Genomic DNA, 230,686 nt, shown 5'->3' with positions numbered 1-230,686 from the left:
TACCTAACTTTAATTTATCTGTTACTTGAGCATCAACATTGTTTAAGAATGTAAATTTCTCAAATCCAGAATTTACAATAATACCATCTTGAGTAAAATAGTTTACAGAAGAATAGAAGTTTATTTTATCACTACCTCCAGAAAAAGAAGCTTGTGTGTTAGAGATGTTACCAGTTGTGTAAATCTCATCTTGCCAATCCATATCTTCTGTACCTTGAACATATGCAGGGTTAAAAGATTGTTGGTATTGTGCAAATTCGTCTGCGTTTAATAAGTCTAAACGGTTAGCAGTATTTTGAGTAGAATAAGTTGTGTTAATTTCAACATTTAATCTACCTGATTTACCTTTTTTAGTAGTTACTAAAATAACCCCTCCAGAACCTCTAGAACCGTAGATAGCCGTTGCTGACGCATCTTTTAATACTTCCATAGAAGCAATATCGTCTGCTTGTGGCATTGAAGCACCAACAAATCCATCGACAACTACAAGTGGCCCACTACTTGCACCAATAGAAGTATTACCTCTTACCTTAATATTAATAGGAGCACCTGGCTCACCACCATTATTAGATTGAACAACAACCCCTGCAGCACGACCTTGAAGTGCTTGTTCTGCATTTGAAGTTGGATAAGCTGTTAACTCTTCTGTTTTAACTGAAGATACAGATCCTGTAATATCACTCTTTTTACGAGTACCGTAACCTACAACCACTACTTCATCAAGTTCACTAGTGTCTTCTTGCATTACGATATCTAATCGTGTTTGATTTGTTATAGTAACAGATTTAGAAACATATCCTAAATAAGAAAAATTAAGAACATCTCCAGGGCTAACTTCCAATTGGAAATTTCCATCGAAATCTGTAGCAGTACCAGTCGTGGTCTTATCGATAATTACGTTAACACCAGGAACGGGCATATTGCTCCCATCGAATACAGTACCGGATAACTGATATCCGTCCTGTGCAAATAATGATAGATTGAAAATCAATCCTAACATTAAAATTAGTTTAGTTTTTAAATTCATTTGTAATTTGTTTTGGTTAATAAATACATGATTAAAATAATTTATTTTGGTTTACCAAACTGGTCAATTAGACTGGTTTACCAATTTGGTACCGCTAATATATGTTATTTAAATGTTAAAAACACAACATTTTGTGGAAATAATAAAAATTGGCTAAAAAAACATGCGATATAACAATTAAGCCCCCCTACAATTATCATTTTACACAATTGTTAACAGAAAAATTGACACCAACAATCTATAAACGCCCTAAAACACTAGGGTTTTAGTGTTTTCTATAAAACATTATTACACACTTGTAAAATGCAGGTACTTAATCAATTCAAAAAAAATATTAAAAACAAAAGCCTCATTTATCCTAAAAAGCGTATTAGTTAAAAAATTATTAAGAATAACATTTAGTTAATTCAACAACTGCAGGTCAAATAAGATAATTCCTCGTCTACTAAATAAAAAAAGTCGCTTCATCAAATCTGATAAAGCGACTTTAATTTTATAATAAAGACATTAAAAATGAAGCACTGAAAAAAAGAAAGACTTGTCCTTATTATATATAAGGTATACTAACCAAGAAAAAACTAATAATAAATGTATCGTTTTTGATTTTATAGCACACCCAAGATATAAAAATACTGAGAGACCTTTAAAAAATCTAGATAGGATATTGATTCTATAAACTACTCCTCTAAAAAATAGTTCTAAAAAAGAGACTGCCGTTTTAATGACTCTTAAAAAAAATCTATGGACGACATTCTTGATAACTCTTAATGTAAATTAACAAGAGATCAAAAAACCATCTGTAAATAGCTTAATTGAGAAAAAACTGTTACAGATGGTTTTTATATATTAATGGATCTAGTTACTATACTAGTTTAGACAACATTTTAGCAGCAACTTCTGCAGTAATATCTCGTTGTGGTGATCCAAACATTTCGTAGCCAACCATAAATTTCTTAACAGTAGCACTACGTAATAGTGGTGGATAAAAACTCATATGCCAATGCCAATGGTTATTATCTTCTCCATTAGTAGGAGCTTGATGTATACCACTAGAATACGGAAAAGATGTATTGAATAACTTATCGTAAGCCTTGGTGATAGCAGAAATAGCATCGGCAAATAACAAGGTTTCTTTATCTTTTAATTCAAGAATATTTTTTTGATGTCTCTTAGGTACAATCATTGTTTCGAATGGCCAAACTGCCCAAAACGGAACAATTACCACAAAAGCATCATTTTCATATATAATACGTTCTTTTTCTTTAAATTCTTGTGCAAGGTAATCCCCTAAAAGACTATGCTTAGTATTCGTATAATATTCTAGCTGAGCACTATTTTTTTTATCAACTTCGTTAGGTAAGGTCGACTGACTCCAAATCTGACCATGCGGGTGCGGATTACTACAGCCCATAACAGCACCTTTGTTTTCAAAAATTTGCACGTAGTTAATTCCGTCTTTTCCTCCAAGCTCTTTATACTCTTGTTGCCATGCAAAAACTACTTTTTCTATAGATTCCGTAGACATGTCTGCTAAACTCTTAGAGTGGTCTGGACTAAAACAAATGACTTTACAAATTCCTGTTTCACTCTGGGCTTGAAGTAAACCATCGTTAACTTGAAATGATTTTGAATCTTTTTGGAGTGCAGCAAAATCGTTTGTAAACACAAATACATCTTCGTAATTCGGATTTAGTTCTCCGTTAATCCGAGTATTTCCAGCACATAAATAACATGATGGGTCATGAGCAGGCCTTATCTCTTTAGAAATTTCTTCGTTCTGTCCTTGCCAAGGTCTTTTTGCCCGGTGTGGAGATACTAAAACCCATTCACCAGTAAGAATATTAAAACGTTTATGAGAATAATCTTGTAAATCAGTTTTCATTTCTATAGTTTTAATTAGTTTATTATATGTGTTCCATCAGAAAGTTTAACTTCGTAAATAGAGCACGCTTTATTAAATTTGTTTTGATACGCTTCAGAGATATAATCTTTAAAAGTATTTACTTCCGCCTTTGCAATTAAATTAATTGTACAACCACCAAAACCGCCACCCATCATTCTAGCACCAAGAATATTTGCATTCGATTTTGTTTCTGCAACTAAAAAGTCTAGCTCGTCGCAACTTACTTTATACTGTTTTTGCAAACCTTCATGAGATGCATAAATAAGCTGTCCTAAAGCTTGTAAATCATCAGATTTCATTGCTTTTGAAGCCTTAACTGCTCTGGCATTTTCTTGAATAACAAAAAGAGCTTTCTGATAGTTTTCTGGAGTTAATTGATCTTTAATTGTATCTAAATCAAATTCTGAAGCATCTCTTAATGCTTTTATATTAAGTAATTCGGAAACCGATTCGCACACCGAACGACGATCATTATACGCACTGTCTGATAGACTATGTTTTACATTCGTATTAATTAACAGAAGCTCATAATCTTTAAAATCTATTTTAAATGGAGACGCTTTTACAGTTCTACAATCCAGTAATAATGCATGGTCTTCTACCCCAAACATACTAGCATATTGATCCATAATACCGCACTTAACACCAACATAATTATGTTCTGCTTTTTGCGAAATTAAAATCATGTCGTATTTAGAAAGCCCTAAATTAAATAGTTCATTTAAACCAAAAACCACGCTATTCTCTAAAGCCGCAGACGAAGACATGCCTGCTCCTCCTGGGATATCGCCTCCAAAAACGATATCGAAATTTCCAATTATTTTATTTCTATTCTGAATTTCTGAAACCACACCTAAAATATAATTCTCCCAACTGCCTTCTTTAAATGGCTTTAAATTTTCTAACGAAAATTCTACTCGTTCATTTTTATCTATAGCAAAGGCACTAGAAACCTCAGCATCGCTTTTTTGAATAGCTGCGACTATACCTTTATTTACAGCAGCAGGAAACACAAAACCATCATTATAGTCGGTGTGCTCTCCAATAATATTGATTCGTCCTGGTGAAAAAATCAAAATAGGTTCTTTTTTAAACGTGTTTAAAAAACTAATTTTCACGGTATCAATCAGCGTCGTATTCATGTCTATTTACTTAAATTATTATAATGAATTCCTAAGAATTAAAGTGTTTATATTTTCTATTTGCAACTGCTCATTATGTAATATCATTTGAGCTAAGCGTTCTCCCATTTGCTTAAAATCTGTTGAAATAGTCGTTATTCCACCTTCCACGATTTCCTTTAAAAGCGTATCGTTATAAGAAATAATACCAACATCTTTAGATAAGGTTAGTTGTTCTTGCTTCATCCCTTTTATAACTCGCAATAAATTTTTATCGTCTGGAAGTACATATACTTCGCCTTTGGTTATTACTCTATCTTTTAAAGAACTAATTACCTCATAATCCCATGCGTTTTCTTTACAGAATTTAATAAATCCTTTTCGCATCCCTTCAGGTTGACTCGCTTCTGAAAAATGAAGAATAATTTTAGAATATTTCTGTATAAGCGGTAAGGCTTCAGTAAGATTGTTATAAATATCCTTTTCAAAATTTTGAAAAATTGCTGAATATTGAGATAATTCTGGATGAGTTTGATCTAAAACATACACCTTATCTTGTGGTAGATTTTCAATAACTAAATGGGTGTCTTTTAAATTGGCTGGCATTATAACATAGTAATTATACAATCCAACATTTTCGGAAATCAGCTTTCTAAAGATCACCTCATTAAAATGATGAAAATAAATATCTACACGAATTGTACTATCTAGATTATTAATAAACGAGTTGTATAAATCCTCTTTAAATGAATTTAATTCATCAAACAGTAAGAAAATTTTATAATTTACATCTACATTATCATTCAACACATAATACCCTTTCCCCACTACAGCTTGGATAATTCCTCTTGCTTTTAATTCATTAAACGCTGTTAGAACAGTATCTCTAGACACTTTATGCTCATCTCTAATGTTATTTATTGAAGGTAATTGATCGCCCTTTTTTAATTCACCAGAATTTATAGCACCTTCAATAGATTCTATAATCTGTTTATATTTAGGGATACTCTTATTTTTTTTAATCTTAATTACACTCATACTACAAAGATATATAAAACAACTAAAACAAACTAGTGGGTACTAGTAGTATTTTAAATTATTTTCATATATTTGAATAATTAAATACATTTTACAAACTAACATTAACTACAATCTAATAAACCGCAATTATGACTAATGGATTTGAATTTTGGGATTACTTCGTATTTATAGCCTACGCTATACTTATTTTAGGTGTCGGACTATGGGTTTCCAGAGATAAAGATGGACATGAAAAGAATGCAGAAGATTATTTTCTTGCAAGTAAATCATTACCATGGTGGGCCATAGGAACTTCTTTAATTGCTGCCAATATATCTGCTGAACAATTTATAGGTATGTCAGGATCAGGTTTTGCGCTTGGTTTAGCTATAGCATCTTACGAATGGATGGCTGCGATTACATTAATTATAGTAGGTAAATACTTCCTTCCCATATTTATAGAAAAAGGATTATATACCATTCCTGAATTTGTTGAAAAACGTTTTTCTACAAACTTAAAAACCATTCTTGCAGTTTTCTGGATAGCACTTTATGTGTTTGTAAATCTAGCTTCTGTATTATATTTAGGAGGTTTGGCTATTGAAACCATTATGGGTGTGGATATGATGACTGCAATAATCTGTTTAGCTCTTTTTGCTGCTGCTTATTCCATTTACGGTGGTTTATCTGCAGTCGCTTGGACCGATGTAATACAAGTTGTATTTCTAGTTTTAGGAGGTTTAGCCACAACTTATTTGGCCTTAAACACAGTATCTGGAGGAGAAGGTATGATAGCAGGATTCTCTAAAGTTATGGATGCTGCTCCTGAAAAATTCCATATGATATTAGATGAATTTAATTCTGATGGAAGCAGTAATGATAATTATTTGAATCTACCAGGTGTATGGGTCTTAATTGGCGGATTATGGGTCGCAAATTTTTATTATTGGGGCTTTAACCAATATATCATCCAAAGAACATTAGCCGCTAAGTCTTTAGAAGAATCTCAAAAAGGTATTCTATTAGCAGCTGCTTTAAAAATTATAATTCCACTTATTGTAGTTATCCCTGGTATTGCAGCTTACGTTATGGTAAATGACCCAGAAATTATGGCTGGTTTAGGTGAAGCTGGTCAATTAAGCTTACCGTCATCAGGTCAAGCAGATAAGGCTTACCCATGGTTGTTACAGTTTTTACCTACTGGACTTAAAGGTGTTGCTTTTGCAGCGTTAGCAGCAGCGATAGTATCATCGTTAGCATCCATGTTAAATTCAACATCAACCATTTTTACAATGGACATTTACAAACAATATATTAACAAAAATGCGAGTAGTAAAACCACTGTAAATGTAGGTCGTATTTCTGCTGCTGTAGCCTTAATTATAGCAGTAATTATGGCACCACTTTTAGGAGGCATCGACCAAGCCTTTCAATTTATTCAAGAATGGACAGGTATAGTAAGTCCAGGAATATTAGCTGTATTTATGTTAGGTTTATTTTGGAAGAAAACAACTAATAATGCAGCAATTTGGGGAGCACTTTTATCGATTCCTATTGCATTAGCACTAAAATTTATACCTATTCCGGGACTAGAACCTTGGATGCACCAAATGGGATTAACCGCTGTACTTAGTATGTTGGTAATTGTAGTATTAAGCTACCTTCAAAATAAAGGAGCTGACGATGAAAAAGGCATTACATTGTCTAAAGAACTATTTAAAACCACTCCTCTATTTAATATAGGTTCATTTATCGTTTGCATAATAGTAGCAACACTATATTGTATTTTTTGGTAAAACATTTTCAACTCAAATAAATAATTAAACGAGATATGAAACATAAAATTATAGTAACTGGAGGATTAGGATTCATCGGTTCCCATGTCGTAGTAGAACTTCAGAATGAAGGTTTTGAAGTGATTATTATTGACGACCTTTCAAACTCATCGGTAGCTGTATTAAACGGTATCACAGCAATTACTGGTAAAAAACCAGTATTTGAAAAATTAGATTTACGTGACAAACCTAGCGTGATAGACTTCTTTAAACGTCATCACGATATCATAGGTGTAATTCATTTTGCCGCCTCTAAAGCTGTAGGCGAAAGTGTTAATCTGCCATTATTATATTACGAAAACAACTTAAATTCTCTTATTTATATTTTACAAGAACTGTACAAAAAAGATACTGCAAACTTTATTTTCAGTTCGTCTTGCACCGTTTACGGACAAGCAGATACACTTCCTATTACTGAGTCTGAAAGTATTAAAAATGCCGAATCTCCTTATGGAAACACAAAACAAATTGGTGAAGAAATTATTCGTGACACTTGTAAAGTTTCAGAAAATTTAAAAGCGATTGCATTACGCTATTTCAACCCAATTGGAGCACATGAATCTGCCAAAATTGGAGAATTACCTATTGGAACGCCTCAAAATTTAGTTCCATTTATAACACAAACAGGTATAGGTTTACGCGAACAATTATCAGTTTTCGGAGATGATTACCCTACTGAGGATGGCACATGTATACGTGATTATATTCATGTTGTTGATTTAGCCAAAGCTCATGTGGCTGCACTTAAACGTCTTATTGATAATAAAAATGCAGAAAACTATGAAGTATTTAATATAGGAACTGGAAAAGGCTCCTCTGTACTAGATGTTATAAAAAGTTTTGAATCCGTAGCTAACAAAAAATTAAATTATAAAATTGTCGACAGAAGACAAGGCGATGTCATTGCTGCTTATGCAGACACTCACAAAGCAAATACTGTATTAGGCTGGAAAGCTCAATTAAACTTAGAAGACGCACTCGCTTCAGCTTGGAAATGGGAACAAAAAATACGCAATACATAAAAGTAATACACCAATACATTAGCCTCATTCGGTAATTTCAAAAAAAGGTAATACATAAAAGTATTACCTTTTTTGTTTTTAAATACTACGCAGATTAAATTTAAACATCTGTGTAAGAGGCACTACAAAACTTATAATCATCCGAACTCAAATAAAAAACCAGCTCCTTCATATAAACATACAAGAGCTGGCTAAAAAAATGATAAGTCATTTGAAAAAGTCTATTTAATTAGGGTATATAACTTCTGCACTTATCGTGTATCTATAAATCAAATAATCGTGGTAAAAACATTGAAATTTCTGGGATATAACATACCATCATCAATACAATTATCATGATAACTAAAAATGGAATTAGAGGTTTTATTACTTCAGACACCGATATATTGGCGACTCCACTACCTACAAACAATATCGTTCCTACTGGTGGTGTACATAAACCAATACATAAATTAAGAACCATTACAATTCCAAAATGCACAGGATCCATACCCAATTCCATTACCACTGGTAAGAAAATTGGTGTAAATATTAATACAGCCGGCGTAATGTCCATAAACGTTCCCACAATCAATAAAATAATATTAATTATAAAGAAAATTACAAACGGATTACTAAACTGGTTCAGTAAAAAATCACTCATTAAGGCCGGAATACTCTCGAAAGAAAACAACCAAGACATGGCCATAGACGTACAAATTAAGAACATAACAACTGCTGTTGTTTTAGCACTTGCAAGTAGTACATCTGGAAAATCTTTTACGCTAATATTTTTGTAAGCTAAAGCTAATACAGCAGCATATAATACAGCAATAACGGAAGCTTCTGTAGCTGTAAAAATTCCCATTACAATACCGCCCACAACCACAACTAATAAGAGCAAACTAAAAAAGGCCTTTTTAAAATAGTTCCAAATATCTCTTAAGGGAGCACGCTCACCTTTTAAAAAATCTTTCTTAATAGCTACGTACGCTATATATCCCATTAAGGCTAAACCTAATAAAATACCTGGCACATATCCGGCTATAAATAAGGCGGCAACAGAGGCAGAACCTCCACTTGCCAAAGCATACACAATTAAAATATTACTTGGCGGAATTAATAATCCCGTAGTTGAAGACGTAATATTTACAGATGCACTAAACGATCTCGGGTAGCCTTCTTCCTCCATACGGTCGGTCATGATACTTCCAATTGCAGAAGTTGCCGCAATTGCCGATCCTGAAATCGCACCAAATAACATCGAAGCTAAAACATTTACATAAGCCAATCCTCCTGGGAGACTTGCCACTATAGATTTTGCAAAATTTATTAATCTGTTGGCTATACCTCCTCGTTTCATTATTTCTCCAGCGAGTACAAAAAACGGAATGGCCAATAAAGCAAAACTATCAATCCCCGTAATCATACGTTGGGCAATAGTTGTAATACCTGGTAATCTATCTATATTTAAAAGTAGACTTAAAGTTGTCGAAATACCAATACTATATGCTACAGGTACTTTTAACAGTAATAAGGCGAAAAAACTTATAAATAAAACGAGAATACTAATAACTTCTATACTCATAATTAATCGCGAATTTTGTTGGTTAATAATCCTGAAATGTGGTATACCGAGAACATCATAATAATTAAACCACTTATAGGTAAAATCATATAAACGTATCCTAACGGAATTCTTAATGTTCCTGATAATTGATTTAAATGAAGGGTGATATACACTAAATTAAAACCGCCAATAACCATTACAATTGCTGCAAATAAGAAGACTAAAACTTCTATGACTATGGATGCTTTTCTTTGAGTTGTAGTCGACCATTTTCTATATAAAAAGTCCATAGATAAATGTTCGCGTCTTGCATTTAAATAGGCTGCTCCAAGAATAGATAACCATATTAATGAGAATCTTGCAAACTCTTCTGTAAAAGAAAAAGACATTTTTAAAATGTAACGCGAAAACACTTGCCATAACACATCTAAAACTAATAACCCGAAAATAACAACAAGAATCTTTGCCATCCCATTTTCTATCCGTTTAAAAAAGGTATCTATTTTCATATTATTTAACGGCTTTTATACGGTTAACAAGTGGCGATAAATCTGGATAATCGGTTTCGAAATTTTCTAAAACAGATTCTGTTTTCTCTGCAAATAAAGATTTCTCTGGGACGATAATTTCAACACCAGATTCTTTCGCTATTTTCATAGATTCTAAAACCGAAAGTCTCCAATATTCTTTTTGCGCCTCGGCTGAAGCATCTGCAGCTTCTTGCAACCATTGTTGCTCCTCTTCTGTTAAAGTATCCCACCATTTGGTGCTTATAACCAATACATCTGGAATAGACGAATGCTCGTCTAACGTGTAGTATTTACTTACTTCATAATGGTTAGACGACACAAATGATGGGGCATTATTTTCTGCTCCATCTACTACACCTTGCTGAATGGCTGTGTACAATTCGCCATATGCCATTGGGGTTGCCGAACCACCTAAAGCATTAACCATATTAATAGACATTTGATCGTTCATCACACGGATTTTTAATCCTTTTAAATCTTCTGGTGTTCTAATGGCTTTTGTTTTGGTGTAAAAACTTCTACTTCCTGCATCATAATAACACAAGCCTCTTAGCCAAAAATCGCTTCCTTTTTCAAGAATTTCTTTTCCTACGGAACCTTCTAATACACTAAATTTATGAGCCTTGTCCCTGAACACATAGGGAATGGCTAAAACATTATATTCAGGCACAAAATTAGATAAGGTTGCCGCACTAACTTTTGCAATGGCAACACTTCCTATTTGAAGTAATTCTAAAACTTCTCGTTCTGACCCCAATTGGGCATCTGGAAAAATTTTAACAACCAATTTCCCATTAGATTTTTCTTCTAATACTTCCTGTAACTTAACGATGCCTTGGTGTACGGGATGAGATTGTTGCGCATTATGCGATATAAAGAAAGTTTTCACCTCACTTTCTTGCCTACAAGATTGTAAACACACCACGCTTAGTATACATACTAGTAATTTTAGTTTCATATTATTTTTTGAAATTAAAATAGTTTACTGCATTATGGTAACAAATATCTTGTACCATAGCACCTAAAAATTCAATATCGTTTGGCACCAATCCTTTGTTTAAATCGTCCGCTAATACATCGCATAAAATACGTCTGAAATATTCGTGTCTTGGAAACGACAAGAAACTTCTACTATCGGTTAACATCCCAACAAAACGACTTAAGAGTCCCATGTTAGAAAGGGTATTTAACTGCTTTTCCATCCCATCTTTTTGATCTAAGAACCACCAACCAGAACCCCATTGCATTTTACCTGGAGTACCACCTGTTTGGAAATTCCCCATCATAGTAGCAAACACTTCGTTTTGCGACGGATTTAAATTATAGGTTATCGTTTTAGCTAATTGATCGGTTGTATTTAATGTATTAAACAACTTCGACATAAATTCTGCCATCGGGAAATCGCCTATAGAATCGCAACCTGCATCTAAGCCTACTTGCTTTACTAAACGACTATTATTGTTACGAATGGGTCCTAAATGATATTGTTGTGCCCAATCTAACTTATGATATTGTTTCGCTAAATAAATGAATAAAAACGATCTGTATTTATTAATTTCTAACTTAGAAAGTACTTCCGATTGTAATCGTTTTTGAAAAACAATTGATGCTTCTTCTAAGGTACACGCTTCAATAGTTAACGCTTCACCAACACCAAAATCTGATAATCGGCAACCGTTTTCATTAAAATATGTCAACCTAGAGTCTATTGCTGCAATAAATTCTGAAAACTTAGTAATTTCAGTTTTAGAAGCTGTTTCTAATTTTTTTAAATATCCAGAGAATTTATCTTCTGCAATAAAAAATAGCTCATCGGCTCTAAAGGTCGGATATACTTTAGTAAAGAAATCTGATTTAGCAATTTGGTTATGATATGCTAAATCGTCTGTAGGATCGTCTGTTGTACAGACTACCTCTACATTCATTTGTTCTAAAAGTTGTGCCGGTGTTTTATCTTCTAAAATTTTATTTGCTTGCTCATACACAGTTTCAGCCGTACTAGGTTGCAACACCAAATCGATATTGAAATAGCGTTTTAACTCTAGATGCGTCCAATGAAACAACGGATTTCTTAACGTATAAGGCACCGTTTCTGCCCATTTTTTAAATTTATCTGCTTTTGAAGCTGATCCTGTAATAAAATGCTCATCTATACCATTTGCTCTCATACCACGCCATTTGTAGTGGTCGCCTTGCAACCAAGCATCGGTAAGATTCCCTATAGGTTGGTCTTCTGCAATTTGCTTTGCCGATAAGTGATTATGGTAATCGATAATCGGCATTTCTTTAGCGTATTTGTGATATAAAACCTCAGCCGCCTTAGAGTTCAATAAAAAATGATCTGTAATAAATCCTTCAGAATCAATTGGCTTCATTTTAAATGCTTTTTGAGATTCCGAATTCCAAACCGCGTAATTCAGCAAGACCTCTTAAACGTCCAATGCCTGAATACCCTGGATTTGTTTTCTTTTTTAAATCGTCTAACATCTGGTGACCGTGATCTGGGCGCATCGGAATATTCCAATCTGTTTTACCCTCAGCTTTACGCTTACGCTCTTCTAAGACAATGGCTTTTACCACATCGTACATAGGCACATCGCCTTCTAAATGATTGGCTTCATGGAAATTTCCAGCAGCATCACGCTCGGTACTTCTTAAATGAATAAAGTGTGCACGATCTGCAAAGCGCTTAAAAATCTGAACCAAATTGTTAGATGCAATGACACCTAATGATCCAGTACAAAATGTAATTCCGTTAGATCTGTTAGGTACTTGCTCAAATAAATAGGCATAATCCGCTTCTGTACTTACCACACGAGGAAGTCCTAAAATTGGAAATGGTGGATCGTCTGGGTGGATACACATCAACACGTCGTTTTGCGAAGCGACAGGAATAATTTCTTTTAAAAAGGCAACTAAATTCGATTTTAACGCAGTAGCATCAATATCTGAATACGTATCTAAAACGGTTTGAAATTGCTCTAATGTGTAGCCTTCTTCTGCTCCTGGTAATCCTGCAATAATATTATTTACCAACTGTGTTTTGTCGGCTTCTGTCATGGCATCGAAATAACGTTTTGCCGTGTCTTTTTCTGCTTCGGTATACGTCGATTCTGCTCCCGGGCGTTTCAGTAAAAATAATTCGAAAGCTGCAAAAGCGGCGGCATCGAAACGTAAGGCACGTGAACCATCGGCAACCTCGTAACTTAAATCTGTACGCGTCCAATCTAATACAGGCATAAAGTTATAACATACAATGTGAATGCCACAGGCTGCTAAGTTTTCGATACTCTGCTTATAGTTGTCTATATAGTTCTGAAAATCTCCAGAACGTGTTTTTATGGTCTCATGAACGGGAATACTTTCTACCACGCTCCATGTTAATCCAGCCTCTTCAATAGTGTTCTTACGCTCTAAAATATCTTCTGTATTCCAAACAGTACCGTTAGGAATGTGATGTAAAGCCGATACAACTCCTGTTGCACCAGCTTGTTTTATATCTGATAAGGTTACCGGATCTTTTGGTCCGTACCATCTCCATGTTTGTTCCATACTATTAAATATTATTTTTATTAAACCCCACTATATGCACTAAATCCACCATCGATTGGAATAACAACACCCGTTACAAACGACGATGCTTCGTCGCACAAATACAGCGTTGTACTAATTAAATCTTCTGGCACACCATAACGTCCCATTGGCGTTTGGTCTATAATTTGTTGTCCGCGTTGTGTTAAACTTCCGTCGGTATTTGTTAATAGGGTTCTGTTTTGATCGGTTAAGAAAAATCCTGGCGCAAGCGCATTTACACGGATTCCGACTTTAGAAAAATGAACCGAAAGCCATTGCGTGAAATTTGAAACTGCCGCCTTAGCACCACTATATGCAGGTATTTTTGTTAAAGGTGTAAAGGCATTCATTGAAGAAATGTTTAAAACACTACAGCCTTTTTTACCAATCATATCTTTTGCAAAGACTTGAGTTGGTAATAGCGTTCCTATAAAGTTTAAGTTAAAAACAAACTCAATACCCTTACTATCTAAATCGAAAAACGTTTTAAACCCTTCGGTTGTATTTTTTAAATCTTCTTCTTCTAAAAACGGATTAGAAGTTGTTCCAAGGGGATGGTTTCCTCCTGCACCATTTACTAAAATATCGACCGTACCGTAAGCAGCATTAATTTTAGATTTAGCATCTTCTAAAGACGCTTTTTCTAAAACATTGGCCATAACACCCATCGCGGTTCCGCCTGCAGATTCAATCTCTTTTGCAACCTGCTCTGCTGCTTCTAATTTTAAATCTAATACAGCAATTTTATGCCCTTGTTCTGCCAATGCTTTTGCTAATGTACTGCATAAAACACCTCCGGCTCCTGTTAAAACGACTACTTTACTCATATATGGATTCTTTTAATTATTATAATTTCGTGTTCGCACACGCAAATATAATAAATTTTAGTGTGCGCCCACGAGAAAGACCTTTTATTTATAATAAAATGCTTTAATTTGTACTTTCTAATTAATGAACACCAACAACAAGGCATGATAAGAATAAAGGATATTGCAAAAGAAGCGAATGTTTCTGAAGGCACGGTAGACCGCGTTTTACACAACCGAGGTGGTGTTTCATCTAAAACGGAAGCCAAAATACGTAAGATTTTAGAACGCAGAAATTACAGTATAAACCCCGTTGCTAGTGCTTTAGCAATGAAAAACAAACATAATGTTGCCGTTTTAATTCCGGAATATAACGAAACAGATTCTTTTTGGAAATCGCCTTATTTAGGGGTTTTAAAGGCAAGTGATGAAGTTAAAAATATCGGAATAACCGTAAATTATTTTAAGTTCAACCAATACGATCCTGCCTCCTACCTTAAATCTTTTGAAACGCTTTTAGAAACCGAACCGACGGCTGTTGTTTTTGCTCCTATGTTTTTAAATGAAACAAAAAAAATAACTACGCAATTAGAAACTGCTGATATTCCTTATCTTTTTCTAAACATCGATATTGAAGGCTTTAACAACCTTACTTATATTGGACAAGATTCTTATACCTCTGGGTATATTGCGGGAAAATTGATGCATTTAGGTATGGAGAAAGAGTCTAAAATATTAATAATTCAATCGCGAGAACACTCGGGCGATAATAACGCCATTTCTAAACGTATACATGGTTTTAATGATTTTTTTAAAAACCATACTCCAAATATGAATCCTATTAATTTGAAAATTGAAAATTTTAATGATGTCTTAAAAACGCAGCAAAGTATTAAAGACGCTTTAAATTCAAACGATTCTATTCGCGGAATTTTTATTCCATCTAGTCGAACTGCAGTTATTGTTGACTGCCTAAAACAAAGTAAACAAAAAGAATATAAAATTATAGGTTTCGATAATACGCCACAAAACGTAGACTGTCTTAAACAGGATGATATTTCCTTTTTAATTTCTCAAAAACCCTTTGAACAAGGTTACGAATCTATACGATTAATGTCCGATTATTTACTAAAATCGAAAGTACCAATTGATAAGGTTTACCTACCAATCGATATTCTAATTAAAGAAAATGTAGTGTATAACGACATGAATCAATTGATGTTTGAAAATGCGATTTCTGAAGCCTAAAATTTAAATATATTTCAAAAAAAATAATCAAATCACACATGGTTTTTCACCATAAGTCATTTGACTATTTTCTTATATCCTACTAAAATTACGAATTAGAATTTATTTTAAATCTAGATTTCGTTTTCTTGTTAAAGCTTCTAAAAAGTAATAATCTCCATATACTATAGGTTCATCTATTTCATCATTTTTAGGCCAATTTCCTGTACTATGATCTAAAATAAATGGTCCGTTAACCGTATCTTTTAAAAGGTAGGCTTCAGAATTTAATGTATTTAAAATCCGTGTTGCAAAATCAAGATAAGTTTTGTTATTTGTGTACGTATATAATTCAAATAAAGCCGATGTTACTATAGCGGCCGCCGAAGCATCTCGTGGTGCATCCGGAATTGCTGGATCGTTAAAATCCCAATACGGCACCCCATCTTTAGGAAGATTTTCATGTTCCATATAAAACTTCGTTGTAGCTTCTACTTGTGTCAAATACTTCGGGTCTTTAGTATATCTATAGCACATAGTATAGCCATAAATAGCCCAACCTTGGCCACGTGCCCATGTAGAATTTCTATCGAATCCTTGGTGCGTTTCTTTTGTTTTCACAACTCCAGAAATAGTATCGTAATTAATTACATGAAACACGCTGTGGTCTGGTCTAAACTGATGTTTTAAAGTTGTATTTGCATGTTGCACTGCAACATTATGATATATACTATCGCCCGAAATTTTCGTGGCTTCAAATAACAGTTCTAAATTCATCATGTTGTCGATAATCACTGGAAAATCCCAAACATCTTTATTGAAATCCCAAGAGCGAATAGATTTTACAGAATCATTATAGCGTGTAATAAGTGTCTTAGCACTTTCTACAATAACATCTTTGTAATATTGATTATCTGGATCTTGTTTTAAACCTTCTCCAAAACTGCAATATACTTTAAAACCCATATCGTGAGTTTTGTCATTCTCTTTTTGATCTTCCATTAAAACGGTCCAAGCCTGAGCTTTCGCTTTATAGATACTATCTCCGGTAAGCTCATGGATTAACCACAAATTCCCTGGAAAAAATCCGCTCGTCCAATCTTTAGATGGCACCGTATAGACCTCTTCTGGATTAAGCGACATACTTCTAGGAAAATTATTGGCTCCTACAGGATAATCTACCAATTTTTGAAATCTATGTTCTAAAGCCGGATTAAAACTCTCCGCGACTTGTTCTTCACTGATTTTAGCATCAGACTTGCATCCCGTATTAAGGAAAGCAAGTGCTAATACTAAAAATAAATAATACATTCTATTCATAAACTATTGAATTTCATATTTCCAATATAGCGTTAAAAACTTCTTATATTTTTTTTTAATAAGTGTACTATAAAGTTGCATTTGACTTTTCTTTCATAACTTTTTACCACAGCATTGGAGTGGTGTTAAAAGAAAATAAGTCAGTTTTAAATTTAAGGAAAAATTTTAAGAACTCCTACTTTATGGTGTTTAGGCTTTTTGTTATTTACCACATAAAATCAAGGTAGCAATCCTTCAAATATTGAATTATAAAGCGCTAACATTTAATAGACTCAATATTTTATATTAAGTTTATATCTTAAAAAATAGAATCAAAAAATAAATACAATGAGTACAATTTACGAAAGTCGTTATGCATCTAGTCCGCATACGGTAAAAAAATATGACACTCAAGAATTAAGAGATGAATTCCTGATTGACACCTTAATGCAAGCCGATAAAATTAATTTAACCTATACGCATTACGATCGTTATATCGCAGGTTCTGCTGTTCCTGTTTCAGGACCATTGACTTTAGAGACTATTGACCCATTAAAAGCGTCTACTTTTTTAGAGCGAAGAGAATTAGGAATTATTAACGTTGGTGGAAACGGAACTGTAACCGTAGATGGTACAGTTTATGACATGGGCTTAAAAGATGCATTGTACGTAGGAATGGGTATTAAAGATGTGGTTTTTGCAAGTGAAGATGCTAACAATCCTGCTAAATTTTATTTAAACTCTGCTCCTGCACACACCAATTATCCAACCAAAAAAGTAAGTAAAGCAGACGCTAATAAAATTGAATTAGGGTCTCTAGAAACTGCAAATCACCGTACCGTAAATCAAATGATTATTGGTGGTATTGTTACCTCTTGTCAGTTACAAATGGGAATGACAGAACTTAAAACAGGAAGTGTTTGGAACACGATGCCGGCTCACGTTCACGATCGTAGAATGGAAGTATATTATTATTTAGATATTCCTCAAGATCAAGCGGTATGTCACTTTATGGGACAACCACAAGAAACACGTCATATTTGGATGCAAAACGACCAAGCTGTAATTTCTCCACCATGGTCTATTCACTCAGGTTCTGGAACATCAAACTATACATTTATTTGGGGAATGGCCGGAGAAAATTTAGATTATAACGATATGGATGTTGCTAAAATAACAGAATTAAGATAAAAATATGAGCGTAGAATTATTTAATGTAAAAGGCAAAGTTGCCTTAGTTACAGGAAGCACCCACGGTTTAGGTATGGCTATGGCCAAAGGTTTAGGCTTGGCAGGAGCGACAATTATTGTTAACGGAAATTCATCGCAAGAAAAGATTGACAATGCTCTTAAAATTTATAAAGGTGAAGGTATAAACGCTTTCGGTTATAAATTTAATGTCACTATTGAAGCCGATGTTATTGAAGCTATTTCTAAGATTGAAACTGAAGTTGGTCCGATTGATATTTTAATTAACAATGCAGGTATTATAAAACGCACGCCTTTATTAGACATGGAAGTAACCGATTTTAAAGAGGTTATCGATATTGATTTAGTGAGTCCGTTTATCGTGTCTAAGCATGTGGTAAAAAATATGGTAAAACGTCAGCAAGGAAAAGTGATTAACATTTGCTCGATGATGAGTGAACTAGGCCGAAACAATGTAGGTGCGTATGCAGCAGCGAAAGGCGGACTAAAAATGTTAACTCAGAATATGGCTACAGAATGGGCAAAATATAACATTCAGGTGAATGGTATTGGGCCAGGTTATTTTGCTACTTCTCAAACAGAACCCATTCGTGTAGACGGTCATCCGTTTAACGATTTTATTATTAATAGAACACCAGCAGCAAAATGGGGAGATCCTGACGATTTAGCCGGAGCGGCTATCTTTTTAAGCTCGAAAGCTAGTGATTTTGTTAACGGTCATGTATTGTATGTCGATGGTGGAATTTTAGCAACCATCGGGAAACCTACGAACGAAGATTAACAGAATACTCAACTTCATTTTTTTAAGCTTTTTACTCGATTTTCAAGTTGTAACTTGTAAGCTAAAAAAATGACTAAAAGCACTATATAGATTACGTTTGCAATATAAAAAGAGGCTCAGAATTCAATTGAATTTTGAGCCTCTTTATTTTTAGAAAGCATTCATTTTATTTGAACACACAGCATCAAAAAAGTAACTTAAATTATAACCTACTTTTTATTTACAAACTCATTTCAAAAAACTAAACCACTATGGAATTAAGCCCATAAGTTTGTTACACGAGGAACTAAAGTTCCTCTTTGTTTTTACTCTAATACGAAGTTGGAGTTATCCGAATTAGGCTTCCTATGATGCTCTAAATATTCAATCACCATTTCTATCTGTGATATTTCCAGTATTCCAAACACCATAACCTGTTTCCCAAAAATGTTTATCCAATATTTTTTTTATTAATTTTAGAAATTCCTGCTGTAACTTCCTTGAACTTCTTCTCTTTATTTGTTTTGTAAAAAAAACTAATACTCTGTTTTAGTGAGTATTCAATATGCATGTGAGCATGATTAGAACTAACAACTCTTTTTAATGTTTAACTTCCTTTAACTTCAAATGTTTGAATCAGCAAATCCCAGCAACGAGACTGTACATCTCCTTTCAATACTTTATATCTATACTTGGTAGACCATACTATATGACAACCTAAACGAGTTACTGCATGCGATTCTTTGCGTTGATATTTTCCCATTTCATAAAAATAAAAATTTCATTTTACTAAAGTGTTGCAACGAAATTGCAGGGCTTTAAACCCTAATTTGAAACCTATGAAAAAGGTAGCAATTCATATTGCTACCTTTTAATAGATGATTAAAAAACCGACTTAATTATATCCGAAATTTTGTTCAATGCCATCTGTAACATCAATAGTAGATTGTGGGATAGCAAAAACTCTTAAATACGGTTGCGTAGCGGCTTTAGCTGTATACGCTTTGTCGTAAGTATTAAAACGAATCATTTGTTTTCTTCTGTACATTTCCCAATACATTTCAAATCCGATTTCGTTGTATAGAGTAACGTCATCTAAAGTTTCAAGGGCAACACCAGGAGCATTATCAAATAAAGCTTCTCGAGTTCTGCTAGTACGCAATTTATTAATATCGGCTAAAGCAAGACCCGTTTCTCCTTTTCTAAAATAAGCTTCTGCTCTCATACAGTAAATACCTCCTAAACGATATAACGGAATATCAACAGCACTGTTACCGTTTCCATTTTCTGGATCAAATTCCCATTTAAAGTTACGTACACCTGCATTAATTTGATCTTGTGTTAAAATGGCTTCCGACGGATTGTTAAAATTCATTTCTGGCGTATAGTCCATAGGAATAGTCGTGTTCTTTTCCATGTATAATTTGCTAATTGCAATTCTTCCGTCTGCAGTCATATTAAAGCCTCCTTTTCCATCAAGTGTAGGTCCGTATTGTTGCCCAACTTGTAAACCTCTATTAAAATGTACTAAAGGTTTTCCTGTATCTGGTCTAATATCTTCTGCAGGTACACTAGTCGTTGTGCCATCGTTCATAAACCAAGTTCCATCGGCATACTGATAATATCTGTGGAATCGTGGATCATCATGATTACCTTCCCAAGTCTTATAAAATTCAGGTCCCACATTAGAGCCATTAGTTCCTCTGTTGTCTGGAGTTTGTTTTTGGGCACGTCCGGTAGACATATAGGCAAAATCATTATCACTTCTTCTAATATTATCATTCTCCTGAATTACGGCAAAAATAATTTCAGATCCGTTAGAATTACTTAGTGCAAAATTGTCGAAGTAGTTGCTCTCTAAACTAAAGCGATCATTAATTAATAACGTAGAATAGTAAATAACCTTATCCATGTCTGTTCCATTGTTATCGACAGCAGTTTCTGTAAAATTAAAACTAGAAGAGGTATTATAACGATCTTTAAAAACAGCTCTGTTTAAATACATATCTGCTAACAAAGCATAAGCGGCTTGTTTTGTAAAACGGCCATTATAGGTTTGCTGTTCTCCTAAATCGGCAAGATTTGGAATGATAGCTTCTAAATCAGATATTAAATTATCTATTTCTGTATCTGCTTGAAGAAAAACTAAAGATTTATCGTCCGAGAATAAGTCTCTATATGGTGCTTGGTTAAACAAGTCCAAAGTGTTGTATACATATAGAATTAATAAAGCTTTGGCTTCTGCCATGAATAAATCATAATTCGCATAATTTGGGTTTTCTTGTAAAGATTCAATAGCAATTAGCGTTTTAGTGATACCGCTATTTAAAGCATTCCATGTCCCTGTAACTTGTGCATTAGTCGTTCCCCAAGTAAACTCTGTAAGGTCTCTCCATTTTCCACCGTCTCCCCAGTCGCTTCCTCGTGTAGGTAGCATACATTCGTCGGTAGGATATTCTTGTAAACCAAAAACGCTACCATGATCTGTAAACGTACCATCTGCCAATTGTCCGTAAGCTGCAGCAATTGCACTCTCTGGATTAGATGTTTGTCCGCCAATGACTTCGTCTTTAACAACTTCATCTAAATCCGAGCAATTAAAAGCCAGCGTACTTAAGATGAAAGTGAACGTTATTTTTGATATTATATTGATAGTTTTCATAAATTATAATTTTAGTGTTGCACCTAGCATATACGTTTTAGATGATGGGTAAGTCGTGTAATCTATTCCTATAGATTGGTTTCCTCCAGAATTTCGCGGACTATTAATTAACGGGTCGTAACCAGAATAGTTAGTGATTGTAAATAAATTCTGAGCACTTAGATATAGGTTTAAACCTTGTAGCCATTCTAAATTAAGACAATCTGTATCTAAGGAGTATCCTATTCTTGCGTTGTTTAAACGTAGGAAATCTGATTTTTCTAAATATAATGTCGAAAGTTGAGGTGTGTTAGAATAACTAGCTCCAGCATTATAGAATTCTGAAAGGACATTTCTATCAGAAACAATATTGTTAATGTTTAACGCTAAATTGGTATTGTTAACTAGTAAACCACCACTTTGTCCAATTAAAGAAAGACTTAAATCCCAACGTTTATAACTTAAGTTGGTGTTTATCCCGTATGTGAAATTAGGTAGAGCACCTTCAAAAATCTGACGGTCGTCACTATTTATAGCGCCATCGTTGTTAAAATCTTCAAAAATGTCTGCGCCATTCGCATCGAAACCTAAGTGTTTTAACATATAAAACGATCCTGCTTCGTAACCACTTTTATAAATGTTTGCAACTACTCCAGATAAACCTGGCCCTGCAACACTACCTGAATATAATTCTGAAACCGGTAAGTCTACTACCTCATTATCTAACGTTGCTCCGTTTACATCTAGAGACCATGAGAAGTCGTCTGTACTTACAATTTGCGACCCTAAACTTAATTCAAAACCTTTATTTACAATTTCTCCACTTATGTTTTGCCACACTGTTGTTGTTGGGCTTAATGGTTCGGCAGGAATGTTTAGAATGGCATTGGTTGTTGTTTTTGTGTAATAATCTGCAGAACCGTATAATTTGTTATTCCATAAACTAAAATCCGCACCAATATTTAATTGTGATACCACTTCCCATTGTAAATCTGGATTGGCAGTTCTGTTTACTACAATTCCATTTGTTAAGGTCGGATCGTTATATAAGTAATACCCACCTGCAGCCGATTGCGAATAACTAGCCTGAGTGATTTTGTTTTGTACTTCTTGGTTTCCTGTTTGTCCCCAGCTAAGTCTTAGTTTTAATTGGTTAATCACATCAGAATCCATTAAAAACTGTTCGTTGTCTAAATTCCAACCTAATGCAAATGAAGGGAAATATCCATATTTGTTATTCTCACCAAAACGGGTCGAACCATCTGCTCTTACCGATGCAGTAATTAAATATCTGTCATCGAAATTGTAATTTACCCTACTAAAATAAGATTGTAATTCGTTTTCTTGAGCGTATCCACTTAGGCCATTCTGTTGCCCAGAATATCCAGGATCGTATTCTGGTTTAACACCTGTGCCTTTAGGATCTATTCCTGTAACAGAAAATGTTGTTCCAGAGAAATCGAATTTCTGATATGAAAATCCTCCTAAAACTTCAAAGTTGTTTCTATTAAATCCAAAACGATACGTTAAATAGTGCTCCATTAAAGTACTCTGAGACTCTAAATTTGTTTGAACATAAGCACCTTCTGGCGTTCTATCTGTAGCATTTGGGTAAATAGTAGAATTACGTTCTGATACCGAACGGTCTACACCATAATTAAATTTATAGTCTAATCCATCAATTATTCTAAACGATGCTTCAGCATTTCCAAGAATTCGTACTGTATTGGTGTGATCCTCGTAAATGTCTAATAAATACATCGGGTTGTAGTTCTGATTTAAATTAAAGTTGGTGTATTCGCCATCTTCATCAAATACAGGTTGTGTTGGGTTGGCCATTAAAGCATGGATAATTAACTGTCCATCAGAACCTGCATCAGCACCATTAGGAACTCCCGTTTCATTAATCTGGCTGGCAGTTAAATTTACCTTTACCTTTAATCGTTTGTTATCAAAGAAAGATTCTTCAGCATTTAAACGCGCCGTTACTCTGTCGAAACCACTATTATGTACAATCCCTTCCTGATCCATTAACGATAAAGAGGTGTAATAATTTCCGCTTTCTGTTTTAGAGGAAAAGGAGAAATTGTTATTCTGAGTGATACCGCTACGAAGTAATTCGTCTTGCCAATCTGTGTTGCCACCATGATCGTAAGCGTCGTCGTTTATAGCATTTCTGTAGTCGTCTGCTTCTAGGACGTCAATCTTTTTAATTACATTGGAAACACTTAAATAAGAATCAATCGTAATAGCTGCTTTGCCTGTTTTTCCTTGTTTTGTGGTAATAATAACAACACCGTTAGAACCTCTTGCTCCGTATATCGCGGCAGCAGATGCATCTTTTAACACTGTAATAGAAGCAATATCACTAGTGTTAAGGAAGTTTAGTGGATTCTTTGCGCTAGAATTTCCAAGTCCAAAATTAGGACTAGGCGCACTTACATTTGTATTACTTAAAGGAACACCATCTACTACAAATAAAGGTGTGCTACCGCTTCTAATAGAACCTACACCACGAATAGAAACGTCTACACCAGAACCTGGTTCTCCGTTAGAAGGAATTACACGTACACCTGCAACTTTACCTTGTAATAAATTATCTGCAGAAATATTTACACCTTCCTTAAATTCGTTAGACGATAATTGAGTTACGGCACCTGTAAGATCTTTCTTTTTTTGCTGACCATATCCTACAATTAAAACCTCACTTAGCACAGCGCTAGAAGGTTGTAAGGTAATGTTTAGGTAGTCGGCATCTATTACAACTTCCTGGGTTTCGTAACCTATAAATGAAATTTGTAACGTTTGTCCGTAGCTGGCTTCGATAGAAAATTCACCGTCAAAGTTGGCAGAAGCACCTATGGTTGTATCTTTTATTAAAATAGAAGCGCCTAATAAGGGAACGCCAGTTTCGTCTACAATTTTACCTTGTATCGTTTTTTGAATCGCTTTATTAGACGTTTTGTTTATTGAAGCTGTGGCAGTACTTGTGTAACCCGTTTGGTATACAAGCAAGAATAATATTAAAAAAGTTATATTTTTTAATAGAAATAAATTATTTTTATTATACATATTTAAGTTATTGGTATTACAATGCTTAATTAATAGGCCGTAGTTGTTCGTAGCAACTATGGTTTTTTTATTTTGAGGAAAATTTATACGTGTTTTTAATTCATTAAGGGAGTAAAGGTTTTAGAGGTTAATTGGAGGTCGTTAACAAAACTTTATAAGTTTTAATCGTGTCGCAAATTAATGAAATCTTAAGCTCCCAAATTTTAGCTAATAGTTATGCAACTGTTAAATAAACAGTGTGGTGTAAATCATGATGATTAATATTAATACGTTGTTATTTAGTGGTTTAATGGTTTTGTATAGTGCACTTAAACGTGTTAAGTTTTTACATTTTGTTCTTAATTTACTAACATGAACTTAATGGATTAGAGGTAATTTTGGCCACTAATTTTTTTTAGTTATGAAATATTATTTGTCATTATGTTTATTGTGTATTCTATGTTTAAAAGTGAGATCTCAACACGATGCTTTACGCATTAATCAGCTTCAAGTTATTGGGTCTCATAACAGTTATAAAAAAGAAATAGAACCTAAACTATATCGTTTTTTAGAAAAAAAGGATACCACTAATAGTATACAATCTTTACAGTATACACATATACCTATATTAGAGCAGTTAGATATGGGATTACGAAATCTTGAAATAGATGTTTATGCCGATTCTAAAGGAGGGACGTATGCAAATCCAAAAGGATTATCTCTAGCGCAACCAGATGAGGCATTCGATCCTAATAAGGTCATGCAGAAACCGGGATTTAAAATTTTACATGTTATAGATATCGATTTTAGAACGCACTATTATACTCTAGATGCTTGCTTAAAGGATATAAAATTATGGTCTGAGGCGCATCCTAATCACGAACCTATTTTTGTAACATTAGAAGCTAAAGACGGAAAAGCAAATATGTTTGGCACACAGCCAGAAGAATTTACAACATCACTTTTTGCAGAACTCGATAATGCACTAAAAAGCGGTTTAGGAAGTGATAAATTAATAACTCCGGATAAGGTTAAAGGTAAATATGAAACTCTAGAGCAGGCAGTATTAAATAATAACTGGCCAACATTAAAAGACGCTAGAGGGAAGTTCTTATTTATTTTAGATGATTCTGGTAGAAAACGTGATTTATATATTAAAGGGCATCCATCGCTTAATAATCGTGCCATGTTTGCCAATGCCAATCCAGGAACGCCTGAAGCGGCAACTTTATTTAGAAATAACCCAGAAGATAAATCCATAAAAGATTTAGTATCTAAAGGATATATAATAAGAACACGTGCAGATGCAGGTACCAAAGAAGCACGATCTAACGACTATTCTCATTTTAATATGGCAAAGGATTCTGGTGCACAAATTATCACTACAGATTATTATTTGCCTAGTACATTATTTAAAAGCGATTATCATATTTCATTTGAAAACGGGACATATGTTAGAAAGAATCCGGTTACAAAAAAGTAAGTACTAGTTTTCTATAGCTTTTAAAGCTCCTGTATTATAATCTATAACAAAATGATTAGCAGGGGCACCGTTTAAGAATTTTAAAAAGATTGAAGAAAAGGTTAATAATTTCTGTCTGATATCGTCGTTTTTATTCTCAGATAACGTCAACTTATAAGTATCAAATAGCCATTTATAAATGGCTATTTGTTTGTCTCCAATATCGTTAATTGCTAAAACATCGGCATTCCGAATCCGGTAAAAATCAAAAATCATATCAAAGCCAGTCCAGTCTTTAAAATCTTCTACTGTTAAATCGGAGGTTTGTAAAGCCAATACAGCTTTGTTTTCGGCCATTTCCCAATCTAACTTATATTCGGTTTTGTTTAGGCATAAGGTTTCAATTGAGATGTTAGTATCTAAATAAGGTAGCAGAAGTAAATCTTTAGCGGTGATATTTAACATAAAATCCTTAAAACCCGGAGCCCATTCTTTTAGAAACCTTAAGCGTACTAGTTCTTTTAAATGAAACATGGTAAAATCATGATACGACGTACTGTTTAAAATTTCATGATTCCATAAAGGGGTTCCTTGCGAAGTTAAATGCTTATATTCCTTTTCGTAAAGTGGAAATAAATCATCAAAATTAGGAACATGGTTAACTTGTTCTGTCCTCACTTCAATCTCATTATTTGCTTTTATTTTTAATATTTTATAACCTGGAATATATGCGGCAATAGATGGTGTTTGTATATTAATTAAAGACTTTTCGTTTTCAAAGGTTCTCACGCCAGTGTCGTTAATGTGCATATGTCCTGCTACATGGATTTTTATTCCGGCATCAAAAAATATTTTAGAGACCGCTTCCTGAGGTACACGTTCTAATTGCCATTTTTTACCTTCGAAAAAGGATTCTAATTCATTTGATGCATCATCGTTAAAATCAATCATTGGGTAATGGCTAAAAGCAATAAGTGTTTTGTTTAATCGCTTGGCTTCCGAGGCAACCGTTTTCACCCATTGTATAAGGTGTGTTTTATGAGTAATTACATTGTTATATCCTATACTAGCGCCGCTGTAATTTTTCGGGTCTAAAGCATTGCCAGCAATAGAATCTTTTGGTAAATATACATTGGCATCTAAAGCGAGTAACCATACGTTTGGTGTTGGTTCTACAACATAGCTAGCGTCGGGAATGGTGTATCCTGGCGCCATATTATACATCCTATTATCTAATGTGCTTTGCTGTAAAGCTGTTTTATAAGTGTAAGTCTCGGGTGTATAGTTAGAAAAGGGAGTAGCCCAATACAGATGGTTTTCTTGAGGGAAAAAACCAAAAGATTGTAAATGATTAAGAACGCCTGTGTATCCTAATTTTTTAATGTCTTTAGAAAGAATGACAGGGAGGTCGGTTTTTAATGGCTTATAACTATAAATAGCTTGAGCCTGTCCGTTTGTTCCCATAAAATCAGATTTTCCAGAATCTTGAGCAAGAGGTCCAACAGGATCGTGATTACCGGTGGTTATAAAAAATTGCATACCATAGGTTGTTTCGTAAGACTGGAGAATGTGTTGCAAACCTTTTAAATGAATGGCTTGGCCGTCGTCTGTATAATCCCCCGGTAAAGCGACATACTTTATACCTTTGTTTACCATATCGTCTAAGGCAGCAAATAGTGCAAAATAATTCTCGTTAAAGATTCTTGTAGAATGCAATTGCGCATCCATTGTTCTTAAAAGCGTGTGCCTATTGGTCTTGTCATTGTATATTCCTTTATAATCGTTATCCGAAAATTCACCATAAATATCTTGAAAGTGTATATCCGAAATAAAAGCAATTTCTATAGCCTTTGTGGTCGCATTTAGGGTATTAAAATAGTTAGCGCATTCTAGCGGCTGATCTGTGTTTATAAAATCTACGCCCATTCTATAAAAAGTATTCCAGGCTAACGGTGTGTCTGGAGCACCCCAAAAACGAAATGGTTTATTGTTTGCGTGTGCTTGGTTTACAACACGTTTTAAGGTGTTAAAATCTGTTTTCGGAATAGAATCCTGACCTTTCCAAGACGAGAAATTTGCGTAGCTAAGACTTATTAATGCAATTTTATTCAGCGCTTTTTTAGGAATTGGCTTTAAGCTTTGGTAGTCGAATAGGATATAATCAGGATAGTTATTGTAATCTTTTAATTCTGGCCTATGTCCCGAAATAACAAAACTCAGTTTTGGGTTATTTGTAAGCTCAGGATATGTTTTTAATACCGTCTCAATAGCATCAAGTGTGGTATATGCTTCTGATTTTATATCGATTAAAAGTTGGATCTGCTGTTCGGCTCCTAAGTGGGTTTTATAAACTTTACTTAAAGGTGCTAAGTATAAAGATTCTAAGGTGTTTTGTGACTTAATTTCATGGGCTTCGTGCGTAGCGTATAAAGTGTCGTTTTTTAAAAATACATCCACTTCTATAGATTCTAAACCACTATTATAAGCTTTCCAAAAGGGTAAAATCTGACTGTAATCATTGTGAGAATGAATCTTATAAGTTGCTTGAGCAAAGCCAGAGCAGGATAGAAAAATAAAAATGTAAAATAAAGGACGAGATAAAGACATGAACAACCGTTTTACTTGAAAAATTAACTAATAAAATTACAATTAGTCGACGCACTATTCGTACTTCATGTATTATCTATCTATTAAGGATTACTGCTTCAGCATTTATAAATAGTTAAGTAAATTAATGAAACCTATGTAAAGTATAAAATACTATTTTAAAAAGCTTCTTTCTAACCTTAAAAGTAGAATTAGAAGTTACTGTAGTAAAATAATTAATTGGGCAAGACTTTAAACTAATGAATACCTAGATTTCATAAAAAAAGATAGCGTTTTGGGTTAACGCCAAAGCACTATGTGTTTTAAGAGTTCTCTAAATTTTAAACTTATAGAATAATAGGATTTACAATAAAAACAAAATATTTAAATTTGCACGAGTAATAAACAGAAATGACAATGCTCAGCCACCGTCCTTTGTTTTTGGAAAGCATTCATTTTATTTGAACACATAGCATTAAAGAAATAACTTAAATTACGACTTATCTCATAATCATTTAATACTATTTCTTTTTTTGAAATGACTTTAAAAGGTAGGGCAAATACATCTATATTTAGATTATCTCTTCCGCTATCAGGATTGAAATAATAAGTCCCATTAGTTATTGCTTCTTTTCTTTTTTTTGGTGATATTCATATTGTTTTCTGTCGGACAGATTTATATGGCCAATTTCTTTTCCATACATAAGGTGGGAAATTGCATATTCAGAATTATCTTTATCTAAATTAAAAAAAACATCTTCTTTCTCCTGACTGAAAGCAAGCGTTGTGAAAAACAAAAAATAAGGCCTATATTTTTATTGACATTCATTAGTTCCTCTATACTTTCATTATTAATTGAACCAAATTAATTTAGAAGGCGGGTTTAGTACTTCTTAGCTATTCCTTTTTTTTTGTAAAGCACTATGAAACAATAACCTAAATTAAAGTTAGGTAATATTTTTTCGTTTCAATGAAATAGATTGTGACGAAAAAATATTAGTGTTTCTCTATTTCAGGACGGGACAAGTTTTAAATAAAAAAAGAGTCCACATAATTTATGAACTCTTTTCAACAAACACATTAAAAATTAAACGTTTTTCAATTTTCAAAAATGACTTTACTCCCTTCCATTAATAGGGTTTAATTGTAAGGTTTTATTGTTAGGTATTTGCACCCTGTATGAGGTACCGTAATTATTAGTTTCTTCATAATAATCTGTGGAAATTACTTGTGCACCACTTGAAAAAGCTGCATTTGCACGTGACAAATCATTTACTTTAGCTTCATAAGTTTCAATATCTGCCCTAGTACGTACCATATACCCTTTCTTTACTGCTTCTTTAATATCTTCCTGTCTTATTAGCGCATTATCTAATAAAAGGAATCCTGAATGTGGAAGACCTTGATCTGCTTTAACAAACATCGCGCGATCTTTTAAGCTAGGATTGTTTTTAATATAGGCATTCTCACTAGATAAACCCGCTCCTCCAGGTAATAGCAAAAACATAAATTTACCTAATGCAGACTTTAAAGTTGGCCAGTTTTTAGCTAAAACGGCTTCATTTAATGTACTGTAATCCCCACGCACATCGTTTGGTGTAATTATTTTATCACGTCCTAAAACCTCAAGTAATTTGGAATCTAATTCATCATAAATTTCTGAAGTAAAAGGCTCAACCTTAGCTGAATTAGGAAACATAGGAAATGCTTTATCCTTAGCTTCCATCATAATAAATATAGGAGCATGTTCTGGATTTTGGTTAGACCATTCTTTTAAATCGATTAATGCTGCTTCTAAAGTATTATAATGTGATAAAAAATCGATATCAGGAATATGCATAACTTTAAAGCCTGGATTATTCAGACCTGTTGTATCAAAAGGCATGTAATTAGTAATTCCTTTGGCTTTTAAAACATCGTAAATAGCAGGTTTATTAAAACGCCCTCCTTCTGGATCATATACTATATCGATAGCTAAAGACCTCATTCCTGCATCTAATTGAGCTGGGAAATCGGGAAAACTATACGATATCATTTCTTTAAAACTCATTGTATTTGGATGAAACTCTTTCCACTTAGCCTCTTCTTTCACAGACATATTAGCCGTCATGCCAGACATCATTTTAGTAAACATTGGGTCTAAGAAATTCATAATTACAGAGTCCCGTTTCTTAGCATAGCTATTATGAGTACCTACAACCTGAATTTGATTAATCTTTATGTCTTTTGGAACATGTAATTGCCCATTCTGTGATGTAAAAAATTGATTTACATCTGTTTTTGTTTGTCCATTTACGTTATTAATAGCTAGACAGCTTAGCATTATACCAAATACTAGTTTATATGTTTTCATTCTATTCTTTATCATTTTATATTATTTGAATTTACAGGATTTAATCGCATAGGTTTTCCGTTAGGCATTTTCACAAAGTAATCTGTACCATAATTATTTCCTGGTCTAAAAAAATCTGTTGAAATAACCTGAGCACCACTAGTAAATGCAGCATGAGCTCTGGTAGTGTCATTTATCTTCGCCTCATAAGTTTCTATATCTGAACGTGTTCGAACGAGATATCCTTTTTTTACAGCATTTTTAATATCATCTTGTCTTACGATTGCATTATCTAAAAGTAAAAATGCAGCATGTGGTTGACCTATTTGAGATTGAACAAACATTACCCGATTCTCTAATACGGTATGATTTTTTACGTATTCACTCTCTGCAGACATCCCTCCTGCAGATGGCAATAACATAAATACAAATTTACCTTTAGCGTCTTCAAGTAACGGCCAATTGTTAGCTAACACAGCCTCTTCGAGTGTTTTAAATTTACCACGAACATCATCTGGTGTTATGAGTTTATCTTTCCCTAAGATGGAAATTACTTCTTGATCCAGAGCATCGAAAGCAGTTTCATCAAAAGGCATTACCTCTGCTGAATTAGGAAAAAGTGGAATCCCGCTATCTTTAGCCTCTATCATTATAAAAATAGGTGTATGCTTAGGATTTTGATTTGACCATGAATTTAGAGCCTCAAGCGCCTTTTTAAATGTTGGATAATGAGTTCTAAAATCGATATCGGCAACATGCATCACTTTAAACCCAGGCTTACTTAAATCGGTTGTATCAAAATTAGCTAAATCATTTATACCTTGATTTTTTAAAACTTGGTAAGCTGCAGGTGAGTTAAACCTATTTCCTGTTGGATCATTAAACACATCAATTTCAAGAGATCTTAAGCCTGCATTAAGTTGTGTAATAAAATCTGGATGACTATAGTTTAAACCCTGACTAAAAGACATTTCATTAGGATGGTATTCTTTAAACTTTTGTTTAGACACCGAATCCATATTTTGGACATATTGTCCCATCAATTTATTAAAGATAGGATCTACTAAAGCAGTAACGGCACTATCTATAGGTTTAGCGTAACTATTGTGTGTACCTAAAACTTGAATTTGATTCAGTTTTACAGTTTGAGTTATTTCAGGTTTAGGTTGCTGTTGGCTTGTTTTTTCTGGGGTTTCTTTGCATGATGATAATACAAGGGTACTCCCTACCAAAAATGGTATTAATATATGTTTCATGGTATTATTTATTTTAAGTTATAACTTAATCCTAATTGACCTCTAATACCAGACCAATCATCTGATTCTGGTCTATCGGAAGTACCATGATAATATCTGTTAGGCGCATTAGTTATATTACCTATTTCTGCAAACAACCTAAGATTATCGCTAATCGCATAAGACGAAGAAAAGTCTACTGTAAAGTTATTGTCAAACCACTGGTAATGATCTGGACCTGCTACACTTCTGATGGCTGTAACATATTTTCCCTTAAGATTTCCAGCAATACGTGCCATGAACTTATTGTTTTCATAAAACAAGATTACATTTCCTATATTTTTAGCTTGTCCAGGCAATGTTGTTTTATAGCTCCCTGTTTCTTCTCCATTAGTAAATGTTGGAATTTCGACTTCAGAATTAATAAAGGAATAGTTTAACTCGACCCCGAAATTTTTGAAGATATTTTCCATGTTATCGAACCTTTTAATAAAACTTAATTCGATACCATATAACCATGCACTATCTAAGTTATCAGGTCTAGATCTTATATAATTTGTACCATTTAAAGCAACAATACTTTGGTCGTCATAGATATAATCTGATAATCCTTTGTAATAAGCTCCTGCCGAGAATAATCCTAAACCTTCAGGATAGTATTCGAACATCACATCAACATTATTAGAAAATGTAGGTTTTAAATCAGGGTTTCCTTCTGTAATAGTTAATGCAATTTCACTTATTTGAGTACCAGGATTAAGTCTGCTAAAGGTAGGACGTGCATAGGTACGTGTAAACGCTGTTCTTAACAAGGCTTGGTCTGAAATTTTATATTTCAAGTGTAGCATTGGTAAAAAGGCATTATAATTTTGTTTGGTAGTAATTTCTTGTACAACAGTGCCAGTTTCATCAGTAATTACTTTAGAACCTTTTAACTCTACATAATTTGATTCGTTACGAACCCCACCGACAAACTGTATTCTATCGTTAAGTTTATAATCGGCCATAATATATCCAGAAATCACCTCTTCTTCTGCTGAATATGACTGTGGGGCATTACTAGGTGAGTCTTTATCTAATAATGTAATTAAACCATTTTGAGTTGCAAAGTTCTCTGTAAACATTTGGTCGATTTGACCGTTGGTTACTTGAGGCACATCTACATTACTGTAAGTACCATTCATCTCTTCTAGGAAAGAACCATCGAAAGGCTCTGATTCTAAGTTAAGGTCAGACATATAAAGTATACCTGGACTATTGGGTACACCCAATAACGCACCTTGCATTTTTAGCCCTGTATAGCTATTGAAATCGCGAGTTTTTCCGGCATATTTACCACCAAACTTAAATTCAAGCTTTTCATTTTTAGTATATGTTAAATCGAAATTAGCTGTATAATCTGTTTCTTCTTTATTTAAAGCAGACATAATTACTTGATTTAAATATGCTTTACTTGGGTCTAAATCTGAATTGAAATCTGGAGTTACATGATCTTTAGAACCACCTATACCGTTAGGAGAATCCATTGCTAAGTACTTTAACCCATTTGAAGATAATCCACTATAAGTCATTGGCTGAATAAAGTTAACGATTGGATAGCCACGTTCTGATTGAGGGACAGTATTCGGTGAGTCTAATTTAAAATCTGACGAAGCCATTTGTAACGCCCCTTCTAATACTAATTGTTCATTCAACTTAAAATCTCCACCTAATTTTAAGGCATATAAATTAGTTTTATAATCGGCATGACGAGCTTGATATTGAACATTATTTTGATTGTAATTAAAATATGTTTCTCTTACGTTTTGTTGATCGAGATAGTTAGAATATAACCCTTTAAAATACAATTTACTATTTTGGCCTAAATCATAATCCATTGCTAGATTAAAACCAGTTGTTTTTCGTCTTGCTTGGTAATCTCTTAACTGCAATCTATTAATAGCAAAAGCTTGTTCAGCATCAGTATTTGAAAAATCGTAATCTACCATATATCTATCTGTTCCTGCTTTTCTATCCCAAACCACAGCAGAACCAATAAATCCGAACTTTTCTCCAATACGATCTCCATAAACCAAGGATGCATTATATGAGGGATCCTTCGCATTTGTATTATAACCACCAGCTCCAGTAACACTTAACGTACGTTTTAATGGGGAAGATTTTGTAATAAAATTCATACTCCCTCCAATGGCATCACCATCAATATCTGGTGTTAAGGCTTTATTTAATTGCACGTATTGAATAAGTTCTGAAGGAAAGACATCTAATTGAGTATAACGTTCATCACTCGCCCCACCTGCGCTAGGCAATCTATTTCCGTTTAAGGTTATAGATGTCCAATGTGTAGGTGCACCCCTAACGATTACACGGCGTCCTTCCCCCATGTCACGTTCAATAGATACTCCTTGCATACGTTGCACAGCTTCAGCAGCGTTACGGTCTGGTAACTTGCCAATGGCATCGGCAGCTAAAACTTCGGAGATTGTAATCCCTTTACGCTTCATGTTTAGTGCTCGTACTTGAGACGGATAATAATTTCCTTTAATCACAATTTCGGATAAACTTTCGGCATCCTCTTCAATTAGAATAGCTCCTAGATTAACATTATTGCTATTTGAAATGTTTAAAGGGATTTCTTTAGGCTTATAACCAATATAAGATACTACCAAGACTTGGTTACCTTGAGCTGAGTTTAGGATACTAAATACCCCATCAAAATCGGTTGTCACTCCATTAGAGGTACCCTTTAGATAAACTGTAGCACTTGGTAGAGGACCATTCGCATCTGTTACTGTCCCCGTTATGTTCATTTTTTGACCAATTGCCAAGGCAGACATTAATGTAAAAAAAGCATTTAATACTGTTTTAAAAAACTTTTTGGTTTTCATTTTCGTAATTGATTTATTTAATTTTTCAGCAAATAAATAACAATGAGGCGTAAAAAAAGTTCGTACCAAGAAGAACGAACTTGAATTGGTTAACACCAAGCGAACCAAACCTTCAATTGATTAATATTCAGCAAATTAACCAAGGTTAAAGAATTATTAAGTTAACTTTAAGAGAAAGATATACTAGTTAAAACAAGTTAATTCGGGTCTTTATCGCTTAATTTTTTACGATACTCAGATGGCGTTATACCTTCGATTTGTTTAAAATATTTTATGAAGGTTGTTTTAGAGTTATAGCCAGAAAAGTGGGCGATAATATTTAGCTTCTCAGTTGGCCTTATTGCCATTTTGAGTTTAGCTTCCTTTATTCTATATTCATTGATATAAAGGAAAAAGTTTTTATTCAATACTGTATTTAGTACTTCAGTTATATTATGCTTGGAAATTTCAATATCATTAGCCATATCTAGTAATGCAAAATTAGGGTCTAAGTATGGTTTATCGTTAACCATATACGCTTCTAATTTTAGTAAAATTGCATTCAAGTCGTTGTCTTTTAAAGATGACTTTTCGTATTTAGGCTTTTTGGGTAAGGTTGATTCAATGTTAGCCGTATCAGAACTCCTTAATTCTAATAAGTTTTGCTTTAATTTTGATAGCTTAATTAAAAAAATAATAAAGCCAATCATGGCAAATATTATGGAAGTACTTATTAATTGTTGATTATCAATTATTTTACTAAACAACAATAAGGCTACACCACCAATCCATAATATTACTGGCCATTTTAACCATAATAGTTTAGGGTTAGTTATGTTTTTTTTATTTAAAATAATAGATAGGATATAGGAATGATAAGTTAAGTTTACTGTGAAAAATAAAACATCATATACTTTTTTATAAAGGTTAATCCAGCTATAATCTTTATTTATAACAATATTTATCCCTACAATTACAAATGCTATTGTTAGTAATGCCGAAGGCAATAAGTGTTTAATAATTTCTTTTTTTAACACAGGTATTTCACTAAACACACTTTTAACGTATAAGTATAATAAAGGAGGAGTCGCTATGGTGATTGCTGGGGAGTACCGTGCATACAGTACATTTTCTGTTAACATAAGAAAGGCAAATTTCATTAAAAAAATGATTGCCATTATAAGTACTATACACAACAAGAATAACTCTTGTCTGTTCTTTTTAAAATCCTTTCTAAATAGATAGGCAATAGTAAAGGATTGGGATAAAATTGCTATTAACAGGTATGACATTTTGTTTGTTATAGAACTCGCAAAATTACTTGATAAATGAAGTTAATCTAATCTGATAAGCCTCTACAATATAAATTAACCTAAAGTTATAGGCTTGGTAACTTTAATTTTACTTTATAATTATTGTTTATCGTGTATGCTTGCTATGGAAAGAGGTTATTTCTTTTCCATACATAAGTAGGGAAATTGTATATTCAGAATTATCATTATCTAAATTTAAAAAACATCTTCTTTCTTCTGACTAAAAGCAAGCGTTATGAAAAACAAAAAAACAAGGCCTATATTTTTATTGACTTTCATTAGTTCCTCTATACTTTCATTATTAATTGAACCAAATTAATTTAGAAGGTGCTTTTAGTACTTCTTAGCTATTCCACTTTTTGTAAAGTATTATGAAATTAGAACCTAGATTAAAGTTAGGTAATATTTTTTCATTTTAATGAAATAGATTGTGAAGATAAAAAATGTTTTTAGTGCACAAGTTAGACATGCTTAAAACTAATAAAAGCCTTACAGAAACTGTAAAGCTTTTTTATCGTCGGGGTGGCAGGATGATAACCAAATCGCCACTGTATAGTAAAATCAATGGTTTAGATTTAAAACTTCGACACCCCAGTTTTCAACCACATATGATACGCTTCTACATCTGGAATATAACCTACAGGTTCTACTAGTTTCTCTTCGTTATGATTGATGATCACATAAAACGGTTGCGAATTTGATTTGTATTTAATGGTTTGCATCTCACTCCATTTTTGTCCGATGTACTTTAGCTTTTTTCCTGGTTTTAACTGAGAGTCTACAATCTCATCAGCCTCAAGTTTTCGTTTGTCATCTACATATAAGGAGATTAAAACCACATCGTTTTTTAATAGATTTAAAATCTCTGGCTCAGGCCATACATTCTGTTCCATTTTTCTACAATTTACACACGCCCAACCTGTAAAATCTAGCATCACAGGTTTACCTACTTTTTTAGCGTATGCTAAACCTGTATCGTAATCGTTGAAGGCCATGATATCGTGTGGCGCTAATAAATGTGCACCTTCAGGTAAATCGCCATGAGCTGAAGCGCTACCACCTGATTCTAATTTTGAGAAACCTACACCATAAGGCGATTCGCTATAGTCTTGTGGTGGCGGAAATGCACTAATAATAGTTAAAGGTGCGCCCCAAAGGCCTGGAATCATATAAATAGTGAAGGTTAACACGATAAGACCTAAGCTTAATCTCCCCACCGAAATATGCGTTAATGGGGAATCGTGTGGTAATTTAATTTTCCCGAATAAATAAAACGCTAAGGTTCCAAAAATGGCAATCCAAATCGCGATAAAAACTTCACGTTCTAAAATGTGAAGCTGCAAAACTAAATCCGCTTGACTTAAGAATTTAAATGCTAAAGCCAGTTCTAAAAATCCTAAAACAACTTTCACGGTGTTTAGCCAACCTCCTGATTTTGGTAATGAGTTTAACCAACCTGGAAAAGCTGCAAATAATGCAAACGGTAATGCAATGGCTAATGAAAATCCAAACATTCCAATTATTGGTGCGACTCCTCCTTTTGATGCCGCTTCCACTAATAAAGTTCCCACAATTGGACCTGTACATGAAAAGGATACAATAGCCAAGGCTAAGGCCATAAAAAAGATACCCACAAGTCCGCCACGATCTGCTTGAGAATCGACTTTATTTGCCCAAGAATTTGGTAACATGATCTCGAAAGCACCTAAAAAAGACACAGCAAAAACGACTAAAAGCACAAAGAAAATAATGTTAAACCAAACATTCGTGGCTAGTGCATTTAAAGCATCGGCTCCAAAAATTCCGGTTACAGCGATACCCAAGAGTAAATAAATAACGATAATACAAATACCATAAATAATGGCATTCTTAATTCCAGCAGCTTTGTTTTTACTTTGCTTAGTAAAGAAACTCACCGTCATTGGAATCATCGGGAATACGCATGGTGTTAATAAGGCTGCAAACCCTGATAAGAAGGCAATAAAAAAGATTGACCAAAGTCCTTTATTAGAGGCTGAATCATCGGTGGTTTTAATGGTGTTATCTACAGCGACCGCGGGTGTTACAGCTTCAGTCGTTTCTGTAGCTAAGGCTGTTTTTCCGTTAAGCTGAAATTCTAAATCTATTTCTGTAGGTGGTAAACAACGTGTATCGTCGCAGACCATAAACTCCACAAATCCGTTTATTGTAGAGGTTGCTTTTGTGACTTTTACGTTTTGACTAAATTTAGCTTCACCATCAAAATATTTTATTTCCATTTCGAAAATAGAATCATGTACCGTATGCCCTTCTCCTTCTACAGTATTGCCGTTTAAAATGAAATTTTCTTCCGAGTTATCGTAGATAAAGGTCGTCGCTACCGGGCCACCTTCGGGTACGACTTGCGAATATAAATGCCAACCCGCATCGATATGTGCTGTAGCAATCAAGTTATATTCAGTATCTGATATTTTCTCTACAGAAGTCGTCCATTTTACAGGATCTAGGACTTGGCTATTTACAAAACCACATGTTAAAAAAGCGAGTGCTATTAGTATGTTTTTCATTTAATAAATATTTAAATTATTTGTCTGATATAGGACAGTTTATTCATCTTACTATGCTGGAATATTCATCGTGCTATTTATTGTAGATTAATTTAATTGCATGAATTAGATTCGATAAGGATTTTAAATGCACAAGGGGATAAGTTGCATGTCTTTTTGGAACATATGTCCAAAACACTACTTACATTGTTAATGAATCTACCTAAGTTAATCTTAAGAAATTAAAGGACTGCATGTTAAACACAGTCCTTTTTCACTAAATAATATGGACTAATTCAAAAGTGTTTTCAAACAATTATTTAGTAAAAATTAAAAAAAGTTTAATACTTAAATGTAGTATGATTTACATTCAAGATTATTTTTTTAGATATTCATAGATTCGAATTGCTTATGTAAATCTTTGTCTGAAGGTCTAGGCGCATTAGCGTTATAAATTTTCCCTACAGGATCGATAATAATAAAACGAGGTATACCTTTAATAAGATAATCCTGAACAAATTGTGAATTCCATGCATTATCTGCATAAAGTTGAATACCACTCAAGTTCTCTTGGGATACCATTTTTTTCCATTTATCAAAATCTGATTGTTTATCTATTGAAATTGAAATGAACTCAATATTTTTATTTTTATACTGCTGTTCAATTTCTTTTAAAAATGGAATTTCTTTCTTACAAGGTGCACACCATGTTGCCCAAATATCAATATATACATATTTGCCTTGATAATCTGATAATGAATTTTTACCTCCATTAAAATTTATATAATCTATAAATTCTGGAGACACTTGCCCTTTATCTACTTTTTTTAATTTCTGAAACGCTTCAGTTATTTCTAACTTATCATTTTGATTAGTACTCCCATTCATAAAGATTTTATAATAATCATCCAAATTATTAGTGTATGTAATTCCATAGACAGATTCATTATAAAGCATACTATTTCTAATTGTATCATTGTCAATTTCAGCTATTCGACTAAGCAACACTATATCTCTAGGGCTATCTTTGGTTTTAAGAACAGCTTCGGTCGAGTCTTTTAAACTTAAGTTTAAAATTCTTTTGTATGCAGGAGAAAACAAATAATCTTTTCCATTATTAAAATCAAAATTAGATAAATCAGGGAGAAAAGTACTTGAGACTTCAAAAGAATCTACTTTTGTAAAGTAGGCATGGAATTCTTCATAACTTAATAGGTTATTTACAAATTCATATTCAATATTTTTTAATTCTTTAGATTTGAAATTAATTGAAATAGCTTCATATTCTTTTAATAATTTTATATTATTATCTTTTATAGCATAAACTTTAGACTTATATTCACTTTCTGGCAAGCCATAAAATTCAGCTCTATTTTCTATAATATCTAATTCGTTTTGTCTTTTTTTGGTTACATAATTATTAATTTCTGCACCACTACCCTCATATCTTAATGTTTCTGTGAAATTTTCTACATCAAAGTTTACAGAAAAATCTTCTCCCACTTCAAAATAAGGTCTTAAGAATGTTTTACCATGAGATATTAAATAATAACCATTATTTATAAATAGGGTATCTATAAACGTCCCAACTGAATCTATATTAATTGTATCTATATCTTTATTGCTCTTAGTTAAAATCAAATAATCATTTACCTGATTTTTAATAACTCCTGAAAAAACAATATAATTAACATCTTTTTCTTTCTTGCAAGAAAAAATGCTAAGAACAATGAGTAAACTTATAAAAGCTTTCATATTATATTTTTATTTTATTTATTATTAAGCATTCCAATTTATTGCATGTCTTGCAAATTTTTCTCTGCTATTTTTTTTATTTTACTACTGATAGTATCTGCCATTTTTACTGCAAGTTCTCCAGCACGTATAGCTTCTTCTTTATTTCCTATTTTATTTTGAATGTCTGCATATGTTGATACTGTACCATAACTAGGAGATTCTGTTCTATAAGCTTTCGTAATTAGAACTGAAGCTTGCTCCAAAACCTTATGATTTAGAGGTTGAGAATATCTTGTTGCCGATCGCGCTATAAAAGCAATAGTTTCTGGATCATTTTTTAAATCATTATCCACATAATAGTTAGATGTTTTAATAAAATTTTCAGGATCCATATTTCGCAAATAGTAGTCACAATGTAGAATAGGGACAGTTCTAGAGTTTAAAGACACATTTTTTAAAGAATCTAGCTTACTAAAAAATAGTAAGCTATCTTTTTCTTCAAGATTACTATAAATATCATTTAACAAAACTCTTTCATAAATTTTATTTACAGATTCTATTCCTGCCATTTCAGTATAATGTTTCTTATTGTTATTTAGGGTTTTAAAAAGATTTGACTGATTATTATCTGTAAAAGCTTCAATTATTTTCCAACCAGAATAAGTCTGCATATAATTACTATCAACCTCAGAATAAATTTCATTTAAAACTTTCTTACTTTTAGCCCCATCAGCACCTTTTAACATAATAGCATATTGAACTTTATCATCTAAGTTTAAAAAACCTTTTTCATAATTTTTAGCTAATAATCCTATAGCTTTTTTAGGGTTCAATGCATTTCGGCCTTCCTCAATAAATCGTTCTACACTCATTTTAGAGCCAGACTTATGAACTAATTCTCCTTCTGCATTTAAATACAAATATGTTGGAAATGACTTTACACCGTAAGTATCTCTTAGTTTAAGCCCTTCTCCTTTTTCCATATCTAGTTTTACATTAATAAAATTTTTATTGTAATAGCTAGCTACATCTTTATTAATAAACACATATTTATCCATCCATTTACAAGGTGCACACCAAGTTGTATAACAATCAATAAAAATTAACTTATTTTCTTTTTTAGCTAAAGCCAAAATATTCTGAAATGAATCTTCATGAAACATTATTTCCTGATTCTGTTTCTGCTCCTGTTTACCCTCAGATTTACAGGCAATTAATAGAAAGCAAAATAATACAACAAATAGATTTCTCATTAGTAATTTGGATTTTGAACTATTTTACCTTCTGATAATTGAATAGACTGTGTAGGTAGAGGTAAAATAAGTTTTGAGTCGGATGTTAAAGGTTTAAAATCATTTATATTGATATCTCCCTCTATGTGATATCTTACTAAATCAAACCATTCTTCACCACTCTCAGCTCCTAATTCATACATTTTTTCCTCTCTTATTTTATCAAGCAAGGACTCTTTCGTCGTCATTTCAAACAAAACATTTCCACTTCTTTCTCTAATTTTATTTAGAGCAGATAATGCTTCCTCTAAATTATCATCACCTCTTAGCACCGCTTCTGCATAGATTAAATACACCTCATCTAGACGCATAAAATATTCTGTATCTGCAGTTAAAGTTTCTCCATTATAAGTTGAATTATTGAATTTATTATTATTCCCATTAGATGCTATTGCTGCATCATATCGTAAATCATCTTGCATAAATTCTTTATAAGTATCTGACAACGAAAAATAAGATCTAAATATGAAAGCTTTATTATTTCTATCATTAGCATTATCAAAAGGAGTCTGGAATAAGACCTCATTTGTATTACTTATTTTTTTTATAAAAATATCAGCATAAGTATCTTCTAAATTTCTTTCTCCTGAATTGATAACTTCTAAGGCTAATTGAGCCGCATTACTATAATCTTTTTTATAAAGAAGTACTTTACTTTTTAAAGCTTTAGCAAATAAATTAGACGTATAGAATGTGTTAGAAAATTCAGGTCCATGCTCGATAGCAAATTCTAAGTCTTCTAGAATTAAATTATAAGTATCTAATACACTTGATCGTTCCTGGATAACAGCATCACTAATTGGTTGTTGTTTCAATACAATTCCATAACTTGAATTTTCATCATAGAATTGACCCCATAATCTTAACAAGTAAAAATGAGTTAAAGCTCTTAAAGTTTTTGCTTCAGCAATAATTTCATTTTTAGCAGAAGAGTCTCCTTCTAATTCCTGAGTCTTAGTAATTATATGATTTGCATTATTTAGAAGAAAATACATTTTAGTATATATTAATTCTACATAAGTATTACTAGAGTTAACCTCATTATTTACAAATTGATTGAATGAGGACGGACCTCTACTCCCCACCTTCATTGTTAGTCCCATACAAGAAGTTAAACCAGGAGCATATGAAGTAAATTCTAAACCATCTATAAGAATACCATAAGTACCATATAATACAGCCTGAGCTTGTTCTAGATTAGTGATAACATTTTCTTCAGAGACTTGATAAACAGGTTGAACATCTGTAACATCAATAACCTCACAAGATGTAAATAAATTAAAAGACGTAAATAAGAATATGTATATAAGTGTAAATTTTAAAATTTTCATAATATTATAAGTTTAAGTTTAATCCTAAAGTGATTGTTCTAGTTGGAGGATAAGCAGCATTATCGTAACCTTGATTAAAATTACTAGTCCCATTATAATTCACCTCTGGATCTAAACCACTGTATGATGTAATAACAAAAATATTACTAGCTGTAAGTGAAAAACTAGCGCGTTGTATAAATATTTTTTTAAGTAATTCAGGCTTTAAATTATATGTAATATTTAAATTTTTAAGTCTAAAAAATGAAGCATCTTCTATAAAAAAAATCTGAATCTCTATTATTATCATTCGGATCTCCATATGCTAAACGCGGAATACCTGAGTCGGTATTAGTAGGACTCCATGCATCTAAAATTTCTGTAGAATAATTGGAAGTGTAATTTGTAAAAATTGTGAGATCTTTTTTATTGGTATTGTATAAATAATTACCAACGCTAAAATTAAACAATGCAGATATTTCGAAGTTACCGAATCTAACTATGTTATTCCATCCTCCAAAAAAATCTGGTGAGGCGTCACCTATAATAGTAGAATCGTCTTCACCAATATAACCATCATTATTAACATCTACGAATTTAAAATCTCCTGGTGATGTATTTGATGATTGGTAAATACTATTAGGCGAATTACTATTTAAAGCATCTATTTCATTTTGATTTTGAAAAATTCCATCTATTTTATATCCAGAAAAATAGCTAATAGACTCACCTTCAATTAAGTTATTATAATATCCTCCATTCAATTTAAGAACTTTACTATTAATTGTAGAAATATTAAAATCTGTAGTCCATTGTACTTTGTTTGTAGAAATTACATCAACACTCAACTGAAACTCAAAACCTTCATTTAAAAAATCTCCAATATTAGAGAATTGGCTACTTCCTCCAGTTTCTAAAATAACATCTCTTAATAAAATTTGATCGAAGGTTTTCTTATTAAAATAACCTACTGTTCCATTAATCCTTCTATCCCATAAAGAGTAATCTATTGATAAATCTAACTGATTTGTCGTTTCCCATTTAATATTAGGATTTGGAATTGTATTAGAAATTACCCCATTATTATTATTATAAAAACTACCAGCTGCAAAAAATGTATCATATTGGAAATCTGAAAAGTTTGCAGAACCCGTTTTTCCATAAGATGCTCTAAGTTTTAAATCATTTATAAAATTAGAATCTTCTAAAAAGGATTCTTTAGAAATCCTCCAAGCTACTGCACCAGATGGAAAATATCCCCATCTATTTTCTGGACCAAATTTAGTAGACTTATCGGCTCTTCCTGTAAAAGTTAAATAATACTTATCATTATAATTATAGTTAGACCTAAAGAAATAAGATGCTAAACCACTAATAGTTCCTCCGCTTGTTAGTGAAACACTAGAAGCTGCTCCAGGAGTAATTAAATTTTCATCATCAGGAAAATCGGTAGCACTAATACTTAAAAACTCACTTTTGTTTTGTGTATAGGAAGCACCTAATATAGCATTAACACCATGTTTATTATAGTTTTTATTAAAACTCAATACATTATCTAATACCCTTGAAGAAAATTTATTTTCATTTTGATTTAATGTTCCTTTTCTACCATAAGCCTGTTCTAAAGGATCATAACTTGGTGTATATCTAAAGGTATCATTGTCGTTAGTGGTATAAGAATATGTTGTTTTAAATAATAAGTTTTTAGTAATTTCAAATTCTCCGAATAACGATAAAATTAAACTCTTGCTATTTATATCGTTAGAATATGTTGTTTTGGCATATGGGTTAGCTTGAAAAGAATAACTTGGAGCATCATAAGCAAAATCGCCATTGTCATCATAAATAGGGATATCTGGTCTATATTTAGCTGCTTGATAATATGTTAAAGTACCTTTTCCTTCATTATTAGAATCATTATAATTAAAATTAGTTCCTACTCTTAATCTTTCAAATAGTTTTGTTTCTAATTTTGTTCTTAATGTATTTCTTCTAAAATTAGTTCCTATTAAAGCTCCTGCTTGATCTGTAACTCCTGCAGAAAGAGAATAAAGTGAACCTCCATCCAATGAGCCACCATTAGCATTTAAATAATAATTTGCATTAATTGCAGCTTGGTCAGTTTCTTTCTGCCAATTAGTCTCAACATCCTTTCCATAAGGATATAAAGAACTTTCGGCCGGTAACGTTGTTCCAGTATTACTATAAGCTTGTTCTATCACATCATGAAATTTTTCAGAATTAAGCATATCATACTGATTAGTAAAATTAGAAATACTTGTATTTACACTTAAACTGATACTAGGCACTGAAGAATAACTCCCTTTTTTAGTAGTTACAATTACAACACCATTGGCCCCTCGTGAACCATATATCGCTGTAGCTGATGCATCTTTTAATATATCAATACTTTCTATATCTTGTGGATTAATTGAACTTAGAGGTGAAATTGTAGAATAAGAATTTTCGTTATAAAAAGAATTCCCTAATCCCTGCCCCACCTCAATAGGTAGACCATCTATAACATATAATGGCTCGTTATTACCAAAGATGGACGTTATACCACGAATTCTAATAGAAGCTTCAGAACCTGGTGCTCCAGAAGAAGGCACAGTATAGACACCAGAAACCCTACCCACTAAAGCGTTATCGAAGTTTATAGGGTTAGTTTTCTGTAATTCTTGAACATCAACCGAAGCCACAGACCCAGTTAAATCTCTTTTCTTTTGACTTCCATACCCAACTAAAACAACTTCATCTAAAGATTCTGAGTCCATCTTAAGTATTACATTCATATAAGTATCATCAGTTGCTTTTATTTCCTGAGCTTTCATACCAACATAGCTAAAAACTAAAACGCTTCCTTCATTTACAGAAATTTTAAAATTCCCATCAAAGTCGGTGTAAACTCCATTGAGTGTACCTTTTTCAAGTACGTTTACTCCGGCAGCCGGAACTCCATTTTCATCTTTGACTGTACCTTTAATGCTTAATAAGTTTTGATCTCTATTTTGAACTTTATCAATTATAATTGTGTTTTGGCTATTAATAGAGAATACCAAATTATTAGAAGTGATATGATTTTCAAGTATTTCCTCGACCTTAGGATTTCCTTTTTTTAATTTAATATCCGGAACATCTTTGAACAGATTGACTTGATATACAAATATAAAATCGGTTTGTTCCATTATTAAGTCGAACAACCCATCAATAGACACTGTAACATCTTCTTCAATTTTTATATTAACATTTTGAGATGAAATTCTATTTGGTGCTAATGCAAATAAAGATGTGCAAAAGAAGAATATAAAAGTTTTAACCATTAATCTAAAAAGTTTTTTCCTTACACTAAGAAAGGGTGCTATTAGTTTATTTTCCATAAATTTGTAATGATTTTTTAATTTAACATTTGTTGATTATTAATTCTCAAAAGGGAGAAAAGGTTAATACTTTGGACGGTGTGAACTTTAACTCCCTTATTTTTTTATTTCTATTTTATTTCCTTTTATTTCATAAGATTTTAAAAAGTTTGTTTTTTTTATTAATTCTAATATTTGTTCAATAGACTGATTTTTACTTAAGACTCCTTTAAACCCAACAGATTCTAAATTTTCGTCATCAATAGTAATTTCCACATCATACCATCTAGATAAAATAGGCACAATTTCTAAGAGTGTTTTATTTTTAAATGCAAACAACCCCTTTTTCCAAGCTGTAACAAAATATGTTTCAGTAGATTGAACTTGAATAGAATTATCGCTTGTATCTAAAATAGATTGTTCACCTGGCTTTAGTTTTATTTCCTTTTCATTTGTAACAATCGACACACTTCCTTCAACTAATGTTGTATATATTAAAATTTCATTTTGATATGCACTTACATTGAATTCAGTGCCTAAAACCTCAATTTCTTGCCCTTTAGTTAAAACTCTAAAAGAACTTCCGTTATTAACTGCACTTGATGTAACTTCAAAATAAGCTTCACCGTAAATAAGTTCAACTTGACGAACTTGTCCCTCCTCAAATTCTACGGGGTATTTGATTTTAGTTTCAGAATTCAACCATACTTTGGTGTTGTCAGCTAATTTTACAACATACTGCCCACCTCTTGGGATAGTTAAATAATTATAAATAACTTCACTTCTATGTTTTTTCGAACACTTATAAATTAATTCTTTACCATTGGAGGAGGCATTTGTTAATGCTTGGCTATTACCCTCTTTTAATTCTAGTTCTGAACCATCATTCAATGTTAAAATTGCCTTATTAGAACCAATACTTATTTCTGAAATTTTTGAAGATTCTTGAATGAAATTTTCACTATCGTTCTGTTTTACTATAAAATTAGCAGTAACTAATATTCCAATTAAAATAGCCGCAACCATATATTTCCAATTTACTTTAAATCTTGGCTCTTGTGTACTATTTTGAATCTTACTCCATGCCTCATTCATATTAAAATTATCGATTTCAGAGTTAAAATTCACTTTAACCTTATTGAAATATGCACGATGTTCTGGAGACTCATTAAACCAAGCATCAAATATTTCAGATTCTTGTTGGTTTAATGTCTTTTTTATTTTTTTAATAATAAGTTTGAATGTCATATCTTATAAAGAAATCAAGGTTTTGCTCTTAACAGAAAAGTAACCTTTTTTTAATATGACAACAGAAAATTTAAAAAGGGTGACAAAAACATGAATTTTTTTCTGAGTTCAGACAAAAAAAGCAAACATACTCTAACAAAAAAAGAAAAACATTACGAATTACTTATCAGAAGAAGAATTACAACCATGGCCTCATTCAATTTTAATTTTGCTCTCTGTAGTTGAGTTTTAACTGAATTAATAGAAACATCTAACTCCTCTGCAATTTCTGAATACTTATAACCTTGAAGATATTTCAACTTAAAAATTTGTTTCATTCTTTCAGGAAATTGATCAACTACTTTTAACACATGATTATAAATAATTAATTTATCTTGATTATCTAAAATATTTAAATCATAATCGGTCGTGATATAAGTATTTAAATTAATGGTATCTAAATCAACTTCAACTTTTAAAGATTTTAGATAATTTAAACATCGATTTTGAACCGCTTTATATAGGTAAGCACGTATTGATGTTTTAATTTCTATTTTTTCTGAATTTTCCCATAAATAAATATAAACGTCTTGTACTAAGTCCTCACTTGCTTGCTGGTCATACAAAAAGTTATGGGCATATATAACCAACTCCTTATAAAACTTATTAAATGTAGACTTAAACACAGCTTTATTGCCTATATTATTTAAAACGTTATTTTCTTGCAAATTTTCAGAAGAATTATTTGTTAACAAAACTAGATAAAACCTATTAGAAATACACCTATCTACATTAGATGATATAATAATTTCTAAATAAAAACTCGATTTATAATTTTGAATATTCTTTTTTATCAAATTATTAAAAAAATCAAACTTAAATCGTCATAATTTAAATGACAAATATTGAAAAGGGACGAAACACCTCTATAAAGATTAAATTTTAATATTAATACTTTCTCCTCTAAACATCATATTTCTTATAGGTTGATTATTATTTATATTTCACTCAAAGGTTTTACATTCAAATAAGATTAATAATACTCTCCTTAATATTTTACATATATAAATTGATAAGATTTACAAACTGAAGACTTTATACTTGTTCAAAGAATAATATTTTATTTGCTATCGTTTATCCTTTGAACTAGTATCGAATGCTATAAGATTAAACATACTTCGCAATCTTGAACGTACACGGGAACCATAACGGTTTTCGAGTTCTTTGGCGTTGAGGTTGGTCGTTGCATGGGATTTTATTTTATACTTCATAAACAAGTCTAACTCCTTTACGGCATAAATTCTACCTTAATTAGAATTTGGCAGTTACAAATGAGAAATTAGCCTTAATACTATAGAAAACTCTTTAAAGCAATTATTAATGAAAATGGATTACTGCTTGTTACTCTTAAACGAGTTTGGATAAAACCTAAACTGAATAGACTTTTGATTTTGATAAAAGGTATGGATGAATAAGCACTTAACACTGTATTAAAAGCGTCTCGTAAACACTCCAGTTAACTACTACTCTTTACATTAACAAAAACACACTATAATTTCCAACTTATAACTAAGGAAGCTGCTTTTTCTACTTTTAAATGTATAGATAACAGTCTCTACTTTATATAAAACGAAATTGTTATTTTCTTCCCTCTCTAAAAAATACAGGTTTTTAAAATTACGTGTTTCATTTGTTACTATTTTCCAGCTGTTATCCTTAATCCAATTATAATCACCCCCTTTTAAACGACTTATCTCATAATCATTTAATACTATTTCTTTTTTTGAAATGACTTTAAATGGTAAGGCAAATACATCTATATTTAGATTATCTCTTCCGCTATCAGGATTGAAATAATAAGTCCCATTAGTTATTGCTTCTTTTCTTTTTATGATAATTATATAGTGTACAGTCGGACAGATTTATATGATCTATTTCAAAAAATGTTTTAGTATGATACTTATAATTTTAAGCGCCATGACAAAATTAAAATGGTTTTAATGTGTCAGATGATTTCCAAGGATACTAAATTATTTGAATTGTATTAGTTCTCAAAAACACTCATTGATAGGGTTTATCTTTGAAGTATTTTGCTTAAAATAAAAACAACATCCCTGCCACAGTTGCACTAAATACAATGTGAGCTCCAACAAGCTGAACATAAAATGGGAATTTAGGAAATTGTGGCGGATTATCGTGTAAAGCAAACATAAGTCTCCACCCTACTACACCAAGTAGTCCTGCTAAAAAACCAAAAATTAAAGCATATACTAACTCAGGACCGTTGGGAAAAATGTTTCTAAACAGAAAATACACTAACAAAAACACTAAGCCAATACCAAAGTGTAAACACCATCCCACCCATATTCCAAAATCAGATTTTCTTATGATACGTGCACGATTTACTAATTGTTTTAAACGCTTGGGTTCACTGAAATTAATATTATAAGCCTGAGAGATTACATATGAAAATCCAGTCATAAGTGCTACAGCTACTGTATTAATTAATATGAATTTTAATATGGTCATACCCCCTAATTTTCAGTTTTGTTTTAGTCGATGAATTTAAAATTAATCAGCAAAAATCAAGATTGCAAACGCAAATATCTTTATCGTAATCAATTGTTTATAGTTTTTTTTTTACTTTCAAAACCTCAACCCAATCAATTTTTTTGAATTAATAAATGCACTTCAGGCTAAAGTGAAATAATGTGAAATTAATTATTTGTATACAATTATTATGGACAACACAAAGGTGTCTCCTGACTATATGCAAACAGTAAAACAACTCATTCCTAAATAAGAATGTGGTGCAAAAACCGTCACTAGAATATCCTAAGATGGATTTCTATTTTAATAATACGATGTAATCTCATAACTTTACTATCGGAAAAAAGAAAACGATTTTGGTACCGTTAAATTAATCCGTACAGGAGCATCATAGCTCGTTGTAGGCAAAGTATCGTTTCAGTACTACAAAACCTTTTTAGAGGATCTTACTACATGAATGTCTGATAATTTTGGCTCGTTTATTTTATTGGAAATTTTTTCAGGACCAATAAGAAGTGAAACGTTTAAAGTTAGAGGGCCAACGCATTAATCATACATTATACTTTCTATTTTACCACCACCTGCATAGCTGTTACAGGAATCACCTCATTTAATATTACCTATTTTTAAACATTCTAAGTTTAATTTAAAGATACCCTAAATTTTTATATAAAGGTTTAAATTCTTATTTAAACATACCAATATCTAGTAAAATCAGCTTCACTAGTAAAAGTATAAGTAAGCATAAAACATATGTGCTAGAGTGCAGATTTTATTTTTTAGTGATGAGAAACTAATTCGAAATTCATATTCTGTGTTTCAGCTTGTAAAAGCTTTAACTCTTTATAAATATAATCTTATTGGCAGTGTTTTAAGTGTACTCTAATTTACTCTCTGTTTTTTATATATAAATCTTGCACTAATACAATTAGGATTACAATTATTGGAGTAGCTAAAACCAATCCCCATATCCCTGTTAGTGTTCCCATAATAAGCTGTGCGATAATTATAAGCGCTGGAGGCAGGTCTAGTAATTTTTTCTGAACAAGTGTTGTAATAAAATTACTTTCAATAAACTGAATTAGTATATAAAGTCCAACGACTAAAAGCGCCGTTTCAGGACTCTGTAAAAGTCCAATTAATACCGCTGGGATTAATGCTATTAAAGGTCCAAAATTTGGAATAAAACTAATTAAACCAGCTAGAAGAGCTAGAACAAGCCAAAGCGGGATCCCAATAATAGCCAAACCTATTGCCGTTAAAACAAAAACAACAAACATAGAGAAGAAGGTTCCTTTTAACCAGTTAAGTAACTGATTGCTTATATTATTTAGGACCTGCTTACCAGCTTCTTGCCCCTTAATAGGTATGAGTTGTACTAAGCCATTAATATAGATTTTAGGAGATATGGTAAAGAAAATTCCAATGAATAAAACAACATAAAGATCGCCAAAAAATCCGAATGTAGATTGGAAGAATTGCCCAGCAAAACCTTGTGCTTTCTCAATCGAGTCTACAGAAGAGAAATTGTCTACAATATTTCTACCTATCGAACTTTCATTTAATTTCGCCTTTGCATTTTCAACGGTCTTAGGTAAGGTTTCTACGAGTTCAGCCATTTGATCTTGTACCTTTGCACCAATCAACCAGAATAATCCTATGACTATTAAAAAGGTACTTATAATGGAAATAGCGACACATATTCCTTCCTTCCATTTGGTCTTTTTTTGAATAAAACTACTCAATCCTCTAAAAAATATAGCGATAAGTGCACCAGCTAATATTAGTAAAAAAACTCTAAATGTAGCTTTTAAAAGTAATATGGTAATTATTGAAAAAGCAAGTATTCCAACGACTATCCATACTTTTTTTTGAAAAGACGGATTGTTTTTTGAAGTAGATTGAGGTTTGTTTTCTTTCATCTTTATAGCGTAATTACTTAAATCATAAATTTACATTTAAATTATTTGATTTATGTGCTGCATTCCAATAGACTTAGACGCTAAAAATCATAATAAAACTATAAAATTACAGACGTTTAAAGTGCAAAGTCTCACTACTAAATGGAAATGAAATAATGTAACTTACTGTAAGTGTTTGAGTTAGCTGAAGCGGGATTAAAATTATCTATTTGATAATAATTTACGTGAAATTTTATCATATTAGCAAATGTGGTTGCTTTTTAGTACTTTAATTGTGGAATTTTACAAGTGTCCATGTCAGATGCATTTGTGAATTAAAAACAAAAGGATGGAATTTTTTAAAAAAATAAAACAAATTACACACTTAATGAAGCAAGTAGACTTTGCTGAATTAAATGAGATTTCAGAGAAAATAGACTTACCAAAAATTATGAAATCAGTTGGGGAATTGGACGATACTCAGCTTAAGGGATTAACTAAACTACTCACCGAAAAAGCCAAAAAAGGACAACGTCAATTGCCTCCTATAGATGGCGATTTCTACGATTATGATTTAAACCTGACTCAGGAACAGCGAGAAATTCAGATGAAAGTGCGTAATTTCATGGAGACCGAGGTCGAACCTATTGCAAACGACTATTGGAAGCGCGCAGAGTTTCCCATGGAAATTATCCCAAAATTAGCCGAACTAAATATTACAGGTGTGGCCTATGTAGGCTATGGCTGTCCTAATTTATCATTCGTTATGGAAGGTATTATCGCTGAAGAAATTTCTCGAGTCGATGTGTCTATATCTACTTTTTTTGGGGTTCATAGCGGATTGGCAATGGGATCTATTTACCTATGCGGAAGTGAAGAACAAAAACAAGAGTGGTTACCAAAAATGCAAAAAATGGAAAGCATTGGCGCTTTTGCTTTAACAGAACCTAATGTAGGAAGTGGCGTTGCGGGTGGTATGGAAACCACATGTAAGAAAGTGGGTGATGAATGGATTTTAAACGGACAAAAGAAATGGATTGGAAATGCCACTTTTGCCGATGTTATTATAATCTGGGCAAGAGATGTAGATAGTAATCAGGCGAAAGGCTTTTTAGTTAGAAAAGGAAATCCAGGTTATAAAGCGGAGAAGATTGAAGATAAAATGGCCTTAAGAACGGTGCAAAATGCCTTAATTACAATTACAGATTGTAAAGTGCTCGAATCCGATCGGTTACAAAAAGCAAATTCATTTCGAGATACAGCAAAAGTGTTAAGAATGACTAGAGCAGGCGTAGCTTGGCAAGCTTTAGGTTGTGCCAGAGGTGCTTATGAAAGTGCATTAAAATATACCAAGAAACGGGAACAATTTGGGAAACCTATTGCTAAATTTCAGCTGATTCAAAATCATTTGGTGGAAATGTTAGCAAACTTAACTGCAATGAAAGCGATGGTATATCGTCTTTCAGAATTACAAGATCAAGGACTTTTAACAGACGAGCATGCATCGCTTGCAAAAGTGTTTTGTTCTATGCGAACTCGAGATGTAGTAAGTCGTGCGCGAGAAGTGATGGGCGGTAATGGAATATTATTGGAATATGATGTGGCGCGCTTTGTAGCCGATGCAGAAGCTATATATTCTTATGAAGGTACCAAAGAAATAAATACACTAATAGTTGGAAGGGCGATAACAGGTTACAGTGCCTTTGTGTAATGGTTTTTACGATTTATTTCTAAAAAAGATATTTGAACTCATGCTATTCAATTAACATGGGTATCATTTTTAAATTTTAGAAATAGATCTTTTAACAGTTAAACCATGCAGAATAATTGAAATTAAAATGACTAAGGCTATAATAGAAAATAGCTGGTCGGTATTCTCAAATTCACCATTTTTAATGGCATAGGTTAAATAAAAAACAGAGCCTATGCCTCTAATTCCGAAAAAGGATATGGCTAATTTTTTCTTTAAATCTAAACCAGAATGTGTTAGTGAAATATAACCTAATACAGGTCTTGCTACTAAAACTAAACATAAACAAAATAGTACTAATTTAAGATCGAGGAAATTTAAGATACCCCCCATTATAGATCCTCCAAAAAAGACCATCCAAAAAATGATTAGAAATTTTTCAACATTGGTAATGAATTCTAAACTGGGTTCGTAATTATTTCTTTCACTATTTATATGCGCATGATAATGTGCAAAAAGGCCTGTAAAAAATACACTTATAAAACCATAAGAGCTCATAACCTCAGCTAAGCCATAGGACACTAATGTTAGCGAAATGGCGACAAAGGCTTGATGAATTTTGCTTTCTCTTTTTTTAGTCAGTTTAGTGGTAAAATAACTATATAGAAATCCGATAAGTATACCGACTACAACCCCAACTACAATTTTATACAACACATGATAACTTAACCAAGTTGTCCAAACTTCGCTGTTTAAATTATCTTTTTTAGACCATAAAATAGCCAAATAAACAAACGGAAATGCCAAACCATCATTTAAGCCTGCTTCTGCAGTTAAATTATATTCTACCCCAGTATTTCTTTTAGACACATCGGATTGTTTTTCATTAAGTTGAATTTCGGAAGCCAATGCTGGATCTGTCGGCGATAAAACCGCTGCTAATAGCAATGCAAGTGCTCCAGAAAAGTCTAAAATAAAATATGAATATAGGAATACAAAAATCATGAAAAGAGGCATCGTAATACCTAATAATCGTAATGGGTTCAGCCATTCTTTCCACGTATAGTTTAAACCTATTTTTAACCCTGCTACCATTATACTAATAATTACAACCATTTCAGAAAACTTTAAGGTTGAATCAATATCCCAAATCGGATCGGGCCAAGGTAATGGCGCTTTTAAATAATACAATAAGCCACCTAAAACAAGAAAAGGTATGGTGTAACTAATCTTAAAGTACTTTAGAACTATGGGTGAAAAACTAGCTAAAAGTGTGGTTAAACCAATAATTAATAATATTATAAAATAGGATGGCATAAGAGGTTGGAGGTTAGTAAATAATCATAATAATTTATTGGAATAACTAATTTTAAAAAAAATAATAAGGATTATCCCATAACGGAATAATCCTTATTTTAGAATTATCTTCTAGACCCCTGATTACTTTTAAAAGGGTTGTTTTCGAACTCATGTCTGTTGTAAAAATTTTCCTCGTCATACGGGTTATTTTTATGAGTTTTCGATGGTAAATCCGTTTCATCTGTTTCAACTTTAGAGAAATAGGAGGTGCCAATGTTATGAAATTTTCTTATTTCGTCACGCACCAGTTCTCTTATACGTTCTTCTTCAAAAGTTTCTGTTCTTTCAGTTTTAACTGCATCCTGAAGGTTTTGAAGCGCGATATCACGTTTATAAGAATCTAATACTTGTACTTCGTAAGCGCGATCTACATTGTCACCTTTTCTATAACGCTTAGTTTCAGAAAACGTTCTGTAGTTTACAGTGTGGGTATAAACGTGTTTTAAATCGGAATTGATATCTAACAAACCTATGGGAATAATAATATGATTTTCACCATCTTTATTAATAAATTCCCTAACCTCTCGGTTGCTGTCTGTACTATATGGATCATGACTTGCGTCGATTATAGATTTGTCTACCTCTACGTCAATGTAAACGACGCGCTGTGCTTCTTTATTAACTAGTAAATTATCTACTTTTCCAATTACTCGGTTATCTATGTCTTTTACATCCCAACCTCTAATATCGGCATAGCCTTCAGAAATTTTATAATCAGAAAGTTCGTCTAAATCGTATAAGTGCTTTTCGTTTGTGTTCATTTTGTAAGATTTAATAATTAATAGTTGTCAAGATTTCATAAGATGTATTAAGATAATCTTGAATGTTTTTCTGTTGCTTTGTCCAGTCTGTAGAAGAATTTAATTCATTAGAAAGGGTCTTTAAATTAGAAACTTCCTTGTCTAAATTTGGAGCATTTTTATTCTGAATTTCAGAAATAACAGCGGTAATCTCAGAACTTAGCGTTTTTAAATCTATTTTGCTGAAATCTTCTTGCCCCATTTGAGCCGACTTAAATTGATTTAAATCTGATTCTAAACTGCTTAAAGCTGGAGAACTATACAAGTTCATTTCTACTGCTTTAGAAGCAGAGGCATTGGCTAAATTGTAAAAGGCCTTTGCCGTGTATATAGAATCTGTTCCCAGTTTCATAGAATCATTTAAGGACTTCTGTACATTCACCAAGTAAGTTGAGCTGGGTTTATATTCAGTTGTAGTGTTGCTAGACGGTGCATTATTATAAGTCGCATTACTATTATCGGTAATCGTATCGGTCATTACTGGCTGATTTGTATTAGTATCATCCATATAATCGTCGTTATTATTAGTCGCATAAAACAGGAATAATATTATTCCTAAAACAACTAATAATCCTAAAATCCAAGGCCATATTGGCTTTTTCTTTTCTATTTTAATTTCTGCCATATCATTTTAATTTTATTGTATTCAGAATACTACAGGAGTTTCTTTTACATTGTTAGACTATAAAATTATAAATGAAAGCGCGAGTTGGTTTACTCTATCGAGAATTATATTAACCTTAAAAATTAAGGAAGATATTGTATCCTGTTTTTAGACTAAACCTATTTTTATAGGAATGGAATTTCGGTTGTGTTTACTAAAAGAGTTGCTTAAAATTTAAGCAATAGAAAAAAGATTAGTTAAAAATTTAAATGTTACTTGGGATAAATTCATATCCTGATCCTTCTGCTTTGCAAGGAATAACTTAATATATTTTTGAGTAGTGTAATAGTTTATAAACATACCATAAGTGAATGCCCTACTAATTTGAATAGTATGATAGTTAATTAAAGTGAGTAAAGAATACTCCTGTAAATCTTGACCTAAACCCGTGATTTAATAGCCTGAGCATCTATAAAGCATTTTCCAATGGCAAAAGAAACCACGCCAAGACTATTATAAGTTACTTAATAAAATCTTAAAAAACGTTGAGGAAAGTCTTCGCTATTTAAACTGATATCACCGCGTTTCACATTTACTGTAATTCTAGTGTAAATAGATACAAAATTATTCCTTGCTCTGGAAGCAGTAATCTAGAACAAAATACTGAGTGTGGATTGTGTTTGCATAGTGGTTGTTTTAATGTTAAACATGTTCAAGACGAAAGTCAAATCAACTATTACTATACACGTTTTTTAAAGTTAATCGGTTTACATTTTTAAGATTTAAAAACTGTGAACCGAATTGTGAACCGATTAGATTGATATGATATCAATTTAAATAAATGTCCTAAAACAATAAAACCTTGTAAATCATACGATTTACAAGGTTTTGAATCAATTTACAATTGACTATTGTCGGGGTGGCAGGATTCGAACCTGCGGCCTCCACGTCCCAAACGTGGCGCGATAACCGGGCTACGCTACACCCCGAGGTGTATTGTTAAAATCTTTAATTCCCGATATTATATTAAAGATTAATTGCGGAGAGACAGGGACTCGAACCCTGGCGACAGTTACCCGTCGACAGATTAGCAATCTGCTCCATTACCACTCTGGCACCTCTCCTAAATTCATGAACATTGCAATAATTTTGCGGTTGCAAATTTAAGCTATATTATCACAAATCAAAACCTTTTTACGTCTTTTTTATAAAAATTATTCAGGGTATTCAATTCTTAAATGGTAAATGTTTGCTAGCTTGAGTTTTAGCACTTTTTTAATAGATTGAATTTCTTTAAAAGTAATATTAGAATTTAAAAATTGTCCTTCGTCCATCTGCTTATCAATAATATTTTCAACAAACGCATCAATTTTTGTAGAAGTAGGGTCTTTTAAACTTTTTGAAGCAGCTTCCACACTATCGCACATCATTAAAATAGCGGTCTCCTTACTAAATGGCTTCGGCCCTAAATATCTAAAATCATCTATATTAACATCTTCTGGATTCGATTTTTTCTCCATCATATAAAAATAATAAACCACACTGGTTCCGTGATGTGTTCTAATAAAATCGATTACACGATCTGGCAGATTGCGCTTCTTCCCTATTTCGATACCATTTAAAACATGGTCTATAATGATTTTTGCGCTTTCCTTAGGTGCTAACTCATCATGTGGATTTATACCTGTAGATTGATTTTCGGTGAAATATGTTGGGTTTTTCATTTTACCAATATCATGATACAAAGCTCCAACTCGAATTAACATCGCATTTGCGCCAATTTCGTTTGCTGAAGCTTCTGCCAAATTAGCGACATTTAAGGAATGGTGAAATGTACCCGGGGCTTTCTCTGCTAATTCTTTTAATAACTTAGAATTGGTATCTGTAAGCTCCAACAAGGATACGTCTGACACTAACCCGAACATTTTTTCGTAAGCATAAATTAATGGTTGCACAAACAGCGTGGCTAACCCGCATAGAATAAACATTAAAAAAGTTTCCCATTTCAGGTTATCTATACTTCCTTCATGAATTACAAAGAATGCAAAATAAGCAATGATATAAACTATGGTAATTTGTCCTATCGAAATAAATAAATTGGCACGTTTGTATAATTCTGAAACCGTTAAAATTGTTACAATTCCCGCAATAATTTGAAGAAACATATACTCGTAACTATTAGGCACAATAGACCCCAATAGCAACATCGTTACTACATGAGTAAACAAACCTAATCGCGCATCGAAAAAGGCTTTTAAAACCAATGGCAGAATACAAATAGGCACCACATAAATATAGTGCGCATTATAATTTACAACAAACGAGGTGATAAAAACCATGAATAATATGTTGAAAAAAATAAAGGTTACTTTATTATTATTTTCGAACACATCGCGTCTGTATTTTCTTAAAAACAGTAATAACATTAATAAAGCGAGTGAAACCAACACGGTATATGCAAACACAATCCAATTGTAATTGGACGCATTCCAAACTTGCGATTCGTATTCAGATTCTAACGATTTTAAGACTTGAAACTTGTCACCCTCAACAACTTCTCCCTTAGAAATTAGAAGTGTTTCTTTCTCGATACTTCCTCTTGTGTACGAAATTTTACTGAGTTCTTCTTCTAGTGCACGTTCGGTAAACTCTTTATTATACGTTAAGTTAGGCTCTACAACATCATAAAAAATAGATAAGAATAATTTTTCATAACTACTCAATTCATGATTGATTAACGTTTGAATGAGTTGTGGTTTTATATTTCCTTGCTTAACTAAATTGGAATATTCTGCACTTACTTTTTCTACACGGTTTTCTAAAAGAACTACCGTACTTTTTGCATTAAAACTATGATCTTCATGCAGTACACCATAATGATAGAACTCGTTTAGAATTTTTGTTCCTTCAGAAAAGAGCGTTCTATAATCGGATTTAGGGATTGAATCTGGGACGGTTTCTTCAAACGTAATTTTATAATTCTTAAAAACTTGTTCTTTTATACCACTATCGATGTCGAAATACCGAATGGCATTATTAGTAACATCTTGTTTCTCTGTAGAAATTTCTTCATTACTTTTTTTAATGGCAAAATTGAAAGGCGCATATAAGTTTTCGGACTGCCATGGCTTACCTTTTTCAAAATCATATTTAAATCGTCCGCTTTTAGGAAATAAATACACTATTAAAAAAGTGGTACATATAAAAAGCAACACTTTATATAACAACGTATGATTTCTATACAAGGTATTTACAAAATCTTTCATGAATGGAATTAAGTAAATCAAATGTAATAAAAATTAAGGCGTTTTAACAGCTTTATAACTGAGGAATCCTTTATAAATCCTATTAATTTCATTAAATTCGTAACAATTAATTGCAAATAGATTCAAATGAGTAAAGAAGTCGTTATTGTTTCAGCAGCCCGAACACCAATTGGAAGTTTTTTAGGCTCAATTTCTACTATTCCCGCGCCAAAATTAGGTGCTGTCGCCATTAAAGGTGCGCTCGATAAAATACAACTTGACCCGAATTTGGTCGATGAAGTTTTTATGGGACAAGTGGTACAAGCTGGTGCAGGGCAAGCTCCGGCAAAACAAGCGGCTATCTTTGCAGGTATTCCTAATACAGTACCTTGTACAACAGTAAATAAAGTTTGTGCTTCGGGTATGAAAGCCATGATGCTAGCTGCACAGTCTATTGCACTTGGCGATGCTGAAATTATTGTAGCAGGTGGTATGGAAAACATGAGTATGATTCCACATTATATGCATGCTAGAACAGGTACTAAATTTGGTCCTACGACTTTAGTCGACGGACTTCAACAAGATGGGTTATTAGATGCCTACAACCAAAATGCTATGGGAGTTTGTGCAGATGCCTGCGCAACAGAGCATAAATTTACTCGAGAAGCACAAGATGCTTATGCAATACAATCCTATTCACGTTCTGCAAAAGCTTGGGAATCTGGAAAATTCGACAATGAAGTTGTTCCGGTTGAAATACCTCAGCGACGCGGAGAGCCTGTTATCTTTAGGAAAGACGAAGAATTCACAAATGTTAAATTAGATAAAATTCCTTCACTACGCGCCGTATTTACAAAAGACGGTACTGTAACTGCCGCAAATGCCTCTACAATAAATGATGGTGCTGGCGCTGTAATTTTAATGAGTAAAGACAAAGCGGAATCTTTAGGATTAAAACCTTTAGCCGTTATAAAAAGCTATGCAGATGCCTCTCTTGCTCCTGAATGGTTTACAACGGCTCCTGCAAAAGCATTACCAAAAGCATTAGATAAAGCAAATTTGAAAATTGAAGATATAGAGTTTTTCGAATTTAATGAAGCCTTTTCTGTAGTAGGTTTAGCCAATATGAAACTCTTAGGATTAACAGATACCAATGTAAATGTTAACGGAGGTGCCGTTTCTTTAGGGCATCCTTTAGGCTGTTCTGGAGTACGAATTGTTATCACGCTTTTAAATGTTTTAGAACAAAATAATGCTAAACTAGGTGCTGCTGCAATTTGTAATGGAGGTGGTGGAGCTTCTGCAATGGTAATAGAACGTCTTTAAATTGAAAATATCTTTTTTAAAAACACATTAAATTCTATATTTAGACCAAAATCCAATAGTTAATTAATGCAATACGGCGTTTGTAATTTAAGCATTGTCCCTTTAAGAATAGAACCTAGTGATGCTTCTGAACTTATTTCTCAGGTACTCTATGGTGAACATTTTAAGATATTAGAACAGCGAAAAAAATGGAGTAAAATAAGATTGGCTTTCGACACTTATGAAGGTTGGATAGATAATAAACAATATGTTGAAATTTCTGAAGACATATACAACTCACTAAATTCTGAACCTCTAAAATTATCTACAGATTTAGTCGAATTTGTATACGATAATAATCAACAACTTTACCCAATTCCTTTAGGGTCTACATTAAACAGTTTACAACTTTTAAACCATTCTCATGATGGTGAAGTAACAGATACAATTAAACCTAAAAGCAATCTTATAGATACCGCATTTATGTATTTAAATGCTCCGTATTTATGGGGAGGAAAAACACCGTTTGGTATAGACTGTTCTGGGTTTACACAAATGGTTTATAAACTTAACGGCTATAAAATATTTAGAGATGCCTCGCAACAAGCTACTCAAGGCGAAGCCTTAAGTTTTATAGAAGAGAGTGAAGCTGGAGATTTAGCGTTTTTCGATAATAATGAAGGACAGATTGTTCATGTTGGTATTATCATGAACGATAATTATATTATCCATGCACACGGAAAAATTAGAATAGACAGATTAGACCATTCTGGTATTTATAATGCAGATAAAAATATGCACACCCATAAATTACGTGTCATAAAAAAAATCATTTAATAAAAATCAAACCGGTCTAAGTAATACTTTTTCTGTATATTTATTTTCAAATTAACGACTATTAAACAAAAATTTTCATGAAAACCATAACTAGAAATCTGCTTACAGCACTTGTTGTATGCGTATTGAGTATTCAGTTTGTTTCTGCACAAAGAAACATACGCCCACCAGTTCATAATAACAATTATAATAACAGTAGCAAGCCTATTGGCTGGGTTAATCTAGGAACTACGCATGCTAAACACACAGCGGATCACGATAGAATAAATGTTCCTGGACCTTTCGATTATTACAGAAAAATTAAATTTAAAGTAAGAGATGCTCCTGTTAACATACAGCGTATGGTTGTAACTTACGATAACGGTGCTCCAGAAAAAATTGATACCCGATTCGATATTCCTAAAAATGGAGAAAGTAGAGTTATCGATTTAAGAGGAGGAAAACGAAAATTAAGAAGTATCGAGTTTTGGTACGACACTAAAGGTATTTTAAACGGTACTGCAGATGTAACAGTATACGGTTTAAAATAACCAATACTGTACAATAGAAATAAAAAAGCTAGTAATTAAAATTACTAGCTTTTTTATATTAAAAGGATAAAAACTCCCTTGGAATGGCGTTAAATCCTACTTCGTTAACGGCTTCTTCTACAAAACGAACTTCAATCATTTTTGAAACACTTACCTTAAACTGCTTAGGAAAAACAACATCTAAAAATTCAATAGATTCTACACCTTCGAGAGCCATTACAGCTTGTTTTACTTTTATAACATCTTTATGGTCAGATGCGTTTGTAGTAAATGTTCGAGGATGATCTTCTGGTATTACATTATCTAACAAGATTTCCATGTATAGCTTTTTGATTAATTAAAGTATTAATACAATCGCAAATTAACATTTAATTACGAAACACTCCACATATAGACTCGTTTTTTTGTGTTAAAGTATTTAATTATTCTCACTAAATAATCATAAATTCTATCATAACCCAAATTAACAGTCTTTTTTACTATAGTATTTTGTCATTTTCACCACAACCTAACATTGCAGCACCATAATACGGATTCAAGATCTCTTCTGATAAACTTAGCCAATATCCACCTTTGTTTGTATTTGCCATGGGACAAAACTGAACATAAACTTGTATGGGAACACCATATTTTTCAATCAACTGAATTAAATCTAAAGAGATTGTAGAAAATTGTGAACGAAAAGATTTTAAGTTATCTTCATTTTGAATAGTTACTAAATCTGTTTTCATCTGTTCTGAAATTGTTTTCCAATCCTTCATCATTTTTGGATGATTTGAAATAGACTCCGTTGTTATTGTGTTTAACCGCGCTAAAAGCAAATCTGCTTGTAATTTAGCCGATTTTAAATCACTGTCTACCAATTGATCTTTTAAATTTAGATACAAATACAATACCGACTCAAGTTCTTTCTGAAACACTTCTGGTACATCTTTAAATTTTTCTGAAGTCATTGATTTTGTTTCAATAACAGCTGCAGTGGTTTTAGAAGTTTCATTTGTATTCATCATAGATGCTTTACCTTTTAATTGTGCTGCTGCATCTACAGTAAAAGTACCATGAGTAACAATAACATCTCCAACATCTACCCCATCTAATACCTCGTAAGTATCGCCTTGTTTTGTCCCTAAATCTATTTCGCGCATTTCAAAAACAGGTTCATCTACATTAGCTTTTAAATAGACTACAGAACGTTTTCCTGTCCACATGACTGCCGAAGCCGGAATGGTTAATTTATTTGTGTTTATTGTTTGCATGCGTATAATTGCACCCTCTACAAACATACCGGGTTTAAACAAATGATCTGAATTATTTAAAACAGCTCGTACTGTAACCGTTCTTGTCGATGCGTTTAAAATAGGATCGATAAATGTAATTTTAGATGTAATAATGCGATTTGGATACGCTTTTGCTGAAATGGCTACGGTTTGCCCCACTTGTAATGCGGAAATCTGATTTTCGTAAGCATCAAATTCTGCCCATACCGTATTTAAATTAGCGACTTTAAAGATGGCTTTGCCGTCCATTACATGATCACCTTCTTTTGCTGAAATTTCGGAAACAGTTCCCGATACATGCGAATAGATTTGAAATGGGTTAATTACTGTTCCAGATGTTTCGATAGCATTTAATTGTGCATCATGAATCATCCAGTTTTTAAATTTATTACGAACCGCTTTATATAATTCGGGTTGAGACCCCTTCATCTTATACGCCGTAATTAATTCCTGTTGCGCACTAAGTAACGCTGGAGAATATATTTTAGCAACCAATTGACCTTTATTAACCTTTTGACCAACAGAGGTAACATATAGTTTTTCAATACGACCATTAAAATGAGCTGGCTGAATAAATATCTCATCATCATTCACCTGAATTGTTCCTGACAATTGTAATTGGATATCGTCAGAACTAGCTTCACCAATAGTTGTAGTCTCAATATTTGCCAAAGCCATAGCATGTTTAGTCAGCTTAAATTGCTGAGCTGTTAATCCATCGCTATCTATAGCTATAGGAATAAGTGCCATACCACAAATGGGGCAACTTCCGGCTTCATCTCTCACAATTTGAGGATGCATGGAACAAGTCCATTTTTCTGAACTTTCGCCAATTTCATGATTATGAGATTCTGTCAGAATTTGAGATTCTGTATGTCCAAAAAACACGAATCCCAAGCCCAAACCAACCACTAATGCCAATCCGATATAAATTATATTTTTATTCATTTTTCATGTTGTTCTAAACGCTTAATCATAAGCTTCATCTCTTCAATTTCTTTCCTTTGTGCTTCTATAATATCTTCTGCTAATCTCTTCACTTCCGGATCTTTAATATCTGCTCTTTCACTCGTGAGAATTGCTATAGAATGATGCGGAATCATCGCTTTTAACCATAATACATCTCCAACAATTGGAGCTTGAGAACGTACTAACCCGAGTGCTCCAAAAAACAGAACAATGCTTCCCGCTATTATGGCTATATTCTTCTTTTTATTTTGATACATGTTTCGCATCGCCACAAACATGATAATAGCCATGGTTGAAATTCCTAGACACGTCATGTAAAAACGTGTTAAACTAAAATAGACATGATCAATTGTATACGTATTTAAATACATAGTGACATACATGGCTAAAAATGAAGCACCAAGCATAATAAAAAATCGTGTGTAATTATTCTTATTTGAATGATTTTTTGAATGTTTCATAGGGTTTATTTTAATTGATTAATCTATACGCTTTGTTCGTAATCGCAGCGCATTGGCGATTACCGAAACCGAGCTAAAGCTCATGGCTAAAGCCGCAATCATTGGCGATAATAATAATCCGAAAACCGGATATAAAATCCCAGCAGCTATAGGCACACCTACGCTATTATATATTAAAGCGAAGAATAAATTCTGCTTAATATTTTTCATCACATTTTCACTTAATGTTCTCGCTTTTACAATACCATGCAAATCGCCTTTTACTAAGGTGATTTCTGCACTTTCTATAGCCACATCGGTTCCTGTTCCCATGGCAATCCCAACATCACTTTTCGCCAATGCAGGTACATCATTTACACCATCGCCAGCCATAGCTACAATCTTGCCTTCGGCTTGTAAACGTTCTACCTCACTTAATTTATCTTGAGGCAACATACTGCCCTTAAAATGAGACAGACCTAATGCATCTGCAACCGCACGTGCTGTATCCTCATTATCTCCAGACAACATGATAACATCTATCCCTGCATCTTGTAGTGCTTTAATGGCTTGTTTACTTGTTGGTTTTATTTTATCTGAAATAACAACATAACCTACAGCCGCATGATCTACCGATACATACGATACTGTTTTACCTTGTTTTTGAGCCTTTACTACTTCATCTTCTAAAACTTCAGATACAGACGATTTATTTGTTTGCATCAGTTTAGCGTTTCCTAGAGCAATAGATTTACCGTCTATAATTCCAGTAACACCCTGACCAGAAATGGCATTAAAATCGGTGACTTTCAAAAGTTCTACAGATTTCGATTTTGCGTATTTTACAGTGGCTTCTGCTAACGGATGCTCACTAAGCGTATTTAAAGACGCGATATATTGTAATACCTTAGAATCGTCTATCGATTTAGACACACTTGCTACAGATTCCACAGAAGGCTTCCCTTCTGTAATGGTTCCTGTTTTATCTATAATTAATGTATCTACAGTATTTAAACGTTCTAACGCTTCAGCATTCTTAATTAACACACCATTTTGAGCACCTTTACCAATCCCAACCATAACCGACATGGGTGTAGCTAAACCTAAAGCACACGGACATGCAATAATTAACACCGCAATAGCATTAACAAACGCAAATGCATATTTAGGGTCTGGACCAAAAGCTACCCATATAATAAAAGTTAGTATTGAAATCCCCACAACCACAGGTACAAAATACCCCGATATTTTATCGGCTAATTTCTGAATCGGTGCTTGACTGCGGCTGGCTTTATTTACCATCTCGATGATTTGAGACAGTAAAGTATCGTTACCTACTTTTTCGGCAGTCATAATAAATGATTGATTACCATTTATGGTTCCAGAATTCACTTGATCTCCTACCCGTTTTGTAACAGGAATGGGTTCTCCTGTAATCATTGCTTCATCTACAGCACTTTCACCCTCTTGAATTCGTCCATCTACAGGAATTTTTCCACCTGGTTTTACACGTAGTAAATCTCCTAATTTTATTTCATCAATAGCAACAACTTCATCTTTTCCATTTACAACGCGTGTCGCTTCATTGGGAGCTAATTTTAATAATTCTTTTATAGCATCGTTAGTTTTACTATGCGCTCTTGCTTCTAAAACTTGCCCCATTAATACTAAGGTTAATATCACTGTTGCGGCTTCAAAATACACATGAACAGTTCCTGCTTCAGTTTTAAACTGATCCGGAATAACATCAGGAAACAGCATACCAAACACACTAAATAACCAAGCAACCCCAGCTCCTATTCCAATTAGGGTAAACATATTTAAATTCCAGGTTTTTACACTTTTATACGCGCGTTCAAAAAACATCCAAGTAGCATAAAACACCACAGGAATGGATAATGCAAACTGTATCCAATTCCACATTTTTAAAGGTAAAATAGTGTATAATGGATTATTTGGAATCATTTCGGACATCGCTATAATAAAAATAGGAAGTGTAAATGCCGTAGCTAATTTTAGCTTTTTAAGAAGTCTATTATATGTTTGTTCTTCTGCAGAAGCTTCCGGTTCCATAGGCACTAAATCCATACCGCAAATATCACAATCTCCAGGTTTATCGGAGATGACTTCTGGATGCATAGGACACGTATATTGTGTTTTAGACGGCGTTAAACTTTGCTCCTTAACCAAATCCATTCCACAAACAGGGCAATCTCCATGTTGATTATAAGTTTTATCGCCTTCGCAGTGCATCGGACAATAATATGTGCCTGCACCTGTGTCTTTAACTTTTTTAGTTGGCAATTGATGTTGTGGCGTTCCTAACGGATGAATAGTATACGTATCTCCATCGGCTTGTAATGCCTTTTGAAACGTTTCTATTGGAATCAAATCTTCAGATACAATAGTCGCTTCAGATTTCTCTAAATCTACCGATACCTGCTTCACGCCTTCAACTTTATTTAAAATTGTTTCTACATGATCACGACAACCATTACACGTCATCCCGTGAACATAGAATGTTTGAGATTTAGTTTCAGAACCAGGTTTTGAACCACAACATTCTGCCGGTTTAGCTTCGAATTTTTCATCTTCAGAATCTAAATTTTCAGCAGTTGAAGAATCTGGCAAGGATACTATACTATAACGTCCGCCATCGGCTTGTAATGCCTTTTGAAACGTTGCTATCGGAATCAAATCTTCAGATACAATAGTCGCTTCAGATTTCTCTAAATCCACCAACGCCTGCTTCACGCCTTCAACTTTATTTAAAATTGTTTCTACATGACCTCGACAACCATTACACGTCATCCCGTGAACATGGAATGTTTGAGATTTAGTTTCAGAACCAGGTTTTGAACCACAACATCCTGCAGGTATAGCTTCGAATTTTTCATCTTCAGAATCTAAATTTTCAGCAGTTGAAGAATCTGGTAAGGATGCTATACTATAACGTCCGCCATCGACTTGTAATGCCTTTTGAAACGTTGCTATCGGAATCAAATCTTCAGATACAATAATCGCTTCAGATTTCTCTAAATCTACTGACGCCTGCTTCACACCTTCAACTTTAGAAAGCGCTTGTTCTACATGACTACGACAGCCATTACATGTCATTCCCGATATGCTATATATATGTTTCATTGTCTTTTGTCTTGACTATAAAATTACCACTTAAACACCAACTCCAATTACATTATTATGGACAATACTTATATAATTTTGTCGATTGTTTTCCTATTCCATTCCTGTAATGTCTTGTAATCGCTCATTGACATACCGGTGACACTTTTAAACTGATTTGCCAAATGGCTACTACTTGTATATTTTAAATAATCTGCTATTTCCGCAAATTGTAATTGCCCCAATTGCAGTAACTCTTTAACCTTTTCAATTTTTAATTGAATCACATATTTCTCGATAGTAATTCCCATACGTTTACTAAACAACTTGCTTAAAACCGAATACTCCTTTGGAATGTTCTGTGTCAATAACTCTGATGTTTTAATTTGTAATTGCTCTGGAGTGTTTAGACTTTCAATAATTATAGTTTTAATCTGTTCTATAAGTACATCATCTTCGCTCTCTATCAATTCAAAACCTGTCTGTTTAAGTTTTTCTTTTAAAACAGCATAGGTTTCATAATCTACTTGTTCTACAACAACGTCACCCAAATTTAATGTATACACATGTACATTTAAAGATAACAGCAACTGATCGACTGATGCTTTACAGCGATCGCAAACCATATTTTTTATATAAAGATGTTGTTTCATTATGTCTATATTTGTGTATTATTTGTAATTGACCCATGCACTGAATCGACTAAAATTTAGAGTGATTTCAGCTTGATTTTTTCAAGTGAACGGCTTATTGTAAAGTCTCTTGCACCAATCCGCAATGCAACATTTTATCTCCGTAATACGGGTTATTAATTTCTTTCTCTACGGCGAACCAATTTGCTCCATCTTTTAAAGCCATCGGACAGTGTTGCTCGTATATTTCACCAGAAGATAAATTTGCTACCAATACCGGTTTAAGTAAAGTTGTTAAATCTGAAAATTGCTCACGTTGTTTAGCGATATCAGATTCTGAAGCTATCGCTGATGCTAAGGCTTTAATTTCTGAATTTTCGGTAGTGTTAGCAATGAGTTCAGCTCCATTTTTAGCAGCAACAGCATCGGTATTCACCAACGCATCTTTTAATTTTATATAATTTTGAAAAGTGGCAGTAACGTTCGCAGCTTTAAATTTTGGCTTTGCCTGAACTACTTCTACTGTATTTTCTTTTGACGACTCTACTGCAGTCTCTACAGATTTTTCCTTTGTTTCATTTTTACAAGACACAACCGAAATTAAAGCGATTCCTAATACGGTTGCATTGATGATGTGTTTTACGTTTTTCATAATTTAAAAGTGATATAGATTTGATTTATTGTGTTAAATAATTGATTATTGTTTGTTGTTGATAATACGATTTTATTGCAGTAATACGACTTACTTCATACTTCAATTGAAGCTCTTGAATATCTAATACATCATTAAAATCGATGATACCTGTTTCGTAACTTTTTAATAGAATATCCTGAGCGTATTTTGCTTGTTCTAAATTTTTAGTCTGTGTATTAAAACTAATTTTTGCTGCAGTCCTATTTTTTTCTGCTGTATCTAATAAAGCTATCAGATTATTTCTTTTCTCTGCTTTTTGTGCGCGATACGTTTCTTTTTGAATCTTATTTTGAACGCTTTGAGATTTATATTTTGAATTAAAAACAGGAATAGACACCGATAACATAGGCATTAAAACGTCCTTTCCGTTATCGACAACAGGCTCCGGCCGTTTTTCTATAGCAATGTAATCTAACCCAAATCCTATCATTGGTGCACGTGCTTTAGCTAATAATTGGTCGGATTGTTCTACAGATTCATACAGCTTGTCATACTGTAATAATTCTGGATGTAAATCAGTAATTTCTACAGTATCTAAACTTTCATAATCAGGAATTTTCAAGTCGGAAGTCACAGTAACACCTACCGTTTTCTCACGATTTAAATCCATATTAATGTCTGTTTGTATTGCGAGATACTCTTGTTGTAAAATAGAAATCTGTTCTTTAATATCGTTTGCTCGCATCTCCAATTTTAAAACATCTACAGCATTGGCCTGACCAACTTCAATACTAGTTAATGCTAACGTTTTATAATGATCTAAAAGCTCTTTTTGGGATATCATTATCTCTTGGGTTGATTGATTAGCCCACAATTCGTAATAGTTCTGAGAAATAGACATTACCAACTGACGTTGGGCAATGGCAATGCTTTCATATTCCGCATCTGCTAGTGCCGTTGCATAATTCTCGCGTGCTGTAATAGATCCAAACCAAGGCAACATTTGATTTACCGAAACCTTAAACTTTTGAGGCCCTGTTCGCGTTTCTGGTTCACTTACAAAATATCCCAATCCAAATTCTGTATTCGGTAACTCGTTTACTTCATTTACTTGTTCTGAAGCTATTTGATATTGTAAATCGGCTTTATTTATACTTGGATTATCCTGTAACCCCAACTGAATTAACGTCTGTAAATCTTGAGCAACTACCGTTGGAATAATCCCCATAAAACAACACCAAACAATACCGAATGCAACACTATGTTTTATTTTAATTTTCATACGTTTTATTCTATTTTTTTTTGATTTCTCTTCCACATAAATTCTTGTTTCCAACTGTATAACACTGGTACAATAAAATAAGATGTAATATCTATAATCATACCTCCAAAAACGGGAATGGACATGGGGATCATAATATCACTTCCGCGTCCCGTTGACGTTAACACTGGCAACAATGCTAATATTGTGGTGGCTGTAGTCATTAAACACGGACGAATACGTTTCTCTGCTGCCTGTATCGCAGCCTTACGAATGCTTTGAATGTCTTGAGGTTTTTCTTTATTGAATGTCTGAGTTAAATAGGTTGCCATAACAACACCATCATCTGTAGCAATACCAAATAGCGCAATAAAACCAACCCAAACAGCCACACTCAAATTGATGGGATGCATTTGAAATAAATGACGCAGATTTTCGCCAAATACACTAAAGTTAAAAAACCAATCTTGCCCATATAACCACATCATGATAAATCCGCCAGCAAATGCAACCGAAATCCCTGTGAATACCATTAGTGACGTTGAAATCGATTTGAACTGAAAATATAAAATTAGGAGAATGATTGCTAAGGCTAACGGCACCACGACACTTAACGTTTTTTCTGCTCGTAATTGGTTTTCATAAGTTCCTGTAAATTGATACGTAATCCCTTTTGGAATAATTAAATCTCCGCTTTCAACTTTATCTTGTATGTGTTTTTGCGCAGTTTCTACAACATTAACCTCAGCAAAACCATCTTGTTTATCGAACAGAACATAACCAACCAAAAATGTATCTTCACTTTTAATAACTTGTGGCCCTTGCTCGTAACGAATGCTAGCCAATTCACTTAAAGGTACGGGGCTTCCTTGGGCAACAGGAATATAAATATCATTTAAATCGTCTGGACTTGAACGTAATTCTCGTGGATAGCGCACTCGAACGCCGTAACGCTCACGCCCTTCAATAGTTTGAGTCAGTACCATACCACCAACGGCAACCTTTAATTCGTTTTGTACTGTTTCTATAGAAATACCGTATCGCCCTAATTTTTCGCGATCAATATCAATTAACACATATGGTTTTCCAACAATACGATCGGCAAAAACAGCTTCTTGTTTTACACCTTCAGAGGTTTTAAGAATATCTTCAAGAGCTTTTCCAAAAGCTTCAATTTGTTTTAAATCCTGCCCTTTAATTTTAATACCCATTGGTGCTCGCATTCCTGTTTGCAACATCACCAAACGGGTTTCTATAGGTTGTAATTTAGGTGCAGATGTAACTCCTGGAAGATTCGTTTTTGAAATAATTGCTGTCCAAATATCGTCGGCCGATTTAATTTCTGGTCGCCAGTTTCTATAAAATTCACCCTCATCATCAGCTATCAATTGATTTGCTTCAACGCTTAATTGTGTTGATAGTATCGCTCCTGAATCTATTGGTTCTTCAGCTGAGTCTTCATGATTAATATTCTTTATTAAACGACCATCTTTTAGCATAAAATAACCAGATTCATTAACTTGATAACGCTGAAGTTTACCGGCTGTATTCAACATATATTCGGGTTTATATTGAATAATATTTTCATACATCGATAAAGGCGCAGGGTCTAAAGCCGATTCGGTACGACCAGCCTTTCCAACAACGGTTTCAATTTCTGGAATACTTGCCACCGCCATATCTAATTGTTGTAAAACACGTTTATTTTCTGCGACACCTGCATGTGGCATAGACGTTGGCATCAGTAAAAAAGAACCTTCATTTAAAGATGGCATAAACTCTTTCCCGGTATTTCATAATTAAAAATCCAAACACCACAATTGTTGTTGGAATTAATAAAAACATGACTTTATTGCGCAATGCCCAATGTAATATCTGTGTATAATAACGTCTAAACACCGAGAAAAAACCAAGTAATCCGAAACAAATTACAGACACAAAAATTAGGTTGATAAATAAACTCCTAGACACGCCTAAAGGTCGCCAGTATTCGGCTAATAAAAAGACAATCGTGGTGGCTACTACTATACTGTTAATGGTATTTATTCGTGTGTCAGGCCACTTAAATTTCAGTTTTAAAAATCCTATAATTCCAAAAGCTAAAAGTATCAATCCGATTAAGAATCCAGTAAATACGGCCCATAACCCTAACCCGATTAGTATCACATTCAGGACTAAAGTTAATTGCTTTTTAATGTTTCTTTTTCTAAATAAAAATGCAGCGAATGGCGGAATTAAAAACAGAGCTACCATAACAGAAGCAACTAAAGCCATGGTTTTTGTGAATGCTAACGGACGAAACAGTTTCCCTTCCGCACCAATCATTGTAAATACTGGTAAAAAACTAATTATTGTTGTGGCAACTGCCGTAAGCAATGCGCCAGAAATTTCTGAAGTCGCATTATAAACCACTTCATTTATGGGCGTATCATCTGTATCTTCATCAAGATGTCGTATAATATTTTCGGCTAAAATTACCCCAACATCAACCATAGTTCCTATAGCAATTGCGATTCCAGAAAGCGCAACAATATTTGCGCTAACATCAAAATACTTCATCGCTATAAAAACCATTAATACCGCTACAGGAAGTAAACCTGAAATTAAGATAGACGCCCTTAAATTAAACACCATAACAACGATAACTAATATGGTAATCAGAATTTCTAGGGTAAGGGCTTCATCTAGCGTATTTAAAGTTTCTTTAATAAGAATTGTTCTGTCGTAAAATGGCACGACTGTAAGCTGAGAAACAGTACCATCTGCCAATACTTTTGTTGGCAAACCGTTATGCATTTCAGCAATTTTCTGCTTCACATTTGTAATCACTTCCATAGGGTTTGCACCATAACGTGCCACAACTACACCTCCAACCACTTCGGCACCTTCTTTATCTAAAATACCACGCCTCGCTTCTGGGCCTAAAACCACATGCGCGATATCTTTTATGCGAATAGATTTAAAATCTTGAGACGTTACTACGGCATTTTCTATATCTGAAATTGATTTTACATACCCTAAACCACGCACTAAATACTCAGCTTGATTAATTTCTAAAGTCTGAGCACCGATATCTTGATTTGTGCCTTTTATGGCTTTTACTACATTTTGAAGCGAAATATTATATTGCCTCATCAATTCAGGATTTACATCAACCTGATATTCCTGAACATAACCTCCTATAGAAGCTACTTCAGAAACACCACTTGCCGAGGACAATCCATACTTTACAAAGTAATCTTGAATACTTCGTAACTCCTGAAGGTTCCATCCGCCGGTAACGTTTCCATTTTTATCTCGTCCTTCTAAAGTATACCAAAAAATCTGACCTAAACCTGTGGCATCTGGTCCTAAAGCCGGTTTTACATCTGTCGGTAATAAACCGCTTGGCAAAGCATTTAGTTTCTCAAGAATGCGACTTCTACTCCAGTAAAACTCAATGTCTTCTTCAAAAATGATATAAATACTAGACACTCCAAACATAGACGAACTTCTGATGGTTTTAACACCAGGAATACCGAGTAAAGTTGCTGTTAGCGGATAAGTAATTTGGTCTTCAATATCTTGAGGCGAGCGCCCATCCCATTTGGTAAAGATAATTTGTTGATTTTCTCCAATATCAGGAATCGCATCTACTGCCACGGGATTGCTAGGCAGAATGCCGGTATCCCAACCAAAAGGCGAGTTTATAATACCCCAACTTACAAATAGAGCGAGCATTAAAACCGCTACAAATTTATGTTCTATTAAAAATTTTATGCTTTTATTCAGCATGATATCTGTATAAACAATTAAACATAGAAAATTGAACAGCATAAGGCCGTTCTGCTAAAACCATACGTTTTAACGTGTTTAAAGTTTAAAAAAATCAGATTAAGAAGGTCTCGAAATCCACTTGAAAATCGGATACGAGTATGGGTGGACGGTAGTCCTGAAAAGGAATAATTTCCTTAGGTAATGTTTCGAATAATAAGGTTTGATAAACGTAAGCAAATGCAGTTACAAATAACTGATGATCTAATGATAATTGACTAGGTGATAATTTTAATTCATCTTGTCCGCTAACCACCAATTTTTGATATGTACAACAGCCCGACTTCGTGATTGATGATTCTAAAGGCAAGTTCTGCATACTCTCCATGCCACAAGTAGCTGCATCTGTATTTAAAGCCACATCTACCAAAGTATCTCCACAATAATGCATATCTACACTAAAAGACAAGGTAGACATTAAGACCACAAAGGCCATAAAAATTGCTGTTATATTGTGAAAAATGGTTTTCATTCGAATACAAAATTAGTCATTTTAATTTAAACTAAATTTAAGCCGATACTTTTTCTATAGATTATTACAAAAGGTCAACTGATTTTACATATTTTAATGGTGTAGAATATTATCAATACTATTTCCTGCTAACCTAAGCGATTACATGAGTCTCATCTTTATTCTAATTTTAGCCATTCCGAGTTTTTTCATCTCCAAATGGAGTTTAAAAAAGCTAGATATAGGCACGAGTAAAAACCGCAAATACATTGCCTTATTTCCTACTTTTAATTTAAGTCCGTTGTTTTATATAGCTTTTATATTAATTTGGATGGCATCATCGTCCTATTATCCTACGCATGAATTTAACAAATTGCAATGGGAGGCCAATAGCGAAGAACGCTACACCATGTCTCAAAATCTTATTGAGAGTGAGATGCTTATTGGCAAATCTAAATCGGAGGTTTCAGATGTATTAGGTTCAGATTTTTATGTTTATAACGAAAATCATATTTCTTACAACCTCGGTTTTCTTCCAGGTTTATTTAATATAGACCCAGATGTGCTAGACATTTACTTTAAGTATGGAAAGGTGGTTCGCGTGTCTCAGCACGAGAGTTAACTGATTTTCATATGAGTCAAAAATAACGCTCACTTAACACCTCAACGCCATTAATTACTGTATTTTTGGCACTTGAAAAATATGCACTATGGAATTATCTCAAGTTAAATTAGTAGTCACCGATATGGATGGTACCTTACTGAATTCTAAAGGGCAAGTAAGCTCAAGTTTTTATAGTTTATTTCGTGAATTACAAGCCAATAATATTCAATTTATTGCAGCAAGTGGCCGACAATATTTTAGTATGGTTGAAAAATTAGACGCTATTAAAAACGATATTACTATAATAGCTGAAAATGGAGGAATTACCAGACGTGGAGACCAAGAATTGGCAAAGATGCTACTTTCTAAAGATAAAATTGACAGCATATTACCGCTTCTAAGAACAATAGACAAAACGTTTATTGTACTATGCGGAAAAAACAAAGCGTATATTGAAACTGACGATATACATTTTCCTAAACTTTTAAGTGAATATTATACCGAATTTAATACCGTTTCCGACCTTAGTGAAGTGACAGACGATGAATTTCTAAAAATTGCAATTTACCATACAGACAGTTCTGAAGATTATATTTACCCAATAGTGAAACATTTAGAAGATCAACTTCAGATTAAAGTCTCCGGACAAAATTGGTTAGACATTTCTCATCATGACGCCAATAAAGGTTTTGCTCTAAAACAAGTGCAAGAAGAATTTGGGATTTCTGAAAATGAAACCATGGTTTTTGGAGATTATAACAACGATTTAGAAATGCTTAATCGTTCGTATTTTAGTTATGCCATGGCAAATGCTCACCCAAATGTAAAAAAAGCAGCGCGTTTTGCCACAAAAAGCAATGACGAACTTGGTGTTGAAACTATTCTAGAGCAACTTATTGCCGCTAAAAAATAAGATTCAAGCATAGATATTCGGCATCTATTCTATAGCAGATTAAGTCCCAAAAGCAGTCAATACAATACGTCTTGAACCTCCATAATCTCGATGCTCGCATAAATAGATTCCTTGCCAAGTTCCTAAATTTAGGCGACCATTAGTAATTGGAACTTGTACACTTGCACCCATTAATGAGGACTTAATATGTGCTGGCATATCGTCTGCACCTTCATAGGTATGAATATAATACGGTTGATTTTCGGGAACCATCACATTAATATGACTTTCAAAATCGGTACGTACCGATGGGTCTGCATTTTCATTAATAGTTAAACTCGCCGATGTATGTTTTATAAACACCTGAAGCATGCCCACATTTATATGTTTTAACTCTGGGAATTCGGTAACAATAGTGTCGGTAATAATATGAAAACCGCGTTTGTAAGGTTTTAAAGTGATTTCTTTTTGATACGTTTTCATCATTGAAATTTATATTGAAAAATTCACGAGATTTAAAATGAAGAGCTTTTATACGGTTTACTTCTTCCTACTTTTAGTCAGCCCTATATAAACACATTAAACATCAAAAAAAGCTTAAACGACAACAAATTACGTTTTCTGTTTCTTCTTCTTAGCAGCCGGAAATAACACATTATTAAGGATTAACCTGTAACCCGGCGACGTGGGATGTAGCTCTAATTCGGTTTTAGGGTCTCCTACTTTATGCGTATAGTCTTCTGGATCATGCCCGCCATAAAATGTAAAAAAACCTTTTCCTTTTATACCATGAATATATTTTGCTTCACCATTACTTTTATTTTCTCCTAACACCAAAACATTCGATTTAATTTCATCTCGCGTAAACGAAGTGGTTTGCCCCATAAATCCTTTTACCAAAGCCGTATGGTTCTGGCATAACATGGTTGGAACAGGATCCCATTTTGCCGAGAAATCCATTAATGAAAAATAATCTGCTTCTTTAAAAATACGCCGTTTAGGCGTCATATCTATTGATGAAAACTCATATACTTTAGGATTACGCTCTAGGGTAAAATCTGTAAACGCAAAGGTTTTGGAATAATCTATCTGTTTCTGATAATCGGGATCACTAGCATCGCCATCAAACATGGCTTCACATATATCTACACCTTCGGCAGATAGAGCAATATCGAAAGAATCGGTGGCACTACACATGGCAAACATAAAACCACCACCAACAACATAATCTCTAATCTTTAGAGCAACTGCTAACTTCTCTTCAGAGACTTTATTATACCCTAAACGTGCCGCTAAAGCTTCGGCTTCTTTTTTATCTTCTATATACCAGGCAGTAGTTTTAAAACTATTATAAAATTTTCCAAACTGTCCTGTAAAATCCTCATGATGCAAATGCAGCCAATCGTAAAGTAATAAATTATCGTTTAAAACATCTTCGTCGTATACGGTTGTATAAGGAATCTCTGCGTATGTTAACACCATAGTTACCGCATCATCCCAAGGTAATTTACCTTTAGGTGTGTACACTGCTATTTTAGGTGCTTTTTCTAACACGACGGACTCCATATTCTGACTCGGACTTTCCACTAACTCTAGAATGCTTTCAGCTTTTTCATTTGATATCACCTCGAAAGACACACCACGAATCTGACATTCTTTTTGAATAGCATCTGTATCTGGCAACAAGAATGAACCACCACGATAATTTAACAACCACTTTACTTTTAATTGTTTATCGAGCGTCCAAAAGGTAATTCCATATGCTTTTAAATGGTTTTTTTGTCCCTCAGAATCCATAGGAATGAGAACATAAGATGCAAAAGCTTTTGCTGAAAGGCATAGAAATAAGAAAACAAATAGGATGTGTTTCAAAATATTTACAGACTGAAAATTGAATTTGAAAGATACTTAATTTTTGATGTGGTTTAAAACACTTTATAAAAAGATTGGTATTAATGTTTTATTAATCTTAACCTGATTTCTCTATTGCTATTAATCTTAATCCATTTCACATTTATATAAAATTGAGATTACTAACAACTAGTTAAATAGAACATAATCAAAAACAAAAACCACGAAACACCTTTTGCAGAGATTTCGTGGTTTATGTTAACATATTTATTTTTTGAGATTAGAACGGTACGTCGTTATCATCGTCTTCATTCATCGCACTACCAAAGGCATCAGTTGGTGTTGGGAAACTATTTCCTGATGCAAACCCTGAGTCTTCATTTGGATTGGTATTCATTTTACTATGGAATTCGTATGGCGAATCGAAATCGTCTAAGTTGTCGAACTTCCCTAAGTGTCCTAAGAACTTCAGACGGATATTTTCTAAACCACCATTCCTATGTTTCGCAATAATAAATTCGGCTTGTCCTTCGGTTGGAGAACGCTCGTCATCATCCCATTCTTCAATTTTATAGTATTCCGGACGATAAATAAACGATACAATATCGGCATCTTGCTCAATCGCACCAGATTCACGAAGGTCAGAAAGTAACGGCCGTTTAGAACCTCCACGTGTTTCAACCGCACGCGATAACTGAGACAGTGCAATTACAGGCACCATTAATTCTTTTGCTAAAGCCTTTAAGTTTCGAGAAATCATCGAGATCTCTTGTTCACGGTTTCCACCATGGCTTGGTCCACCTGTCATTAACTGCAAGTAGTCAATCATGATTAATTTAATACCGTGTTGCGACGATAAACGTCTGGCTTTTGCACGTAAATCGAATATAGAAAGTGAAGGCGTATCATCTATAAAAAGCGGGGCTTTTTCAAGTCCTTTTACTTTTACATTTAACTGTTCCCACTCGTGTTTTTCTAATTTTCCTGTTCTTAATTTCTCTGAAGATAATCCCGTTTCAGACGAAATTAAACGCATAATTAACTGTACAGATGCCATCTCTAAAGAGAAAAAGGCCACTGGTATATTTTGGTCTACGGCAATGTTACGCGCCATGGATAAGGTTAATGCTGTTTTTCCCATCCCTGGACGAGCAGCCACAATAATTAAATCGGAAGGTTGCCATCCCGAAGTTAATTTATCCAGTTTATCGAATCCGGTAGGAATACCACTTAATCCTTCTTTATTAGATATTTCTTCAATTTTTTTCTTGGCTTGAATTACCAAATCTTGAGCAGTTTCACTCGATTTTTTAATGTTCCCTTGGGTAACTTCGTATAATTTGGTTTCGGCCGCATCTAATAAATCGAAAACATCTTTGGTTTCATCGTAAGCTTCTTCAATAATTTCTGAAGAAATCTTGATTAAACTACGCTGAATAAATTTCTGAAGAATAATACGTGCATGAAACTCGATATGTGCCGAAGACGACACTTTTTGAGTTAATGAAATCAGGTAAAAATCGCCACCTGCTGCATCTAGCTTGCCATTCTTCTTTAATTGTGTAGAAACGGTTAATAAGTCAATCGGTTCACTATTTTCAAACAACTGAAATATAGCGTCAAATATGTGTCTATGCGAATCTTTGTAGAATGCATCGGAGCTTAAGATGTCGATAACTTCATCCACACCTTTTTTATCAATCATCATCGCACCCAACACAACCTCTTCTAAATCAGTAGCTTGTGGCGGAATTTTACCACGTTCTAAATTGATTAAAGTACTTTTATCGACTTTGTAGCCTTGTAATTGATTGGGTTGTTTCATAACTGCGAAAGTAACTAAAATGGTGCTATTATAATATGATTTTTAAGTCTTGATGTTAACCTTTCTTCAACATTCTAACTGTTAACAACTTATAAAAATTGTTAATAACCATAAAAAACCTGAAGTTTTTCAACTTCAGGTTTTATAACATAAGGGTATCAAAGGATTAGTCTTTGTAGACACCCATATTTTCATATTTTGTCATTCGTTTTTTAACTAAATCTTTTGGTGATAAGTTTTTAAGCTCTTTAAAAGATTTTAAAATTGCATCTTTAACAATTATAAAGGTTTGTTGGCGATCTGTGTGTGCCCCACCTAAAGGTTCTTTAACAATTTCGTCTACCAACTTCTGTTTTTTCATGTCGGTAGCAGTTAATTTTAAAGCCTCGGCAGCTTGTTCCTTGTATTCCCAACTACGCCATAAAATAGACGAACATGATTCTGGTGATATTACCGAATACCATGTGTTTTCTAGCATTAATACGCGGTCTCCTACACCAATACCTAGCGCTCCTCCAGAAGCACCTTCACCAATAATTACAGTAATAATTGGCACTTTTAGACGTGTCATTTCCAAGATGTTTCTTGCAATAGCTTCTCCTTGTCCGCGTTCTTCTGCTTCTAAACCAGGGTATGCACCAGGGGTGTCTATTAAAGTAACTACAGGAATTCCAAATTTCTCGGCAGATTTCATTAAGCGTAACGCTTTACGATAGCCTTCTGGATTAGACATTCCAAAGTTTCGTAATTGTCTTGTTTTGGTATTAAACCCTTTTTGTTGACCAATAAACATAAAGCTTTGGTCTCCAATTTTACCTAAACCACCAATCATGGCCTTATCGTCTTTTACATTTCTATCGCCGTGAAGCTCTAAAAACGTATCTCCGCACAGGGCTTTAATATAATCTAATGTATAAGGTCTGTTGGGATGACGCGATAACATAACGCGTTGCCATGGGCTCAGGTTTTTATATATATCTGTCTTAGTCTCAATAAGCTTCTTCTCGATTTGCTTACAAGTTTCTGTTACATCAACGTCACTTTCCTTGCCTATAATTTGGCATTTATCTAATTGCTCTTCAAGCTCTTTTATAGGAAGTTCAAATTCTAAATACTCCATACCAATTAAGGATTTCTATTTTCGTTAGCTTACAAATATAAAAACTTTAGCGTTCAAATATCATTAAGACTGTTTTCTTTTTAAAGCTTTCCAATTTTTCAAGATACCATTTAGCAATACTGCTCCCAAAATAATTGCTGCACCGTAATAAAAATTAGTAGACATTTTTTCTTTTTCTGGGAACAAAATTAGAGCTAAAATAATCCCATAAATAGGCTCTAAATTATAAGTTAGCATCACTGTATACGGACTAATATGCTCCATAACTTTTACCGATGCAATAAAAGCATAAGCAGTACAAACTGAGGCTAAAATAAATAGATACCACAGGTCTGAAGTGCTTACATTAAAAAATTCTTGATTGAATCCCGTACCAAAAAGGGCAATAAATAAAGTGATAAATAAGACACCGCTAATGAATTCATAAATTGAAATCACAGAAGGTCTATATTCTTTAACAAACTTTCCATTTAGTACAGCGAATAAAGCCGATAAAAATGCTGAAACAATACCTAAAATTATACCTTCTATGTACTGAAGTTCGCTTTGAGTGATTAAAAAAACGCCCAAAACCACGACTAAACCGAAGATCATTTCGTAGGCAATAATTTTTCGTTTATGAATAATTGGCTCTAAAATGGAAGCAAAAAAAGCTCCAGAAGATACCATAGATAGCGTAATTGAAATATTTGATGCTTTTATTGCTCCAAAAAAAGTGATCCAATGCAAAGCAATTATAATTCCGGCGAACGATAATCTAGCAATGGCTTTTGGTGGTATTTTAATAGCAATACCTTTAAAACGAATATATGCATACATTAAAACTGTAGCCATAAGCATACGAAACCAAACTAAAGGAATGGCATCTATGGTTATTAACTCTCCTAAAATGGCGGTAAATCCTGCTATAAATACCAATAGATGTACATGCAGGTAATTAAGTAATTTAGCGTCTCGCATTATATAATAGGTAGGCGGCTAGCACCCCAAAAATAATATTAGGAAACCAAACGGCAACAATTGGTGAGAAATCTGACTGTTCGGCCATGACACCAAATATTTTGTCGAAAAAGACAAAAACCATGGCAATACTAATCCCGAAAGCTAAATTTACTCCCATTCCTCCTCGTCGTTTTTGAGACGAAACAGCAACGGCAATAATAGTTAATATATAGACAGAAACAGGTAAACTCCATTTTCTATATTTTACCAATTCGTAACGTCCTATACTTGAAGACCCTCGTTTTTTTTCTTTATCAATAAATTCGTTTAAGTCACGATATGTTAAGGTCTCCGCAATATATTCTAGAGGAGTTAAATCAACTAAGTCGAAACTAAAAACAGTATCTTTTCTTCGTTCTGATTCTAGAATATCGCCATCTACACCTACTGTTCTTTTTACGTAATCGACCATGCGGTACACAGAGTCTTTTTCAATCCAACGAATGTTTCTAGCACTCATTTTATAGACCATTCTATTATCGACAATATGTTCTAAAGAGAAGTTTTGTCCTAATTTATTCTTAGCATCAAAACTACTTACATAAATAAAATCGTTATCGTTAATTTGTCTGTATACACTACCCGTTTCTACAGCTTTTCTATTGTTTTTAAAGTACTTATAATCGAAATCGTTAAACCCTTTACTTGCTTTTGGCGCTAGATACATTCCTAAAACCAAAGCCAATAATGCAACAATAGTTGCTCCAATCATGTAAGGTCTTAAAAACCTTGAAAAGGAAACACCAGAACTTAAAAAGGCAATAACTTCTGTATTATTCGCTAATTTGGAGGTGAAAAATATAACCGACAGGAATAAAAACAACGGAAAAAGTAGGTGCGCAAAATAGATGGTAAAGTCTAAATAAAACAAAGCCACCTCTCCAAAAGGCACTTCTCTTTCTAAAATTTTACCAATTTTTTCTGCTAAATTCACGGTAATCCCTATAGGAATAAAGAGCAACAACATCATTAAAAATGTGAGCAAATACCGCTTTAATATGTACCAGTCTAATATCTTCAAGCCTATAGCCTATTATCCATTTGTTTAACCATCATATCTTTCCAAACTCTAAAGTCTCCGGCTAAGATATGTTTTCTCGCTTCACGAACCAACCACATATAGAATCCTAAATTGTGAATGGTTGCGATTTGCTTTCCTAATAATTCATTTACCGAAAATAAATGTTTTAAATAGGCTTTAGAGTATTCTGTATCTACAAAAGTGATGCCCATGTCATCAATTGGAGAAAAATCGTCTTCCCATTTTTTATTTTTTATGTTGATAGAACCGTAAGCTGTAAACAACATTCCGTTTCTTGCATTACGCGTTGGCATAACACAATCGAACATATCTACACCCAATGCAATATTTTCTAATATATTAATAGGTGTACCTACGCCCATTAAATATCTAGGCTTATCCCATGGTAAAATATCTGTTACCACTTCTGTCATGGCATACATTTCTTCTGCAGGTTCTCCTACCGATAATCCACCAATAGCGTTTCCTTCTGCTCCTACTCCAGCAATATATTCTGCAGATTGCTTACGTAAATCTTTATATGTACTTCCTTGTACAATTGGGAAGAATGTTTGTGCATAATCGTATGTAAACGGTGTTTTGTCTAAATGCGTTAAACAACGTTCTAACCAACGGTGCGTCATATGCATTGAGCGTCTTGCATAGTTATAATCGCAAGGGTAAGGCGTACATTCGTCGAATGCCATAATAATATCGGCACCAATACTACGCTGAATTTCCATTACATTTTCTGGCGTAAACACATGGTAACTGCCATCGATATGCGATTTAAACTTCACACCTTCCTCTTTAATCTTTCTATTAGAAGATAACGAATACACTTGGTATCCTCCAGAATCGGTTAAAATGTTACGATCCCAATTTATAAATTTATGCAAACCACCTGCTTTTTCAAGGATTTTGGTTTTCGGGCGCAAGTATAAATGATAGGTATTCCCAAGAATAATATCGGGATTTATATCATTTTTAAGTTCACGCTGGTGCACCCCTTTTACAGAACCTACAGTCCCTACGGGCATAAAAATTGGCGTTTCTATTTTACCATGGTCTGTAGTAATTACTCCAGCTCTGGCATTACTTTGTGTGTCTTTAGCTTTTAAATCGAATATCATGTACAAAAATTCTTCAGGGCGCAAAGATAATTAACTCATTGTGATATATTGGTATTAAAAAAAATATAAAAAGACATCAACGTAAACCTTTACGTAAATTACTAAAACATTAATTTGTTAAACAGACATAAAGGGTTATTTTTGAGCCTTTAAAAATCAAGTTATAAAACATGGCTAACACAAAAGAATTACAAGATTTAACGACTCAGGTTCGTAGAGATATTCTACGCATGGTACACAAAGTAAATTCTGGTCATCCAGGAGGTTCTTTAGGATGCGCAGAATTTTTAGTTGCCCTATACAATGAAATCATGGACCGTAAAGACGGTTTCGACATGGACGGTATTAACGAAGATTTATTCTTCTTATCTAACGGACATATTTCACCTGTATTTTACAGTGTACTTGCACATGCTGGATATTTTCCAGTTGAAGAATTAAACACGTTTAGATTAATTGATTCTAGGTTACAAGGACACCCAACTACTCACGAAGGTTTACCTGGTGTACGTATTGCATCTGGTTCTTTAGGTCAAGGTATGTCTGTTGCACTTGGTGCAGCTCAAGCAAAAAAATTAAACGGAGATGACTCTTTAGTTTACACTTTACATGGAGATGGTGAATTACAAGAAGGTCAGAACTGGGAAGCGATTATGTATGCTTCAGCAAAGAAAGTAGACAATATAATTTGTACAATCGATTTAAACGGACAGCAAATTGATGGGGCTACAGATACGGTTTTACCAATGGGAAGCATAGAGGCTAAATTTGTGGCTTTTGGTTGGGACGTTATAACTATTGAAGAAGGGAACGATATAGACGCGATATTAAAAGGTATGGCTGAAGCTAAAGCATTAACAGGAAAAGAAAAACCTGTTTGTGTTTTATTAAAAACAGTAATGGGTAATGGTGTAGACTTTATGATGTACACACACGCTTGGCATGGTAAAGCACCTAGCGACGAGCAATTAGAAAACGCATTAGCTCAAAACCCAGCAACTTTAGGCGACTATTAATCTTCACAATTTACAAAGACAATGAAAACATACACATATACAGAGAAAAAAGATACAAGAAGCGGATTTGGAGCAGGGTTAGCCGAACTTGGAAGAACAAACCCTAATGTTGTAGCTTTATGTGCTGATTTAATTGGTTCATTAAAAATGGACGAATTTATTAAAGAAAATCCTGAACGTTTTTTTCAAATTGGTATTGCTGAAGCAAACATGATGGGAATTGCTGCAGGTTTAACTATTGGTGGTAAAATTCCATTTACAGGAACATTTGCTAACTTTTCTACAGGTCGTGTTTACGATCAAATTCGTCAGTCTATTGCGTATTCAGATAAGAATGTAAAAATTTGTGCTTCTCACGCAGGTTTAACTTTAGGTGAAGATGGTGCAACACACCAAATTCTTGAAGATATTGGGTTAATGAAAATGTTACCTGGTATGACGGTTATTAATCCTTGCGATTACAACCAGACTAAAGCGGCAACTATTGCTATTGCAGAACATAAAGGACCTGTTTACTTACGTTTCGGTCGTCCGTCTGTGCCAATTTTCACACCTGCAGATCAGAAATTTGAAATTGGGAAAGCACTTCAATTAACAGAAGGTGCAGATGTTACTATTGTAGCCACTGGACATTTAGTTTGGGAAGCTTTAGAAGCATCAAAAGCATTATACGAAAAAGGGATCACTGCCGAAGTGATAGACATACATACTATTAAGCCTTTAGATGCTAAAGCTATTATAGATTCTGTTTCTAAAACAGGATGTATTGTTACTGCAGAAGAACACAATATAATGGGCGGTTTAGGAGAAAGTGTTGCACGTGTGTTAGCAACTAACAAACCTACACCTCAAGAATTTATAGGAACTAACGATACGTTTGGAGAATCTGGAACACCTGCACAACTAATGGATAAGTACGGTTTAAATGCAGAAGCTATTGTTAAGGCTTGCGAAACCGTAATAAAAAGGAAATAATTTTAGTAGTTTCGCGTTTAAAAAAAAACGCTTGCTATGAAAAAATTAATATTAATACTTAGTGTAGTTGTTGGAGCAATTCAACTAACTTCTGCACAAGCCGGTTCTGGTTTCGGAATTAAAGGCGGATTAAATTATAGTTCTAACGGAAATTATATTTCGTCTATAGGAGAACAAATAAAGCACCCAGACAGAAACGTTGGTTTCCATCTGGGTGTTTTTGGTAAATTTGGTTCAAAAATTTACTTAAAAACCGAGGCGATGTATACGCAAACGAATAGTAGTTATAACCATAAAGACTTTTTAGTACAAAAGGTAGATGCACCTGTATTGGTTGGTTTTAGACTTATTGGTCCGTTAAGTGTTTTTGCAGGACCTGCATTTCAATTAATAATAGATTCTAAACTAGACGACGTAAAAGCGGAAGACCGAAGTGAAGATATTACTATGGGATTAAACTTTGGGTTTGCTGTAAACATTAGACGCATTGGAATTGATTTAAGGTACGAGCGCGGTTTTAATGATTACGAAATGCGTTTCATTACTAACAACGGCTTAGATGTAGCTACAGTAGATGCGAGGTCAGACCAACTTATTTTAAGTGTATCTTTTAAATTATAAACACAACATATCATTCATAAAAAAATCCGCTTTAAGACGATGCTTAAAGCGGATTTTTTTGTATCCAAAAGAATTTGAATTTAGTCTTCGTCTTGAGTCGAAGCTGTTTCAGTTGGGTCTAAATAATTAGGTATTCCATTTGCACCAATATCATTAGTAGGATCACCATCTTCGTCTAAATCTTCCCAAATAGTAAATACACCGTCACCATCATCATCTAAATCTAAAACATCATAAATACCATCTCCATCGGTGTCATCATCATAAACATCACCATTATTATTAATATCTTCTAAATACGAATAAACACCATCATTATCATGATCTAAATACGTTACTCCTGGCGTTCTAAGTGTAAATATAAGAGGAGAATATTGTGGTATTTTTGTAGTTGAAGCACTAAAATAGCCTAAACCAGATGGAAAAATTGTAGCTCCAATTCCATGCTTATGATATGTTACTGTACCATCTCCGTTTTCTGAATTTGATGTAGACGTTTTAAACTCTATAACACCTTCTTTAAATCCATCTACCACACCATATTCACCACCAATAGAAGATAGACTTAATCCTACCGGAGTAATGGTACTATCGAATATTGTGCCATCTAATAATGTTCCTGAATATTGTACATGAGCACGATCTGTAAAATGAATAACTTCACCTTCACCTTCTCGTACCATTAAATAGTACATGGTATAAATTAAATCTTCTTCTTCAGAATCAGCAACTTGTTTACTAATTAACTCTGGACGTTGACTTAAAGGAATTTTATCACTGTTCTCTCCTGCTATTGTATCAAAAACAACCTGAAAACTATCGTTAGCTTCACTGTATGGGTTTTCAAAATCGAATTCGTCGTAATTATAAAAATGCGTATCTAAATAAACATCAATCGCCGCTTTATCTTCCTCATACACTTCTGTTCTATCTCTTACTTCTACGTCTATAATATCATCGCCATCATCGTCGCTTTTACAGGTAAAAACTAATGCTGCCAATAAAATAGTTAAAGTGACTGTTCTTAATTTCATTATTGCTTATTTTTGGGGCGCAAGATACGATTTAAAATAGAATTTTGCACAATTAGTTAATTGATGATTTTCACAAATTAAAGATGCGAATAGATAAATATTTATGGTGCGTGCGCTATTACAAAACAAGGAGTATTGCAACAACAGCATGTAAAAAAGGCCATGTAAAAGTAAATGGAGCTGTAGTGAAACCTAGTCGGGACGTTTATCCTCAAGATAAAATAGAAGTTCGGAAAGATCAAATAAACTACAGTCTAAAGGTTAATGACTTACCTCCAAATCGTGTTGGAGCTAAATTAGTCGATATTTATCGCGTAGATACAACACCTAAAGAAGCTTTTGAAGCTCAAGAACTTTTAAAATACGCTAAAGATTATTACCGTAAAAAAGGAACCGGACGCCCAACTAAAAAGGATCGTAGGGATATAGACGACTATCAAGATGACCAGGAAGAAACTACTGAGAACAATTAATTAATAAGATTGGTCTTACTAATTTTTATTCTTAAAATGATAACGGGATAAAAAAACTCTTTTATCTTTGATTAAATTTCAATACTCAAATGGAAACAACTAAAAACATTATCTTAACTCACGATGAAATCAATCATAAAATTAAGCGTATCGCTTATCAAATTTATGAAAGTAACGTCTACGAAGAAGAGGTAATTTTAGCTGGAATTGATAGTAATGGGTATGTATTAGCTAAAAAATTAAAGGCCGTTTTAAGCAAAATCTCACCTATAAAACCCGTGCTTTGCAAGGTGAGTATTGACAAAAAAAATCCGAGAAACGAGATTAAAACGTCTTTAGCTGTAAAGGATTATAAAGACAAATCTATTATTTTAATTGATGACGTTTTAAACTCTGGAACCGCTTTAATTTATGGTGTACGTTTCTTTTTAGATGTGCCCTTAAAGCAATTTAAAACGGCTGTTCTGGTAAATAGAAATCATAAAAAATATCCAGTAAAAGCAGATTTTAAAGGAATTTCCTTGTCGACTTCTTTAAACAACCACGTAACGGTTGATTTTGATGGTAAACAATATGAAGCGTATTTAGACTAATTGAGTCATTAACTCGTCTAAAATTTCAAATTGCGACTTTTTATCTACACTTAAAACAATATCGGCTTGGTTGTAATATGCAGCACGCTCAAACAAATGCTTTCCTATAAACTCTATTAATTCTTCATCAGAATTAAAACGACTTAATAATGGACGCTTAGCGCGTTCATGTTTTAAACGTCCAACCAATTCATTAATTCCTGCTTTAAAGTAAATTGAAGTGCTTGATTTATCTGCGGCAATTAATTCCATATTATTGGCATAACAAGGTGTTCCTCCTCCTAGCGCTAATACCACATCACTTTGCTCCTCTAGTATCTCCTTTAAATACTCATGTTCTTTTTTACGGAAATAAATTTCACCACGTACTTTAAAAAGTTCTGAAATAGACAACTGTTCTTTTTCTTCAATATAATCGTCTAAATCTATAAATGAATGATTTAGTGTTTTGGCCAACTTTTTACCTAAAGTTGATTTTCCAGAGCCCATATATCCTATTAAAATTAAATTCATTTCAGGTGCTTTTTATTGATACTTAAAAACATACGTATTTAGACAACAAAAAAACGAAAAAAAATAAGAAACAGGCTTGGTTTTTTAAATAAAGGTGATATATTTGCACCCGCAATACGCAAACAAAAACAATGACCTGGTAGCTCAGTTGGTAGAGCATCTCCCTTTTAAGGAGAGGGTCCTGGGTTCGAGCCCCAGCCCGGTCACAACAAAGAAAAGGTTAAACATATTCGTTTAACCTTTTTTAGTTTTATACCTTATTTAATGCGCACGTGGCGGAATTGGTAGACGCGTTGGCTTGAGGGGCCAGTGTCCGTTAAGGACGTGGAAGTTCGAATCTTCTCGTGCGCACTTTATCTTCTTTAACTTCTCTTTTAATTTATTTTCAGTTTTTTTTATTTTTATTTTTAGAAAAACACGAATCACAACTTACTCATTATCAATAAATTTACTCCTATTTTTATTATAATGCTGTATTTAAAATGATTAAAATCGACACTTATTTTACGATTTTATTGAAAATAGGTTGTTACTTTAATAAAAGATAGTATCTTTGCACCCGCAATACGCAAACAAAAACAATGACCTGGTAGCTCAGTTGGTAGAGCATCTCCCTTTTAAGGAGAGGGTCCTGGGTTCGAGCCCCAGCCCGGTCACAACAAAAAAGGTTAAACATTTCGTTTAACCTTTTTTTATGCCTAATAATTACATACTTTGTAATTACTCTTGTAATAAAACTTCTATGGTTTCACGTACCGTATCGCTATTCCAATTAGACGCTCCTGTTTTATCTATAACGATTTTACCAGCTTTACTTATTAATAGTGTTCGTGGAATTGTTGACGTGCTTAAAATCTCTGGAACAGATGAAATAGGCTGATATACTTTAATCTTAAAATCACGTTTCTTTAAAAACCCTTCTACAACGTCCTTATCTTCGTTAGAAACAAATAAAAATTCGATTTTACCTTTATAGTCATTGTGTAGACCAACTAAACTTGGCATTTCTGCAATACAAGGCGGACACCACGTAGCCCAAAAATTAATAAGTACAACTTTACCTTCTGCCGACTTAAAATCGTACGGTACGCCGTTTAAATCGGTTAATTTCCATTGGTACGACTCTAATTGTTTCTGATCAGCTTTCGCTTCAACCGACGGGCTAAACATTGCTAATCCTTTTTGGAGAAACACTTGTATAGGTTGCCGTGTTTGCGGAATAATTAACAACACTATAAATATTCCGAAAAAGAGATTTGAAAGCTTATTTTTTTTTGATTTCAACATGGTATACGAAGTCTTTTAAACTAAAGAAACGCATCTATCTTAACGATGATGCGTTTCAAATTTAGTGACAAAATTCTAATTACATTAAGAATTTCGATTTCAATTATAATTATTAGTTTGCTGTAATTGTTACTTTAAGAAGCGTGTTTACTGCCGGATAAGTAAATCCATCGTTTGTATTATTTAAAAGTATTACTGTACCATTTTCTTCAATTCCTGTATTGCTATCTAATTGATTTGTTACCGTATTTGGTCCTATTGCAGGCTCTTCATTAACCTCTGTTCCTACATCCCATAAATAAATACTATTTGTTAGATCGCCACTAATGGCATTTCCATTTGCATCAAAAAGCGCAATTCCTTCGTCTGATGTTCCAAAAAAGACATCGTTAGTTGCTGCTAACATATTTACAAAAGATAAATGGTCGCCTACTTGAGCATCGAATGTAAATGCATAAGAACTCCCTGGTAAAATTGGACCTGGACTACTACTTCCTACTGGTGTATTAAAAATGGCACCTTTTGTAACACCTTCTAAACTTAAAACATTTGCACCTAACAAAGCTGTATTTCCATCTTCGGCTATGGCCTCTACACCATTACCATAATCTACTGCACCTTCAGTAAACAACGGTTTAGTTCCATCATTATGTACAACCCAAACTCCAGGAGAAGCTGGATAAGTAACACCTGTATTATCTGCCGTATAATTTCCTAAATTAGTAACATCTCCATCTTCCGCAATATTTTCAACCCCTTGTCCTAAATCGGGTTCACCTTCAGTAAATAAAGGATTTGTTCCGCCATGAACAACGTAAACCCCTGGAGATAATGGCGCGACTCTATCACCTAGACTTGTAGATAATGTAGCATTGGCTAAATCCTCAATACTAATTAAAAATTGAGTCCCCTCTATATAAGTTACACTTACATTAATTATGTCGTTAACCTCTGGAAAATCGAAAGCCTCACCGTTTGTAACATTACTCATTAATAATACATTTCCATTTTCTACAACACCAGTATTAGGTCCCGATTGATTTGTAACCGTATTAGGACCTACGGCAGGCTCTTCATTAACTTCTGTTCCTGCATCCCAAAGATACACTTGGTCAGTAACATCGTCAGAAATAGGATTTCCGTTATCGTCGTACAATGCAATACCATCATTCCCTGGCCCGAAAAACGCATCGTTAGTAGCAGCTAACATGGTTATAAAAGAAAGTTTTTGACTTCTCCCTGCATCTATAGTAAATTCATATTTTTTCCCTGGTGTTGCAGGTCCTGGGTTGGCATCTCCGGCTGGCGTGTTAAAGACACCCGACTTTAAAAAGGCATTTACTGGTGCTATATTTTCAATAGTTACTGTAAATGATCCATCTGCTGTTGTGTTTTCGTTTGAATTGTCGTCATCACTTGAACACGACATGCCTAATAAACCTAAAAAGGCTATTCCTAATACTAATCTCTTCATAATTTATATTTTAATTTCAGTTATTAAATATTTATGAAGCAAATCTATAGGATAACAAGAACTTGTTTTGTTAGCTATCTAACACAAATGAAAATAGTTTGAAAAATTATGCTGCTTTTTTTAGTATTCTGATTTCTTTACGATGAAATTCTAGATAATTTTCCTCTTTAAGTTCGTTAAGAAGAATATTTAAAGTTGGTCTTGAAGTCCCAATTAGTGAAGCAATATCACTTTGTGTATAATGATGACATATAATTGTATCTCCTGTATTAGGACAGCTATATCCTGAGTCTGCACACAACTCGTCAATAAATTCTTTTAATCGTGTTTTAGAATCTTTAAACAATAACAATTGCAATCTGCGTTCTAGTTTTTTAAATTTTAGTCCGATAAACTTATAGACTTTAAAACTAAACGATTGATTATTTCGCATTAAATCGTACATGGTCTCCACGCCTATAGGACAAATTGATGTAGTATTATCTAGAGACTGTGCAAATTCTTCGCGTTTAGCTTCACCTAAGATGGCTTTTTCTCCAAAAAGTTCGCCTTTAGCTAAAATGGCTTTGACAATTTCCTCGCCATCTTCATTATAATATCCGATTTTCACTTTGCCTTGTTCAATCAAAAAGATTTTATTAGAAGCATCTTCTTCAAAATAGATATAATCTTTTTTCTTGTATGCTTTAAATGCATGATCTTTTTTATAAGCTTTAAACTTATGAGGGCACAACATTTTAAATAAATTGACATCTTCAAAAAACCAGACTGTGCTCATATGTGCTTATGTAATAAATTAATATAACTAAACGGTCGGTATCGTGTTGATTTGCTTACATCTGAAACTAAAAAAGCTCCTGAGAACAGGAGCTTTTTAGATATAAAATTTTAAAAATTAATTATGCTGAAGCATTTTCCTTTTTAATTAAGTTTAATGCAGAACCTTCATTATACCATGCAATTTGAGCTGCATTATAAGTGTGATTCGCTAAAATGACATCTTTAGTTCCATCTGCATGTACAAATTCTATAGAAAGAGGTTTATCTGGAGCAAATTCATTTAAATCTAAGAAATTGATTACATCGTCTTCCTGAATTAAATCGTAATCTTCTTCGTTTGCAAACGTTAATCCTAGCATCCCTTGTTTCTTAAGGTTTGTTTCATGAATACGCGCAAAAGATTTTACCAATACAGCAGCTACCCCTAAATGACGAGGCTCCATAGCCGCATGTTCACGAGATGATCCTTCTCCATAGTTATGATCTCCAACTACTATAGATTTAATACCTGCCGCTTTATATTCACGAGCTGTGTCTGGAACTCCTGCATAATCTCCTGTAAATTGATTTTTAACAAAATTGGTCTTTTTATTATATGCATTTACAGCACCAATTAAACAGTTATTAGAAATATTATCTAAATGTCCACGGAAACGCAACCATGGTCCTGCCATAGAAATATGGTCTGTGGTACATTTTCCGAAAGCTTTAATTAATAATTTAGCGCCAGTAATAGAATCTCCTATTGGAGTAAAAGGCTCTAGCAATTGTAAACGCTCTGAATCTGGATCTACAGATACCACAACATTGCTACCATCTTCGTCTGGAGCTAAATATCCGTTGTCTTTTACTTCGAAACCTTTAGGTGGTAATTCCCATCCTGTTGGTTCATCGAACATCACTTCTTCTCCATCCTCATTAATTAACTTATCTGTTAACGGATTAAAGTCTAAACGTCCCGCAATCGCAATGGCAGCAACCATTTCTGGAGAGGCTACAAAGGCGTGTGTATTTGGATTTCCATCGGCACGCTTAGCAAAGTTTCTGTTAAACGAGTGAATGATACTGTTTTTGGGTGCGTTTTTAGGATCGCTATATCTTGCCCACTGTCCAATACATGGTCCGCAAGCATTCGTAAATATTGTAGCATCTAATTTCTCGAAAATTTCAAGAATCCCGTCACGCTCTGTGGTATATCTTACTTTTTCTGAACCTGGATTGATACCAAATTCTGCTTTTGTTTTTAATTTTTTATCTAAAGCTTGTTGCGCTATAGAAGAAGCACGAGATAAATCTTCGTAAGACGAGTTCGTACACGACCCGATTAATCCCCATTCTACTTTTATTGGCCAATCGTTAGCTTTGGCTTTTTCAGTCATTGCAGCACCTACGGTAGTCGATAAATCCGGTGTAAATGGCCCGTTTAATAATGGTCCTAATTCAGATAAATTAATTTCAATAACTTCATCAAAATATTGTTCTGGGTTAGCATACACTTCTGGATCTGCAGTTAGATACTCTTTTACTTCATTTGCAGCATCTGCAACATCGGCACGTTCTGTAGCACGTAAATAACGCTCCATAGACTCGTCGTAACCAAAAGTAGAAGTTGTTGCTCCAATTTCGGCACCCATATTACAAATGGTTCCTTTTCCAGTACACGACATAGACGTTGCACCTTCACCAAAATATTCTACAATAGCACCTGTTCCTCCTTTAACGGTAAGAATTTCTGCCACTTTTAAAATAACATCTTTAGGCGCAGTCCAACCTGTAAGTTTTCCGGTTAACTTCACACCTATTAATTTAGGGAATTTTAATTCCCAAGCCATACCTGCCATAACATCTACAGCATCGGCACCACCTACTCCAATGGCTACCATTCCTAATCCACCGGCATTTACAGTGTGAGAATCGGTACCAATCATCATTCCTCCTGGGAATGCATAATTTTCTAAAACAACTTGATGAATAATACCTGCTCCTGGTTTCCAGAATCCGATACCATATTTATTAGACACCGATTCTAAAAATTTAAATACTTCGCTACTTACATCGTTTGCGTGTTTTAAATCTGTTGAAGCGCCTTCTTTAGCTTGAATTAGGTGATCGCAATGTACAGTTGTTGGTACAGCTACGTTATCTTTTCCGGCTTGCATAAATTGCAATAATGCCATTTGTGCCGTAGCATCCTGACAAGCGATACGATCTGGTGCGAAATCTACGTAGTCCTTCCCCCTAACAAATGCTTTATTAGAAACCCCATCCCAGAGGTGAGAATATAAAATCTTTTCAGATAGTGTTAATGGTGTTCCTACTACCTCTCTTGCTTTGTCTACACGTTCAGAAATCTGACTGTAAACGCTCTTAATCATATCAATATCGAATGCCATATTTTTTATTGTTTTATTAAACTATTTTAGATTCTAATATACGAAATGTAAGATGACTATAAAAAAGTTTATATTATATAGAATGATTATAGGAAACATTTTAACTGTTAGAGCTAAAAACCAGAGTGATTTAGTCTTTTTACCAAAGAAATTAAGGCCTTTTGATAAAAATACACTTAAATTGAAACGACACTCTTTTAAATGAAAACATTTAAAATGAAACACAAAAAAAGCCTGAATCTTAGATTCAGGCTTTTAATATATAATTAGTGTATGCTGTAAATTATACAGACAATAACTTACTTGAAGGTTTAAACTTCGTTAAATTGATACCTTCTACAGCTTCTTGGTATTCTGCTAAATTAGGTGTTCTACCTAAAATTGTAGATAATACAACTACTGGAGTTGAAGATAATAAAGACTCTCCTTTTTTCTCTCCAGAATCCTTAACCACACGTCCTTGGAATAAACGCGTAGATGTTGCCATTACTGTATCGCCTGGTTCTGCCTTTTCTTGGTTACCCATACAAAGGTTACACCCTGGACGCTCTAAATATAGCATGTTTTCGTATCCTGTACGCGCTACTGCTTTTGGATCATTATCATCGAATTCGAAACCAGAATATTTTTGTAATACTTCCCAGTCTCCTTCTGCTTTTAACTCGTCTACAATATTGTAAGTTGGAGGCGCCACTACTAGAGGTGCTTTAAACTCTACTTTTCCTTTTTGCTTCTCAATGTTTTTTAACATCTGAGCTAATATTTTCATATCACCTTTATGTACCATACAAGATCCAACGAATCCTAAATCTACCTGCTTAGTTCCGCCGTAGAAAGATAATGGTCTAATAACATCGTGAGTATAACGTTTAGAAACATCGTCGTTATTTACATCTGGATCAGCGATCATTGGTTCAACGATTTGATCTAAATCAATTACAACTTCTGCTTCATATTTTGCATTAGCATCTGGTCTTAACGCTGGTTTAATTCCAGTTTTAAGCTCAGTGATTCTAGTTTCTGCTTTTTCAACAAGCCCTTTAAGTACTTGTTTTGCGTTGTCCATTCCTTTATCAATCATGATTTGGATACGACCTTTTGCTATCTCTAAAGATTCGATTAAAGTATCGTCTTCAGAAATACAGATAGACGCCTTAGCTTTCATTTCTGCAGTCCAATCTGTAAATGTAAAAGCTTGATCGGCAGTTAATGTTCCAATATGAACCTCGATGATTCGTCCTTGGAATACGTTTTCACCACCAAATTGCTTCAACATTTGTTGTTGCGTTGCGTGTACCACATCACGGAAATCCATATACGATTTCATTTCACCTTTAAAGGTTACTTTAACCGACTGTGGAATTGGCATAGAAGCCTCACCTGTAGCTAATGCTAAAGCCACCGTTCCTGAATCTGCTCCGAAAGCCACACCTTTAGACATACGTGTATGAGAATCTCCACCAATAATGATGTCCCAATCCCCTACTGTAATATCGTTAAGTACTTTATGAATAACATCTGTCATTGGGAAATATTTCCCTTTAGGATCACGACCAGTAATTAAACCAAAGTCGTTCATAAAGCTCATTAATCTTGGTATGTTCGCTTTAGATTTATTATCCCATACAGATGCTGTATGACATCCTGATTGGTAAGCTCCATCTACAATTGGAGAAATTACTGTAGCAGCCATCATCTCTAATTCTTGAGAAGTCATTAATCCTGTAGTATCTTGAGACCCTACAATATTAACTTCTACACGAACGTCTGAACCTGCATGTAATACTTTCCCTGGCGTTGTTCCTACTGCATTTTTGTTGAATATTTTCTCAACAGCTGTAAGCCCTTGTCCTTCTATAGAAATTTCTTTTGATGTTGCATATACTGGTACAATATCTATACCTAATATTTTAGAAGCAATGGTTTGTAATTTCTTACCGAATACCACAGCGTAAGATCCACCTGCTTTCATAAACTCCATTTTTTGTGGTGTAAATGCTGCAGAAATATCTTTTAAAACGGTATCGCCGTTATATAATTTTTTCTCTTTTGTATTAATAGTAAGTACCGTTCCTGTTGCAACAGAGTACTCTTCTTTTAAGATAGGTTCTCCTTCTTCGTCACGGATCGTGTTTCCGTCTGCATCTTTTTGTTGCACCCAGTTTTTAAGATCTAAACCAATACCTCCTGTAACACCAACTGTAGTTAAGAAAATTGGTGAAATTCCGTTTGTTCCAGCAATTACTGGTGCTATATTGATAAATGGTACATACGGGCTAGCTTTAATACCAGTCCATAACGCCACGTTGTTAACACCTGACATTCTAGAAGATCCAACACCCATTGTTCCTTTTTCGGCAATTAACATCACACGTTTATCTGGATGTTGTGCTTGTAAGGCTTTTAATTCAGCTTGTTGTTCTTTATTGTGTTCGAATAAACACTGACCGTGTAATTCTCTATCTGAACGCGAGTGTGCATCACCACCTGGAGATAATAAATCTGTTGAGATATCACCAACTCCTGCGATAAATGTTACCACGTCTATTTTTTCGTCTATTTCTGGAAGCTTAGTAAAAAACTCTGCTTTCGCGTAGCTTTCTAATAAATCTTTCGCAATTGCGCTTCCTTCATTATATGCTTTTTCAATACGTGCTGTATCTGCTTCGTAAAGGAATACTTGCGTTTTTAAAACAGCTGCTGCATCTTTTGCGATAGCTTCATCTGAACCTAAAGCTAAATCTAACAACACTTCAATAGAAGGTCCACCCTTCATGTGCGATAATTGCTCTAATGCAAAAGCAGGTGTAATTTCCTTAACTGCTGTTTCTCCTAAAATAATTTCTTTTAAAAACTTTGCTTTAACACCAGCGGCACTTGTTGTACCCGGTAAAACATTGTAGATAAAAAAGTTAAGAGAATCTTCTCTATACTCATTATCTAAATCTTTAATTTGCGCAATGATTTCGCTTAATAATTCAGCGCCATCAATTGGTTTAGGATGAAGTCCTTGCGCCTTACGCTCTTCAATTTCTTTGATGTAATCGTTATATGTGTTCATATATACTTAGAATTCTTTTTCAGTGTTAAATGCAAATATTAAATAAGTAACTGGTTCACCAATTTGTTTTTCAGCTCCGCAAAATACAAAATTTAGGACAAATTACTTAAAAGAAACCTTGTAATACAATGCTGTACTATACTAAATTATTATACTATCATAATTTTTTAATATCGCTGAGATTATCATAACATATTAAAACATTTACTGAATATTCTTTAACGAAAAAACACTCATACCTCATTGATTTATATTAAAAATACTCACTAATTCATTGATATTTTATCAATAATACCATAAAATAAACATGAAATCGAGAATAAAAGCCAAGAAAATGCAATTATCTCTAAATAGAATAATACATTTTAGAAGTTGAAATTTTAAAACGATTTATATCGATACAATTGAATTAAAATTTTATGACGTTAGAATTAAATTCAGGTAGTAATAAAAAGGCTTTTAAAATGTGTGAAATATGATAACTGATAAGAAAATACGGTAGCCTATTTAAAATAAACTTTTAATAATATCTGATTCTGATACACCTTCTGCTTCTGCTTTATAGTTCTTAATAATGCGATGTCTTAAAACACCTAAAGCAACGGCTTGAACATCTTCAATATCTGGAGAAAACTTACCTCGAATTACCGCATGTGTTTTTGCAGCGAGAATAAGATTTTGAGATGCTCTTGGTCCTGCGCCCCAATCGAGATAATTTTTAACTAAATCTGTCACAGATTCGGCATCTGGTCTGGTTTTTCCAACCATACGTACAGCATACTCAATCACATTATCTGCAACAGGAACACGGCGAATTAGTTTCTGAAAATCGACAATTTCACTGGCATTAAATAATGGATTGACTGTAATAGATTGATCTGTAGTTGTAGCTTTAACCACATCTACTTCTTCTTGAAATGATGGATAACCTAAATGAATAGCAAACATAAAACGGTCTAATTGTGCTTCTGGTAACGGATAGGTTCCTTCCTGCTCAATAGGGTTTTGTGTAGCTAACACAAAATAAGGCAAACTTAATTTATAATGCTGTCCTGCAACTGTTACAGAACGTTCCTGCATGGCCTCTAATAAGGCTGCCTGTGTTTTTGGAGGTGTTCTATTTATTTCGTCGGCTAATACAATGTTCGAAAAAATAGGGCCTTTAATGAATTTAAAATTTCTGCTTTCGTCTAGAATTTCGCTTCCTAAAATATCGCTGGGCATTAAATCTGGTGTAAACTGTATTCGTTTAAAATCTAGACCTAATGCTTGAGAAATGGTATTTACCATTAACGTTTTTGCTAAACCAGGCACACCTATTAGTAAGGCGTGACCTCCAGAAAAAATTGAAATCAATATTTGCTCGACCACTTGATCTTGGCCAATTATAACCTTAGATATTTCGGATTTTAAAGCAGCAAATTTCTTAACAAATTGTTCTACAGCAGCAACGTCTGACATCCCTTATTTTTTTAACCAGTTACTAGCAAAATCACAATCTCTATAATCACCACTTATTTTAATATAAGTATCTCCAATAGTTTCTTCTTGCCATTTTTCGATAGCGTTTAAACGTTTTTCATCTAAAGCTAATTCTTTAATTTTAAGATAATCTTGAGCATAGTTTGCAACGTGCTCATCTACACGATCTGTAACAGTAAGCACTTTAAATTTAATACGTCCAGTACGATCTTCGTCTTTTAAAACCAAGCTAATTTCGTTGTCTTTTAAACTCTGAATTTGTGCGTATAATTCTGGATCCATTTTTGTTAATTCAAAATTATAATCTTGAGTCGCTGGATTAATCAATTGTCCGCCATCAAATTTAGTTTCTTTCTCGTCACTATATTTTTTAGCCGCTTCTTCGAAAGTAATTTCTTCGTCTACTAGTTCTTGTCTTACTTTATCAATTTTCTCTTTAGCCTTTTTTATTTCTTCATCAGATACTTTAGGCATCAACAATACGTGACGAACATCATATTCTTGACCTCTAATTTTTTCTAGATAAATAATATGATACCCGTACTCTGTAGCAAAAGGCTCTGAAATTTCACCCTCTTCTAAAGAAAAAGCAACTTGTCTAAACTCTTTTACCATTTTTGGTTGCTTACGGTTTAATGTGTATAAACCACCATTACCTCTAGAAGCAGCATCGTCTGTATACAACACAACTTTAGATCTAAAACTCGCGCCGTTTTCTATAACATCGGCTTTCATTTCTTTTAAACGATCTATTACTTTTTGCTTTTCTTCTTCAGTAACTTCTGGCTCTACAACAATTTGTGCAACGCGTAATTCTGTACCAAATGTTGGACGTTCGTCTTCAGGAATTTTATTGAAAAATTCACGAACTTCTTCTGGTGTAATTTCTACTTCTTCAACAATTTTCTCTTGCATTAATTGAGCTAGTTTCTGACTCTTGTTTATTTCAAACATTTCGTCTCTAAAACTTTTTTCGTCTTCCTTATTATATAATTTTAATAAGGCATCCATAGACCCATTGGTTTGTTGTAAAAAGCGTTGAACTTGTTGCTCAACAAATGAATGAATTTCAATATCAGAAACAATAATACTATCTTGAATTGCTTGATGAGAGTACAATTTATCTTCAAGAAGTTTTCCAAACAATTCACAGTCTGTAAAATCGTCTGTATTTACACCTTGAGCTTTTAATTGTAAGATGGTATTATCTACATCAGATTCCAGAACAATATATTCTCCGATTACTGCTGCAACACCATCAATTTTTTTAGCTCCAGGAGAAACTCCTAATTTTCCAACTTTTTTTGGCTGAACCACTGCTTCTGGTTTTGTATCGGCAACTTCGTCTGGAATAATTTCTTGTGCAAACATACCATTTACACAAAGGATAAAGCTTAAAAATAAAGCCTGTTTAAGGTTAATTATAGATTTCAAATTGTTTGTTCTTAATTGCATCTTTTGTAATGTCTTTTTCTAAATCTCTAATGAGTTCTAATTTTCTTTTGTTTATCACGATTTGGTCAATCGTAGGCTTTACGTACTCCAGTGGTGCCGTGCTACCACGCAATAAAACGTCGTTAACATGCATCAAATATACTCCTAATGAATCTTTGAGTTGTATAAAATTAGATTTTTTTAACAGTTGCTCTTTATTTTCGGCAGAAACCACAGGAATCTTGCTTAAAACCTGACTTACTTTAATCCAAATAGAATCGTTTAAAGCATACGATTTAAATTGTATGGAAACAGAATCTAATTCTCTTTTATCAACGGAATTATATCGTTTAAACTTAGACTGAATATTTTTAAAGTCTAATCGGTTTTCATCTATATTAATGTAGCGAAATTTAATTAAATCTTCATTTAACTTAAAGGCTTCAATATTAGTTTTATAGTAGCGCTCTGCCTCTTGTATAGAAACCGAAGTATCTACACTACGTCTTACCAACGCTTCTAAATAGGCTTTAGAATATAAATCTCTTTTGTATTGATTTACTAAGCGTTGAAAATCTTCAAGTTTATCTTCGTTTAAATTCCTTTTCGCACCATCTACCAATAGTTCTTGTGTTGCCCAACGTGTTATAAAATTCTGAACTAAAAGCGTACTATCTTCCACAGAAGTCCCCTCGTCTATTAACGTTTCGATATCTTCCTGGTATAGGTACGAATCGTTAACGCGAGCGATTGGAATGCGCGTATCTTCGGTTTTAAAAAGTTGGCACGAAGACAAACTTAATAAGGCAAATACTATTATAATTCTTACTTTCAACTATTGATTATTAATTTCGTTTCTTACTTCGGTTAACACACTTTCGTTAACAGTAACAGTATATTTAGCATGTAATTCTTGCATCCAAAGATCTTCTTTGTTTGCTTGAAAATCACTAATTACATTGCCTTTTGCTTCTTCGTAAGATTTGGGAGATTGTGGAAGCACTGTATTTACTTTAGCAACAATATAACCATCATTAAACTCGTATATATCTGAAATTCCTGTTTTAAATTCAAAAGATTCAGGAAGACTCTGATGGTTCTTTTCTAAAATTCCTGAAGTAAAAATAACGTGAATTTCGTCGTTAACATTATACTTTGCTTTAATGTCTTCTAAAGGTACATTCTTTTTTAACAGTTTCGCTACTTTTTTTACAACCTTCTTTTCTACAGAAGCCGCAACAACAGCATCAATTCGGCTATTCCAAATGTAATCTTCTTTATGCGAATTGTAATACGCTTTTACTGCTATGGTATCAGAAATCCCTGCATTCCAAATTTCAGTTTCCATTAAATCAAACAATAATAAACCATCTCTATACTCGCCAACAATATCTGCAAACTCAGGATATTCATTTTCTAAATTTGCTTCTTGGTAGATTTTTAATTCTTGGTCTAAAAACGCTTTATAATTAATATCTACAATAGTAGAATATGGGACTTTGTCTGAAAATAACATTTGGCGGTCTTTTAAAAATGTTCCGAAATCACGATACATAATAGATTTCGTTCCTAATTTTAAAAGTTCTTTATCTCCTGTAAAATTAGAAGGCAACTCCCAAGTGTTAGTGTAGTACTTTTTGTTTAAAATTTTAACGAAATATGGTAATGCATCTTGCTTTTCTGTTACCTTATATTTGTCTTTTAAATCCTGAATACGAGTTTCGTTAATTCGTTCAGACCTTGTATCTTGTTTTACTTTATCTTCTAGTTCTGCTTTTATTTCTTCGAAGGGTGGTACAGGTTTCTTGTCTAATAATTTAACAATATGCCATCCAAAATCTGTTTTAAAAGGTTCTGAAACCTCACCTACAACAACTAAATTAAATGCAGCTTCTTCAAATTCGTTAGATGATAATTGCCCCATAGAGAACGGCGCCAATTCGCCACCTCGATCGGAAGAACTTTTATCTTCTGAAAATTGTTTCGCCAAACTCTCAAAACTTTCACCTTGATTTAATTTTTTATAAATATCGTTAATTCTAGCTTCTGGATTAGAAATGGTATCGCCAGGTTTATTTTTATCAACCATTATATGAGCCACTTTTACAGTTCCTCTAGCGGGACGTTTATCGAGAACTTGTACAACATGATAACCAAATCGTGTTCTAAACGGCTGAGACACGTCACCTACTTGTGTGTTGTACGCTGCGTTTTCAAAACTATAAACCATTCTAAAAGCAGAGAAATATCCTAAATCTTCAACGAAAAGTTCTTTCCCGTCATGTACATCTTTGCTTACTTTTTCGAAACCTTCATCAATTAAACGTTTTCTTAATTTAACGATTTTCATGTAAGCCGCAAGCGTATCGCTAGGACTAGCATTGGCATCTATCTTCACTAAAATATGTCGAGCTTTTACATCTGTTTTTAATCGTGTATAGGCTTCTTCAACCAACTCATCGGTCACGGTATTATCGGTTAAATAATTTTGTGCTAGTTGATTTCTATAGGATTTAAGTTCCTTTTGGTAAGAAGTTTTTTGGTCTAGCTTTAAGGCTTTTGCTTCGGCTAACTTTAATTTATAATTGATGAATAATTGCAGATAAGCATCTACATCCTTCTGAGATTCGTCTTTTACTAAGTCTAAATTTTTATTATAAACTCTTACAAATTCTGATGCATATACTGGCGTATCATCTACAGAAAAAAGTATATCGTCTGCTGCTATCTGTGCTGTGCTAATAAAAGAAACAGTAAGTAATAGCAACAACAAAACGGATTTCAATTTCATTATTATTAATTTAATGTGAGCAAAAATAGCAATATAAAGCTATAATACAAGTTGCTTTAACAAACGGAGTTAAGATAACTTTAGTATTTCAATTTGTAGTTTACGTTTTAAATATATTAAATCCCTGTTTTAATAAATGAAATGGCTTTAGCTTCAATTACAAAACCATTCAGAGTTCTACTAGACAGTACTTTAAAAACTGACTTAAAAAACAACAACCAATATAGTTCGAGAAAGCACGACCTGAACAAGGAATTTGTACTTTTGCGAAAACTTTAACACATGCGACAATTAAAATTAATTTGGGATTTTCGTGGGCCAAATGCATTGCAAACAGCAAAACATCATGAAATTCATTTAAAGGAATATATAGCCATAGAAAACTTAGATATTACCATAACAGGAATTACCGAATTGACAGAAATGCACGCTATAGCATTTTTAGTAGTAAACGAGTCGGACATGAAACCCGTAAGAGATGCATTAAAACCACATCGCGGGCAAGTTTACCTATCAGAATCATAAAAATTTATGTTTAAATTTATTATATTATCACTCATAAACTATAAGGTTTTAAACTACATTTGCATATCGATATTTTAAGTGATTTTATGCTATGTTAAACGATAGACGAACAACAAATTTTCTCTTACTTATTATAGTAATTCCTTTAGTTTTTTATTTACTAAAGGTGCTATCTTTTATATTTGTGCCATTAATTTTTTCAATGTTTATAGCATTGCTTTTTTTACCAATAATGAGATGGTTAACGAAACGCAATTTACCTAAAGCTGTAAGCATAATAGTTATTGTATTAATTATCTTAGTGTTCTTTAAACTCCTAGGTCATTTAGTCCATTTATCTAGTAAAGAAATTTTATCAACTAGTGATGCCTTTATATTTAAAGCTGAAGAAAAAATTAAGCTTTTAATTTCGAGTTTGGAGGCATTTTTTGGAACCGACTTATTAAAGGATAACATTAGTATTTCTAAACAGTTATTTGATAAAGATACCTTAGTTAATAATTTTGGTCCTACTTTAAATTTCTTGCGTTCTACAATAACCATGATGTTAATGACTGCTTTTTTTGTAGTACTTTGGTTAGCCGAATCTATAAACGTACACAACTTATTAAATCGTACGATTTTAAAACAAAAACATACTTCGGTAAAGACTTTTATGAAGATTGAAAAAGATCTTATAAAATTTATAAAAGTAAAAGTCTTCGTGAGTTTAATGACAGGAATTTTTACAGGATTAGCCTGCTATGCTTTCGATGTTAGTTTTCCTATATTCTGGGGATTATTTGCATTTATCATCAACTTTATACAAATGGTGGGTTCTTTTGTAACAGTAATATTGCTTTCTATTTTCGCATTTGTAGAAATAGAAGCCACGAGTACTTTAGTATTTTTTATTATGAGTATTACTGGAGTTCAGGTTATGTTTGGAACCATACTAGAGCCTGTATTCATGGGAAAATCTTTCTCAATAAACATTATTACCGTATTAGTTATGTTAATGCTATGGGGCTTTATTTGGGGTATTCCGGGTTTAATTATGGCTATTCCAATTACTGTTTTTGTAAAAATTATTCTAGAACATTTCCTAGTACTAAACTTATAGCCGCAATACTCTCTAAAGGCTAATACCGCTTTTTTACACTATTTTAAATCCCTCAATTGATATTTCGTTTGAGAATTTAATAGCAGTAAATTTACACCTTACAAAGCGTGCTTGAATCAATTAGGTCTTTATAGATGAGAACGACCTATACGTAATAAATTATTAGACATAAAAAAACTCCAATTAAAACAGTAATAAGTTTTAATTGGAGTTATTTAGTATAATAGAGAAAGCTAATTTACTTTCTATTATTTATTATCTTGAGTAATTTGGAGACTCTTTAGTAATGGTTACATCGTGAGGATGACTTTCGTTAATTCCACTAGCTGTAATTTTCACAAAACGTCCAGTTTCTTTTAACGTCTCAATATCTTTAGATCCACAGTATCCCATACCTGCACGTAAACCTCCAACAAACTGATGAATACTTTCAAACAATTCACCTTTATAATCTACACGACCAACAATACCTTCTGGTACTAATTTTTTAATATCGTCTTCTACATCTTGGAAATAACGGTCTTTACTACCTTCTTTCATAGCTTCTACAGAACCCATTCCTCGGTAAGATTTAAACTTTCTTCCTTCAAAAATAATAGTTTCTCCGGGAGACTCTTTTGTCCCTGCTAATAAAGATCCTAACATTACCGTATCTGCCCCGGCTGCAATAGCTTTAGGAATATCTCCAGTATAACGAATACCTCCATCTGCAATTACAGGTACACCAGAACCTTTAATGGCCGCTGCAACTTCTAATACCGCAGAAAATTGAGGAAACCCGACACCTGCAACAACACGAGTAGTACAAATAGATCCAGGACCAATTCCTACTTTTACTGCATCTGCTCCAGCTTCTACTAAATATTTAGCAGCAGCACCTGTAGCAATATTTCCTACAACAACATCTAAACTTGGAAATTTCTTTTTTACATCTTTTAATACATTCACCACACCTTTAGTATGTCCGTGGGCTGTATCTATAATAATTGCATCTACACCTGCATTAAATAAAGCTTCTGCACGATCTACAGCATCTCCTGTTACACCAATAGCAGCAGCAACACGTAAACGTCCGTAAACATCTTTGTTTGCATTTGGTTTCTGCGTTAATTTTGTAATATCTCTAAAAGTAATTAACCCAATTAAGTTATAATCAGTATCAACTACAGGAAGTTTTTCAATTTTATTTTCTTGTAAAATAACCTCAGCATCTTTTAAAGAGGTACCTTCAGCAGCAGTGACTAGATTTTTAGAAGTCATTATTTCTACAATCGGACGATTGTTTTTATGCTCGAAACGTAAATCTCTGTTGGTAACAATACCTTTTAATTTACCGTCTTCATCTACAATTGGAATACCTCCAATACCATGCTCTTTCATGCTGTTTTTTGCATCAATCACTTTCGCGGTTAACGGCAACGTTACAGGATCGATAATCATTCCACTTTCTGCACGTTTTACTTTACGCACTTCTTGAGCTTGCTGCGTAATGGTCATGTTTTTATGCAACACACCAATACCACCTTCTCTAGCCATAGCAATAGCCATAGCGCTTTCTGTAACCGTATCCATGGCTGCAGAAATTATAGGTACGTTAATCGTAATGTTTCTCGTGAATTTTGTTTGAATGCTTACCTCTCTTGGTAAAATTTCTGAAAATGCTGGAACTAATAAAACGTCGTCGTAGGTTAGTCCTTCTCCTAGAATTTTGTTTTCGTGTGCTGTCATGTTGCAATTAAGATATAATTGCGTGCAAATATATGGTTTTTAATTAGTAACTATTGAATTGCTACGACCTATTTTTTTCAGAGCCCTTATATTATACGAAAAATTAAATATGATTTTTTTTATAAACCTCTAATACATTTTATATTCTCGAAATGATATTGGCAAATCATTACACTTTCTATACCATTTCTATTGTATTTTATAAATTTTAAGCAGGTAGAACTCCAATTCCCTACAGTCCACTTATTTTATCATGAAATGGCAGAATCCACTTTTTATGACTAAAAGACTCCTCTTCTTGTACTAAATTCACTTCCGGATTTATAAACCTTTTGCTTGGTCTACCATTTAAAGTTACAAAACTATCTGCATAAATAGCGACATATTTATAACCTTCTGATTTATAGTGTTCTGCTAAATAATGAGCGTATTCCAAAATAAAGTCTGGTTGAAAACTCATTTGCTGTTCCTGTCTTTCGGTTAGAAATTCTGAATTATCGACATAACATACCTCTTTATTTTCTGGGTTAACCACTTTAAAACTAATTGTTCCAGATTTCTCGATTAGCGAGGTACGCCATGAAAACAAATACCCTTCGCCTGTCCAAAACAATTCGCCTTCATATAACATATATCGTAACGGGAATAGCAATTGAAAAACAAAAAACAAGCTAACAACTAAAAAAGGCAAAGGTGTTACGTAATGAAAATCTTTTGTCATTTTTAAAGCAGAAGACATATGAAACACATTCTGGAAAGGCGATAATAATGCTCTTAAAATCAGTAATGCTTTTTGATGCCATTCTGATGAGAAAAAAATAGGCGCACTAAAAACAAGAATTAACGGAAACATGCCTAATGGAAACATGGCTTGAGAAAACAACTGATTTCCTATTAATAAAATAAAAGCTATAAGTTGTGTGCGTTTATATAATAATAAAAAAGGAAGCGCTAACTCAAAAATCATAAAACTCCAGCTTACAGTATAATGAAACCAAGACGACTGTAACACAGACGCTCCAATAAATGGAATATTCTTACTAGAAGTTAACCACAACTCTAAAGGCATAGCACGAAACAACCAATCGGAATTTAATTTTGCTAAACCAGAATAAAAGAACACGATAAAAAAGATAAACTTAACACTGTCTAAACACCATTTTGGAACTGTTCGGTATGAGCGTTTAGAGCGCAAAGAATCGATTGAAAATGCAGCATTTGCAGGAAGAAAAATCATTAAGAAACTAAGTATCATAATAAAATAAGACGATGATTGATACACCGTTTTATCCATAAATTGAATATATGCGAAACTCAAAAAAAATGTAACCATTGCAATACGATACTTAAACCCTAACGCAACAAAAACAGATGATAGCGCGCAAATAGCAAACAATGCATACGTATACACACCTAATGGTTTAACCCAACTAAAAGCATAAAATGTAAAATGAAACTTGGGTTCTAGATATAAAGATTCAATCCATCCCTTTTGCCAAAATATAATTAAACTCACAGCCATTAGAAAACCAAAACAAACTCTAAATACCACTAATGGCGCAGGATTTGCTGTTTTCCGTATGTATGTGTTTAAATTAAACATAAAGGTTTGATTACTTTTTAATATTATTTTTTTTAAACGAATGGAATACCTAAAATCTGTAGAAAATAAAGTGGTCTAAACCATGGTATTAAAAAAAGTTACTTACAAATCTCTAAATATTTTTTAGTATAGGTAAGTAAAACGGACATTAATTCCATTTTTTATAATGAATTATAGTACTAACTAAAGAAATCAATCCGTTTTGAGCTTAAATTGGTTAAATCTATTACTTTTAATTATTATTCGGCTTTAGCCCTCTGTTTCATTTTAAGAGTAACTCATTATTAAACATAAAAAAAACATCAATATCTCATAGTTTATACCACTACCTGAAATTGATGTTCTCGATTGCTATTAATCTTCTATCGTCTTCCACCTCCGCCACCGCGATAACCACCACGTCTGCCAGAATTGCCTTGGACATTCATTCGTTGTCCTGCGAAACTCCCGAATTTATACGTGAAGTTTAACATGAAATATTGTTCTAATATATTGCTTTCTGTATCTTGAATATAGGTTTCTGTTACCGTACGTCTATACCCATTATTTTTACCAAGCATATCGTAACCCACTAGAGTTAACGTTGCTTTATTGTCCCATAATTCGACACCTAACCCAGCATTCCAAAACACAGCATCACCATCAAACTCATCACCTACACGGCTATTATAACGGTAAGACACTTTATTGGATAAAAACACATTTTTCAGAAAAAATATCGAGGCTTCAAAATCTACATTCTGAACAAAATATTTGTTATCATTAAATGCATCGGTATCATAAATAACCTTAGTTGAAGAATAACTGTATGAGGCACTTAAATCTAATTTATCATCGTATGAATATTTAAAGGACACCGACGGTCTTATGTTTGTTGTTTCACCCGTAAACTCAATTCCGTTTTGTATAGACAAGGCATTCTTAAATGACCCATTAATACGGCCATTTATATTCATATTTGTCTTTTGATTATAAAATGATTTTGTAACCGCCGCATTTCCAGAATACGAGTAATTGCCATTAATATTATCGTAAGTTGTATATTTAATTAAATCTTCGTTTGTAATTGTTGAGCTGATAATTTTATCGTCAACAAATTCGGCTCTAAGACTTCCCGTAACATTAATATTATTAAACGCTAAATTGTTTTGATATTGAAAGCTAATATTATGTGTTACCTCCGGCTCTAAAAAAGGGTTCCCAATAACAACATGTGTAATATTACTTTCATCTATAACAGGTTGCAATTGATTTACTGAAGGTAAATTTACATTCTGATTATAATTTAAATTAATATTCTTGTAACCATTTTTATCGCGATATCGTATTCTTCCCGAATAGGTAGCGTACTCAAAATCTGTTCTAAAATCCCGAGCTTCAACCAATTTATCTTTATAATTTCTAAAGGTATTGGTGTAACCTCCTTCTAACTCGAAACGGAAATCTTTATACTCGTAACGCAATCTTAAAGCAGGCCTAAGTGTGGTTGTAGCATATCTACTATCTGAACTTTGAATTTCATTAAAATCATCATATTCGTCTGTATTTTCATCAAAATCATAAATATAATTTTCATTTTTTTGCGAATTTATACGAGCAGAATAGCGAGGCATAATTCTGAAGTTTGTAAACAACTCTTTATTCCATAAGGCATTAAAGCTAATATTGCTGCTATAGCTATCTCTATTATTAATTTGATCTTGAATGTCTGTACTGTTTAGTCTTTCAATATAATTTTCTGAATAACTTTTGCTCTCAGAATTTCCTTTGCTAAAATCTGTATCTAACGACATATTTAAAAAATCTCTTTTCCCTGTTATTGTCGTTACACTAAATTCGTTATTAATACTATAGTTATCTGAAACAGATTGGTTTTCGGAATAATAATCACTAACTAAATCGCCATTTGTGTACTCCGATTTTTTTTCGGTTAAAGATCCAGACTCCGAACTCCCTACATTAACATCTATTTCATTAGAAATTTGAACTTTATTATTAGATAGTTTGTTTTTAGGTGGAATAATAAATTTTAAATCGCCTCCAGCTTTATGACTGTCGGAATCGCTAAAACTCTTACTTTTAGAATCTGTAGTATAATTAAAGTCTGGTAGAAAGTTCTCTGTATGCGTTATTTGTTCAACATCATTATTCTGCGCACTATATCTATAATTTCCATTTACCCGTGTTTCATTCCATTTTCCTTTTGTGTAATTGGCACCAACAAAATCGGATTCTATATACCCATTACTTGTATCTGTATCTGGCAAAGAATTAAATCCTCTTGTCATGTTAATGTTATTGGTTCCTCCAATTAACCCTAATTGTTTCCCATCTATCAATTTAAAAATATTGGCATTTGCTTGATATTTTTCATCGGTACCATATCCCACTTTAACATCACCAAAAGTGGCTCTGTTTTTTCCTTTTTTAATGGTTAGATTTATTTCTTTAGTTCCTGAATCGGATTCTTCACCCGTAAATTTCTGATTGTTGGTTTTATAATCTGTAACTTGAACTTTACTAATTACGTTGCTTGGCAAGTTTTTTAATGCAATTTCTCCATTTTTCTCACCAAAAAATGCCATCCCATCTACATTAATAGCCTCTACTTCTATACCATTCATGGTAATATTTCCATCTGTATCGATTTCAATACCGGGTAATTTTTTTAAGAGATCTTCAGCTTTATCATTGGGTAAGGTTTTAAAACTATCGGCATTATATTCAATTGTATCTTTCTTAATTAATATAGGTGGAGCTTGAGCTATTATAGACACCACATTTAATTCCTCAACTTGCACCTCTATAACAATCGCCCCATATTTAATTCCTTTCCGTCGGGCACATTTATATCTTGTGTATAGGGGTTTATACCCCATATAAGCAATATTGAAAATAGCTTTTGCCTCATTTTCTGCATTTACCTGAATAGAAAATTCACCATTTTTGTTAGTAATACCATAAGACATGGGAATACTGTCTTTAATGCTTTGAAGATAAACTGTAGCACCTTCTAAAACCGTTGAACTTGCATCTTTAACAACGCCTTCTAAAGTGAATTTCTGAGCAAATAGAGTGCTTGAAAAGCATAACAATAATAATAGGATTATTTTTTTCAATGTGGAGTGGAATAAGTTAGTTTAGAACTTAGACCTAACTAACTTAAAAAAGTTTAACCTCGAACTGTTAAAAGGTTAAGAAAACACTAATGGTAGTTTTTAAAAATCTTAATCGCCTCATTATACGCACTTTCAAAACTCAATGCATTTAACTGATTTTCTTTTTTTACTGTAAAATAAGATAATAACTTTTCGGTAGGCATATTTCCTACAAGTTCGTCTTTTGCCATTGGGCAGCCTCCAAAGCCTTGAATGGCGCCATCAAAACGTTTGCAACCTGCTTTATAGGCAGCATCTACTTTTTCGAACCAGGACTCTGCTGTGGTATGTAAATGAGCACCGAATTCGATATTAGGATATTTCGGAATTAAATTAGAAAACAAATAATCTATCGTCTCTGGTCCCGAAGTACCCACCGTGTCGCTTAAAGACAAGATTTTAACGCCCATGTTACTTAATCGCTCGGTCCAATCGGCAACCACATCTACACTCCATGGGTCTCCATAAGGATTCCCGAATCCCATAGAAATGTAAACCACAACTTCTTTGTTTTTTTGATCTGCAATATTAAGAATCTCCTGAAGTGTAATTACAGATTCAGCAATTGTTTTATGTGTATTTCGCATTTGAAAGTTTTCTGAAATAGAAAACGGAAAGCCTAAATAATCTATCGCTTTATGCATAGAAGCATCTTCTGCGCCACGTGTATTGGCAATTATTGCAAGTAATTTACTTGTGGTCTTAGACAAATCTAAACGTGCTAACACTTCGGCCGTATCGGCCATTTGCGGAATGGCTTTAGGCGATACAAAACTTCCAAAATCAATAGTATCGTAACCAACGCGTAAAAGCGACTGAATATACTGCACCTTACGTTCGGTAGGAATAAAGGTTTTAATGCCTTGCATAGCATCGCGCGGACATTCTATTACTTTTACCTGTTTAGACATGGATTGTTAGCATTTAGACTTTAAAAATACCATTATTTTTCTGAAAACAAGATGAAAATTGCAATCCCCGTAAATACAATTATTTGCATCCATTTTAAGAATTGACCAACACCTTTATGCTGCGTAATATATTTTGAAATGGTACCCGCTAATACAGCCAAAATTAAAAACACTAAAAAAGACACTGCCATAAAGACAAATCCAAGAATGTAAAATTGTTTTACGGTACTAAGCGTAGTACTAAACAAAAATCCAGGAAAAAAGGCTAAGAAGAATATAGATACTTTCGGATTTAAAACATTCATGATAAATCCTTGTTTAAACAATTGTAACCACGATTTCTGCGGCACACTATCTTTACTCAAAATAGCATTAGCATCACTTTTAAAAACATTATAAGCAAGATACAGTAAGTAAAAAGCCCCAAAAAGTTTGATTATAAAAAAGAGAGCATCGGATGCCTTAATAATAGCAGATACACCAAATGCCACCAGAGTTGTATGTACCAAACAGCCCGTAACTAATCCTAAGGCTGTTGCAATTCCAAACGATTTTCCGTTTGTTATACTTTGCATTAACACATACACAATGTCGGGCCCTGGAGCTACTGCTAAAGTTGCCGTTGCTAATATAAAAGAGATTAAAACATCGAGTTGCAAAAGTTATTTACGTTTTAGAATCGCTTTGTTAATTTTTTTAATGAGTGATGGTCCTTCGTAAATAAAGCCCGTATAAATCTGCACCAATGTAGCGCCAGCATCTAGTTTTTCTAAAGCATCTTCGGCAGAATGTATACCTCCTACTCCAATAATTGGAAAGGCTTTATTGCTTTTCTCGCTTAAATACTTAATTACTTTTGTGCTTTTTTCTTTAACTGGTTGCCCACTTAAACCACCGTTACCTATTGCGTCTAGTGCTGTTTGTGGTGCTTTTAACCCGCTTCTGTCTACCGACGTATTTGATGCAATTACACCATCTAACTTCGTTTCATTAACTAAATCTATAATTTCATCTAATTGAATATCGTTTAAGTCTGGAGCAATTTTAAGTAAGATTGGCTTTTCTTTAGCAAACGTTTTATTTGCTGTTTTAACCGTACTAATTAATTCTAGAAGATAATCTTTATCGTTTAATTTTGCATGACTCCCAACATTAGGACAACTTACATTTAGCACAAAATAATCTACGTATGGATGTAATGCATTAAAACAAGTCACATAATCTGCGGTATAGTGTTCTGGAGTGGTTTGAGTATTTTTTCCAATATTTCCTCCAATAAGAATTTTACCTTTATTCTTTTTAAGTTGCGTAATGGCAGTCTCGACACCTTCATTATTAAACCCCATACGATTTATTAAACCTTGGTCTTCAATAAGTCTGAAAATACGTTTTTTAGGGTTTCCGGCTTGAGGAATTGGAGTTACTGTTCCTATTTCTATAAAACCAAATCCGAAGTTAGCCAATTCGTTATATAGCACTGCATTTTTATCGAAACCAGCAGCTAACCCGACAGGGTTTTTAAATTTTAATCCGAACACTTCACGTTCTAATTTTTGGTCTTCAACAACAAATAATGCTCTAAAAACACTTGGAATTAAAGGGATTTTAGAAAGGAATCTCACCATTGAAAACGTAAAGTGATGTACTTTTTCAGGGTCAGCACTAAAAAATAAAGGACGAATTAATAACTTATACATTTTGGACTTATTTATGCAAAAATACTTTTAATTAAAAAATCCTACAATTCAAAAAGCATAAATAATTAATAATAGTATTTTTGTTTAAAATCTTAGCCCTTATGATAAATAGACAACACCTTATAGACCGTTTTGTAAGCTACGTAACTGTAGACACCGAATCGGATCCAGAAAGTAATACAACGCCAAGTACAGCAAAGCAATGGGACTTAGCCAATGCCCTTGCAGAAGAGTTAAAAGCAATAGGATTAGAAGATGTAAGCATAGATAAAAACGCATACATTATGGCTACTTTACCTAGTAATGTAGAACACGATGTACCAACCATAGGTTTTATTTCTCATTTCGATACGTCTCCAGATTTTACTGGAGCCAATGTAAAACCACAATTTGTGGAGAATTACGACGGAAAAGATATTGTTCTTAACAAGGACCAAAACATTATTTTATCTCCAGATTATTTCGAAGACTTACTTTTATATAAAGGCCAAACTTTAATTACTACAGACGGTACAACACTTTTAGGTGCCGATGATAAAGCAGGCATTACAGAAATAGTTACGGCTATGGAATATCTTGTACAGCATCCAGAACTTAAGCATGGTAAAATACGTGTTGGCTTTACTCCAGATGAGGAAATTGGCCGCGGTGCGCATAAATTCGATGTTGAAAAATTTGGTGCGGAATGGGCCTACACCATGGATGGAAGTGAAATTGGTGAATTGGAATACGAAAACTTTAATGCTGCCGGAGCTGTAGTTACTGTAGAAGGTAAAATTGTGCATCCTGGTTACGCTAAAGGTAAAATGGTAAACTCTATGTATATCGCTACTGAGTTTATTAATTCGTTACCACGCTTAGAAACTCCAGAACATACAGAAGGTTACGAAGGCTTTTTTCACTTAACCGATATTAATGGTGAAGTAGATAGTACTGTTTTAAAATATATTATCCGTGATCACGATAAGAGTCATTTTGAAGCACGTAAAGATATGATGCAAAAGTTAACCGACGAGTTAAATATGCAATATGGTCGTCAGGTGGTTTCTGTTGAAATAAAGGACCAATATTTTAATATGAAGGAAAAAGTGGAACCTGTAATGCATATTGTAGATATTGCTGAAGAAGCGATGAAACAAATTGGCATTACACCAAACATTAAAGCCATTCGTGGTGGTACTGATGGCTCTCAACTTAGTTATATGGGTTTACCATGTCCTAACATTTTTGCTGGCGGACATAATTTTCATGGACGTTACGAGTACGTTCCTGTAGAAAGCATGATAAAAGCCACAGAAGTTATTTGTAAAATTGCTGAACTTACTGCTAAACAATAACCGTTGCGTTAGCGATTGCAGTGGCATCCTTTTTTAGCTTTAATACATGGCTAAAAAAGATATAACGAAAAGCGCGACCCCTTGGGTAACGCCCAAAAAAGAATGTCTGATTGACTTAAAAGTTTTCAGACATTTTTTATTTTTGAAATACTGCAACACCCAACAACTTTAACAGATTAGGTTTTACCCTTATGTTATCTATTAAAAAAAAATAGTATTATCTTTATAGAAATTATCTCGTGTATGTCTTGCTAACCATATATTTTGGCAAGCAATTTGCAGTTCTTACACACAATCCTTTAAACAATAAAATGACCGATAATATATTTGTAAACCGATTTAACAAAATGACTAATGACGAACTTGAAGCCATTAGTTTTAATGAAGATACTTACACGGACGAAGCGCGATTAACAGCATTAGATATTTTAAAAAGCAGAGATGTAAATACAGAGGCTATAAATGCAGCACATAGTACTTTGGCCGCGGGAAGCATAGCTACTGAAAAAATCGTATTAGATATTCCTGGTTCTACAGAAACGTTTACCGCTATTAATACCAAAACTGAACCTTTACCCGAATTATATTCTAAGAAATTAATTTTAGTGATTTCTATTTTATTTTCGACGCTTATTGGAAGTATATTGCTGATTTCTAATTTAAAGAAAGTAGGCCATAGACAAGGTATGATTCAAGTAATTATATTTAGCTGTTTTTACTTATTTGTGCCTGTCACTTTAATTTCAACTTTAAACATAAACCCACAATTTGCAATTTTAGCAAATGTGCTTGGTGGCTATATTTTAACTGAATATTTCTGGAATAAATTTCTTGGAAAAGCTGTTGAATATAAAAAACGTGATTGGAGCAGAGCAGTTCTAATTATTTTAGCCATTACTATACCACTGTCTTATTTTGTACTTAAAAGTGGAGGTGCAATCTAGATTTAAGATTATATTGAATACAAAAAAGGCTTCCAAATTTGGAAGCCTTTTTTAGTATATATATATAGATGTCTTATTTATTTAAGTACATTCTACGACGTGAATAAATGTTGTAGAATTCATCGTCTCTTAAGTTATCTATAAACAAGATACTTTCTCCCGTACTTTTCATTTCTGGACCTAGTTTCTTATTTACATTATGGAATTTATTGAAAGAGAATACTGGTTGCTTAATTGCATATCCGTTTAATTCTGGCTTAAAGTCAAAATCGGTTACCTTCTTCTCTCCTAACATTACTTTAGTTGCGTAGTTTACATAAGGTTCTCCGTAAGCTTTCGCTATAAATGGAACCGTACGAGATGCTCTTGGATTCGCTTCAATAATGTATACTAAATCGTCTTTTACAGCAAACTGTATGTTTATTAAACCTACTGTATTTAAGGCTAAAGCAATTTTCTTAGTATGGTCTTTAATTTGCTCCATAACCAAATCACCTAAGGTGAAAGGTGGTAGCAACGCATTACTATCTCCCGAGTGGATTCCACAAGGTTCGATATGTTCCATAATTCCGATGATATAAACATTTTCGCCATCGCAAATCGCATCGGCTTCAGCTTCTATTGCACCATCTAAATAGTGGTCTAACAGTAACTGGTTTCCTGGCATTGTGCTTAATAAGTCTACAACGTGTTTTTCAAGTTCTTCTTTATTAATTACAATTTTCATCCCTTGTCCTCCAAGCACGTAAGATGGACGTACTAAGATTGGAAAGTCTAAACGATCTGCAATCTCCGACGCTTCGTCTGCCGTAGTGGCAATATCGAACTCAGGGTAAGGAATATTATTTTCTTTTAACATATTAGAGAACAATCCGCGATCTTCGGCTAAATCTAAAGCTTCAAAACTAGTTCCTAATATCTTAACACCGTACTTGGTTAATTTTTCAGCAAGTTTTAAGGCCGTTTGACCACCTAACTGAACAATTACACCTTCTGGTTTTTCATGCTTAATAATGTCGTAAATATGCTCCCAGAACACAGGCTCGAAGTATAATTTATCGGCTGTATCGAAATCTGTAGATACAGTTTCTGGATTACAGTTAATCATGATGGTTTCATAACCACATTCTGCAGCGGCAAGTACACCGTGAACACAACAGTAATCGAACTCGATTCCTTGTCCGATACGATTTGGACCAGAACCTAAAACAATAACTTTCTTTTTATCTGTAACAACACTTTCGTTATCTGCATATCTATTACCATCTGCAGTTTCCATATCACTTTCGAAAGTAGAATAGTAATACGGAGTTTTTGCTTCGAATTCGGCTGCACAAGTGTCTACTAACTTGTACACACGATTTACACCAAGTTCTTCACGTTTATTATATACTTGACTTTCTAAACAGCCCAACATGTGTGCTATTTGTCTGTCGCCATATCCTTTTTGTTTCGCTTCTAAAAGTAAATCTTTTTGAATGGTATCGATTTTAAACGTCGAGATTTCGTTTTTAAGCATATGTAATTCTTCATATTGCTTTAAGAACCACATGTCTATTTTTGTGATTTCATGAATTCTACTTAACGGAATTCCCATCTCGATTGCATCGTAGATAATAAATACACGATCCCAAGAAGCATGTGTTAACTTCTCGATAATTTGTTCGTAGTTTTTATTTTCTTTACCGTCGGCACCTAAACCGTTACGTTTAATCTCAAGAGATTGCGTTGCTTTGTGAAGTGCTTCTTGGAACGAACGTCCAATTCCCATAACTTCTCCAACAGATTTCATTTGAAGTCCTAAAGTTCTATCTGAACCTTCGAATTTATCAAAATTCCAACGCGGTATTTTCACGATTACATAATCTAAAGTCGGTTCGAATAATGCCGAAGTTGATTTAGTAATTTGATTGTTTAATTCATCTAAATGATAACCAATAGCCAATTTAGCCGCAATTTTTGCAATAGGATACCCCGTTGCTTTTGATGCTAATGCAGAAGAACGCGATACACGAGGGTTAATCTCGATAGCGATAATGTCTTCTTTTTCGTCTGGAGAAACAGCAAACTGCACGTTACAACCTCCTGCGAAATCTCCAATATTACGCATCATATGGATAGCCATATCACGCATTTTTTGGAATGTTTTATCGCTAAGTGTCATTGCAGGTGCTACAGTAATAGAATCACCAGTATGAATTCCGATAGGATCCATATTTTCTATAGAACAAATAATAACCACATTATCATTTGCATCTCTAAGTAATTCTAACTCGTATTCTTTCCAGCCAATTAAAGCTTTATCGATCATAACCTCATGAATAGGAGAAATCTCTAATCCGCGGGTTAATAATTCGTCGAAATCTTCTTCTTTATATACAAAAGATGCCCCAGCACCACCTAAGGTGTAAGATGCTCTAATAATTAAAGGGAAACCAAATTCTTGTGCAATTTCTTTACCTTTTAGGTAAGATGTAGCTGTTGCTTGAGGTGCCATTGGAATACCAATTTTAAGCATCAACTCCCTAAATTGCTCTCTATCTTCTGTAATATTGATGGCATCAATATTAACACCTATAATATCTACACCAAAATCTTTCCAAATTCCTTTTTCATCGGCTTCTATACATAAATTAAGTGCTGTTTGCCCACCCATAGTAGGTAAAACAGCATCAATATGCGGATGCTCTTCAAGAATTTTTACAATCGATTTTGTAGTTAACGGCAACAAGTATACGTGATCGGCCATAGAAGGGTCGGTCATAATCGTTGCTGGATTCGAATTTATTAGTACGGTTTCTATTCCGTCCTCGCGAAGCGATCTTAAGGCTTGAGTTCCTGAATAATCGAATTCACAGGCTTGCCCAATTACAATTGGTCCAGACCCTATGATAAGAATAGATTTTAACTTTGGATTTTTTGGCATTGTATTATATTAAGATATTTCAAAAGTAGTTATAAAAACGAGATATAAAAAAAGGCGTTACCATTAAGTAACACCTTTCTATTATATCAACACATTGATATCATTATTTTTTATGTCTTGATTCAGAAGATACAGACAGTTTCTTTCTTCCCTTAGCACGTCTACGCGCTAAGACTTTTCTACCATTGGCAGAAGCCATTCTTTCTCTAAAACCGTGCTTGTTTCTTCTCTTTCTTTTTGATGGTTGAAACGTTCTTTTACTCATTGTCTTGTATCTTTAAAATCTTCAATATTCTATCTAAACGAAGTCTTGATGGTTTCTTCAAAACTGCGGGCAAATATACAAAGACTTTTTTATTACACAAACCTTATTTTAAAAATATTTTTTAGTAAAATTTTTAGTTTCTTTGTACTCCAAATCAAAATAGTAAAAATGGGCCATCGCTTTCATAAAATCTTAGTATTTACTTTACTATGTACATGTTCTGTATCTGCCCAATCACTGCTGCAATATCGCTTAAAAATTGGAGATAGCATAACTATACTACAAGAAGCAACACAAAATATTGTGCAAAGCGAGCAAGGTGTAGAACATAAAATATTAAATAACCTAAAAGAGAACTATACTTTTAAAGTATCTGATAAAACTGATAGCACTTATATATTTAAGTTCCATTTTAATCAATTTAAGCTTAAAACAACATCTAATAAGTTTGGTGTTTTAGTTGATGTTGACACAAATAAGACTGCAAATGAGGATGATCCAGAGGGAAAAATGTTTGGAGGTCTTACAAATTCTGAATTACAAATTGTAATGTCTAACACTGGTGAAATTATAAATGTATTTGGAGCCGAAGATATGATAAGCAACATGATAAGCTTAACTGGGGTACAAGATGAATTTACAAAACAATTGATGATTGAATCTATGAAATCTGAATTTGGAAACGAATCTTTATCTAAAAGTTTTGAACAGCTCACTCATATTTATCCGAAACAGAAAGTAAATATTGGAGATACTTGGACAAACGAGTATACAGGAGATATAAAGGCAAAAAATACTTGGAAACTTAAAAAAATAACAGATTCTATAGTTTTAAATGCAGAATCGACTTTAAGTATGAGTATTGAAGACGAATACAATAACATGCTTTTAAAGGGGAAACAAAATATTGTGGTTATAGCCGATAAAAAAACAGGTTTTATTAATAAAATGACTGTAAATGCAGAAGCGAACAATATATCTAACGTAAACGAACCGCAACACAACCCAACATCAATAACATCTACAACAACTTATAAAATTAAATAATTACACATGTACAACAAGAATTTAAAATTAGTTATCGCCGGTTTAATCATTGCATACGCTGTTTATCAGTTTATCGAAGGAAACATAGGGAACGGTATCATGTTAATCTTATTTTCAACCCTATTTATCTTTTTATATTTTAAAAATGAATTTATTTTACTTGCGTTTTGGAAGTTACGTAAACAAGATTTTGAAGGTGCTACAAAATGGTTAAATAAAATTAAAAATCCTGAATCGGCTTTAGTAGCTAAACAACAAGGATATTATAATTACCTACACGGAATTATGGTAGCACAAACCAACATGACGGAATCTGAAAAATATTTAAAAAAGGCTGTGTCTTTAGGATTAAATATGGATCACGATTTAGCGATGGCAAAATTAAGCTTAGCTGGTATTGCATTATCTAAACGTAGAAAGCAAGAAGCTACTAAATTATTATCTGAAGCTCAAAAATTAGACAAACAAGGTATGTTAACTGACCAGATAAAAATGATGAAGGAAAATATGAAACGTGCACAAGCCCCTAACCAACATTTTGGCGGACATAAACAACCAAGAGGCGGAAGACGATAGTTTTTGTTTTCAATTATAATCTAAAAAAAAGGGTGTCGAATAATTAAATTCGACACCCTTTTTTATTTAAGATAAGTTCTTAATCTTTATAATATCCTTTTTCAGGAATTTCAATATGATATAATTTTCTTGAACTATTATTTAAAAATGGTTCTCGCAACCATGGGTTGTGAATTTTTAAAATCTTATAATTAATATCGAATTTTTGAGCAAAAGCAGCAAAATCAGTAACCGCAGTATCTACTTTTACAGTATGCGATGGCACTAAGTTATACAAATCTTTATCTCTAAAATTGAATCCATATTTCAACGGATTATTCATAATCTCCTTTAAAGCCACAATTCTAAAAACATAGCGACCAGTTTCTTCTCCAAGTAACAAATCGTAATAGTCGTCTACTTTTTGTTTTTCTAATCGTGAAGTTATCCCTCTATTCCCTGCATTATAAGCTGCAGCTGCGGCAGTCCAACTTCCTAATAATTCTTTAGATTTCTTTAAATACTCGCAAGCAACTTCTGTAGACATTACCAAATTATAGCGCTCGTCTACATTGTCATTTATCTCTAAACCAAAATCTCTACCCGTACCTTTCATAATTTGCCAAAACCCACGTGCTCCTGCTGGAGAGACCGCATTGGTTAAGCCACTTTCTATAACTGCCAAGTATTTAAAATCGTCTGGTACGCCGTGTTTCTTTAAAATAGGTTCTATTACAGGAAAATATTTATGCGCTCTCTTAAACAACAACAAGGCGTTAGATTGCCAATACGTGTTCACTAACAATTCGCGATCCATGCGTTCGTAGATATCGGGGTCGCTTAAAGGCAAAGCTTCTCCAGCAAAATCTAATTTCTCTGGCATTGTCAATGCATACACATTATAATCGTTTAGTTGTTTTTTTTCAAAACTTTCATCTGTTCCTGGGTCTTGAACGGCATTAATAGATAATGCAACTACACTCAATACTCCCACAAACATTAATCCTTTTTGGATACGCTTCATAGTAATCGGTTTTCTTTTTTAAATAACAAATATCTACATCAAAATCTAAGCCACGTTAGTGTCTAAAATTAGTTTCGGAAGATTTTCATTAAACCATTTATATTTATTGATAATCATAATATGTGTACCTCCTTTTATAGGGATACAATTGTTTATATATTGATACGGAAACACAGCATCCTTTTCTCCATGAATATGAATTGTATTTGGCAGCGGCTCTTCTTGTTCCCAACACACAACCTGCTCGATTGCCCAGTCTAAATAATTTTTATCGCGAACAGAGAGATATTTCTTATATAAATTGACACGTTTAGTTGCTGTATCTCCAAATGTATATTTAGCATAAGCTTCGAAATCTTGCACTAAATGTGTAGGAAGAAATTTGTACATTTTAGTTGCCCTAGCAAGTTTCATACGTTTTGGCAACTCGTATTTTGTTAACACACTAGAAATAACCACCACCTTGCGTGTTTTTATAATCTTACTCATTTCTTGAACTAAAATTCCACCAAAAGACACGCCTACAAGAACAGGATTCTCTGCTTTTACACCTTCACAAACCCTTTTAGCGTAGTGACTCAGGCTTTCTTTAGGTTCCGGAATAATCCATTCTAATAAATGAATCTTGAATTTATCTTCGGGTAACTTTATATATTCGAAAATTGAAGGGTTAGCAGCCATGCCTGGCATAAAATACACATGTATTACATCTTGACTCATAAGGTATTAAACTGTTAAACGCTTTAATTTTTGAATAAAATTCCGTAAATTACACACGGTTTTTAAGATAAACCAAAAATAGTGAATTCTATTTTTCTTACCTCACTACGTTCGTTAAAAAATATGACCATGACAGAAACAGCAGAAGTTACAGACAACGATTTTTTACGTCAGTTTGAATACAAAATTGACAACGATTTAGCTATTATTGAATACTCCCTCCAAGAACGAAAGATTTTTTTAACCAAACTTATTGTTTCCGAAGCCCATGACAATGAAGACTTTAAAAACGAATTTATAACTTTAGTGTTAAAAAATATTCAGGAACGAAATTTAAGCGTGATGCCTACATGTCCAGCAATTATAAAGTTTATGAGAAAGAATAAACAGTATAAAAGTATGTTACCTATAGGTGTAAGAATCTAAGATAACATAAAAAAAGCCACTTAAAAAGTGGCTTTTTTTATGTTATGCAGATGCAATGGCGTTTACAAACTCGAACCGGACCATGCCGTCTTCGTCTATTTTTGTTAATGTAACGTCTTGCAATGTATTTACTAATTCGGGATTCCAAGGTGCTTTTACTTTTACATAATTCTCTGTAAATCCATGGATATAGCCTTCTTTGTTTTCACCTTCAAATAAAACCGTACGCTGACTTCCTATTTGACTTTCGTAAAAAGCTCTACGTTTTTTAACCGATAGACCACGTAGCATCTTACTACGCTTACTACGAACATTTTTAGGCACAACACCCTGCATGTCTGCGGCCTCGGTATTATCACGTTCTGAATATGTAAAAACATGTAAATACGAAATGTTTAATTCGTTTAAAAAATGGAATGTTTCTAAAAACAATTCATCTGTTTCCCCTGGGAAACCAACAATAACATCGACACCTATACAAGCATCTGGCATTACTGTTTTTATTTTATTCACGCGGTCTACATATAATTCTTTCATGTAACGGCGCTTCATTAATTTCAGTATAGTATTACTTCCACTTTGTAACGGAATATGAAAATGAGGCACAAAAGTTCTGCTTTTAGAAACAAAATCGATGGTTTCATTTTTCAGTAAATTAGGTTCAATAGAGGAAATTCGAAGACGTTCAATTCCTTCTACTTCATCTAAACCTTGTACTAATTCAAAAAATGTATGCTCGTGTTTTTTATTGCCAAACTCTCCTTTTCCGTAATCTCCAATATTAACTCCCGTTAAAACAATTTCTTTAATATTTTGTTCTGAAATCTCTTTAGCATTCTTAAGCACATTTTCTAACGCATCACTTCTAGAAATACCTCTTGCCAAAGGTATTGTACAATACGTACACTTATAATCGCAGCCATCTTGAACTTTTAAAAATGCGCGTGTTCTATCACCAATCGAATAACTACCAACGTAGAAATCTGCATCTTCAATTTCGCAAGAATGTATTTCTCCAAAATCGTTTTTAGTTAAATCGTTAAGATAATCTGTAATTTTAAATTTTTCGGTAGCTCCTAAAACCAAATCCACACCATCTACATCGGCTAATTCTTGAGGTTTTAACTGGGCATAACACCCAACGGCAGCAACAAAAGCCTTCGGATTAACCTTTTGAGCTTGCTTCACAATAGACTTAAAACGCTTATCTGCATTATCGGTTACCGAACATGTATTAATAACATAAATATCTGCAGGGTCTGAAAAATCTACGCGGTCAAATCCTTCATTCTCAAAATCTCTAGCAATGGTAGAAGTTTCAGAAAAATTCAGCTTACAGCCTAAAGTATAAAAAGCAACTTTTTGTCGAGTCATAATTTGATATTCTAAAAAAGTGCAAATTTACAAAAAAACTATGGTGTTTAAGCTAAATCCATCTTAATACCTAATCTCAACATATTTAACAACTTAGCAATCGTTAGTTTTAAAACTTAAAAATTAAAATAATTTAAAAAGGACGTTCCATTTGTGTGATATTACACTTACTTTTGAACCTCTAACGATTCTAGTGTAATTTTCTTTTATTAATTTATGACATCAGTATTAAAAGCTTCTACTTTATTCTTAAAATACAGCCTTCTTATAGGCATTGGGACTTTAATTTTAATAAATTGTTCTTCTGATAAAGAAAAAGCAGACAACAATCTGGTTTTTAGATACAATGAACATAAAAACATTAGTTCGTTAGACCCTGCATTCTCCAAAGACATCGCCGATATATGGGCTACAAACCAGTTATTTAATGGTTTGGTTCAAATGAATGATAGCATGCAAGTTGAACCTGCTATTGCAAAATCATGGACGGTTTCTGAAGATGGTTTAACCTACACCTTTAAACTAAGGACTGATATTTACTACCATAAACACGCATTATTTGGAAGAGATTCTACACGCGCCGTTAATGCCGACGATTTTGCCTACAGTTTAAATCGCTTGCTCGACCCACAAGTTGGATCGCCAGGGCGTTGGGTTTTAAATAAAGTTGAGCATTTTAACACTATAGACAAAAACACATTTCAGATTCATTTAAAACAACCCTTTCCTGCATTTCTAGGATTGTTAACCATGAAATACTGCTCTGTTGTTCCTAGAGAAATTGTCGAACACTATGGCTCAGAATTTAGATCACACCCTATTGGTACAGGTCCCTTTTATTTTAAACGTTGGGAGGAAAATGTAAAACTTGTTTTTAGAAAAAACGAATTATATTTTGAAACGAACCACGAAGGAAGACACCTACCCTATTTAGAAGCCGTTGCCATTACTTTTTTCCCAGACAAACAAAGCGAATTTTTGCAGTTTACACAAGGTAACATCGATTTTATTTCAGGTTTAGATGCATCTTACAAAGATGAAATTTTAACGGCAGACGGACACTTAAGAGCACGCTATGCCACTGAAGTAAATATGATTCGAGGTCCTTACTTAAATACAGAATACCTGTCGTTTTATATGGATTCTGAGTTAACTGAAATTCAATCGGAATGGCTTAGAAAAAGTGTAAATTATGGTTTTGATCGTAAAAAAATGATGACCTATTTACGAAATGGCATTGGAATTCCTGCTCATGGCGGATTTATTCCTAAAGGATTACCTGGTTATAATGAATCTATCGGATATAATTATAATCGAAAAAAAGCTAAAGACTATCTAGAAAAATTTAAACAAGAAACAGGTATACAAAACCCTGAAATAACCATTTCTACAACGAGTAATTATTTAAGTTTTTGTGAATACATTCAACGTGAAATCCAGAAAACAGGCTTGGTTGTACATATTAATGTGGTTCCTCCTTCTGCTTTAAAAGATGCTAAAGCAAATGGTAAATTAGATTTATTTAGAGCAAGTTGGGTTGCAGACTATCCAGATGCAGAAAATTATCTATCATTATTTTACAGTAAAAACTTCGCACCAAATGGTCCAAATTATTCGCATTTTAAAAACGATTTGTTTGATACGTATTACGAGAGAGCTTTCAACGAAACGAATACTAAAAAACGAGAAATACTCTATGCTAAAATGGACTCCTTAGTTATAGAACACGCTCCTGTTGTTCCGTTATTTTACGACGAAGTGGTTCGTTTCACCAGAAAAGAGGTTCACGATTTGGGTATTAACCCTACTAATTTATTGGAATTAAAACAGGTAAGAAAACTCGATTAATCTCTTCTATACTTTTTAGACGCTTCAAAAACATGTAGCATAATAGCTTTATCTTTTTCAGAGAATTCTAAATCACGCCTTTGCATTACTACTTCTGCAACCTCGAAAGCCTTGTTAGTTGTGTATGTTGTAAAACCGTTACTTCCTCCCCAACTAAAGCTTGGCACAAAATTACGTGGAAATCCAGTTCCGAATATGTTCGCATTTACACCAACTACCGTTCCTGTGTTAAACATGGTGTTAATTCCACATTTACTATGATCTCCCATCATTAAACCACAAAACTGAAGTCCCGTTTTAGCAAAATTCTCAGTTTCATAACTCCACAATCTCACCTCTGCATAATTGTTTTTTAAGTTAGAATTATTAGTATCCGCACCTAAATTACACCACTCCCCTAAAACAGAGTTTCCTAAATAACCGTCGTGTCCTTTATTAGAATTCGCAAATAACACAGAATTATTAACCTCTCCTCCTATCTTACTGTAAGGTCCAATAGTTGTTGGTCCGTAAATCTTCGCTCCCATTTTCACTATTGCTTTTTCACATAAAGCAAATGGTCCACGAATTAGAGCCCCTTCAAGAATCACAGCATTTTTACCTATATATATAGGACCAGTAGAAGCATTTAAAGTTACAAAATTAAGTTCTGCCCCTTCTTCAATAAAGATATTTTCTGGAGCTATAGTATTCACGGTTGATGGAATAGGTTGCGATGTTCTACCTTCGGTTAACAATTCGAAATCTTCTTGAATCGCAGCACCATTCTTAGAAAAAATATCCCATGTATGTTCAATCTTCAAACAATCTTCATCATACTCAATAGCATCGTAGGCCTCGAAGTCAATATCTTCTTGCGAATCGGTAGCATAGAAAGCAATAACGTCTTCATCTTTAAAAACTGCCTGATTAGGCTCTAACCCACGTATTAATTCCACCAATTCTTGATTAGGAAGATACGAGGCATTAATCATAACATTCTCATCCATTTCAACCATCGGATATTTATCAGATAAATATTCTTCGGTGATTGTAGTTGTGGTACCTCCTAGGTATTGTTCCCATTTTTCACGAATGGTTAAAATACCAATTCTAATATCTGCTACAGGTCTTGTATACGTAAAAGGTAACAAGCTGTTGCGTGAAGGACCATCAAAGAGAATATAATTCATGAGTCTTTTTTTTGGAGTAAAAATAAAAAAGCCTTTCAGAATCTGAAAGGCTTTAGTAAAATATATTTTTGCTAAATTATTTTTTGAATTTAGCGTATTTGTTTTTGAATTTATCAATACGACCTGCCGTATCAATTAATTTAGATTTACCTGTATAAAACGGGTGTGATGTTCTTGAAATCTCCATTTTAATTAAAGGATACTCAACACCATCTACTTCTAATGTTTCATTTGTATTAGCAGTAGATTTTGTTAAAAACACATCCTCATTCGACATATCTTTAAATGCTACTACTCTATAATTTGCTGGATGTATATCTTTTTTCATCACTAAATGTTTTAATCTTATTCAATTTTTGAGATTGCAAATTTAATTAAAATTAATTATCACGCAATCTTTTTTTGCAATTTTTATTTAAGTTTCTTTTTGTAACGTTTTACTATATTTGTTAACTAACTATTTATAACCTAAAACCAAACCACAAAATTATGGAAAATTCTTTAAAATCTATGGCTTCTACTTACGGTATTTACTTAGCCATATTATTATCTGCTGTAACGATAATCTCGTATGTTGTAAACCTTGAATTCCTTACGAGTGTATGGGTTGGAGTAGGCCTATTTATCATTATTATTGTTTTTGGAATTATATCTACAGCGAAAGCTAAAAGTTTACAAAACGGATTTATCTCTTTTAAGGAAGCTTTTACTGCTTATTTTACAACAGTGGTAATTGGTGTAATTATTAGTTCAATAGTTAGTATTGTCCTTTTTAATTATATAGACCCAGATGCTGCCGAAACAATTAAACAACAAGTAATTGAAAAATCTACAGATATGATGAAAAATTTTGGTGCACCGCAAAAAGATATTGATAAAGCTGTAGCTGAAATGCAAGACCAAAATCAATTCGACATAGTTAATCAAGTGAAATCTTTAGCTTTCCAAATTATTTTTTATTGCGTTGTAGGATTAATAATTGCTTTTGCAATGAAAAAAAGCGACCCAGAAGCCATTTAAATATAGTATTTTTGGAACTTATTAAAGTTTAAAACGCGTAGATGAATATATCAGTAGTCATACCACTACTTAACGAACACGAATCTTTACATGAATTATACGATTGGATTGCACAAGTTATGCAATCCAATCGCTTTTCATATGAAGTCATTTTTATAGATGACGGTAGTACCGATACATCTTGGAATATTATTTCAGAATTATCTCAAAGCCATCCAGAGGTTAAAGGCATACGTTTTTCAAGAAACTATGGTAAATCTCAAGCCTTACACGCTGGTTTTGCCAAAGCTTCTGGCGATGTTATTATCACCATGGATGCCGATTTGCAAGACAACCCAGAAGAAATCCCCGAGCTTTACAATATGATTGTAAACGATAATTATGATTTAATTTCGGGCTGGAAGAAGAAACGTTACGATTCTGTAATATCTAAAAACTTACCTTCAAAATTATTTAATTGGGCAGCTAGAAAAACCTCCGGAGTAAAACTTCATGATTTTAATTGTGGTTTAAAATCCTACAAAAACGAAGTCATAAAAACCATCGATGTGCATGGAGAAATGCATCGTTACATTCCACTTTTAGCTAAAAATGCTGGTTATTCAAATATCGGAGAAAAGGTTGTGCAACATCAAGCGCGAAAATATGGCGAAACCAAATTTGGTATAGACCGTTTTATTCATGGCTTTCTAGATTTAATTACCATTTGGTTTATATCGCATTTTGCAAAACGTCCTATGCACCTATTTGGCGCATTAGGTGGCATAATGTTAACCATCGGATTCGGATTTTCTGTATATTTAGGAATTGATAAGATGTTTTTAAATCCGCATGGTCGATTAATCACCCAAAGGCCGCAGTTTTATATTGCGTTAACCACAATGATTCTTGGAACACAATTTTTTGTAGCAGGATTTTTAGGCGAACTTATTTTAAGATCTAAACCCAATAGAATTAGATATAATATTAAAAACGAACTAAATTTAAAGGAGAGTTTATAACAATTTAACGCCCCTTTAATTATTAACATTTAACGAAAACTGTATTTTTGCTTACTATATATTAAAAACTTATGATTTACATTGAACCAGAATTATTAGAACGCGTAAACACATGGCTAAACCCTGCCTTTGATGAAGAAACTCAAGCTAACATTAAAGACCTTATAGCAAACAACCCAACAGATTTAAAAGAAAGTTTTTACAAAGACTTAGAATTTGGAACTGGAGGAATGCGAGGAATTATGGGTGTTGGTACCAACCGAATTAATAAATATACTTTAGGTAAAAACACCCAAGGTTTAAGTAATTATTTACACAAAAGTTTCCCAAACGAAACGATAAAAGTAGCTATTGCTTACGATTGTAGACATAATAGTAAAACATTAGCAAAAGTAGTTGCCGATGTGTTTTCAGCAAATAATATAGAAGTTTATCTTTTTGAAGATTTACGTCCAACACCAGAATTATCTTTCGCAGTAAGACATTTAAACTGCCACTGCGGAATTGTTTTAACAGCATCTCACAATCCACCTGAATACAACGGATACAAAGTATATTGGCAAGATGGCGGACAATTAGTTCCTCCACACGACGATTTAATTGTAAAGTTAATTGACAGTTTAGATTATTCTGAAATTAAATTTGAAGCCAATACAGACTTAATTCATTACATAGGTGAAGATGTAGATAATGCATTTATTAAAGCCTCTATAGAAAACGGAAGCTATACTACAAATGAAGCTCGAGAACAATTAAACATTGTCTTTACACCGCTACACGGAACATCTGTAACGTCTGTCCCTCAAACCTTAAAACAAGCGGGTTATAACCATGTACATATTGTAAAAGAACAAGAAGTACCAAACGGCGATTTCCCAACAGTAAAATCGCCTAACCCAGAAGAACCTGAAGCTTTAAAAATGGCTTTAGATTTAGCTAATGAAACAGGATCTGATATCGTAATTGGAACAGACCCTGATTGTGACCGTTTAGGTGTAGCTGTTCGTGATTTAGATGGTAACATGATTTTATTAAACGGAAATCAGACCATGTTATTAATGACGGATTTCTTACTTAAACAATGGAAAGCAAAAGGTAAACTTAAAGGAAACGAGTTTATCGCGTCAACCATTGTATCGACTCCAATGATGCACCAATTAGCAAAAGCTTACGATGTAGATTACAAAATTGGACTTACAGGATTTAAGTGGATTGCTAAAATGATTCACGATTTCCCTGAGCAAACTTATGTTGGTGGTGGAGAAGAAAGTTTTGGATATTTAGTTGGCGATTTTGTTCGCGATAAAGATGCTGTAACGTCTACCCTATTGGCTTGCGAAATTGCAGCTCAAGCAAAAGCAAATGGAAGCTCTATGTATAAAGATTTATTAGATCTTTATGTAGAACACGATTTATATAAAGAACGCTTGATTTCATTAACCAAAAAAGGAATTGAAGGCGCACAAGAAATCACACAAATGATGATTGATGCTCGCGAAAATCCACTGTCTGAAATTAACGGTTCTAAAGTTGTTAGTGTAGAAGACTACCAAACAGCTACAGTTAAATACTTAGCGACAGGAAAAGAAGAAACTATCGATATTCCTAAATCTAATGTAATCATTTATTACACAGAAGACGGTAGTAAAGTAGCCTTAAGACCAAGTGGAACGGAGCCTAAAATTAAATTCTATATTAGCGCAAACACACCATTAGACAGTGCAGACAATTTTAAAGCGACAGAAGCAAAACTTGAAGCTAAAATTGATGCTATTATTAAAGATATGAAACTTAGTTAATGAACTATTTTAAACAGATATTTAGTTTCGCTAAACCCTATAAAGGTTATGCGATTCTAAATATCATTTGTAATATATTTTACGCTCTTTTTAGCACATTAGCAATGGTATCTTTATTTCCAATGCTAAATGTATTATTCGATAAAACGAAACAAATAAATACAAAGCCCGTCTGGGAAGGCTTTTCAGGAATAAAAGGTTATTTAGAAAATTATTTAAATTTCTTTGTCACTCAAAAAGCAAACGAAGGGAGCGAACAAGTATTATTTTTTATGGTCGCTTTAGTTGTAAGTATGTTTTTATTAAAAAACTTCTTCAACTATTTAGCCATGTATTTTATTACATTTTTACGAAATGGCGTATTAAAAGACCTTCGAAATACACTTTACGATAAGTATTTAGATTTACCATTATCCTTTTTTTCTGAAACAAGGAAAGGAGACAGTATTTCTAGAATTTCAAGTGATGTACAAGAAATTCAAACCTCATTTTTATCTGTTCTAGAACTTATTGTTCGCGAACCTTTAACTATTCTTTTCACTATCATTACCATGTTTATGATTAGTGTTAAATTAACCATTTTTGTATTCATTTTTATTCCAATTAGCGGATTTTTAATTTCATTAATAGGAAAATCTTTAAAGCGTAAATCTGATAGTGTACAAAGAGAACAAGGTTTCTTTTTATCTATAGTCGATGAAACTCTTGGTGGTCTGAAAGTTATTAAAGGATTTACTTCAGAAGGTGTTTTTAGTAATCGGTTTAAAGATTCTACCTTAAGATATTACAACTTTTCTAACACCTTATTAAATCGTCAAAACTTAGCATCACCTACAAGTGAAGTTTTAGGAATTACTGTTATTTCGGTTTTACTTTGGTATGGCGGACGAATGGTTTTAAACGAAAACTCTCTAGACGCTGGTTTATTCATTGTATATATAGGTCTTGCCTATAACATTCTAACGCCTGCAAAAGCTATAAGTAAAGCGAGTTATGGTGTTAAAAAAGGGAATGCTGCTGCAGAACGTGTTTTAGAAATTTTAAACACAGAATCACCTCTAGAAGACAAACCTAACGCTAAAGTTAAATCGGATTTTGAAAGTGAAATTTCAATAAACAACATCTCGTTTAAATACGAAGACGATTTAGTATTGAAACAATTTTCTCTAAAAGTACCTAAAGGGAAAAGTGTGGCACTTGTTGGACAATCTGGTAGCGGAAAAAGTACCATTGCTAATCTTGTGACTCGTTTTTACGATGTTAACGACGGTAGCATCTCTATTGATGGCGATGATATTCGCGACCTTACAAAGCACTCACTGCGCTCTTTAATGGGCCTCGTTACGCAAGATTCAATCTTATTTAACGACACGATTAAAAACAATATTCTTTTAGGAAAAGAAAGTGCAACAGATGATGAAGTTATAAACGCATTAAAAATTGCCAATGCTTGGGAATTTGTAAAAGATTTACCGCTTGGTATTGAAACCAATATCGGGGATTCGGGTAATAAACTCTCTGGCGGACAAAAACAGCGTTTAAGTATTGCACGTGCCGTATTAAAGAATCCTCCTATTATGATCTTAGACGAGGCCACCTCTGCATTAGATACAGAAAGTGAACGCTTAGTACAGGATGCTTTAGAAAACATGATGAAAAATAGAACATCTATTATTATTGCTCACCGTTTATCAACCATCCAAAGCGCCGATATGATAGTTGTTATGCAAAAAGGAGAAATTGTAGAACAGGGTACGCATGACGAATTACTTCTAAAAAACAAAGCCTATAAGAAACTTGTAAACATGCAAAGTTTCGAGTAGTACGTAATACACAATTTTTAAAAGGATAAGCAGAACTAAATTGTTTATCCTTTTTTTATTTGAAATTTTTCAAACTTTTATGATTAAATTTCAACTTTAAAATTAAACTTTTAGTATTTTTTACAGTCTAAGACTAAAACCTAATAATGATTAACGAGTCTCAACTTTTAGAGCAACTTAAATCTGATGCCAATAGAGATTCAGCTTTTAAAGAACTCATTCGCCAATATAAGGAACGACTATATTGGCATATTAGGAATATAGTAAAGTCTCACGACGATACCGATGATGTTTTGCAAAACACATTTGTAAAAATTTTTAAAAATATTAATACCTTTAAAGGAGACAGTAAATTATACTCTTGGATGTATCGTATTGCAACAAACGAAGCCATTACATTTATAAATAAAAGAGCAAAACTGTTACAAATTACAAACGAAGAAACACAACAATTGGCATTAGACCATTTGCAGTCTGATGTTTATTTTGAAGGTGACGAAATTCAGTTTAAATTACAGCAGGCTATCGCTAAATTACCTCAAAAACAGCAACTAGTATTTAATATGAGGTATTTTGAAGATATAAAATACAAAGACATGTCAGAGATTTTAGAAACCAGTGAAGGTGCATTAAAAGCATCTTATCACTTGGCTGTAAAAAAAATTGAAGACTATTTAACTCAAGATTAAACCATTTCTAAAAAAAACAGTCAAAGTATTAATATGAAACTGAAAGACTTACATAACGGAAAAAAGACAGCATTTAAAGTACCAAAAGATTACTTTAACACTAATCTTGAGGAATCTATTTTAAGTGAAGCCAAACTGCGTGCTAAAGTCCTTAATCACGGTTTTAAAGCTCCCGACAATTATTTCGAGACTTTAGAAGAACAGATTTACAGTAAGACAGACAGGAATCCAAAGGCAAAAGTTAAAACCATTCAATTAAAACCTTGGATTTACGCTGCAAGTATTGCTGCAAGTTTAGCATTAATCTTTACATTAACATTCTCTAATAATCAGTCGAATTCTATAAGCGCTATAAACAACGACTCACTAGAATCTTTTATTTTAGATGAAGATTTAAACACTTCAGAAATGGCAACATTAATTACAGATTCAGATTTGTTTGGAAGAGACATTTTAAATAACGCCCTAAGCGACGCCACAATAGATTACTATATTGAAAGTGAAATTGATGACCTTGAAGATCTTTTTGACAACTAAAATTTAATATATGAAAATACGATATATCATTTTACTATTCACCTTGTTCACTGTAAATATCTTTGCACAAACCAAGGATGAAAAAATAGAGACTTTAAAAATTGCTTACATTACAGAAAAGCTAAATTTATCTAAAACTGAAGCTCAGAATTTTTGGCAAATTTACAATGCTTTTGAAGAAAAAAACGACGCCATTCGTGACGAAATGAGAGCACGAAGAAAAAACACAGATTTAGAAGCATTATCTGAAGCCGAAGCAAAAAAACTGTTAAGCGACATGTTGAAGTCGAATGATGAAAGACATCAACTATTCAACAAATATATGGCCGATTTAAAAGCTACCTTACCTGCTAAAAAAATAATCATTCTTAAGAAAACAGAAGAAGAATTCAGGCGAAAAATAATTGAAGAATATAAAAAAAGACATCAAAACGATAAAAAATAACACTTTAAAAAGAGCCAATTGGCTCTTTTTTTATGCTTAACCCACAAATCAAAACCCATGTAAACAACTGTATATAAACACATAACAACAAATTCAATTAAAAATTTCGGCATTGCATTTATCTGTTTCTTTGAGCTTCTAAATTTATTGTTTTATGTATTAAATATTTTGCTACATTTACAATCAACAATTGCTAACATCTAAAACAACGGATGTCATCGCATAATTTTTCAATACATGATTGGATCGAATATTAGACATTTAAGAACCTTAAAAAAACTATCTCAAGAAGCTTTAGCAAAAGACCTTGCTATAACACGATCTAGAATTGGATCTTATGAAGAAGGCCGATCTGAACCTGCAATAGATATGCTTATTAAGTTTTCAGACTATTTTAAGCTTCCTGTAGATACTTTTCTAAAAACAGATCTTACTAAAACCAAAGATGGAGCGTTCTTAAAAGTTGGAGAAAACCGAATCCTGTTTCCAATGCTTGTAGATATTAACGACGACGAACTGATAGAAGTTATTCCTGTAAAGGCTTCAGCCGGATATTTAAATGGTTACGACGACCCTGAGTACATTAATCAGTTACAGAAAATAAAGCTACCTTTCTTACCCACTGGAAAACACAGAGCGTTTCCCATAAAAGGAGATTCTATGTTACCACTAAAGTCTGGTTCTTTTGTTGTTGGAAGATTTACAGAAGACATTCGAGATGTAAAAGATGGCCGTACTTATGTTGTTTTAACCAGTTCACAAGGCATGGTTTATAAACGTGTCTATAATCAAATTGAAGAGCATAACGGTTTACTATTAGTATCCGACAATAAAACTTACAATCCGTATATTGTTCCTATTCATGACGTTTTAGAATTATGGGAATTTACTTGCTGTATAAACACGCAAGAGTACGAAGAACATGAATTGCAATTAAGTAGCATAATTAGAATGTTTAATGAGCTTGGCATAGAATTAAAAGCTTTAGAAAAAATGATGCAATGATTTACACAATTATAGATATTGAAACTACCGGAAGCGGTAATAAGATTACAGAAATTGCAATTTTAAAACACGATGGCACACAAGTAATTGAAGAGTTTACATCACTAGTAAATCCTGAAGCTTACATTCCAGAATACATTACTGCTTTAACAGGGATTGATAATAGTATGGTTGCAGATGCACCAACATTCTCCGAAATAGCACAACAAGTACTAGACATAACCGAAGACACTGTTTTTGTTGCTCATAATGTGAATTTCGATTATAATATTATTCGTAATGCTTTTAAAGCACTTGATATAGAATTTAAAAGAAAGAAACTTTGCACCATTCGGTTGTCCCGAAAACTACTTCCAGGACATCAGTCTTACAGTTTAGGAAAATTATGTACGTCATTAAATATTGAAGTTTTTGACAGACACCGTGCTAAAGGTGATGCAGAAGCAACAGTAATTTTATTTGAACTGTTATTAGCACAAGAACAATCTGAAGCTATTTTTAAGGACTTTTTAAAACCATCTTCTAAAGAAGCAACCTTACCTCCAAATTTACCTAGCTCTATTTTTAATGCTATTCCTAATAAACCTGGTGTGTATTATTTCAAAAATAAAAAAGGAACTATTATATATGTCGGAAAAGCTAAAGATTTAAAAAAGCGTGTATTAAGTCATTTTTACAATAAATCTGCAAAAGAAATGAACCTTTGTAGAGAAACAGCAGATATTACGTTTGATTTATCTGGAAGTGAATTAATTGCCTTGCTTATGGAAGATGCGGCAATAAAAGAACATTACCCAGAGTTTAATCAAGCTGCTAAACGCAATCCTAAAGCCTATGCCGTGTTTAGTTACGAAGACAGAGATGGTATTAAACATTTAGCGTATAATACCTTAAAATCGGCTCCAAATCCGCTTCAAATTTACTATTCAATTACAGATTGTAGAGAACAATTAGAAAAATTTTGTAAAGCTTTTAATCTTTGTCCGAAATATTGTCATTTACAAGAAGTAACATCGTCTTGTTCGCACTATGCAATACAGGATTGTAAAGGTATTTGTAAACAAGAAGAAGATGCAGAATCTTATAACCAAAGAGTTAATGAGGCCATTACGGCAATTAGAGAAAATAATCAAGATATTATTTTAAAACAAACAGGACGCCATACAGAAGAATCTGCATTTATATTAATTAAAGACGGTTATTATAAAGGTTACGGATTTATAGACAGTAGTGAACAAGTTATGCATAACGATGAATTAGATCGTTTTCTAATACCACAAAAGGACACTATGCATACCCAAAAGATTCTGCAAAGTGTCCTTTTAAAACATTCTAATAATATATTTCAGAGTAATTCAGTCGCTATTTAATAAATAACCATAATTGCATCAACTTCTAGTAGTTTTTAATCATTCAGTTTAAACAGATTAAAGGGAATCTTTACATATATGTTATGTATGCTAATAAAATTATTCTTTAACGAAATAGATTTACACTCGACAGTATAGTTTTAAATTCTAAATTAAATACGCTTTAACAAGCCTTTTATTCGACCTAAAACACCTTTCTTTTTATCGTTTTCATGATACGCATTCCCGTAAACGCCATAACCGTATCCATAACCATACCCATAGCCGTATCCATAACCGTAATTATGGTTCGTTTTATGTTTATAGAAGTTAAGTACGAAACTAATATTCTTAACTTCTCCCATTCTATATTTGGCATTAATTAAGGACAACATACCTTTTTTAGTATAATCTAAACGCACCATAAATATTGTAGCATCGGCAAATTGAGTTAACTGCAAAGCATCGGTTACCAACCCTAATGGAGGTGTATCTAGAATAATCATATCATAATCCTGACGAAGTTGCGCAATTAAATCCGTCATCATATCACTCATTAGTAATTCAGATGGATTTGGAGGCACTGGACCAGAAGGAACAACATCTAAATTATCTACTTTGGTATGATTTATAACTTCCTCTAAAGTATGCTCTCCAATTAAGTAATTTACAACTCCTAAATCATTAGTAATTTCAAAATCACCAAATATTTTAGGCTTACGTAAATCTAATCCTAACAGAATTGTTTTTTTCCCTGACAACGCATAAACTGTTGCCATATTTATAGAAGTAAACGTCTTACCTTCTCCACTAACAGAAGAGGTAATCATGATTGTTTTACCTAACTTCTGATTACTTTCTTGCTTCTTAAAAATAAATTGCAAACTAGACCGAATAGATCTAAATGATTCGGCAACGGCAGATTTTGGTTTCTCAAAAACTACTAAATTATTATGATATTTATACTTCCCAATTAAACCTAAAATTGGAATTTTAGACAAGCGCTCCACCTCATCTGACCCATGTATTGTATTATCTAATAAGTAGATAATAAATATAAAAAGCATAGGTAGAAAGAATCCAATCATAAGTCCCATCATATAATTTAGAGACTTGTTTGGACCTATAAAACCACCACCAATATCTTTAGCATCATCTATAGATGTAATGTCTGAAATGTTCGCTGCTTTTACAATTGCAGCTTCGCTGCGTTTAGACATATAAACATCATAAGCCTCCTGACTAATATCTAATTTACGCTGTATTTTAAGATACTGTTGTTGATCTTCTGGCAAATTACTCAGTTTAGATTCTAAATTTGCTGCTTGTCGTTGAATTGTATTCAACTGAAGTCTTATAGTTTGCTTTGTAGCATCTATTGTTTCTAGCAATACTTGTTTTTCAGCATTTATTCTACGATCTAAATCTTTAAATAATTCAGAACCTTCTTTCATGGTGTACTCTAAACTTTGGCGTTCTATAGCTAGAGCCGTTATTTTCCCTACACTTTGCTGAATATTTGATTCATCAATCCCTACCGAAGACGGAGCAGCAATATTAATATAATTGGTCTTAGTCCGTAAATAATCTTCTAAAGCATTTAAATAATTTAGCTTGGTTTGCTCAATCTCTTTAGCCATTTCATATTCTCGTAAACGGGCAGACACTTCAGTCATTTCAGCTCCAACATCAAAGACTTTATTTTCTTTTCGAAACGTATTCATTTCGTCTGAAAAATCTTTTAAACTATTGTTTACACTAGCTAAACTACTATCAATAAACTTAATAGTATTTGTAGCATAGAGATTTTTACGTTCTAATTCTGTACGACTTAATATTGCTGTAGTTGCATTTAAATAATCTACAATTTTTGCTTTATTATGGCCTGACAATGATAATCTTAAAACTGAAGATGATGCCTGAGAAAAAGGAGCTGCTTTTAAAGTATTCTTATAACTATTTACAACCTGATCGAAATTTAAAAATTTAATAAAGTATTCCGAATTCTTCTCAATAGTTTGTTCATACTTTGTAAATAATGTAAAATGAGCAAATGGTAAAGTTACAGGTTTACCGACTGTAAATGTTTTACTATAAGCACCTATTGGCAAAGCTACACGCCCTGTATGCTTGTCGCCATAAAACTGAACGGTACCACCGTCACTTTCAAATTCGGTAAAAATTTCAAATTCAGATTCATTAATAAATCGAATGCCTAAGGGCTGATTTAAAAGTTGACCCTTTTGTTTATCTATTTCGATAAAAAATGGAGCATCTGTATAAATATCTTCCTTTCTATATTTCCCTTCTTTTAAATAATCAATATAAAATTGAAGAGAATCCACAACCTTTTCATTATGCGTTCTAGTCTGCAAAGACGTGATAACTTTACCAACTTTTCCAGAAACACCTCCCCAGTTAAATGAAATACTGGTGTTCGCTGTAAAAAAAGGATTTTGATCATTTTCAACAGAAATTAAAGAATCTAGCTTATAGATATTTTGTTTTCTAACATTTATAAGATAGGCTATTGTTAAGGCCGCACCAACACACAATAAAACCAACTTCCAGAGGTTGAGAACTTTAAATAAATAACCTCTAAAATCGAAGGTCATCCCCCCAGATTCCATTTGATCCTGATCGTCATACTCGTATTGTGTCATCTGTTATAATCGATCTATTAATAATAAAGTAGTAGTTCCTAATGTTAAAAGAGTTGCAATAGTTGCTAAAGTTTGCATACCTGTTTCTCCTGTTCCCCAAGACTTTTGTTTAAGCGGTTTAACATAAACAATATCATTAGGTTGTATGTAATAGTAAGGCGAATTCATTACATCTTCTTGAGTAATATCTAAATGATGTATTTTCTGACCTTGTGGATACTGTCTAATAATCATAATATCTTTTCTATCGCCTGTAATAGGGATTTCACCTGCATTTGCAATGGCCTCAAAAATATTTACTCGATCCTGAAATAAAGTATTTGTTCCTGGACTACCGACTTCGCCACTAACGGTATATCTTAAACCTGTAAGTTTTACGGTTACAAAAATATTAGCGGTCTCTTTAAACTGTTCTTCTAATAATTTACTTTCTAGAATCTTTTCAATTTCTTCTAAAGTATATCCTAAAACATTAATTCGTCCTAAAGCTGGCACTCTAATTTCACCGTGTAAATCGACAGTAAAACCATCGAAATAGGCGCGTTCATCGCTATTTGCGCTTAATAAATCTTCGCCCATAGGATTAAAAATCTGAACAGCATCTTGATCAAGAGCCTTTACTCTAATATTTAAAATATCGTAAATCTGTACACGATAAGGCGACTGCGATGCAACTACTTTAGAAATAGAGTCAGTAACAGTTTCTTGCGGTTGTAAGTACACCATTTCTTTATGAGGCACACATCCAACTACTAGAACACATAATACAATGCAAAAAAAAAGTAAATTTTTAGTCATGAATGAAGGTGGGTGATTTACTGACAAATATAAGTTTTCGGTAGGAATATCAAAACTAATCGTTTACTTTTTGGATATTTGCATATCAATTCTAAAATAAAAGAAACACTTGAATTATTTAACAGTAGAAAATATAGCTAAATCTTACGGAGAACTAACGTTATTCGAAAACCTTTCGTTTAGTATACACAAAGACCAAAAAGTGGCTTTTGTAGCTAAAAACGGAACAGGAAAAACATCGATTCTTAACATTCTCTCAGGGCTTGATCAGCCAGATACTGGACAAATAATATTCAGAAAAAATATAACGGTCTCCTTTTTACCACAAGAGCCAATATTAAATCCAGATTTAACTATTGAGGCAACCATATTCGATGGTGATCACGACATATTAAAAGTGATAAGAAATTACGAGACCGCTTTAAATAATCCTGAAGATGAAGATGCTTATCAAAAAGCATTCGAGCAAATGGATCGTTATAACGCTTGGGATTTCGAAACGCAATACAAACAAATCTTATCGAAATTAAAACTTGATAATTTCTCTCAGAAAGTGAGCACGTTATCTGGAGGTCAAAAAAAACGTCTGGCTTTAGCGAACGCTTTAATTAATAAACCCGATTTATTAATCCTCGATGAACCTACCAACCATTTGGATCTAGAAATGATTGAATGGTTAGAACTGTTTTTTGCAAAAGAAAACATGACTCTTTTTATGGTTACTCACGACCGTTTTTTCTTAGAACGTGTTTGTAATGAAATTATTGAACTAGACCAAGGTGAGATGTTTAGTTACAAAGGAAACTATTCTTATTACCTAGAAAAAAAGGAAGCTAGAATTACTCAAGAAGCTGTAGAAACAGGAAAAGCAAAACAGCTTTTTAAGAAAGAACTTACATGGATGCGTCGTCAACCTAAGGCACGTACAACAAAATCAAAATCTAGAATAGACGATTTTCACGATATAAAACAACGTGCTCATAAACGCAGAAAAGACCATCAAGTTGAGTTAGAACTTAATATGGAGCGTTTAGGAAACAAAATTGTAGAACTCCATAACATTAAAAAATCTTTTAAAGACAAAACCATTTTAGAAGGTTTTACTTATAACTTTCAGCGTGGTGAACGTATTGGTATTATTGGTAAAAACGGTACAGGTAAATCTACTTTTTTAAATATATTAACCGAAACTACAGCACCTGATAGCGGAACCATAACCCTTGGAGAAACGGTTAAGTTTGGATATTACACCCAATCGGGAATAGATGTTAAACCCAACCAAAAGGTAATCGATGTTGTTCGTGAATTTGGAGATTACATTCCGCTTAAAAAAGGCCGTCAAATTAGTGCACAACAACTTTTAGAGCGCTTTTTATTCGACCGTAAAAAACAATACGATTTTGTTGAAAAATTAAGTGGTGGTGAACGTAAACGTTTATACCTATGTACGGTTCTTATTCAGAATCCAAATTTTTTAATTCTAGATGAACCTACAAACGATTTAGATATTGTAACACTAAATGTTCTTGAAGATTTCTTATTAGACTTCCCGGGATGCTTATTAGTAGTAACGCATGACCGTTACTTTATGGATAAAATTGTAGACCACTTGTTTGTATTTAGAGGTGAAGGTGTCATAGAAGATTTCCCTGGTAATTACAGCGATTTTAGAGCCTATGAAGACAGTCCGGAAGTTTCTCCTATTGAAGATAAAAAGGAAAAGAAAAACTGGAAACAAGATTCTGGTGTAAAACTATCTTACAACGAGCAAAAAGAATATAATAATATTGAAAGCAAGCTAAAATCGTTGGCGTTCGATAAGACTGAATTAGAAGCTAAGTTTAATAATCCAGAATTGTCTCAAGACCAAATTAATGAATTGTCTCTAAAATTAGAAAAACTAATCAAAGAAATGGACGATAAAGAAGAACGCTGGTTTGAATTGGCTGCAAAATTAGAAGACTAAAGTTTAATTACGAATTTTTCAGACTTGTGTTTTATCAGATATCACAATATTTTAATTTTTTAAAGCGCTCTACAAATCAGCATGGGGTGCACTCCCCTTTTGTTTATAATCTCGTTACAAAATGTTTTTACAGTAAAACAAATTCTGCGGATTATACTTTAATTTCTAATTATAAAAAAACGCTTTTAAAGAATAATACGGTAATTGAAATTACAGATTTAGGCACAGGTTCAATGTATACTAAAAACAATAACCGTAGTATAAAAAGTATTGCTAAAAACTCTGGAGCAGCTATAAAGCGTGCTAAATTATTATACCATTTAGCTAATTATTTTAAGTTTAACAACAGTTTAGAATTAGGCACATCCTTAGGTATCTCTACACACGCTATTGCTTTAGGAAATACAAACGGTAAAATCACTTCAATTGAAGGTTGTCCTAAAATTGCCCAATTTACAAGCCAAAATTTAAAAGACAAAAAAATTACTAATGCTGAAATCTTAATCGGAGATTTCAGTAAAGTAATTCCTAAATTACATCAAGATGCATTCGATTTCATTTTATTCGATGGCAATCATAATAAACAAGCAACTTTAGACTATTTCGATTTATTATTACCAAAAATTCATAACGACACCGTATTTATTTTTGATGACATTTATTGGTCTAAAGGCATGACTGAAGCTTGGGACATGATTAAACAACACCCTAAAGTAACAGTGACTATTGATACATTTCAATACGGGTTTGTCTTTTTTAGAACCGAGCAAGTCAAAGAACATTTCACTATCAGATTATAACTTTTTCAATTTAAGTTTTTAGTTTTCTTCATTAAACCTGTAACAAATCATAAAGTACAGCGTCTTACTTCTTATAAAATTTGCTGTATCTTGCAGCAACCAATATCAGCAATTGTTTTATGGATAACGTCATAGAAATAACCAATATTATTCGCGATTTTAAACTCGGCCAAGAAACTGTTCATGTTTTAAAAGGTATTGATTTAACCATTAAACGTGGCGATTACATCGCTATTATGGGGCCATCTGGTTCAGGAAAATCAACGTTAATGAATTTGCTTGGGTGTTTAGATACGCCTACCGCAGGAACATATATTTTAAACGGTAAAGATGCCAGTAAAATGACCGATGATGAATTGGCTGATATCCGAAATACAGAAATTGGTTTCGTTTTCCAAACCTTCAACTTACTTCCAAGAACAACCGCTCTTGACAACGTGGCTTTACCAATGGTATATGCGGGCTATTCTAAAGCAGACCGTACAAAACGTGCCGAAGAAGTTTTAACAGAAGTAGGTCTAGCCGATAGAATGGACCATAAACCCAATCAGCTTTCTGGAGGACAAAGACAACGTGTGGCTGTTGGTCGTGCGCTTGTAAACAAACCTTCAATAATTCTAGCCGATGAACCTACAGGGAATTTAGATTCTAAAACCTCTGTTGAAATTATGGGATTATTCGACACCATTCATAAGCAAGGAAATACAGTAATATTGGTTACACACGAAGAAGATATTGCCGAACATGCACATAGAATTATTCGTTTACGCGACGGACTTATTGAAAGCGATACTAGAAACGAAAAAATTACAATTCCGGCTTAAACAAAATCAGTCAAACAATTTTTATTTCACTTTTAAAGCCAAAATTTTCAATGTAACTTTGGAATGAATTGACATACGATTCAATTTTAATTTAAGCATTCATTACATGAAAATTTATACTAAAACAGGAGACAAAGGCACAACCGCTTTATTTGGAGGTACGCGGGTGCCCAAACATAACATCAGAATTGATAGTTATGGTACTGTAGACGAACTTAACTCATACATTGGTCTTATTCGCGACCAAGATATTAATCCAGCCTATAAAGATGTTTTAATAATTATACAAGACCGATTATTTACCGTTGGTGCCATGTTAGCAACGCCACCAGAAAAGGCCATTCTTAAAAACGGAAAAGAGCGATTAAATATTCCAAAAATAGACGATGCCAACGTTACGCTTCTAGAAACAGAAATGGATACTATGAATGCCGAATTACCGCCAATGACGCATTTTGTGTTACCTGGCGGACATCAAACCGTGTCATTCTGTCATATTGCACGCTGTATTTGCCGCAGAGCAGAGCGCTTAGCATCAGAATTAAACGAAATTGAACCTCTAGATCCGCAAACACTAATTTATTTAAACCGTCTTTCTGACTACCTTTTTGTATTGGCACGAAAGTTGTCTAATGACCTACATGCAGATGAAGTGAAGTGGATTCCTGAAAAGCATTAATTTCACCGATTCAGGAAATTTATAACCCACTTTAAGTCAATTTGTTTGCTAAAAACAAAGCGTTCTTTAATTTAATGATGAAATAATTCATTTTTTTCTTGACTATTTAAACTAAAAAATTATTTTTGCAAAAAATAAAACGAATTACAGATGTATTGGACATTAGAATTAGCATCATATTTAAGTGATGCGCCTTGGCCAGCTACTAAAGATGAGCTGATTGACTACGCGATTAGAACTGGAGCACCTCTTGAAGTTGTAGAAAATTTACAATCCATTGAAGATGAAGGCGATTCGTACGACTCAATCGAAGAGATTTGGTCAGATTATCCTACAGATGAGGATTATCTCTGGAACGAGGATGAATATTAGTATTACATAAAGAAAAGTTAAAAAGTCTCGTATCGAGGCTTTTTTTTGTGCTATTCTTTATGAAACAAAACAACAAAACGTATATTTGAGTGCTTTATTTTTTTAGCATTTAAAGTACTTAACTGTATCTATTAAGTCGGTAGACTTAATGCAACCATAAACACACATACACATGAATTTTTTAAATTCTGTACTTAAGGTATTTGTTGGAGATAAATCCAAACAAGATGTAAAAGCCATCATGCCTTTAGTAAATAAAATTAAAACTTTTGAAAAAGCCTTAGAAGGGTTGTCTCACGACGAACTTAGAGCAAAAACAGCCTTCTTTAAGGCTAAAATTGCGGAAGGCCGTAAACCTTTCGAAGATCAAATTACTGCGCTTTTAGAAGAAGCTAATAATACTGAAGATATCGACAGACGTGAAGATATTTATCAGGAAATAGATAAATTAAAAGACGATTCTTATGCGGCCACAGAAGATGTATTAAACGACATTCTTCCAGAAGCCTTTGCAGTTGTTAAAGAAACAGCAAAACGTTTTAAAGACAATACAAACATAACAGTTACAGCTAATACTTTTGATAGAGAAATTTCTGGAACTAAAGATTATGTTGTTTTAGAAGACGATAAAGCCATTTGGGCAAACTCATGGGATGCTGCAGGAAAAGCCATTACATGGGATATGGTACATTACGATGTACAACTTATTGGTGGTATTGCTATGCACCAAGGGAAAATTGCTGAGATGCACACTGGGGAAGGTAAAACCTTAGTTGCAACTTTACCAATGTACTTAAATGCATTAGCAGGAAAAGGTGTTCACTTAGTAACAGTAAACGATTACTTAGCAAAACGTGATAGTGCTTGGATGGCACCAATATTCGAATTCCACGGCTTAAGTATCGATTGTATCGATTACCACCAACCAAACTCTGAAGCTCGTAAAAAAGCATACAACGCCGATATTACTTACGGAACAAATAACGAATTTGGTTTCGATTATTTACGTGATAATATGGCGCACTCGCCAAACGATTTGGTTCAACGCCCACACCACTATGCTATTGTCGATGAAGTCGATTCTGTATTAGTAGATGATGCGCGTACACCATTAATTATTTCTGGTCCGATTCCTCAAGGAGACCGTCACGAATTCACCGAATTAAAACCAAAAGTTGAAGATATTGTTAATGTACAGCGCAAGTACTTAACAGGAGTTTTCGCAGAAGCTAAAAAATTAATTGCAGCAGGAGACACCAAAGAAGGCGGATTCCAATTGTTACGTGTATTCCGTGGAATGCCTAAAAACAAAGCCTTAATTAAATTTTTAAGTGAAGACGGTATAAGACAATTACTTCAGAAAACTGAAAATCATTATATGCAAGACAACAACCGCGAGATGCCTAAGGTAGACGAAGCGTTGTACTATGTTATAGATGAAAAAAATAATCAGATTGAATTATCAGATAAAGGGGTTGAATACCTTTCTGGTAAAGATAACCCTGACTTTTTCGTGATGCCAGAAATTGGTATTGAAATGGCTAAAATTGAAGCAAAAGGTTTACCTGCAGAAGAAGAAGCTAACGAAAAAGAAGATTTATTTAGAGACTTCGGAATTAAATCTGAACGTATTCATACCTTAAATCAATTACTTAAAGCCTATGCCCTATTTGAAAAAGACAATCAATATGTGGTAATGGACAATAAAGTAATGATTGTTGATGAGCAAACTGGTCGTATTATGGATGGTCGTCGTTATAGCGATGGATTACACCAAGCGATTGAAGCTAAAGAAAATGTAAAAATTGAAGCGGCCACGCAAACTTTTGCAACTGTTACACTTCAAAACTTCTTTAGAATGTACCGTAAACTTTCTGGTATGACGGGTACGGCAATTACCGAAGCGGGAGAATTATGGGAAATCTATAAACTTGATGTTGTAGAGATTCCAACAAACCGTCCGATTGCTAGAATAGATAAAGACGATTTAGTTTACAAAACTAAACGTGAAAAATACAATGCGGTAATCGACGAGGTTACTAAATTATCTCAAGCCGGTCGTCCAATATTAATTGGTACAACCAATGTAGAGATTAGTGAACTTTTAGGAAAAATGTTAAGTATCCGTAAAGTACCACACAACGTATTAAACGCGAAATTACATAAAAAAGAAGCCGACATTGTTGCCGAAGCTGGTCAGCCAGGACAAGTTACTATTGCCACAAACATGGCAGGTCGTGGTACCGATATTAAATTAATCGATGAAGTTAAAAAAGTTGGAGGTTTAGCAATTATTGGTACAGAACGTCACGATTCTCGTCGTGTAGACCGTCAGTTACGTGGTCGTGCTGGTCGTCAAGGAGATCCAGGAAGTTCTCAATTCTATGTATCGTTAGAAGATAACTTAATGCGATTATTCGGATCTGAGCGTATTGCTAAGATGATGGATAAAATGGGATTAGAAGAAGGTGAAGTGATTCAGCATTCTATGATTTCAAAATCTATTGAACGTGCTCAGAAAAAAGTTGAAGAAAATAACTTCGGTGTTCGTAAACGTCTATTAGAATATGATGATGTTATGAATGCGCAACGTGAGGTTGTTTACAAACGTCGTCACCATGCCTTATTTGGAAAACGTCTGCGTGTAGATTTAGCGAATATGATTTTCGATACTGCTGAAAACATTGCTGAAGTTAATAAAGATGCTAACGATTATAAAAATTTCGGATTTGAATTGATCCGTTATTTCTCAATGAGTAATCCTGTAAGCGAGCAAGAATTCAACAAATTAACTGTTCAAGACATTGCTTCTAAAGTATATACAGCTGCTTTCGAACATTATAAAGCTAAAATGGGTAAGAATGCCGAACTTGCATTCCCTATTATCAAAAATGTTTACGAAACACAAGGCGACAAATTTAAACGTATTGTTGTACCATTTACAGATGGTGTAAAAACATTACAAGTTGTTACCGATTTACAGCAAGCTTATGAAACAGAAGGAAAGCAATTAATTACAGATTTCGAAAAGAACATTACTTTAGCCATTATCGACGATGCATGGAAATCGCATTTACGTAAAATGGATGAGTTAAAACAATCTGTTCAATTAGCGGTTCACGAACAAAAAGATCCATTGTTAATTTACAAATTCGAAGCTTTCGAATTGTTTAAAGACATGATCACTCAAGTCAATAAAGATGTGATTTCATTCTTATTTAAAGGAGAATTACCAAGCGAAGACCAAAATGCAATTAGCGAAGCAAAACAAGTGGCTCCTAAAAAGCAACAGGTAGAAACGACTAAAGAAGAAATTCCTAATTTAGACGAACGTGCTTCACAAAGTAGAGCTGCAGGACAAACACAACGTCAGCCAGAGGTTGTAGAAACTATTGTAAGAGACAAGCCAAAAATTGGTAGAAACGATAAAGTAACGATAAAGAATGTAATGAACGGCGAAAGTAAAACCGTAAAATACAAACAAGCCGAACCGCTTTTAGCTAAAGGTGATTGGGTAATTACAGAATAGTACATTCTACTATATATTTAAACATCAAAAAAGCTGTCTATTTTTAAAATAGACAGCTTTTTTTCGTTTTAATTAATTTAACAAAGGATAAATAGACCTCATTTTATCATTAATAATAATTATTTCAACTTCAATTCCTGATACTGTTTGAGATATAAATACGTTCTTTTTGCCAGCTACTTTTTGTTTATGTTCAACAGCAAATTCACATTCATGAAATAACTGATGCATACTCCAGTTTCGTGGAAAAAAAGTAGTTGACTTTTCTTTTTTAACCCAAGTATTAGTTTTCTTATCTAAGAACTCTATTTCTGCTTCCCATATTCCGGTCTTGTTATTTTGTTTGATAAGCTTTAAAATTTTAACTCTCTCCGAATTATAATAGTGAACTCCAGACACCTTTCCTTTTTTCACTTGCCCCTTGATACAGTGTTCAAAGATTTCAACAAAGTTCAAATCGACACTTGAATTCTTTTTAGTAAGAATTAAATCTTTTATTTCTGTAATGTTTTTTTCAAGACAAATTTGCTCAGCTCTTTTTGGGTTTCTTAAAACTATATTCCGATAAATAGTTGATTTCCTCTTTAGAGTTGGTAAATCATTAAATGGACCTTCTCCTTCTGCAAGTTTAATAGTGTACATAGCAGGAATCTTATTAATTCGAACTCCTGGTTTTAAACCTTGCTTATCATTTATGAAAGTATTTTTAAGTATGTAATATTTGAATTTCAAAAAATTATGTTTTAATACATTTTAACTTTTACAACTTAGTAAAACAAATATAGCCGATAATCCATTACTATTCAGGATATCGGCACACAAAGTCCTATGTTAATAAGACATATTTTATCTATATAAAATCGTATTTACTCCATTGACACCTTACTAAATTTCGCATTCACAATAATCGTTTTATTGCTACTTAAATTCCCCGTAGAAAATGTAGACACGTTTTCACTGCTCGTTTTCTTTGGATGTTTAAATCGAGATTGCTTACCATTGTACTGCAAGCTATAGTCTGTGTTTGGCAAACTAATAAGCGCATCGCTATTTTCTAAAACAATATTTAGATTCTGAAACGTATCTGCAATTTTAGATATTTTAAGATCGCCAAAACTCCCATTAATTATGGTGTTTCCTGTAAGTTGCCCCAATTGTATATTCGAAGAATTTGAATTTAACACCAACTGATTTACAGTTTCAATTTTAGCCTGCTCTACATAGTTTAAAACCAACTGCCCTTGATTCCAATTGGTAATAGACACGGGCGCATAAGACACAACGATGGAAGTGTTACTCCCATCGATTGTGTTTGCTGTTAATTTGGTATGCGACATTTCGGCCTTTAAATTTTCTATAAGCGATACAAATTGTAATTCGCCATATTTTACATTCACTTTTAAATTTGCCTTTTTGGGCATGTGAATAATAATGGTCTTTTTAATATTAGGCCCACGATCAGGCATGCTTCTGCCCTGCTCTGCGCGTGCTCTAACTTCTTCGGCTTTCATTCGGCTCGCTTCGGCATGCTCTTGGGCTTCCATTTGCTTTTCAAATGATTTGCCAAACGATTCTCCCCAAGCTTCCATTTGAGCCTCAAAATCCTTTCCGAAGCCATTTTCAAATTGTTTTCCCCAGGCTTCCATTTGTTTACCATAAGTTTCTCCAAACTTTTCGCCCCAGGCTTCCATCTTTTTTTCGTAATCTTCAAAACCAGAGGCGCTAAACTTCTTCGCCCAAGCCTTCATTTTATCTTGATACTCTTTTCCGTATTCTTTCTGATAGGTTTTACTCCACTTATCTAAATACTTTTCACCTTCGGCTTTATACGCTTCATAATCAAAATGTACTTGATTCATACCTTCTGGTAATTCGGGTAATTCTGGCATTGTTGGTGGTTCCGGCATATTGGGCATTTGTGGCATATTCGCAAAATGCTTCATATCTGGTAACGGTGGCATGGGTGGCATATCGGCCAATTCGAATTCTAAATGTTGTAGTGCTGAAATTGAATTCACATCAAAATCATAACCTACATCCCAACCATTTTGCATGCCTTTACTCGAAATATTCACAAAATCGCTAGACCCACTTACATCTACATGCCACTCTTTTAACGCCTTTTGTAAATCAGACTGACTTAATTGATCGCTTTCTACAAAAGCTTCTACTTCAATCACGTCTTTATTCCACGTATCGATTTTTACTATGGTGTAATTCGATTCTAAATTAATAGTCACCTCTTTATTCACTTTTAAAGATTGCGATGCCTTAGATAGCTTTTGTTGTGCTTGTGTTAGATTAGACGCAAACACAACAAGCACTAAACTTGTAATTGATTTTATAATTAACTGTTTCATTTTTTTGATTGATTTTTTAAATAGATTGTTCCACCGCCTCATCGGCAATAGCATCGGTACTGAATTCTTTTAATTGGTCGCGTAAACGGTATAACAAGTTTAAACGCAATTTTAAATTATCGATTAAGGCATTTACGGTTAATTCGCTCGGGCCAGATTCGGTTAATTCTATAGATAACTTTTTGTATTCGTTGGTTAATTCTTCTAAACGCTGAATGTAACCATCGATTAATTCTTTATTTTCTGGTGTCAATTCTACCTTAGATAATTCGGTATGAATACTCGCCAAATAATAATCTTCAACTTTCTTTAAGTCGGGTGACAAATCGCCTAAGGTTTTTGTTTTTACAACTGGCTTTACCTCGGTTTCTACAACTTGCTGTTGTGTTTCTATTACTTGATCAGCATTAAAAAATGTATATCCTCCATAGCTCAACGCAAATAGTAGCACTAAACTCGCCGCGATAGCCATCCAATTAAATTTAGATTTTGGCGGATCTTGTGGCAAACTCGCATTTAACTTTTCTAAAAAACGTGCTTCATGTCCTTCAGACAACCGGTCGTCTTTTTGATGTGCTTTATCGGCTTCAAATAAATCTCTAATATCCTGTGCCATAGTCTTTCATTTTTAAAAGTTCTTGTAATTTTTGTTTTCCTCGCGATAATTGTGTGCGTGAGGCGACTTCAGAAATGTTTAAAATTTCGGAAATCTCTTGATGATCATAGCCTTCAATTAAAAACAACATCACCACATATTTATACTTTTCTGGTAAGGTTTCTATAACGCGTTTTATATCATTTAGAGTCACACCATCATCCACCGTCCAATTATCATGAGTATCTGCATCGACCACCTTGAGGTGCACCTCTTCTAAAACATCTACATCATGTTTTTTAGATTTAAGTGCGTCGATACACGTATTCACAACTATACGTTTTAACCAAGCTCCAAAAGTGACATCGCCTTTAAATTGATGCAGTTTACTAAAGGCCTTTATAAATGCATCCTGCACCAAATCTTCGGCCTCTGCTGTATTCGAAATAAACCGTTTGGCAACACTATACATACCTTGGCAGTACTGGTTGTATAACTGCAATTGCGCCTTCCGGTCATGCCGCTTACATGCTTCTATAAGATCAATAGAAAATAAATTCACTTGTGGTTATATTGGTTAGTGTACAGCTTAAAGACGTTCTTTTTTTTGAAGTGTTGCAAAAAAGTAATATATTTTTTTCTAAGGCTTGTTAAAATTGAATTAATTAAATTAAAGGGTATTTAAGTTCAGTATCTTTTAAAGTATCTTTATCCTCTAAATACAAATTATTTTATGAATAGATTTTTAAAATGGGTTATGATTCTTCTGTTGTTTGTTGCAATTGGAGTATTTCTATATGCATATTTTGAAAAAAACGCTTTCAGTAAAGTACTAAGTCCAAAGGACACTGTAGAATATAAACTCAATGATTTAGAGTTAGAAGTATTTTACAACAGACCATCTAAACGCGACCGATTAGTTTTTGGAGGCTTAGTGCCGTATAACGAAGTTTGGAGAACGGGAGCCAACGAAGCAACTACTTTTAAAACAAACAAAACCTTAAATATAGGAGACAGCACTTTGCCGGCAGGAAAATATACGCTTTGGACGATTCCTAACGACTCAACTTGGCATGTTATTTTTAATAAAAAGCAATATAAATGGGGCGTAGATGAAACCATGCAAGCCATGAGAGATCCCGCTTTTGATGTGGTTGACTTGCAAGTTCCTGTAGAAAAACTCAATAACTCGGTTGAAGAATTTACTATTTCTTTCGATAATTCTACCGATAATTTGGCCCTTACCATGGCTTGGGACGATGTAAAAATTGCTGTTCCGCTTAAATAGAACTAACGGTTTAGCATACGTTACTTTAACATTTTTAAATGTTAAAAATTACTTTTCTAGAAAAAAGAATACATTTGTACTCTCTAAGCATAATCTATGAACTACCAATTCACCATTATAGTACCAGTTTATAATGAAGAAGATAACCTATTACGAGTTGAGGAAGAACTATTGGCATACGCTAAAATAGCGACTAAAAAAACCAAAATTCTACTTGTAAATGATGGTTCAAAAGATAACAGTCAGGAACTTATTGAAGCCATATGCTCAAGAAACCCTGAATTTACCTTTATAAATTTTAAAGAAAATAGAGGTTTAAGTGCGGCCATTAAAGCAGGTTTCGATTTTACCGATACACCGCTCGTTGGGTATATAGATTCTGACCTACAGACCACTCCTACAGATTTCAATATTTTATTACAACATATTGGCGAGTACGATTTGGTTACAGGTGTTCGTTCTAATAGAAAAGATTCGTTTGTAAAGAACATGTCTTCTACCATTGCAAACGGAATCCGTAGAACATTCACGCACGATGGTATGGACGATACAGGTTGCCCTTTAAAAGTGATTAAAACCGATTACGCTAAACGTATTCCTATGTTTAAAGGCCTGCACCGCTTTTTACCAGCTATGATATTACTTCAGCATGGAAAAATTATTCAGGTACCTGTGCAGCATTTTCCGCGTATTGCTGGAGAAGCTAAATTTGGACTCTGGAACAGATTACTTGGACCTTTAGTAGACTGTTTTGCATATATTTGGATGAAAAAGAAGTATATTAACTACGAAATTGATAGCCGTAGTTAATGAGCAATTGGATTATATACACTATAGGATTTATTGCACAAATCTTATTTTCTTCAAGATTAGTAATACAATGGATTACGTCGGAAAAAAAACGTAAAGTTATTACACCTACGCTTTTTTGGACGTTAAGTTTAATAGCTTCATTCCTTTTATTTGTGTATGGATATTTAAGGCAAGATTTTGCCATTATGTTAGGCCAAAGCTTAACCTACTATATTTATATACGGAATCTTCAGCTTCAAAACCAATGGAAAAAATTTCCGAAACTTGTACAGTGGTTTTTACTTGTTATACCTATACTTATCGTAATATATTATTACAATAATAATAAAATAGACATCACGTTATTATTTAACAACAACGATATTCCGGTGTGGTTATTAGTCTTAGGAATAGTATCTCAAATTGTATTTACGTTACGGTTTATTTATCAGTGGTTTTACTCCGAAAAGAAAAAAGAATCTACCTTACCATTTGGTTTTTGGGCGTTAAGTTTAGCAGGTTCAATTCTTATTTTAATTTACGCTATTTTACGTAAAGACCCCGTGTTATTTACAGGACATATACTTGGCGCAATTATTTATATTCGAAATTTAGTTTTAATAAAGAAATATCATGATTAAAATTATAGAAAAACATCCCATTGCAGCCATTTGTATATTGGTAGCACTTATGATGCTTCCAAATTTACATGTCATGCAAGTCACCATTATGGAGGCTAGAAACTTTATTTCTGCTCGCGAAATGATTACAGATAACCATTGGCTACTAACCACAATGAACGGTGAAGCTAGGTACCAAAAACCACCTTTACCAACATGGTTATCGGCCATATCTGCGGCTGTCTTTGGACTAAACGTTTTTGCTCTTAGATTACCTACTGTTTTCATGATTATGGTAATTGGAGTTTATATATACAAATTATCTTTTGTCATTTTAAAAAACAACGTTCACAGTTTAGTCAATGCGTGTATTGCGTTTACGTCATTTTATATTGTAGGTATTACTATTGAAGCGCCTTGGGATATTTATGCTCATGGATTTATGACGATTGCTATTTATCATTTCTATCTCCTTTTTCAAAAAGAAAACAAATATTGGAAACATACTCTTATAGCAGGAATTTGTTTAGGACTTTCTTTTTTAAGTAAAGGACCTGTCTCGTTATATGCCTTGTTTTTACCATTTCTATTGGCCTACAGCTTTACATATAAATTCAAAACCTTTAGACCTAAAACCTTTTCTATTTTTAGTGCATTAATTTTAATGATTGGTATTGGGGGCTGGTGGTTTATATATGTAAGATATATGGATCCTGAAACATTTACACACATTACCACTAAAGAAACAAGCAATTGGGGCAGTTATAATATAAGACCTTTTTATTATTATTGGAGCTTCTTTACCCAAAGTGGTATTTGGACGATACCAGCATTTATAGGTTTGCTTTTTCCTTATTTAAAATCTAGAGTACGAAATTTAAAAGCGTATAAATTCAGTTTTTATTGGACCATTTTTGCAGTGATTTTACTGTCTGTAATTCCAGAAAAAAAATCAAGATATCTTATGCCAGTTTTAATTCCTTTGGCAATAAATACAGGTTTCTATATCGATTATTTATTTCAACGTTTTAGAACTTTGCAAAACAAAAAAGAAACGTTTCCTGTATATTTTAATTTCGGATTGATTGCAACTATTGGCCTGGCGTTTCCTATTATTGCTTATTTAGGCTTGAAAGATAATTTAAACGGATTCTGGATACAATATGGACTGGCTTCCATAGTACTGTTAACACTTGGTGTATTCATTTTTATAAACTTGAAAAACAAAGCCATTAAAAACGTATTTTTTCTAACGGTTTTATTTTTCGCCGCCATTTTTGTTGTAGGGCTACCGCTGTATAAATCAATGGTTCCGTCTCATTATTCAGATATTAAACAATTACATACAGCTGTTACAGAAAAAGAGATGTCTCTATATGGCATAAACTATGTCGCACCAGAAATGATATGGATGTATGGTGATATTGTGCCTTATATTGAAAAAACTAATAATCAGTTTCAATTTCCTAAAGCAAACCGCTTCGGACTTCTAGCACATGATTTAACCGATGCAGATAAACAAATAATAAGTTCACATTACACTATGGAATATGTAAGAACTTATGATATAAATATGTCGGATGCATCATCTAGCAAGCACAACTCTAGACTTGTAAATGAGTATTATATACTAACTAAAAAGTAGATATATTTCTACGTTTTAAAATATATAAGCACAGTTTATAAAATCCGTAGCCTGTAAGTACTCCAAAACTCATTCCACAAATAATATCTAAAGGGTAATGCACGCCTACATATATTCTACTATATGCCAGAAGCATACTCCAAGCAATTAAAAAATAAATTAGATTTTTATAATAGGGCTTTAAAAGTAAGCCTGAAAAAATAGCTGCAGCCATGGAGTTAGAAGAATGGCCTGAGAAGAATCCAAATCGTCCGCAGCGCTCTGCTACAAAACGCATATACTCCATAACACCTTCTGTTCTACAAGGTCTTGTACGCTCTACTGTATGCTTAATTAAATTGGTAAATTGATCTGTAAATGTAATCATTAAGACAATTACAACAATAGATACCAACAAGGTTTGTACACCTCTATACTTGTAAATTAAAAATAATAACAAAGCGTATAGCGGTATAGAATACAGCTTATCTGTTACCATTAACCAAAATGGGTCCCATCCTTCGGAACCTAAATTGTTTAAGTACAGAAACAGCTCTGCATCGGCATTTACAAGTTGGTCGAACATAATTTTTATTCTTCGTAACGCTCTACTTCTCTATCGTAAAAGTCGGTTGCTTTTTGAATTAATCCTTCTGTTTCCATTTCGATTTCGCGTTGATCTTCTTGATCAAAATCTTCAAACCACTCCACTTCATCATCTTCCAAATTGATAATAAATCTTGGAAATTCTGTATGAATAACGAAAATTGCATTCGGATGGTCGGTGTTGTCTCCTAATATAAATTTTGGAAGTTCCATATCTGTAAAATTATTTTTGTAAAATTAATTGTTTTGTTAGATAATTAAATCTAAAATAAAGTAAAATTGCTGCCGAAGTTAATCCTGCTAAAAGTCCTAACCAAATCCCAAAGCTTCCTAATTGTTCTTCTTTTCCGAAGTAAAAACTAATAGGGAAACCTATAATCCAATACGATATAAATGTAATAATAGTAGGTACTTTTACATCTTGTAAGCCACGTAAGGCACCTAAGACAACAACTTGAATACTATCACTAATCTGGAAAACAGCTGCCGCAAGTAATAAATTCGCAGCGATATGAACCACCTCGGAGTTATCGGCAAAGTTTGCAGCATCGCTTAAATCTACATAAATTTTAGGTAATTCTGTACGCAATAGCATAAACATCAATGCAAAGCAAACGGCGAATAATGTGCCCATTAAAAATAATGAAAATGCAATACGTCTTAATTCATGATAATTCTTGAGTCCTTTTTGGTTTCCAACGCGTACCATACTTGCTACACTTAATCCTGTCGCGACCATAAAAGTCATAGACGATAAGTTTAAAGCAATTTGGTTTGCTGCCTGAGGGTTTTTACCTAATAAACCACTTAACCATACAGCCGATGTAAATATACCTACTTCAAAAAACATTTGCATTGCACTAGGTGCTCCCAAGTTAAAAATGCGTTTTATCATGCTGTTTTCTAGCACAAAGAATTTAATGTTTGTAACGTAATCTGTAGACTTTTTGTTCCCTTTTAAAACCCACCAAATAAAGGCGACCATGATAAATCGAGATGCTAAAGTACCGTATGCAGCACCAACAATACCGTAAGCTGGAGCTCCAAACTTTCCGAAAATAAACATGTAGTTTAAAACAATATTCACAACATTTGCTATAATGGTAGCATACATTGGGTATTTAGTTAAAGACAAGCCATCACTAAATTGTTTAAAGGCTTGAAAAACAATTAATGGAATTAATGAAAACGCCACCAAGTCTAAATACGGGATTGCCAACTCCACAACCTCTATGGGTTGTTTCATGAGGTACATTAATGGCTTGGCAAAATAGAGTGCCAAAAATAATAAGACACCGAGTATGGTACACAAAATGAGTCCGTGTTTAAAGGCCGATTTCCCAGATTCAAAATCGTTAGCCGTATCGGCTTCGGCCACTAATGGTGTTATTGCTGTAGAAAAACCAATACCAATAGACATTGCAATAAACATAAAACTGTTTCCTAAAGATACTGCAGCCAGTTCTGCCGTACCCAATTGACCAACCATAATGTTATCGACAAAACTAACAAAAGTATGTCCTAACATTCCTAGCATTACTGGCGCTGCCAGCTGCCAATTGTATTTAAATTCTTTAGTATATTGAGATAAAAGCACGCTTTAATTTTTGTTGCGCAAAGGTAGAATTTAAAATAGCCTAATAACTACCTTTTATTAATATTTTATAAAGCCGAAATATTTCTCTTTGCCTGTTCGAATTCGGTTATAATTTCTGAAACGATTTCTGAAACTGGTTGAATATTATGAATTAATCCTGCAACCTGACCAATCTCCAATTCGCCATCTTCCAAATCGCCTTCAAACATTCCGCGTTTAGAACGTCCGCGTCCTAGAAAGTGTTTCAATTCGTCTGCAGTCGTCCCTTTTTGATATAGCTCCTGCACTTCATTATAAAACTTATTTTTTATTAAACGTACTGGCGCAAGTTCTTTTAAAGTCAGTTGTGTATCGCCTTCTTTAGTAGTGATTACAGTATCTTTAAAACGAGTGTGTGCCGATGATTCTTCGCTAGCCACAAATCGGCTACCTATCTGTACAGCGTCTGCACCTAAAACCATTGCTGCCAACATGCCTCGTCCTGTAGCAATACCTCCAGCGGCTATTAATGGAATTTCTAATTGTTCCTTCACCATAGGTATTAAAGTAAACGTTGTAGTTTCATCACGCCCATTGTGTCCTCCGGCTTCAAATCCTTCAGCAACTACAGCATCTACACCAGCAGCTTGTGCTTTTAACGCAAACTTTACACTACTCACCACATGAACCACAATAATACCACGGTCTTTTAACCACGAGGTCCATGTTTTGGGATTTCCTGCAGCAGTAAAAACAATTTTCACATCTTCTTCAACAACAATATCCATAAGCTCTTCAATGTTTGGATATAACATCGGAATATTAACTCCAAATGGTTTGTCTGTCGCTTTCTTACATTTCTGGATGTGCTCTCGCAAAACTTCTGGATACATAGAACCGGCACCAATTAATCCTAAAATTCCTGAATTACTTGCTGCAGAAGCTAAACGCCAACCTGAATTCCAAATCATTCCGGCTTGAATTATTGGATATGTTACCCCAAATAATTTAGTGATTCTATTTTGCATTAATTTTTATAAGTTTTTTTGTCGTTATCTTATCTAATGCTGAAATCTGTAACACATATACCCCTTCAGAAAAAGTTGATACATCTAACGCTTCTTGCTGTTTTAAAGTACGTTCTAAAATCTGTGTTCCTAAAACATTAAATACTACAACATGGAGTTCGGTATACGAAGCATCCTTTTTAAAATATACTTTATTGGTCGTTGGATTTGGATACATAAGCAATTCTAGCTCCTGCGCCTGATTTTCTATTCCTAATGCTCCTAATGCTGTTGCTAAATTTGGTATTCCGTAACCTAGTAAATAATCTGGTGTTGTATATTGAGACGACGATTCTCTTACCAATTGCTTAAGTTCTGTATGTGTTAAATTTGGTAATGCTTGCCATAAACACGCTAAACCACCAGCAATAATGGGAGAGCTAAATGACGTGCCATTTAAAGTTTGAATTGTATTTGTTTTACTTACCACAACACTACCTAGACCTTGGGCAGTAACATCTGGTTTTATTGAGGGTTGAATATCTGAACCTTGCGAACTAAAATAAGCATAAGCTCCTGAAGCATTAACCGCTCCTACCGAAAATACGGCTTCAGAATCTGCTGGAGCACCAACTCCAGATGCTCCTGAATTCCCTGAAGAACTAACAACTAGAATTCCTTTTTCGGAAGCAATAGATGCACCTTTAGTAATAAAAGTAGTCAGCCCATCTAAGTCGGCATCTGTATGATTATAATTCGGATTATCGTAAGTTTTATATCCTAAAGAAGTGTTTATAATATCTACACCCAAGCTATCGGCTCGTTCTGCAGCTTCAACCCATAAGCTTTCCTCTACAGGATTTTCGCTAGCACCATCTTCTGTTCTAAATAAATAATACGAGGCATCTGGAGCTGTACCAACAAATTCATTTTCAATATAACCTGCCATAGTACTTAACACCCAAGTACCATGTTCGTCTTGAGTATCGGCATACACATCGTTATCTCTTTCCACAAAATCGTAGCTACCAAGAAGGTTATTATTGTTTCTTAAATTTTGAAATGCCCCAATAGTATTTACATTAGGAAAACCTGAGTCTAAAACGGCAATTGTTATTCCTACTCCTGTATAATCGTTTTCATGTAAAGTATTAACGTGAATCATTTCAACCTGATTCAGTGTATTTCCGTATACAAATTCTGACACAGAAGCGACTTCAGAGAACGTTTCTTCGTTTTGGCTTTTATTCGTTGCAGCTAAGGTTTTATCCGCAAAGCTAATTTCAGACACAAACGGGAAATTTAACAAGGCCGTTATAGCAACTTCACTGCCGCGAACATGAACGGCATTAAACCATTTCGATTTCGCTAATACTAAAATATTTTCTTGAGCCTTTAGTGCTGTAATATACGTTGCGTTAACAGGAACATCTCGAGCATCTATAATAACACCATGACGCTGTTTTCTATCAATTGCTTTCTGACTTAAAATAGTTATAGGATTAGCAAGGGAAGTCTCTACATTCTCTTTATCAGAAAAATAAACCCAAGCATCTTGTTGCCCATAAACCTGTAGCTGAACACAAATAAAAAGTAAAAACAGTAATTTTGAAGCCATATAGTATTGTTTATGCTTCCACAAGTTAAGAAATAACTCCTGAACCTACTAATTCATCTTCTAAGTACCACGCTACAAATTGTCCTTCGGTAATAGCAGATTGCGGGTCTTCAAACTCCACATATAATCCACTGTCAACTTTATATAATTTTGCTTTTTGTAAAGGTTGTCTATAGCGGATTCGTGCCATAACATCCATAGTTTTGCCACTATCTAATTGTAAATCTTCACGAATCCAATGTTCCTCTTCGTTTGTTACAAAAAGTGCCGATTTAAATAATCCAGGATGCGCATGCCCCTGACCTGTATAAATCACATTTTCAGTAACATCGGTATCGATAACAAATAAAGGCTCTACTGTACCACCAACACCTAAACCTTTACGCTGACCTTTAGTAAAATAATGTGCTCCTTGATGTTTACCCACAATTTTTCCGTCGGTAACGGCATATACTTTTTTTGTAGTTAAGTATTCAAGTTCATCTAATTTTGATGCAAATGTGGTCTGTGTATTTTTATATAAATCATTGTCTTTATCAATCTCTACAATAACCCCTTCTTTTGGTTTTAATTGTTGTTGAAGAAATTCTGGTAAACGTACTTTACCAATAAAACATAAGCCTTGAGAATCTTTCTTCTCTGCAGTTACTAAATCTAATTCGGCAGCAATTTTACGTACTTCAGGCTTAATTAATTCGCCAATTGGAAATAACGCTTTAGATAATTGTTCCTGTGATAATTGGCATAAAAAATACGATTGGTCTTTATTCCCATCTGCACCTGCCAAAAGTTGGTAGGTTTCTTCTCCGCCTTCATTAGTTACACCTCTTCTACAGTAATGTCCTGTTGCAACGTAATCTGCGCCTAAGTCTAATGCAATTTTCATAAATACATCAAACTTAATCTCTCGATTACAAAGCACATCTGGGTTTGGAGTACGACCATTTTCGTATTCCTTAAACATATAATCGACGATGCGTTCTTTATACTGTTCGCTTAAATCGACAGTTTGAAAAGGAATACCTAATTTTTCGGCAACCAACATGGCGTCGTTGCTATCGTCTAACCACGGACATTCGTCTGAAATGGTAACAGAGTCATCGTGCCAATTTTTCATAAAAAGTCCGATAACTTCATAGCCTTGTTGCTGTAATAAATACGCTGCAACACTAGAATCTACACCACCCGAAAGTCCAACAATTACTCGTTTCATGCTTTAAAATTTAATCATGCAAATACATGCATTAAGGGAATAAAATTTACTAAATAGAAAACATCTAATTCAGCTTATCTTATAAATCTATTATTGTTTGTATGGATTATTACTATAATTAGTAAAATCCTTGGTATCGTCTAATTCTCCATTTTTATAGAAATTCCAGATCCCATCTTTTTTATCGTTTTTAAAAGCGCCTTCTGCTAATAATTTTCCTTCTAAGTCGTAGTATTTAGACATCCCTTGCAACTTATCGTTAACATAATTAAACTCTTTAAGCACAATCTCTTCTTCGGAATACCAGGTCGATGTTCCGTTTAATAAACCATTTTTATAGAAGGCACGTTCGGCAAGTTTTCCGTTGTCGTAATACACTAAGCGTTCGCCTTCAAGTTTTCCGTTTTCATTATAAAATTCGGTAATCATAATTTTATCAGAGTTTTTATGGTAGTACACCCAATCTCCGATATATAACTTCCCATTCATTTTTCCTTTACTAATCACTTTACCTGAAGAAGTTAAAAACTGAACTTTAGCAATATCGTTATCTGCATTAAATTCTTTAACAGCAGACAATACAGCTTTATTTCCTACTTTCTTATAGAACTTAAAGGTCCCTACTTCTTTCCCGTGAGAAAACTGACCTTCGTAACGTAACACTTTAGTTTTATCGAAATTCTTTTTCCAGACACCATCGCGTTTTCCGTTGGCATCGAACTGATTTACACTTTGTGCCATAACTGTACTTACAACACACATTAATAAAAAGGCAAATACATTTTTCATATTAGTATAACGTAAAATTTTTAATAATTACAAGTAACAAAAAAGCTGCCAATTAAGGCAGCTTTGAATTATTTTTTGCGATTTTGCATTTGTTTCTGCTGTTCTGCCTGCTCCATCATATCTTTCATTTTCTTCTGAAAGCGATTTTCCTTCTTAGGCTTCTTTTTATTCTCTTGAATTTTAGCGTGGATTTTATCTTCATCAATAATGAAGTTTTTAATCACTAACATAATTCCTATTGTAATTAAGTTAGATACAAAATAATACAAACTCAATCCAGATGCGTAATTATTAAAGAAAACTAACATCATGATTGGAGAGAAATAAATCATATATTTCATCATTTTCTGCATATCTGGCATACCTTCTTGTGTTGGCTGAGATGCAGCTTGTTGTCCCGTTGTCATTTTCATATAAAAGAATATGGCAACAGACGCTAATATTGGGAATAAACTAATATGATCTCCATAAAACGGAATCTTAAATGGTAATTCTGCAATCGTATCGTAAGAAGATAAATCGTCTGCCCAAAGGAAACTTTTATGTCTTAAATCGAATGCCGACGGGAAAAACTGAAATAACGCATAGAATACCGGAAGCTGCAATAATCCAGGTAAACATCCAGCCATAGGGCTTGCTCCTGCTTTGCTATATAACGCCATTGTAGCTTGTTGCTTTTTCATGGCATTATCTTTATACTTCTCGTTGATTTCGTTTATCTCTGGTTTAAGAATTTTCATCTTAGCCTGAGATAAATACGATTTATAAGTTACTGGAGACATTACAATTCTCACCAAAATAGTCATAACTACAATAGCAAAACCGTAAGGCATCAAACCACTTAAAAAGCTAAATAATGGAACAAATACATAACGGTTAATCCATCCAAAAATACCCCAACCAAATGGAATACTATCGTCTAAACTATAATCATATTGTCTAAGAACTGTATTATCTGTTGGTCCGAAATAGAATTTTAAAGGCGCGTTAAGTTCTCCGCCTTGAAGTTCTAAAGGAATTTTAGACGAGTATAATTTTGTAAATTCAGCATCATCATCTCCACTTTCTAATAAGTTTTCTGAAATTAAATCAACAGTTTTAAAAGGCTTTTCTGATACTAAAATTGAACTAAAGAAATGTTGTCTATAAGATAACCACGTAACATCTTCTTCAACATCGTCGTCGTCGCTAGTAGGACTTAGCTTATCGATTTTACCACCATCATGCTGATACGTTAAACGTGTATAACGATTTTCGTATTCCACACTTTTATCACCACGAATCATTTTTTGTTTCCAATCTAAATTAACACCTTGCGAGCTGTTAACCACATCGCTTAAACCTTGAGAACGGATGGTGAAATCCATCATGTAATTATCTGGTTTAAGCTCGTAACGGTATTCTAAATATTTAGATTCCGACACCTTAAGTTTCATAGAAACTACAGTGTTATCACCGTTTTCAGAAATTGTTGGCTCGAAATATAAATCTTGAGTATTTAAAATACGACTATCTGTAGTTCCGAAATTAATGTTGAACCCAATGTTTTTATCTTTTATAAGATATACAGGTAGAGAATCGTAATTATCGAATTTTTTAAGACGAACTTCAGATAAGAACCCGCCTTTATTACTAAATTTTAAATCGAATAATTCAGTTTCAACTCTAGTTTCCTTATTTGAAGCTGAAGGTAAAGTTGAAGAATAAGCAAAAGCTCCTAATTTGTTTTTAAGACCTTCTAGTTTTAAAGAATCTGTAGCCGATGTTACTGAAAAATCTTCGGTTGAAGTTTCAAAAGTTTCAGTTTTAATTTCAGCTTTCTTCTCTGCTTCAACTTGTTCTTGTTTTGCTTGCTCCTGAGCTTCTAACTCTTCTGGAGTTGGCTGATTTTGCCAAAGCATAAACATTAAAATTCCAAAGATTAGGATAAATCCTATGACCGAATTCAGGTCTAATTTCTTTTCTTCCATGTAATTACATTCTAAGTATAAATAGAAATCTTTCGACTAAACGCGAAGTCTTTCTTAGTGTGAGTATAGTACTCAAAAAAGTGACCACTTTTAAATTATTGACAATGTGGCACTTTTATTTTTTCTTGTTTTCTAAGGCCGCTTTTACAAACGCTACGAATAATGGGTGTGGATTTTTAACCGTACTCTTATATTCTGGGTGATACTGCACACCTACAAACCATGGATGTGTAGGCACTTCTACAATCTCTACTAAATTTGTTTTTGGGTTTACACCTGTTGCAACCATTCCTGCTGCTTCAATTTGTTTTCTAAAATCGCTATTAAACTCATAACGGTGTCTATGGCGTTCTTCAATAATTTCTGAACCATACACCTTTTTAGCAATACTATTTTCGGTTAAAGTACATTCCCAAGATCCTAGACGCATAGTCCCGCCCATATCGGTAATATTCTTTTGTTCTTCCATGATGCTAATTACAGGATTTGGCGTGTTAGAATCCATTTCTGTAGAGTTCGCATCAGCAATACCTAAAACATTTCTAGAAAATTCTATAACTGCCATTTGCATTCCTAAACAAATTCCTAAAAACGGAATATTATTTTCTCTTACATAACGTACAGCATCAATCTTACCTTCAATACCGCGTTCTCCAAATCCTGGAGCGACTAACACACCATTTAAATGTGCTAATTTTAATTTCGCGTTATCGGCATTAATATATTCTGAGTGAATTGGTTCTACGTTAACTTTAACTTCATTCTCTGCTCCTGCATGAATAAAAGCTTCTAAAATAGATTTATAAGAATCTTGTAACTCTACATATTTACCAATTAAACCAATAGTAATTTCGGTAGTAGGGTTTTTATGGCGTTGTAAAAATTCGTTCCAACGTGTTAAATCTGGAACACTACTATTTAAATTTAATTTTTTAAGAACAACCTTATCTAAACCTTCTTCTAACATTAAATTTGGCACATCGTAAATGGTAGACGCGTCTATAGATTGTATGATTGCTTCTTCGCGAACATTACAAAATAAGGCTAATTTTCTGCGTAAATCTTTAGGTAAATTATGCTCTGTTCTACACACTAAAATATCTGCTTGAACTCCGCTTTCCATTAAGGTTTTTACACTATGTTGCGTAGGTTTTGTTTTTAATTCGCCCGCTGCAGATAAATATGGAACTAATGTTAAATGAATAACAAGACCATTATTGTCGCCTAAATCCCAACGTAACTGTCTTACAGCTTCCACATAAGGTAACGACTCAATATCTCCTACAGTACCACCTATTTCGGTAATTACGATATCGTAATCGCCAGATTTTCCTAAAATTTGAATACGTTCTTTAATTTCGTCTGTAATATGAGGAATTACCTGAACTGTTTTACCTAGAAATTCACCACGACGTTCTTTTTCAATAACGCTCTGATAAATTCTACCTGTAGTAACGTTATTAGCCTGACTAGTAGGTGTGTTTAAAAAACGTTCGTAATGACCTAAATCTAAATCGGTTTCGGCACCATCATCGGTAACATAGCATTCTCCATGTTCGTATGGGTTTAACGTACCAGGGTCCACATTAATATATGGGTCTAATTTTTGAATTGTTACTCTGTAACCTTGAGATTGAAGTAATTTTGCTAATGATGCAGCAATAATTCCTTTTCCTAATGAAGATGTAACACCGCCGGTTACGAAAATATACTTTGTTGTAGTTGTCATGATGCGCTTTTAAACGCAGGCAAATTTACAAAGAACAATCGAGAATTAAGTATGCTTCTCTATTTTAATTCCGATTAAAACACTAACAATTTTTAAGGACGCTATAAATTGAACCAATACGCGTCAACATATTCGTTTTAAGCTAATTATTAAATATCAAATAAAAATAATTATTTTAAAAGTTGAAGTTGTAAACATTGCAGAATAGAATTCTAAGAAAAACTGTAGCCGATTAAATACTTTAATCTTCGTAATACGATTCCCTATTTAAACAGACAGAATTGAGAATTTTCAATAAAACTGAACATTAAAATAAATACAACAGAAGTATTAACGCGTTTTAGGGTTTGGATACTTTTGTTTTATATTACGAATAAGATCTTCAAGGCCATTCAATTTTAGTTCGTAAACCATACGCAATTGATCGCCTAGCTTACCTTTTGGAAAACCTTTATTATTATACCAAACCACATAGAACTCGGGTAAATCGATAAGAAATCGATCTTTATATTTACCATAGGGCATTTTGGTGTAAGCCAACTCAATTAAAACATCTCCATTAAGTTGTTCCATAATACCGTTTCTAATTTGTGTGTAAGACTTGTGTTGGCGTTAAACCGACCTCCAGTTAAACGTAATTACTTTTTCAATATCCGGATGCAAACTATAATGCACAGGACAAGTTTTTGCAGTATGTTCTAAAATTTTCCGTGTTTTATCATCTGTGCTGAAAGGAAAACTAAACACAACTTCAATTTTAGAAATTCGTCTAGGATCTGCAGACATTATTTTAGTCACTTCTGCTGTACTCCCTTTCATATCGACACCTAAACCATTGGCTTTAATACCCATCATGGTCATCATACAATTAGCAAAACCTGTTGCCACCGTATCGGTAGGAGAAAACGCTTCTCCTTTACCATTGTTATCTACAGGTGCATCTGTTACATATGTATTTCCAGATTGTAAATGTAAATTTTCGGTACGTAAATCGCCAAGATAAGTTACTTTAGAAGTCATCTGTTTTTAGTCTTTTACTTCAACAATTTTTAAATCATCGTATTGCAATAAGTACACTGTATCGTTATAAAACCCACCAAAAGGTGTCTTTTTATAGGCGAATTTATTTTCAATATACTCGGTTAATGGTGCATCGTTTACAGAAGCATAAAGGTCGGTAGATGTTACTAATCTTAGTACAACATCCATTGTAACATCAAACCCTCTTACGGCAATTTTGTTTGGTGTTAATCCGTATTCCTTTTTGTAAGCTTTTATAAAACCATTCTCTACATCGTCGTCGAACGATTTAGAAATGGATGCAAAATGAAATCTTAAATTAGATAAATGATGGTTTGAAATTTCACTACCTTCAAACGCACTATTCATATCTGTTGTAGCCAACACAATTTGAATATCTTCTGTATTTAATGAATTTAAAATACTGGTAACGTTAGAAGCAAACCCTGCAGTTTCAGTCTCTAAAAACACTACATTTTTACCTGGTTTTAAATATTTAGATACATCTGCAGGCTGAATATAATGTCCGTCTTTTCCTTTTTTATCTTTTCGAGAACGCACTATTGAAGCACCAACAAATGTAGATTTTAAATCGCCACTCTTTGGTTCACTTTCAGAATCGAAAATTAAAATGGTATTGGTTAAGCTATCACGCGCTTTAAAGTAATTTAAAACTTTACTTTTCAGTAGACCTTCTGCTGCACGAGATTGAAACGTGTTAGCTGTTACCTTAATTGTTTTAGTAATTGGTGATACTACTGGGATATTGAATTTACTTAATTTTTCTGCTGTATATTCTACACTTGTTTGAGTTAATGGTCCAATTACAGCGTCTAATTCTTCGAAATTATTATTTCGGATTAAATCACTAATGGTACTTGTCTTATTTTCGGTATCGTAAACATCTACTTTTGCTGAAACGCCTAACTTCCTTAACGAATCTAAAGCCATTAAAACTCCAGATTGAAACTCTAAAGAAAAGTTTAAATAACTATCTTTTTGAACATGATTCATTGTTCCCTGAATAGAATCTGAAGGGACATCTTTAAGTTTGAAAGGCAATAAAACTGCTAGGTGTTTAGTACCATAATTAAATTCTCTTTTTGTTAAATCTGACGCAACTAAAGTATGGTCTGATATCATTCCAGAAACATCATTATCTACATTTTTAGGCACTCTAAGCACCATTCCTGCTTTTAATCCTGATGCTTCTAACCCTGGATTTAATGTTTCAAGTTCTTCTTTTTCTAAACCTAATTTTACTTTTAATCGGTAAAAACCTTCTTTAGGTTGTACCTCGTAATAGTCGTATTTGTCTTCAACAGATTTTTCATGACTATCTGGAATATTTGGTACTTTAATCGTGTCTCCTACTTTTAAAACTTCAGCCATTTCTGGATTTAAAGCTTCTAAGTCTTCAACAGTCATTCCAAATTTATAAGCAACACGCCATTTCCCTTCTTTTGGCAACACCACATAAGGTTTTGTCATATCTACCACAGTAGCGACTTCTTCTAGAACTTGCTTCGTGCTATAAACCGGTATTCTTATTTTTGTTCCTTTTCTTAACGGTTCTGAGTATAAAAAAACATTGGCTTTTTTAATATCATCCTCGGTTACTTTATACGCTTTAGCAATACTATACAGCGTTTCTTTACGTTTAACGCGGTGTTGCTCGTAACTTGTAATTTCACGAACCGTATTAAGTTCTGCTTGAACTGTTGTTTTAGGAATAATTAAAACCATATTAGGTCTTAGTCCATTTTTAGCATCAGGATTTAATGTAAATATATCGTCGACCGTTACCATATATACTTTGGCAATATCCTCTATTTTTTCATTTTGTTTTACTTTATGAGTCTTATAGCTCTGCGCAAAGACATGGCTACTCACCATTAAAAGCATGACAAAAACGACTAAAAACTTTTTCATTCAATATGGTTTAATTCGAAAAAAATTGATTTAAGCTATAATTTATTCCCACTCTATAGTTGCAGGTGGCTTCGAGCTAATATCGTACACTACTCTATTAACGCCTTTTACTTTATTTATTATATCGTTAGATGTTTTTTGTAAAAACGCATATGGTAAATTTACCCAGTCTGCTGTCATACCATCGGTACTTTCTACAGCTCTAAGCGCTACACATTTTTCATATGTACGCTCGTCTCCCATTACACCAACGCTATTTACAGGTAACAACATTGCACCAGCTTGCCATACTTTATCGTATAGGCCCCATTCTTTTAATCCGTTTATAAAGATGGCATCTACTTCTTGTAAAATACGCACTTTTTCTGCTGTAATATCTCCAAGAATACGAATTCCAAGTCCTGGTCCAGGGAATGGATGACGACCTAATAATTCTGGATCTATACCTAAAGTTGCTCCAACACGTCTTACTTCGTCTTTAAAAATTGCACGTAAAGGTTCAACAATTTTAAGTTTCATAAAGTCTGGTAATCCACCTACGTTATGATGACTTTTAATTGTTGCCGAAGGTCCTCCTGTTGCAGAAACACTCTCGATAACATCTGGATAAATGGTTCCTTGCGCTAACCATTTTACATCGGTTAATTTATGCGCTTCATCATCGAAAACTTCAATAAAAGAATTCCCAATAGCTTTACGTTTTAACTCAGGATCTTCTATACCTTCTAAAGCATCTAGAAAACGTTTTGAAGCGTCTACACCTTTTACATTAAGGCCCATACCTTCGTACTGTTTTAATACACTTTCGAATTCATTCTTACGAAGTAATCCGTTATTTACGAAAATACAATATAGGTTTTCACCAATGGCTTTATTTAATAATACAGCAGCTACAGTAGAATCTACTCCACCAGATAATCCTAAAACAACTTTATCTGAACCTACTTTTGCCTGTATTGCTTCAACCGTTTCTTCTACAAAAGAATCTGGTGTCCAATCTTGTTTAAGATCTGCTATTTTTACTAAGAAGTTTTCTAATAATTGTTTTCCATCTGTAGAGTGATATACTTCTGGGTGAAATTGAATAGCATAAGTTTCTTCACCTTCAATTTTATAAGCTGCATTTGCAACGTCTGTAGTACTTGCAATAAGCACGCCATTTGTTGGTAAAGATTTAATAGTATCACTATGACTCATCCAAACTTGGCTCCCTTTAGAAATGTTTTCAAAAAACACTTCATTCTCTTTAATGTAAGACAGGTTAGCGCGTCCGTACTCACGCGTACTAGATGGTGCCACTTCTCCACCTGAAAAATGAGCTAAATATTGTGCTCCATAACATACAGCCAACATGGGCTTTTTAGTACGTATTTCGCCTAATTCTGGATGTAAAGCGTCTGCTCCTCTAACAGAGTTTGGACTACCCGAAAGTATTACAGCCTTGTAGCTTTCTATGTCGGTTGGAATTTTGTTAAATGGTCGTATTTCGGAATAAATGTTGAGTTCTCGAACTCTACGGGCAATAAGTTGAGTGTATTGCGATCCGAAGTCTAAAATTAATACCTTGTCGTGTTGCATGCGCAAAATTAATATTTATATTTTATTTGAAAAGTTTGAAACCATTTTTATTCCATTGTTTTCAATATTTCTACAATGTCTTGTTCTGTGGTATCTGGATTTATAAAACAAAAACGAGAAACCGTTTCGTAAGTATCGCCAGATTTCCATTTAGTTGGTGTCACTAAAGCAAAGCCTTTTTCATGATTTTCGTATGTCCAGTGTGTATAATCTTCAGGTGTCCATCCTTTTCTTCTGTATAATACACAAGATAAACTTGGCTCCTGTACCAACTCTAAATCTGGATGTTCTGTAACTAATCGACCTGCAATTTGTGCCAATTCTAATCCGCGTTCTACCGCCTCCTTATAACGATCTGTTCCGTGAGTTGCTAAAGAAAACCATAAAGGCAACCCTCTTACACGACGTGTTAATTGTATTTGGTAATCTGTTGGATTAAATCCGTGAGCACCTTCATCTTTAAAAATATCTAAATAAGATCCATCTTGCGAATGAGCATTTTTTGCCAATTCGGGTTCTCTATATATTACAGCACCACAATCGTATGGCGAAAACATCCATTTATGAGGGTCTATAGTAATACTATCGGCATTTTCAATTCCATTAAATAAATGTCTTACAGAATCGGCTACCAAAGCACCACCACCATAAGCGGCATCTACATGCAACCATAAACCTTCAGATTTACATATTGCAGATATGCCCATTAAATCATCTATAATCCCTGCATTAGTTGTTCCACCCGTTGCCACAACTGCAAACAAGCGCTCGCGTTGATCTGCTGTTAAATTATCGATAGTGTCTTGTAAAGCAGCACCTTCTAAACGTGCTTCAGTATCAACTAATAGGACATCTAAATCGGCTACTTTTGCCATGGCTTTAATAGAAGAATGCGCTCCGATAGAGGTTATAATTAACCCTTTTTCATTTTTATGAGCATCTTTAAGACTTCTCCAATATTCTCTTGCCGTTACAATAGCAGAAAGATTTGCCGCTGTACCACCACTAGTAAACACACCAAAAGCACCTTCTGGCATTCCGGTTAAAGATACAATCCATTTCATTGCTTCATTTTCACAGAATATTCCACCTGCTCCTTCCATCCAATATGCACCGTGTATACTAGATGCCGATGTTACTAAATCGAACATAATTGCTGCACGTGTTGGTGCTGCGGGTACAAAAGCAAGGTTTCTAGGGTGATCTACAGGTACATTCGTTTTCACTAAATGTTTTTTCCACAAATTAAAAGCGACTTCTCCACCAATACCATCTGCGGTAATTGTTTCTCCAACTAAGGCTTTTAATTCTTCTGCTTTTTTAGGCTTTCCAATTTTTCGTTCTGTAGTAGAAATTCTTTCAATGGCGTATTTCATGACATCCAATGTCATTTCTACCAAATCAAAATCTACTTTATGCATGCTATTTTTCACAAATTGAGTATTAAAAATTCTTGTTTCAGTGGCTGCAAATCTAACACTAACTGTTCGATTAATTGGTGTCTGAACTCAAGATATAATTCAGAAAAATTAGTAGCACGTTCTTGTAAACTCTGATTTGGGAATAATTGATTTTGTAAATCAGTCATTCTAGACACCTGATCGGCTAATTTCTTTTTTTGTGCTTTTAATAAACGCTTTTCTAAATGTTCTAAGCCTTTAATTTGCTTATGCTCTTGAGCCTTTACCGCTCCTAAAAAAGACGCATCTGTTTGTTCGGCTAAAGCATACATATCTTCGAACTGTTTTTTAAGATGTGCTTTTTGTGAAGAAAAATCGATATCGATATTCGAAATTTTTCTCACCTTTTTATTGATGAAAGTATCTCGCTTCTGAAACAAATCGCGATTACTTATATGTAATTTTTCTAATTTTTTAGTTTGTTGTTGTGTTTTTACTAAGACAGAATTTCTTAATAATAACATAGGAAAGGGCAATTTTACAGCCTCGAAATAATCTTTTAACTGTAGCCAATATGCCAATTCTCCACCGCCACCAATATAACATAAGTTAGGTAAAATGACTTCTTGATATAACGGACGCATAATGACATTTGGAGAAAAACGTTCTGGAAATTCATGAATCTCTTTTAGAATCTCTGCTTCCGAAAACGTCATTTTAGTATTTAAAACGCTGTATACATCGTCTTCAAAAACAATACGTTCGCGACTATTTTTAGATAAATAAAATAAATTTATTGCTCTAGGATTAACTTGAATATTGTAATCTGTATCTGGAACATTTGCTAATAACTCACTCGTTTTAGAAACTTCTTGCGATGAAATTTGTGATAAAATATCTTGTTCTATATACGGAATAAAAGCACGTTTTAAATCTTTCTGATTGGCATCAATAATTACCAATCCTAAATCTGAAAATAAAGCGTTGGCTAAGTATCTTGTAGCATCTGCCAGATTATCGTGTTTTAAATACGCTTCAGAAAATAATGTTCTTAATTCGTCTGCTGCTTTTCCAACACCTAATTCTTTGGTATATAATTCGAAAACATCCTCTAAACCTTCTGTAGAGAATTCACCAACAGCACCACCATCTTCACGATTCCATTGGATTTTTTTACCTTTAAAATTGAAGTAATTTATTTCGTCGAAATCATGATCTTCTGTAGCCATCCAATATATAGGTACAAAATGTTGATTAGGATACGTCGTCTTTAACTCTTTGGTTAAATTAATGGTCGACACAATTTTATATAAGAAATACAACGGCCCAGTAAATAAATTTAGCTGATGTCCTGTTGTTACAGTAAATGTATTTGATTCTTTTAACAGAGATATATTTAACTGTGTGGCTTCCGAAGTCTTTACATTAGCATACTGCGCTTCTAAAACCGTAGCTAAAACCTGTCGATGTGATTTAGACATACCACTAAACTTCGATTTTTCGGTAATCTGAGCTTCAAAATTTTCAAGCTTTGGAAACCGATTGTAAAATGGTTTTAATTCAGGTTTTTCTTCTAAATAATCACAAATTAATGACGAAAAATATTGGGTATCTCTAAACGGAATACAGTCAGTTGGCATAAATAATTAAAATTTAATGTAAATATACAGTTATTAGAATTTTCTATTCTAAAAAAATAGTTAAGGTTATTGTACAAATAATAATAGCTATTTAAACGAAAAAAGGTGTCTTAACTTACATTAAAACACCTTCTTTATTATATTTATTTACTTCTTATTTTACAACTTCTGCATACAAATCGAAATCTTCTGCTTCAATAACTTTAACACGAGTAAACTCACCCGTTTTTAAATAGGTTTCTGTAGCATCAATTAACACTTCGTTATCTACATCTGGCGAATCGAATTCTGTACGACCAACAAAGTAGTTTCCTTCTTTTCTATCGATTACCACTTTAAATTCTTGTCCGATTTTAGCTTGATTCAATTCCCAAGAAATTTGCGATTGAATTTCCATAATCTCGTTAGCACGTTGCATTTTTACATCTTCAGGAACATCGTCTTCTAAATTATATGCATGTGTATTTTCTTCGTGAGAATAGGTAAAACATCCTAAACGTTCAAAACGCATATCTTTAACCCATTGTTTTAAAGTCTGGTAATCTTCTTCTGTTTCACCTGGATATCCAACAATAAGTGTTGTACGAATAGTCATTCCCGGAACGGCTTTTCTAAACTCCTTTAAAAGTTTAGTTGTTTTTTCCTGAGTGGTTCCACGACGCATACTTTTAAGAATAGCATCTGAAATATGTTGTAACGGAATATCTATATAATTACAGATTTTAGGCTCACGGTTCATGATATCTAATACATCCATTGGGAATCCGGTTGGGAATGCATAATGTAAACGAATCCACTCTACACCATCTACTTTTACTAAAGCTTCAAGTAGTTCGGCTAGATTACGTTTTTTATAAATATCTAATCCGTAGTACGTTAAATCTTGAGCGATAAGAATTAATTCTTTAACGCCTTTTGCTGCTAATTTTTCAGCTTCAATAACAATATCTTCAATTGGAGTAGACTTGTGTTTTCCACGCATAATTGGAATCGCACAAAAACTGCATGGTCTATCGCAACCTTCAGCAATTTTTAAATAGGCATAGTTTTTTGGTGTTGTTGTTAAACGTTCTCCAATTAACTCATGTTTATAATCTGCACCTAAAGCTTTTAGTAAACCGGGTAATTCTGTAGTTCCAAAATATTCATCTACATTCGGAATTTCTTTTTGCAAGTCTGGCTTATAACGTTCAGACAAACATCCTGTAACAAACACTTTATCGACATCTCCATCTTCTTTTTTCTGCATGAATTCTAAAATAGTATTCACACTTTCTTCCTTTGCATTATTGATAAAACCACAGGTATTAATTACCACAATATTACCTTCTTCTTCATGCACAACATCTTTTCCGCTTGCTTTAAGCTGTCCCATTAACACTTCGCTGTCGTAAACATTTTTACTACAACCAAGAGTTACTACGTTGATTTTATTCTTTTTAAGTGTTTTAGTTCTCATATCAAAAATTCAGAGTGCAAAGATACGTAATGATTTAGGATTAAAGAATTGAAAGTATCTTAATAAAAACAAAAAAGCCACGATAAAATAGATTTATCGTGGCTTTGAAATTATTATTTTTTAATTCTTACTTAAAAAAAGAATCTACGAATTCGTATTTATTAAAAACTTGTAAGTCGTTTATACCTTCTCCAACTCCAATGTATTTTACTGGAATTTTAAATTGGTCGCTTATTCCGATAACTACACCACCTTTTGCTGTACCATCTAATTTAGTTACCGCAAGCGATGTAACTTCTGTAGCTGCAGTAAACTGTTTAGCTTGTTCGAATGCATTCTGCCCGGTTGAACCGTCTAAGACTAACAACACATCGTGAGGGGCATCTCCAACAACTTTTTGCATAACACGTTTCACCTTAGTTAATTCGTTCATTAAATTAATCTTGTTGTGTAAACGTCCGGCGGTATCAATTATAATAACATCTGCATTTTGAGACACTCCAGATTCTAGAGCATCGAATGCTACAGATGCAGGATCACTTCCCATCTCTTGCTTTACAATAGGAACATCTACACGATCTGCCCAAACTTGTAACTGATCGATAGCTGCAGCTCTAAAGGTATCTGCTGCGCCTAAAACGACATTAAGACCTTGTTTTTTAAACTGATAAGCTAGCTTTCCAATAGTGGTTGTTTTACCAGCACCATTAACACCAACCACCATAATTACGTATGGTTTTTTGTTTTCAGGAATTTTAAATTCAGTATCTTCTCCAGAGTTTGTTTCAGAGAGTAAACCTGCAATTTCTTCTCGAAGAATTTTATTAAGTTCGGCTGTCCCTAAATATTTATCCTTTTCAACACGCTCTTCAATACGTGTAATGATTTTTAAAGTCGTGTTTACACCAACATCACTAGAAACTAAAATTTCTTCCAGATTATCTAATACGTCATCATCAACTTTAGATTTTCCAGCAACTGCTTTACTTAATTTATCAAAAAAATTAGTTTTAGATTTTTCTAAACCTTTGTCTAAAGTTTCCTTTTTTTCTGAAGAAAATATTTTTTTAAAAAAGCTCATTGGTTATCATTTAGAATTTATTAATCAAGTATGGTTATACTATCCTATTACGGTTAGTCACTTTTAAAACTCTTAATACAAAATGCCTGCCTAATTTACAAAACAGAAATTTTGTCATTATTTCAAATGTAAATATAAAACAAAAGCTGCTTTCTATTAAGAAAGCAGCTTAAATATCTTTTCTGATAAAAAATATAATTATTTTTTATTCAAGAAGTCTGTTACTTGTTCAGGAGCCATGATAGCTTCTACAAAAGTGTAAGCGCCTGTTTTATCAGACTTTACCATTTTTATAGCTTTCGTTAATCTTTTAGATCCTGTTTGTAATGTTGCTACTGATTTCTTTGCCATGACTCAATTATTTTATTTCTTTATGAACAGTCATTTTCTTCAAGATAGGGTTGAATTTTTTAATTTCCATTCTATCCGGAGTATTCTTTTTGTTCTTTGTAGTAATATATCTAGAAGTTCCTGCCACCCCAGATTCTTTGTGCTCTGTGCACTCTAATATTACTTGGACTCTGTTACCTTTCTTTGCCATTGTTCTATTATTTTATAAGAGGCTTATTTTAAAAACCCTTTAGATTTAGCTTCTTTTATAGCAGCTGAAATTCCTATTTTATTGATGGTTTTCAATGCTGATGTAGATACTTTTAAAGTTACCCACTTATCTTCCTCAGGAATGTAAAAACGCTTCTTAACTAAATTCGCATCAAATCTGCGCTTAGTTTTGTTCATAGCGTGAGATACATTGTTCCCTACCATTGCCTTCTTACCTGTAAGTTCACAAACTCTTGACATTCTTTCTAAACTTTAATATTGTTATTTCAAAACGAGGTGCAAATATACGAATTGTTTGTGTTATAACAACTTAATTAACATCTATTTTTTAAAATTTCTTTTTGTAACATATCTAAAGCCTTGTCTACCGCCTTATTAACTACTTTTATTCGTAAATTTCCAAGGTTAAATTTCTCTGAATAGACTCCTGTTTTTGAAGCAATTGCTATAAAAACAGTTCCCAACTCTTCTTTATCGGTCGCTTTTGTAGGACCAGCATTACCAGTTGTAGCAATTGCATAATCAGATTTAAAAAGTTTTAAAGCACTTTCTGCCATGGCTTCTGCAACTGCTGCACTAACAACAGTATGTTCTGTAATAAGCGATTCTGAAATATTTAAAACATCTATTTTTGCTTGTGTAGCATAACTTACCACACTTCCTTTAAAAAATTCTGACGCACCAGGATGAGACGTTATTTGTTCTGCTATTCTTCCTCCTGTACAACTTTCGGCAGTGGCTAAGGTTTGACCTAAAACGGTTAGCGTTTTACCAATTTGCTCTTCCATAGTTTCCTCAAAACCTTCAATCCCCACAAATATATCTTTAATTTGAGGCATTAAAAGTTTCTCTTGTCTATCCATTTCCGACATTATAAACGTTTTATCTAATCCTTTGGCTGATAATCTTAAACGGACTTTACCAATATTTGGTAAGTACGCCAATTTAATTTCTTTAGGTAACGCATCTTCCCAAGCTTCTATACGCTCTGCCAATGCACTTTCTCCTAAACCATAAGTCATGTACGTTTTATGCATGATAAACGGACATTTAAACTTCTTCTGTATCCGCGGAATTACATCAGAATCGATTAATCCTTTCATCTCGAACGGGACACCTGGAAGCGACACGAATATTTTTGAATTATGCTCGATCCACATCCCTGGAGCGGTACCATATTCGTTATGTAAAACCGATGCTTTAGTTGGAACTAGAGCCTGATTTACATTTAATTGCGACATTGGATTCGGTGAATATTTAGCAAAAATTCCTTTAACATGATTTAAAACGGCATCGTCAATCTTAAGGGTATCGTTAAAATACTCGGCTAATGTATGCTTAGTAATATCATCTTTTGTTGGACCTAATCCTCCTGTAATAATAATGATATCTGCATTTTCTTCAGCCTCTTTTAAAGATTTTAAAATATGCGTTTTATCGTCTTGTACCGAGGTAATTTGATATACAGACACACCTATTTTATTAAGTGCTTTTGCTATATATGCGGAATTTGTATCAAGAATTTGACCGATGAGAATTTCATCGCCAATAGTAATTATTTCTGCTTGCATTATGAAATATCGAAATCTGATTTAATTTCTGAAACTGCCAATTCTATTGCAGTAACTACATGATTAAATGTAGAGGTTATATCTTTATCTGTTTGCTCAAACTTACCCCAATCTTGTACAACAATAACATCGTCTAGAACTCCTAGTTCAAACAAATCTACTGTTGGTTTCAGTTTATGAGCTATTTGATACGTCGTGTAATAATTTTTATCCTGAACAGCTTGCTTTAGCACCTCTAAATCTTCAGGAACTTCCTCTGTAAAAGTTAAAGCTAATGCTTGGATAAAATCCTCGTCGTTATCTGCCAATTCCCTTACTCTAAATAATTTGTAATGCTGTTCCATATTTATTTTACAGTTATTGAAAATAGCTCTCTATCTTCTATAAATCCTTTTAATACATCGTTTGGAGCAACGGGGCCTACTCCAGAAGGTGTTCCAGTAAAGATAACATCTCCAATCTTTAAAGTGAAATATTTTGAAACACATTCTATTAACTCATCGATTTTCCAGAGCATGTGACTCGTATTTCCGTTTTGGACAGTATTTTCGTTCTTTTTTAACGAAAAACTCAACTGATTTAAGTCTGAAAATTCACTTTTAGGCAACCACTTACCAATTACTGCAGCACCATCAAATGCTTTTGCTTTTTCCCAAGGTAATCCTTTAGCCTTTAATTTAGCTTGTAGATCTCTAGCTGTAAAATCGATTCCTAAGCCAACCTCATCATAATATTTATGAGCAAACTTTTTATCGATATACTTTCCTACTTTATTGATTTTGACTAAAACCTCAACTTCATAATGTACATCGTCAGAAAAATCTGGAATAAAAAACGGTTGCTTTTTTAAAAGAATTGCCGTGTCTGGTTTTAAAAACACAACAGGATCTGTTGGCTTTTCATTTTCTAACTCTTCTATATGTTCTGTGTAGTTTCTACCGATACAAATAAGTTTCATACTTGAAAGGATCTAAAAATTAATTCAACTTATTATTAAAACTTCTTAACTTAATTGCCGTTAATACCTTTTTTGTATACAACGGAAAATCTGCATTTAACAACCAGCCAAAATATCCTGGTTCGTCGTTTAGTACATCTAATACCCTCTTGTTTTTATGTTTCCCAAAAGAAAAACACTCCTCGCCTGCTTTATTAAAGACTAAAAATCCTGCAAAATCTGCAAACTGTTTTCTACTACTAAATTCTGAAAGAAACTTAGTGTTATTTTCTAGCTCTTCGTATTTTTCAACTTGAGCCTTTAATACTTCGTAAGTTGCAAATGTATCTGCAGCTGCGCTATGGGCATTTTCTAAATCTTTTCCACAATAAAACTTATACGCCGCACTTAAAGTACGCTGTTCCATTTTATGAAAAATGGTTTGTACATCTACAGCTAAAGTGCTTTTCATATCAAAATCTATATCTGCACGTAACATTTCTTCTGCTAAAAGCGGAATATCGAACCGATTAGAATTAAAACCACCTAAATCCGAGTCCTTAATCAAGGTATAAATTTCCTTTGCCAACTCTTTAAAAGTTGGAGCGTCTGCTACATCGGCATCAGATATACCATGAATTTCGGTAACTTCTGCTGGAATAGGCATTTCAGGATTAACAAGCCACGTTTTAGAGTCTTCTTTACCGTCTGGAAACACTTTTAAAATAGCAATTTCTACTATTCTGTCTTTTGATATATTGATACCTGTTGTTTCTAGATCGAAAAAACAAATGGGTTTTTTAAGATTGAGATTCATTAAAATAAATTTTATTAAGATGTAAATTTAGTAAATGTTATCTGTGTATTATAAAAAAACCCAACTGTTTTCAGTTAGGTTTAATTTATAACGTTTTCTTTTTTTCTTTAAATTTCCTGATTCACATCCCAAGCTTCTAAATAATCTTTAACTGCTTTAATAAACAATCCTCCTTGCGCTCCGTTTACTACACGGTGATCATAAGAATGAGTTAAAAACATTTTATAACGTATACCAATAAAATCGCCTTGTGGTGTTTCAATTACTGCAGGCACCTTTCTAATTGCTCCTAAAGCTAAAATTGCAACTTGCGGCTGATTAATAATTGGTGTTCCCATTACACTTCCAAAAGCTCCTACATTGGTAACTGTATACGTACCACCTTGAATTTCGTCTGGTTTTAATTTATTAGCTCTTGCACGTTTTGCTAAATCATTTACATTTTTAGTCATACCAATTAGGTTTAACTGATCCGCATTTTTAATAACGGGTACAATTAAGTTACCATCTGGTAGCGCCGCTGCCATACCTAAATTGATATCTTTCTTTTTAATTATCTGATCATCTTTAAACGAAATATTTATCATTGGAAACTCACGTAAAGATTTCGCTACAGCTTCCATAAATATTGGAGTGAAAGTTAAATTTTCGCCTTCACGCTTAGCAAATCCATCTTTAACTCGTTTTCTCCAATTCCAGATATTAGTAACATCAACTTCTATAAAACTTTGTACATGTACAGACGTATTAGCAGACTCAACCATATGTTTCGCTACTAATTTTCCCATTCTGGACATTTCAATTATTTCGTCTTCACCAGATGCAATAACAGGTGTCTCTACAGCAGGTTTACTACTAACTACAGGTGCTGGTGACGACACATTTTGTGCCTGATTATTATTTACAGGCTCAGCTGGTGCTGTAACTGCTGCTGGTTTAGTACCTCTAGTTTCAATATAATTAAGAATGTCGGTTTTAGTGACACGACCTTCAAGTCCTGATCCAGAAATACAATCTAATTCAGATTGATCTAAACCTTCTGCTTTTGCAATATTTCTTACTAATGGAGAATAAAAACGATTTTCGCTAGACACTACGTTACTAGCTACAGTTTCTTGAGCAACGCTAACTGTTTTTTCTAAAGCTTCTACAACTTTAGGTTCTGGAACAGTTTCTTCTATATCATCTGAAGCATCTGAATCGGATGTATCTTCTCCAGAAATTTCAATTATAGCAATTGTTTGTCCTACTTGAACAACATCATCAACTTCAAATAATTTTTCTATTAAAACCCCCTCTACATCACTCGGGACTTCACTATCAACTTTATCGGTTGCTATTTCAAGAACAGCCTCATCGGCCTCGATAGTTTCCCCAACCTCCTTTAACCATGAAGTAATCGTTGCCTCTGCAACACTTTCTCCCATTTTAGGTAATTTCAGTTCAAATTTTGCCATATTAATAATGTAAAGCTATTTTTTAAAATTATAATTGCGAAATTAACATATAAATACATTTTTAGCCTAAAAAAACGCAGTTAATTCTCAATGTTTTTTAATTCAGCAAAGGTACTAAAAATGAATAACATTACCTCTAGATACAGCATTATCACTGCCTAAAACAAAGTTACTGCCTTTAGGAAGAATGCGAAATGTAACCATACGAACCTTGCAAAAGCTCTCCATAATGGTTATAATCTGCCTAAAAGTCAACACATTATTATCTAGAATTATTTGCTGAGCATCTTCTACCGCTTCAATATTAGATTTTAAATTCAACTTAAAAGCCATCTTAGATTCAAGCAATTTATTATCTTGATTAGAAACCAAAACAATAGATTTCACCTCTCTGTTCTCTATTGAAGGCTGAATATTTAATAGTGTTAATCCCTTTACTCCAAGAGCCACCAGGACTTCAAAAAGTGTATTTTTTTTGAAATGTTTCTTATAAAAAATCTGCATTGCACCATTAAATCGATTGGCATAATTTTTATTACGCAAGGTACTTTCTCCTTTGTAATGTATTACCGTTGTTTCTCCGAAATAATAGTTATGAAATCCAGATTTCAACGTTTTATATGATAGATCGACATCTTCTCCATACATAAAATAATCTTCGTCAAAACCTCCGACTAGGTGATACACATCCCGCTTAATAAGCATAAATGCGCCAACCAAAATATCGACTTTGCCTATATTATTTTCTCTTAAATGGTTTGCGTAATACGAATATGAGTCTCCTAGAATTTTTTTAAGTGCAACTTCAGGTGTTGGCACATTACGTTTACTTTCTTGTAAAAATGCTCCAGTGCCATCTATTAACTTACACCCAACAATTCCGAGATGAGATTCCTTTTCTGCAAATTCTAAAATCTTTATAAACGTATCTTCAGAAACTACTGTATCAGGATTTAAAATACAGACATATTCACCTTTCGCTTCTGCAACACCAATATTATTCCCTTTAGAAAACCCATAATTAACTGTGTTTTCTATTAATTTAACTTCAGGAAAGTTTGTTTTTAACATATTACAACTATCGTCTGTAGACTGATTATCTACCACAATAATTTCTGCATCTATTTTAGAAGTCGCTGCAACGACACTTTTTAGACAGAGCTCTAAAAAATAGCGCACATTATAATTTAAAATAACTACAGAGAGCTTCAACTTGATTTAAGATTTTAGTGAACCTTCAAAAGGAATTCGGTTCAGGATACTTCGCCCTAGCGTAACCTCATCGGCATATTCTAATTCGTCGCCAACAGAAATACCACGGGCAATAGTAGATGTAACAACGTCTAAATCTTGAATTTGTTTAAAAATATAGAAGTTAGTCGTATCGCCCTCCATTGTAGGACTTAATGCAAAGATTAGTTCTTTTACCCGTCCTTCTTTTATTTTATTGACTAAAGGAGTAATATTTAAATCGTGAGGACCAATGCCATCCATAGGAGAAATTTTCCCACCTAACACATGATACAAGCCTTTAAAAGAACTCGTATTTTCTATAGCCATAACATCCCGAATATCTTCTACCACACAAATTATGTCTTCTTGTCTTCGTGGATTAGAACATATTTCGCATAACACGTTATCGCTAATGTTATTGCATGATTTACAAAACTTAATCTCGGTTCGCATATTTAGTAATGCCTGTGCCAATTGTACAGTTTGAGATTCTGGCTGTCTTAATAAATGCAAAACCAATCGTAATGCAGTACGTTTTCCTACACCCGGTAATTGAGACATCTCGTTAACTGCCTTTTCAAGTAATTTTGAAGAAAATTCCATAAGGGTCAAATTTACAATTTTAGTTTTAAGATTTGTTCTAATACCATCGGATATTTGTATTTTGGTCTACGAAAACAATTTTATGAGCGCTAACCAGATTATTTTACTTATCGCCGCCTATTTTGGCGTGCTGATTTTAATTTCTTACCTAACAGGAAAAAAAACCGATAACAACGCTTTTTTTAAAGGCAACAAACAATCGCCTTGGTATGTTGTAGCCTTTGGAATGATTGGCGCTTCGCTGTCTGGTGTAACTTTTATATCGGTACCTGGTTGGATAGAAGCCTCTCAGTTTAGCTATATGCAAGTGGTTTTTGGTTACATAGTGGGTTATTTAGTTATTGGTACCGTACTTTTACCTTTATATTACAAACTCAATTTAACTTCAATTTACACCTATTTAGAAGAGCGATTTGGTAATTACTCGTATAAAACCGGAGCATCTTTCTTTTTAATTTCTCGTATAGTCGGCGCCAGTTTCAGACTCTTCTTAGTAGCTAATGTGTTACAAATTATTTTGTTCGACGATTTAGGAATTCAATTTTGGCAAACCGTTACCATTACAGTTTTACTAATTTGGTTATACACGTTTAAATCGGGTATTAAAACTATTGTTTGGACAGATACTTTACAGACACTTTTTATGTTAATTGCTGTTGGAGTTGCAATTTACTCTGTAAGCCAAGACCTTAATCTTGATGGTAAATCGGCCTTAAGTTTTGTATTAGATAGCGACTTATCTAAAATGTTCTTTTTTGATGATATTAAAACAGCCAACTACTTTTGGAAACAATTTATTTCCGGCGCTTTTATAGCTATTGTTATGACGGGGTTAGATCAAGATATGATGCAAAAAAACCTAACCTGTAAAACACTTAAAGACGCTCAGAAAAACATGTTCTGGTTTACCATAGTATTAACCATTACCAACTTTGTATTTTTAAGTTTAGGACTTCTGCTTACAGTTTATGCACAGCAAAATGGAATAGATGCCCATAAAGATGACTTATTTCCAATATTAGCAAAAAACCATTTAGGAACTGGTGTATTTGTATTCTTCTTACTAGGTTTAATTGCCGCAGCTTATAGTAGCGCAGACAGTGCCCTAACATCTTTAACCACTTCGTTTAGTATAGATATTTTAGATATTGAAAAAAAATACGATAAGCCAAAACAAATTGCTATTAGAAAACGTATTCACGTCTTAATCTCTATTCTATTAATACTTGTAATTGTTACATTTAAATATGTAATTAAAGACGAAAGTGTTATTGCAAAACTATTTGTATTTGCAGGTTATACCTACGGGCCTTTGTTAGGGTTATATAGTTTTGGTTTATTCACAACATGGCAAGTAAAAGATAAATTCGTTCCCGTTGTTGCTATATTATCACCAATATTATCTTATATAATAAGTGTAAATAGTTTAAAGTGGTTCGGATTTGAATTCGGATTTTTTATCTTAATTCTAAATGGTTTATTAACCTTTTTAGGATTAGTACTGATTCGTAGACAGCAGAACTAACGTACAAGCTTCATCAAAATCGATTCCATTTTCTTTTAAAAGCTTATAAAACTCAGGGTTTTCTGTGCCTGGGTTAAAGACAACACGTTTAGGTTGCAAACCAATGATATAATCGTAATACTGTGCTTGACGTTTTGGATTAAGATATAAAGTCACCGTATCGATATCTTGATATTGCACCAAATCAGTATCAATAGATACTCCTGAAACTGTTCCTTTTTTTAATCCGAAGGCAACAGTTTCTTGATTTGCACCAACCAATCGTTTTATTGCCATATTAGAATATCTAGACGGATTTAATGACGCTCCAATAACTAGTGTTTTCTTATTCATAATTTTTTATTTGATTTGATTTTATTCAAAAATAGCATACCATCATCCTAAGAACATCAAAAATAAATTCATGTAATTCATTGGGACGAGTTGCTTACCATTAATAAGATATGAAACAAAAATAAAACTAACTCTTAATTTCTATTGTTCTAATTACTAATAAAAATGACTCGATTAAGAATTAACACGTTTAAATTTACTAAAAATAAAAATGTCTTAAATCCCCTTACATCTTAAAGTTATTCCCAATAAAGAATGAATTCAAGACTAAATTCACTTTAAAATTCCAAATATTGTGTTAATTCTGTTAAATTTTTCAAAAACACTAGAAATCAAAGCAATAGATGCCTTTATTTTGCGTTATATAAAAATAGAACAAGCATAACGAATTGTTTTTTTACTTTTGAATTAGTCTTCTTATCAAAATCATTATTCGTAAACCATGTTAGTTTTTAGATTTGATTTTTAGCAAAACATTAAAAAAGCCGAAACTTTCGTTTCGGCTTTTTCTATATCTAAACTTATTCGTCTTTACCACTTTATTATAGCACTTCCCCAAGTAAAACCACTTCCAAAAGCAGCTAACACAACGGTATCTCCTTCTTTAATTTTTCCTTGTTCCCAAGCTTCAGTTAAAGCAATAGGTATTGAAGCAGCTGTAGTGTTACCATACTTCATAATATTATTAAACACCTGATCGTCGGTTAATTTAAATTTCTTCTGAATAAATTGAGAAATTCTTAAATTGGCTTGATGCGGGATCAACATATCTATAGCATCTGGACCTAATTTATTCGTACTTAAACCTTCCATAATAACTTCACTAAAACGCACTACTGCATTTTTAAAGACAAACTGCCCGTTCATATGCGGATAGTAACTTTCATCGTTAGGGTCGTTATCTTTTAAAATATCATTAACCCAACGTGTTCCCATTCCTGGAGCTGTTAAAGCTAACTCTTCTGCATGCTCACCTTCGGAATGTAAATGTGTAGATAAAATTCCTTTTGAGTTATCTTCTGTTCGGCTTAAAATAGCAGCACCTGCTCCATCACCAAAAATAACAGAAACACCTCTTCCTCTAGTAGTTAAATCTAACCCTTTAGAATGAATTTCACTTCCAATTACCAACACGTTTTTATACATGCCTGTTTTAATAAACTGATCGGCTACAGAAAGTCCGTAAATAAAACCAGAACATTGGTTTCTTATATCTATTGCTCCTACAGTTTTTATGTCTAATGCTTTTTGAACTTGAACTCCTGGTCCAGGAAAATAAAAATCTGGACTTAGTGTTGCAAACACAATTAAATCAATATCGTCTTTATCAATACCAGCACGCTCAATCGCCACTTTCGCAGCTTTAACTCCCATTACAGATGTTGTGTCTTCCGACCCGGGTTTAACCCACCTACGTTCTTTAATACCTGTACGCTCTTGAATCCAAGCATCATTAGTGTCCATTAATTTAGACAAATCGTCGTTGGTTACTACATTGTCTGGAACGTAATATCCAAGACCAGTTATTTTAGAATTATACATATTCATAATTTTATAGCCTGCAATTTAATCAATTTATATGTAATTAAATCTAAACACTTTTTTTATCTCTATGCTTGCATAATAACTGTAGGCACTGCACCTACACCTATTCACTTAATTTTATTTATTATCTTCATCAGCTTAATTACATTTATAAACACACATTAAATTGCCCATGAAACATTTTTTTACTCTTTTCCTGCTCTGTTTTGCATTAACAGGTTATACTCAAGAAAACTTAACATACCAAAAACCACATAAGAATATTTTAGAGTTAGCCGAAGCGCCGCTTGCTCCAAGTATTCGAATGGATAATAAAGGTGAACATATTGTACTATTATACCGAAGTAGCTACAAAACGATTGAAGAACTTTCTGAAACCGAATTGCGTCTAGGAGGTTTACGTATTAACCCTGTTACCAATATTGGCAGTCGTACACGTTATTATACAAATATAAAATTAAGCACTAAAAAAGACGGTACTCCAAAACCTGTAACAGGTTTAACACCAGATGGTCGATATGCTAACTTTTCTTGGTCTCCTAACCAAGACTATATGACCTTTACTAAAACACTTAGTACCGGAGTAGAATTATGGTTACTAGACATAAAAAACAGTACTGCTAAAAAAATAAGTGAAGCTAACCTGAATGCCAACATGGGAAATCCGGTTACTTGGTTTAAAGATAGCGAAGCGGTTTTAGTAAAAAGACTACCAGAAAACAGAGCTGCTTTAATTAACACTAGCGAAGCGGTTCCTACAGGTCCAACTATTTCTGTAAGTGAAGCTGGCGTAAAAGCACAAAACAGAACATATCAAGATTTATTAAAAAATAAAAATGATGAGCATAATTTTGAACAATTAGCGCAATCGGAATTATACAAAATTACATTAGATGGAAAAGCCTCGTTATGGAAGTCTACAAATATGTATCGCGGCATTTCATTTTCACCAGACGGTAACAATGTAATGATTACAACCATTAACAAACCGTTTTCTTATTTGGTGCCTTATTATAGATTTCCTTCAGAATCTGTTGTGTACACCTCTAATGGCGATTTAGTAAAATCTATTTTACAAGTCCCTTTAATAGAAGATTTACCAAAAGGTTTTATGGCAGAGCGTACAGGAAAAAGAGATTTAGACTGGCGTAGCGATAAACCAGCAACTTTATATTGGGCAGAAGCTTTAGATGGTGGAGATCCTGCCAACGAAGTTCCGTTTAGAGATGAAGTGTTTCAACAAGATGCTCCTTTTGATGGCGCAATAACATCTGTGATAAAAACAAAAGACCGTTTTAGAGGTATTACTTGGGGTGACGACCATACCGCAATTGCTTACGATATGTGGTGGAATACTCGTAATACAAGAACCTATGTATTCGACCCTTCTAACGCGAGTAAAGCCCCTAAAGTATTATTTGATCGCAATTACCAAGATCGTTATAGTGATCCAGGAGAATTTGTTTACACTAAAAACGATTTTAATGAATATGTTTTAGATTTACATAACAACACGGCCTATTTAATTGGAGACGGCTATAGTGAGGCTGGAAAATTCCCATTTGTAGACGAATTAAACTTAAACACTACAAAAACAAAACGTTTATACCAATCTAAATTAACAGATAAGGTTGAAAGTATTTCAAGCGCATTAGACGCTAAGTCTGGAGAATACATTGTAAGTATAGAATCTAAAAACGAATATCCAAACTATTACATTCGAAATATTAAAAAACGCAAGGGTTTAACACCTTTAACTCATTTTGAAAATCCGTTTAAAAGTATTCAAGATGTTAAAAAAGAGGTTATTTCTTATAAACGCGCAGACGGTTTAGATTTATCTGGAACCTTATATTTACCAACAGACTACGAAGCTGGTAAAAAATACCCAATGATAATGTGGGCTTATCCACGTGAATATAAAGACAAAAACAGTGCAGCACAAAGTACTTCTAGTTCTAACGAGTTCACGTATCCCTATTATGGTTCTCCTATTTATTGGGTAACTAGAGGTTATGTAGTATTAGACGATGCTGCTTTTCCTATTATTGGTGAAGGGGACGAACAACCTAACGATACCTTTAGAGAGCAGTTAGTTGCTAATGCAAAAGCAGCTATAGATGCTGTAGATAATTTAGGATACATAGATAGAGAGCGTGTAGCTGTTGGTGGGCATAGTTATGGTGCTTTTATGACAGCCAATTTATTAGCACATTCTAATTTATTCGCTGCTGGTATTGCACGTTCTGGAGCATACAACAGAACTTTAACTCCATTTGGGTTCCAAAGTGAAGAACGTAATTACTGGGAAGCTCCAGAAATTTACAACAGTATGTCACCTTTTATGCATGCCGATAAAATGAAAACACCATTATTACTTATTCATGGAGAAGCAGACAACAATTCTGGAACTTACCCTTTACAGAGCGAACGCTATTTTAATGCTTTAAAAGGACTAGGTGCTCCTGTAAGATTAGTAATGTTACCACGTGAAAGCCATGGGTATTCTGCCAAAGAATCTATTTTACATATGCTTTGGGAACAAGACCAATGGTTAGAAGACCATGTAAAAAACAAAGGAAAAACAAAACCTGCAAAATAAGATTCACAAATCACATCTGCTTTTAAATTACAAAAATGCCATTCCAATCGAATGGCATTTTTTCATTTATCAATGCCACTTTGTCATTTTTTAATACTTGGTATTTTTTTTGACTATTAGAAACTCAGAATTAAATCAATTTAAAAACATATATATTATGGCAAAAGGAAGCATTAATGTTTCGGTAGAAAATATCTTTCCATTAATTAAGAAGTTCCTATATAGTGATCACGAAATCTTTTTACGTGAATTAATTAGTAACGGAACCGATGCAACTTTAAAACTTAAGCACCTTACAAGTATTGGTGAAGCTAGTGTAGAGTACGGAAACCCAAAACTTGAAGTGAAAATTGATAAAGAAGGTAAAAAACTTCATATTATCGATCAAGGTTTAGGTATGACCGCAGAAGAAGTGGAAAAATACATTAACCAAGTTGCCTTTTCTGGAGCTGAAGAATTTTTAGATAAATATAAAGATTCTGCCAAAGACTCTGGAATTATCGGACATTTTGGTTTAGGATTTTACTCTGCGTTTATGGTAGCAGATAAAGTAGAAATTATTACAAAATCGTTTAAAGACGAACCTGCTGCACATTGGACTTGCGATGGATCTCCAGAATTTACTTTAGAGGCTTCAGACAAAACAGAAAGAGGAACAGAAATTATTCTTCATATTGCTGAAGATTCTACAGAATTTTTAGAAGAGGCACGTATTAGTAGCTTACTTTCTAAATATAACAAGTTTATGCCAATTCCAATTAAATTTGGAACTAAGGAAATTAACGATCCTGAGCATGAGCCTGCAACCATTACAGATAAGGACGGAAAGGAGACAAAAGAACCTCAACGTAAAATTACTGTAGACAACATTATAAACAACCCTGATCCAGCTTGGACAAAACAACCTGCAGATTTAGAAACTGAAGATTATCAGAATTTCTATCGCGAGTTATACCCAATGCAATTCGAGGAGCCTTTATTCCACATTCACTTAAACGTAGATTATCCGTTTAATCTTACTGGAGTTTTATACTTCCCTAAGATGACTAACGATATGGGATCACAAAAGGATAAAATCCAATTGTACCAAAACCAAGTTTTCGTTACCGATAATGTTGAAGGTATTGTACCTGAATTCTTAACCATGTTAAGAGGTGTTATCGATTCTCCAGACATTCCGCTAAACGTATCTCGTAGTTACTTACAAGCAGACGGTGCTGTTAAGAAAATTTCGTCTTACATTACTAGAAAAGTAGCAGATAAATTAAAATCGTTATTCAACAATAACCGTGAAGATTTTGAAGCAAAATGGAACGATATTAAAATTGTTATTGAATACGGAATGCTTTCTGAAGATAAATTCTTCGACAAAGCAGAAGCGTTCGCTTTATACCCAACTGTAGATAACACTTACTATACTTACGAAGAACTTTTTAATATAATAAAAGCAAACCAAACAGACAAAGATGGTAAGCTAGTTATTTTATATGCTTCAGATAAAGATGCACAACACAGCTATATTGAAGATGCAAAAGCAAAAGGTTACGAAGTATTGCTATTAGACTCTCCTATTATTTCGCATTTAATGCAAAAATTAGAAGGTTCTAAAGAAAACATTACATTCTCTAGAGTTGATGCAGACCATATTAATAACTTAATTAAGAAAGAAGACACTCAGATTTCTAAATTAAGCGACGATGAGAAAAAGAAACTTGAAGAGGTTCTAAAAGCAGCTATTCCTGCAGATAAATTTACTGTTCAATTAGAAACTTCTGACAGCGATGCCTCTCCGTTTATTATTACACAACCAGAATTTATGCGTCGTATGAAAGAGATGCAACAAACTGGTGGTGGCGGAATGAACATGTTTGGTAATATGCCAGAAATGTACAATTTAGTTGTAAATACAAACGCGCCATTAGTATCTGAAATTTTAAATACAGAAGCTGAAGACGACCAAAAACGTTTAATTACGCAAAGTTTAGATTTAGCACGTTTATCTCAAGGATTATTAAAAGGAGAAGAACTAACTAAGTTTATAAAACGTAGTTATAGTATGATTAAGTAAATCATCTAAACATTATATTTACAGAAAATGCTACAGTTTTAATACGCTGTAGCATTTTTTATTGTCTTTAATTTAAATACTTTTTTTTAAATAATTATTTATCTCAGAGTAGTTAAATAATGGTTAGAAATAGTTTTGAGTAAATTAATTATCTTAAATTTGAGCCTTAAATAAATCAACCTTTTTGAAATGAAAAAAACGTTATCTCTCGTAATTCTTGGCCTTGCAATATTAACCGCTGCCTATATGGCCTTTATTTATTACGTGCCTTATAGTACTGGAACGCGTGCTGGTGAACTTATTAAAGTAAGTCAGAAGGGAAAAATATTTAAAACTTGGGAAGGCGAAATAAGTCAAGGTATTAGTGGTGCTCAAATTTTTTCGTTTTCTGTAATGGATGATGACCAGGAGGTTATAGAACAGCTAAATGAATTACAAGGTCAGTATGTAAAACTTGAATATATAGAACGCTATAAAACTTTCTTTATTTGGGGAGACAGCAATCATTTTGTTACCAAAGTTACACCAGAAAAATCACCACATATCGACAAAAGATAATTGATTAAAAACAATCTAAAACTGAATTAAAATTCTTTAGGCTATCCGTCTTATTTTTCATAACTTTAAAACAATCAGTAGTTTAAAATTATGAAAACAATAATACAGAAATTAAAATTCCATAAGCACAACGAAATCCTTGTGCTGAATGAACCTGATGAATTTTCTTCACTCGTTACACGATTAGATTGTCATGTTATTAGCTCCTTAATAAAAACATCTAGTGTGTCTTGTGCGCTATTATTTATTACCTCAAAAAAAGAGTTAATAAACCAAATGCTTACACTATCGCCTAAGCTTACAGACGATTCTGTGCTTTGGATTGCATTCCCAAAAAAAACTTCTAAAGCCTACATTGTAGAATTATATAATGATAAAGCTTGGGATGAAATTATGGATTACCGCTTACAACCAATTCGCCAAATTGAATTGAATGATGAGTGGAATGCACTTCGATTTCGTAAAATAGAATATATAAAACACTAACTTAAATTTTACCTGATTAAGACTTTTAGATTATCTTTACCATGGACAACTGCTCATGATAAAAGACAATTTAAAATCTATAGAATTATTCTTTAAAGGCTCTCACTTTTACCGTGGAATCATATTAACGACTTCCATATTAATTCCTTTAATTCTTTTCTACGCTATAGATTTATTTATCTACGCACCTTCTATTGCTATAGGTGTATTTTTAAATGCTCCGAGTGATGTTCCTGGAAGTTTAAGGCGTAAAATTAATGGTACACTTTTAAGTATCATCATTACAGCATTAACCACATGTGTTATCCTTTTTGCTAAGCCCTATTTATACGTACTCGTATTTCTAATTCCAATTTTAACCTTTCTCATTTCTTTAATATCTGCTTACGGATTTCGGGGTTCTTTAATTGCATTCTCAGGCTTATTGGCTATGGTAATTGCCTTAGGGATTACTAAAGAGACTCCAACACAAATATTTACACATACTATATTAATAGCCTGTGGTGGACTTTGGTATTTACTTTACACCTTATTTGTAAATCGGATTATCCCAAAAAAAGATGAAGACCAAGTGCTCTCTAAAACCTTACTTTTAACAGGGAAATATCTTAAAATTAGAGCAAAATTAATTACTAAAAAAAATAACCGAACAGAGTTACAAAAAGAACTCTTCTTACTCCAAAGTCAGATTACCGAAAACCATGAAACGTTAAGAGAAATGTTACTTACAGAACGTAAGCGTTCTGGACGTTCTCATTTTGATGAAAAACGACTATTGATTTTTATTTCTTTAGTCGATATTTTTGAACTGGCTTTAGCAAACAACCTCGATTACACCAAAATTGACAGTCATTTTAGTGAACGTAAACAACATTTAAAACCTTTTAAAAATTTAAATGTAGTAATGGGAAATCATTTAATTATGCTTTCCGAGTCTATTATAAAAGGGAATAAAATTCCAACCAAAGACAAACTGCTTAAAGCCTTAAAAAAAGCATCTAAAGGTATTAAACATTATGTAGACGACGTCCAATTGCCAAAAGCAAGAGAAGGTGCAATGATGCTTCATAATTTATACGATTATCAAGAAAAACTGTTATACGAAATCCGTTCTATAAGACGTGTTATGGCGAATGTTAAAAGTGCCTCAAGTTTAAAATTACAGGACACCGAAGCCGTTCAGTTTATTACACATCAGGAATATTCTACGTCTATTTTCTTTGAAAATATCAGTTTTAAATCTCCTATTTTTCGTCATTCATTACGATTAATGATTTCTATGCTAGTCGCGTTTATATTCGGTGAAGTCTTCGAAATTAGAAATGCGTATTGGATTATGCTTACCGTAATCGTAATTATGCGCCCAAATTACGGATTGACTAAAGAGCGTACAAAAAACAGAATTTTAGGTACTTTAATTGGAGCAGCATTCGCTATTGCAATTATTATGCTAACCACAAACACTATTGTTTATGCTGTGCTTGCCGCATTATCTTTAACGTTTGCCTTTTCATTAATTCAGCAAAACTATAGAGTTGGTGCTACCTTTATTACCACCTACATTATATTCGTTTATGCATTATTAGACCCTAATGCAATGACGGTAATAAAGTTTAGAGTTTTTGATACCATTATTGGTGCAACCATATCACTTTGTGCTACCTATTTTTTATGGCCGAATTGGGAATATAAAAATTTAAACGATGTCATGCAATCTGTTATTAAAAATAGTACCATTTACTTATTAGCCACACAAAATTTATTTCATAGTAAAAACACAGATACTATAGAGTATAAAGTTCCAAGAAAGGAAGCATTTTTGGCGGTTGGAAATTTAAATGCGGCATTTCAGCGCATGACTCAAGATCCAAAATCGAAACAAATAGAACTGGATTTAATTTATAAAATCGTAACGTTAAACCATACGTTTTTAGCTGCAATTGCATCCTTAGGAAGTTTTATTCAGCATCATAAAACAACAGAAGATTCTGAGCAATTTGATATTTTCATCAATTTCATTAAAAATAATTTAGACTATACGTATGCTTTACTTCACAAGGACGAGTTAGTTTCATTAAATAATGAATCGGATATATCTGTAGCTGAAGACAAGCTCCTTCTTAACTTTGAAAAGCTTTCTAAAAAAAGAAACAAGGAAATCGAAAAAGGTATAACTGTTATCGACAAAGGCTTGCTTAACGATTTACAAGAAGCGCATTTAATATACAATCAGTTACTTTGGCTAAAAGGGCTTTCGGAAAACTTAAAGAAATCGACTCAAAAATACGTTAAGACGTTTAATTAAACCCCGGTTTACAGGCTAAACACACAAAGTCACGGTTTCTCTAAGCTTTTACACTATCTTTGCAATACTATTACTTATTTATATGATGTCGTTTAAAGACTTACACCTTAACAGACCACTTTTACGCGCTATTGCGGAATCTGGATATAACGAACCTACTTTGGTTCAAGAACAAACCATTCCCTTTGTATTAGAAGGCAAAGATGTTATTGCTTCTGCACAAACCGGTACAGGAAAAACTGCGGCTTTTGCATTACCTATACTTCAATTATTGTTCGATAATCAGGACGCTCCAAAACGCGGAAAAAAGATTAAAGCTTTAATTGTAAGTCCTACACGCGAATTAGCAATTCAGATTGAAGAGAACTTTAAAAATTACAGCAAGTATACAAATCTTACAAGCACAGTGGTTTTTGGAGGCGCTTCTATAGAACCTCAGATAGACGTATTAAAAAAAGGAATCGATATTCTTATCGCTACTCCTGGGCGTTTATTAGATTTACATAAACAAGATGTTGTTAATTTAGATTTTATTGAAACTCTAGTTTTAGATGAAGCCGATTTAATGTTAGACATGGGCTTTATAGACGATGTTAAAAAAATTGAACGTCTGTGTTCTAAAGAAAAACAAATTTTATTGTTCTCTGCAACCATGCCTTTTAAAGTAGAGCAGTTAGCAAATACCATATTAAAATCGCCAGAACGAGTAGAAGTATCTCCAACTTCTTCGGCTGCAAAAAGTGTTTCTCAATTATTATTTTATGTTCCTAAACCTAAGAAAATAGAATTGTGTTTACATCTATTACGAAATACGATTAAAGGAAACATGCTTATTTTTAGACGCACAAAATTTGGTGTAGATAAATTAGAACAAACCTTAATAAAAAATGGTTATAAAGTTGAAAGCTTTCATGGCGATAAAACGCAAAACGATAGACAAGATGCCTTAACTCGATTTAAAAACGGAGATGCAAATATTTTAATTGCAACAGATGTTGCTGCGCGTGGTATTGATATAGACAACTTAGACGCCGTTATTAATTTCGATATTCCCAATATACCCGAAACGTATGTACACCGTATAGGACGTACAGGACGTGCCGGTAATTCTGGTATGTCGTATTCATTTTGTTCGGCAGACGAAAAATTATATATTAAAACCATTCAACAGTTAATTCAAAAAGAAATTGCTATTGAAAGCGAGCATCCTTATCCACTAGACCCTAAAGCAAAACCTGAGGTTCATAAAAAACAAGGAGGTAGCAAACATAAAAAAGGTAGAAAGTCTGAAGCTTCTAAAAAGAAAAAGAAACGTTGGTATTAATCCATAATCAAGTATGAAAAAACTACTTGTAATTTTTATTCTTATTTCTCAATATGCCCTAGTAGCGCAAACAAAAATCGCTGTAGGCGACTACAAATACGAAGCAAAACTTACAGATGGTAACGCCTTAACGCATGAGGTTACGTTACACCCGAACGGAACATATGCATATACCTATTATAGATTTATTGAAGCAGGTATCCCACAAAAAGAACACAAATCGGATGGTGGGACTTGGAAGATTACAAATAAACTCATTTCGTTTACATCCAATAATAAAAATCAATCTAAAGAAGAAACAATCGATTTAAGTCATTCTAAAGCGCGATTAGATTATAAATCTCCACGTAATACATCTTCAGAAAACAGTCCAACTACAATTCAATTTCATGAATCTGATATCCCTTGGATAAAAAGTTATACACTAACTAAAGCGTAGTTTTATTCCACCGGAAAATTAAAATACTGATTTTTAAAAGGCTCATTTCGTAAGGTAAAATGCCACCATTCTTTGCTATAACTTCTAAAGCCATGCTTTTGCATAACTCTTTGCAATAACATTCTATTGGCTTTTTGCTCCTGACTTAACTTAGTATACGCCACCCAAGATGGCTCTCCAAAAAAGTCGAATGGAGACCCCATATCTAAAGTTTCACCAGTATCTGCGTTTACAATGGTTAAATCGACTGTACTCCCGCTACTATGTCTAGATTTAGAAGATATATATCCATCTCTAAACAAATAGCGTTTATTCACATCTGGATAAAAATGAGGTTTCATTAACGTGTCGTTTACATGTTTCGCCCAATCTATAAAATGATTTACCGCTTCTTGAGGTCTATACGAATCGTATATTTTAAGAGATAAATTTTGAGTTGCTAACTCCTGCTGAACAGCATGTAAAGCATTGGCTGTTTCTTTAGTTACAATACACACAGCCTCATGATATCCATAAATAGGTGTACCAACAAAATTATAATCTGTACAATACCGCATTTCTAAAGCTATTGTAGGAGATATATCGGTTAGATACACAAACCCTTTTGGTAACTGCGAAAACGCATATGTACTAATAAGAAAACAGAAAAAGGCAAATTTAAATTTCATAGCATCGACATTAAAGGCTAATTTAGAAAAAATTAATTTTACTTATGTTGTATCCTTGGCATTTATATTTCATGGCTTTTCTTTACATCGTCGCTGGCATTTTACATTTTGTTAATCCAAAGACGTATTTACGGATTATGCCAGATTACCTTCCTAATCATAAATTATTAGTGGCTTTAAGTGGTATTTTTGAAATTGCATTAGGAATTTCAATTTGTATTCCTGCTTTAAAATCGGTTGCTATTTATGGCTTAATAGCCATGTTAGCTGTATTTTTATTAGTCCATGTTTATATGCTTAAAGATGAAAAAACTGGCTCTGGACTTCCAAAATGGATATTAATATCTCGCATTCCACTTCAGTTTGTATTAATGTATTGGGCCTACTCTTATATAAATTTATAATGACATTATTTAAATCTGACCCCATAGTATTGAATATGAAAGATGCAGAAGTGATTTATTATCCTTCATTTTTCGCACGTTCTGAAGCCAACGCCTATTTCAATGTACTATTAGAGACTATAGCCTGGCAGCTAGACGACATCACGATTTTCGGAAAAACAGTACCTCAACCTCGGCTTACCGCATTATATGCAAACAATTCAAAGTCATATTCGTATTCAGGAATACACATGCAACCGCATCCGTTTACAAAGTCATTAGAAGCTATTAAAGCTAAGGTTGAACTTGAATTACAACATCGTTTTACTACATACTTATGTAATTTATATCGCGACGGACAAGATAGTAATGGTTGGCATACCGATAACGAGAAAGCATTGGGACAACGTCCTTTAATTGCATCGATATCTTTTGGAGCTGAACGTATATTTCATTTTAAACATAAAGAAGATTCTAATTTAAAACAGAAATTAATACTAAATCATGGAAGTTTATTAATTATGAAAGGTGGCACACAAGACTACTGGTTACACCAACTGCCTAAAACAAAAAAGAAGATAGGAAAACGAATTAATCTAACCTTTAGAACAGTATATTAAAAATAAATAAACCGAGGTCCCTCAACCTCGGTTTATTATTTTTTGCATTTTTATAATGAAGTAAGATTTGGGAATCCGGTATCAACTACATGATGCAAAATTTAATTAATTAATCCATTAACTAAAAAATATTTAGTAATACTCAAATATAAAATTAAGATTGATAAAAGCAGGGAAAAAGACGTTTAATTTATAAACATTTAAACAATTTTAACATAATCAAAGAAAATTCTTGTAAAAACGACAAAAAAACAGATATACACGACAAAATGTAAAAGGCTCTCCCTTTTATATAACTATAGCTACAATAATTTTATTGGAATCTTACTAAAAAAGGAAATAATTGAATAGTTATTAACCGTTTTCATTACAATAACAGCTATAAAAAAACACTTAATTACAGCTAACTTACAACCTTAACGAGTAAACTATGTAGTGATTTATTTTAAATTTTCAATATAATAGAGCACAAAAAAAGCATCCTCTAGGGATGCTTTTTCACTAACTAACCAACCAATATGAAAAAATTATTACTCGAAATATTAAAGTAACCACACTCTAATATCGGTCATCATAATAATTGAAAACTAAAATGCAATCATCATGCCAAACTTTAAACAAAACCACTTTTTTTTAAGGCCTTAAATTGCTATTTTGCGACTTTAACAAAATTTTATGGAAAACACGCCCCTATTCACTAACGACGCTATTGTTTTTGGTATTCTAATGATTTCACTTGCATTTGTATTTTATACAGAATCTAAAAAAACTAAATTCTGGACTACATTTTATAAATACATTCCTGGCTTATTAATGTGCTACTTGATTCCCGCTATTTTTAATTCTTTAGGAATCATTTCTGCAGACACCTCTCAAACTTATTTTATAGCCAGTCGCTACCTATTACCTGCGGCTTTAGTATTAATGACTATTAGTATAGATTTAAAAGCCGTTTTTAACTTAGGATGGAAAGCCTTAGTAATGTTCTTTACAGGAACCATTGGTATTGTAATTGGAGGACCTATCGCTATTTTAATAATTTCTACTTTTTCACCCGAAACTGTTGGTGGCGCTGGATTCGATGCCGTATGGCGCGGACTGTCTACTCTAGCTGGAAGTTGGATTGGTGGAGGTGCTAACCAAGCCGCGATGTTAGAAATCTACGAATATAATCAGGAATTGTATGGAGGAATGGTACTTGTAGACATTGTAGTAGCCAACATCTGGATGGCCATCATTTTATTAGGAATAGGAAAACGTAAGAAGATTGATAATTGGCTTAAAGCAGACAATTCAGCTATCGAAGAATTACAAGCAAAAGTTCAAAGTTTTAGCGATAAAATTACAAGAATTCCTACGTTAACAGATTATATGATGATTCTTGGATTTGCCTTTGTTGCTGTTGGCATAGCACATTATGGTTCAGAGATTATTTCAACTTACTTAACAACGAATTTCACAGCAGTTAGCGACCCTAAAAGTCCGTTATCATCGTTTGGAAGTAGTTTCTTTTGGTTAATTACTATTGCCACAGTAATTGGTATTTTATTATCCTTTACAAAAGCAAAAACGTATGAAGGCGCTGGGGCCAGTAAAATTGGAAGTATTTTTATTTACATTTTAGTTGCTACTATTGGTATGAAAATGGACCTGACTAAAATATTTGAAAACCCAGGTCTAATATTAATCGGTATTGTTTGGATGACTATTCATGCCATATTATTAATTATTGTAGCTAAGCTTATAAAGGCACCCTATTTTTTCTTAGCTGTAGGAAGTCAAGCCAATGTTGGTGGTGCTGCCTCTGCCCCTGTTGTAGCCGCAGCATTTCATCCCTCTTTAGCCACTGTAGGTGCGCTTCTAGCCGTGTTTGGTTATGTTGTTGGAACCTATGGTGCAATTCTTTGTACCGAGCTTATGAAAATCGTTGCAACCAACTAGTATTTATTAAATAATTATGAGATATTTGCGCTCCAAAAATTCAATTATACAAATGAAAAATTTATCTATTTTACTCCTTTTATTAATCGTTATATCTTGTGGTAAAGACCAAGGAAATTTAACTGTAAACGCTCATGTTAAAGGCTTGAAAAAAGGAACGGTGTATCTTCAAAAAATAGATGACTCCCTATTAGTGACTTTAGATTCCTTAAGAATTAACGGTAATGAAACTTTTGAATTACATGGAGAGGTAGATACTCCAGAAATTTTTTATTTAGTATTAAATAAACACGATAAATCTTACGAGCGTATTCCGTTCTTTGCCGAGGCTGGACGTATTAACATTAACACTACGCTTAAAAACTTTGTAACAGATGCTAAAATATCTGGCTCGAAAAACCAAGCGCTTTTAGATGAATATAATGTTATGAATGTTAAAATGAGTAACGCACGTTTAGATTTAATTCAAGCAAAATTCGAGGCTATTCAAGCAAAGGACTCTATTAAAATAGATAGTATTATTAAACTGGATGAAGGTTTAATTAAACGTAAGTATTTATTCACTGTTAATTATGCTATTAATCATAAAGATTCTGAAATTGCGCCTTACCTAGCATTATCAGAAATTTACGATGCTAATGTAAAATGGTTAGACACCATTAATTCCTCTTTAACTCCAGAAATTAAATCGTCTAAATACGGTACGCAATTACAACGTTATTTAGAAGACATCAAAAAATAAATAGTTTATCATTTACCTATAAAAAAGCTCCATAAATTTAATTATGGAGCTTTTTTTATATAGAATAATCTGGCCAAAATTCACTTAAAAGTCTATCCAAATCCCTAGAAAAGCGATAATATATGGCGCTAAAAATGCTGTAAAAACACCGTTCACAATTAACCCTATACTTGATAATGCACCAAAATTCCCACTAATTTCCATGGATTTTGATGCGCCTAAAACGTGAGCTGCTGTTCCCATAGAAATCCCTTGAGAGATTGTGCTTTTTATTCGTGAAATCTTCATTATTTCATACCCAAAAATAGAACCTAAGATTCCAAATAGTACCACTACAGAAGCGGTAAGGGGTGGTATTCCACCTAAAGTTTTAGAGACTTCCATTGCGATAGGTGTTGTCACTGATTTAGGAGCGATAGAAAAAATAATTTCTTTAGGAGCTCCCATCGCTTTAGCAATTAAAACAACCGATACCACACCTGCAATACAGCCTACTAATTGAGATACGATTATAGGAATGGCTTGTTTTTTTATTTTACCCAACTGCTGATACAATGGCACACCCAATGCCACAATCGCTGGTTTTAGTAAAAACTCTATCATACGGCTACCTTCTGCATAAGATTCAAAATCTATTTTAAAAATAACCAATACTGCAATTATTAAAATAATAGCAACTAAAACCGGATTAAGAAAAATTATTTTTGTCTTTCTCTGAATATTTTGAGCTAGAAAATATGCAACAAATGTTAAGGTAAGAATAAAAATCTCTGAATTTAAAATAGCATTCATAAGTCTAACTGTTTTTATTCTTTTTAAATGTATTCTTATGTCTCATAAATAATTGATGAGTCCAACCCGTACAGGCAAAAACAATTATAGTTCCTAAAGTAGAGGCTACAATAATAGGCCAAAACGAAGCTTGAATGAGATCTAAATACAACATAATAGCCACACCTGGAGGCACAAAAAAGAATGCCATATTCTTGGTTAAAAAATCACTTAATCCTTTTACCCAATCTAATTTTATCCATCCCAATTCTAATGAAACGGTTAACAACAACATACCTATAATACTCGATGGCATTTTAATTCCAGTGAGATAAACGAATACTTCACCAAAAAGTAAGCATCCCATAATTATTACAACTTGTCTCATATATTATAGTCTTTAAAATCGTATTTAAAACCAACTAAATAGTCGCGTATTTATTAATTTTTCTGAAAACAAAAATAATCATTAACAGTCTAAAAACGCCTTGAAACCCATTTGATTTGTTGTTTTAAAAGGTTTTATGCCAATTAAAAAGTTCTTTTCAAAGAATTGATGGAATTCTAAAAACCAAACACAATCTAGTAAAATGATTTAAGATATTTATAATTGTAAAAAAGTTACATTTTAATTCATTTCAAAATATCTTTGTAATACAGTTATAGACTAAAATCGTTTTTCTAAAACGATGCACTCAAACTTTAAACTTATTATATGGGAATATTTAATAAAATTCTAGGTAATGCTTCTGAAATATCTGCAGAACATTTAAACGAAAAATACGGCAGATTACTTATAGATGGTGAACATGTAGAATTAGGATTTAAGCTTTTGCGTGATACTTTTATGTTTACCAACAAACGCTTAATTTTAATAGATGTACAAGGTTTTACAGGAAGTAAACAAGAATACAGATCGATGCCTTATAAAAGTATTTCGAGATTTTCTTTAGAAACTGCTGGCACATTCGATTTAGATGCCGAATTAAAAATCTGGATATCTAGCGAAAACTTACCTTCTGTAAGCAAAAAATTTAACAAGAGTATAAATGTCTACGAAGTTCAGAAGTATCTAGCTCAAAAAGTGATGTAATGCTTTAGTAGATATATTTAATAGTAAATAAAAAAACGCTTCAGAACGTAAATTCTGAAGCGTTTTCTACTATAATAATTGAGTAAAGTGTTATTCTGTTAAGCTTAAATCTGCTACGCCTTTTACTTCGGTAGATAATTCACCTAACCATCCCATGTTAGCTTGAATACCTGTTTGGATTTTAATAAAATCGATTCCAGATAAAGAAACTGCTTCGCCGTCTGCATTAATAGCATCTGCAATATCTATAGCATCACCACCTCCAGTATTATCGGCATAACCATATTCGAATGGTGCGCTTGTGATGAATGATGTATTACTCATATCAATATTTTCACTCGATAAAAGTGTTCCTGTTAACGTGTAAGAATCTTCAGTAATCCATTCTGGATAATACGCTTGTTGGTGAAATGCATTTTTAGCCACTACACCTGTTGCGCCTTCGCTATCTTCCCATGCAATGTCATCGGCTTCTGAAGCTGGCTTAAAATAAGTTAAACTGTAGTTTCGAATTGTGCCTTCTAAATCGTGAGCACTTCCTTTAATTTCATACCATGTATCATCGGCAATTCCGTTTGCATTTTCATCTTGCATGACCCATATAACTCCGGGTTCGGCAAAAGAAGGTAACGGATTTCCGTATACAACAAAATCATTGTCGTCTGTAGCATTTAAAACGGTATGGTCGAATGCTAAAGTTATAGAACCACCCCAAGCGCCTAAAGAGACAAAACCACTTTTAGTATTTAAGATGCCTTCTGCACTTTCTAAATTCCCTAAGTTTTTGTTTAGGTATTGTCCTGGTGCTGGTAAATATTCAATTAATTCTGTAACATAAGGTGTGCTGTTTGCAGTAACTGGACGTATAAAAGCATCTACCGTAATATTATAGTTAAAAGTAAACTCGCCACTAATATTATATGCTCGGTAAGATAACTCATATTCTCCCGATGTTTCTGGAGTAAAATTGTAAGTATCTGTCGTTGATACCAAACTGTCTCCAAGAGTCCATTCGGTAGTGTAGATATCTTCATTTAAATTTGAAGCTTCAAAAGTTTTCGAATCTTTCATGGTCATTGACACGGCTTGATCGACTACAGAAAGTTCTATTTCCGGAGCTAAAATAGGGTCTTCGTCATCGCTAGAACATGCAAAAAATAAGGCACTGCATCCAAATAATAATGCGACTTTGTTTTGTTTTAAAACATTTAATCTTTTCATTTTTCTTTTTTATTATAATTATTCTGGTTGATATACAAATTGAATTTTTGATGGAATGTCTCCCATTTCTACTTTCCATTTAAACTCGCCATCCGAATCGAAACAGTACAAATCGCCTGGTGAAAAATAATCTTTGGCATCTGTAATATAAATGTCTTCATTCTCTGGATTTATGGCTATTCCGTATGGTGTCTGTATAAGATCTTCGTTACCTTCTGCTATAAAAGATGCATCTAAAACAGTTTCTGTTTTGGTATCTAACATATTATAAGAAATAACAAAGCTTCCTGTAAAGTAGCTGAACTCGGTACTGTAGATATATGCTATATCATTATGAATTGTAAAATTACTTACAGCCAAATCGAACGTTTTCTTGACTTCGTCTGTTTTAGTATCTACAACAAAAAAATTGGATGGCGTTTCAAAATAATCCCCTCTTGAAGACACATATAAATCGCCTTCACTATCTATTTTTAAACGATGTAAATTCTTAGCCACTTCAATACGTTTCGTTTCTGTAAAGCTTGGAATATCGATTACAGAAATGGTCGATTCGTATTCTGGTGGACTATAGCCTCCGGAATTTGCTACATAAATTTTATTATCGTAGGCCACCAATTCTTCTGGCTGTCGCCCAACATCTACTTTACGTGTTATGGCTAAACTTGTGGTATCAATTTCGTTAACTTGTCCTAACGGAGCATTTGGATCACCTATGGTTCCTAAGTAAGTGCTTAAATAGGCTTTACCTTCGTAAAACGTGATGTATCGGCAATTATCTACATTAATCTGTTTTAATCTAACACCTGTTTTTACATCTAAAACCTCAACTTTATTCGACGCATTAACTACGATATACATTTTAGAACCATAAATTCCTATATCGTTTGCCACATCTCCTAATCCTCCAACTTCTGTTGGATTATTAGCTCTAAAACGTTCATGCTTATACTCTCCTGTTTCAAAATCCATGTAATCTAAAGACGCTTTGTTCATAGACATGTTCCCTTCGTTTATAACATAAAAGCCTTTTAAAACGTTGTTTACATCAGGCACTTCGGGTGTTTGAGAGTTGTCTTCTTCGAACATATCATCGTCATTCCGACAGGAAAACACAGATATAATAAGAACAAAAAATAGTAGGTACTTTTTCATAGTTTAAAATTTAATTTTTAAAGTTTATAATTAAGTGTGAAGCGATACGAACGCCCAGGCATTGGGAAATTCTTAACCACATCATATTGTTGATCAAAGACATTATTTACCTCGACACCTAGTTTCATAGGATTATGGAAACATTCAAATGTATAATTCGCAGATAAATCATGAGTGTACCAAGGTTGTAAGTAATTAGATTTTATATTCGCAGTTTGGCTATAGCGCTCGCCTGTATAAATAAAACTATAGTTCAGTTGAAATGCTCTGTAAGCCCCCATTAAAGTTGCACTACCACTATGTAACGGCAAATACGGAATCTGATCGCCGTAGGTGTTGCTTCCCGGAGTAGCATCTACCGCTTCTTGATACGCATAATTTACCATACCCGTAACATCTACATCCTGATAGAATTTTACTGTCGATTTTAATCCAACTTCCACACCTGTTGTTTCCACTCGACCGAGGTTTAGCATAGTCCATCGAAATAAATTAGCTCCTGGAACAGCTACAATTTTATCGGTTACCCAAACCTTATAGACATCGGCTTGGACTTCAAAAAACGAATTTTGTTTTGTATGTTGATACGATAAGCCGAAATCGATTTGCTCGGAATATTCTGGACTTAAAAACGTGTTCCCTACAAATGTGTAATACAAATCATTAAAGGTTGGCATCCTGAAAATATTTTTATAAAATGCACGTAATCTGAATTCTGAATTCTGAAAAGGTTGCACATTAACAAGCACTGAAGGTGTGAATTTTTGAAGATCATCGGCCGAATCGTAAGCTTCAACGGTTTCATTTACAGTTGTGCTTAATACACTTAGCTGAACATTGAAACGTTTAAAATGAAAGTTACTAGCTAGTGCATTTAACATAGAAAACCGTTTAGGATATGCAAAACGATAGAGGTTTGCATCGAGGGTGCTTTCTTCAAAATCTGATGCGAGCGACACTTCCCAAAACGGCTTCAGTTTAACCGTATTTATAATAGAAGTATAATATTTTTTCTGATGATACCTGTTGTCTAATACACCTTCTAGAGATACAATTTCGGGATTGACATAACGTGTGTGATCATCTGCATATTTACCTCTAACAACAAAGAAGTAAGAATCGTTAACCTGATGTTTAAACTCGCCTTGAATAAAATTACTTTGATCCCACAAACGCTGCGACCTATTGAATCGATTGGCTACAATGGCACCTGGCAAGCCACGTTCAGAATCGAAATGATAGTATTTTACATGCCAACTCGTTTTATCAGACGGATTTCCATATAGCGTCGTTTCTACACGATACGAAGTTATATCTGCATTTTGTCTAACCGCTGTCGTATCGTAACTCCCATTACTGTATCTAAATTTATATTCGCCATCTGCAGACACCATTTCGGCACTTACTCGAGCAGCAATTTTATCGGATAATTTATAATCGAAAGCAAACGAAGGATTAACCAATCCGAAAGAACCTGTTTTGAACGTCACATCTGCTTCGTACTTTTTTTCAGGACTAAAATCTGGAGTTTTAGATTTTAAATAAATACTATTTGCAGACGCATAAGCATTTGCCGATTGGTCTAAATCTGTACGTTGCCCTTGGTACAAGCTTACTTGTTCCATGTTGCTTAAAGAATATTTACCCAAATCGACTTGACCATTTTGAGCATTTCCAAGACGGACGCCGTCGTAAAACACGCCAGTATGTTGCGATCCCATACTACGAATATTTACGGTTTTAATACCACCAACACCGCCATAATCTTTAAGTTGTACACCACTAAAAAACCGAATGGCATCGGCAACATTTAAGCTGTTTAATCGGGTTAAAGTTTCTCCATCTAAAGTTTGTACTGGTGCAGGAGATTCATGTTTTTTATGCTGTGTAATATTATATTTTAACACAACTTCTTTCAGCGAAGTTGCAGCAACACTATCTTGTTCTTGTGCAAAAACAGATACCGAACTTAAACACGTGATACACGTAATTAAAATAAAATTATATAACGATTTTGAAAACCTCACCTCAATTAATTTATTGCAGTCGAGGGTAGACTAACCACATTAAAACATGGCTACTCCTAAAGAGAAGAATGATAAGATTCTAATCCCAGCTTTTATCCCCGAAAGCTATTTGAATTAATAAAAAATGGCAGGTCTTCTGACTTACTCCTTTCACCTGGCCTTCCCCTTCTATTGAAAAGTGACCATAAATTAGGTTTCCGTTATGAGCTTACAGCTGCGGGACAGTTTCGGATTCACACCGAATTCTCTTTTAATGTTAGTGTTAAAAAAACACAACAACCATTTCCCTTTATACTTTTAAAAGCGCAAATTTAGTTAAATAATTAAAACTTAACGCATCTATATTTGTGCTTCATATTATTAAAATTATTCCTAAACTAACTTTCTATCATTTATTTTTTAATGAAAGATTTCCTTTAAAAGCAGAGCAAAATTAAGTTGAATCCATATAATAAAAGATGACTAAAATCATATCTCATTATAAAAACCTATCTTAAATTCTTTTCACCTATTTATTAGCCTTTACAGATGGAAAAGTGGATATGTTTTACACTAAAATTACGAAGATTGAATCTGGTATGCATACCATTGCAGGAGTTGTATTTATAATAACAGGTGTATATTATGTTTCTATTTGTATAAGTAGTATATAAATTTGTAGCGCAGAAAACACTAATTAAAAGTTTGAATTATTCTGTAAAAACGAGCTTCGAAATTCGCCCTTTTCCTGCAGCATAGGCAATAGAATCATTTAAAAAACGAATAGTGTAGAAAGATTCCTCACTAATTTGTTTCCAAGATTCTCCATGGTCATTCGACATTGAAATACCATTAAAACCAACTGCAACTAAACTTTCAGCATTACGATTCGGCATATATTGCACGCAACTCTTGTAACCTGGCTCTTCACCGTCTGCAACCAGCAGCCATGTTTTTCCACCATCGACAGTTTTCATTTTATTGTTGGTATTTACATCGGGTTTGGTGTAATCTCCACCAATAGCAAAGCCATTTAATTCATCGTAAAAATCGATAGAATAAACACCTTGAGTTGCTTCTGTGTTCTGCATTGGCGTTTCAATTGTAATCCAAGTTTCACCTTTATTTTCAGAATAATAAATAGTTCCGCTAGTAGTTGCAATCCATGCTTTATCTTCTAACACTTTAATATTGGTGTTACTCGCAGCAAACGCGCCTTCACCTTCGATGGCTTTAGGTAAGTTCTCGCAAGGTAACTTCGCCCAGGTTTCGCCGCCGTCTCGAGTAATAATTATAGACAAACAACCATTAACACTATCGCCTACCGCAATACCTTCTTTATCGTTCCAAAACGTCATAGCGTCGTAAAACACCTCTTCGCCTTCTTCTTTATAAACGCGTTTCATGCTTCCATCGTCTCCTGTTTTATATAATAATGCAGGACTTTCAATACTCAACATAAAAAAATCGGTAGATGTATGTGCAACGGCTCTAAAATGTAACGGCACAGAATCGTGAAGTTGCTTTGATGTTGCCACTTGCTCCTTTTTTGGAAAATATAATCCGTAAGTTCCTTTATCTGCAGCAAAAGCTAGGGTGCCATCGCCCATAAGTTCAATGGCACGTATGCTTAAAGAGTCATTATAAACATCCTGAATTTCAACAGATTTGTAAATTTTTGAAGGTTTTTGAACATCTTGTTTACAAGAACTGATTAAAACAAAAAGTAAAAGGCTCGCTATTAGTCGCATTTATTAAAATTTTGGCTAAAAATAATTAATTAAACTTACCTTTGTGGCCTTAAATACACAAAATGCGATTACATAGAAATTTATGCTTTGCGGTAGTAGACGGATTAATGCTCATTTTTAATGAAGGAGTTTATGCCGACAAAGTTGTTCAACAATTATTAAAACGCGACAAACGCTGGGGAAGTCGTGACCGTGGCTTTGTAGCCGAAACAACTTACGAGATTGTTCGCTGGAAACGCCTATATGCTGAAATAGCAGAAGTAAAAGAGCCTTACGATAGAGATAATATTTGGAGAATATTTGCCGTATGGGCAACACTGAAAGGTATTAAGTTACCAGACTGGTCTTATTTTGAAAAAACACCGACACGTAAAATTAAAGGACGTTTTGATGAATTGTCTAAAATTAGAAAATTCAAAGAATCGATTCCCGATTGGATGGACGAAATTGGTGCTAAAGAATTAGGTGAGGAACTTTGGACTAAAGAGATTGCTGCTTTAAACCAACAAGCCGATGTTGTGCTTAGAACAAACACCTTAAAAATAACTAAAGACAAGTTACAAGCCGACCTTTTTGATGTCGACATCGAAACGGAATTTATTAAAGGCTATCCTGATGCGCTTAAATTAAAAGAGCGTGCCAATGTTTTTACAACAGAATCTTTTAAAAACGGTCATTTTGAAGTGCAAGATGCATCGTCTCAATTGGTTGCTAAATATTTAGAGGTTGAACCTGGAATGCGTGTTATAGACACTTGTGCTGGTGCAGGTGGAAAAACATTACACTTGGCATCTTTAATGGAAAACAAAGGACAAATTATTGCTTTAGATATTTATGCGCATAAATTGCATGAATTAAAACGTCGTGCAAAACGCGATGGTGCTCATAATATTGAACAACGTCCTATAGAATCGACTAAAGTTATTAAGAAATTATACGATAAAGCCGACCGTGTGCTAATTGATGCACCATGTTCAGGCCTTGGGGTTTTAAGAAGAAATCCGGATGCTAAATGGAAATTACAACCTGAATTTTTAGATAGAATTCGCGAAACACAACAAGAGATTCTTCAGACGTATTCTAGAATGGTTAAATCTGGCGGACAAATGGTATATGCTACCTGCTCCGTTTTACCTTCTGAAAACAGACAACAAGTTGACACTTTCTTAACATCGGAGTTCGGAAAAGATTTTACCTTAGTGCGCGACGAAAATATTTATGCTCACAAAACAGGATTCGACGGATTTTATATGGCTTTACTTAAAAGAAAGTAAAAAACACATAGTATAATCCTCGGTAAAAGCTAGTAAAGATTCGTCTTTACTAGCTTTTTTATTTTGTAAATTGGGCACAAATTAAAAACAACTTAAATAATACCCTATGAAGCACTTTTACTTATCAGTATGCTTAACCTTTTCAACATTATTTGGCTTTGCTCAAATAAACCCACCTGAAGACTTACAAGCATATTACAACACCGTAAACTTTTCTAAAACCGGCGTAGAACTTAAAGAAGACTTAAGCGCCGTTACAATTGCAAAACATGTTAAAGAATTGACGTACACTCCAGAAGTATGGGAAGCGTTAAAAGTTACAGATCTTGATCCCGACAATAGTAACAACGTACTTTTAATGTATGGTTATGACGATATGGACAACAATATTTCTACAGACAGAAGTAGAGATAAAAACAAAAATGGAGGAAATCAAGGCGAATGGAATCGTGAGCATATCTATGCAAAATCTTTAGGAACTCCAAATTTAGGAACAGAAGGTCCTGGATCTGATGCACAAATGCTACGTCCGAGTGACATTGGTAGAAATGCAGACCGTAACAATTTAAAATTTGCAGATGGTAGTGGTAATTCAAACTTTTCAAACAATGGCTGGTATCCTGGCGACGAGTGGAAAGGCGACTGTGCTCGTATCGTGATGTACATGTACATTAGATATGGTGAGCGTTGTTTACCAACTAATGTAGGTTTTGGAGATTCTGCTCAAACGCCTGACGACATGATTGATTTATTCTTAGAATGGAATATTGAAGATCCTGTTTCAGAATTCGAAAAACAAAGAAACACCTACCACGGAAACACATCTAATACGTACGCCCAAGGTAACAGAAACCCATTTATCGATAATCCATATTTAGCAACTGCTATTTGGGGAGGTGCAGATGCACAAAATTTATGGGATGGTAACAGTAGTGTTACAGATACAGAAGCGCCAACAGTACCTACAGCTCTTGCTTCAAGCGATATTACAGCGTCTAGCATTAAATTAACATGGACTGCTTCTACAGACAATATTGCTGTTGCCTCTTACAATGTATACATGGATGGAACGTTCTTAACAAAAGCGTATACAAATACAATTACAATTTCAGATTTAGATGCAGATACAACCTATGCATTTACAATAACTGCCGAAGATGCTTCTAATAATGTTTCTGCAGTATCAGAATCGATTTCAGCAACCACGTCTGGAGAAATTGTAATGGATTATTGTACGTCTGAAAGTTTTGAAAACCTATCATCAACTATAGACGTAAATGACAGCTCATATGCAGAACGCACTTGGACTGGAGATAATGGTTTAGAATGGACTGCAACGGGTGCTAGAATAGACCAAAATATTGATGGATCAAAAGCCGTAGCAATCGACAAAAACAATTCTGGATCTTTAACTGCTCCAACGACTAGTAATGGTATAGGTGCTTTAACAGTAACAACACTACGCGTTTTTGGTGGTGGATCTGGAACTCTAGATTTAGTTGTTAATGGTGAGGTTGTAGGCCAAATTCCTTACAATGAATTTGAACAAACTACAACTATTGAAAACATTAATATTGCGGGTAACGTAACTGTGGAATTAAATAATATTACTTCAGATAATCGTGACCGTATCGTTATCGATAATCTGGCTTGGACATGTTACGAAAACACAAATTCTGATTACTGTACAGAAGAAACATTTACAAATCTTACACCTATTCAAGATTTAAACGACAGCCAGTACGGAGATAGAACATGGACTGGAGATAATGGTTTAGTATGGACTGCTACAGATGCTAGAATAGATCAGAATATCGAATTAAGTAAAGTTATCACCATTAGAAATGGTGTCTTAACTGCGCCTAAAACAACTGGAGGTATCGGAACTTTAACGGTAACGACACAACGTGTATTTGGTGGTGGTTCTGGAACTTTTGATGTTGTAGTAAACGGAAATGTAGTTGGGCAAATTGCTTATAGCGACGTGGTACAAACTATAACTGTTGAAAATATTAATATTGAAGGTGAGGTTGCGTTAGAATTAAATAACAAATCAACATCATCAGACCGTGTTATTATTGAAAACCTTGCTTGGACCTGTTACGATGCATCTTTAAGTATTGAAGACGACAGTCTAAATGCTGTTAAAATCTATCCTAACCCAATGGAAGATTTACTAAACATTGCAATGCCAAACGGAGAAGCATCTCAGGTTGACATTTACAATATGTTAGGAAAATTAGTACTTTCTAAAACCATACAAAACAGCACTAGTATTAGCACTCAAAACTTACAATCGGGTGTTTATATTTTAAGAATGACTCAAAACAACAAAACGATTAGCAAAAAATTAGTTAAGAATTAATTTCTTGAAAATTCATTTTGAAAAGCGACCCAATTGGGTCGCTTTTTTTATGAAACAAATTCTGCTGTAGCCCTGAAAAAAGACTCTATCTTTTTTTGAAAAAATATCGCTAAAAAACACTAATTTTGTCCTTTCTTAAAAAATAATACAAACCTCATTATATGATTCATTTCTTTGGAAACGTAAACGGCAAATTATTTGCTGTACAAACAGTTAAAGAATTATCGACTGAAACTATTTCAAAATTATCGTGGCTTTTTGGCAACCAGCCTAAGTTAGAACAAGCATCAATCGATGCTTTTTTTGTTGGTCCTCGTGCCGCTATGATTACACCTTGGAGTACAAATGCTGTTGAAATTACTCAAAATATGGGTATCACAGACATTATTAGAATTGAAGAATTTGAAGCTGTCGCTGAAGATTTTTCAGATTTCGATCCGATGATTTCTCAAAAATTCAACGAATTAAATCAAGAGTCATTTACAATTGATATTAAACCAGAACCGGTTTTAAATATTGAAGACATTGCCGCTTACAATGCACAAGAAGGATTGTCTTTAAGCGACGAAGAAGTGACGTATCTAGAAGGTGTTGCTAAGAAAATTGGGCGTCCGTTAACAGATTCTGAAGTCTTCGGATTTTCGCAAGTCAATTCAGAGCACTGTCGTCATAAAATTTTCAACGGAACATTTGTTATCGATGGTGAAGAAAAAGAGGTGTCATTATTTAAAATGATTCGTGAAACATCAAACAAAAATCCTAACGATATTGTTTCAGCTTATAAAGATAATGTCGCGTTTGTAAAAGGCCCTATTGTAGAACAATTTGCTCCTAAAACGGCAGATAAGCCAGATTTTTACGAAACGAAAAATTACGAATCTGTAATTTCATTAAAAGCAGAAACTCACAACTTCCCAACCACCGTAGAGCCTTTTAATGGTGCTGCAACTGGTTCTGGAGGAGAGATTCGCGATAGACTTGCAGGAGGAAAAGGCTCTTTACCTCTAGCAGGAACAGCAGTTTATATGACGTCGTATTCGCGTTTAGAAGAAAACCGTCCGTGGGAACAAAAAACGCAAGCACGTCCTTGGTTATACCAAACACCAATGGATATTTTAATAAAAGCCAGTAATGGTGCATCTGACTTTGGAAACAAATTCGGACAACCGTTAATTACAGGTTCTGTACTTACATTCGAACACGACGAGAATGCTTCGTCTAGTACAGCAAACCCTAGAAAATTAGGTTTTGATAAAGTTATTATGCAAGCTGGTGGTATTGGTTACGGTAAAGCCGACCAAGCCTTAAAGGATACGCCTAAAGAAGGCGATAAAATTGTTATTCTTGGTGGTGAAAACTACCGTATTGGAATGGGTGGTGCCGCAGTGTCTTCTGCAGATACTGGAGAATTCGAATCGGGTATCGAGTTAAATGCGGTACAACGTTCTAATCCAGAAATGCAAAAACGTGCTGCTAACGCCGTGCGTGGTATGGTAGAAAGTGACGAAAACTTTATTGTATCTATCCACGACCATGGAGCTGGAGGACATTTAAATTGTCTTTCAGAATTGGTAGAAGATACAGGAGGGAAAATCAATTTAGACAGTTTACCTGTTGGAGACCCTACCCTATCGGCTAAAGAAATTATTGGTAACGAATCTCAAGAACGTATGGGATTAGTTATTGCAGAAAAACATTTAGAAACGCTTCATAAAATTGCAGATAGAGAACGTTCTCCTATTTACGATGTTGGAGAAGTTACAGGAAACGACCGCTTTACTTTCGAGTCTAAAACAACTGGTGAAAAGCCAATGGATTTAGCATTAGAAGATATGTTTGGAAGTTCCCCTAAAACCATAATGACAGACAATACCATTGTCAGAAAATATAAAAATCCGCGTTACAAATCTAAAAACTTAAAAATCTATTTAGAGCAAGTGTTGCAGTTAGAAGCTGTGGCTTGTAAAGATTGGTTAACTAACAAAGTCGATAGATGTGTTGGTGGTAAAGTAGCCAAACAACAATGTGTTGGACCATTACAAATTCCGTTAAACAATGTTGGTGTTATGGCACTAGATTATAATGGAAAAGAAGGAATTGCTACGTCTATTGGGCACGCGCCTATTTCGGCTTTAATACACCCAGATGCTGGAAGTAGAAATGCCATTACAGAATCGCTTACCAATATTGTTTGGGCTCCTTTAAAAGATAATTTAAAGAGTGTATCCTTATCTGCAAACTGGATGTGGCCTTGTAAAAATGAAGGTGAAGACGCGAGATTATACAAAGCTGTTCAAGCCGTTTCAGAATTTGCAATCGACTTAGGAATTAACGTACCAACAGGAAAAGATTCGCTTTCTATGAAGCAAAAATATCCTAACGAAGACGTTATTGCTCCAGGAACTGTAATTATTTCTGCTGCAGGAAATTGTTCTGAAATTTCTAAAGTTGTAGAACCACTTTTAAAAGCTGATGGTGGAAATATTTACTACATCAACATCTCTCAAGACGACTTTAAATTGGGTGGTAGTTCATTCTTCCAAGCATTAAATGCTATTGGAAACGACACCCCAGATGTTAAGAATACAGACTTTGTTAAGAATGCGTTTAATGCGATTCAGGACTTAATTAAAGCGGATAAAATTGAGGCTGGACACGATGTTGCTTCAGGTGGGTTAATCACAACTCTATTAGAATTGTGTTTTGCTGATGTAAACTTGGGAGCCGATTATGATTTCACAGCTTTAAATGAAGAAGATTCACTTAAGATATTATTCTCTGAAAATGCAGGACTTGTTTTTCAAGCAGATGCTTCAGTAGAATCTATTTTAGCTGAAAACAATATTGAAGTATTCAAAATTGGAACAGCTAATGCTTCTGGTAAAATAAACATTAAAAACAACGAAGATGTATTTGCTTTTGATGTTGCCGAATTAAGAGATGTGTGGTACAAAACATCGTATTTATTAGATAAAAAGCAAACGGCAAATAACGCTGCAGACGCGCGTTACGAAAACTATAAAAATCAGCCACTTCAATATACTTTCCCTAAACATTTTACAGGTAAGCGTCCTACCATAGATGCTAGTCAGCCTAAACCAAAAGCGGCTATTATTCGTGAAAAGGGAAGTAATTCTGAACGTGAAATGGCTAACGCGATGTATTTAGCTGGTTTTGATGTGAAAGATGTACACATGACCGATTTAATTTCTGGTCGTGAAACACTTGAAGATATTCAGTTTATTGGTGCTGTTGGTGGATTCTCAAACTCGGATGTTTTAGGCTCTGCTAAAGGTTGGGCTGGTGCTTTTATGTATAATGAAAAAGCAAAAACAGCATTAGAAAACTTCTTTAAAAGAGAAGACACACTGTCCGTTGGAATCTGTAACGGATGCCAGTTATGGATGGAGTTAGAATTAATCAACCCAGAACACGATGTTCATGGAAAAATGTTACATAACGACTCGCATAAACACGAGAGTTCATTTACTTCTGTGAAAATTCAGAAAAACAATTCGGTAATGTTATCGAGTTTAGAAGGCAGCACACTTGGAGTTTGGATTTCGCACGGAGAAGGAAAATTTAACCTTCCTAAAGAAGAAAGCCAATACAACATTGTAGCGAAATACGGTTACGAAGGGTATCCAGCAAATCCTAATGGTTCCGACTTTAACACGGCCATGATGTGTGACGCCTCAGGAAGACACTTAGTCACGATGCCACATATAGAACGTTCTACCTTTCAATGGAACTGGGCGAACTATCCAGAAGGCAGAAAAGACGAAGTTTCTCCGTGGTTAGAAGCATTTGAAAATGCTAAAAAATGGATTGATAATAAATAAGTATTCAAATTTAAATGATAAAAGAAAGCTTCTACAACTGTAGAGGCTTTTTTTGTTAGCATAAATATCAATTATGGTTCCGAATGTTTAATTTAGATATAAACAAAACTATTTTCAGCATCCACACATCGATTACATTTCATAATTTTATGATGCACTTTCTTATAAGTTAACTCATGAAACCATTTGCTTTTATATCATTTATAGTTCTTATTACAAGTATGATTTATACTGTATATGCTCAAGAATTAAAACCTTCTAATTTATTTAGCAACCATATGGTTTTACAATCTGGAATGGAAGTACCTGTTTGGGGCGATGCCAAACCCAACGAAAAAATAACAGTCACATTTGCCAATCAAGAAAAATCTACCATAACAGATGCAAAAGGTAAATGGATGGTTAAATTAGAGCCTTTAGGGGTTTCTAAAATTGGACGTAGCATGTCTATTTCTGGTCATTCCAAAATTACCTTATCAGATATTTTAGTTGGAGAAGTTTGGATTTGCTCTGGGCAATCTAATATGGAATTCAAAGTAGATAATGTTCCTGAAATAAAATCTTTAAAACCTATTCCTAATCATATTCGCAGTTTTGAAGTGAAACATACTGTTTCTTTTGAAGAAGCCCAAGATGTAAATGGACATTGGTCTACCTCACCTTCCACTAGCGCTGTAGCATTCGGATTTGCATTTTTCTTAGAAACCCTTGGTGATGTCCCTGTAGGCATAATTAACACCTCTTGGGGCAGCACATCTATTGAGGCCTGGATGCCACGAGACATGACCGAACAATTACCTTATTTTAAAACAATTATGTCTGAATTTGATTCGGATACATTAACTCAAAATAAAATACAAAAAGCACTAGATGCTTCCAATGGCTGGAGTAAAGAAGAAGATGTGTTTTTAAGAAGACAACCAAACATTGTTTACAATGCTATGATGAGTCCATTGGCTCCTTATGCCTGCAAAGGTTTAGTTTGGTATCAAGGCGAACGCAATACACGTTATCTATCTGGAATGCCAGAAGTGACAGAAACCAATTGGTTTCATCGTGTTGCAGGAATGAAAGAATATGGAGATATCCTTAAATTTTGGGTAGAACGTTACAGAACACAATGGAATAACGAATACATGCATTTTTCTATTGTAATGTTACCAGGTTATGGGAAAGGAACTTACAACTCCCCAGAAATTGATTCAAAAAGTCCAACGGCTCCGTCTTGGGCTTGGATGCGAGAATCGCAATTAAAAATTTTAGAACTTCCCTACACTACTGTTGTAAATACAATTGATTTAGGTGACGAAAAAAACATTCACCCTACAGACAAATTACCTATTGCACAACGACTTGCCCTTAAAGCTGCCAAATACACCTTAAATAAAGATGTTATAGCCGAAGGCCCAACCTTTAAAACCTTAAAAAAAGAAAATAATGTTATGGTCGTTAAATTTAATCAGGCAAAAGGTTTAAAAACTAAAGATAATAAAGCACCAACAGGCTTCTGGATTGCCGACGAATCGCTGCAATGGAAACCTGCAATAGCCAAAATTCAAGATGAAACGATACTACTTTCTCACGATAAAATTACACAACCAAAATATGTGAGATATGCCTTTTCAGGAAAACCAGATGTAAATTTAGTTAACGGTGAGAATCTTCCCGCCTATCCATTCCGGACAGACTCAGATTACAGTACTAAATAAAAGAATGCTAATAAACACTTAAAACAAATTACTGATTGTTTTTATAAAAGTGTTCCACTATGTCATCGTAACTTTTAATCGTACTTTTTATCCAATCCATACGTTTTTCCAATTGCTCTTGTTCAGACAATCTCCAATCGATATCTGTACGCTTCAGTTTGGTAGTTACATGCTGTAAAATAATAGCTGCCGACACCGAAATATTTAAACTCTCGGTAAAACCAACCATAGGAATTTTTAAAAAGGAATCGGCTTCATCTAAAACCGCCTGCGATAAACCTTCCGTTTCTCTTCCGAAGAAAAAACAAGACGGTTTAGAAACATCAAAATCATGTAATTCACAATCGTTTTCATGAGGTGTTGTAGCAACAATTTGATAGCCTTTCTGTTTTAAATCTGCTATACAATCTTTAACATGATTATAGCGATTTAAGTCCACCCATTTTTGCGCTCCCATAGCAATTTCCCTATCAATGCGTTTTGAGTTTTTCTCTTCAATAATATTCACCTCTTGTATACCAAAAACATCACAACTTCTTATCACTGCGCTGGTGTTGTGTAACTGATACACATCTTCTGTAGCCACTGTAAAATACTTCGTTCGTTGAGGTAAAACTGTATCAAATCGTGCTTTACGTTCTGGTGTAATTATGTTTTCTAAATGTTCAAGAAGTTTTAAATCAATCATTAAATTCGTTTGCTAGTTAGAATCTTCGAATTTATAAAAATGATTTCTTATTTTTAACTAATGAAACATATAGTTGTACTTAGTGGTGCTGGAATAAGTGCCGAAAGTGGATTAAAAACTTTTAGAGATAGCGATGGCCTGTGGGAAGGTCATGATGTTATGGAAGTAGCCACACCCGAAGGTTTTGCTAAAAATCCTGAATTAGTTTTAGAATTTTATAATCAGCGTCGAAGACAATTAAAAGCCGTAGAACCTAATAGTGCACATTTTGATTTAGCAAGTTTAGAGCAGGATTATAAAGTAACTATTATCACTCAAAATGTAGACGACTTACACGAACGCGCAGGAAGTACAAGAGTAATTCACTTACACGGAGAATTAAATAAAGCGAAAAGTGTTAATAATGAAGAAATTTTATCGTGGCCTAACGATATAAACATCGGCGACATATGTAAGGATGGATATCAAATTAGACCCCATATTGTTTGGTTTGGAGAAGCAGTCCCTATGATAGACTTAGCTGTAAAAGAATGCGAAACTGCCGATATTCTTATCATTATTGGCACGTCTATGCAAGTATATCCCGCTGCTGGATTAATGCATTATGTTAAGGATAAAACGCCGATCTATTACATAGACCCTAATCCTGCACACATGAATGCAAAACATGTAAAAATCATTCGCGAAAATGGAACTTCTGGCATGAAAACTGTTTTAGAAACCCTATCTTTAAAATAATAACACTTATACAATTTACTGTAACCAAAAAACAGTAAAACTATTGTAATTTAATATTCTTTATACTACTTTTAGTTTTATGACAGATGCCGAAATAGAACACGAAAACGCAACCATTGCGAGAGCCTACAAAGACCTGCTACAGGTTAGCTACCGAACGCTTACAGAAGACGACAAAAAACTTATTCGTAAAGCTTTCGAAATAGCTGTAGATGCTCATAAAGACCAACGTCGTAAATCTGGTGAAGCGTATATTTTTCATCCCATTGCTGTAGCGCGCTTAGTCGCTCAAGAAATAGGATTAGATGCCACGTGTATTGCAGCGGCCTTACTTCATGATGTTGTAGAAGATTGCCCGAGATACGATATTAACGATATTCGAGAACTTTTTGGAGAAACCGTAGCTTTAATTGTTGAAGGTTTAACCAAGATTTCGTCTATGTCTAAAGACATGGAAGACGTATCGCTACAAGCTGAGAATTTCAGAAAAATGTTGCTGACTTTAAATGATGATGTTCGCGTTATCATCATTAAAATTGCCGACCGTTTGCACAATATGCAAACCATGGATTCTATGCGTCCAGATAAACAAATTAAAATTGCTAGCGAAACCTTATACATATACGCCCCTTTAGCACACCGTATTGGTCTTTATAATATTAAAAACGAATTAGAAGATTTAAGTTTAAAGTATACAGAGCCAGATGTGTATTTCGATATCCTAAATAAAATAAAGGATAGCAAAGAAGGTCAAGACGAATATATTAGAGAATTTAATGAATTAATAAAAAAATCGCTTGATAGAGAGGGCCTACATTACACAATAAAAGGACGACCAAAATCCATTTTTTCTATCCGTAGAAAGATGATGAAACAAGGCGTTTCTTTTGATGAAGTTTACGACAAATTCGCTGTAAGAATTATTTATAAAAGTGACACTGCTAATGAGAAGTTTCTAGCTTGGAAAATTTATTCTATAGTTACAGATCATTTCCGCCCTAATCCCATCCGACTAAGAGACTGGATTTCCTCTCCAAAATCTACGGGTTACGAAGCCCTTCATATTACCGTAATGGGCCCAAAAGGACGTTGGGTAGAAGTTCAAATTCGTAGTGAGCGTATGAATGAGATTGCTGAAAAAGGATATGCAGCGCACTACAAATACAAACAAGACACAGAAAAAGAAGATAGTTTAGATTCTTGGGTTGCAAAACTTCAAGAAGCCTTAGAAAGTAACGAAACGAATGCCGTAGATTTTGTCGAACAATTTAAACTGAACCTCTACTCTAAAGAAATTTATGTCTTTACACCTAAAGGCGATTTAAAATCATTGCCTAAAGATGCAACACCTTTAGATTTTGCATTTAATATACATACCGAAGTGGGTATGCGTACGCGAGGTGCCAAAGTAAACGGAAAATTAGTACCGCTTAGTTACAAACTACATAGTGGTGATCAAGTCGATATTTTAACTTCAGACAGTGCTAAACCCAATTCTAATTGGTTAGATTATGCAACTACTGCAAAAGCAAGAGGTAAAATTAAATCGGCTTTAAAAGAAGACAAAAAGCTTATAGGTGAAGAAGGTAAAGAAATTTTAAGACGAAAATTAAAACAGCTTAAAATAAATCTAGACGAAAAATCTATAAACGATTTGGTACACTATTTTAAACTAAAAACAAGTTTAGATTTATTTTATCGTATAGGAATTGGTGCAATAGACAACACCATGCTAAAGGCATTTGCAGCGTCTAGAAGCAATGCCCTAGTGAGTTTCTTTAAAAATAAAATTAATAGACGTGCAAACGTATCTAAAGAAGATCTTGAAAAAGAAGAAGTCTTTGCTAAATACGATTTATTAGTTTTTGGTAAAGAAGAAGAGAAATTAGATTACAAACTCTCTAATTGCTGTAATCCTATTCCTGGTGATCAAGTGTTTGGTTTTATTACCGTAAATGAAGGTATAAAAGTACACAAGAAAAACTGTCCAAATGCCGTATCTTTACAATCCAATTATGCGTACAGAATAATTCAAGCCAAATGGATCGACTCCTCTCAGCAAGAATATTCTGCACAACTCACATTATCGGGTATAGACAATTTAGGTATAGTTAATCAAATTACTAAAATCATTTCCTCCAACATGCATGTAAATATTAAAAGCATGAGTTTTGAAACCGATGACGGTCTGTTTTCGGGGAAATTAAACGTAATTGTTAAGAATAATTCAATGCTGAATAAATTAGTTGCGAATCTTAAAAAAATTAATGGTATAGATAAAGTGTCTAGAGTCTAAAAATATATGTAAATTTGCGGTTGAAATTATGAGTTTAAAATCAGATACAAAAAACCAGGACATTGTAAAGAATGTCTTCACTAAATTCTTAGAGGATAACGGGCACAGGAAAACACCAGAACGTTACGCTATTCTTCAAGAAATTTACGATAGTGAAGTACACTTCGATATAGAATCTCTATATCTTAACATGAAAAACAAAAAATATCGTGTTAGTCGTGCTACCCTTTACAATACTATAGAGCTTCTTTTAGATTGCGGCTTAGTAAGAAAACATCAGTTTGGTCAAAACCAAGCACATTACGAAAAATCGTATTTCGATAAACAACACGATCATGTTATCCTTACAGATACAGGTGAAGTTATCGAGTTTTGCGATCCACGAATTCAATCCATAAAGAAAACTATTGAAGAAGTTTTTGATATTGAAATTAAAAATCATTCGCTATATTTTTATGGCAACAGAAAAACAACAACCAAATAACATATTTTTATAATGGCAGTAGATTTACTACTAGGGTTACAATGGGGTGACGAAGGCAAAGGAAAAATTGTTGATGTACTAACCTCGAAATACAATATCATTGCACGTTTTCAAGGCGGTCCAAATGCAGGACACACACTAGTTTTTAACGGCAAAAAACACGTTTTACACACCATTCCTTCTGGAATTTTTCACGACGATGCCATGAACTTAGTAGGTAACGGCGTTGTTATAGATCCAGTAATTTTTAAAAAAGAATTAGATAAGCTAGAAGAGCAAGACGTCGATTACAGAAAATCACTTCTTATTTCTCGTAAAGCTCATATTATTTTACCAACGCACCGTTTATTAGATGCAGCTAGTGAAGCGTCTAAAGGTAAAGCCAAAATTGGTTCTACTTTAAAAGGTATTGGTCCAACTTATATGGACAAAACTGGCCGTAACGGTATGCGTGTTGGAGATTTAGAATTAAGCGATTGGAAAGAACGTTATAGAGCTCTTGCAGATAAGCACGAGGCTATGATTGGATTTTACAACGTAGAAATTCAATATAACTTAGCAGAACTTGAAACTGAATTTTTTGAAGCTGTAAAAGTTTTAAAATCTTTAAAATTCATCGATTCTGAAGAGTATGTGTATCAAGCACAAAAAGCTGGAAAAACAATTCTTGCAGAAGGTGCTCAAGGTTCACTTTTAGATATTGACTTCGGAACATATCCATTTGTAACATCAAGTAACACCACTGCTGCTGGGGCTTGTACAGGTTTAGGAGTTGCTCCTAACCAAATTGGTGAAGTATTCGGAATATTTAAAGCTTACACAACACGTGTAGGTTCAGGACCATTCCCTACCGAATTATTTGATGAAGATGGTGCAACTATGGCTAAAGTAGGGCACGAATTTGGAGCAACAACAGGACGTGCACGTCGTTGTGGTTGGTTAGATCTTGTGGCTTTAAAATATGCTTGCCAGGTTAACGGTGTAACACAACTTATGATGATGAAAGCAGATGTATTATCTGGTTTTAAAACACTAAAAGTGTGTACAGCTTATAAATATAAAGGTGAAGTTATTGAGCATTTCCCTTATAACATCGAACCAGAAAATGTAGAGCCAATTTATACAGATTTTGAAGGTTGGAGTGAAGATTTAACTAAAATGTCTGAAGACTCTCAGCTTCCTAAATCATTAAATGCCTATATCGAATTTTTAGAAAAAGCCCTTGAAACACCTATTACTATTGTTTCTGTAGGTCCAGATAGAAAAGAAACTATTTTTAGATAATAAATATAGTTTTAATACTTTTTAAAAACCCGTTTAAATCTAATTTAAGCGGGTTTTTTATCTTAAATCTTTTACAATTCAGTAACGCAAATCATTTATATCCTTATTTTTGTTGCAAATATTTTAATTTGAAAACAGCTCAACTACACTATATATTTCTGTTATTCCTCTTCGTTTCATTTACACAATTGTACGCGCAACAACAAAAACGAATTGAAATTCAATATTCAGGATTCTTGACTTTCGATGAAGCTAAATATCCAGGTGCAAAAGTACTAACGCGTGACGATTCCGGACAAATACACATTATTCACGAAGGTGTTAATATGTGGTGCGACCAAGCAATTCATTACGGAAAAGAAGATTTTATAGAAGCTTATGGTCATGTAAAAATGAAACAAGGCGACACCATAAATATGGATGCTAAATATGTAGAATATAGTGGAAAAACAAAATTAGCCTTTGCTAGTGGCGATGTTGTTCTAACCGAACCTAGCTCAGTACTATCTACAGACACGTTGTATTTTGACCGTGCTAAACAACAAGCATTTTATAGAACAGGAGGAACAGTGGTAAGAGATTCTTCAGGCACAATAACAAGTAGGATTGGCCGGTATTATATGGATGTGAAAAAATATCAATTTGTAGGCGATGTAAACTTAGTAAATCCAGAATACGTTTTAAATACTGAACAGTTAGATTACTATACAGAAAATGCTTTAGCCTATATGTATGGCCCTAGTACCATTACTGGAGACGCTTCAAAAATATACTGTGAGCGTGGTTTTTACGACACCACTAACGATATTGGTTATTTTATTAAAAACTCACGTATCGATTACGACAACAGAACTATTGAAGGCGATAGTTTGTACTTTAATAGAAATGACAGTTTTGCCTCTGCTACCAACAATATTACAGTTACCGACACCTTAAATAATAGTGTAATTAAAGGACATTATGCTGAAGTGTATCGAGCTAAAGATTCTGTTTTTATTACCAAACGTGCCTTAGCAATTTCCGTACAAGAGCAAGATTCGCTCTATATTCATGGAGATACTTTAATGGTTACCGGAAAACCAGAACACCGTATTACTCGAGCATTCAGAAATGTAAAAATGTATAAGTCGGATATGAGTGGAAAAGCAGATTCTATTCACGTTGATCAAACTTCAGGACTTACACAACTCATTAATTTATCACGTTTATCGCCCAAAGATAATTTTGCAGTAAAACGAAGACCTATTATTTGGAACTTTAAAAACCAAATGACAGGAGATACAATTCATATAAAATCGAATACTAAAGAAGAAAAATTAGATTCGCTTATTGTTTTCGACAATGCCTTTATAATAAGTAAAGACACCATTGGCAACGGTTACAATCAGATATCTGGCAGGAAATTATATGGTTTATTTAATGATGCAAATCAGTTACGCCAAATTGATATCATTAGAAATGCTGAATCCATTTACTATGCGAGAAACGATAAACAAGAATTAATTGGAATTGAAAAATCGAAATCGGCAAGTATTTCTATGTTTTTTGAAGGCAATGAAATTAACATCATTCAGAAAATAAATGAAGTCGATGGCACACTATATCCTGAATCAAAATATCCTGCCAACGCTAAAAAATTAAGAGGATTTGACTGGAGGGAGGATGAACGGCCAATTAGTGTTGAAGATTTATTTCGAGACGACCCACCGCTTGAATTACCCGTTATAAAAGGATTAGATCCATATGTTCCACAAGATGAATTTTTCGATGAAACATTAATCAAACGGGCAGAAGATTTAGAAGAAAGTAATAAAGCTAATAATGTTGAAGATCCGTCTAAAGCATCTCGACATTTACCAGACAAAGATTCCGTTTCAACTTTAAATCAGCCTGTAAAGGATTCAATTCAACCACCTACAACCCTAAAAAAATCACCTTAATTATGAAGGACGAATTTTTTAAATATCAAGCACAGACCTCTCCATTCCCTTTAGCAATGGAAATTTCTCACGCCAAAGGATCTTACATTTACGATACTAATAATAAAGCCTATTTAGATTTCGTAGCAGGAGTTTCGGCTTGTAGTTTAGGGCATAGTCACCCAAAGGTGGTAAATGCTATAAAGGATCAGTTAGACAAATACATGCACGTTATGGTGTATGGGGAATACATTCAGAAACCGGCTGTAGAACTAGCACAGTTTTTTGCAGAGCACACACCAGAGCCCTTAGAACAGACCTATTTAGTAAACTCTGGGACAGAAGCTATAGAAGGTGCTTTAAAATTAGCTAAACGTGCAACAGGACGCAGTGAAATCATAGCTGCTAAACATGCATATCATGGCAATACTATGGGATCTATGAGTGTTATGGGATATGAAGAACGCAAACAGGCATACAGACCATTAGTACCTGGCATAAAATTTATTAGCTTCAATAATATTGACGATTTACAAAGTATAACCTCTAACACTGCAGCTGTAATATTAGAAACCATTCAAGGTGGCGCGGGATTCTTAGAACCACGAGATGGATATTTAACAAAAGTAAAAGCCAGGTGTGAAGCTGTTGGAGCCCTTTTAATCTTAGATGAAATTCAACCGGGAATAGGTAGAACTGGTAAACTATTCGGTTTTGAAAACTACAATTGCACACCAGATATACTGGTTACTGGTAAAGGTTTGGGAGGCGGTATGCCAATTGGAGCATTTACTGCTTCTACTAAATTAATGGAACAATTAAAAGAGGAGCCAAAAATGGGGCACATTACCACCTTTGGAGGACATCCCGTAATTGCTGCTGCTGCTTTGGCTACTCTAAAAGAGATTACCGAAACCGATTTAATGACAAAAGCATTAGAAAAAGAACAGCTTTTTAAACGCTTATTGCAACACCCATTAATAACCGAAATTCGGGGAAAAGGATTAATGCTTGCGGCTTTAACACCTAGCGCAGACATTACAAATCAAGTTATTATAAAAGCCCAAGAAGAAGGTTTAATTGCGTTTTGGTTACTTTTTGAGCCAAGAGCCATTAGAATTACACCGCCATTAACCATTTCTAATGAAGAGATAGAGAAAGGCTGCAAGATTATTATCAACATCTTAAACAGCATAGTTCATTAAAAAACAGTGTTTTAACACATAATTAGCACTTAATTTTCTTACACTGTTGATTACTTTGTTGAAAACATTCAATTGGCTTTTTAATAATGCGTAAATTTGATCATTATATTTAATAATATAAGAAACCATATAAAATCGCCTATGGAGTTCAGTCCTAACAACAACGAATTATCTTTAACTAAATTTGAATCAATGCTTAAAACGAATCACGTTTTATTCTTTGATTCAGAAGAGTTTGAGAATATTATTCATTATTATTTAGATTTAGGTAAAATTGCGTTAGCAAAAAAAGCTATAAAATTAGGTCTTAACCAACACCCTTCCTCCACCAATTTAAAACTTTTTAAAATTGAAGTTTTTGTTTTCGAGAATAAATTAGAGCAAGCAGATTTAATGCTTAACGATTTATACACTTTAGAACCTCAAAACGAAGAAATTTACATTCAGAAAGCTAATATATTATCTAAAAGAGATCAACACGAAGAGGCCATAGATGTGTTAAAAAAAGCCGTTAAGCTCTCTGAAGAAACTGCAGATTTACATTCCTTAATAGGTATGGAATATTTATTCCTAGATAAATTTGAAGAAGCAAAAAATAGCTTTATTAAGTGCTTAGAAGAGGATCTTGAAGATTATTCTGCATTGTATAATATGATTTATTGTTTCGAATTTATGGAGCAATATCAAGAAGCAATAGAATACCTTAATACATACTTAGACAAAAATCCATATAGTGAAGTTGCATGGCACCAACTAGGTAAACAGTATTTTGCTTTAAAAAAATACAAGAAAGCCATAGCCGCTTACGATTTTGCAATTATTTCTGACGATACCTTTGTAGGCGCATATATTGAAAAAGGAAAAGTTTTAGAGAAATTGAAACGTTTTGAAGATGCTATAGAAAGCTACACAACGTCTTTAACTTTAGAGGACCCTACATCTTTTGCATTATTACGAATTGGACATTGTTACGAGAAATTAGGTAAAAACGATTTAGCCGTTCAATATTTTTATAAAACGGTACACGAAGACCCTTTGTTAGATAAAGGTTGGGTGTCTATTACACGTTTCTACACAAAACAAAAAAATTACCAGAAAGCATTGTATTACATTAATAAAGCTATAAATATTGATGGCGATAATGTAAAGTACTGGAAATTATACGCACAAATTAATCACCGATTAAATTTCTTAGAAGAAGCTGAATCAGGATACAAAAAAGCAATCGAGTTAGGTAATTACGAATTAAACACGTGGTTATCGCGTTGCGATATTTTAATTAAAATAGGCGAACCTGAAGCTGCTATTTACAACCTCTTACAAGCTGCAGAATTCTACCCTGAAAACGCAGAAATAGAATACCGATTAGCCGGCTTATATTTTAAAGGAAATGAGGTTGAAAAAGCATCTTTTCACTTAAAAAACGGATTACATTTTAATCCTGAATATGTATTTATAATTGAAGAGCTTTTTCCTGAAACATACAAGTCTAAACTTGTAAAAAAAGCACTTAAAGCAAAAGAATAGTTCAGTCTGTCTAGCTAAAATTCATACCTTTGGGTTTCAAATTTAAAACCTAAAAATGCATCGTAATTTAAAAGACTATCTCGTTATTTCGCTTAAAGGTATGGCTATGGGTGCTGCAGATGCTGTTCCTGGAGTGTCTGGAGGAACAATCGCTTTTATTTCTGGAATATACGAAGAACTTATATCTACCATTAGTGGTATAAATCTATCTCTATTTAAAACCTTAAAAAACGAAGGCTTTGCATCGTTTTGGAAACAATTAAACGGAAGCTTTCTGGTGGCACTACTTACAGGTATTATTGTAAGTTTTGTATCTTTTATGCGAGTTGCCAAATATTTATTAGAACATCATCCAGTATTAATTTGGTCGTTCTTCTTCGGGTTAATAATTGCTAGTATTTTCTTTGTTGGAAAACAAATTAACAAATGGAATATTGCCACAATTATTAGCCTTATACTAGGAGCCGC

General features: G+C 33.5%; 183 protein-coding genes, 5 tRNA genes, 3 pseudogenes and 1 riboswitch (2 of these 192 only partly in view). Of the genes and pseudogenes, 72 read left to right on the top strand and 119 right to left on the bottom strand.

What is annotated here, in order from left to right; genetic code table 11:
• The 4 genes from BN863_RS04845 to BN863_RS04830 form a co-directional block, all read right to left on the bottom strand.
• Positions 1 to 1,027, bottom strand: the 5' portion of a protein-coding gene (locus BN863_RS04845; RefSeq protein ID WP_038528082.1) for a SusC/RagA family TonB-linked outer membrane protein. The gene continues 1,988 nt to the left of window position 1, outside the view; the window shows 1,027 of its 3,015 coding nt (coding positions 1-1,027); the start codon lies at positions 1,025 to 1,027; its stop codon lies off the left edge, out of view.
• Positions 1,028 to 1,889: 862 nt separating this feature from the next.
• Positions 1,890 to 2,909, bottom strand: coding sequence for a UDP-glucose--hexose-1-phosphate uridylyltransferase (locus BN863_RS04840; protein ID WP_038528079.1), 1,020 nt, complete (start codon positions 2,907 to 2,909; stop codon positions 1,890 to 1,892).
• Positions 2,910 to 2,923: 14 nt separating this feature from the next.
• Complete coding sequence (gene galK, locus BN863_RS04835; RefSeq protein WP_038528077.1) at positions 2,924 to 4,072, bottom strand: galactokinase; 1,149 nt, start codon at positions 4,070 to 4,072, stop codon at positions 2,924 to 2,926.
• 18 nt (positions 4,073 to 4,090) lie between these two features.
• Positions 4,091 to 5,089 carry a GntR family transcriptional regulator gene (locus BN863_RS04830; protein WP_038528074.1) on the bottom strand — a complete coding sequence of 333 codons (999 nt, stop codon included), beginning with the start codon at positions 5,087 to 5,089 and terminating at the stop codon, positions 4,091 to 4,093.
• Positions 5,090 to 5,220: 131 nt separating this feature from the next.
• On the opposite strand from BN863_RS04830, the gene BN863_RS04825 reads away from it, so the two are divergent.
• Positions 5,221 to 6,867, top strand: a complete 1,647-nt coding sequence (locus BN863_RS04825) for a sodium/sugar symporter (protein ID WP_038528072.1) — start codon at positions 5,221 to 5,223, stop codon at positions 6,865 to 6,867.
• Positions 6,868 to 6,902: 35 nt separating this feature from the next.
• Positions 6,903 to 7,928, top strand: a complete 1,026-nt coding sequence (gene galE, locus BN863_RS04820) for a UDP-glucose 4-epimerase GalE (RefSeq protein ID WP_038528069.1) — start codon at positions 6,903 to 6,905, stop codon at positions 7,926 to 7,928.
• Positions 7,929 to 8,190: 262 nt separating this feature from the next.
• On the opposite strand, the gene BN863_RS04815 is transcribed toward galE, so the two are convergent.
• Genes BN863_RS04815 through BN863_RS04790 form a run of 6 tightly spaced genes read right to left on the bottom strand, consistent with a single transcriptional unit; the run spans position 8,191 to position 14,407 of the window.
• On the bottom strand, positions 8,191 to 9,495 hold the full coding sequence (locus tag BN863_RS04815) for a TRAP transporter large permease (RefSeq protein ID WP_193363890.1): 1,305 nt from the start codon (positions 9,493 to 9,495) through the stop codon (positions 8,191 to 8,193).
• Positions 9,496 to 9,497: 2 nt separating this feature from the next.
• A complete protein-coding gene (locus BN863_RS04810) occupies positions 9,498 to 9,986 on the bottom strand; it encodes a TRAP transporter small permease (RefSeq protein WP_038528066.1) in 489 nt (162 codons plus the stop codon).
• Position 9,987: 1 nt separating this feature from the next.
• Positions 9,988 to 10,965 (bottom strand): TRAP transporter substrate-binding protein, encoded by a 978-nt coding sequence (locus BN863_RS04805; protein WP_038528063.1) that lies wholly within the window; start codon positions 10,963 to 10,965, stop codon positions 9,988 to 9,990.
• A 1-nt stretch (position 10,966) separates the two neighbouring features.
• Positions 10,967 to 12,382 (bottom strand): glucuronate isomerase, encoded by a 1,416-nt coding sequence (uxaC, locus tag BN863_RS04800; RefSeq protein ID WP_038528060.1) that lies wholly within the window; start codon positions 12,380 to 12,382, stop codon positions 10,967 to 10,969.
• Position 12,383: 1 nt separating this feature from the next.
• Entirely contained in the window at positions 12,384 to 13,559 is a 1,176-nt protein-coding gene (gene uxuA, locus BN863_RS04795; RefSeq protein ID WP_038528057.1) for a mannonate dehydratase, read from the bottom strand.
• 20 nt (positions 13,560 to 13,579) lie between these two features.
• A complete protein-coding gene (locus BN863_RS04790; protein ID WP_038528055.1) occupies positions 13,580 to 14,407 on the bottom strand; it encodes an SDR family oxidoreductase in 828 nt (275 codons plus the stop codon).
• 144 nt (positions 14,408 to 14,551) lie between these two features.
• Between BN863_RS04790 and BN863_RS04785 the strand changes: the two genes are divergently transcribed.
• Positions 14,552 to 15,634: a substrate-binding domain-containing protein gene (locus BN863_RS04785; protein ID WP_038528053.1), complete on the top strand. Its 1,083-nt coding sequence runs from the start codon at positions 14,552 to 14,554 to the stop codon at positions 15,632 to 15,634.
• Between the two features lie 102 nt (positions 15,635 to 15,736).
• Here BN863_RS04785 and BN863_RS04780 read toward each other — a convergent pair whose 3' ends face one another.
• Positions 15,737 to 16,933, bottom strand: a complete 1,197-nt coding sequence (locus BN863_RS04780; protein ID WP_038528049.1) for a glycoside hydrolase family 88 protein — start codon at positions 16,931 to 16,933, stop codon at positions 15,737 to 15,739.
• A gap of 327 nt (positions 16,934 to 17,260) precedes the next feature.
• Between BN863_RS04780 and kduI the strand changes: the two genes are divergently transcribed.
• Positions 17,261 to 18,103, top strand: a complete 843-nt coding sequence (kduI, locus tag BN863_RS04775) for a 5-dehydro-4-deoxy-D-glucuronate isomerase (protein ID WP_038528047.1) — start codon at positions 17,261 to 17,263, stop codon at positions 18,101 to 18,103.
• Positions 18,104 to 18,107: 4 nt separating this feature from the next.
• Positions 18,108 to 18,902 (top strand): gluconate 5-dehydrogenase, encoded by a 795-nt coding sequence (locus tag BN863_RS04770; protein ID WP_038528045.1) that lies wholly within the window; start codon positions 18,108 to 18,110, stop codon positions 18,900 to 18,902.
• 305 nt (positions 18,903 to 19,207) lie between these two features.
• Here the strand turns inward: BN863_RS04770 and tnpA are convergent.
• From tnpA to BN863_RS04760, 3 genes and pseudogenes are all read right to left on the bottom strand, one after another.
• Positions 19,208 to 19,644, bottom strand: a pseudogene (tnpA, locus tag BN863_RS18225) (IS200/IS605 family transposase).
• A 132-nt stretch (positions 19,645 to 19,776) separates the two neighbouring features.
• Entirely contained in the window at positions 19,777 to 21,543 is a 1,767-nt protein-coding gene (locus BN863_RS04765) for a RagB/SusD family nutrient uptake outer membrane protein (RefSeq protein ID WP_038528044.1), read from the bottom strand.
• Positions 21,544 to 21,546: 3 nt separating this feature from the next.
• Complete coding sequence (locus tag BN863_RS04760; protein WP_038528042.1) at positions 21,547 to 24,594, bottom strand: SusC/RagA family TonB-linked outer membrane protein; 3,048 nt, start codon at positions 24,592 to 24,594, stop codon at positions 21,547 to 21,549.
• 448 nt (positions 24,595 to 25,042) lie between these two features.
• On the opposite strand from BN863_RS04760, the gene BN863_RS04755 reads away from it, so the two are divergent.
• The gene (locus BN863_RS04755) at positions 25,043 to 26,056 is read left to right on the top strand and encodes a phosphatidylinositol-specific phospholipase C1-like protein (protein ID WP_316930378.1); all 1,014 of its coding nucleotides are present in this window, start codon (positions 25,043 to 25,045) and stop codon (positions 26,054 to 26,056) included.
• A 3-nt stretch (positions 26,057 to 26,059) separates the two neighbouring features.
• Here BN863_RS04755 and BN863_RS04750 read toward each other — a convergent pair whose 3' ends face one another.
• The 16 genes and pseudogenes from BN863_RS04750 to BN863_RS04680 form a co-directional block, all read right to left on the bottom strand.
• Entirely contained in the window at positions 26,060 to 28,642 is a 2,583-nt protein-coding gene (locus BN863_RS04750; RefSeq protein WP_084817465.1) for a phosphatidylinositol-specific phospholipase C/glycerophosphodiester phosphodiesterase family protein, read from the bottom strand.
• 1,096 nt (positions 28,643 to 29,738) lie between these two features.
• The gene (locus tag BN863_RS04745; RefSeq protein ID WP_038533136.1) at positions 29,739 to 30,974 is read right to left on the bottom strand and encodes a Ca2+-dependent phosphoinositide-specific phospholipase C; all 1,236 of its coding nucleotides are present in this window, start codon (positions 30,972 to 30,974) and stop codon (positions 29,739 to 29,741) included.
• An 11-nt stretch (positions 30,975 to 30,985) separates the two neighbouring features.
• Positions 30,986 to 32,209 (bottom strand): Ca2+-dependent phosphoinositide-specific phospholipase C, encoded by a 1,224-nt coding sequence (locus BN863_RS04740; protein WP_038528036.1) that lies wholly within the window; start codon positions 32,207 to 32,209, stop codon positions 30,986 to 30,988.
• An 8-nt stretch (positions 32,210 to 32,217) separates the two neighbouring features.
• Positions 32,218 to 35,076: a TonB-dependent receptor gene (locus BN863_RS04735; protein ID WP_038528033.1), complete on the bottom strand. Its 2,859-nt coding sequence runs from the start codon at positions 35,074 to 35,076 to the stop codon at positions 32,218 to 32,220.
• Positions 35,077 to 35,273: 197 nt separating this feature from the next.
• Positions 35,274 to 36,197, bottom strand: a complete 924-nt coding sequence (locus tag BN863_RS17915) for a helix-turn-helix domain-containing protein (RefSeq protein WP_206778064.1) — start codon at positions 36,195 to 36,197, stop codon at positions 35,274 to 35,276.
• 746 nt (positions 36,198 to 36,943) lie between these two features.
• The gene (locus BN863_RS04725; protein ID WP_038528030.1) at positions 36,944 to 38,914 is read right to left on the bottom strand and encodes a protein-disulfide reductase DsbD family protein; all 1,971 of its coding nucleotides are present in this window, start codon (positions 38,912 to 38,914) and stop codon (positions 36,944 to 36,946) included.
• A 363-nt stretch (positions 38,915 to 39,277) separates the two neighbouring features.
• On the bottom strand, positions 39,278 to 40,648 hold the full coding sequence (locus BN863_RS04720) for a TlpA family protein disulfide reductase (protein ID WP_038528028.1): 1,371 nt from the start codon (positions 40,646 to 40,648) through the stop codon (positions 39,278 to 39,280).
• Between the two features lie 38 nt (positions 40,649 to 40,686).
• On the bottom strand, positions 40,687 to 41,883 hold the full coding sequence (locus BN863_RS04715) for a thioredoxin family protein (protein ID WP_038528026.1): 1,197 nt from the start codon (positions 41,881 to 41,883) through the stop codon (positions 40,687 to 40,689).
• The gene (locus BN863_RS04710) at positions 41,883 to 43,253 is read right to left on the bottom strand and encodes a RagB/SusD family nutrient uptake outer membrane protein (protein ID WP_038528024.1); all 1,371 of its coding nucleotides are present in this window, start codon (positions 43,251 to 43,253) and stop codon (positions 41,883 to 41,885) included. The genes BN863_RS04715 and BN863_RS04710 overlap by 1 nt, the downstream gene beginning before the upstream one ends.
• Before the next feature lie 4 nt (positions 43,254 to 43,257).
• Positions 43,258 to 43,542, bottom strand: coding sequence for a TonB-dependent receptor (locus tag BN863_RS04705; RefSeq protein ID WP_038528021.1), 285 nt, complete (start codon positions 43,540 to 43,542; stop codon positions 43,258 to 43,260).
• The gene (locus tag BN863_RS04700) at positions 43,490 to 46,555 is read right to left on the bottom strand and encodes a SusC/RagA family TonB-linked outer membrane protein (protein ID WP_038528019.1); all 3,066 of its coding nucleotides are present in this window, start codon (positions 46,553 to 46,555) and stop codon (positions 43,490 to 43,492) included. The genes BN863_RS04705 and BN863_RS04700 overlap by 53 nt, the downstream gene beginning before the upstream one ends.
• A gap of 153 nt (positions 46,556 to 46,708) precedes the next feature.
• The gene (locus BN863_RS04695; RefSeq protein ID WP_038528016.1) at positions 46,709 to 47,839 is read right to left on the bottom strand and encodes a FecR family protein; all 1,131 of its coding nucleotides are present in this window, start codon (positions 47,837 to 47,839) and stop codon (positions 46,709 to 46,711) included.
• Between the two features lie 152 nt (positions 47,840 to 47,991).
• The gene (locus BN863_RS04690; RefSeq protein WP_038528014.1) at positions 47,992 to 48,675 is read right to left on the bottom strand and encodes an RNA polymerase sigma-70 factor; all 684 of its coding nucleotides are present in this window, start codon (positions 48,673 to 48,675) and stop codon (positions 47,992 to 47,994) included.
• 270 nt (positions 48,676 to 48,945) lie between these two features.
• Positions 48,946 to 49,098: pseudogene (locus BN863_RS18730) on the bottom strand (ATPase); the annotation flags it as partial.
• Positions 49,099 to 49,912: 814 nt separating this feature from the next.
• Positions 49,913 to 50,347 (bottom strand): hypothetical protein, encoded by a 435-nt coding sequence (locus tag BN863_RS04685; protein WP_038528012.1) that lies wholly within the window; start codon positions 50,345 to 50,347, stop codon positions 49,913 to 49,915.
• 908 nt (positions 50,348 to 51,255) lie between these two features.
• Complete coding sequence (locus BN863_RS04680; protein WP_038528009.1) at positions 51,256 to 52,290, bottom strand: AI-2E family transporter; 1,035 nt, start codon at positions 52,288 to 52,290, stop codon at positions 51,256 to 51,258.
• A 328-nt stretch (positions 52,291 to 52,618) separates the two neighbouring features.
• On the opposite strand from BN863_RS04680, the gene BN863_RS04675 reads away from it, so the two are divergent.
• On the top strand, positions 52,619 to 53,980 hold the full coding sequence (locus tag BN863_RS04675; RefSeq protein ID WP_038528006.1) for an acyl-CoA dehydrogenase family protein: 1,362 nt from the start codon (positions 52,619 to 52,621) through the stop codon (positions 53,978 to 53,980).
• A 69-nt stretch (positions 53,981 to 54,049) separates the two neighbouring features.
• On the opposite strand, the gene BN863_RS04670 is transcribed toward BN863_RS04675, so the two are convergent.
• The 6 genes from BN863_RS04670 to BN863_RS04645 all read right to left on the bottom strand — a co-directional run bounded on the left by BN863_RS04670 (position 54,050) and on the right by BN863_RS04645 (position 59,988).
• Positions 54,050 to 55,276 (bottom strand): cation:proton antiporter domain-containing protein, encoded by a 1,227-nt coding sequence (locus BN863_RS04670; RefSeq protein ID WP_038528003.1) that lies wholly within the window; start codon positions 55,274 to 55,276, stop codon positions 54,050 to 54,052.
• Between the two features lie 104 nt (positions 55,277 to 55,380).
• Positions 55,381 to 56,079, bottom strand: coding sequence for a PRC-barrel domain-containing protein (locus tag BN863_RS04665; protein WP_084817461.1), 699 nt, complete (start codon positions 56,077 to 56,079; stop codon positions 55,381 to 55,383).
• 10 nt (positions 56,080 to 56,089) lie between these two features.
• A complete protein-coding gene (locus tag BN863_RS04660) occupies positions 56,090 to 56,743 on the bottom strand; it encodes a hypothetical protein (protein WP_038528000.1) in 654 nt (217 codons plus the stop codon).
• 893 nt (positions 56,744 to 57,636) lie between these two features.
• Positions 57,637 to 57,711 (bottom strand) — tRNA-Pro (locus tag BN863_RS04655).
• Between the two features lie 51 nt (positions 57,712 to 57,762).
• Positions 57,763 to 57,846, bottom strand: a tRNA-Ser gene (locus BN863_RS04650).
• Positions 57,847 to 57,936: 90 nt separating this feature from the next.
• Entirely contained in the window at positions 57,937 to 59,988 is a 2,052-nt protein-coding gene (locus BN863_RS04645; RefSeq protein ID WP_038527998.1) for an HD family phosphohydrolase, read from the bottom strand.
• A 126-nt stretch (positions 59,989 to 60,114) separates the two neighbouring features.
• Here BN863_RS04645 and BN863_RS04640 point away from each other — a divergent pair, with 126 nt between their 5' ends.
• The 3 genes from BN863_RS04640 to BN863_RS17910 all read left to right on the top strand — a co-directional run bounded on the left by BN863_RS04640 (position 60,115) and on the right by BN863_RS17910 (position 62,639).
• Positions 60,115 to 61,293 carry an acetyl-CoA C-acyltransferase gene (locus tag BN863_RS04640; RefSeq protein ID WP_038527996.1) on the top strand — a complete coding sequence of 393 codons (1,179 nt, stop codon included), beginning with the start codon at positions 60,115 to 60,117 and terminating at the stop codon, positions 61,291 to 61,293.
• A 66-nt stretch (positions 61,294 to 61,359) separates the two neighbouring features.
• On the top strand, positions 61,360 to 62,109 hold the full coding sequence (locus BN863_RS04635; protein ID WP_038527993.1) for a C40 family peptidase: 750 nt from the start codon (positions 61,360 to 61,362) through the stop codon (positions 62,107 to 62,109).
• A 77-nt stretch (positions 62,110 to 62,186) separates the two neighbouring features.
• The gene (locus tag BN863_RS17910) at positions 62,187 to 62,639 is read left to right on the top strand and encodes a hypothetical protein (RefSeq protein ID WP_051774489.1); all 453 of its coding nucleotides are present in this window, start codon (positions 62,187 to 62,189) and stop codon (positions 62,637 to 62,639) included.
• 58 nt (positions 62,640 to 62,697) lie between these two features.
• On the opposite strand, the gene BN863_RS04625 is transcribed toward BN863_RS17910, so the two are convergent.
• The 9 genes and pseudogenes from BN863_RS04625 to BN863_RS04585 form a co-directional block, all read right to left on the bottom strand.
• On the bottom strand, positions 62,698 to 62,958 hold the full coding sequence (locus tag BN863_RS04625) for a hypothetical protein (RefSeq protein WP_038527990.1): 261 nt from the start codon (positions 62,956 to 62,958) through the stop codon (positions 62,698 to 62,700).
• A gap of 160 nt (positions 62,959 to 63,118) precedes the next feature.
• On the bottom strand, positions 63,119 to 64,864 hold the full coding sequence (locus tag BN863_RS04620; RefSeq protein ID WP_038527988.1) for an efflux RND transporter periplasmic adaptor subunit: 1,746 nt from the start codon (positions 64,862 to 64,864) through the stop codon (positions 63,119 to 63,121).
• Positions 64,861 to 65,346: a DUF305 domain-containing protein gene (locus BN863_RS04615; RefSeq protein WP_038527985.1), complete on the bottom strand. Its 486-nt coding sequence runs from the start codon at positions 65,344 to 65,346 to the stop codon at positions 64,861 to 64,863. Before BN863_RS04615 ends, BN863_RS04620 begins: the two co-directional genes overlap by 4 nt.
• An 18-nt stretch (positions 65,347 to 65,364) precedes the next feature.
• Positions 65,365 to 68,469: a heavy metal translocating P-type ATPase gene (locus BN863_RS04610; RefSeq protein WP_148304563.1), complete on the bottom strand. Its 3,105-nt coding sequence runs from the start codon at positions 68,467 to 68,469 to the stop codon at positions 65,365 to 65,367.
• 68 nt (positions 68,470 to 68,537) lie between these two features.
• Positions 68,538 to 69,101: a helix-turn-helix domain-containing protein gene (locus tag BN863_RS04605; RefSeq protein WP_038527982.1), complete on the bottom strand. Its 564-nt coding sequence runs from the start codon at positions 69,099 to 69,101 to the stop codon at positions 68,538 to 68,540.
• 94 nt (positions 69,102 to 69,195) lie between these two features.
• Positions 69,196 to 69,732, bottom strand: a complete 537-nt coding sequence (locus BN863_RS17905; RefSeq protein ID WP_051774486.1) for a DUF3347 domain-containing protein — start codon at positions 69,730 to 69,732, stop codon at positions 69,196 to 69,198.
• 25 nt (positions 69,733 to 69,757) lie between these two features.
• The gene (locus BN863_RS04595) at positions 69,758 to 70,996 is read right to left on the bottom strand and encodes a TolC family protein (RefSeq protein ID WP_148304562.1); all 1,239 of its coding nucleotides are present in this window, start codon (positions 70,994 to 70,996) and stop codon (positions 69,758 to 69,760) included.
• Between the two features lie 5 nt (positions 70,997 to 71,001).
• Positions 71,002 to 74,749, bottom strand: a pseudogene (locus BN863_RS04590) (efflux RND transporter permease subunit).
• Positions 74,750 to 74,843: 94 nt separating this feature from the next.
• Positions 74,844 to 75,260 (bottom strand): HYC_CC_PP family protein, encoded by a 417-nt coding sequence (locus BN863_RS04585; protein WP_038527979.1) that lies wholly within the window; start codon positions 75,258 to 75,260, stop codon positions 74,844 to 74,846.
• Positions 75,261 to 75,405: 145 nt separating this feature from the next.
• Between BN863_RS04585 and BN863_RS04580 the strand changes: the two genes are divergently transcribed.
• Together BN863_RS04580 and BN863_RS04575 are read left to right on the top strand one after the other, a co-directional pair.
• On the top strand, positions 75,406 to 75,861 hold the full coding sequence (locus BN863_RS04580; RefSeq protein ID WP_038527977.1) for a hypothetical protein: 456 nt from the start codon (positions 75,406 to 75,408) through the stop codon (positions 75,859 to 75,861).
• A gap of 88 nt (positions 75,862 to 75,949) precedes the next feature.
• Positions 75,950 to 76,756 (top strand): HAD family hydrolase, encoded by an 807-nt coding sequence (locus BN863_RS04575; protein ID WP_038527975.1) that lies wholly within the window; start codon positions 75,950 to 75,952, stop codon positions 76,754 to 76,756.
• Positions 76,757 to 76,795: 39 nt separating this feature from the next.
• On the opposite strand, the gene BN863_RS04570 is transcribed toward BN863_RS04575, so the two are convergent.
• The 7 genes from BN863_RS04570 to tgt all read right to left on the bottom strand — a co-directional run bounded on the left by BN863_RS04570 (position 76,796) and on the right by tgt (position 84,687).
• On the bottom strand, positions 76,796 to 77,218 hold the full coding sequence (locus BN863_RS04570; protein ID WP_038527973.1) for a secondary thiamine-phosphate synthase enzyme YjbQ: 423 nt from the start codon (positions 77,216 to 77,218) through the stop codon (positions 76,796 to 76,798).
• A 129-nt stretch (positions 77,219 to 77,347) separates the two neighbouring features.
• Positions 77,348 to 78,532: a hypothetical protein gene (locus tag BN863_RS04565; protein WP_038527971.1), complete on the bottom strand. Its 1,185-nt coding sequence runs from the start codon at positions 78,530 to 78,532 to the stop codon at positions 77,348 to 77,350.
• 334 nt (positions 78,533 to 78,866) lie between these two features.
• Positions 78,867 to 80,411 carry a replicative DNA helicase gene (gene dnaB, locus BN863_RS04560; protein WP_038527968.1) on the bottom strand — a complete coding sequence of 515 codons (1,545 nt, stop codon included), beginning with the start codon at positions 80,409 to 80,411 and terminating at the stop codon, positions 78,867 to 78,869.
• A gap of 166 nt (positions 80,412 to 80,577) precedes the next feature.
• Entirely contained in the window at positions 80,578 to 81,531 is a 954-nt protein-coding gene (locus BN863_RS04555; protein ID WP_038527966.1) for an acetyl-CoA carboxylase carboxyltransferase subunit alpha, read from the bottom strand.
• Between the two features lie 63 nt (positions 81,532 to 81,594).
• The gene (locus BN863_RS04550; protein ID WP_038527964.1) at positions 81,595 to 82,491 is read right to left on the bottom strand and encodes a DMT family transporter; all 897 of its coding nucleotides are present in this window, start codon (positions 82,489 to 82,491) and stop codon (positions 81,595 to 81,597) included.
• Complete coding sequence (locus BN863_RS04545) at positions 82,478 to 83,500, bottom strand: LptF/LptG family permease (RefSeq protein ID WP_242404094.1); 1,023 nt, start codon at positions 83,498 to 83,500, stop codon at positions 82,478 to 82,480. Before BN863_RS04545 ends, BN863_RS04550 begins: the two co-directional genes overlap by 14 nt.
• A 56-nt stretch (positions 83,501 to 83,556) precedes the next feature.
• The gene (gene tgt, locus BN863_RS04540; protein ID WP_038527959.1) at positions 83,557 to 84,687 is read right to left on the bottom strand and encodes a tRNA guanosine(34) transglycosylase Tgt; all 1,131 of its coding nucleotides are present in this window, start codon (positions 84,685 to 84,687) and stop codon (positions 83,557 to 83,559) included.
• Positions 84,688 to 84,857: 170 nt separating this feature from the next.
• Here tgt and BN863_RS04535 point away from each other — a divergent pair, with 170 nt between their 5' ends.
• From BN863_RS04535 to BN863_RS04525, 3 genes are read left to right on the top strand one after another with little or no spacing between them, the layout of a single operon-like run.
• Positions 84,858 to 85,703 carry a transketolase gene (locus tag BN863_RS04535; RefSeq protein ID WP_038527958.1) on the top strand — a complete coding sequence of 282 codons (846 nt, stop codon included), beginning with the start codon at positions 84,858 to 84,860 and terminating at the stop codon, positions 85,701 to 85,703.
• 21 nt (positions 85,704 to 85,724) lie between these two features.
• A complete protein-coding gene (locus BN863_RS04530) occupies positions 85,725 to 86,678 on the top strand; it encodes a transketolase family protein (protein ID WP_038527957.1) in 954 nt (317 codons plus the stop codon).
• 36 nt (positions 86,679 to 86,714) lie between these two features.
• Entirely contained in the window at positions 86,715 to 87,299 is a 585-nt protein-coding gene (locus tag BN863_RS04525; RefSeq protein WP_038527956.1) for an outer membrane beta-barrel protein, read from the top strand.
• Positions 87,300 to 87,379: 80 nt separating this feature from the next.
• Here the strand turns inward: BN863_RS04525 and BN863_RS04520 are convergent, their stop codons facing one another.
• On the bottom strand, positions 87,380 to 88,333 hold the full coding sequence (locus tag BN863_RS04520) for an FKBP-type peptidyl-prolyl cis-trans isomerase (RefSeq protein ID WP_038527955.1): 954 nt from the start codon (positions 88,331 to 88,333) through the stop codon (positions 87,380 to 87,382).
• 83 nt (positions 88,334 to 88,416) lie between these two features.
• On the opposite strand from BN863_RS04520, the gene BN863_RS04515 reads away from it, so the two are divergent.
• Both BN863_RS04515 and BN863_RS04510 read left to right on the top strand, forming a co-directional pair.
• The gene (locus BN863_RS04515) at positions 88,417 to 88,806 is read left to right on the top strand and encodes an RNA-binding S4 domain-containing protein (RefSeq protein WP_038527954.1); all 390 of its coding nucleotides are present in this window, start codon (positions 88,417 to 88,419) and stop codon (positions 88,804 to 88,806) included.
• A gap of 89 nt (positions 88,807 to 88,895) precedes the next feature.
• Positions 88,896 to 89,399 (top strand): phosphoribosyltransferase family protein, encoded by a 504-nt coding sequence (locus BN863_RS04510; RefSeq protein WP_038527953.1) that lies wholly within the window; start codon positions 88,896 to 88,898, stop codon positions 89,397 to 89,399.
• Here the strand turns inward: BN863_RS04510 and BN863_RS04505 are convergent.
• On the bottom strand, positions 89,391 to 89,912 hold the full coding sequence (locus BN863_RS04505; RefSeq protein ID WP_038527951.1) for a shikimate kinase: 522 nt from the start codon (positions 89,910 to 89,912) through the stop codon (positions 89,391 to 89,393). The genes BN863_RS04510 and BN863_RS04505 overlap by 9 nt on opposite strands.
• 133 nt (positions 89,913 to 90,045) lie before the next feature.
• Between BN863_RS04505 and BN863_RS04500 the strand changes: the two genes are divergently transcribed.
• From BN863_RS04500 to BN863_RS04490, 3 genes are all read left to right on the top strand, one after another.
• Positions 90,046 to 90,118, top strand: a tRNA-Lys gene (locus BN863_RS04500).
• Positions 90,119 to 90,178: 60 nt separating this feature from the next.
• A tRNA-Leu gene (locus BN863_RS04495) sits at positions 90,179 to 90,263 on the top strand.
• A gap of 232 nt (positions 90,264 to 90,495) precedes the next feature.
• Positions 90,496 to 90,568: transfer RNA gene (locus tag BN863_RS04490), tRNA-Lys, on the top strand.
• A 64-nt stretch (positions 90,569 to 90,632) separates the two neighbouring features.
• On the opposite strand, the gene BN863_RS04485 is transcribed toward BN863_RS04490, so the two are convergent.
• From BN863_RS04485 to BN863_RS04445, 9 genes are all read right to left on the bottom strand, one after another.
• Positions 90,633 to 91,199, bottom strand: coding sequence for a TlpA family protein disulfide reductase (locus BN863_RS04485; RefSeq protein ID WP_316930377.1), 567 nt, complete (start codon positions 91,197 to 91,199; stop codon positions 90,633 to 90,635).
• A gap of 112 nt (positions 91,200 to 91,311) precedes the next feature.
• A complete protein-coding gene (locus tag BN863_RS04480; RefSeq protein WP_051774484.1) occupies positions 91,312 to 92,673 on the bottom strand; it encodes a spondin domain-containing protein in 1,362 nt (453 codons plus the stop codon).
• Positions 92,674 to 92,779: 106 nt separating this feature from the next.
• A complete protein-coding gene (locus tag BN863_RS04475; protein WP_038527947.1) occupies positions 92,780 to 93,451 on the bottom strand; it encodes a Crp/Fnr family transcriptional regulator in 672 nt (223 codons plus the stop codon).
• Positions 93,452 to 93,572: 121 nt separating this feature from the next.
• Complete coding sequence (locus BN863_RS04470) at positions 93,573 to 95,846, bottom strand: aconitate hydratase (RefSeq protein ID WP_038527945.1); 2,274 nt, start codon at positions 95,844 to 95,846, stop codon at positions 93,573 to 93,575.
• 283 nt (positions 95,847 to 96,129) lie between these two features.
• Positions 96,130 to 98,907 (bottom strand): bifunctional aconitate hydratase 2/2-methylisocitrate dehydratase, encoded by a 2,778-nt coding sequence (locus BN863_RS04465; RefSeq protein ID WP_038527943.1) that lies wholly within the window; start codon positions 98,905 to 98,907, stop codon positions 96,130 to 96,132.
• 507 nt (positions 98,908 to 99,414) lie between these two features.
• Positions 99,415 to 100,368, bottom strand: a complete 954-nt coding sequence (locus BN863_RS04460; protein WP_038527941.1) for an AAA family ATPase — start codon at positions 100,366 to 100,368, stop codon at positions 99,415 to 99,417.
• Positions 100,369 to 100,371: 3 nt separating this feature from the next.
• A complete protein-coding gene (locus BN863_RS04455) occupies positions 100,372 to 101,844 on the bottom strand; it encodes a peptidylprolyl isomerase (protein ID WP_038527939.1) in 1,473 nt (490 codons plus the stop codon).
• Complete coding sequence (locus BN863_RS04450; RefSeq protein ID WP_038527937.1) at positions 101,807 to 102,658, bottom strand: hypothetical protein; 852 nt, start codon at positions 102,656 to 102,658, stop codon at positions 101,807 to 101,809. The genes BN863_RS04455 and BN863_RS04450 overlap by 38 nt, the downstream gene beginning before the upstream one ends.
• Complete coding sequence (locus tag BN863_RS04445) at positions 102,659 to 104,614, bottom strand: peptidylprolyl isomerase (protein ID WP_038527935.1); 1,956 nt, start codon at positions 104,612 to 104,614, stop codon at positions 102,659 to 102,661. It lies immediately after the preceding gene.
• A gap of 282 nt (positions 104,615 to 104,896) precedes the next feature.
• Between BN863_RS04445 and BN863_RS04440 the strand changes: the two genes are divergently transcribed.
• Entirely contained in the window at positions 104,897 to 105,139 is a 243-nt protein-coding gene (locus tag BN863_RS04440) for a hypothetical protein (RefSeq protein ID WP_038527933.1), read from the top strand.
• 91 nt (positions 105,140 to 105,230) lie between these two features.
• Entirely contained in the window at positions 105,231 to 106,241 is a 1,011-nt protein-coding gene (locus tag BN863_RS04435; RefSeq protein ID WP_242404069.1) for an AI-2E family transporter, read from the top strand.
• Positions 106,242 to 106,496: 255 nt separating this feature from the next.
• On the opposite strand, the gene guaB is transcribed toward BN863_RS04435, so the two are convergent.
• The 6 genes from guaB to BN863_RS04405 all read right to left on the bottom strand — a co-directional run bounded on the left by guaB (position 106,497) and on the right by BN863_RS04405 (position 115,338).
• Positions 106,497 to 107,969, bottom strand: a complete 1,473-nt coding sequence (gene guaB, locus BN863_RS04430; protein WP_038527931.1) for an IMP dehydrogenase — start codon at positions 107,967 to 107,969, stop codon at positions 106,497 to 106,499.
• Positions 107,970 to 108,201: 232 nt separating this feature from the next.
• Complete coding sequence (locus tag BN863_RS04425; RefSeq protein ID WP_038527929.1) at positions 108,202 to 109,572, bottom strand: HTTM domain-containing protein; 1,371 nt, start codon at positions 109,570 to 109,572, stop codon at positions 108,202 to 108,204.
• Between the two features lie 362 nt (positions 109,573 to 109,934).
• Positions 109,935 to 112,691 (bottom strand): TonB-dependent receptor, encoded by a 2,757-nt coding sequence (locus tag BN863_RS04420; protein WP_148304561.1) that lies wholly within the window; start codon positions 112,689 to 112,691, stop codon positions 109,935 to 109,937.
• A gap of 86 nt (positions 112,692 to 112,777) precedes the next feature.
• The gene (locus tag BN863_RS04415) at positions 112,778 to 113,641 is read right to left on the bottom strand and encodes a hydroxymethylglutaryl-CoA lyase (protein WP_038527924.1); all 864 of its coding nucleotides are present in this window, start codon (positions 113,639 to 113,641) and stop codon (positions 112,778 to 112,780) included.
• A gap of 32 nt (positions 113,642 to 113,673) precedes the next feature.
• The gene (locus tag BN863_RS04410) at positions 113,674 to 114,300 is read right to left on the bottom strand and encodes a LysE family translocator (RefSeq protein ID WP_038527922.1); all 627 of its coding nucleotides are present in this window, start codon (positions 114,298 to 114,300) and stop codon (positions 113,674 to 113,676) included.
• A 3-nt stretch (positions 114,301 to 114,303) separates the two neighbouring features.
• Positions 114,304 to 115,338, bottom strand: coding sequence for a quinone-dependent dihydroorotate dehydrogenase (locus BN863_RS04405; protein WP_038527920.1), 1,035 nt, complete (start codon positions 115,336 to 115,338; stop codon positions 114,304 to 114,306).
• 101 nt (positions 115,339 to 115,439) lie between these two features.
• Here BN863_RS04405 and pepT point away from each other — a divergent pair, with 101 nt between their 5' ends.
• Both pepT and BN863_RS04395 read left to right on the top strand, forming a co-directional pair.
• A complete protein-coding gene (gene pepT / locus BN863_RS04400) occupies positions 115,440 to 116,675 on the top strand; it encodes a peptidase T (RefSeq protein WP_038527918.1) in 1,236 nt (411 codons plus the stop codon).
• A 311-nt stretch (positions 116,676 to 116,986) separates the two neighbouring features.
• Positions 116,987 to 117,619 carry a hypothetical protein gene (locus BN863_RS04395; protein WP_038527916.1) on the top strand — a complete coding sequence of 211 codons (633 nt, stop codon included), beginning with the start codon at positions 116,987 to 116,989 and terminating at the stop codon, positions 117,617 to 117,619.
• Positions 117,620 to 117,692: 73 nt separating this feature from the next.
• On the opposite strand, the gene carB is transcribed toward BN863_RS04395, so the two are convergent.
• Both carB and rpmH read right to left on the bottom strand, forming a co-directional pair.
• Positions 117,693 to 120,545 (bottom strand): carbamoyl-phosphate synthase large subunit, encoded by a 2,853-nt coding sequence (gene carB, locus BN863_RS04390; protein WP_038527914.1) that lies wholly within the window; start codon positions 120,543 to 120,545, stop codon positions 117,693 to 117,695.
• 103 nt (positions 120,546 to 120,648) lie between these two features.
• The gene (rpmH, locus tag BN863_RS04385; protein ID WP_038527912.1) at positions 120,649 to 120,810 is read right to left on the bottom strand and encodes a 50S ribosomal protein L34; all 162 of its coding nucleotides are present in this window, start codon (positions 120,808 to 120,810) and stop codon (positions 120,649 to 120,651) included.
• A 168-nt stretch (positions 120,811 to 120,978) separates the two neighbouring features.
• Between rpmH and BN863_RS04380 the strand changes: the two genes are divergently transcribed.
• Positions 120,979 to 121,857: a DUF6263 family protein gene (locus BN863_RS04380; RefSeq protein WP_038527910.1), complete on the top strand. Its 879-nt coding sequence runs from the start codon at positions 120,979 to 120,981 to the stop codon at positions 121,855 to 121,857.
• A gap of 6 nt (positions 121,858 to 121,863) precedes the next feature.
• Positions 121,864 to 122,433 carry a hypothetical protein gene (locus BN863_RS04375; RefSeq protein WP_038527908.1) on the top strand — a complete coding sequence of 190 codons (570 nt, stop codon included), beginning with the start codon at positions 121,864 to 121,866 and terminating at the stop codon, positions 122,431 to 122,433.
• A 79-nt stretch (positions 122,434 to 122,512) separates the two neighbouring features.
• On the opposite strand, the gene BN863_RS04370 is transcribed toward BN863_RS04375, so the two are convergent.
• On the bottom strand, positions 122,513 to 123,436 hold the full coding sequence (locus BN863_RS04370) for a lytic transglycosylase domain-containing protein (protein ID WP_038527906.1): 924 nt from the start codon (positions 123,434 to 123,436) through the stop codon (positions 122,513 to 122,515).
• A 45-nt stretch (positions 123,437 to 123,481) separates the two neighbouring features.
• On the bottom strand, positions 123,482 to 124,156 hold the full coding sequence (locus BN863_RS04365; RefSeq protein ID WP_038527904.1) for an alpha/beta hydrolase family protein: 675 nt from the start codon (positions 124,154 to 124,156) through the stop codon (positions 123,482 to 123,484).
• 129 nt (positions 124,157 to 124,285) lie between these two features.
• On the opposite strand from BN863_RS04365, the gene BN863_RS04360 reads away from it, so the two are divergent.
• Positions 124,286 to 124,582 carry an N-acetyltransferase gene (locus BN863_RS04360; RefSeq protein WP_038533118.1) on the top strand — a complete coding sequence of 99 codons (297 nt, stop codon included), beginning with the start codon at positions 124,286 to 124,288 and terminating at the stop codon, positions 124,580 to 124,582.
• Positions 124,583 to 124,624: 42 nt separating this feature from the next.
• Here the strand turns inward: BN863_RS04360 and mtaB are convergent, their stop codons facing one another.
• Positions 124,625 to 125,956 carry a tRNA (N(6)-L-threonylcarbamoyladenosine(37)-C(2))-methylthiotransferase MtaB gene (gene mtaB / locus BN863_RS04355; RefSeq protein WP_038527902.1) on the bottom strand — a complete coding sequence of 444 codons (1,332 nt, stop codon included), beginning with the start codon at positions 125,954 to 125,956 and terminating at the stop codon, positions 124,625 to 124,627.
• Positions 125,957 to 126,172: 216 nt separating this feature from the next.
• Here mtaB and BN863_RS04350 point away from each other — a divergent pair, with 216 nt between their 5' ends.
• Positions 126,173 to 127,804, top strand: a complete 1,632-nt coding sequence (locus tag BN863_RS04350) for an ABC transporter substrate-binding protein (RefSeq protein WP_038527900.1) — start codon at positions 126,173 to 126,175, stop codon at positions 127,802 to 127,804.
• Here BN863_RS04350 and BN863_RS04345 read toward each other — a convergent pair.
• Together BN863_RS04345 and BN863_RS04340 are read right to left on the bottom strand one after the other, a co-directional pair.
• Complete coding sequence (locus BN863_RS04345) at positions 127,801 to 128,976, bottom strand: GlmU family protein (protein ID WP_038533115.1); 1,176 nt, start codon at positions 128,974 to 128,976, stop codon at positions 127,801 to 127,803. The genes BN863_RS04350 and BN863_RS04345 overlap by 4 nt on opposite strands.
• 76 nt (positions 128,977 to 129,052) lie before the next feature.
• A complete protein-coding gene (locus BN863_RS04340) occupies positions 129,053 to 129,304 on the bottom strand; it encodes a type B 50S ribosomal protein L31 (protein ID WP_038533112.1) in 252 nt (83 codons plus the stop codon).
• A 161-nt stretch (positions 129,305 to 129,465) separates the two neighbouring features.
• On the opposite strand from BN863_RS04340, the gene BN863_RS04335 reads away from it, so the two are divergent.
• From BN863_RS04335 to BN863_RS04295, 9 genes are all read left to right on the top strand, one after another.
• A complete protein-coding gene (locus tag BN863_RS04335; RefSeq protein ID WP_038527898.1) occupies positions 129,466 to 129,996 on the top strand; it encodes a DUF4199 domain-containing protein in 531 nt (176 codons plus the stop codon).
• 41 nt (positions 129,997 to 130,037) lie between these two features.
• Positions 130,038 to 130,997, top strand: a complete 960-nt coding sequence (locus BN863_RS04330) for a glycosyltransferase family 2 protein (RefSeq protein WP_038527896.1) — start codon at positions 130,038 to 130,040, stop codon at positions 130,995 to 130,997.
• Between the two features lie 71 nt (positions 130,998 to 131,068).
• Positions 131,069 to 132,796 carry a phospho-sugar mutase gene (locus tag BN863_RS04325; RefSeq protein ID WP_193363889.1) on the top strand — a complete coding sequence of 576 codons (1,728 nt, stop codon included), beginning with the start codon at positions 131,069 to 131,071 and terminating at the stop codon, positions 132,794 to 132,796.
• Positions 132,796 to 134,619 carry an ABC transporter ATP-binding protein gene (locus tag BN863_RS04320; RefSeq protein ID WP_038527894.1) on the top strand — a complete coding sequence of 608 codons (1,824 nt, stop codon included), beginning with the start codon at positions 132,796 to 132,798 and terminating at the stop codon, positions 134,617 to 134,619. The genes BN863_RS04325 and BN863_RS04320 overlap by 1 nt, the downstream gene beginning before the upstream one ends.
• A 146-nt stretch (positions 134,620 to 134,765) precedes the next feature.
• Positions 134,766 to 135,308, top strand: coding sequence for an RNA polymerase sigma factor (locus BN863_RS04315; protein WP_038527893.1), 543 nt, complete (start codon positions 134,766 to 134,768; stop codon positions 135,306 to 135,308).
• A gap of 33 nt (positions 135,309 to 135,341) precedes the next feature.
• Entirely contained in the window at positions 135,342 to 135,845 is a 504-nt protein-coding gene (locus BN863_RS04310) for a hypothetical protein (protein ID WP_038527891.1), read from the top strand.
• A 10-nt stretch (positions 135,846 to 135,855) separates the two neighbouring features.
• A complete protein-coding gene (locus BN863_RS04305; protein ID WP_038527889.1) occupies positions 135,856 to 136,290 on the top strand; it encodes a hypothetical protein in 435 nt (144 codons plus the stop codon).
• A 237-nt stretch (positions 136,291 to 136,527) separates the two neighbouring features.
• Complete coding sequence (locus BN863_RS04300; protein ID WP_038527887.1) at positions 136,528 to 137,295, top strand: XRE family transcriptional regulator; 768 nt, start codon at positions 136,528 to 136,530, stop codon at positions 137,293 to 137,295.
• Positions 137,292 to 138,665: an exonuclease domain-containing protein gene (locus BN863_RS04295; RefSeq protein WP_038527885.1), complete on the top strand. Its 1,374-nt coding sequence runs from the start codon at positions 137,292 to 137,294 to the stop codon at positions 138,663 to 138,665. Before BN863_RS04300 ends, BN863_RS04295 begins: the two co-directional genes overlap by 4 nt.
• Before the next feature lie 152 nt (positions 138,666 to 138,817).
• Here the strand turns inward: BN863_RS04295 and BN863_RS04290 are convergent, their stop codons facing one another.
• Positions 138,818 to 141,307 (bottom strand): exopolysaccharide transport family protein, encoded by a 2,490-nt coding sequence (locus tag BN863_RS04290; protein WP_038527883.1) that lies wholly within the window; start codon positions 141,305 to 141,307, stop codon positions 138,818 to 138,820.
• Positions 141,308 to 141,310: 3 nt separating this feature from the next.
• Entirely contained in the window at positions 141,311 to 142,048 is a 738-nt protein-coding gene (locus BN863_RS04285; protein ID WP_316930375.1) for a polysaccharide biosynthesis/export family protein, read from the bottom strand.
• A 166-nt stretch (positions 142,049 to 142,214) separates the two neighbouring features.
• Between BN863_RS04285 and BN863_RS04280 the strand changes: the two genes are divergently transcribed.
• The 6 genes from BN863_RS04280 (at position 142,215) to secA (ending at position 150,275) form a co-directional block, all read left to right on the top strand.
• On the top strand, positions 142,215 to 144,071 hold the full coding sequence (locus tag BN863_RS04280; RefSeq protein WP_038527880.1) for an ABC-F family ATP-binding cassette domain-containing protein: 1,857 nt from the start codon (positions 142,215 to 142,217) through the stop codon (positions 144,069 to 144,071).
• Positions 144,072 to 144,097: 26 nt separating this feature from the next.
• Complete coding sequence (locus BN863_RS04275) at positions 144,098 to 144,871, top strand: O-methyltransferase (protein WP_038527878.1); 774 nt, start codon at positions 144,098 to 144,100, stop codon at positions 144,869 to 144,871.
• A gap of 119 nt (positions 144,872 to 144,990) precedes the next feature.
• A complete protein-coding gene (locus BN863_RS04270; protein WP_038527876.1) occupies positions 144,991 to 145,695 on the top strand; it encodes an ABC transporter ATP-binding protein in 705 nt (234 codons plus the stop codon).
• A 106-nt stretch (positions 145,696 to 145,801) separates the two neighbouring features.
• Complete coding sequence (locus BN863_RS04265; RefSeq protein ID WP_038527874.1) at positions 145,802 to 146,374, top strand: cob(I)yrinic acid a,c-diamide adenosyltransferase; 573 nt, start codon at positions 145,802 to 145,804, stop codon at positions 146,372 to 146,374.
• A 150-nt stretch (positions 146,375 to 146,524) separates the two neighbouring features.
• The gene (locus BN863_RS04260; protein ID WP_019387375.1) at positions 146,525 to 146,746 is read left to right on the top strand and encodes a DUF2795 domain-containing protein; all 222 of its coding nucleotides are present in this window, start codon (positions 146,525 to 146,527) and stop codon (positions 146,744 to 146,746) included.
• 172 nt (positions 146,747 to 146,918) lie between these two features.
• A complete protein-coding gene (gene secA, locus BN863_RS04255) occupies positions 146,919 to 150,275 on the top strand; it encodes a preprotein translocase subunit SecA (RefSeq protein WP_038527870.1) in 3,357 nt (1,118 codons plus the stop codon).
• Positions 150,276 to 150,347: 72 nt separating this feature from the next.
• Here the strand turns inward: secA and BN863_RS04250 are convergent, their stop codons facing one another.
• The 4 genes from BN863_RS04250 to BN863_RS04235 all read right to left on the bottom strand — a co-directional run bounded on the left by BN863_RS04250 (position 150,348) and on the right by BN863_RS04235 (position 153,792).
• Positions 150,348 to 151,007 carry an EndoU domain-containing protein gene (locus BN863_RS04250; protein WP_038527867.1) on the bottom strand — a complete coding sequence of 220 codons (660 nt, stop codon included), beginning with the start codon at positions 151,005 to 151,007 and terminating at the stop codon, positions 150,348 to 150,350.
• A 134-nt stretch (positions 151,008 to 151,141) separates the two neighbouring features.
• The gene (locus BN863_RS04245) at positions 151,142 to 152,635 is read right to left on the bottom strand and encodes a hypothetical protein (RefSeq protein WP_038527865.1); all 1,494 of its coding nucleotides are present in this window, start codon (positions 152,633 to 152,635) and stop codon (positions 151,142 to 151,144) included.
• Positions 152,636 to 152,651: 16 nt separating this feature from the next.
• Positions 152,652 to 153,251, bottom strand: a complete 600-nt coding sequence (locus BN863_RS04240; RefSeq protein ID WP_038527863.1) for a hypothetical protein — start codon at positions 153,249 to 153,251, stop codon at positions 152,652 to 152,654.
• Positions 153,235 to 153,792: an RNA polymerase sigma factor gene (locus tag BN863_RS04235; RefSeq protein ID WP_038527861.1), complete on the bottom strand. Its 558-nt coding sequence runs from the start codon at positions 153,790 to 153,792 to the stop codon at positions 153,235 to 153,237. The genes BN863_RS04240 and BN863_RS04235 overlap by 17 nt, the downstream gene beginning before the upstream one ends.
• 171 nt (positions 153,793 to 153,963) lie before the next feature.
• Between BN863_RS04235 and BN863_RS04230 the strand changes: the two genes are divergently transcribed.
• From BN863_RS04230 to BN863_RS04215, 4 genes are all read left to right on the top strand, one after another.
• A complete protein-coding gene (locus BN863_RS04230; protein ID WP_038527859.1) occupies positions 153,964 to 154,518 on the top strand; it encodes a DUF2911 domain-containing protein in 555 nt (184 codons plus the stop codon).
• Positions 154,519 to 154,614: 96 nt separating this feature from the next.
• On the top strand, positions 154,615 to 155,328 hold the full coding sequence (locus BN863_RS04225) for a glycosyltransferase family 2 protein (RefSeq protein WP_038527857.1): 714 nt from the start codon (positions 154,615 to 154,617) through the stop codon (positions 155,326 to 155,328).
• Entirely contained in the window at positions 155,328 to 155,951 is a 624-nt protein-coding gene (locus BN863_RS04220; protein WP_038527856.1) for a lipid-A-disaccharide synthase N-terminal domain-containing protein, read from the top strand. Before BN863_RS04225 ends, BN863_RS04220 begins: the two co-directional genes overlap by 1 nt.
• On the top strand, positions 155,944 to 157,575 hold the full coding sequence (locus tag BN863_RS04215) for an ArnT family glycosyltransferase (RefSeq protein ID WP_038527854.1): 1,632 nt from the start codon (positions 155,944 to 155,946) through the stop codon (positions 157,573 to 157,575). Before BN863_RS04220 ends, BN863_RS04215 begins: the two co-directional genes overlap by 8 nt.
• On the opposite strand, the gene BN863_RS04210 is transcribed toward BN863_RS04215, so the two are convergent.
• The 27 genes from BN863_RS04210 to recR all read right to left on the bottom strand — a co-directional run bounded on the left by BN863_RS04210 (position 157,565) and on the right by recR (position 185,351).
• Positions 157,565 to 158,140, bottom strand: coding sequence for a phosphatase PAP2 family protein (locus tag BN863_RS04210; protein WP_038527851.1), 576 nt, complete (start codon positions 158,138 to 158,140; stop codon positions 157,565 to 157,567). The two genes, BN863_RS04215 and BN863_RS04210, sit on opposite strands and share 11 nt — an antisense overlap.
• Positions 158,141 to 158,145: 5 nt before the next feature.
• Entirely contained in the window at positions 158,146 to 158,373 is a 228-nt protein-coding gene (locus BN863_RS04205) for a hypothetical protein (RefSeq protein ID WP_038527849.1), read from the bottom strand.
• 10 nt (positions 158,374 to 158,383) lie between these two features.
• Positions 158,384 to 159,757, bottom strand: coding sequence for an MATE family efflux transporter (locus tag BN863_RS04200; protein WP_038527847.1), 1,374 nt, complete (start codon positions 159,755 to 159,757; stop codon positions 158,384 to 158,386).
• Between the two features lie 65 nt (positions 159,758 to 159,822).
• Positions 159,823 to 160,764, bottom strand: coding sequence for an NAD(P)H-dependent flavin oxidoreductase (locus BN863_RS04195; RefSeq protein ID WP_038527844.1), 942 nt, complete (start codon positions 160,762 to 160,764; stop codon positions 159,823 to 159,825).
• A complete protein-coding gene (locus BN863_RS04190; RefSeq protein ID WP_038527842.1) occupies positions 160,754 to 162,361 on the bottom strand; it encodes a S8 family serine peptidase in 1,608 nt (535 codons plus the stop codon). Before BN863_RS04190 ends, BN863_RS04195 begins: the two co-directional genes overlap by 11 nt.
• Positions 162,362 to 162,386: 25 nt before the next feature.
• Entirely contained in the window at positions 162,387 to 163,574 is a 1,188-nt protein-coding gene (gene mnmA, locus BN863_RS04185; RefSeq protein ID WP_038527840.1) for a tRNA 2-thiouridine(34) synthase MnmA, read from the bottom strand.
• 90 nt (positions 163,575 to 163,664) lie between these two features.
• Positions 163,665 to 164,363, bottom strand: coding sequence for a toxin-antitoxin system YwqK family antitoxin (locus tag BN863_RS04180; RefSeq protein ID WP_038527839.1), 699 nt, complete (start codon positions 164,361 to 164,363; stop codon positions 163,665 to 163,667).
• Positions 164,364 to 164,431: 68 nt separating this feature from the next.
• A complete protein-coding gene (yidC, locus tag BN863_RS04175) occupies positions 164,432 to 166,333 on the bottom strand; it encodes a membrane protein insertase YidC (RefSeq protein WP_038527838.1) in 1,902 nt (633 codons plus the stop codon).
• A 115-nt stretch (positions 166,334 to 166,448) separates the two neighbouring features.
• Positions 166,449 to 168,062, bottom strand: coding sequence for a CTP synthase (locus BN863_RS04170; RefSeq protein ID WP_038527836.1), 1,614 nt, complete (start codon positions 168,060 to 168,062; stop codon positions 166,449 to 166,451).
• A 330-nt stretch (positions 168,063 to 168,392) separates the two neighbouring features.
• Positions 168,393 to 168,635, bottom strand: coding sequence for a DUF3820 family protein (locus BN863_RS04165; protein WP_038527834.1), 243 nt, complete (start codon positions 168,633 to 168,635; stop codon positions 168,393 to 168,395).
• 39 nt (positions 168,636 to 168,674) lie between these two features.
• Positions 168,675 to 169,082 (bottom strand): OsmC family protein, encoded by a 408-nt coding sequence (locus BN863_RS04160; RefSeq protein WP_038527832.1) that lies wholly within the window; start codon positions 169,080 to 169,082, stop codon positions 168,675 to 168,677.
• Between the two features lie 6 nt (positions 169,083 to 169,088).
• The gene (locus tag BN863_RS04155) at positions 169,089 to 171,014 is read right to left on the bottom strand and encodes a PBP1 and LysM peptidoglycan-binding domain-containing protein (protein WP_038527830.1); all 1,926 of its coding nucleotides are present in this window, start codon (positions 171,012 to 171,014) and stop codon (positions 169,089 to 169,091) included.
• Between the two features lie 42 nt (positions 171,015 to 171,056).
• Entirely contained in the window at positions 171,057 to 172,592 is a 1,536-nt protein-coding gene (gene guaA, locus BN863_RS04150; protein ID WP_038527828.1) for a glutamine-hydrolyzing GMP synthase, read from the bottom strand.
• 47 nt (positions 172,593 to 172,639) lie between these two features.
• Entirely contained in the window at positions 172,640 to 174,013 is a 1,374-nt protein-coding gene (locus BN863_RS04145; protein ID WP_038527826.1) for a pyridoxal phosphate-dependent decarboxylase family protein, read from the bottom strand.
• An 8-nt stretch (positions 174,014 to 174,021) separates the two neighbouring features.
• Complete coding sequence (gene bshC / locus BN863_RS04140; RefSeq protein ID WP_038527824.1) at positions 174,022 to 175,632, bottom strand: bacillithiol biosynthesis cysteine-adding enzyme BshC; 1,611 nt, start codon at positions 175,630 to 175,632, stop codon at positions 174,022 to 174,024.
• 154 nt (positions 175,633 to 175,786) lie between these two features.
• Positions 175,787 to 177,091 (bottom strand): 30S ribosomal protein S12 methylthiotransferase RimO, encoded by a 1,305-nt coding sequence (gene rimO, locus BN863_RS04135; RefSeq protein ID WP_038527822.1) that lies wholly within the window; start codon positions 177,089 to 177,091, stop codon positions 175,787 to 175,789.
• A 127-nt stretch (positions 177,092 to 177,218) separates the two neighbouring features.
• Positions 177,219 to 178,172 (bottom strand): signal recognition particle-docking protein FtsY, encoded by a 954-nt coding sequence (gene ftsY / locus BN863_RS04130; protein ID WP_038527820.1) that lies wholly within the window; start codon positions 178,170 to 178,172, stop codon positions 177,219 to 177,221.
• A gap of 198 nt (positions 178,173 to 178,370) precedes the next feature.
• Positions 178,371 to 178,523: a DUF4295 domain-containing protein gene (locus BN863_RS18215; RefSeq protein WP_084817459.1), complete on the bottom strand. Its 153-nt coding sequence runs from the start codon at positions 178,521 to 178,523 to the stop codon at positions 178,371 to 178,373.
• A gap of 7 nt (positions 178,524 to 178,530) precedes the next feature.
• Complete coding sequence (rpmG, locus tag BN863_RS04125; protein ID WP_038527818.1) at positions 178,531 to 178,713, bottom strand: 50S ribosomal protein L33; 183 nt, start codon at positions 178,711 to 178,713, stop codon at positions 178,531 to 178,533.
• A 23-nt stretch (positions 178,714 to 178,736) separates the two neighbouring features.
• On the bottom strand, positions 178,737 to 178,973 hold the full coding sequence (gene rpmB, locus BN863_RS04120) for a 50S ribosomal protein L28 (protein WP_038527816.1): 237 nt from the start codon (positions 178,971 to 178,973) through the stop codon (positions 178,737 to 178,739).
• A 74-nt stretch (positions 178,974 to 179,047) separates the two neighbouring features.
• Positions 179,048 to 180,304 (bottom strand): competence/damage-inducible protein A, encoded by a 1,257-nt coding sequence (locus BN863_RS04115; RefSeq protein ID WP_038527814.1) that lies wholly within the window; start codon positions 180,302 to 180,304, stop codon positions 179,048 to 179,050.
• Complete coding sequence (locus BN863_RS04110; RefSeq protein ID WP_038527811.1) at positions 180,304 to 180,648, bottom strand: hypothetical protein; 345 nt, start codon at positions 180,646 to 180,648, stop codon at positions 180,304 to 180,306. Before BN863_RS04110 ends, BN863_RS04115 begins: the two co-directional genes overlap by 1 nt.
• Positions 180,649 to 180,650: 2 nt before the next feature.
• A complete protein-coding gene (locus BN863_RS04105) occupies positions 180,651 to 181,262 on the bottom strand; it encodes a fumarylacetoacetate hydrolase family protein (protein WP_038527809.1) in 612 nt (203 codons plus the stop codon).
• A 19-nt stretch (positions 181,263 to 181,281) separates the two neighbouring features.
• Complete coding sequence (locus BN863_RS04100) at positions 181,282 to 182,058, bottom strand: 3'-5' exonuclease (RefSeq protein ID WP_038527807.1); 777 nt, start codon at positions 182,056 to 182,058, stop codon at positions 181,282 to 181,284.
• Between the two features lie 107 nt (positions 182,059 to 182,165).
• The gene (locus BN863_RS04095; RefSeq protein ID WP_038527806.1) at positions 182,166 to 183,515 is read right to left on the bottom strand and encodes a dihydrolipoamide acetyltransferase family protein; all 1,350 of its coding nucleotides are present in this window, start codon (positions 183,513 to 183,515) and stop codon (positions 182,166 to 182,168) included.
• Between the two features lie 114 nt (positions 183,516 to 183,629).
• Entirely contained in the window at positions 183,630 to 184,727 is a 1,098-nt protein-coding gene (locus tag BN863_RS04090) for a glycosyltransferase family 2 protein (protein ID WP_038527804.1), read from the bottom strand.
• Between the two features lie 6 nt (positions 184,728 to 184,733).
• The gene (gene recR / locus BN863_RS04085) at positions 184,734 to 185,351 is read right to left on the bottom strand and encodes a recombination mediator RecR (protein ID WP_038527802.1); all 618 of its coding nucleotides are present in this window, start codon (positions 185,349 to 185,351) and stop codon (positions 184,734 to 184,736) included.
• Between the two features lie 82 nt (positions 185,352 to 185,433).
• Between recR and BN863_RS04080 the strand changes: the two genes are divergently transcribed.
• Positions 185,434 to 186,876 carry a sodium:solute symporter gene (locus BN863_RS04080; protein WP_038527800.1) on the top strand — a complete coding sequence of 481 codons (1,443 nt, stop codon included), beginning with the start codon at positions 185,434 to 185,436 and terminating at the stop codon, positions 186,874 to 186,876.
• Here BN863_RS04080 and BN863_RS04075 read toward each other — a convergent pair.
• On the bottom strand, positions 186,847 to 187,209 hold the full coding sequence (locus BN863_RS04075; RefSeq protein ID WP_038527798.1) for a CoA-binding protein: 363 nt from the start codon (positions 187,207 to 187,209) through the stop codon (positions 186,847 to 186,849). The genes BN863_RS04080 and BN863_RS04075 overlap by 30 nt on opposite strands.
• Positions 187,210 to 187,740: 531 nt before the next feature.
• On the bottom strand, positions 187,741 to 188,751 hold the full coding sequence (locus BN863_RS04070) for a 3-oxoacyl-ACP synthase III family protein (protein ID WP_038533108.1): 1,011 nt from the start codon (positions 188,749 to 188,751) through the stop codon (positions 187,741 to 187,743).
• Positions 188,752 to 188,926: 175 nt separating this feature from the next.
• Between BN863_RS04070 and BN863_RS04065 the strand changes: the two genes are divergently transcribed.
• The 7 genes from BN863_RS04065 (at position 188,927) to BN863_RS04035 (ending at position 198,536) form a co-directional block, all read left to right on the top strand.
• Positions 188,927 to 191,356, top strand: coding sequence for an alpha/beta hydrolase family protein (locus BN863_RS04065; RefSeq protein WP_038527796.1), 2,430 nt, complete (start codon positions 188,927 to 188,929; stop codon positions 191,354 to 191,356).
• A 157-nt stretch (positions 191,357 to 191,513) separates the two neighbouring features.
• A complete protein-coding gene (gene htpG / locus BN863_RS04060) occupies positions 191,514 to 193,424 on the top strand; it encodes a molecular chaperone HtpG (protein WP_038527794.1) in 1,911 nt (636 codons plus the stop codon).
• 189 nt (positions 193,425 to 193,613) lie between these two features.
• On the top strand, positions 193,614 to 193,982 hold the full coding sequence (locus tag BN863_RS04055; RefSeq protein WP_038527792.1) for a hypothetical protein: 369 nt from the start codon (positions 193,614 to 193,616) through the stop codon (positions 193,980 to 193,982).
• A 90-nt stretch (positions 193,983 to 194,072) separates the two neighbouring features.
• Positions 194,073 to 194,468 (top strand): hypothetical protein, encoded by a 396-nt coding sequence (locus BN863_RS04050; RefSeq protein WP_038527790.1) that lies wholly within the window; start codon positions 194,073 to 194,075, stop codon positions 194,466 to 194,468.
• A gap of 55 nt (positions 194,469 to 194,523) precedes the next feature.
• Complete coding sequence (locus tag BN863_RS04045) at positions 194,524 to 196,773, top strand: FUSC family protein (protein WP_242404068.1); 2,250 nt, start codon at positions 194,524 to 194,526, stop codon at positions 196,771 to 196,773.
• A gap of 85 nt (positions 196,774 to 196,858) precedes the next feature.
• Positions 196,859 to 198,097 (top strand): DEAD/DEAH box helicase, encoded by a 1,239-nt coding sequence (locus BN863_RS04040; protein WP_038533104.1) that lies wholly within the window; start codon positions 196,859 to 196,861, stop codon positions 198,095 to 198,097.
• A gap of 13 nt (positions 198,098 to 198,110) precedes the next feature.
• The gene (locus BN863_RS04035) at positions 198,111 to 198,536 is read left to right on the top strand and encodes a hypothetical protein (RefSeq protein WP_038527788.1); all 426 of its coding nucleotides are present in this window, start codon (positions 198,111 to 198,113) and stop codon (positions 198,534 to 198,536) included.
• A 2-nt stretch (positions 198,537 to 198,538) separates the two neighbouring features.
• Here the strand turns inward: BN863_RS04035 and BN863_RS04030 are convergent, their stop codons facing one another.
• The gene (locus BN863_RS04030; RefSeq protein WP_038527787.1) at positions 198,539 to 199,204 is read right to left on the bottom strand and encodes a M15 family metallopeptidase; all 666 of its coding nucleotides are present in this window, start codon (positions 199,202 to 199,204) and stop codon (positions 198,539 to 198,541) included.
• 44 nt (positions 199,205 to 199,248) lie between these two features.
• Here BN863_RS04030 and BN863_RS04025 point away from each other — a divergent pair, with 44 nt between their 5' ends.
• The 4 genes from BN863_RS04025 to BN863_RS04010 all read left to right on the top strand — a co-directional run bounded on the left by BN863_RS04025 (position 199,249) and on the right by BN863_RS04010 (position 202,890).
• Entirely contained in the window at positions 199,249 to 199,608 is a 360-nt protein-coding gene (locus BN863_RS04025; RefSeq protein ID WP_038527785.1) for a DoxX family protein, read from the top strand.
• Positions 199,608 to 200,207, top strand: coding sequence for an alpha-ketoglutarate-dependent dioxygenase AlkB family protein (locus BN863_RS04020; RefSeq protein ID WP_038527783.1), 600 nt, complete (start codon positions 199,608 to 199,610; stop codon positions 200,205 to 200,207). Before BN863_RS04025 ends, BN863_RS04020 begins: the two co-directional genes overlap by 1 nt.
• Before the next feature lie 675 nt (positions 200,208 to 200,882).
• Complete coding sequence (locus tag BN863_RS04015; RefSeq protein WP_038527781.1) at positions 200,883 to 202,148, top strand: DUF819 family protein; 1,266 nt, start codon at positions 200,883 to 200,885, stop codon at positions 202,146 to 202,148.
• A 52-nt stretch (positions 202,149 to 202,200) separates the two neighbouring features.
• Positions 202,201 to 202,890, top strand: coding sequence for a DUF4369 domain-containing protein (locus tag BN863_RS04010; protein WP_038527779.1), 690 nt, complete (start codon positions 202,201 to 202,203; stop codon positions 202,888 to 202,890).
• Between the two features lie 84 nt (positions 202,891 to 202,974).
• On the opposite strand, the gene BN863_RS04005 is transcribed toward BN863_RS04010, so the two are convergent.
• On the bottom strand, positions 202,975 to 203,682 hold the full coding sequence (locus BN863_RS04005; protein ID WP_038527777.1) for an LrgB family protein: 708 nt from the start codon (positions 203,680 to 203,682) through the stop codon (positions 202,975 to 202,977).
• Positions 203,683 to 203,686: 4 nt separating this feature from the next.
• Entirely contained in the window at positions 203,687 to 204,049 is a 363-nt protein-coding gene (locus BN863_RS04000) for a CidA/LrgA family protein (RefSeq protein WP_038527775.1), read from the bottom strand.
• A gap of 327 nt (positions 204,050 to 204,376) precedes the next feature.
• On the opposite strand from BN863_RS04000, the gene BN863_RS03995 reads away from it, so the two are divergent.
• Positions 204,377 to 204,754: a PH domain-containing protein gene (locus BN863_RS03995; RefSeq protein WP_038527774.1), complete on the top strand. Its 378-nt coding sequence runs from the start codon at positions 204,377 to 204,379 to the stop codon at positions 204,752 to 204,754.
• Between the two features lie 90 nt (positions 204,755 to 204,844).
• On the opposite strand, the gene BN863_RS03990 is transcribed toward BN863_RS03995, so the two are convergent.
• The 4 genes from BN863_RS03990 to BN863_RS03975 all read right to left on the bottom strand — a co-directional run bounded on the left by BN863_RS03990 (position 204,845) and on the right by BN863_RS03975 (position 210,887).
• Complete coding sequence (locus tag BN863_RS03990; protein WP_051774481.1) at positions 204,845 to 205,975, bottom strand: hypothetical protein; 1,131 nt, start codon at positions 205,973 to 205,975, stop codon at positions 204,845 to 204,847.
• Positions 205,976 to 205,993: 18 nt separating this feature from the next.
• The gene (locus BN863_RS03985) at positions 205,994 to 207,130 is read right to left on the bottom strand and encodes a YncE family protein (protein WP_038527772.1); all 1,137 of its coding nucleotides are present in this window, start codon (positions 207,128 to 207,130) and stop codon (positions 205,994 to 205,996) included.
• A gap of 17 nt (positions 207,131 to 207,147) precedes the next feature.
• Positions 207,148 to 209,157: a TonB-dependent receptor plug domain-containing protein gene (locus tag BN863_RS03980; RefSeq protein ID WP_051774479.1), complete on the bottom strand. Its 2,010-nt coding sequence runs from the start codon at positions 209,155 to 209,157 to the stop codon at positions 207,148 to 207,150.
• A gap of 109 nt (positions 209,158 to 209,266) precedes the next feature.
• Positions 209,267 to 209,456: riboswitch (cobalamin riboswitch) on the bottom strand.
• Positions 209,457 to 209,846: 390 nt separating this feature from the next.
• Complete coding sequence (locus BN863_RS03975; RefSeq protein ID WP_038527770.1) at positions 209,847 to 210,887, bottom strand: WD40/YVTN/BNR-like repeat-containing protein; 1,041 nt, start codon at positions 210,885 to 210,887, stop codon at positions 209,847 to 209,849.
• A gap of 62 nt (positions 210,888 to 210,949) precedes the next feature.
• Here BN863_RS03975 and BN863_RS03970 point away from each other — a divergent pair, with 62 nt between their 5' ends.
• From BN863_RS03970 to BN863_RS03950, 4 genes are all read left to right on the top strand, one after another.
• Complete coding sequence (locus BN863_RS03970; RefSeq protein WP_038527768.1) at positions 210,950 to 212,161, top strand: RsmB/NOP family class I SAM-dependent RNA methyltransferase; 1,212 nt, start codon at positions 210,950 to 210,952, stop codon at positions 212,159 to 212,161.
• A gap of 106 nt (positions 212,162 to 212,267) precedes the next feature.
• Entirely contained in the window at positions 212,268 to 214,526 is a 2,259-nt protein-coding gene (locus BN863_RS17900; protein WP_051774477.1) for an endonuclease, read from the top strand.
• Between the two features lie 161 nt (positions 214,527 to 214,687).
• Positions 214,688 to 218,368, top strand: coding sequence for a phosphoribosylformylglycinamidine synthase (purL, locus tag BN863_RS03955; RefSeq protein WP_038527766.1), 3,681 nt, complete (start codon positions 214,688 to 214,690; stop codon positions 218,366 to 218,368).
• A 176-nt stretch (positions 218,369 to 218,544) separates the two neighbouring features.
• The gene (locus tag BN863_RS03950) at positions 218,545 to 220,077 is read left to right on the top strand and encodes a sialate O-acetylesterase (protein WP_038527763.1); all 1,533 of its coding nucleotides are present in this window, start codon (positions 218,545 to 218,547) and stop codon (positions 220,075 to 220,077) included.
• Positions 220,078 to 220,105: 28 nt separating this feature from the next.
• Here the strand turns inward: BN863_RS03950 and BN863_RS03945 are convergent, their stop codons facing one another.
• On the bottom strand, positions 220,106 to 220,765 hold the full coding sequence (locus BN863_RS03945; RefSeq protein WP_038527762.1) for a TrmH family RNA methyltransferase: 660 nt from the start codon (positions 220,763 to 220,765) through the stop codon (positions 220,106 to 220,108).
• Positions 220,766 to 220,825: 60 nt separating this feature from the next.
• Between BN863_RS03945 and BN863_RS03940 the strand changes: the two genes are divergently transcribed.
• The 8 genes from BN863_RS03940 to BN863_RS03905 all read left to right on the top strand — a co-directional run.
• The gene (locus BN863_RS03940) at positions 220,826 to 221,503 is read left to right on the top strand and encodes an SIR2 family NAD-dependent protein deacylase (RefSeq protein WP_038527760.1); all 678 of its coding nucleotides are present in this window, start codon (positions 220,826 to 220,828) and stop codon (positions 221,501 to 221,503) included.
• Between the two features lie 79 nt (positions 221,504 to 221,582).
• Positions 221,583 to 223,799, top strand: coding sequence for a RelA/SpoT family protein (locus BN863_RS03935; RefSeq protein WP_038527755.1), 2,217 nt, complete (start codon positions 221,583 to 221,585; stop codon positions 223,797 to 223,799).
• 28 nt (positions 223,800 to 223,827) lie between these two features.
• Entirely contained in the window at positions 223,828 to 224,283 is a 456-nt protein-coding gene (locus BN863_RS03930) for a Fur family transcriptional regulator (RefSeq protein WP_038527752.1), read from the top strand.
• A gap of 12 nt (positions 224,284 to 224,295) precedes the next feature.
• Entirely contained in the window at positions 224,296 to 225,567 is a 1,272-nt protein-coding gene (locus tag BN863_RS03925) for an adenylosuccinate synthase (protein WP_038527751.1), read from the top strand.
• Positions 225,568 to 225,695: 128 nt separating this feature from the next.
• Positions 225,696 to 227,507, top strand: coding sequence for an OstA-like protein (locus BN863_RS03920; RefSeq protein WP_084817458.1), 1,812 nt, complete (start codon positions 225,696 to 225,698; stop codon positions 227,505 to 227,507).
• A 2-nt stretch (positions 227,508 to 227,509) separates the two neighbouring features.
• A complete protein-coding gene (locus tag BN863_RS03915; RefSeq protein ID WP_038527749.1) occupies positions 227,510 to 228,691 on the top strand; it encodes an aspartate aminotransferase family protein in 1,182 nt (393 codons plus the stop codon).
• A 141-nt stretch (positions 228,692 to 228,832) separates the two neighbouring features.
• Positions 228,833 to 230,218: a tetratricopeptide repeat protein gene (locus BN863_RS03910; protein WP_038527747.1), complete on the top strand. Its 1,386-nt coding sequence runs from the start codon at positions 228,833 to 228,835 to the stop codon at positions 230,216 to 230,218.
• Between the two features lie 55 nt (positions 230,219 to 230,273).
• On the top strand, positions 230,274 to 230,686 hold the 5' portion of the coding sequence (locus tag BN863_RS03905; RefSeq protein WP_038527744.1) for a DUF368 domain-containing protein. It continues 595 nt past the right edge of the window; 413 of the gene's 1,008 nt are visible here — the first part of the coding sequence; its start codon is at positions 230,274 to 230,276; the stop codon falls past the right edge of the window.

It is taken from the genome of Formosa agariphila KMM 3901 (assembly GCF_000723205.1).
Lineage (GTDB): Bacteria > Bacteroidota > Bacteroidia > Flavobacteriales > Flavobacteriaceae > Formosa > Formosa agariphila.
This window is presented reverse-complemented; position numbering and strand designations above follow the sequence as displayed.

Excerpts from the sequence above, each read along its gene's own strand:
- BN863_RS03975 (WP_038527770.1), bottom strand. The coding sequence starts at position 210,887 with ATGCGACTAATAGCGAGCCTTTTACTTTTTGTTTTAATCAGTTCTTGT.
- BN863_RS04700 (WP_038528019.1), bottom strand. The coding sequence starts at position 46,555 with ATGGTTAAAACTTTTATATTCTTCTTTTGCACATCTTTATTTGCATTA.
- BN863_RS04375 (WP_038527908.1), top strand. The coding sequence starts at position 121,864 with ATGTACAACAAGAATTTAAAATTAGTTATCGCCGGTTTAATCATTGCA.
- BN863_RS04310 (WP_038527891.1), top strand. The coding sequence starts at position 135,342 with ATGAAACTGAAAGACTTACATAACGGAAAAAAGACAGCATTTAAAGTA.
- recR (WP_038527802.1), bottom strand. The coding sequence starts at position 185,351 with ATGGAATTTTCTTCAAAATTACTTGAAAAGGCAGTTAACGAGATGTCT.
- BN863_RS04605 (WP_038527982.1), bottom strand. The coding sequence starts at position 69,101 with ATGAAACAACATCTTTATATAAAAAATATGGTTTGCGATCGCTGTAAA.
- BN863_RS04055 (WP_038527792.1), top strand. The coding sequence starts at position 193,614 with ATGAAAAAAACGTTATCTCTCGTAATTCTTGGCCTTGCAATATTAACC.
- BN863_RS04045 (WP_242404068.1), top strand. The coding sequence starts at position 194,524 with ATGATAAAAGACAATTTAAAATCTATAGAATTATTCTTTAAAGGCTCT.
- BN863_RS04370 (WP_038527906.1), bottom strand. The coding sequence starts at position 123,436 with ATGAAGCGTATCCAAAAAGGATTAATGTTTGTGGGAGTATTGAGTGTA.
- BN863_RS04555 (WP_038527966.1), bottom strand. The coding sequence starts at position 81,531 with ATGGAGTATTTAGAATTTGAACTTCCTATAAAAGAGCTTGAAGAGCAA.
- BN863_RS04160 (WP_038527832.1), bottom strand. The coding sequence starts at position 169,082 with ATGACTTCTAAAGTAACTTATCTTGGCGATTTACGTACCGAAAATTTA.
- BN863_RS04180 (WP_038527839.1), bottom strand. The coding sequence starts at position 164,363 with ATGAAAAATGTATTTGCCTTTTTATTAATGTGTGTTGTAAGTACAGTT.
- rpmB (WP_038527816.1), bottom strand. The coding sequence starts at position 178,973 with ATGTCAAGAGTTTGTGAACTTACAGGTAAGAAGGCAATGGTAGGGAAC.
- BN863_RS04715 (WP_038528026.1), bottom strand. The coding sequence starts at position 41,883 with ATGAGAAATCTATTTGTTGTATTATTTTGCTTTCTATTAATTGCCTGT.
- BN863_RS04080 (WP_038527800.1), top strand. The coding sequence starts at position 185,434 with ATGAGCGCTAACCAGATTATTTTACTTATCGCCGCCTATTTTGGCGTG.
- BN863_RS04510 (WP_038527953.1), top strand. The coding sequence starts at position 88,896 with ATGGAAACAACTAAAAACATTATCTTAACTCACGATGAAATCAATCAT.
- BN863_RS04245 (WP_038527865.1), bottom strand. The coding sequence starts at position 152,635 with ATGAAACAGTTAATTATAAAATCAATTACAAGTTTAGTGCTTGTTGTG.
- BN863_RS04020 (WP_038527783.1), top strand. The coding sequence starts at position 199,608 with ATGACATTATTTAAATCTGACCCCATAGTATTGAATATGAAAGATGCA.
- BN863_RS04625 (WP_038527990.1), bottom strand. The coding sequence starts at position 62,958 with ATGGAAATCTTGTTAGATAATGTAATACCAGAAGATCATCCTCGAACA.
- BN863_RS17900 (WP_051774477.1), top strand. The coding sequence starts at position 212,268 with ATGAAGCACTTTTACTTATCAGTATGCTTAACCTTTTCAACATTATTT.
- BN863_RS17905 (WP_051774486.1), bottom strand. The coding sequence starts at position 69,732 with ATGAAAAACGTAAAACACATCATCAATGCAACCGTATTAGGAATCGCT.
- BN863_RS04530 (WP_038527957.1), top strand. The coding sequence starts at position 85,725 with ATGAAAACATACACATATACAGAGAAAAAAGATACAAGAAGCGGATTT.
- BN863_RS04825 (WP_038528072.1), top strand. The coding sequence starts at position 5,221 with ATGACTAATGGATTTGAATTTTGGGATTACTTCGTATTTATAGCCTAC.
- BN863_RS04665 (WP_084817461.1), bottom strand. The coding sequence starts at position 56,079 with ATGAACACAAACGAAAAGCACTTATACGATTTAGACGAACTTTCTGAT.
- BN863_RS03990 (WP_051774481.1), bottom strand. The coding sequence starts at position 205,975 with ATGAAAAGATTAAATGTTTTAAAACAAAACAAAGTCGCATTATTATTT.
- BN863_RS04830 (WP_038528074.1), bottom strand. The coding sequence starts at position 5,089 with ATGAGTGTAATTAAGATTAAAAAAAATAAGAGTATCCCTAAATATAAA.
- BN863_RS04000 (WP_038527775.1), bottom strand. The coding sequence starts at position 204,049 with ATGAGACAAGTTGTAATAATTATGGGATGCTTACTTTTTGGTGAAGTA.
- BN863_RS03915 (WP_038527749.1), top strand. The coding sequence starts at position 227,510 with ATGAAGGACGAATTTTTTAAATATCAAGCACAGACCTCTCCATTCCCT.
- BN863_RS04455 (WP_038527939.1), bottom strand. The coding sequence starts at position 101,844 with ATGCAATTAAGAACAAACAATTTGAAATCTATAATTAACCTTAAACAG.
- BN863_RS04295 (WP_038527885.1), top strand. The coding sequence starts at position 137,292 with ATGATTTACACAATTATAGATATTGAAACTACCGGAAGCGGTAATAAG.
- BN863_RS04785 (WP_038528053.1), top strand. The coding sequence starts at position 14,552 with ATGATAAGAATAAAGGATATTGCAAAAGAAGCGAATGTTTCTGAAGGC.
- BN863_RS04535 (WP_038527958.1), top strand. The coding sequence starts at position 84,858 with ATGGCTAACACAAAAGAATTACAAGATTTAACGACTCAGGTTCGTAGA.
- BN863_RS03950 (WP_038527763.1), top strand. The coding sequence starts at position 218,545 with ATGAAACCATTTGCTTTTATATCATTTATAGTTCTTATTACAAGTATG.
- BN863_RS04765 (WP_038528044.1), bottom strand. The coding sequence starts at position 21,543 with ATGAAAACTATCAATATAATATCAAAAATAACGTTCACTTTCATCTTA.
- BN863_RS04030 (WP_038527787.1), bottom strand. The coding sequence starts at position 199,204 with ATGAAATTTAAATTTGCCTTTTTCTGTTTTCTTATTAGTACATATGCG.
- BN863_RS04220 (WP_038527856.1), top strand. The coding sequence starts at position 155,328 with ATGAGCAATTGGATTATATACACTATAGGATTTATTGCACAAATCTTA.
- BN863_RS04395 (WP_038527916.1), top strand. The coding sequence starts at position 116,987 with ATGACCGATAATATATTTGTAAACCGATTTAACAAAATGACTAATGAC.
- BN863_RS04425 (WP_038527929.1), bottom strand. The coding sequence starts at position 109,572 with ATGTTTAATTTAAACACATACATACGGAAAACAGCAAATCCTGCGCCA.
- BN863_RS04805 (WP_038528063.1), bottom strand. The coding sequence starts at position 10,965 with ATGAAACTAAAATTACTAGTATGTATACTAAGCGTGGTGTGTTTACAA.
- guaA (WP_038527828.1), bottom strand. The coding sequence starts at position 172,592 with ATGCAACACGACAAGGTATTAATTTTAGACTTCGGATCGCAATACACT.
- BN863_RS04565 (WP_038527971.1), bottom strand. The coding sequence starts at position 78,532 with ATGGATTCTGAGGGACAAAAAAACCATTTAAAAGCATATGGAATTACC.
- BN863_RS04195 (WP_038527844.1), bottom strand. The coding sequence starts at position 160,764 with ATGCAAAATAGAATCACTAAATTATTTGGGGTAACATATCCAATAATT.
- BN863_RS04330 (WP_038527896.1), top strand. The coding sequence starts at position 130,038 with ATGAATATATCAGTAGTCATACCACTACTTAACGAACACGAATCTTTA.
- BN863_RS04485 (WP_316930377.1), bottom strand. The coding sequence starts at position 91,199 with ATGTTGAAATCAAAAAAAAATAAGCTTTCAAATCTCTTTTTCGGAATA.
- BN863_RS04005 (WP_038527777.1), bottom strand. The coding sequence starts at position 203,682 with ATGAATGCTATTTTAAATTCAGAGATTTTTATTCTTACCTTAACATTT.
- BN863_RS03940 (WP_038527760.1), top strand. The coding sequence starts at position 220,826 with ATGAAACATATAGTTGTACTTAGTGGTGCTGGAATAAGTGCCGAAAGT.
- BN863_RS04050 (WP_038527790.1), top strand. The coding sequence starts at position 194,073 with ATGAAAACAATAATACAGAAATTAAAATTCCATAAGCACAACGAAATC.
- BN863_RS04165 (WP_038527834.1), bottom strand. The coding sequence starts at position 168,635 with ATGGAACAACTTAATGGAGATGTTTTAATTGAGTTGGCTTACACCAAA.
- BN863_RS04360 (WP_038533118.1), top strand. The coding sequence starts at position 124,286 with ATGACAGAAACAGCAGAAGTTACAGACAACGATTTTTTACGTCAGTTT.
- carB (WP_038527914.1), bottom strand. The coding sequence starts at position 120,545 with ATGCCAAAAAATCCAAAGTTAAAATCTATTCTTATCATAGGGTCTGGA.
- BN863_RS03970 (WP_038527768.1), top strand. The coding sequence starts at position 210,950 with ATGCGATTACATAGAAATTTATGCTTTGCGGTAGTAGACGGATTAATG.
- BN863_RS04810 (WP_038528066.1), bottom strand. The coding sequence starts at position 9,986 with ATGAAAATAGATACCTTTTTTAAACGGATAGAAAATGGGATGGCAAAG.
- BN863_RS04750 (WP_084817465.1), bottom strand. The coding sequence starts at position 28,642 with ATGTCTTTATCTCGTCCTTTATTTTACATTTTTATTTTTCTATCCTGC.
- BN863_RS04680 (WP_038528009.1), bottom strand. The coding sequence starts at position 52,290 with ATGAAAGAAAACAAACCTCAATCTACTTCAAAAAACAATCCGTCTTTT.
- BN863_RS04725 (WP_038528030.1), bottom strand. The coding sequence starts at position 38,914 with ATGAAAAACATACTAATAGCACTCGCTTTTTTAACATGTGGTTTTGTA.
- BN863_RS04815 (WP_193363890.1), bottom strand. The coding sequence starts at position 9,495 with ATGAGTATAGAAGTTATTAGTATTCTCGTTTTATTTATAAGTTTTTTC.
- BN863_RS04225 (WP_038527857.1), top strand. The coding sequence starts at position 154,615 with ATGAACTACCAATTCACCATTATAGTACCAGTTTATAATGAAGAAGAT.
- BN863_RS04445 (WP_038527935.1), bottom strand. The coding sequence starts at position 104,614 with ATGAAATTGAAATCCGTTTTGTTGTTGCTATTACTTACTGTTTCTTTT.
- BN863_RS04290 (WP_038527883.1), bottom strand. The coding sequence starts at position 141,307 with ATGACACAATACGAGTATGACGATCAGGATCAAATGGAATCTGGGGGG.
- BN863_RS04035 (WP_038527788.1), top strand. The coding sequence starts at position 198,111 with ATGAAAAAACTACTTGTAATTTTTATTCTTATTTCTCAATATGCCCTA.
- BN863_RS18215 (WP_084817459.1), bottom strand. The coding sequence starts at position 178,523 with ATGGCAAAGAAATCAGTAGCAACATTACAAACAGGATCTAAAAGATTA.
- BN863_RS04115 (WP_038527814.1), bottom strand. The coding sequence starts at position 180,304 with ATGCAAGCAGAAATAATTACTATTGGCGATGAAATTCTCATCGGTCAA.
- BN863_RS04575 (WP_038527975.1), top strand. The coding sequence starts at position 75,950 with ATGGAATTATCTCAAGTTAAATTAGTAGTCACCGATATGGATGGTACC.
- BN863_RS04635 (WP_038527993.1), top strand. The coding sequence starts at position 61,360 with ATGCAATACGGCGTTTGTAATTTAAGCATTGTCCCTTTAAGAATAGAA.
- BN863_RS04015 (WP_038527781.1), top strand. The coding sequence starts at position 200,883 with ATGGAAAACACGCCCCTATTCACTAACGACGCTATTGTTTTTGGTATT.
- BN863_RS04770 (WP_038528045.1), top strand. The coding sequence starts at position 18,108 with ATGAGCGTAGAATTATTTAATGTAAAAGGCAAAGTTGCCTTAGTTACA.
- BN863_RS04270 (WP_038527876.1), top strand. The coding sequence starts at position 144,991 with ATGGATAACGTCATAGAAATAACCAATATTATTCGCGATTTTAAACTC.
- pepT (WP_038527918.1), top strand. The coding sequence starts at position 115,440 with ATGATAAATAGACAACACCTTATAGACCGTTTTGTAAGCTACGTAACT.
- BN863_RS04525 (WP_038527956.1), top strand. The coding sequence starts at position 86,715 with ATGAAAAAATTAATATTAATACTTAGTGTAGTTGTTGGAGCAATTCAA.
- BN863_RS04735 (WP_038528033.1), bottom strand. The coding sequence starts at position 35,076 with ATGAAAACCAAAAAGTTTTTTAAAACAGTATTAAATGCTTTTTTTACA.
- BN863_RS03945 (WP_038527762.1), bottom strand. The coding sequence starts at position 220,765 with ATGATTGATTTAAAACTTCTTGAACATTTAGAAAACATAATTACACCA.
- BN863_RS04215 (WP_038527854.1), top strand. The coding sequence starts at position 155,944 with ATGATTAAAATTATAGAAAAACATCCCATTGCAGCCATTTGTATATTG.
- BN863_RS04170 (WP_038527836.1), bottom strand. The coding sequence starts at position 168,062 with ATGACAACTACAACAAAGTATATTTTCGTAACCGGCGGTGTTACATCT.
- BN863_RS04380 (WP_038527910.1), top strand. The coding sequence starts at position 120,979 with ATGGGCCATCGCTTTCATAAAATCTTAGTATTTACTTTACTATGTACA.
- BN863_RS04610 (WP_148304563.1), bottom strand. The coding sequence starts at position 68,469 with ATGAAACATATATATAGCATATCGGGAATGACATGTAATGGCTGTCGT.
- BN863_RS04265 (WP_038527874.1), top strand. The coding sequence starts at position 145,802 with ATGAAAATTTATACTAAAACAGGAGACAAAGGCACAACCGCTTTATTT.
- uxuA (WP_038528057.1), bottom strand. The coding sequence starts at position 13,559 with ATGGAACAAACATGGAGATGGTACGGACCAAAAGATCCGGTAACCTTA.
- BN863_RS04155 (WP_038527830.1), bottom strand. The coding sequence starts at position 171,014 with ATGAAAAAGTTTTTAGTCGTTTTTGTCATGCTTTTAATGGTGAGTAGC.
- galK (WP_038528077.1), bottom strand. The coding sequence starts at position 4,072 with ATGAATACGACGCTGATTGATACCGTGAAAATTAGTTTTTTAAACACG.
- BN863_RS04230 (WP_038527859.1), top strand. The coding sequence starts at position 153,964 with ATGAATAGATTTTTAAAATGGGTTATGATTCTTCTGTTGTTTGTTGCA.
- BN863_RS04685 (WP_038528012.1), bottom strand. The coding sequence starts at position 50,347 with ATGACCATATTAAAATTCATATTAATTAATACAGTAGCTGTAGCACTT.
- BN863_RS04515 (WP_038527954.1), top strand. The coding sequence starts at position 88,417 with ATGCGAATAGATAAATATTTATGGTGCGTGCGCTATTACAAAACAAGG.
- BN863_RS04095 (WP_038527806.1), bottom strand. The coding sequence starts at position 183,515 with ATGGCAAAATTTGAACTGAAATTACCTAAAATGGGAGAAAGTGTTGCA.
- BN863_RS04840 (WP_038528079.1), bottom strand. The coding sequence starts at position 2,909 with ATGAAAACTGATTTACAAGATTATTCTCATAAACGTTTTAATATTCTT.
- htpG (WP_038527794.1), top strand. The coding sequence starts at position 191,514 with ATGGCAAAAGGAAGCATTAATGTTTCGGTAGAAAATATCTTTCCATTA.
- yidC (WP_038527838.1), bottom strand. The coding sequence starts at position 166,333 with ATGGAAGAAAAGAAATTAGACCTGAATTCGGTCATAGGATTTATCCTA.
- BN863_RS03935 (WP_038527755.1), top strand. The coding sequence starts at position 221,583 with ATGACAGATGCCGAAATAGAACACGAAAACGCAACCATTGCGAGAGCC.
- uxaC (WP_038528060.1), bottom strand. The coding sequence starts at position 12,382 with ATGAAGCCAATTGATTCTGAAGGATTTATTACAGATCATTTTTTATTG.
- BN863_RS04100 (WP_038527807.1), bottom strand. The coding sequence starts at position 182,058 with ATGAATCTCAATCTTAAAAAACCCATTTGTTTTTTCGATCTAGAAACA.
- BN863_RS04745 (WP_038533136.1), bottom strand. The coding sequence starts at position 30,974 with ATGAAAACATATAAACTAGTATTTGGTATAATGCTAAGCTGTCTAGCT.
- BN863_RS04320 (WP_038527894.1), top strand. The coding sequence starts at position 132,796 with ATGAACTATTTTAAACAGATATTTAGTTTCGCTAAACCCTATAAAGGT.
- BN863_RS03995 (WP_038527774.1), top strand. The coding sequence starts at position 204,377 with ATGGGAATATTTAATAAAATTCTAGGTAATGCTTCTGAAATATCTGCA.
- BN863_RS04145 (WP_038527826.1), bottom strand. The coding sequence starts at position 174,013 with ATGCATAAAGTAGATTTTGATTTGGTAGAAATGACATTGGATGTCATG.
- secA (WP_038527870.1), top strand. The coding sequence starts at position 146,919 with ATGAATTTTTTAAATTCTGTACTTAAGGTATTTGTTGGAGATAAATCC.
- mnmA (WP_038527840.1), bottom strand. The coding sequence starts at position 163,574 with ATGAAACGAGTAATTGTTGGACTTTCGGGTGGTGTAGATTCTAGTGTT.
- rpmG (WP_038527818.1), bottom strand. The coding sequence starts at position 178,713 with ATGGCAAAGAAAGGTAACAGAGTCCAAGTAATATTAGAGTGCACAGAG.
- BN863_RS17910 (WP_051774489.1), top strand. The coding sequence starts at position 62,187 with ATGAAAACCATAACTAGAAATCTGCTTACAGCACTTGTTGTATGCGTA.
- BN863_RS04025 (WP_038527785.1), top strand. The coding sequence starts at position 199,249 with ATGTTGTATCCTTGGCATTTATATTTCATGGCTTTTCTTTACATCGTC.
- BN863_RS04570 (WP_038527973.1), bottom strand. The coding sequence starts at position 77,218 with ATGAAAACGTATCAAAAAGAAATCACTTTAAAACCTTACAAACGCGGT.
- BN863_RS04545 (WP_242404094.1), bottom strand. The coding sequence starts at position 83,500 with ATGTTGTTGCTCTTTATTCCTATAGGGATTACCGTGAATTTAGCAGAA.
- BN863_RS04710 (WP_038528024.1), bottom strand. The coding sequence starts at position 43,253 with ATGAAAATTTTAAAATTTACACTTATATACATATTCTTATTTACGTCT.
- BN863_RS04190 (WP_038527842.1), bottom strand. The coding sequence starts at position 162,361 with ATGGCTTCAAAATTACTGTTTTTACTTTTTATTTGTGTTCAGCTACAG.
- BN863_RS04105 (WP_038527809.1), bottom strand. The coding sequence starts at position 181,262 with ATGAAACTTATTTGTATCGGTAGAAACTACACAGAACATATAGAAGAG.
- BN863_RS04480 (WP_051774484.1), bottom strand. The coding sequence starts at position 92,673 with ATGAAGAGATTAGTATTAGGAATAGCCTTTTTAGGTTTATTAGGCATG.
- ftsY (WP_038527820.1), bottom strand. The coding sequence starts at position 178,172 with ATGAGCTTTTTTAAAAAAATATTTTCTTCAGAAAAAAAGGAAACTTTA.
- BN863_RS04075 (WP_038527798.1), bottom strand. The coding sequence starts at position 187,209 with ATGAATAAGAAAACACTAGTTATTGGAGCGTCATTAAATCCGTCTAGA.
- BN863_RS04365 (WP_038527904.1), bottom strand. The coding sequence starts at position 124,156 with ATGAGTCAAGATGTAATACATGTGTATTTTATGCCAGGCATGGCTGCT.
- BN863_RS04720 (WP_038528028.1), bottom strand. The coding sequence starts at position 40,648 with ATGAAAGCTTTTATAAGTTTACTCATTGTTCTTAGCATTTTTTCTTGC.
- BN863_RS04790 (WP_038528055.1), bottom strand. The coding sequence starts at position 14,407 with ATGAGTAAAGTAGTCGTTTTAACAGGAGCCGGAGGTGTTTTATGCAGT.
- tgt (WP_038527959.1), bottom strand. The coding sequence starts at position 84,687 with ATGATATTCGATTTAAAAGCTAAAGACACACAAAGTAATGCCAGAGCT.
- BN863_RS03910 (WP_038527747.1), top strand. The coding sequence starts at position 228,833 with ATGGAGTTCAGTCCTAACAACAACGAATTATCTTTAACTAAATTTGAA.
- BN863_RS04405 (WP_038527920.1), bottom strand. The coding sequence starts at position 115,338 with ATGTATAAGTTATTAATTCGTCCTTTATTTTTTAGTGCTGACCCTGAA.
- BN863_RS04465 (WP_038527943.1), bottom strand. The coding sequence starts at position 98,907 with ATGAACACATATAACGATTACATCAAAGAAATTGAAGAGCGTAAGGCG.
- BN863_RS04475 (WP_038527947.1), bottom strand. The coding sequence starts at position 93,451 with ATGAGCACAGTCTGGTTTTTTGAAGATGTCAATTTATTTAAAATGTTG.
- BN863_RS04110 (WP_038527811.1), bottom strand. The coding sequence starts at position 180,648 with ATGGAACAGCATTACAAATTATTTAGAGTAAGGGAATTGGCAGATAAC.
- BN863_RS03925 (WP_038527751.1), top strand. The coding sequence starts at position 224,296 with ATGGCAGTAGATTTACTACTAGGGTTACAATGGGGTGACGAAGGCAAA.
- BN863_RS04325 (WP_193363889.1), top strand. The coding sequence starts at position 131,069 with ATGATTTACATTGAACCAGAATTATTAGAACGCGTAAACACATGGCTA.
- BN863_RS04415 (WP_038527924.1), bottom strand. The coding sequence starts at position 113,641 with ATGTCTAAACAGGTAAAAGTAATAGAATGTCCGCGCGATGCTATGCAA.
- bshC (WP_038527824.1), bottom strand. The coding sequence starts at position 175,632 with ATGCCAACTGACTGTATTCCGTTTAGAGATACCCAATATTTTTCGTCA.
- BN863_RS04705 (WP_038528021.1), bottom strand. The coding sequence starts at position 43,542 with ATGATAATAATAGAGATTCAGATTTTTTTTATAGAAGATGCTTCATTT.
- BN863_RS04660 (WP_038528000.1), bottom strand. The coding sequence starts at position 56,743 with ATGGCAGAAATTAAAATAGAAAAGAAAAAGCCAATATGGCCTTGGATT.
- BN863_RS04335 (WP_038527898.1), top strand. The coding sequence starts at position 129,466 with ATGGAAAATTCTTTAAAATCTATGGCTTCTACTTACGGTATTTACTTA.
- BN863_RS04640 (WP_038527996.1), top strand. The coding sequence starts at position 60,115 with ATGAGTAAAGAAGTCGTTATTGTTTCAGCAGCCCGAACACCAATTGGA.
- BN863_RS04595 (WP_148304562.1), bottom strand. The coding sequence starts at position 70,996 with ATGAAAATTAAAATAAAACATAGTGTTGCATTCGGTATTGTTTGGTGT.
- BN863_RS04615 (WP_038527985.1), bottom strand. The coding sequence starts at position 65,346 with ATGAAACATTCAAAAAATCATTCAAATAAGAATAATTACACACGATTT.
- BN863_RS04760 (WP_038528042.1), bottom strand. The coding sequence starts at position 24,594 with ATGTATAATAAAAATAATTTATTTCTATTAAAAAATATAACTTTTTTA.
- BN863_RS04305 (WP_038527889.1), top strand. The coding sequence starts at position 135,856 with ATGAAAATACGATATATCATTTTACTATTCACCTTGTTCACTGTAAAT.
- BN863_RS04695 (WP_038528016.1), bottom strand. The coding sequence starts at position 47,839 with ATGACATTCAAACTTATTATTAAAAAAATAAAAAAGACATTAAACCAA.
- BN863_RS04260 (WP_019387375.1), top strand. The coding sequence starts at position 146,525 with ATGTATTGGACATTAGAATTAGCATCATATTTAAGTGATGCGCCTTGG.
- rpmH (WP_038527912.1), bottom strand. The coding sequence starts at position 120,810 with ATGAGTAAAAGAACGTTTCAACCATCAAAAAGAAAGAGAAGAAACAAG.
- galE (WP_038528069.1), top strand. The coding sequence starts at position 6,903 with ATGAAACATAAAATTATAGTAACTGGAGGATTAGGATTCATCGGTTCC.
- BN863_RS04460 (WP_038527941.1), bottom strand. The coding sequence starts at position 100,368 with ATGTCAGACGTTGCTGCTGTAGAACAATTTGTTAAGAAATTTGCTGCT.
- BN863_RS04580 (WP_038527977.1), top strand. The coding sequence starts at position 75,406 with ATGAGTCTCATCTTTATTCTAATTTTAGCCATTCCGAGTTTTTTCATC.
- BN863_RS04315 (WP_038527893.1), top strand. The coding sequence starts at position 134,766 with ATGATTAACGAGTCTCAACTTTTAGAGCAACTTAAATCTGATGCCAAT.
- BN863_RS04345 (WP_038533115.1), bottom strand. The coding sequence starts at position 128,976 with ATGAATTATATTCTCTTTGATGGTCCTTCACGCAACAGCTTGTTACCT.
- BN863_RS04350 (WP_038527900.1), top strand. The coding sequence starts at position 126,173 with ATGACATCAGTATTAAAAGCTTCTACTTTATTCTTAAAATACAGCCTT.
- BN863_RS03930 (WP_038527752.1), top strand. The coding sequence starts at position 223,828 with ATGAGTTTAAAATCAGATACAAAAAACCAGGACATTGTAAAGAATGTC.
- BN863_RS04440 (WP_038527933.1), top strand. The coding sequence starts at position 104,897 with ATGCGACAATTAAAATTAATTTGGGATTTTCGTGGGCCAAATGCATTG.
- BN863_RS04010 (WP_038527779.1), top strand. The coding sequence starts at position 202,201 with ATGAAAAATTTATCTATTTTACTCCTTTTATTAATCGTTATATCTTGT.
- BN863_RS04780 (WP_038528049.1), bottom strand. The coding sequence starts at position 16,933 with ATGAATAGAATGTATTATTTATTTTTAGTATTAGCACTTGCTTTCCTT.
- BN863_RS04340 (WP_038533112.1), bottom strand. The coding sequence starts at position 129,304 with ATGAAAAAAGATATACATCCAGCAAATTATAGAGTAGTAGCATTTAAA.
- dnaB (WP_038527968.1), bottom strand. The coding sequence starts at position 80,411 with ATGAAACAACCCAATCAATTACAAGGCTACAAAGTCGATAAAAGTACT.
- BN863_RS04240 (WP_038527863.1), bottom strand. The coding sequence starts at position 153,251 with ATGGCACAGGATATTAGAGATTTATTTGAAGCCGATAAAGCACATCAA.
- BN863_RS04040 (WP_038533104.1), top strand. The coding sequence starts at position 196,859 with ATGTCGTTTAAAGACTTACACCTTAACAGACCACTTTTACGCGCTATT.
- BN863_RS04435 (WP_242404069.1), top strand. The coding sequence starts at position 105,231 with ATGTTAAACGATAGACGAACAACAAATTTTCTCTTACTTATTATAGTA.
- BN863_RS04070 (WP_038533108.1), bottom strand. The coding sequence starts at position 188,751 with ATGTATAATTCTAAAATAACTGGTCTTGGATATTACGTTCCAGACAAT.
- BN863_RS04210 (WP_038527851.1), bottom strand. The coding sequence starts at position 158,140 with ATGTTCGACCAACTTGTAAATGCCGATGCAGAGCTGTTTCTGTACTTA.
- kduI (WP_038528047.1), top strand. The coding sequence starts at position 17,261 with ATGAGTACAATTTACGAAAGTCGTTATGCATCTAGTCCGCATACGGTA.
- BN863_RS04675 (WP_038528006.1), top strand. The coding sequence starts at position 52,619 with ATGGAATTTTTTAAAAAAATAAAACAAATTACACACTTAATGAAGCAA.
- purL (WP_038527766.1), top strand. The coding sequence starts at position 214,688 with ATGATTCATTTCTTTGGAAACGTAAACGGCAAATTATTTGCTGTACAA.
- BN863_RS04065 (WP_038527796.1), top strand. The coding sequence starts at position 188,927 with ATGAAACATTTTTTTACTCTTTTCCTGCTCTGTTTTGCATTAACAGGT.
- BN863_RS04205 (WP_038527849.1), bottom strand. The coding sequence starts at position 158,373 with ATGGAACTTCCAAAATTTATATTAGGAGACAACACCGACCATCCGAAT.
- BN863_RS04585 (WP_038527979.1), bottom strand. The coding sequence starts at position 75,260 with ATGAAAACCATTTTTCACAATATAACAGCAATTTTTATGGCCTTTGTG.
- mtaB (WP_038527902.1), bottom strand. The coding sequence starts at position 125,956 with ATGACTCGACAAAAAGTTGCTTTTTATACTTTAGGCTGTAAGCTGAAT.
- BN863_RS04740 (WP_038528036.1), bottom strand. The coding sequence starts at position 32,209 with ATGAAACATATATTAATACCATTTTTGGTAGGGAGTACCCTTGTATTA.
- BN863_RS03985 (WP_038527772.1), bottom strand. The coding sequence starts at position 207,130 with ATGAAAAAGTACCTACTATTTTTTGTTCTTATTATATCTGTGTTTTCC.
- BN863_RS04300 (WP_038527887.1), top strand. The coding sequence starts at position 136,528 with ATGATTGGATCGAATATTAGACATTTAAGAACCTTAAAAAAACTATCT.
- BN863_RS04505 (WP_038527951.1), bottom strand. The coding sequence starts at position 89,912 with ATGAATTTAATTTTAATAGGATATATGGGCTCTGGAAAATCAACTTTA.
- guaB (WP_038527931.1), bottom strand. The coding sequence starts at position 107,969 with ATGACAGCACACGAAAACAAAATTCTAGGAGAAGGACTAACCTACGAC.
- BN863_RS04550 (WP_038527964.1), bottom strand. The coding sequence starts at position 82,491 with ATGCGAGACGCTAAATTACTTAATTACCTGCATGTACATCTATTGGTA.
- BN863_RS04520 (WP_038527955.1), bottom strand. The coding sequence starts at position 88,333 with ATGAAATTAAGAACAGTCACTTTAACTATTTTATTGGCAGCATTAGTT.
- BN863_RS04645 (WP_038527998.1), bottom strand. The coding sequence starts at position 59,988 with ATGAAAGATTTTGTAAATACCTTGTATAGAAATCATACGTTGTTATAT.
- BN863_RS04470 (WP_038527945.1), bottom strand. The coding sequence starts at position 95,846 with ATGGCATTCGATATTGATATGATTAAGAGCGTTTACAGTCAGATTTCT.
- BN863_RS04620 (WP_038527988.1), bottom strand. The coding sequence starts at position 64,864 with ATGAATAAAAATATAATTTATATCGGATTGGCATTAGTGGTTGGTTTG.
- BN863_RS04670 (WP_038528003.1), bottom strand. The coding sequence starts at position 55,276 with ATGCCATCCTATTTTATAATATTATTAATTATTGGTTTAACCACACTT.
- rimO (WP_038527822.1), bottom strand. The coding sequence starts at position 177,091 with ATGAGAACTAAAACACTTAAAAAGAATAAAATCAACGTAGTAACTCTT.
- BN863_RS17915 (WP_206778064.1), bottom strand. The coding sequence starts at position 36,197 with ATGTTAACAGAAAATGTACTGTATGCACGGTACTCCCCAGCAATCACC.